This is a genomic window from Sinorhizobium sp. 8-89, from assembly GCF_030124325.1.
Taxonomy (GTDB): Bacteria; Pseudomonadota; Alphaproteobacteria; order Rhizobiales; family Rhizobiaceae; genus Sinorhizobium.
In genome coordinates this window covers 204,950-435,635 of record NZ_JASKLR010000004.1, presented here as the reverse complement: position 1 = coordinate 435,635, position 230,686 = coordinate 204,950, and the positions used below count along the sequence as shown (strand labels likewise).

Below are 230,686 nucleotides of genomic sequence, written 5' to 3'. Positions count from 1 at the left end.
GCCAACCGCGTCGATAATTCCCCAACCCTCATGGCCGAGCGCCCCTGGTTCGGTCGGGAACTCCATCCAGTCCGGGCCTGCCCAGGGAACGAGATTGGAGGCGCAGACGCCGCACCCTTCGAGTCTGATCCGAACTTGCCCGCGGCCCGGGTGTGGCAGCGGCAGGGTTTCGATATGCACTTCACCTGGCCGGGTGATAATTGCCGCAGACATTGCATCCATCCGCTGAGGCGCCGCTATGTTCATGCCTGTTCCCTCCCGCTGTCGAGACCAATCCGGCAGGCCCGGGCGCGGCATTGGAATACCGCAAGGACCGTTTGCGCACTTTCCGGGGCAAACTGCAAACAGCCCTCGGCTGCCCTTGCGCCCTTAACTTGATGTTGCAGCTTTTGTTCCTGATGCCCTCATTTCGCGTGGAACACTCGCGCGAAAGCGAGGTTTGTACCTTGAGACGGGCCCACCATGCAGCTGTGATCAAAGTAGAACAAGAAGAAGAAGAAGTCATGGATGAAGGAACATTTGCTACCCAAGCTTGTTGGAGCTTTGTCTCTATCTCTGATCGAACATCGTCAGGTGCATTATGACAAAGGTTCTTGTTACCGGCGGATGCGGTTTCATAGGTCGGCATGTGGTCGAGGAACTCCTCTCGAGGAGCTATAGCGTACGCGTGTTGGACGTGCTCAATGAGCAAGTTCACGCGGATGCGCAGATTGCGCTGCCGCCTGACGTGGAGATGCGGCAGGCCGACATTCGCGACGCGGTTGCAGTAAGAAGCGCGCTGGCGGACGTCGATTGCGTTGTCCATCTCGCAGCCGAGGTCGGGGTCGGTCAGTCGATGTACGAGATCGCCCGCTACGTGGGCGTCAACGACTTCGGAACGGCCGTCCTGCTTGAGGCGATGATCGGAATGCCGGTCCGGCGCATCGTGGTCGCTTCGTCGATGAGCGTCTACGGTGAAGGCCTTTACGAGACGACGACGGGCGAGCGTTGTGCGCATGTCAGACGTTTCCCCGCCGCGATCAGGGCAGGCTCATGGGACCCGGCGGGACCCAACGGGGAGCATCTCAGACCGCTGGCGACGGATGAGCACAAGCCGGTCGATCTCGCGTCTATCTACGCGCTGACGAAGTACGCCCAGGAACGCCAGGTTCTGATTTTCGGGGAAGCCTATGGCGTGGAGGCCGTGGCGCTTCGCCTCTTCAATGTCTACGGCGCCGGTCAGGCGCTTTCCAATCCCTATACCGGCGTGCTTGCCAATTTTGCGTCGCGGCTTGCCAACGGACAATCGCCGATGGTGTTCGAGGATGGCAGACAACGGCGGGACTTCGTTCACGTTCGAGACGTGGCGCGGGCGTTCCGGCTGGCGCTTGAGCGGCCACACGCCGCCGGTCACGTCATCAATGTCGGCAGCGGCCAGGCCTACGCGATCGCCGATGTCGCCTCCCTGCTTGCCGACGCGATGGGAGTACCCGAGATCGAGCCGGAGATCATGAACAAGGCCCGCTCGGGCGATATCCGCAATTGTTTTGCCGACATTGCCACGGCGCGAGACCTGCTCGGCTTCAAACCCGCCCATCGACTAGAAGATTCACTCGCCGATTTCGCGCAATGGGTCGGCAGCGTCGGCGCGATCGACCGGGGCGCCGAGATGAAGCAGCACCTGGAAGCCCGGGGGTTGGTCCTATGAGCGCCGGGTCTCTGGACAGGCGTGCTCGCCTGGCGACGCCCGCCCTTTCCGGGAAGACGGCGGCAATCGTCGTCGTGGGCGGCAGCGGCTTCGTCGGCAGCAATCTCGCCGACAGTTTTCTGCGGGAGGGCGAGGAAGTGATCGTCGTCGACAATCTCAGTCGCGCCGGCGTCGAGCGAAACCTTGAATGGCTGGTGGACAATCACGGCGGCGCCGTCCACCCCGTGCTCGCCGATGTCCGCGATCTCGCCGCAATAGAGCCGGTCTTCAGGGACGCAAAGGCCGTTTTTCATTTCGCGGCGCAGACGGCGGTGACGACCAGCCTGCAGCAGCCGATCGACGATTTCGAGACGAATGCGCGCGGCACCCTCAACGTGCTCGAAGCCGCGCGAAAAGCCGGGCGTAAGGCGCCGGTCATATTCGCGAGCAGCAACAAGGTTTACGGCGCACTGGCGCAAATGCAGATGAACGAGGTCGGAGAACGCCACTTCCCGGTCGACGAGGTGGCGCGCAGCCATGGTGTCAGCGAGGCGCAGCCGCTCGACTTCTGCACGCCCTATGGCTGCTCGAAAGGTGTGGCGGATCAATACGTGCTGGACTACGCGAGGTCCTTCAAGCTCCCGACGGCCGTGCTCCGGATGAGCTGCATCTATGGTCCAAGGCAGTTCGGCACCGAGGACCAGGGATGGGTCGCGCATTTTCTCATTCGTGCGCTCGCGGGCGAGTCGATATCGATCTATGGCGATGGCAAGCAGGTGCGCGACATCCTCCATGTCGGCGATGCGGTCGCCGCCTACAGGGCGCTCCTTAAATCGATCGACCGCTTCAAGGGGCGCGCTTTCAATCTTGGTGGCGGGCCTGAGAATGCGGTCAGCATTGCCCAGGTTCTGGGCGAGATCGAAATCTTGACGGGGCGCCGGCTCGCGACGGTGAAGCGCGACTGGCGCGCCGGCGACCAACTGTTCTTCGTTGCCGATACGCGTGCGCTTGCCGACGCGGTCGGCTGGAAGCCGCGCATGGCCTGGCGTACGGGGCTACGTGATCTGCATGCCTGGCTTCTGAAGGATTGGAACGAGGTAAACAAGGTTCACCACCAAGCAAAGAGGATCACCGCATGAGCGATCGTGCCGGTTCCGCCCTTCGCTTTGTCAGCCGCGGCGGCACCCAGGGTCCGTTGCCGCGGCGGATCATTATGAGCGTCGATGCTGTGGGTGGCGTATGGCGTTACGCAATGGACCTCGCCGAAGCGCTACGCGGCGCCGGCGTGGAGACGCTGTTCGTCGGCTTCGGTCCCGAGCCTTCCGCGCATCAACGGCGCGAGGCTACCCGCATCGGCACGCTCGAATGGTTCGCAGCGCCGCTCGACTGGATGGCCGGCGACGAAAGCGAGCTCGACCGCGTGCCGGACCTTTTGACGGAACTGTCGCTCAGGCGCTCGGTCGATCTCTTGCATCTGAACCTGCCTTCGCTGGCGGCTGGCTTCCCGGCTCAAACGTCTGTCGTCGCGGTCTCGCATTCGTGCGTCGCTACGTGGTTCGAGGCCGTGCGCGGCTCTGATTTGCCGAGGGATTGGCTCTGGCAGAAGCGGCGCAACCGATTGGGTTTCGACCGCGCCGACGTGGTTCTTGCACCGAGTGCGAGCCATGCCGCAGCTCTCGATCGCTGTTACGGCCGGATCGACAATCTTGCGGTCGTCCACAATGCGAGCCGAAACCCGTGCTCTGCAGCCGTCAAGGAGAATTTCGTCTTTGCCGCAGCCCGCTGGTGGGACGAAGGCAAGAATGGTGCGGTGCTGGACCAGGCTGCCGCGCGTATTCGCTGGCCGGTCGTCATGGCAGGCGCATGCGACGGGCCAAACGGCGAGCGTCTGGCAATCAACCATGCCGATCATCAGGGGGAGTTGAGCCACGATCGGGCGTTGGCTCTGATGTCGAGAGCCGCAATCGTCGTCTCTCCCTCTGTCTACGAACCGTTCGGACTGGTTGCGCTCGAAGCGGCACGCACCGGCGCCGCCCTCGTACTTGCCGATATCGACACCTATCGCGAGCTTTGGGAAGGTGCTGCCCTGTTCGCCGATTCCGGTGACCCCGCCGCTCTCGCGGATGCCGTCAACACTTTGGCGAACGACGCAACGCGCATGGTCGAACTCGGCCGGCGGGCACGGTTGCGGTCGGCTGAATTTTCCATCGAAGCCCAGCGCGATGCGGTGCTCGACATCTACAGGCGAGCAATGCGCAGGTCTCCTCAACTGATGTCTGCGGAGTGAGCGATGCGATTTCTCTTCTACACCCATTCGCTTGTTTCCGATTGGAACCACGGCAATGCCCATTTTCTGCGCGGCGTCATGCGGGACCTGCTGCGACGCGGCCACGATGCGGTGGCGCTCGAACCGCGCGATTCCTGGAGCCGCCTCAGCCTGATCGCGGATCAGGGTGTCGGACCGATCGCAGCTTTCCGCAAGCACTTTCCGGAGCTGCGCGTCGAAATCTACGATGCCGATTTCGACCACGAGGCAGCGATCAGTGAGGCCGACCTGGTCCTAGTGCATGAATGGACCGAGCCGGCATTGGTCGCCGAACTCGGCCGCATTCGTCGCGCAGGCGGCAGCTTCACGCTCGCCTTCCACGATACCCATCACCGCGCCGTCACGGCAAAGAGCGACATCGCTCGCCTCGATCTTTCCGGTTACGATTTTGTCCTGACGTTCGGCGAGGCTCTGCGCGAACGCTATCTTGGCGCGGGCTGGGGCAGACACGTCTTTACCTGGCACGAGGCCGCCGACACTTCGTTGTTCCATCCAATTGCGGATGTCGAGAAGAGAGGCGATCTCGTCTGGATCGGCAATTGGGGCGATGACGAGCGCAGCGCCGAGATCACGTCCTTCTTCGTCGAGCCCGCGCGACAACTGAAGCTTGCGGCGACGGTGCGGGGCGTGAGATATCCCGATGCCGCCCTCCGGGCGCTGCGCGCGTCGCGAATCGTCTATGGCGGCTGGCTCGCAAATGCCGCCGTACCGCGCGCCTTCGCCGAGCATCGCGCGACTGTGCACATTCCTCGACGTCCCTACGTCGAAGCCTTGCCGGGGATACCGACCATCCGGGTTTTCGAAGCGCTTGCCTGCGGCATTCCGCTGATTTCGGCACCATGGAACGACGTCGAGGGTCTTTTCCGCCCGGGCACGGATTTCCTTTTCGCCAGGAACGGCAAGGAGATGAAGCGTCTTTTGCGCCAGGTGCTCTCGGAGCCCGCCTTCGCGCAGGAAATGGCTGCCTCCGGATTGGCAACGATCCAGGCACGCCATACGTGCGGGCATCGCGTCGACGAGCTTCTTCGCATCCTTGCTTCCTACAGGCCAAAGAAGGCTGCTGGCGGCCGCATTGCCTCCAAGGAGATCGCGATATGAGGATCGCTTTTTATGGATCGAGCCTCGTTTCAGCCTATTGGAACGGCGCGGCGACCTATTATCGCGGATTGCTCCGAGCGCTTGCCGCGCGCGGGTATGAAATCACTTTCTATGAGCCGGACGTGTACGACCGGCAGAAACACCGCGATATCGATGTGCCGGACTGGTGCAGGGTTGTCGTTTATCAGGGAACAGTCGCGGCGTTGAAGCGCGTCGCGACGGAAGCCGCCAGCGCCGACGTTGTTGTCAAGGCGAGCGGCGTAGGCTTCGAGGACGATCTGCTGCTCGCTGAAGTCATGGCCTCGGCAAACCCCGCTGCGCTGAAGATCTTCTGGGATGTCGACGCCCCCGCAACACTTGCAGAGCTGAGAGCCGCACCCGATCATCCTCTCCGGCGCACGCTTCCTTCCCTGGATCTCATCTTGACTTATGGCGGCGGCGATCCCGTGGTCGAGTCCTATCGCGCCATCGGCGCCCGGGAATGCGTTCCCATCTACAATGCCGTCGACCCTGAGACACATCATCCCGTGGCCGCGGATCGGCGCTTTGCCGCCGATCTCGCCTTCCTCGGTAACCGCCTGCCGGATCGGGAGGAGCGAATGGAAGCTTTCTTCCTGCAGCCGGCACGCCAGCTCTGGCAGCGGCGGTTCGTGCTCGGCGGAGCCGGCTGGCACGACAAGTCACTGCCCGCAAACGTCGCCTATGTCGGCCATGTTCCGACTGCCGACCACAACGCCTTCAACGCGACGCCGAATGCAGTCCTGAACATTTCGCGCGCCAGCATGGCGGAGAACGGCTTCTCGCCGGCAACCCGCGTTTTCGAGGCGGCCGGGGCAGGCGCCTGCCTGATCACCGACGCGTGGGAAGGCATCGAACTCTTCCTGACGCCCGGACAGGAAGTGCTGGTCGCCAGAGACGGACAGGACGTCGTCGAACTCATGGACAATCTCACACAGGCGAGCGCGAAAGAGATCGGAGAGTGGGCGCTCCGTCGCGTGCTCAGCGAACACACCTACGCGCATCGTGCCGCGGAAGTGGACCGCCTTTTCCGGAGCCGGGCGCGCCAGGTGGAGGCAGCCGAATGAACCGTCCGCTCGACATCGTCGTCCTCGGTCTCTCGCTTTCCTCCTCGTGGGGCAACGGCCATGCGACGACGTTCCGGGCGTTGCTTCGCGGTGTGCGCGCTGCCGGCCACAAAGTGACCTTCCTGGAACGGGACGTACCGTGGTACGCCCGCCACCGCGACATGATCGCGCCGGATTTCTGCAATCTCATCCTTTACAAGGACATCGACGAGTTGCTCGTGCGGCATGCCGGCACGCTGGCGGGGGCGGATGCCGTCGTCATCGGCTCCTATGTGCCGGACGGGGTGGAAGTCATCGACATCGTCGTTGACCTCGCCCCGAAGCGGTTGTGTTTCTACGACATCGATACGCCCGTGACACTTGCCAAACTCGAACGTGGCGACGAGGAATATCTTGCCCGCCGTCAGGTTCCGCTCTTCGATCTCTATTTTTCCTTCTCCGGCGAACGGACGCTCGATCGGCTGCGAGGCGAGTTTGGAGCGAGACGACCCCTGGCGCTCTACTGCGCCGTCGATCTGGACCTCTATCGCAACACCGGTGCGCCAAGGGAATGGGACCTCGGCTACCTCGGTACCTTCAGCCCAGACAGACAGCCCGCGCTCGAGCGCTTGCTGTTGCAGGCGGCGCGGCGATTGCCCGAGATGCGCTTTGTTGTTGCGGGGCCGAGCTATCCTGCGGACATCCGTTGGCCGAAGAACGTAGCACGCATCGAGCACTTGCCGCCTTCCGAGCATGCCGAATTCTATAGCCGCCAGCGTTTCACTCTGAACGTGACGCGTACCGACATGGTGGCGGCCGGTTGGTCGCCGAGCGTCCGGCTCTTCGAGGCGGCCGCATGCCGCACGCCGTTGATCAGCGATTGGTGGGAGGGCATCGACAGCTTCTTTGCGCCCGGGGAGGCCGCTGTCATCGCACGTGGCAGCGGCGACGTCGTCACAGCATTGACGGACCTCACTGACCGACAGTGCGAGGCGCTTGCCGATTGCGCTTATCAGCGCGTCGCAAGCGCGCACAGCGCGGCACCCCGCGCCAGGGCCTTCGTCGAAGCAATCGAAAGCGTTGCGCCCAAGACCAATCTCGCCACGAGACACTCCGAGCGGAGGTTTCCGGTCTAACACCGAAAGGAGAACGGCCCATGGCAAGAAGAAACCGAGGAAGTCGAGGAAAGATCATCCTGGTCGCCGGCGGGGCCGGCTTTGTCGGCTCCCATCTTTGTTCAGCGCTTCTCAGCGCCGGCAACCGGGTGATCTGCCTCGACAGCTATCTCACCGGTTCCCCTGCCAATCTGAGCAGTCTGCAGGGCAATCCTTACTTCACGGTGATCGAGCAGGACGTCTGCGACGAAATCGAGATCGATGAACCGATCGACTGCGTCTATAACTTGGCTTGCCCCGCCTCACCGCCGTCCTATCAGGCCGACCCGATCCATACGATGATGACCAGCGTGACCGGGACCGGAAACCTTCTACGGCTTGCCGAGCGGCACCGAGCCGTCTTCCTTCAGGCGTCCACGAGCGAGATCTACGGCGATCCGTTGGAGCATCCGCAGCAGGAGGACTACTGGGGTCATGTCAACTGCACGGGACCGCGAGCGTGCTACGACGAAGGCAAGCGCGCCGCTGAGACTCTGTGCTTCGACAGTCTGAGGGCCGGAAACGTGGATGTGCGGGTTGCTCGCATCTTCAATACATACGGCCCGTATATGCAGCCCAATGACGGCCGGATCGTCTCGAACTTCATTGTCCAGGCCTTGAGAAACGAGCCGCTCACGATTTATGGCAGCGGCGAACAGACGCGCTCGTTCTGCTATGTGTCCGATCTCGTCGAAGGATTGATCAGGTTGATGAATCGCCAGCCGAACCCCGGCGGGCCGGTAAACCTTGGCAACCCAGGCGAGTTTACGGTCATTGAACTGGCCGAACTGGTCTTGTCCAAGATCGCGACCGCATCGACGATCGTCCATGCGCCCTTGCCGCCGGACGATCCGCAGCGCCGTCGCCCGGATATTGCGCGCGCCAGAGCGCTTCTCGACTGGCAGCCGAAAGTTCCCTTGCAGGATGGGCTGTCGCACACCATAGCCTGGTTCCAAAGTGCGCTTGCGAAGCAGCGAACCGTGCGTCGGCCAGGTCGCTCTCGCCGTCGCCCGCAACAGCCAGTCCTTTCTCAGGATCTTTGATCATGGTTCAGCAGACCCAAGACTGCATGGCCATAGAGGATCAGATCGCTGCGCTGGGGCCCTGGTTTCACAACATGCGGATCAAGGGCGTCGAGACATCGCCCGACCATTTCCTCGGGGACTATCCTGCGGTCAAATGGAAGGCTTTCAGACATGTCGTCCCGGAAGACCTTGAAGGCAGAAGCGTGCTCGACATCGGCTGTAATGCGGGGTTCTACTCGCAGGAAATGAAACGCCGCAATGCCGGCCGCGTGCTCGGCATCGATTCAGACCCACGCTATCTGCGGCAAGCGAAGTTCGCGGCAACACAGACCGGGATCGACATCGAATTCAGGCTGATGTCCGTCTACGACGTGGCACAACTCCGCGAGAAATTCGATCTCGTCCTCTTCATGGGTGTTCTTTACCATCTCCGTTACCCGCTGTTGGCACTGGATCTTCTTTACGAGCACGTCGTCGGCGACGAGATGCTCTTCCAGTGCATGCAGCGCGGCGCGAATTCGGCGGCGCCGGTGGAAGCGGACTACGATTTTGGGGAATGGCAGGTCTTCGACCGGCCCGATTACCCCAAATTGTTCTTCGTCGAACACCGCTTCGCCGACGATCCCACCAACTGGTTCATTCCGAACAGGGCCGGGGTGGAGGCGATGCTTCGCAGTTCCGGCTTCGTCATCGAAGCCAATCCCGAACGGGAGGTCTATCTCGTCCGGCGAGGACAGCGCCCGTACATGAATGAGCCCGTTCCGCGCGTCGGCGCTTCCATGGAATCGTAGAGCAATCAGGAAGTGTGTAGCGATTTTCCGTCCGGAATCGCATAGTTTCAAAGGGTTAGATCATTCATTGTTTCAAGGAGACAGGGAGATAAACCGGCTACAGCACAAGGGTCCTGTAGCCGCTTGAATTGCCGCATGTTTTTATTCTTAAATCGATTTAAGAAAACATGCAGCAGTCAATGGCTCTTCGAAAAGCGCAGTCAGCCGTGTTGCCGAAGCTGCTTTGCCTCCTGCTCAAGCAGGTCGGCTACTTCGCCGAGCGTCATGTGGGTGACGCAAAGGTGAATGGCGCACTCGAGGAAGCGCGTCGATGACCGGCGCAGGTATAGTGCTTCTTCCTGTGCCGCCAGCCTGGATAGCGGACTCCTTCTGTCGTCGTGGTGATCAGGCATTCGAAAACTCCTTCGGTTGCCTCCAAGAACTGGTTGTGCGGCAACGGGAGCATCTTCTCCGCGCGGCCAAGCTCGATGTCACGATCACCCGGCGCCGACAGCGAGAGCAAACACGCCGGCGACGACGACAATGGCTGCCATCAAGAGGACCAGACGATACTTCGGCGATCGGCGGGGCTCTGCGGTCGAGAGAGGCCGCATCGCGTCGCCGTATTCGTTGGAGGCGTCGGCTTGCCCGTCCGAGCGCTGCCCGGCTCTCGCAGTTCCCGTTGCCTCTGTGGTTAAAGGCGTGCCCGCCGCCTCGTCGTCCGTTTCCAACGGTGCCGCTGAAGGGTCGAAGCCGCGCTTCTTGTCGCCTGTGCGCCCGCGCTGTATATCGCCACGCACCTGCGCGGGATTGCTTTCTGGCAGCTTGGACATGATCGCTCCTTTTTGCCGCAGCAGCACAACCGGCATGCACTCCGTTTGTTCCCGACGGCGACCCCGATGCGGTCCCAATGTTAGATCGAGGAACATCTGCAGCACCGACGAGTTCGGCGACTGAAGGAGTCTGGCAGGAAGTGAAAGCCACCACCATCCCGCAAACATCATCGCTCGACAGTACGCTGGCGCTGCTGCACGAAGGCTACGCGTTCATCTCGAATCGCTGCGACGAACTCGGGACGGACATTTTCCAGAGCCGATTGATGCTCCGTCCCGTCGTGTGCATGCGCGGCGAGGAAGCGGCGCGTCTCTTTTATGGCGCCGACGGCGTGACGCGTATCGGTGCGATGCCGTGGACCGTGCTGCGCCTGCTTCAGGACAAGGACAGCGTTCAGCAGCTCGATGGAGAGGCGCATCGGCGGCGAAAGGCCATGTTCATCGACATTGCGATGGATGACGCAGCCGTCGCCGCCCTCGTGGAGCGGTTCCGGCAGCACTGGCTCGTTCATTTCGAGAGGCGTAAAGAGGATTGCGATCTGCGTGAAGCGGCGAATCTCATTCTCACGAGGGCGTCCGCAGATTGGATAGGCATTCCGCCAAGCCGGCGCGATGACGTGAAGCTTGCTCGGCGGCTTGCCCTGATGATCGATCGTACGGGTCGTCCGGGGCCAGCGGCATGGCTCGCCCTCGTTTCACGGCGCCGCCTCGAGCGTTGGCTCGTAACGATCGTGACGGCGCTTCGCGACGGATCGCTCGAGGTGGCCGAGGGATGCGCGCTTAGGAGGATCAGCCTGAGCTACCGGGACGCCGACGGGCGGCCTCTGTCGGAGGAGGCGGCGGCTGTCGAAATGCTCAACCTCCTGCGTCCGATCGCTGCCATCAGCCGATGGGTTGCTTTCGTCGGTCTGGCGCTTGCTCGAAATTCGCAGTGGCGGGAGCGCTTTGGTCAAGGGCAGGACGATGATATTGAAGGATTTGTTGAGGAGGTGCGGCGCCTCTATCCCTTCTTCCCATGCGTCGGCGCGCGGCTGACTCGGAGGCAAGATTGGCTAGGCTATTCACTGCCAGAAGGCAGCTGGCTGCTGCTGGACCTCTACGGAACGATGCATGATCCGAGACTGTTTCCGTCGCCCACGAATTTCAGCCCCGAGCGGGGTCTCACTTGGCGCGACCTCGACTTCCGCTTCATCCCGCAGGGCGGGGGCCAGCCGGAATCGAGCCATCGGTGTCCCGGCGAAAAGATAACCGTCGAAATCCTGAAAGAAACCGTGAAGCTGCTTTGCGGCATTCTTCCGCTCCGGATAACGCCGGTGAACGCCGATGTCCCGCTGAGCACAATTCCGGCCTCTCCGGTGCCGGCTATCCGAGTAGGGCCGGACCGGGTAGGGCCGCGCTCCTCCGCTTAGCCGCAAAGCCGCGGCCCGCGCCGGTGTGTCGGGTAGTTCAACGGCAACTCGACCGAGCAGGTCACTGGGACTTGTCTTCCTGCGATTCTCCGTAGAGCTTCCTGACCTTCCGATCCTGTGCTTCCTTGACGGCAGGCGGAAGCGGCTTCTGCCGCATGACCACGTAGGCGAGCGCGGCACCAAGAGCGAAGGCCCCACCTGCAGTTACCAATAGCCAAAGGTAGTCGATCAACATTGTTGCGCCTCCTCAATAAGGCCAACCGATGTGACGAGCGAAGGTTCCAAGGCCGGATTGTCTGCTTGATGCGTGCGCGTAGTGGAATGAGCCGTGCAGACGGGGCTCGACGGGCGGCGCGATCAATGTTTGGCCGTCACGTCGCGCTCGTCGCGTTCCAGGAACCTGCGCGTGATCTGCGCGGCGTGCTGATCAAGCCACTCAGCCATCGCAACCTCCTGCTGCAGAATGATCTCGCAGACCCGCTTCGTTTCCTGATCGCCTGCGTAGTCGGCGGCAGCGATGAGAATCCTGTAGCTTGCGATTTCCATGTGCTCGAACGTGTAGCTGGCTAGTGAACCCTTCACCACCTCGTCTTCGACAAAAAGGCCGCTCAAACCCTGCCCGAGGGCAATGATCTTGCCGCCGATATCCTTGACTGTCGACGTTCCGCCATTCAGTCGCTCAAGACATTGTTCGAGCATCGCGGCCTGATCGCGAGTCTCCTGCAGGTGAGAGTCGATCCTGGATTTGAGCTCAGGATAGTTTTCCAACCGTCGGGATTGGCTGGTGAGCATCGTGATTGCCTGTTCTTCCATTGCATGCGCATCCCTGAGCCAGGCCTGCAAGTGGTCGGTCGCGTTCGCCATCACGGGTTCCTTTCGTTTTCGGTGGTGCTCCAACCGGTGACCTCTGGAAATGTTCCGGCATCGAAACGGGGGAGTTGGGCTGAACGCCGGCCGCCTTGAATCGGAACAATACCGATCCATGGCGATTGGATGCAGCAAACCGCGGCCAGTCGTTCGACGCGGCGCCATCTGTTGAGGCAATCATGCAGGAAGAACTGAAAATATATCGGCTGTCGCCACTGGCGAAACCTGACGATCCGAACTGGCAGAACGCCACGTATCAAGGCGAATTGATCGTGGTTGCAAGAACGAGCGGCGACGCCCGTATCGTTGCCTCGCAGGCAGAACTCGACTTTCGCGAGATCGACGCGAAACCTGCTGAAGGTGTGACGACGGACATGGCGAGTGCCTTCCGCAGCGAGAAGCTCTACACCGTGATCGAGGAGGGGCCGGCACCGCCGGATGCAAAACGCGGAGTGATCGGCGGCAAGGTGAGACTCGACAACATCATTTCGACGCAGCTCTGAGCATATGCGGCCGCTGACGGGTGCCTGCGCCGGGAATTTGCCGTGCCTTCGCTAACAACCACCCAATTGCCGCCCCGGGGGAAACGAGCTCCGGGCTGGACGGACCGACGGCGTCGCAAAGCACTCGCTCGGAACTTTATCCGCATTTCTCGGTTGCGTTGTGCGCAGAACGTTAATTCTTACGAGGAGGGCGACATGGCCACAAACCTGAAGGATGGAAAGGCGGCCAAGAGTTCAAAGGGCACGCACGGCGGAAATCGCGGCGGCGATCAAGGGAAAAAGGACGACGTCAAGAAAAGCAGCCAGGCGGCGGGCAAGGATCCGCGCCGAGGAAAGTAGCCGCTGATGCGGCGATCGCCGCGATATCTTTTAATCAGGAGAACAGAAGGTGGTGGCGATGCTGAAGTGGGCTCTTATTTTCTTCGTGATCTCGTTGGTAGCTGGCTTCCTCGGCTTCTCCGGCATTTCCGAGGCGACGGCAGGCATCGCCAAGATATTGTTTTATATCGCCGTCTTGATCTTCCTCGTGTTCCTTATTCTGGCGCTGATGGTCGGGGGTGCGGTCACCTAGCGCCAGCTCGGCTGACGGCGTGACATTCCAAAAGGGCTTTGCGGCGCGTATTATCCGGAAGCGACCGCGTTCTTGCCCTGGAGCAATCAGCCCCGTCTGATGCCGAGGCAAAAGCGCCGTCTCGCAAGCTCTTGCCGGTACACCTCCGCCGGTCCAACGAGGTGCCCGTTGGTACTGCATGATTCCTTAGATCGGAATCGATTTAGGGGCAAAATCATGGAGAAATTCAAAGTTCTACAGCGCTTGCGCGTCTGATTGGATGCGCGGCGCTGTAAGGGCTAGTGGTCTGGAGCTTAAATGATGCCGGGCAAGGTTCTCAGGGGTGGCGTTGCTCAGCCGTTGGCCATTGCCTTATTCTCCGTCGCGCTTGCTGGTATCGCGACTCTCGTCGGATTGGAACGTCAGCCGCGGCAGTATCGGATAGATCCTCCCGTAGCCGCCGCCCTTGACGATTTGCGCCTGATGCCGACCGGCATCGGCGGTGCGCCTCCCGAGGTCTATTTCGCGCTCGACAAGCCGTATGAAACGAGCGCGTATGATCTGAGCCAGGGCAAGCGGCTCTATTCCTGGTTCGGATGCGCTAACTGTCACGGCGACGGTCGAGGCGGCGCGGGTCCGTCATTGCTGGACGGATGGTGGTTATACGGGCCGTCGACGGTCGCGATAGCAGCCTCCATTCGAAACGGGCGCCCGCATGGAATGCCGGCTTTTCGTAGCAAGATGACAACGGATCAGATCTGGCAGCTTGCGGGCTATGTCCGGACGATGGGCGCCTATTCGGCTTCCTTGGCGGCTCCGAGCAGAAACGACGACAAGCATACCCGACCGGCGGAGAACCGGGCACCGGCCGCCATTCTCTTCAACGAAGAACCGGCACCTTCGCCGTCGGAGCGAGGGCCGCCGTCTTGAAATGCAACTCGATCCTTCTCCTGCTCGCGTTCCTGATCTCGGGATGCAGCGGCGCCCAGTCGGTCCTGAACGCCAATGGTCACGCCGCGATTGCGCTCAAGGAATTGATTCTTGCGATCGTGCTTGTCTGTTCCGCGGTGTGGTTCCTCGTGATGATCGCATTGGTTTCGGCGCTTGCCCGTCGGCGCATTCGAGAGAGCGATGCGATTTCGGAGCGGAAAGCGACCGTCGTCGTTTCCGGGGCGGTCGGTGCCACCGTCCTCGTCGTCAGTGGGCTGACGATCGCCAGCTTTCATACCACCCGTGCGCTCTCCGAGGCTGAGGATCCGGAGCTGACGATCGTTGTCAGGGCGCAGCAATGGTGGTGGCAATTCACCTATGTCGATCCGCGTTCCACCGAAACCTTCGTAACGGCCAACGAGCTCCACATCCCGATCGGGAAAGACGTGCGGCTGCGGCTCGAAAGCGGCGACGTCATTCATTCCTTCTGGGTGCCAAGCCTCGCCGGCAAGCAGGATCTCATCCCGGGCCGCGAGAACATCCTAACGCTCCGCGCGGAGCGACCGGGCGTCTATCGCGGCCAGTGCGCCGAGTTCTGTGGTCTGCAACATAGCCACATGGCCCTTTTCGTGATCGCCGAAGGGGTGGCCGACTACGAGCGATGGGCCGAGGGACAACGCAGAATGAGCGTGGATCCAAGCGAGGCGGAGGCGGTCGCGGGTAAAGCCGTATTCATGGCCAGGCAATGCGCGGCATGCCACACGATACGCGGCACCGGAGCGTCGGGAACGACCGGGCCGGACCTGACCCATATCGGCAGCCGCCGCACCATCGCAGCGGGACTGCTCGAAAACACCCGTGGCTCTCTTGCCGCATGGATCGCCGATCCCCAGAAGCTGAAGCCCGGAAACAACATGCCGCTGGTTCCTCTTACAAGCGACGAGTTACGGCAGCTTGCCGCCTATATGGAGGTCCTTAAATGATTGAGGACCGGAAGCGGCCGCCGCTGACGGATGATGGATTGGACGATTCCGTGCTCGAACGGCATCTGTCGCAAACCTGGAGTGCGTCGCCCGGCTTCTGGGGTGCGCTGGCGACGGTCGACCACAAGGTCATTGCGCGGCGCTACATCGTGACCGCTTTCGTCTTTCTCATTCTAGGGGGGCTGCTGGCGGTCGCGATGCGTATTCAGCTCGCGTGGCCGGAGGCGCGGTTTCTCGATCCTGACCGATACAACCAGATATTCACCACCCACGGGAGCACCATGATGTTCCTGTTCGCGGTCCCGGTGATGGAAGCCATGGCCATCTACCTCGTGCCGCTCATGGTCGGTACCCGCAATATTGCCTTCCCGCGGCTGAATGCCTTTTCCTACTGGATCATATTGATCGGCGGCCTGCTCCTGTGGATTTCCTTCGCGCTCGATGCCGCACCCGACGTCGGATGGTTCGCCTATGTGCCGCTGTCCGGGCCGGAGTATGGTCCCGGCAAGCGCGCCGACATCTGGGCGCAGATGATCACCTTCACGGAGCTGTCGGCACTCGCGGTGGCGGTCGAGATCGTCGTGACGGTGTTCAAACAGCGCGCTCCCGGCATGTCGCTCGACCGCATCCCCCTGCTGGTGTGGTCCATGCTCGTCATGGCCTTCATCGTGATCATGGCGATGCCGGCGATCATGTTCGCCAGTTCAACGCTGATCCTCGATCGCCTCGTCGAAACGCAATTTTACAATCCGGCCGAAGGGGGCGACGCGTTGCTCTGGCAGCACGTGTTCTGGTTCTTCGGCCATCCTGAGGTCTACATCATATTTCTTCCGGCAGCGGGCATGGTTTCGACGATCGTCGCCACGTTCTCACGCCGCCCCATATTCGGCTATCTGCCGCTGGTGATGGCTTTCATCGCCACCGGCATTTTGGCCTTCGGCCTCTGGGTGCACCACATGTTCGTGGTCGGTCTGCCGCGGCTCGGCGAGAGTTTCTTCACGGCGTCGAGCATGGCGATCGCCGTGCCGGCGGGAATCCAGATCTTCTGCTGGCTGGCGACCTTGTGGCTGGGCCGGCCGGTATTCACGACGCCGCTCCTGTTCGTGATCGGCTTCATCGTCACGTTTGTGATCGGCGGCCTGACCGGAGTCATGGTCGCATCCGTGCCATTCGATGCGCAGGTCCATGACACATATTTCGTGGTGGCTCACTTTCACTATGTGCTCGTCGGCGGTGCCGTCTTTCCGCTGCTCGGTGCCATCTACTACTGGTTTCCGAAAATGACGGGCCGGATGATGAGTGAAACGCTTGGCCGATGGGCATTCGGCCTCATTTTCCTGGGTTTCAACCTGACTTTCTTCCCGATGCACATCCTCGGCCTCCAAGGGATGCCGCGCCGCGTCTACACGTATCAGCCGGAGCTGCCGTGGGCAGGGCTGAACCTCTTCATCAGCCTGAGCGCGCTCGTCTTGGTTTCCGGTTTCGTCATCTTCTTCATCGATGCTCTCCGCAGCTGGCGATCAGGCAAACCAGCGGGACCAGACCCCTGGAGCGCGGGGACGCTGGAATGGGCGACGGCCTCGCCACCTCCGGCCTATAACTTTCGCAGGATTCCCGTCGTCGAAGCCCGCGAGCCTCTTTGGTCTCGCTCCGAGGGACTCGCCGTGACGAAGGGGCTGCAGGTCGATCGGCGGGAACTCATCGTAAGCAGCGTGGTCGAGGCCCTGCCGGAAGCGCGGGAATCGTCGCCACGAGATTCGATTTGGCCGTTCTGGGCGGCGATCGCCACTTCGCTCATGCTGATCGGTTCGATTTTCACGCCGTGGGCGGTCGTGTGGGGGTCGATCCCCATCGCTGTGACCCTGATTGGCTGGTTCTGGCCGAAGGGCACGGTGGAGGACACGTCATGAAGGAAAGGGTGGTGCTGGACGTATCGAAACTTCCCATGCATGACATGGGCATCGCCAGCCCAGCCTGGTGGGGAACCTGCGCTTTCATGCTCATCGAAGGCAGCGGTTTTGCCCTGGCGATTGCCATTTATTTCTATCTGTTCAGCCTCGCTCCAAAGTGGCCGATCGATGCGCCGTCTCCGGATCTTTTCGCCGGAACCGTGCTCACGGCGCTCCTTCTGGCAAGCATCGTTCCGAATATCCTCGTGTCCCGTTGGGCGAAGGCGAGGGCGCTTGCGAAGGTCCGTATCGGGCTGATCGTGATGTCGCTCCTGGCGGCGGCGCCGCTTGCGCTCCGCATCTTCGAATTTCCTGCCATGCATGTCAGCTGGGATGAAAACGCCTACGGCTCGATCGTGTGGACGCTGCTGGGGCTCCATACCACCCACATCATTACCGACCTCATCGATACGCTCGTCCTGACCTGCCTGATGTTCAGCCGGCACGGCGACAACACGCGCCGCTACGGCGATGTCGAAGACAATGCCCTCTATTGGAACTTCGTGATCGTCGCGTGGCTTCCTCTCTATGTCTGTATCTACTGGGTGCCCCGCCTATGAGCATCGGGATCGCGAAATACGCAGGATTGCTTCTGGCGCCCGGCGCATGGGCGATCAACACCGAGCTTGCTCAGATACTGCCCTATGTCGATTGCGGCGCAGGGACTTCATGGTCGGTTGTCGCCTCGTTCGGCGCTGCGACCCTGGCACTTGCCGGCGCGCTTGTTCCCCATCGCCGTTTCGCTCAAGGCGAGCCGCGAACAAAGCTGTTCATCGCCAGGCTGAACGTGCTTGTCGGTCTCGCCTTCGCCTTCGTCCTTCTCCTCCAGGGAGCGGCTACGATGCTGCTCGACCCATGCCTACGATAGTTGCCGCGTTGGTGTTGTTCCTTGCGGCGGGGGCGGCTGCGGCCCACGAGACGCAGCCGCATGCCTCCACGTTCGTCTGGAGCTTCGATCGTTGGGTCGTTACGCCGATCGTCGTTGCAGGACTGCTCTACGCGTTTGGCTCCTTCAGGCTGTGGCGGCGGCGCTCAGGGAGCGGCCGCGGCTTCACTGCCAGTTCCGGTCTGGTCTGGTGGGCCGGATGGCTGGTGCTCGTGGCGGCGCTGGTTTCGCCTCTGCATTTCATTGGCGAGCATCTCTTCGCGCTGCACATGATCGAACATGAACTCGTCATGGCGGTGTCAGCACCTCTTTTCGTTCTCGCGCGGCCGGTGGGCGTGCTGTTTTGGGGGTTGCCGAGAACGATCCGGCGCCTGATCAGGCGGGCGATGAAGGAAGAGGTCGTCCAGGCCGCATGGGATTGGCTCACCCGCGGAGCCGTCGCCACGCTGTTGCATGGGGCAGCGATTTGGGCCTGGCACGCTCCGGTGCTGTTCGATGCAACCCTAGAGGATGTGACGCTTCACCGATTGCAGCATCTCAGTTTCTTCATGACGGCGCTTCTGTTCTGGTGGTCGATGCTTTGGCGGAGCGACCGGGGCGTGGCGGCGTGGCATCTTTTCCTCACCATGTTGCACACCAGCGCCCTCGGCGCCCTGATCGCGCTTGCGCCGCGCGTCGTCTATCCAGTCCAGACGCAGACTGCGCCGGAATGGGGCCTGACGCAACTCGAGGATCAGCAACTGGCCGGCATGTTGATGTGGATGCCCGGCGGTATCGTTTACGGCGGAGCGGCATTGGTGCTGCTGGCGCTCTGGATCTCAAATTCGAGCAGAGGAGGGCTCCGTGCAAGCCGCTTCCGCTGACCTTAAAGCTCCCTTGCTCCTGGCGATCATCGTCGTGCTGCCCTTGATCGTGGTTGCCGCCAGTGTCGTCAAGGAGCGGCAGCAACGGCGCTCCGTGGCGGTGGCAATGACCCAGGGCGATCCATCCCAAGCGCCGCCGATCTTTCGTAGGTATGGCTGCGGCGGATGCCACGTCATTCCCGGCGTACCCGGTGCCGATGGCAAGGTCGGCGGTCCGCTCGTCGACCTACGCGAGCGCGTCTATCTCGGCGGCGTCGTCGAGAATACGGCGGATAACCTCATAAACTGGATCGTCTCCCCGCAGCGGTTTTCGGAGCGTTCTGCCATGCCGGCGACGGGGATCACCGAGCCGGAGGCGAGGCATCTCGCGGCCTATCTTTATGCGCAGTGACCTCAAGGATGCGGTGTTGGACGAGGCGGCAATGCCTTGATGTACCTGGCGATCGCCGTTCGATCGCTTGGCGGCAGTTGCGACATGTTGGCAACGACGTCGATCATCGTTGATCCCACTCGTCGATGATCGGGCGTCCTGCCGCTCTTCAACATTTCGGCGAGCTCCCCCTCGGACCAGTGGCCGATCCGCTCCGGCGTTATGTTGGGGACGAAACCGGTGCCCTCTTGATCCGGTCCTCCGGCAAAGCGAGCGGCCGGCTTGACCGCGCCGAAGATATTGCGCGTCGAGTGACAGTCGGCGCAATGCGCGAGAGCTTCGACGAGGTAGGCTCCACGATTGTGAAGGGCGTCCCTGTTCAGGACTGCCTCCGATTTGCCTTCGTGAAAGAACAGGAGCTTCCAAAAGCCGACGCCGCGGCGGACGCGGAAGAAGACGAAGAGATCGTGTGGCGGTGCACGGCCGGAAACGCGCGGCAGCGTCTGGAGGTATGAATAAAGGTCCCTGACGTCGTCGAGCGTCATGCCGGTGTAGCTGGGATAGGGAAACGCCGGATAATAATGCCTGCCTTCCGGAGAGACGCCGCTGATCAAAGCGTTTGCCAAGTCGGCGACCGACCATGACCCTACGCCGTCGACTGGATCGGGCGAGATATTGGGCACCCTGAACGTTCCGAAGGGCGATGCGAGCGCGAGGCCGCCGCCGAGTTTCCGATGATCCGGCTGTCCCGGTGTGGCATGGCAGGAGGCGCAACCGCCCGCGGCAAAGATGATCGCGCCACGCGACGCGCTGCCGTCGCTCAAGGCCGAACTGGAATCGAACTTCGGGGCTGGCATTGTCAGGAACCAGCACGCGCAGACCGCGAACGCCATCACCGCAACAGCCACCGCCAGCGGCCAGTTGAAGACAAGTCCCGTCAGGCCGGCCCACAAAGAAGCAGGTCGGCTGCGGGCGGCCTCGGGAAGGGAACGTCCGGTCTCCATCAGCGACTACTCGATGACCTTCGGCTGCATTCCTGGGCGATCGAACACTGGGAGCGGATCGGACGTGTTGCTGCCCATGGGGCAAATAAGTGCTCGTGGTTCGTCGTCCTCACGTGTCGCGTGCCGGCTTGGCCTGCAAGCTCGAATGGAAACGCTCTCCTGACCAGGTTTGTTCGCGTTGCAGCGGCGTTCGTTCGTCCTCGCTCGCCAAGTACTCGACATCGCGCGAAAAAGCATGCCCGCTCGGTCGAGAGCGGGCACGCTTGTCAGATCCCTTGGAATGTGTCTGCCGCGAGGGCGGAAAGATCAGGTCCGGGGCTTGAGGTTTTCCGGGTCATAGAGCGGCTTGTAGCCGACGCCGGCGACTTCGACGGGATAGGTTTCGCCGAAATATTCCACCTTGAGCTTGCGGCCGACCTGGCAATAGGACCAGGGCAGATAGGCGAGCGCGATGTTCTTGCCGATCGTCGGACCGTAGGCGATCGAGGTCGTGAACGACCGGCGGCCGAGTTGATCGACGAGCGTCTCGCCGGTCTCCGGATCCATGACCGGAAGGATGCCGACCGGATAGCGGGCGACGCCCTTGGAATCGACATTGTCCGTCATGAGGAGCGTGCAGAGCATCGCCGGCTGATGCGGGCGGGCGCGGTGCTCGAGATGCTTGGCCTTGCCGCGGAAATCGGCCTCCTTGACCTTCGGGCGGGCGAGGTCGGCTTCCAAGAGGTTGTATTCGGTCAGCAGATCCGCATTCTGCAGGCGCAGGCTTTTCTCCATGCGGCGGCTATTGGCATAGGTCTCGACGCCGAAGGCCATCACGCCGGTTGCCCGGAGCGCGTCCCAGACCGCGAGCGCATCGCCATAGGCCATGTGCAGTTCCCAGCCCTGTTCGCCGACATAGGAGATGCGGAATGCGGTCACATCCTTGTCGGCGATCCGGATCGGCTTGATCGCGGCGAAGGGGAAGTTCTCCGGCGCCAGGCCCTCGGGGTTCTCGACGACCTTCTGCAAGGTCGTGCGTGCATTCGGTCCCCAAAGGCCGATCGTCACGTATTTCTCGGTGACGTCGGTCACCGTCACGTTGAAGCCCTTGTCCTCGGCAATCCGGCGCACATAGTGGAAGTCGCGCGGGCCGGCGTCGGCGCCGTCGATGACACGGCAGCGGTCGGCCATGCGGATGACGGTGAGATCGGCGCGCACCATGCCCTCGTCGTCGAGGAAGTGGGTATAGATGCCCTTGCCGATATTGGCGTCGCCACCGATCTTCGCCGCGCAGATCCATTCCATCAGCTCGACGTGATCAGGACCTTCGACATCGAACATATAGAAGTGCGACAGGTTCACCATGCCGCAATCCTCGCTCATGGCGAGGTGTTCGGCATTGGAAACGCGCCAGAAATGACGGTTGTCCCACTCGTTTTCGCGCACCGGGATGCGGTTGCCATATTTTTCCAGCAGGTGTTCGTTTGCGGCGTAGCCGTGGGCGCGCTCCCAGCCGCCGAGCTCCATGAAGTAGCCGCCGAGCTCCTTCTCGCGCTCCCAGAAGGGCGAGCGGCGCACGTCGCGGCCGGTGTCATAGGGTTCGCGCGGATGGACCGCCGGATTGTAGATCTTCCGCGCGGCCTCGCCGCAGCGGCCTTCGATGAACTTCTCCTCAAGCATGTGCGGGTAGAAGCGCGAATAATCGATCTTGTTGTGGTCGATCGAGGTGCGTCCGTCCGTCATCCAGTCGGCAACGAGCTTGCCGAAGCCGGGGCCGTCCTTCACCCAGATCGCGACGCAGTACCACAGGCCCCTGACCTTCTGGCTTTCGCCGACCGAGGGTCCGCCATCCGTCGTCACCTGGAGCAGACCGTTGAACGAGTGGCTTTCATTGTAGCCGAGTTCGCCGAGGATCGGGGTCAGCTCCATCGCCCGCTCCAAGGGCTCCAGGATCTGTTCCATTTCCAGGTCGCGCTGCGAAGGCGAAAGGCGGGCTTCATGCTTTTCGAGAAGCTCGCGCGGATGGCAGAGCCGCGGATTCGTCTCCTCGTAATAGCCCCACTCGATCTGGCCGCCTTCGGCGGTCTTCGGATCGCCGGTATCGCGCATGTAGGCGGAGTTGCCCTGGTCGCGCAGAAGCGGCCAGCCGATTTCCTTGCCGGTGCCCTCGAATTCGTTATAGGGGCCGAAGAAGGTGAGCGGATGGTCGACCGGCATGACCGGCAGGTCTTCGCCCACCATTTCCGCGATCAGGCGGCCCCAGAGACCGGCGCAGACGATGACGTAGTCGGCCTCGATCGTGCCGCGATGGGTGACCACGCCCTTGATGCGACCGTCCTTGATGATGAGCGACTGGGCGGGCGTGTTGGCGAAGGCCTGGAGCTTGCCGGCGGTGACAGCCTGGTCGACCAGCTTGCCCGCAACCGTCTGCGAGCGCGGAATGACGAGACCGGCGTCCGGATCCCAGAGCCCGCCCTGCACCATGCTTTCCTCGATCAGCGGAAATCTCTCCTTGATCTCCGCCGGCTCGATCAGGCGTGCGCGGGTGCCGAAGGCCTTGCCGGAGGCCACCTTGCGCTTGATCTCTTCCATGCGGCCGTCGTCACCGACGCGTGCGACTTCGAGGCCGCCGACGCGGGCGTAGTGGCCCATCTTCTCGTAGAAGTCGATGGAGTAGAGGGTCGTCCAGCAGGACAGGAAGTCATGGCTGGTGGTGTAACAGAAATCGGAGGCGTGCGCCGTCGAGCCGATATCGGTCGGGATGCCGGATTTGTCGATGCCGACGATATCGTCCCATCCACGCTCGATCAGGTGATGCGCGATCGACGCACCAACGATACCACCAAGCCCGATGATTACGACCTTCGCCTTTTGCGGAAACTCTGCCATGAGTGCGACCCTAGTTAGTTTGGAAGCCGGATATTAGGGCTTGCGGCGCCACGACTACAGCCTGTCTACGACATAATCATCATGCTGCACGACCAGAACGGGATAGTCCGCGGACCGGTGCAGCATGAATATCGGGGCTGGCATCTCACTGATATCGTGAGAAAAACACCGAGGAGCACCGAAATGCGCTCCGAACCGTAGGGGAATCATGCAAGGTTCGAATGCGCCATCAAACGCGACGTCTGCGTCGGTGCGGTGGTGGCCGCCCCGCCGGTGCAAGGCGGGCAGACAGCAATCCGGACGGTTGGCGTCGGCCAAATGATTGACGATCGCTCGATCACACCTTGCCGGAGCGCAGGGCGAGGGCGGCGATCGTGGCGAAGACCATGATCACGCCGTAAGGAATCTTGCGTGTTGCGCGGATTTCCTCGATGCGCGTGAAAAAGGACAGATGCGCCAGTTGCAGCGGCAACGGCAATTTCAGCGCCAGCATTGTGAAGACGCCGCCGATCAAGAGGAAGATCGCAAAGGGCAGCATGCCGTGCCATCCGACGAAGAGGCCGATCGGCAGGAAAAGCTTGGCGTCACCGGCGCCGAAAAGGCCGAAGAGCCAGAGGCCGAATCCGAGGGCAAAGAGCAGGAGGCCGGCGCCGAGATCGCAGCCGATCCCTGCGGAGGAAAACAGCGCCGCCCCGATATCGTCGGCCATCAGCAGCGCCACTGCGGCATTGACGGAATAAAGGGCGACCACGGCGAGAATGGCGGCATTCGGGATTTTCCAGCTTCGGAAATCGCTCCAGGCGACATAGAGGAAAAGCAATACTGCAAGAGCAGTAAATAAGTTGACTGTCTGCATCATATTTCTCTTCCGCTTCCTTCTTCGAGCTATCCCACCAAAAAAGGTGCTTGACTTGCAGTTTTTCCTAAGTCTTTCGGGCTAGAAAAACATCAAGAAATATTTCCGTGTGTCGCATTGCGGCAGATGAGGGCCGAAATATTCCAGCCGCTTGCCAGTTTCTATCTTAACCATAAACTATAGATCTTGAAAGCAACCACGTTTGAGCAGTTGACGATATAATAATTAAGGGATTATTAATCATATCAGTCGGAGAGGTGGTCTCGATGACAAGGCGGGCCGGGGGAAATTGCGGCACGCAATATATTTTTGGAGGTAATTCTCGATGAAAGCACTTTTGTCTAAAGTACGCGCTTTCGCGCGGGAAGAAGATGGCGTGGCGCTGACCGAATACCTGATTCTTCTGGCCTTGCTGGTCGGCGGCGTGATCACCGCGGTGACCTTGGCCGGGACGAACCTGAGCACGGTTTGGAACGGTTGGGCCGGCTGGTTTACGGCGAACCTGACTCCGTAACGTGATTATTGCAGAAGGGAGGGGTTCATTAACCCCTCTCTTGTATTTTAGCAATTATCGAAAAGTATTTCGATTAAGTGTGGAGTATCGGCGATGCGCTCGTCGACGGTCATCAGTCTCGTTGTCGCTCTTTTACTTGCCTTTGTGGCGGTTTTCGCGACGCGCACCTATCTCGCCGATCAGCAGGCCCGGCTTGCGGCCGCCAATGGCACGAAGCCCGAGGAAAGGACACTCGTCGTTGCTGCGAAGCCCATGCGCTTCGGCGACCGGGTGCGTCCGGAAAACCTTAAAACCATTCCCTGGCCGTCAGGAGAACGACCCGAAGGTTCGTTCGATGCCATTGCGGCGGTCGTCGGCGATGATACCGAGCCGCGCTACGCCATGGAGGCGATCGATCCGGGTGAGCCGGTGCTCTCCTCGAAAATCACCGGCGCTGGCGAGCGGGCGACACTGTCTGCGGCGCTCGACCCGGGCATGAAGGCCGTTTCCATCAGAGTCAACGACGTACTCGGCGTTGCTGGTTTCGTGCGCCCCTCGGATCGCGTCGATGTGCTTCTGACGCGGGTAGTTCAGAACCAGGAGCGGAACAAGGAAGAGACTTTTGTCGATGTGCTGCTCCAAGGGGTAAAGGTGTTGGCGGTGGACCAGACGGCGGATGAGCGTAAGGACGAGCCTTCCGTCGTCAAGACGGTCACCTTCGAGGTGACGACCGAAGAGGCGCAGCGGCTCACTCTTGGCGCGAATATCGGCACGCTGTCGTTGGCGCTGCGGAACATTGCTTCGGCTTCCGTCGAGGAGACGCGAAGGCTGACCATGACTGATCTCGGCGGCGGTCCATTGGCAACCGAACTCGCCAACGACGCCGACGACGGGCGATTCGACGTGATCGAGCGACTGGTGCGGAAGGTCGGGGACGACCTCAGTGGCCGCATCGACTCGGTCGAAAACAAGATGAAGACGCCCGCCCGCGAGAAACAGGTGCAGATTGTCGAGCGAAAAGCCGAGCCGGTCTTGCCGGTCGAGCCGAAGTGGGCGACGGTGGGCGTCTGGAACACGACGAAGCGCGAGGAGCACCGCGTCGGGCTGGTCCAGTGACGGGGATGCGGCGGGGTATACGGCTTGCCCGCAGGCGTGGCGGCCGAACGAGGAGCGGAGGCTAAAGCGGGAATGTCGAGGGGAAGGAATAGGGGGGCGGCGAGAGCCGTAACCCTTGCGGCGACAGTCGCGGCAGTGATTGCATATGGTTGCTGGGGCCCCAGTCCGGTCGGTCCCGCCAGTGCCCAGGAAAAATTCGTGAGCCTTACAGGTTCGGTCCAGCACGTAACGTTGCCGCCGAACGATACGCTGACGATCAGGACCGGCAAGCCCTTCGGCGATCTGGTAATCGGCAGCGCCGATCTGATCGACGTCGTGCCACTCTCCGACCAGTCGCTCTTCATCCGTGGCAAGCAGCCGGGCGCCACCAATATCTCGGTCTATGACGACAACAAGCAGCTTATCGGCGTCATCGATGTGCGCGTTGCCAGCGATTTCAGCGAAGTGGCGGCCGCCATCCGCTCGACCGCGCCTTCGGCGCAGGTACGGGTCTTCAATTCCAACGATCGCATTCGCTTGACGGGTACGGTCCGCGATGCGGTCGAACTGCAGCGGGTGATGGAAATCGCCCAGTCCTATTCCGAAGAGCCAGTCCTGAACCAGTTGCGGGTGAGCGATTCCCAACAGGTGATGCTGGAGGTTCGGGTGATCGAGGCCTCGCGCCAGACCGGCCGCGACCTTGGCATCGGTTGGGCTGGCAGCAACGGCAAGAACGGCAGCCTCGGGTCCTTGTCGCCCCGGCTGGGTTTGACCACGAACGATAAAGATCAGCTGGTATTCGATCTCAAGGATGCTGCGGGAGCCGCGACGGGCATGCAGCCCTTCGGCCAGATCATCGCCAAGGTGCTGGAGATTTCCGGGACGCGCATCGACGTGGTCATCAATGCGCTTGAGGAGAAGGGGCTGGTGCGCCGCCTGGCGCAGCCGAACCTGATCGCCATGAGCGGCGAGACCGCGAGCTTCCATGCCGGTGGCGAGGTGCCGATCCAGAGGACGGTCGCGAACGGCGCGACGGTCGCCACCGAGACTGATTACCGCCCATTCGGCGTGCGACTCACCTTCACGCCGGTGGTGCTCGACGGCGGGCTCATCAATCTGAGGATCGAGCCGGAAGTCTCCGAAATCGATCAATCGATCAACGTCAACGGTAATCCCGGCTTCATCTCGCGCGCTGCGAGGACGACGGTCGCACTGCGCGACGGCCAGAGTTTCGCCATGGCCGGCCTCCTGCAGTCGATTAATGCCAAAGATATCCAGCAATTGCCAGGGCTTGGGCAGATTCCGGTTCTTGGTGCGCTGTTCCGCTCGACGAGCTTCCTGAAGCGGGAATCCGACCTCGTCATCGTCGTGACGCCGCACATTGTGCGGCCGGCCTCGCCCGGCGAGGATCTCTACAGCCCGCTCGAGCAGACGCGGTCGTCGAACGATTGGGAGCTGTTCGCGCTGGGCATCATGGAAGTGGACAAGGACATGCTGCGGCGCTTCCGCAATGGCGAAGGCGTGAAAGGGCCCTATGGCCACCGTCTCGATCTTGATGTGGGAGGCCAACTTGCCGTTGCCAAGAGATAAGCGCGCCTTCCTGATCGTCGCCGCCGCAAGCCTTCTCTCAGGCTGCGCCGACTACATGAACCATCGCGACTCGATCACCTTCGGGCTTGGCAATGCCGCCGAAGCCAACAAGGGCATTCACATACAGGAGCCTTTCCCGAGGGTGGCGCAGAACACGCAGATCGCTAGCGACGGCAAGGTGATCCATCGGGCGATCCGCAGCTATCAGGGCAGTGCGCCGACCAGCGCGCCGCCGCCGGCCGCGGTGATCCTGCCCATGGCCACGCCGCCTGCGGGAACGAACGGAGCGGCATCCGGCGGCGGAGCGGGAAGCGGGCAATGACGCGACAAGCGTAAACGGCAGCGGCGCCGGGAGGGAATACCATAGAAACAGTATGTCGCGGCGATAGAGGGCCGCCGCGACCGGGGGGCATGTCAATGTTGAACGGGGCTATCAAACGGTTCTGGGACGATCATCGTGGCTACGTCATCGTCTTGACGCTGATTTCCATGCCGCTCCTGCTCGGCCTGTCGCTGCTTGTTATCGACGTCGGGCGCACGGGCAATCTTCACACCGACCTTCAGAATGCAGTCGACGCCATGGCCCTCGCCGGCGCGCGCGAGCTCGACGGCCGCGACGACGCGATCGACCGGGCCGATGCCGCGATCGAGACGCTCACAAACGGCGCCGCCTTCAGCGGCGGCGGGACCGGAATGTCGCTCGGCTCGCACATCACGGTCGTCTACGATGCGGGCAACGATGCCGGAAGCACGGTCACGGTCACCTATCTCAAGGAAATTCCGGCTGACGATGACGATCCGATCACCGCGGCGATGGTGACGACGGATCCCCATGAGGCATCCTATGCCCGGGTCGTCGCCAAAGACCACGCGATGACGACGATCTTTCCAATTCCCGTCGGCCTCAACCGCGATACGATCAACGTTTCCGCCGAAGCGGTAGCCGTCTACCGGGCAAGCGCCTGCGACGTGACGCCGATCTATATCTGCAACCCTTTCGAAGACCCCTCTGGAAATAATGGTGCGGCGGCCGCCGAGGCGCTGCACACGAATTTCGCCGCCGGCGCCCTTTACGGAGTGCAGATCGAGCTACACAGCACATCCTCCAGCTCTCCGGGGCCGGGCAATTTCGGGTTCCTTGCGACCTATGGGAATGGGGCGAACGTGCTTGCCGAGGCATTGGCCACGGGCTCGCCCGGTGTATGCTACGAGCGGGACGCACTGGAAACCAAGACGGGTGCCAATGCCGGTCCCGTGGAAGCCGGCCTCAACACGCGCTTCGGCCTTTATTCCGGCTCGTTCGGGAACGCGCGCAACGACGGTCGCTACCGCCCGGCCCGAAACGTGCGGTCCGCGCAATCGCAGACGGGCGGTGCCAACAAGATCTGCGGCGACTACGACCCGGTCATGTCAGGTAGCACGGTTGGCGATACCGCACAGGCCGTGCCCCTCGGTTATGGTGCCGCCATGAGCTCTCTCACGGGCGGTAAGATCAGCACCGGCAACAATTGGCAGTACGGCACCTACTGGGGCGTCGCGCATCCTGGGATGGCGACCGCCACGGTAAGCGATATTCTGAGCAATTATTCGAGCTATCCATCGCCAGCCGGCTCGCCGTCGCAGCCTTCGGCTTACGATGTCTATCGTTACGAGCTCGCAAATCCCGCGCGGATCGGCGACGCCTCCGCGAATGGTGAGACAGGCGCGCCATTGACGGGTGGCCAATGCTATAGCGGACCGGCTCTTTCTAACTACACCGCCAGCGAATACGGCGATCGTCGCGAGATCTTTGCTGCCGTTGTCAATTGCAAGGAAGAATACAATGCCGGTCGCTTGACGGGACACAGCGTGGATACGAGGGCAATTGCCTTCGCCCGCATGTTCCTGACCAAGCCCGCAATAGCTGACAGCGGCGAACGCTATCTCTCGCTGGAAATGATCGACATTACCGGCAGAGGCGGCCGCGGTACGCTCGATGAGTTCCTGCGCGAAGAAGCGGAGCTGGTCCGATGATCACGCTGGCAAACATACTGCCGCTTCAGCTTCGATCCGCCTTCTGGCGAGGGGAGGACGGCGCGGTGCTTGTCGAGGCACTGGCGGTGGTGCCTTTCGTGACGCTCTTTACGGCCGGCATTCTCGAGTTCGGCAATATCTTCTGGGAGCGCATGCAGATCGACGCGGGCCTGCGCGACGCCGGACGCTACCTGTCGCGCTGTCGGCCGACCTCGCCGACCTATACGGCGAACTGTACCGAAGCAACCGCGAAACTGATCGCCTTCTATGGGACGCAGAGCCCTGCGGCAAACGCCCCCCTGCGGGTTCGCGGTTGGGGACCCAGCCTCGCCGACATCACCGTAACACCGGTCAGCGCCGACGGCACGATCACCATTGCGACGGCACACCTTTACGAAACCTCTCCGTTGTTCTCCGGGCTCGGTATCGGTGCGATCACGATCACGTCCTCCCATGAAGAGAGGTATATCGGATGGTGATCTTCCGGACCCTCGTCTCGTTCTGCCAGGATACGCGCGGCGTCAGTCTTGTTGAGGCGCTGCTGACGTTCCCGATCGTGATCCTGATCTTCGCCGCCTTTGTCGAGTTCGGCTATGCCATGTCGCAGTGGAACCAGACTGTGAAGGCGCTGCAATATGGCGCGCGGCTCGCGGCCGTATCCGATCCGTTGACCTCGAACTTCGACACAGCTTTCCCCATTAGTGCAGCCAATCCGCTGGATAACGGCAAGGCCGCGCCGAACAATGCGACAATCGCGTCGACTTGTGGGCCGGCTCTTGCCAACTGCAGCGCGGAACTTAGCCGGATTGTCAAGGGAAGCGACGGTGTTTGCGGCACGGCCGGCGATCCGCGCCCTGGCATCTGCGATCTCAACTGGCGCATCCAGCCGGAGAACCTGGTGGTTACTTATCAGCGCTCCGGTCTCGGTTACTGGGGGCGGCCGAATGGGCCGGTACTGACCATGCGCCTGGAAGTGCGCGACGTCACCTTCGATCTTCCCGTCCTCGGCGGCCTGCTCGGCCTCAATGACATTACCATACCCGCCCACCCGGTGACGATCACGACCGAAGACTTGAAAACATGCTCAACCTGCTGAGCCCTTGATATTGCGTGGGGAAGCGAGATGACAGCCCATATGAACTTCGTAGCGTCCACCAAGATCCTTGTTCTTTCCGACGACGCGGCGGCTGCGAGCTTCATGCTCGATACGTTCGGATCGCTTTCCCGCTACGATGTGCGTCATCTGGCGCTGAAGGCGTTCGGCGAAAAGGGGCGCCTCGATCCGGCGCAGTTCGATCTGATCGTGCTCGATGTCGACAACGGCGACATGCTGAACCAGCCGGAGCTCTTTTCTTTCCGTGCCGGCCACCGCAACATTCCGCTCATCGTCGTCTCGGAAGATTTGCCGGACGACAAGCTGCGGCTGCTCTTCCGCCTCAACGGCAATGACTGGCTGAAGAAACCGCTGGAACGCCGCGTGCTGATCGACATGATCTCGACGCACGCGCCGACGGCGGGCGCGAGCGACAGCCGCGTCCATGCCGTCGTCTCGGCCGTCGGCGGGGCGGGAGCGAGCGTGATCGCATCCTCGCTCGCGCACGTGCTGGCTCAGCCCACGAAAAATTCGTCGCCGCGCGTCGATCTGTTCGACATGGACTTCTCGTCCGGGTCGCTCGGCTATTACCTCAACCTCGTCAATGACTATGACCTGATGCCGGTCATCGCCAATCCATCGCGCGTCGATCTCGAATTCATCGATCTCGTACGCAAGCGCCATTCCGGCGGCTTTTCGCTGCTGTCGTTCAAGCAGCCATCGGTCCTTTTGTCGCCGAAGGGGGCCGAACTGGTATTGCGCATGCTCGATGTCGCGGCATTCGAAAGCGACCAGACGGTCCTCGATATCCCTTACTACAGCACGCCCTGGAAGGACGAGGTGCTGGGATCGGTCAACAGCATCACCATCGTCACGGAAATGACCATTCCCGCGCTGCACCAGGCCAAGGAACTCTACCTCAATCTGGTGCGCCTGCGCGGCAGTTCGGACTCGATCTTCGTCGTCATCAACAAGTACCGCACCAAGCTCTTCAGCCTTGGGGTGCGCCGGGAACAGGCCGACAGGATTTTCAAGGAAACCCACGCGCATGTCGTCGCCTATGACTGGGACACGCTGAGCGAGGCCGTCAACCGCGGCGTGCTGCCGGTCGAGGTGAATGCGCGTTCGCGCTTCTGCAAGGCCGTCGGCAAACTCGGAGCGCTCGTCCGATGAACGCAGGCGCGCACAGGAATGTACCGCGGCGGCGGTGCGGCGAGAGAGGAGGGTGCCGGAGGATGCGGGCGGTGTTTGCAACGGTCGCCTTCGGGCTCGCGTTTTGGCTGCACGGGGCGGCCGCAAGCGAGCAAGTGCCGCGGAACCTCGGACCGGCAACCGGCGTCACCGTTACCTCCGAGCAGAACTATCCGGCCGGCACGATCGTCATCGTCAGTGAAAGCCGGATACTCGATCTCGTCCTCTCCGGTGGCAGGGCAATCCGCTACAGGATCGGCGTCGGCCGCGACGGTTTCCGCTGGAGCGGCGTCGTGAAAATCGGCCGCAAGGCAGAGTGGCCCGACTGGCGGCCGCCGGCCGAGATGAAGGCGCGCGCGCCGGGGCTCCCGGAACTCGTGCCGGCCGGGCCGTTCAATCCAATGGGTGCCCGCGGGATCTATCTCTACCGGGGAGATGCCGACACGCTCTATCGCATTCACGGGACGAACGACCAGTCGACAGTTGGCGATTTTGCGTCCTCCGGCTGCTTCCGCATGAGCAATGCCGACGTCATCGATCTCTATGACCGGGTGCGGATCGGCGCCACGGTTGTTGTGAAATAGTTGGAAGGGGGAAGGGCTGATGGCGAACGGGTTCATAGGACGCTTTTACAAGCAGCCACTGCAAGGCGTGGAGCGCCAGCACGTTGCAGACATTGCCTCCAACGATGCGGCCGCGTTTGCGCCTGCGCCAAACGTGGCGGCTGCCCAGGCGACGACTGCGGTCAAGGAGGAATCGCCGCTCGGCCTGGATATGGTTTCAGAGCGGGTCAACCTGCATCGCCATCTTCTGGACCACATCAATCTCGGCATTCTCGATACGCTTGACGACGAGGAGATCGCCACCGAAATCCGGCCGCTGGTGAAGGATTATATCCGCCGGAACAACTCTCCCTTGAATGCCAGGGAAATCAACGATCTGGTTCGTGACATCACCGACGAGATGCTCGGCCTCGGGCCGATCGAGCCGCTGCTGGCGGACGAGTCGGTGGCCGATATCCTCATCAACGGTCACAACAGCGTCTACGTCGAGCGACGCGGCCAGCTCGAAAGCACGGCGGTTCGCTTCAAGGACGAGGACCACCTGCTCAGGGTGATCAACAAGATCGTCTCGGCCGTCGGCCGCCGTGTGGACGAAGCAACGCCCATGGTCGACGCTCGCCTCAAGGACGGCTCGCGTGTCAACGTCGCCATCAGGCCGATCTCGGTCGACGGGCCGCTCGTCTCGATCCGCAAGTTTACCCGCAAGCCGCTGACGCTGGAGCGTCTCGTCGAATATGGCGCGATGGCGGATGCGATGCGCATTCTCCTGAGCGCGGCGGTCAAGGGCAGGGTGTCGATGATCATCTCAGGCGGTACCGGTTCGGGCAAGACGACGCTGCTCAACGCGCTTTCCTCGCAGATTTCGTCGAGGGAGCGGTTGATCACGATCGAAGACGCCGCCGAACTGCAGCTCCAGCAGCCGCATGTCGGGCGGATGGAAACCAGGCCGCCGACGCTTGACGGCCGGAACGAGGTCCGCCAGCGCGAACTCCTGAAAAACGCGCTTCGCATGCGGCCCGACCGCATCATCGTCGGCGAGGTACGCGGCGAGGAGGCCTTCGACATGCTCCAGGCGATGAACACCGGTCACGAAGGATCGATGACGACCATTCACGCTAACACCCCGCGCGATGCGGTCAGCCGGCTCGAGCAGATGGTCGGCATGGCGGGTATGCCGATGTCGCAGCTGAGTGTCCGATCGCAGATCTCGTCCGCGATCTCGCTCATCGTCCAGGTGCAGCGCTTGAACGACGGCAGCCGCAAGGTCGTCTCGGTTTCCGAGATCACCGGCATGGAGGGCGAGGTCGTGCAGATGCAGGAAATCATGCGCTTCAAAAAGATCGGGACGGACGAGAACGGCCGCATCCACGGCGAGTTCCGAGCCACCGGCTTGCGCCCGCGCTTCGTCGAGGAATTCGCGGAACTCGGAATCATCATCCCTCCGGCGATTTTCGAACCGGGGAAACCACTACAGACGGGGTCCAGCAAGCCATGACCCTGATCCTGCTCTACGCGGCCGTATTCGTCGCGGCGCTGGTGTTTGTGGAAGCGCTGCTGCGCAGTTACTTCCGGACGTCCGAACGTCACAGGGCGGTGAACGACCGTCTGAGCCTGCTCGCGGCGAGCGAGAATCATCGCGAGACCTACCGCGAAATGCTGAAGCAGCGCGGTGCGGACAATGAGTGGCGATCGCTGCCGTTGATGCAGCGGCTGAGGCAGTACTACGTGCAGTCCGGCATCAAGTTCGATGGGAAGCGGTTTGCCCTTTATGCCGTCGCCGGCGCCCTCGTCGTCTGGCTTCTCCTCCAATTTCTCGTTCCGAGCACATTGGTCCGGATTCCGATCTTCCTTGCGGTGTTCCTTCTCGTGCCCGTGCTCATCGTCTGGCGGGTGCGCGCCAAGCGCATACGCAAATTCGCCGAGAAGCTTCCCGAGGCGCTCGACGTTGCCAACCGGAGCCTTGCGGCAGGGCATCCTTTGCCGGCGGCGATCTCGCTGGTAGCGCGCGAGATGCCCGATCCGATTGGAACGGAGTTCGGCCTACTGTCGGACGAGCTGACCTATGGCGTCACGCTCGATGATGCGCTCATGAACCTCAATGACCGGGTGGGGGTGGAAGACCTCAATCTGCTCGCCATCTCGCTGAGCGTCCAGGCCGGAACCGGCGGCAATCTCGTCGAGATCCTGCAGAACCTCTCGAAGACGTTGCGTGACCGGTCGATGTTGAAGGCGAAGGTCAGGGCAATCTCCTCGGAAGGGCGGATCACGGCGATCTTCATGTCAATGTATCCGTTTCTTCTCTACGCTATGATCAAGTTGCTTTCTCCGACCTATTTCGACCCGGTTTGGGAGAGTGGCTACGGAGGCACGATCGCTGCGGGCCTGCTGGTGATTATGGCTATCGGAAATGTCATTCTCTACAAGATGGTTAACTTCGAGTACTGAGCCCGCCATGTGGAACGAGTACGGCATCTATCTCATTGTCTTCTTTTCGGTCCTGATCTTTTCAGCCGCCGCTTCCGAAGTCGTCTTCCGCCGGCGCGAGGTGGGCCTCAGGCTCTCGGAAACGAAGACGAGAGCACGAGGCGACGAACTGCATGTTGGTGACGGAGCGATCGCCGATCTCGGCGAGGCGGAGAACCGGCTGATCCGCCGCTATTTCGACATCACCCGTAGTGACACCAACCCCAATTCCACGCAAAACCGGCTGATCCGAGCCGGCTATTTCAGCGCCAACGCCGTTACGACGTTCCAGATGATCCGCGCGATCATATGCATCGGCGTCATGGTTCTGGCTGTCTGGGCCTTTAATCGCTTCTTTCCTGAGATTTCACGCGTCGCGACCCTGCTCGGCGCGATGTTCGCGGCCGGTGCCGCCTTCATCCTGGTGAATATCTATATCGACCGGCGGGGCGACGCCAAGGAACGCGATTACCGCCGTCTTTTTCCCGACTTCATGGACATGCTGATCGTCTGTCTCGACGCCGGCATGAGCATCGAAGCGGCAGCAAACCGCGTGGCGCGGGAATTCGTCGCCAAGCAGCAGGATTTTGGGTTGCATCTCTCGATCATGATGTTGGAGGTGCGCGGCGGGCGCCGGTTGCGCGAGGCGCTTGCCAATCTCGCGACGCGACTGAGGATCGACGAGGCACGCGCGCTTTCGGTTCTCTTCCGCCAGTCGGAGGAGCTTGGAACAAGCGTCACGCAGACGCTCCGGGTCTACAGCAAGGAAATGCGCGATCTTCGCATCGTCCGCGCCGAGGAAAAGGCCAACGCCCTGCCGATCAAGATGCTGCTGCCGCTCGGCGCCTTCCTGTTTCCCGTGAGCCTGGTCATTGTGCTTGTGCCTGTCGTCATCCGCGTGGTCAGCCTTCTCGCCGGCATGGCGCCCGGCGGTTAAGAGTAGCGAGGACTCGATGCAATATTCGCTTAACCAGGACCGTGAGGATTTCGCTCCGACGCTTGATCTCCGCATGCCGATGGCGCCGGCTAGCGTGGAAGAAACCGGGCTCGAACTGTCGTTCCTGCTGCGGTTGGCGGCGCAATGCGCGACCGAACAGGACACGGTCACGCCATCGCATCTGGCGGAGCGGATGAAGCTGCCCAAGGTGGTGGTCAACCTGCTGGTCAAGGAGCTTGTGAAGCTCGCCTATTTCGAGGCACGGGGGCTCGCCGGCGACGATGTCAGATCCGACATCCGCTACGCACTTTCGATGAAGGGCCTCGAATATGCCCACGTCGCCTCCCGGCAATCGTCCTATGTGGGGCCGGCGCCGGTGTCGCTCGACGCCTTCTGTCGGCAGCTCGGCTTGCAATCGATCCATCACGAACGGGTGACGCATGACCTTCTGATCGAGAGCCTAGAGGGCCTTGTGCTATCGCCGTCGTTGGTCGAAAAACTCGGCCCGGCGATGAATTCCGGGCAGTCCATTCTGCTTTACGGACCACCCGGCAACGGCAAGACGAGCATTGCCGAGCGTACGTCGCGTCTGTTCCGACAGACGATCTGGGTGCCCCATGCTGTCGAGGTCGGCGGCTATGTCATCCGCTTCTACGACGAAGCCGTCCATCAATCCGTCGGAACGGTGCCATATCCGAAGTCGGACCAGCGATGGGTCGAATGCCGGCGGCCAGTGATCAAGACCGGTGGCGAACTGACCCTCGACCTGCTCGATCTGGCCTTCAACGAGGGGTCGAATGTTTATGAGTCGCCGATGCATCTCAAGGCATCCGGCGGCGTCTTCATTATCGACGATTTCGGTCGTCAGCAGGTGTTGCCGCAAGCGTTGATCAATCGCTGGATCGTGCCGCTCGAGCGTGGCTACGACTTCTTGACCCTGCATACGGGAAAGAAGTTCAAGGTTCCGTTCGACGAGCTCGTGGTCTTCTCCACCAACATTGCCCCGAAGGACCTTTCGGACGAAGCGGGTCTGCGGCGGCTGAAGTACAAGATATTTGTCAATACTCCTTCGCGGGCAGAATATATCCGCATCTTCGGCACCTATGCGAAGAACGTTTCGGTAGAACTGCGCGAGCGAGACCTGGAGCTGTTCTACGATCGGAAATACACTGGCGAATCACTGGCGTCCTGTTACCATCCCAAATACCTCCTGGATTTCATCGGATCCTATTGCGAGTTCAACGCGATGCCGAAGGTGGCTTCGCTGGAAATGCTGGAACGGGCATGGGAGGGCGTGTTTACGCTGGATTAGGATCCGTAGCGGGATACGGGAAGCAATGGGTGCGTACCTTATTAAGGAATGCCTGAAATACTGATGCAATGGAATTCAGCGACTTGATCCTGCTTGCGGCGGAGTGATGCGGATGACCAGTATTCCGGATGTCGATGTCGAATCTGACGGCGCGAGGCAACGCGTCGAGCGACCAGCCAAGGAACCGAGCCGCTCGAAAGGGGCGTCCCTGATTACGCTTGCGCTGTTGCTCCTGCCGTTGAACGCCGGCATTCTTCTTTACACGGCTAAGAATGCGGCCGATAGCCGCGAGAGCCTCGCCGCGCTCAAGCGTTCCATCGATGGCCTGAAAGAACTGGTCGACAAACAGGGGCGGCATATCGCCCGAAGCGCCAAGGCCGAGGACATGGCAATCGTTCGCCAGCGTCTGGAGGGCCTGCGCAAACAGATCGCCGATTTCGATGCCGGCATGCGTTCAGGTTTGGTTGCCTCCGGCGGAAGCCTGATCATGAGCGCGCCCGGAAAGGGCGTGACACAACGGCTGGAGCCGTCGGCCAATGCCTTCTCCGCCGGACTGCAGGTGGCGGAAGACAATCTCGCCTCGACTGGCACCCAAGGTGTCTCCGTTGCGGACCTGCCGCATTACGAACGCTCGATCTCGCCCGAGGGTAAACTGATCCTGCGCAAGGTGAGGTGATCTGCGGGTTTTCCGCCGAACCGATTTTTTCTTTTCGAAAGCCGCTCTCGGCGAGGATCAAAAATCGTGTCACAGTGGGATGCGGCCTTTTCGCCGCACGTTGCCGCCCACTCCGCCCGCATGAACCGCGTCGCGCGCACTCTATCGTTGCGCGAACTTCACGCTGTTTTTCATGAGTTCCAGGTTCCTGGCCGTGGTCTCGTTCGCCGGATCGAGTTCATAGGCCTTCAGGAAGTAACGCCGGGCTTTGGGCAGGTCGCCACGCAAAAGATGCGAGTATCCGATATTGTTGTAGTAGACCGCCGTGTTTCCGATCATGCCCGAGAGCTGCTGGTAGGCACGGTCTGAGGTATCGAAGCGACCGATCATGTCGGCGGAGGCGGCAAAGCCCAGCCAAGCGGACGGGTCTTCGGGAAAGACCGCTACGGCCCGCTTGTAGATGGCGTAGGACTTACCGTAGTTCTTCTCCTTGAACTGCAGCTTTCCCTTGGTTACCAACTCGTCGTTCTTGTAGAAGGCTACGGCCGAATCATCCTCGAGTGTTTTGGCGCTATCGCCGAAGGCCGCCACGTCGTCGAGGGCGGCCGATTGGCAGCCGGCCAGCAGGATTCCGCCCGCGAGCAATAAGGTGAGGCACCTGATCCGCGATCTGATCTGAGAAGTTGCCATCTATTCCCCCGATTTTTGGCTAAAGTAGCCTCGCGCCTGCAAGCACTCACGGAAAATCTTCCGAAAAAAATGCTAATAAATGTAGAATTGAAACAATGAGTCGCATTAAAGAGACACATCGCGCATCTTAAGGCGGTGCCGTGTTCGGTGACCATCGCCATGAACGGTTTCAATCTGCCGGCTCAATTGCTGGCAAGTCAGGTCGTTCCGGTCCGAACAGAAAGTTACGATCGGTAAGCCCCAGTTAAGCGTCGCCTTATATATGAACAGTGTCCGAGCGGACGCGCTCCAGTCAAAGGGGATGCCTGCAAATGCGAGCTTCAGTTCTAACCTTCCTTCGACTCGGCCCATGTGGCGCTTATGCATTGGCGGCTGCGTTTCTGGCCAGCATGGTTCTGCTTGCCTATTATCCCGCGAGCGAGTTCTCCTGGTGGCTCTACATGACGATACTTCCGGTCATGCGCGAACCAGTCTTCATACTTCTCGCCGTTCCCGGCGTCGGGCTTTGGAGTGCCGCCGTGATTCTGGTGCTCGCAGCGCTTTTGGGAATCCTTCTGGCGATCCGGCCCGATCGATATCCGCGCACGCGCTTCATCCACGCGCACGTCGCCTTGATCGCCACCGCGCTCGGCATGGTGCGGGCCGCAATCGCCCAGGCCGGCGTTTCAGGCCTCTCGTTGCCGCAGGTGCTGCGCGGCGACTGGTCTTTCCTGCCGCCCGCCTATTCGCCGCTTGGGTCCGCGCTTTTCGTCGTCGTCCTTGCCGCCTGTGCCTGCTGCCATTTCGCGATCATCCGGCGTATCCGCGTAAGATAGCGCGACCCACTGTGCCGCACCTGCGCGGGTCCTAACCGTTGTTGACCGGCGAAGACGCGGGACGACATCAGTGCGATTGGGTGACGAGCCGGCTTGATCTCCAATAGGACGCCGGTTCGCCCAAAAGTTCGGTCACGCCGGCCCGCTCGAAAGCCAGCTTTCGCTCTCGCGCCGCGGAGTCCAGAATATCCGCCGTATCAAGATGTTCGATGCGCCGGCCGCGCATGAGCACCCTTCCGTTGACGATGACGGTGTCGACATCCGCGGCATTGGCGAAATGCGCAAGCCGCGTGACCGGCATGCCTGGCGGGTAGAGATGGGGCTTGCGCATGTCGATGAGCACGATATCCGCCTTCTTGCCGGTTTCCAGTGAACCCAGCTCGCTTTCGAGGCCGAGTGCCCGAGCGGCGTCGATCGTCGCCATTTCGATGGTCTTGCCGGGGGGCAGGTAGCTTGGATCGCGGAAATGCCGGCGATGATAATGCATGCACTGCGCCATGTGGCGGAACATGTCGTAACCCCGATCGGGCGCCGCGGCATCGGAGCCGAGGCAGACGACGATGCCGGCATCGATCAGTTCCGGAACCGGGCAGCGACCGTAGATCGACATGATCGCGCTTGGATTGTGGATGATGGAGGCGCCGGTTTGCACAAGAGCCTCGAAGTCTGCCGGCGTGAGATCGACGCTGTGGCCGAGCAGGGCGAATGGACCCAGAACACCGAGATCGCGGGCGAGCGCGATCGACCCTTCGCGATGCCCGTCCTGGGTGAAGAGGACCTTCTTGCGCTCGCGCAAGGCCATCACCGCGTCGCCCATGTCCTTGACTTTCCGGCGTGCCGGCCCCTCCACGACATCGGCGGCATAATAGACGGGCATTGCCAGCGCGACGCCGGTGCGGCGGTCGAGCACGTCATTCCAGCGATCGATCAGGTCTTCGCACACCTCCAACTGGTGCTCGAAGGAAATGGCGATATCCCGGCCATCATTATTTTCGTAACGCCGATAGCTGCGGGGGAAGGGCGGACGGGTTGGCCCGACCGCGAGAATGGTGCGAAGGCCTGCCTCCGCGGTTGCCGTGCAATGCGCGTCGCCGAATGTCGGATCGTCGGTGCGCATGATGTCGGCACCGCCGCCTAGCAGAGTCATCGCCGTCGTAACGCCGCCTTGAAGCCGCTCCAGCAGCGTCAGGCGCGCCTCCGCCCGCCAGAAGTCGGCGGTCGACGCGCGGGCGTAGATCGCCTCGCAGACCTCGAACCAGCGGTCGACGTCGCCGCAGCCCGCAGCTCGCACCAATCCATGCCCCGCATGCGAATGGCAGTCGATAAGGCCCGGCATTGCGACCATGCCGGAGCCATCGATGATTTCCCGGGCGTCCCGCGGCGGCTCGTCGGCCTCGCTGCCAATGCCCGCGATGCGGTCTCCGGCAATGGCCAGCCACGCCCGGTCGATTACCCGTCGCTCGTTATCTACGGTGACAGCAGTCACATTGCGCAGGAGAATATCCGGCTGCTCCATGTCGTTGCCTTTCGGATTTTCAGTCGAGATCGGGCTCAGGCGCCCAGGATGTCTTCGAGGTTCCGGGCCGCGACGCGATCGGTCTCGAGGTCGAGCTGGTTCTCGATATGGGCGAGATGGTGATGCATCACTGCGAGCGCCTTTCTGGCATCGCGGGCGACGATGCAGTCGACAATGGCGTTATGCTCGTCCGGGCCGCAGTTCAGCACGTCCTTCTGCCGGTACATCGCCATGATCAGGGACGTTCTGGAAACCAGGTCCCGCAGCAGATCGGCGAGGATCTGCGACTGTGCAAGCTCGGCGATCAAGAGGTGGAATGCGCCCGAAAGCCGGATGGCGGCGGCGATATCCCGGTTGGAGTGAGCGCGGCGTTCCGCCTCGACGTGATTTCGGAGCCGGTCGATGCCGCCGGCATCGATTGTCGCGCAAAGTTTCTCGACGAGCCGTTCCTCGATCGTCCGCCGGGCGAAGAAGACATCTCGCGCCTCCTCGGTGGACGGCTGGGAGACGAAGGCGCCACGATTGGGTACGAGCGTGATCAAGCCGTCACGCGCAAGGTTCTGCAGCACTTGGCGAATGCGGGCCCGGCTCGCCGAAAAGATCTCGGAAAGCTGCTCTTCCTTCAGCCTGGTGCCTGGGCCGATCTGCCGCTCGGCGATGGCGCTCCAAAGCCTCTGATAGATTTCCTGATCCGTCGCAGGCCGTGTGCCGGCTTCCATGTCCATTCCGCATTCCTCCCCGGCGCGCCGAAATCACCTCGACACCATTCAAGCGGAAACGGAGCTTTTGTCAACATTGTTCCAGATGATTGTTGACAATTCATCGCATGAGTGTCAGCAATATCCCCCAGGAACTGTATCCAGCGTCGCAAAAGCGAGCGCCAGAGGACCATTGTTCCGAACGGGAGGAGTTACATGAGGAAGTTTCTGCTCGCCGCCACCGCGGCGGCGCTGGTTCAGCTTGGCCTGGTTGGGGCTGCCGGCGCGAACACGCTTCGTTACGCTTCGGCTGGCGACATCTATGGGCTTGATCCGCATTCAATGACGGACAGCTTTTCGATCAATTTCCTGCTGCACGTCTACGAACCGTTGGTGCGCTACAACAAGGAACTGAAGATCGAGCCGGCGCTCGCCGTTTCCTGGGAGGTCGTCAAGCCGGACGTGATCCGCTACAAGCTCCGCCAGGGCGTCAAGTTCCACGACGGCTCGGATTTCACCGCCGACGACGTGGTCATGTCGCTGATGCGCGCGACTGACGATAAGTCGCCGATCAAGGGCAACCTGCCGGCGCTGAAGTCCGCCGAAACGGTCGACGACTATACGGTAGATCTGCACCTCAGTGGCCCGACGCCGCTGCTCAACAACTATCTCACCAACATCGCGATCTTCGATGCGCAGTGGCTGGAGAAGAACGGCGCCGTCAAGCCGGTCAATGCCGAGCTCGGCGAGGAGGGCTACACTACCACGCACGCCAACGGCACAGGCCCGTTCAAGCTCGAAAGCCGCCGCCCGGACGCGCAAACGGTTCTGGTCGCCAATGAAGCCTGGTGGGAGAAGCCGGAGCACAATCTCACCAAGGTCGTGCACACGCCGATCAGCTCGGACGCGACCCGCGTCGCAGCGCTGCTCTCCGGCGAGGTCGACATCATCACGCCGTCGCCGTTGCAGGATGCCAAGCGCATCGCCGGCTCTCCGGGCACCAAGGTGCTGGAATCTCCCGGCCTGCGCACGATCATGATGAACTTCAACATGCGCGACAAGCTGGTCGACGGGAATGTCGAAGGCAATCCTTTCAGGGATGTGCGTGTCCGCAAGGCCGTTTACCAGGCGATCAACATGGACCTCGTCCGCGACAAGATCATGCGCGGCAAGTCCCGCAATGCCGGCATGCAGATCGCTCCGGAAGTGCCAGGTTTCGACGAGAAGCTCAACCGGCGCTTCCCCTATGATCCCGCGGCCGCCAAGGCGCTGCTCACCGAAGCCGGCTATCCGAACGGCTTCCAGTTCAACATGAATTGTCCGAACGACGCCTACGTCAACGACGAGGAGGTCTGCCAGGCGATGACCGCGATGCTGGCGCAGGTCGGCCTCAATGCCAAGCTGGTGACCGAAGCCCGCACGCTGCACTTCAAGAAGGCGCAGGAAGGCCAGACCGACATGTTCATGATCGGCTGGGCGACGCTGCCGATGCTCGACGGCTTCAGCGTGCTTTCCGCCATGCTGCATTCGCCGGAAGACAAGCTGGGCACCTGGAATCCCGGCGACTACAAGAACGCCAAGGTCGACGAGCTGACCAAGAAGATCGACGTCGAACTCGATGAAGCCAAGCGCCGCCAGATGATGATCGAGGCCTTCGGCATCACGGAGGAGGAGGTTGCCTGGCTGCCTCTGCACCAGCAGCCGCTGTCCTGGGCCGTGCGTGACAATGTCGAGGTCGTACAGACCGCCGACGACCTGCTGCGCCTCTGGTACACGCGTATCAAGTAGCCGAAACGGGCCTTGCCCCCGTGAGCGGGCAGGGCCGTTTTCACGATCAGCCCGCACCGACCGTGGCGCGGGCGGACCCCAAGGGAGTTGGGTCGATGCTCGTATTCCTCGTCCGCCGTCTTCTTCAGGCCGTCATGGTCATGCTCGCGGTGGCTTTCATCGCCTTCCTGATGTTCCGTTATCTCGGCGATCCCGTGAACAACATCGTTTCGCAGGACGCGACCCAGGAACAGCGCGAGGAGGTGCGAAAGCGGCTGCGCCTCGATGATCCGCTGATCCTGCAATACGGGCGTTTCGTCGTGAATGCCGCGCAGGGCGATTTCGGTGTGTCCTACCGCAATAGCCGGCCGGTGAGCGCCCTGCTCGCGGAACGGTTCCCGGCAACGGCCGAACTGGTGCTGGTGGCGGCCATTCTGTCGCTGGCGCTCGGCATTCCGCTCGGCATCTACACGGCGCTAAAACCCCGTGGGGTGCTGAGCCAGGGCCTTCAGATCCTCTCCCTGGTTGGCATTTCCCTGCCAACCTTCGTGACCGGTATCCTGCTGATCCTCGTCTTTTCGGTGTGGCTTGGCTGGCTGCCGTCCTTCGGTCGCGGTGATGTCATCGATATCGGCTGGTGGTGGACCGGATTCCTCACTGCCACCGGGCTGAAGGCGCTGATCCTGCCGTCCTTCATGCTCTGCCTGTTCCAGCTCACCCTCATTATGAGGCTGGTGCGGGCCGAGATGCTCGAGGTGCTGCGTGCCGACTACATCAAATTCGCAAGGGCACGGGGCTTGCGCAATCGGACGATCCACTTCCGGCATGCGCTCAAGAACACGTTGATTCCGGTCGTCACGATTTTCGGGCTGCAACTCGGCGGTCTCATTGCCTTCGCGATCATCACCGAGACGGTGTTCCAGTGGCCGGGCATGGGCGCTCTGTTCATCCAGGCAGTCAACTTCACCGACGTTCCGGTGATGGCGGCCTACCTCGTCATGGTCTCGCTGCTCTTCGTCATCATCAACACCAGCGTCGACCTTCTCTACAACGTCATCGATCCGCGCCTTCGCACCGACCAGACCCGGGCGACAGGGCGTGGCGCCTGAGGACATGGCCATGAGCGACACTTCCTTCACCGGGCGTCTCCGCAGCTTTGCCGACAGCGACCTGTTCTACAGCTTCCGTCGGTCCAAGACGACGATCATCGCCGCTGCCGCACTGGTGCTGCTCTTCGTCACCGCGGTCTTCGCGCCGCAGATCGCGCCCCATAATCCGTTCGACATCGCCGGTCTCAACCTGCTCGACAGCGAGCTGCCCCCCTCCTGGATGGAGGGTGGCAACCCCGCCTACTGGCTCGGCACAGACACGCAGGCGCGCGACGTCGTGTCTTCGATCTTCTACGGATTGCGTATCTCGCTCTTCGTCGGTTTCGCCAGCGTTCTCCTGGCGGCGGTGCTCGGCGTCTTTCTCGGCCTTGTCGGCGGTTTTGTCAGCGGGTTCGTCGATGCGATCATCATGCGCGTCGCCGACGTGCTGCTGAGCTTTCCGGCAATCCTCGTCGCGTTGCTCATCAATGGCGTCATGCGCGGCATCCTTCCGGCAAACCAGCACGAGGGCGCGGCGATCGTTGTTCTGGTGCTCGCGATCGGCCTCACGAACTGGGTGCAATATGCGCGTACCGTGCGCGGCTCGACGCTTGTCGAGCGCCAGCGCGAATATGTCCAAGCCGCCCGCACGATCGGCGTCGGTCGGCTGCGCATCATGCTCACGCACATCTTGCCCAATGTGCTCGGGCCGGTGCTGGTCATCGCCACCATCAATCTCGGCATGGCGGTCCTGACCGAGGCGACGCTTTCCTTCCTTGGCGTCGGCATGCCGCCGACGCAACCCTCGCTCGGCACCCTCATCCGCGTCGGCAACGAATATCTGTTCTCCGGCATCTGGTGGGTGGTGATCTTTCCCTCGGCGACGCTTGCCGTGCTGGTTCTTGCGGTCAACCTGATCGGCGACTGGCTGCGCGACGCACTCAATCCGAAACTGAGGTGATGTCATGGCCTTGCTCGAAGTCGAGAATCTCAAAGTCGAGTTCCCCACCCGAAAGGGCGTGTTGACCGCCGTCGACAATGTTTCCTTCTCTGTCGAACAGGGGGAAATCCTCGGGGTTGTCGGCGAGTCCGGTGCCGGCAAATCGATGACCGGCGCTGCCGTCATCGGCTTACTCGAACCGCCGGGCCGCATCGGTGGCGGTCAGATCCGCCTCGACGGCAAACGCATCGACAATCTCTCACCTGACGAGATGCGCAAGGTGCGCGGCCGTCACATCGGCGCGATCTTCCAGGATCCGCTGACGAGCCTCAATCCTCTCTTCACGGTCGGAAAACAACTGATCGAGACGATCCGGACGCATCTGCCGATGCCAGCCGCCGAAGCGCGTAAGCGCGCCATCGAATGGCTGGCCGAAGTCGGCATCCCGGCACCCGATCGGCGCATCGATCAGTACCCGCACCAGTTTTCCGGCGGCATGCGGCAGCGCGTCGTCATCGCCCTTGCGCTCTGCGCGGAACCGCGCCTGATCATCGCCGACGAGCCGACGACCGCACTCGACGTTTCGGTCCAGGCCCAGATTATCGCACTGTTGAAACGCGTCTGTCGGGAGCGCAACGCGGCGGCGATCCTGGTCACCCACGACATGGGCGTGATCGCCGAAACGGCAGACCGGGTGGCGGTGATGTATGCAGGGCGCCTCGCCGAGATCGGCCCGGTCGCGCGCGTGCTGCAGAAGCCGAGCCATCCCTACACGGCAGGGCTTATGGGCTCTATCCCGCGCATCGGTCCGCGGCCGGACCGGCTTGTCCAGATCGAAGGATCCATGCCGCGCCTCACCGACATTCCAAAAGGTTGCGCCTTCAATCCGCGCTGCCCGAAGGCCATTGCCGAATGCCACCATCTCCGGCCGGAACTCAGGCCGGTTGCCGACGGCGCCGCCGCCTGCCTGCTTTATGAAGGGGTGACACAATGAACGCCGCACCTGCAAGAATGAAGGTCGTCGACGACCGGCCGTTGCTGTCGGTCAAGGGCCTGAAGAAACACTTCGCGATGTCGAAGCCCTTGCTGAACCGCCTGATCGAAGGCGGTGAAACGCAGACAGTCAAGGCCGTCGACGGGCTCGATCTCGAAATCCCACGTGGCCAGACGCTGAGCCTCGTCGGTGAGTCCGGTTGCGGCAAGTCCACGGTGGCGCGGCTGATCATGGGGCTCTCCACCCCGTCGGCCGGCAGCATCCTCTTCGACGGCGCCGATATCTCGCAAGCGCCGGCCGGGCAGCCTGCCGCCGTGCGCCGGCGCATGCAGATGATCTTTCAGGACCCCTATGCCAGCCTCAATCCGCGCTGGCGGGTACGCGATATCATCGCCGAACCGCTTCGTACCTACGGCCTCTGCGCCTCGCGCGAGGAAGAGCGCCGCGAGGTCGACCGTCTACTCGAATTCGTTGGCCTGAACTCCAGGGATGGCGACAAGTTTCCGCATGAATTTTCAGGTGGCCAACGTCAGCGCATCTCCATCGCCCGCGCCATCTCCACCAAACCGGAGTTCCTCGTCTGCGACGAGCCGACCTCGGCACTCGACGTTTCCGTGCAGGCCCAGATCCTCAATCTGATGCGCGACATGCAGCGCGAACTGGGGCTGACTTACCTGTTCATCAGCCACGATCTTGCGGTGGTCAACTTCATGTCTGACTGGATCGGCGTCATGTATCTCGGCCGACTGGTCGAGGTGTCGCCCGCCGCCCAACTCTTCAACAGTCCGCAGCATCCGTACACCCGGCTGCTGCTCGACACGATCCCCGACCTCGGCATGTCGAAGCGGGACTGTGTGCCGGCTTCCGGCGAGGTGCCGAACCCGATCAATCCGCCGTCCGGGTGTCATTTCCATCCGCGTTGTGCCCTTGCCAATGACCGCTGTCGGCGCGAGACGCCCAACCTCCGCGCTCATGACAACGGCGTGCGCGTTTCGTGCCACGCGGTCGAGGAAGGCCGGGGCGACTTGCCCGCTGTGGCTTCGGCGGGCAACGATCACGCAGCGCAGGCTGTTATCTGAAAGGACCGTCATGGAATTCGACTTTGCCGAACTGCCCGCTCAGGACCGCTACCGCCTGCTGGTGAGCTTCGTCGCGCCGCGGCCGATTGCGCTCGTCACCACTGTCGATGCGCATGGCTGCAACAACGCGGCGCCGATGAGCTTCTTCAACGTGTTCTCGCAGGAACCGCCGCTGGTCATTCTCGGCATGCAGACGCGTCCGGACGGAACGGTCAAGGACACGGTTGCCAACATCAAGCGGTCGGGCGAGTTCGTCGTCCACATGGTCGACATGTCGATTGCCCAGGAGATGATCGTCACCGGTATTAATTTCCCGAGCGATATCGACGAGATCGAATTCGCCGGGCTGACGAGCGTGCCCTCGGTGAAAGTGACGCCGCCACGCATCAAGGAGGCGCCCTGCGCGATGGAATGCCGCGTCGCTCAGACGATCGACTACGAGCGGCGGACCATCGTGCTCGGTGAAGTTGTGCAAATGCATGTCCGCGACGAATGCCTCGACGAGCGCGGCAGATATGTCCGGCCGGAGGTCTATCAGCCGATCGCCCGCCTTCACGCCGACAACTACATCGTCGCCGACCGGCAATTCGTACTGAAGAAGCCGACTGACCTGCTCCATCACGAGGAAGCGGCGGGCTACGGCGAGCGTAAGCCGGAGAAGCTTCCGGGCTGAGCGGCGTACGGCCGCCGCCGCCCCGCAGTGGGCCAACAAGCCGGTCCAGTCGCAATCTCCAATGCAAGTGATCCTTCAATGACAGAACTCCTGCTCAAGAACGTCCGGCCCCTCGGTGGCGCAAAGGTCGACATTCTCATCCGCGAAGGCCGCATCGCCCGCATCGGCAGCGATCTCGCCTGCAGCGGCCCGGCCGAAGACGGTGCCGGCGCCATTGTGCTGCCGGGCCTGGTCGAGGCGCATGCCCATCTCGACAAGTCGTTGTGGGGCATGGGCTGGCATCCCCACCAGGCTGGCCCGACACTCGAGGACAAGATCTCGGCGGAACGCCGGCTCCGCCGCGAGCTCAACATCGATCCGGCACGGCAGTCGGCGCGGCAGGTGGCCCTTGCCTCTGCGAACGGCACGACCGCCATTCGCAGCCATGTCGATATCGACACCGATCAGGAGCTGTGGTGCTTCGAAGGCGTCTCGGCGACGCGCGAGCGCTTCCGCGACGTCATGGACATCGAGATCGTCGCCTTCCCGCAGTCCGGCATGATGATCCGCCCCGGCACGCTTGAACTGATGGACGAAGCGCTCGCCAACGGCGCCGATGTCGTCGGCGGGCTTGACCCGTGCGGCATCGACCGCGATCCGAAAGGCCAGCTCGACGCCGTTTTCCACCTGGCCGAGAAGCACGGCAAGCCTATCGACATCCATCTGCACGAACCGGACGAATTGGGCGCGTTTTCGCTGGAGATGATCGTCGAGCGCACCCGTGCGCTCGCTATGCACGGCAAGGTCACAGTCAGCCACGCCTTCTGCCTCGGCATGACCGACCGCGCCCGCGCACATGCGCTGGTCGAAAAGCTCGCGCGCGAGGACATTGCGATTGCGACCACGGCACCCGCCTCGCGGCCGGTACCGGCGGCGGCCGAACTGCGGAACGCTGGCGTTCGTCTCTGTGCCGGTTCAGACGGCATTCGGGACACCTGGGGTCCCTACGGCAATCTCGACATGCTCGAACGGGCGCTGTTCATTGGCCTGCGCAACAATTTCCGCCGCGACGACGAAGTCGAACATGCGCTCCATATCTGCACGCAGGGCGGCGCCGATGTCATGGCGCTGAAGGACTATGGCCTTCGCGAAGGCGCCTTCGCCGACATCGTGCTGGTCGATGCGGAAACGGTCGCCGAGGCGGTTGCCGCTCGGCCGAGACGCAAGCTGGTGCTGAAGCGCGGCAAGCCGGTCGCGCGTGATGGCCAGGCTCTTTTTACCGTAGAGTGAGTTTCCGATATGCACGAACCACTACTGCTTACCGCCCGCTGGGTTGTCGGTCACGCCGACGGCCGCCATTGCCTCTACCCGAATGGCGAAATCGTCGTCACCGGCGACCGCGTCGTCTTCGTCGGCCATGGCTACCAGGGCGTTGTCGCGCGCCGCATCGACTACGGCAATGCGCTAATCGGGCCTGGCTTCGTCGACCTCGATGCGCTCTCGGACCTTGATACGACTGTGCTTGGCTATGACAACCAGCCGGCGTGGAAGAAGGGGCGCATCTGGCCGGAAACCTATATGGAAAGCGGCCCCTTCGAGATGTACAGCGAAGAGGAGTTGGCGTTCCAGAAGCGCTACGCCTTCTCGCGGCTGATCCGCAGCGGCATCACCACAGCACTGCCCATCGCCTCGCTGTTCTATCGCCAATGGGGCGAGACGGTCGCCGAGTTCACGGCGGCCGCCGAAGCCGCGCGGGATCTCGGGCTGCGCGTCTATCTCGGACCGGCCTATCGTTCCGGCAATTCCTTCGTCCGACGCGACGGCACCATCGATTACCATTTCGACGAGGAGCGCGGCTTCATCGGCCTCGCCGATGCGATTGATTTCTGCCGCAGGTTCGAGGGGGAAGCGGGTGGACTCATCCGCACCATGCTGGCCCCGGACAGGATCGAGACCTGCACCCCGGAGCTTCTCAAACGGTCGGCGGCGGCCGCTGCCGACCTGGACGTGCCGATCCGTCTGCATTGCTGCCAATCGCGCTTCGAATATGACAGCGTACTCAAGCTGCGGGGCATGAGCCCGGCCGAGTGGCTCGACAGTCTCGGCTTTCTGTCGCCTCGCGCGATCCTGCCACACGGAACCCATGTCAGCGGCTGCAACGGCATCGACCGACCAGGCCAGGACCTCGAGATCCTGCGAGACGGCGGCGGAACGATCGTTCATTGCCCGCTCGTTTCAGCCCGACACGGCACTGCGTTGCAATCCTTCCGCGCCTATCGTGACATGGGTATCCGCATCGGCCTCGGGACGGACACCTATCCGCCGGATATGTTCCTCAATATGCAGGTCGGGATGATGCTCTGCCGAGTCGAGGAAGGCGGCACCGAAGGCTGCCGCTCGGAGGATTTCTATGACGCCGCGACGATCGGCGGCGCCGATGCGCTCGGCCGTCCCGATCTCGGCCGGCTGCAGGCTGGCGCGGCCGCCGATCTAATCGTCGTCGATTTCGACGATCCGTTCATGGGCCAGACCATCGACCCTATCCAGACTCTGATGCTGAACGCTTCGGCGCAATCGGTGAAATCGGTGATGATCGGCGGCCGCTTCGTTATGGAGGATGGCGTCATTCCCGGCGTCGACGACCGGGCTTATCGCCAGCGGGCCCAGATGCAGTTCGAGGGCGTGATCGCGAAATATCCGCTGCGCACCTTCGGTCACCCGCCGGTCGAGGAGATCTTTTCGCCCAGTTATCGCATAGTTGGCCGTTAATTTTCGAAATTGGTATGAATTGTATACATTCGTGAGGTACCATCGCGGGTCACCTTGTAATCCGCCGCGGTTTGCGTCATCAGGTCTTTGGCGGAAAGCCTTCGTCAGGAGACCTTGTACAGGAAAGTGCGATGCAGCGCGTGCCGGGAGCCACCAAGAGCGCCGACAAGTCGGACCGATCTGGCGTTGCGCGCAAACGCGCCGGCCGGGCCGACGAGCGCATTCACAGTGAAATATACGCGGCGATCATCAATCATCAGATACGGCCCGCGACGCCGTTGCAGGAGGATGCGCTGGCAACAGCTTTCGGCGTCAGCCGAACCATCATCCGCAAGGTCCTGCAGCGCCTCGCCCACGAGAAGCTCGTGGATCTCATTCCGAACAAGGGCGCCTTCGTCGCGCGGCCCTCGATCGAGGAGGCGCGGCAAGTGTTCGAGGCGCGCCGCGGGGTCGAGTGCATTCTCATTGCAAAGCTTGCGGCAACGATTAGCGATGCGGGCATCGGCCGGCTCACGGATCTCCTCGACGCGGAGGCGGAGGCGCTTACCCGCAATGACAAAAAGCGGCGGCTCCAGCTCTCCGGCGATTTTCATCTCGAACTCGCGGCGCTCGCCGGAAATGCCGTGTTGCGGGATTTCGTCCAGGAACTCGTTTCGCGAACGTCGCTGATCATCGCGCTCTACGAATCGCCTGGGGCCGTGCCCTGTTCCCAGAGCGAGCATCGCGACATCATCGATGCCCTGAAGCGGCGGGATGCGAAGGCGGCCGTGCGGGCGATGGAGCACCACCTCCGCCACATCGAGGCGCAGATCGACCTCGCCGATCAGCCGTCGCGCGTCGATTTCGCCGCGCTGTTCAAACCCGTCGCCTGAGGCTGCGAAGCCGGCGCCGGTATTTCCATCGTTTGAGGTGGAATCAGCCGGCCTTAAGCGACGTCGGGCCGACCAGCCCGTTTCCGGGAGCATAGCTTGCGAGCTTGCCGCGATAGATCTTCGGCAGGGGCGGGGCAAGATCGCCGCGCTTCGACGTCTTGAGACCCATGCCGACGATCGCCTCGGCAAACTTGACCGCCGCAGCGACGCCGTCGATGACCGGGACCTGCAACCGATCCTCCAGATAGGCCGCAAGATCGGCCATGCCAGCGCAACCGAGAACGATCGCCGACGACTGATCTTCGACGAGCGCGCGTTCGCATTCGGCTAAAATGGTGGCGCGTGCATTGGATTCCGGCCGCTCGAGTTCGAGTACGGGTACATCCGTCGCGCGCACGCGCCGGCACTGGTGCTCCATGCCGTAATTGCGAACCAGATGCTCGGTGATGATCCGGGTGCGTTCGAGCGTCGTGACGACCGAAAAGCCGGTGGAGACGAATGTCGCCGCGTGCATGGCGGCTTCGGCGATCCCGAAGACCGGCGCGTCGGTGATCTCGCGCGCGGCGAGCAGGCCCGGGTCACCGAAACAGGCGATGACATAGGCGTCGGCTGCAGGCGCGTCGATGATTTCGTCAATGAGGCCGACAACGCTCATCGCTTCGTCGAAGTGGCACTCGATCGAGGCAGGGCCCGATCGCGATGTCGCCGCGATGATCTCGGTCCCGGGAGCGGCAACCGATCGCGCTGTGGCGGCGATGAGGTCGGTCATCGAACCGGTCGTGTTCGGATTGATGAGCTTGATCCTCATGGCATCCCCATTGAGTTGGCAGTGGCTTCGAGAGAGTGGATAAGAATACAGTATTGTATACGATCATCGCATATTGGATTTGTGAAACCATTTGTCAATGCGCATCTTTCGGTTACCCGCTTAATCGATCGGACATTTTTGGATGCGTTGGCGGCCGACTCGTGCCCCTCTGATGCGGGTTTGTTATGAATCATATTGTATGCAATGTCATTGCTTTGTTGCCGTTGTTATTGTACACAAGTCACCGTCGACGACTAGGGCGGGCGCTTTGCTGGGGAGGTGGGCGCTTTCCGAACACGACCGACAGAAGCAAACAGGGAGGGGAATATGAGAAAGAGATTTTTGACGTTTTGCGCGGCTGCCATCGGTGCCGTGGCGAGTACGGCGCATGCCGCAACGCTCGATATGGTTAAGGCGCGCGGGAAGCTCGTTTGCGGCATTTCGCTGAGCACGCCGGGTTTCGCCGCGCCCGATGAAAAAGGCCGGATGCAGGGTTTTGACGCCGATGTCTGTCGCGCGGTCGCCGCCGCCGTTTTCGGCGACGCGGAAAAGGTTGAATTCGTACCGACCAATATCAACACGCGCTTTCAGGCGCTGCAGTCCGGCGAAATCGACCTGCTTTCCCGACAGACGACGCAAACCTTCTCGCGCGAGTCTTCGCTCGGCCTAGATTTTGGGCCGACCGTCTTCTACGACGGCCAGGGTCTGATGGTCGCCAAGTCGCTCGGCGTCTCCAGTGCGAAGGAGTTGACCGAGGCCGCAATCTGCACGCTGCCGGGGACGACTACGGCGCAAAATCTCAGCGACTTCTTCCGTTCGATCGGCGGCAAGTTCGAACTGGTGGTCTTCGAGAGCCCGGATGAAAACAGGGCTGCCTTCTTTGCGGGACGATGCGAGGCGATCTCCTCGGATCGCTCCGATCTCGCATCGATTCGCGCCGTCGCCAACAATCCGGACGACTATCAGGTTCTGCCCGAGACGATTTCAAAGGAGCCGCTGGCCCCTGCCGTTCGCCAGAACGACTCCAACTGGCGGGATATCATGTCCTGGTCGGTATGGCTGCTGATGGCGGCGGAAGAGAAAGGGATAACGCAGTCCAACGTGGACGACATGCTGAAGAGCGAGGATCCGGAAATCCAGCGCATGCTCGGCGTCACCGATGAGCTTGGAACCATGCTCGGCCTCGACGGCAAGTGGGGCTATCACGTCATCAAGGGCGTCGGCAATTACGGCGAGATCTTCGAACGCAACCTTGGTGAGGGCACACGTCTCGGCCTGACCCGCGGACCGAATGCGTTGTGGAGCGCCGGCGGCCTGGTCTACGCCCCGCCGTTCCGCTGAGCGAACCGGCGCGCTCCCACTGCATGTTTCCTCAAATCCTTCGATTCAGGGACAAAAACATGCAGCAATTCAAAGTGCTACAGCGTCCTTTGCGCGTCTGACAAGACGCGCGGCGCTGTAGTGTCGATCCTTTCATGTGCCTCTCGGTAACGCGGCGGTCGTCATGGTGTTCTTGAATGATATGCGGGTCCGCGCCTTCTGCTATCAGTTCGGTGCGATAGCTCTTGTGGCGTTTGCCAGTTGGACGATGTTCTCCGCTGCAAGCGACAATCTCGCCAAGCAGAATATCGCGACCGGGTTCGGCTTCCTGGCGCGTCAGGCCGGGTTCGTCATCAGCGAGGCCGCCGTTGCCTACCAGCCGACCGACAGCATAGGCCGGGCGATCCTGGTCGGAATTGTCAACACGGTGAAGGTCTCGGCCCTTGCCGCCTTGCTCGGCACTTTTCTCGGGCTCGTGATCGGCGTTGCGCGCATGTCACGCAACCCGCTGCTTGCGCGCCTGGCGCTTGCCTATGTGGAAGTGCTGCGCAATGTGCCGCTGCTGCTCTACCTTTTTCTCTGGTATTCGCTGATCATCCTGGTCTTTCCGCCGGTCAGGCAGGCGCTTCACGTGCTGCCGGGCGTCTATCTTTCCAATAGCGGCCTGGTCTTGCCAGCGCTGGTCCTCGGTGAGGGCAGCACCGCCATCGCCATTGCCATCGCGGCCAGCGCCGCTGCCGCCCTTCTCATCCATCGTATCGCTCGTCAAAAGCGCATCGTCACCGGACGATCGAACCACGGCACCGCAATTGCGTTTCTCACGTTCCTGGCCCCTCCGCTTCTCCTCTGGATGTTTGGTGCGGTCTCGGTCGCCTGGGATGTTCCGGAGGCCGGCCGGTTTCGCCTGACGGGAGGGCTGCATGTGCGGCCGGAATTCGTCGCGCTGCTCTTCGGGCTCATGCTCAGCGTCTCCGCGAGCGTTGCCGAAATCGTTCGCGCCGGGATCCAGGCCGTCGGACCGGGACAATGGGAGGCTGCGGCAGCTCTGGGTCTCTCCCGTTCACGGACCATGCGGCTCGTCGTCCTCCCGCAGGCGCTTCGCCTGATCGTGCCGCCGCTGACGAACACTTACCTGACCGTGTTCAAGAACAGTTCGCTGGCGATCGCGATCGGCTATCCGGATCTGGTGATGGTCTCCAATACGGTCATGAACCAGACGGGGCAGGCGATCGAGACCATCGCCATTTTCATGGGCGTCTATCTCGGCCTGTCCACGGTCATTTCCCTGGCGATGAACTGGTACAATGCGCGCGTCGCGCTGAAGGAGCGCTGATGGCCGACACTCAAACCCTTTCGGCACCGGTCCTGAGGCCCGCAGCTCCAGCGCGACGTTTCGGTCTGCTCGCACCCTATTTCGGGACGCCGGCAAATTCCCTCGTCAGCCTGCTGTCGATCGCCTTCATCTTTCTGGGCGCCAAGCTCGCCCTCGGCTGGCTGTTCATCGACGCCGTTTTCCATGGCGATGCCGCCGTCTGCAAGGCAAGCAGCGGCGCCTGCTGGCCGTTCGTCGCAGAGAAGCTACGCTACATGGTCTTCGGCTTCTATCCGTTCGAGGAACAATGGCGGCCGCTCGTTGCCCTGCTTGTTCTCCTTGCAAGCTGTCTCGTCTCGATGATCCCGCGCTTCTGGTCCCGCGCTCTGCTGTGCGCGTGGGTCATAGCCATATTGCCGTTGCTCTATGTGCTGATGGCCGGCGGTTTCTTCGGCCTCTCCGATGTGCCGACGTCGAAGTGGGGAGGATTGCCCCTGTCCTTCATGTTGTCCTTCGTCGGCCTTGCCTGCGCGCTGCCGCTCGGCATCGGGCTAGCGCTTGCGCGGGCGTCGAGCCTGCCCGCCATTCGCGTGCTCGCGGTCGGTTTTATCGAGATTGTCAGGGGCGTGCCCTTGATCAGCATCCTGTTCATGGCGACCGTCATGTTGCCACTGTTCATGCCGGATGGCGTGACTGTCGACAAGCTGCTACGCGCGCAGGTGGCGATCATCCTCTTTGCCTCCGCCTACATCGCGGAGATCGTCCGCGGTGGCCTGCAGGACGTTCCGAAGGGGCAGTTCGAGGCGGGCTATTCGCTCGGCCTGCACTACTGGCAGGTCATGCGCAAGATCGTTCTTCCGCAGGCGCTGAAGAAAGTCATTCCGCCGATGGTGGGGCTGTTCATTGGTTTCTTTCAGGATACGACGCTGGTCACGATCGTCGGCCTTCTCGACTTTCTCGACACCGTTCGCTCAGCGCTCCGTGACCCGGAATGGCAGGGCATCGCCGTGCTCGAGGGCTATGTCTTCGCAGCCGCCGTCTATTTCGCCTTCAGCGCCCTGATGGGAATCTACAGCCGTTTTCTGGAGCAGCATTTCAGGATCACACATGCGTAAGAACATTCGGGTCATTCGAAACACGGACACGATCGTCGCCTTCGATCAGGGGACTGAGGGCCATATCTATCTATCCGACGGCGACGTCGCCTTCGATGGGGACGGCTTCATCCACGTCGGCGGGCGCTATGATGGCGGTTTCGACGAGGAAATTTCCGGCAAGGGCAAGATGGTGTTGCCCGGTCTCGTCAACGTGCATTGCCACTCGGGCGAGGAGCCGATCTCCAAGGGCCTGTTCGAGGATGCCGGCACGGCCGCCCTTTGGGGCAACGCGCTTTACGAATACTCGAACCTGATCGAGATCAGCCCTGATGCGCTGGAAGCGTCGTTGACGGTGATGCTGGGCGACCTCCTGCGCAGCGGCGTAACCACGCTCATCGATATCGCCGCCCCGCACGACGCGTGGCTGCCGACGCTTGCGAAGAGCGGCGCGCGCGCCTATGTCGCGCCGGGGTTTCGCGAAGCTTCCTGGCACGTCGAGCAAAGCCGTCGTCTCGATTTCATCTGGGACAAGGGCCGGGGACGCGAAGCCTTCGCCCGCGCCCTCGAAGTCGTCGATTCCGCGCAGGAGCATCCTTCAGGCCGTCTTGGCGGGATCGTTTCGCCTTCGCAGATCGAAACCTGCTCGGCCGAACTTCTCCAGGATGCGGCGGAGGCCGCCCGCGCCCGCCGGGTGCCGATAACGGTCCATGCGGCGCAGACGATGGCCGAGCACGAGGAACTGCTGCGGCGTAACGGGCTGACGGCCGTCCAATATCTCGACGCACTCGGACTGCTCGCTGACGATCTCATCATCGGCCATTGCATCTTCGTCGACAGCCATGCCTGGACGCGTCAGCGCACTGAGCTTGACCTGGCGCTGCTGGCCGAGCGCCGCGCCAGCGTTGCGCACTGTCCGGTCACCTTTGCGCGCAGTGGAATGGTGCTGCAATCGCTCGGCCGTTACCGGCGAAGCGGCGTGAACGTCGCGCTCGGCACCGACAGCTATCCGTTCAATATGCTGGAAGAGATGCGCCAGGCGATGATTTGTGCCCGCATCGCCGGCGGATCCGTCTTCGATGTCGAAACCGCAGGCGTCTTCGAGGCCGCCACGCTTGCGGGTGCGCGGGCGCTCGGGCGCCAGGACATCGGACGCCTGGCCTGCGGTGCCAAGGCGGACTTCTTCCTGGTCGATCTCAAGCATGCCGCGATGCAGCCGGTCTATGATCCGCTGCGCAATCTGCTGCATTGTGCGGCGGAACGCGCCGTTGACGCGGTCTACGTGGACGGGGCACTTGTCGTCGAGAAAGGCAGGCCCACCAATCTCGACTACGAGGGCGCGCTGCAGCAGCTTCAGGAGGCTCAGGATTTTGCGGTTCGCCGGCTCGGCGCCAACGATCCGGCCCGACGGTCGAGCGCGACGCTGGCGCCGCGTTCCTTGCCGTCGATGTAAGCGTTGCGTCGATAGCGCGCGCGTCTTGTCAGACGCGCAAGGGTCGCTGTAGCAGTTTGAATTGCTGCATTTCGCTTGCGGAAGATGTAGACGGTGGACCGAACACCGAAATTGAATGTCGTGGAGGACGAGAGTTGGTTGAACGGACTTACTTCGCACCGAAGGGTGGCGCGCCCATGCAGACGGAGCTCCTTACCGGGCGTGCGGTTTTCACGGAGGCCTATGCGGTAATTCCGAAGGGCGTGATGATGGACATCGTCACGAGCTATCTTCCCTTCTGGGAAAACACGCGCCTCTGGGTCCTCTCGCGTCCGCTTTCCGGATTCGCCGAGACATTTTCCCAATATATCATGGAGGTGGCACCGGGCGGCGGCAGCGATCGGCCGGAACTCGATCCTGCGGCTGAAGGCGCGCTTTTCGTCATGGAAGGCGAGATCACCGTCGAACTCGACGGTCGCCAGCATGTGCTTCGCCCCGGCGGTTTCGGTTTCATCCCCCCGGCCGGCGCATGGCGGCTGCGCAATCATGGGAACGTGCCCGCGCGATTCCACTGGATTCGCAAGGCCTACGAAGCGGTCGAGGGGCTCGAGGCCCCGGAAGCGTTCTTTACCAACGAGGCTGATATCGCGCCCGCGCCCATGCCCGGCACCGACGGCAAGTGGGCGACGACGCGTTTTGTCGATCCGGCGGATATGCGCCACGATATGCATGTGACCATCGTCACCTTCGAACCGGGTGCGGTCATTCCCTTCGCCGAAACGCATGTCATGGAGCACGGGCTCTATGTTCTCGAGGGCAAGGCCGTCTATCGATTGAATCAGGACTGGGTCGAGGTCGAAGCGGGCGACTTCATGTGGCTGCGCGCCTTCTGCCCGCAGGCCTGCTACGCTGGCGGCCCGGGCAATTTCCGCTACCTGCTTTACAAGGACGTCAATCGGCATATGCGCCTGTCGCGATAGGCCAGGTCGGTCGCTTCACCAAAGAGGGCGTCAGATCAGCCGTTCGTCGAAATTCGGGCGTGAGCGGATGAACGCCCAGAGGGCCTTGCTGATGTCGGTAATCTCGCGAATCGCATTTTCGAGGCGCGCCAGTTCGCGCGCGTCGAGTTGCTCCACCTTGCCGTAGCGAACCTCCTTCTCGCCCTCGACCAACCGCATCAACTGCGTGCTCGAGATCGCTCCCTGTTCATCGAAGGAGTAGATGCAGTGGTTGTATTTGTTGCGCATCTTCGACTGCTGTTTCAGCCGCTCGGTGATCGACAGCACCTCGTCGCGCGTTTGCGGCGAGGTCGCCGGCAGCTTCGCCAGGCGCTCCGTGAGGTCGATACGCGCGCGTGTCGTGTTCAGCGTCAGGAAGACGATGATGGCCGACTCCTTGTCGACCTTCAGCAGGTGCGCGATGATGTAAATCAACAGGCTTTCGGTGTTGGTCCAGACGTAGTTCAGTCGACCGACCTGCAAAAGCACCTCCTGAGCCGCCGCCATGACGCTTCCCCTCAGGTTTCCTTGAATGCCCGCGACATGCTGTCGGTGATCGGCTTCGTCAGGTATTCGAAGAAAGTTCGCTCGGACGTCGTGATCAGGATTTCAGCCGGCATCCCGGGCACCGGATGGAACCCGTGGATTCGATTGATCTCGCTGGCGGGCACCTCCACGCGGACGATGTAGACATCACGTTGCTGTCCGCCGGCCGTGTCCTCGATGGAGTCGGCCGAGACATAGAATAGCTTGCCGCTCAGAACCGGCGTTGTTCGGCGGTTCAGCGCCGAGAGGCGTATCGTTGCATCCTCGCCAACCTTGAGCTGATCGATGGCTGTTCGAAGCACCTGCGCCTCGATGATCAGCGGCACGTTCGCCGGCAGGATTTCCATGATCGGCTTTCCGGTCGCGATCACGCCGCCGGCCGTGTGGAAGTAGCTGCGTACGACCGTTCCGTCGACGGGCGAGCGAATGGTGGCGCGGTCGAGTACCTCGGCCGCCTCGCGGACCTGCTCGCGCACGGCATCGAGGTCGGCTTCGGCCGCCTCCAGACCGTCGAGAGCGGTTTGCTTGTTGGTATTGATGGCAATCACGGCTTCCTGGCGATAGCGATCGATCTGGGTGTTGCTCTCCTTTACCTCCGACTCAAGCCGGCCGATCTCGCCGATCGCGTCGGCGATCGCCCGGTCGAGGGCGAGGAGTTCCGGCCGTCTGATCAGGCCCCTTTCCGCCAGCCTGCTCTTGGATTGCCGCTCTTCCGCCAGGATCTCCATCTGTTTGTTGAAGGATGCGCGCTGCAGCTCGTAACCCTTGGCGCGAAATTCAAGGGAGCGAATGTTCTGGTCGATGAGGTTCAACTGATCCTGCAGCCTGATCTTCTTGCTCTGGAAATTGACGTTCTGGCTTTCGATGATCGCCCGTACGTCCGGATCGTCCGCCTGCTCGGCGACGATGTCCGGTACCTGGAAGGTGTCGCTGCCCATCGCTTCCGCCCGAAGCCGCGCGACCACCGCTTCCAGGCGAAGGCGCTTGAGGTTGAGCATGCGTTCGTTGGCACGCGCCGGGGTCTGATCGAGCTTCACCAGAATATCTCCGGCTCTCACCTTGTCTCCTTCGTCGACCAGCAGTTCCTCGATGATGCCGCCTTCCAGATGCTGGATGATCTTGTTGTTGCCGTTGGCGACGAAGCTTCCCTGGGCAATGATCGCAGCCGCCAGCGGTGCGGCAAAGGCCCAATAGCCGAAGCCGCCGAAGGACGCCGCGATCAGGGCAAGGCCCGCGAAGCTATGGAGCCTGATCGACCGGGGAACCTCGGAGTACCACTCCGCCGCATTGTGCGGATCTGCGCCTTTCCTGCTCTGGCTCATCGACGATCTCCACGAATACGTGGCTTTGCATGGTCGTCATTCGTCGCCGCGCCAAGTGCAGCGAGAACTTCGTTGCGCGCGCCGAACATCGCAACGGTGCCTTCATTGAGCACCATGATCTTGTCGACGCATTGCAAGAGGGCCGGGCGCTGGGTGATGGTAACCGTCGTGATGCCCTGTTTCTTCGCGTGGAGAAGCGCGCGCGCAAGGGCCGCCTCGCCATTGCTGTCCAGATTGGAATTCGGCTCGTCCAGAACGACGAATTTAGGACCGCCGAAGAAGGCCCGCGCGAGCGCAATACGCTGCTTCTGCCCGCCGGAGAGGGGGGCGCCGTCTGCGGCGACCACTGTCTCGTAGCCCTGCGGGAACGTGGCGATCAGTTCATACACGTCGGCAAGCACGGCCGCGTCGTAGATCATCGCGTCCTCGACATCGTCACGCATGCGACAGATGTTCGCCTTGATCGTGCCCGGAAAGAGCTGCACGTCCTGCGGAAGATAGCCGATGCTTTCGCCGAACTGCCGCTGGTCCCAGTTTCTAAGGTCCATGAGATCGAGCCGGACGCTGCCGGATGTGGGCAGGATCGATCCGACCAGCATCTTGCCGAGTGTCGTCTTGCCGGAGCCGGAATTGCCGATGATGGCAAGCGCTTCGCCTTTTGCGAGCGAGAAGGATATGCCGTTGAGGATCACGCGCTTCTGCGGCGGGGGCACGAAGAGGATACGTTCGACGTCGAGCCGGCCCTCGGGGTTCGGCAGGCACAGCCGGGGAAAGTTCAGCGGCGAACCCAGGAGAAGTTGCCTGATCCGGCTATAGGCCGCGCGCGAGTGGTTGAGCTGGTTCCAGCCCTCGATCGCCCCTTCGACCGGAGCAAGGGCGCGGCCGGCGATGATCGAGGCGGCGATGACCATGCCACCCGTCAGATGGCCCATCATCGACAAATGCGCTCCCCAGCCGAGGAGAGCCACCTGGGTGAACATCCGCACGGCCTTCGAGGCGCCGGCGAACATGATGTTGCGGTCCTGGGCATAGACCTGCGCCTTGAGCGAGGCAGCCGTCTCGTGCCCCCACATCTTCACCGCCTCCGGGATCATTGCCAAGGCATTGATGATCTGCGCATTGCGCGACATCGAATCGAGATGAAAATTCGCGCGGCCGAGGTGGCTATTGGCTTCGCTGAAGGGTCGCGTCGTCGCCTTCTGATTGAGATAGGCGATGATGAAAAGGACGACGCAGCAAAAGACGACGATCAGCCCCAGCTGCGGCTGGATCAAATAGACGACGACTACGAAGAGCGGGGTCAGCGGCGCGTCGAGGAATGAGATGAGCGTTCCGGAAGTGATGAAGGCACGAAGCTGCTGCAGGTCGCTAAGCACTTGGTAGTCTCGCCCGTTGCCGTGCAGCGATGCCCGCGCCGCGGCGCTGAGGATCGGCGCGCCGAGTTGCACCTCGATTTCGACGGCGGTACGCATCAGAATGAAACGGCGGATGGCGTCGAGAACGACCTGCAGAACGATGGCGCCGAGAACGGCGACTGTCAGCATGAGCAGCGTATCCTGAGACCGGCTTGTCAGCACCCGGTCGGAAATCTGGAACAGGTAGATCGGGATGGCGAGGACGAGAATGTTGATCGCCACGGTAAAGACGATGACGACCAGCATGTTGCGCTGGACGGCCGCGAGGCAGTTGTGAAGGCTTGTGGCGAAGTTTACCGGTCCCGTCCGTCTGTGAAACGCATCCTTGCCCTCTCCGCCGTTGTCGCCGGCCTTGCCGCCGCCATCGCGCGCGGTCGGACGACGGTCCCCATCCCTGAAGGGACCCGGCTCATTGTTGATCGTCGGCGCCAGCGGCCGGCCCGGTCGCGTCTTGAACTCGTCGCGCTTGCCGCTTTCGTTGCCGCGCGTCTTTTTCTTTTCGGTGCCCGGCTGGTCCCGATGCGGTGGGCCTTCGGTGTCGCGATCGGATGTTGTGGGTTCCTCGAAGGCAGAGTTGATGGGCGGAACCTTGGGCGTGCCAGGTAGATTCAGCTCCGGTGCCGAGCGCGACAACGGTTTGCCTTCATCGACATACCGTTTGGACAGGTCGTTCATGGCACTCCCTCGCGAACGTCGTTATGTCAGTACCGTGTGCATGACGTCGTTCCATTGACCGTCGCACCACGATGTCCCGTTGGCGGTATCGCCGACGCGCTCGCCGATGCCGGGTGCCGGGTCGTCCTCGCCAACAAATGCAATGACCTCGTTTACAAGGCCGTCCGGCTGGAAGCTCAGCGTGTCACCATCGCGGCCGATGTCGACAATCCCGGACTGGATGAGGATGGTGTCGGAATAGACCTCGCCGCCGACATAGGTCGTCTGGCCGAAACTGTCGTAGTCGATGATCTGGGCGACGTTGACCACCGTATTGCTGCTAACGTGAACGGTCACCTCGGTGTCGAGTCCTTCTTCCGGCGTGCTGCCGGCCGTGTAGGTGACGGCGTCGGCGTCACCGAGAATGCTGACCTGTTTGATGACGTTGACGTCATAGAGATTGCCGGTGACGTAGAGAACGTGCAGGCTCGAGTAACCCGCGAAGTCCTGGTCATTCGCCAGTGCTTCCGGCAGGTCGCTCGTGCCCTCGCGAATATTGTCGACGACCTGGTGCATGTAGTCCGGAACGCTCTCGAAGCGCTCGTTGTCGCCGATGTTCTCGATCGATCCCGCGTTCCAGACGAGATTGCCACCTTCATCAAGAGTGATGCCGTTGCCGGCGGAGATTCCCTGGATCTGATCGTTGTCGTACAGGACCGAAACCTGGCTGATGAGGTTCATGTCCAGGACATGGCCGCCCACGACTACAAGGTCGTACTGGGTGCCGAAATCGACGAACGAGGCGAAATTGACCGCGACGTTGCCGCCCGTGAGCACGGTCGTTTCCGCGCCGTTGGTCGTAATGGAGACCGTATCGTTGTCGCTGACGTAATTATACTGTTCAATCCAGTGGACGATCGACAGATCGCCCTCGATGACATTGACGCGCCAGCTCGTCGGGAAGGCCGACAACTGGCCTTCGGCGCCTGCCGCCTCCCCTGCCGCTGCCTCGAACTCATGACGCTCGAAATTCGCGATGTTCATGGCGATGGCTTGCGAGACGGCTTCGTAAGCGCCCGCGGCGAATGGGCCATTCGCCTCATCGCTGTCGGCATAGACGTAGGATTGCGAGATGACGTCGATCTGATGGTAGTCGCCCATCACAACCGTGACCGATGCCGTTGCGCTGGCACTGACGATGCTTGCGAAGGTGCCCACCTCGTTGGCCCCCGCCTCGACTTCCAGCGCGCTGCCGTTGTCGCTGTTCGGCTGAATGGCGCCATTCGCGCCGGCGGACAGAAAGTCGGCGAGTTCCGGAAGGACCTCGACATGCGCGCCGTTCACGCGGACGCCTTCGATGTCGTCCGCGGCGAGAACCGTTGTGCCGCGGTCATCTTCCGGCAGATCGGCCGGCGCGACTGTCGTGGATAACGTCTGGTCCACGGGCGTGGCGGGGTCGTCCGACTGCTGCGGCTCGTCGGCGCGCACAGTCGCGGCGAGGGCCTTGAGATGCGCGGCAAGTGCCGAAAGCGCCTCGGAACTGTCGATCTGGCCCAATTGCGCGAGCGGTGAGGCGTTTGTCGCTTCCTCCACATATTCCGCGAGCTTTTCGGTGACGGAGCTCGCGTCACGGGCGGCCATCGGTGAACCGTTCATGTTGAGGACGTCGTCGTCGTGAAGGAGGTTGACCTGCTGGATTTCACCGCTGACCGAACCTGTGCCCTCCTGAACGACCGGCGCGGTCTCCGGTGCCGCATGGTGCGGCGCCACGTGGTCCGGTGCGATGCCGGACGGGCCTGCCACGGTGCTGAAAAGCCTGGACTCGATTGCCAAGTCGTCCAGCGAGACGGCATCGGGGGGCGTATTGTCGGAGAATTGCGAGCGTCCGGCTATATCGAAGCCCTCGAGCCGGTAGTCGGATGGTTGATACGAAATGTCCGGATCGTAGTCCTTCAGCTCGAAAGAGCACTGGAAATCGGGCAACGGCGTATCGCTGCCGGTGTCCTCCGGCGCGGGCTTCCAGGTTTCGCTGCCCTGCAGATATTGATGCCTTACGCGTACCTCGTCGCTCGCCGTCTCGAACAGCCCAAGGAAATGCGCGACAATTTCGTTGACCCTCTCCGCGTGCATTACCCCGATCCTTCCCTTCCACAGCAAAGGAGGACTCCGGCGGGCCAGCAGGCGATTGCCAAGGCGCGTCGAACCGATCCCAAATCAACGGTCCATTTGTGCACCGGTGTGATCGGCCCGTGCACACTTGCTGTGCAAGGATCAATCAACCGTCGCTGTCCTGCCCAATAGAGGTTACGCGCACGTCGCCGCCGACGACATTGACATCGACGGCGTTGCTGAGGAGGTTCGCACCCTGAACGATTTCCTGATGGAATCCCGCATTTGCAAGGCTCGCGGAAGGATCCGCCGTGGAACTGGCATCGAGTTCGTGGCCGACCTTGAGATCCCACCCGGAAATCGCGCCGAAATGCGTCCCGTCGCCGCTCTCCGCGTGCCCGCCATCCGCGGCCGGAACGTTGTCGGCATTGCTGCTGTTCATTTTGATGCTGTAGGCATGGTCCTGGTCGGCGAGGCTGTTTGCCTGCACGATGCTGAAACCGCCATCGTTCCCGAAACCGCTCTGAGAATGGTTCAGGAGGTGATCGAGGTTCAAGCTGGAGGAGAGGGGATCGCCGCCGAGATCGAGAGTGACGTCACCGGTCATACCGGAATTATCGGGGCCGCCGGCCTCGTCCGGCGCCGCGAGTTCCGTGTCGGAACAAGGATGATTGTCCCGATCATCACTGCTCTCCTTGGTTTCGGCCTTGTTGTCGCCGCCAGGAGCGCGGCCATGGCTCGTCCCGTCGCTATCGGCCGTCGGGTCATTGACACCGCCGCTCGCGAGACCGTCGGCGAGCGCGCCAATTTTCAAGTCGTCATCGGTGTTGATGCTGTCGTCGGCCCGAAAATTCTTTAACGGGGTATCGGCCATCTACTAACTCCCTCCTCAGAGGGAGCCAGCACCGAAACCCTTTCATCTTTTATAGGATTTTTGCGGGGCTGGCTCTCTTGTGAAGTTCAGACGAATAATCACCAAGGATAATTCGTCTGTTTGGTTCCGATATATTCCCTATTGTTTTCATAATATACTTTGCTTGTATGTACTTCTGTATAAATTGCTACGTGCTACAAATACAGGCTACTCTCGCATTGTCGAGTAGCAACTCGATATACGTACTCCGCGGCTGCTACGCATGGAACAAAAGGCAGTCCGTGGGCCGCGCAAACTCAAGCGCGACGGTGGCAGTGTGGGCCCGAACGCAGCGGAACGAAAGACATCAATTGTGGTTAGCCGTTTGTATTCAATGGCTTTTTTGAATCTTTCTCGAAACCGGGGACGCCGTTAAGACAATGTTAATACTTGCGAATCCCGCGCGACCTGATTTAGGGTGGCGCGGCCGGCAGCTGACCCGCAATTACGGAGACGACAGGCTGGCAATGAAGATTCATGCGGGGAATCAAACTGTTAGACTGACGCCATCGACGTTGTCGCGGGACACGCGGTGTGCCGGTCTTGATCACCCTGGAACCCTGCCGGCGGCATTCTGTGCGGCATGACTATAACCCGTTGTAGCTATGGCGATGGCCGCCGTTGCTCCCCCACCGAAAGCCGGGCGACCGTCCGTGCGTCTCGATCGGCCTTGCAATTCTCGTTCGCAAGCCCCCCTTGAAAACCAGGGGTGTTTGACTGAGCATGCGAAATGGCCCCTTCAGCTGGCGGCTTTCGGGCGATTAGCCCAAAATTGGTTCGTTTTCGAACGATTTAGACGCGAATGTGGCGAGCGCCTAACCCTTTTGGGTGGTTTCGCATCCCCCATCTTTACGATACATTAGCTATCGCAAATTTTTATTCGTCACTTTCCGCAGTATTTGAAGAAATTTTTCAAACATGGGCTTGCTCCCAGTGGGGTTAGAACTCCCGTAAAATTAATGGGAATTCCCAAGGAGGGGATAAATGTACCGTACGAGCTCGAACGTGAGCGATTTTGAAGACAACAACAAAGTATTACCTAAGAAAAATAAGATCGTAATGCTCGCCAAGGTGGATCTGTTCGCTGAATGCCTGATGCAGGCGGTCGGCGCGCGATTTCCAGGCGAGGACATCGTGAGCCTGTCCGACCCCGAGGGCCTGCTTGACGGAAACCTCGTCGATGTCAGTCTGGTCATGCTTTACCGCATACCGGTGACGACTTTTCCGTCCGTTCTCCGGATGATTCATGAATTCCATCCGAAGGCCTCGATCGGGCTCGTGGTCGAAGAAGCCGATGCGCTCGATTCGTCGATTGCCGGCTTTGTCGATGAAGGATTGATTCACGGCGTGTTGCCATTGAACCTTCATCTGGACGTCTGCTTGACCGTCATCGACCTTCTGATGAAGGGCGGCGAGCATTTTCCGGCTGCACTGCTCCGGCGCCTGGCGCCGGTGGGGCTTGCAGGCGGCGCGCTCGGTGCCCGGCGGGAAGCCGCGGTCGAACCCTTTGTTGTTCCGGAGCCGAAGCGTGATGCGCACATCGGCATGCTGACGACGCGCGAGGTGCAGATTCTCGACCTGATCTGCATGGGGACGCAGAACAAGATCATCGCCGATCGTCTCGGTTTGTCCGAAAACACCGTCAAGGTTCATGTGCGCAACATCTATAAGAAGATGAACGTGCGTAACCGAACGGAAGCCGCTTCGCGCTATTTCACGCATGAGGCGGACCTGTCTGAAGCGCGGCCAGGCTCGCGCTGGCGTAACTGACGCTGGTTCGCGGCGTCGCGCGGCGCCATTGGATGAAAAGCCTCTCGCCGCCAGGCGAGAGGCTTTTTCGCGTTTCTCGGTCGTTAGCGCATCTTTCCTAATCCCACAGCACCGCGGGTCCTGTCGGACGCGCGGTGCTGCAAGGCTATTCGGCCGCCTGAGGTCCGAGTGCGCCGCGGCGGATCTGATCGGCTTCGATCGATTCGAACAGGGCGCGGAAATTGCCCTCGCCGAATCCTTCATCCCCCTTGCGCTGGATGAATTCGAAAAAGATCGGTCCGATGACGGTCTTCGAGAAGATCTGCAGCAGGATCTTCGTCATGCCACCGTTCACCACGCCCTCGCCATCGATCAGGATGCCGTGCTTCTTCATCCTGTCGATCGGCTCGTCATGGCCGTGGACGCGCTCGCGCGACATTTCGTAGTAGGTCTCCGGCGGTCCGGGCATGAACTTGAGGCCATTTTCGGCCAGCTTGTCGGTCGCGTCGTAGATCGCCTCGGTCCCGACCGCGATGTGCTGGATACCCTCTCCCTTGTACTTCTTCAGATATTCCTCGATCTGGCTGGTGTCGTCCTTCGACTCGTTCAAGGGGATGCGGATCTTGCCGCAAGGCGAGGTGATCGCCCGGCTGACGAGGCCGGTGATGCGGCCGTCAATATCGAAGAAGTGGATCTGCTTGAAATTGAACAGTTCACGATAGAACGCCCACCACTTGTCCATGTTGCCGCGATAGACGTTGTGGGTCAGGTGGTCGAGATAATAGAAACCGACGCCCGCGGGCTTCGGATCGCGCTCGCCCAGCCATTCGAACTCGGCATCGTAGGCGGAGCCCTTGTCGCCGTATGTTTCGACGAAATAGAGGAGTGAACCGCCAATGCCGACGATTGCCGGAACATCGAGGCACTTGTCGTTGCCGGTATAAGGCTCGGCGCCCTTGGAAACGGCGTGCTCGAATGCATGCTTCGCATCGACCACGCGCCAGGCCATCGACGGAGCACAAGGGCCGTGCTTGTCGACGAAGCGCATGGCATGGGAGCCCGGCTCGGCGTTGAGGATATAATTGATATCGCCCTGCCGCCAGACAGTGATGTCCTTCGTCCTGTGCTTGGCGACGGCTGTATATCCCATGCGGGTGAAGAGTTCTTTCAGCTTCTCCGGCTCGGGATGCGCGAATTCGACGAACTCGAAGCCGTCCGTCCCGGCGGGGTTGTCTGCGCTGATTTTCGGGGGTGGTGCGTCGTGCGGGAACGGGCCCATCGGAAGCCTCCTCTTCATTCTTCCAAACTTTGCTGGAGTATGGCGCAGATCCGATGCATGATGCTTGTATTCTTGCGTGTTTTTGACGATTCAACGCATGAATTGTGCGGCAGAGCAGCCGAGGGCGCATGAATGGAGCAGCTTGACGGTTTCGATCTCAAGATCCTCAGCGAATTGCAGCGGGACGGACATCTGACCAACAACGAATTGTCCGAGCGCATCGCGCTTTCGCCGTCCCAATGTTCGCGGCGGCGTTCGCGATTGGAGGCCGAGGGCTATATCACCGGCTATCAGGCGCAGATCGACCGGCAGAAGCTGGGACTCGATCTGATGGTGGTGATCTCGGTAACGCTTGCCACGCACAATCGCGACAACGCCAAGCGCTTCGGCAAGCTGGTCTCCGGCTTGCCCGAAGTTCTGGAGGCCTACGCGCTGACAGGGGAAATGGACTATCACTTGCGCGTCGTGACCCCCGATTTGGCCGGGCTTTCGCGTTTCGTCAACGACGTGCTCCTGCCGCATGACAGCGTCCAGCATGTGAAAACGTCGATCGTGCTCGAGACGCTGAAGAGTTTCGAGGGGCTGCCGATTCCGGAGCGTATGAAGGGCTAGATCTTGCTTGGGCGAGCGTATCCCGCCGAGCGCACGATTGCCCGCTCCACGGCGCGCAGCCCCTTCGAAAGCGCCTTCATGTTGTCGGCTCCAAGGGTCTCACTCAGTTCGGCCTGATAGGCGCGCGCAAGTTCCGTCAATTCGCCGTAGGCCGAAAGGCCAGCCGGCGTGAGCGCCAGATGCTCGAGACGGCGGTCGCGGCCGTCTTCCTCCCGCTTCAGCCAGCGGCGCTGCTCGAGACCGAAAACGGCGCGGCTCACTTTCGTCTTGTGCATGGAGGAGTGCACACCGATTTCGGTCGCCGTCATGCTGCGTCCGGAACTGCCGAGCGCGGCGAGCGTGCGCCATTCTGGCCGGGTCAGCTGGTATCGCGCCTTGTACTGTGCGGCAAAGCGTAGCGCGATGAACTCCGCCGCGCGGTTGAGTCGATAGGGCAGAAAGGATTCCAGCTCGAACTCGGGCAGCGTCATGATCGGCCGTCCTTGATAGTTACAAAATCGATAGTTACGATTGTAACTAATATGTGGGGCGCCCGCTTTCAAGCGAAATTGCTGAGAGCGCGGCGCTCCGGAGGCAAATGGAGGTCCGCGTCATGTTGGAGAAGGCAAAGAAGCAGTCGGGCGCATCGTCGCTGGACGAGCAGGAGCTGAATTACATGCCCGGCTTCGGCAACGATTTCGAGACCGAAGGCTTGCCGGGCGCTCTGCCCCAGGGGCAGAACAGTCCGCAAAAATGCGAATATGGTCTCTACGCCGAGCAGCTTTCCGGTTCTCCCTTCACTGCGCCGCGCGGCACAAACGAGCGCTCCTGGCTCTATCGCATTCGCCCGAGCGTCAGGCACACCGGACGTTTCAAGAAGATCGACTATCCGCATTGGAAGACGGCGCCGCACATAGCTCAGCATTCGCTGGCGCTCGGGCAATTGCGCTGGAGCCCGCTTCCGGCACCTTCGGAGAAGCTGAACTTCCTGGAAGGCATCCGCACCATGACGACCGCCGGCGATGTCCTGACGCAGGCGGGGATGGCAGCCCACACCTATGCCTTCAACGCCGACATGGTCGACGATTACTTCTTCAATGCCGATGGCGAACTGCTGATCGTGCCGGAGACGGGTGCGATCCGCGTCTTCACCGAACTCGGCAAGATGGACGTGGAACCTTCGGAAATCTGCCTGGTGCCGCGCGGGACGATGTTCAAGGTCACTCGGCTCAGCGAGGAAAAGATCTGGCGTGGCTATATCTGCGAAAACTACGGCGCGAAGTTCACGCTGCCAGATCGCGGGCCGATCGGCGCCAATTGCCTCGCCAACCCGCGTGATTTCAAGACCCCGGTTGCAGCTTACGAAGACAAGGAAATGCCCTGCCATGTCCATGTGAAATGGTGCGGCTCCTTCCATGTCACCGAAATCGGCCATTCGCCGCTTGACGTCATTGCCTGGCATGGCAACTACGCGCCCTATAAATACGACCTGAAGACCTTCTCGCCGGTCGGCGCGATCCTGTTTGACCATCCCGATCCGTCGATCTTCACCGTACTGACCGCGCCTTCGGGCGAGGCGGGCACGGCCAATGTCGACTTCGTCATCTTCCCGCCGCGGTGGCTGGTTGCCGAACACACCTTCCGTCCCCCCTGGTATCACCGCAACATCATGAGCGAGTTCATGGGGCTGATCCTTGGCCGCTATGACGCCAAGGAGGAAGGCTTCGTCCCGGGCGGCATGAGCCTGCACAACATGATGCTGGCGCATGGACCCGATGCCAGCGGTTTCGAGAAGGCGTCGAACGGAGAGTTGAAGCCGGTAAAGCTCGACAACACCATGGCCTTCATGTTCGAGACCCGTTTCCCGCAGCAATTGACCAAGTTCGCCGCCGAGCTGGAGACGCTACAGGACGACTACATCGATTGCTGGGCCGGCCTCGAACGGAAATTCGACGGAACGCCGGGAATCAAGTGACTTCCAGCTGCAATCCGTGACATGCTCTTCAAATCCGCGCCGTCCGGCGCGGATCAAACAGAACACACCGGGAAACACCAGCCTATGAAACTCGCGACGCTGAAAGATTCCACCCGCGACGGTAAGCTCGTCGTGGTCTCGAAAGACCTGACCCGTTGTTCCGAGGTGGGCCACATTGCCCGCACGCTTCAGGCCGCGCTCGACGACTGGGCGCATGCGGGGCCGCGGCTCGCGCGCGTCGCCGAAGGCATCGAGACCGGGTCCCAGCCGACAATGCGTTTCCACGAGCATGATGCTGCATCGCCGCTTCCCCGTGCCTTCCAGTGGGCGGACGGTTCCGCCTATGTCAATCATGTCGAGCTTGTCAGGAAAGCGCGCAACGCGGAGATGCCGGCGAGCTTCTGGACCGATCCGCTGATCTACCAAGGCGGCTCCGACGGCTTTCTCGGGCCGCGTGATCCGATCGTAATGGCGGACGAGGCCTGGGGCATCGACATGGAGGGCGAAGTCGCCGTTATCGTTGATGACGTGCCGATGGGCGCCAGCCTCGACGAGGCGCGCAAGGCGATCCGCCTCGTCATGCTGGTCAATGACGTTTCGCTGCGCGGCCTCATTCCCGCCGAACTCGCCAAGGGTTTCGGCTTCTATCAGTCGAAGCCGTCATCGGCTTTCTCGCCGGTCGCGGTGACGCCCGACGAACTCAGCGATGCCTGGGATGGCGGCAAATTGCACCTGCCGCTGCATGTGGATCTCAACGGCAAGCCCTTCGGTCGCGCCAATGCCGGCGTCGACATGACGTTCGACTTTCCGCAATTGATCGCCCATGCGGCCCGCACCCGCCCGCTTTCGGCCGGTACGATCATCGGCTCCGGCACCGTCTCCAACAAGCTCGACGGCGGGCCGGGCAAGCCGGTCGCCGACGGCGGGGCCGGCTACTCCTGCATTGCCGAGATCCGCATGATCGAAACGATCGACAGCGGCGCGCCGAGGACGAACTTCCTCAAATTCGGCGATGTGGTCCGGATCGAGATGAAGGACCGCACCGGTCATTCGATCTTCGGCGCCATCGAGCAGACGGTCGAAAAATCCGACCGGGCCTGACGAGGCGAGGTAAACGGCCGGGAGGCAACCGTGGCGAACGAAACCGTTCTTTACGACTACTGGCGCTCGTCGGCGAGCTATCGCGTGAGGATCGCGCTCAACCAGCTCGGCGAGACCTATGCCTCCGTTCCGGTCGATCTCCTCGCCAAAGCCCATCGCGGGCCGGAACATCTCGCCCGCAATCCGCAGGGACTGGTGCCGGTGCTCGATATCGATGGCGAACGCTTTACCCAGTCGCTGGCGATCATCGAGTACCTGGCGGAGACGAGGGAGGGCAGCGGTTTCCTGCCGGCCGATGCGGTCGGCAGGCAGAGGGTGCGTGCGCTTTCCTATGCCATCGCCATGGATATCCATCCTGTCTGCAATCTCGGGGTAATTGCCTACGTCATGGCCAATGCCGGGGACGGCGAGGCCGCACGCCAGGCGTGGATGAAGAAGTTCATCGGCGAAGGCCTTGCTGCAGTCGAGCGTATGCTGGATCACCCCTCGACCGGGGAGTTCTGCCATGGCGACCGGCCGACCATGGCGGATTTCTGCCTTGTACCGCAGGTCTACAACGCACGGCGCTGGGACGTCGATCTTTTGACCTGCCCGAGGATCGTCGCCATCGACGCTCGCTGTGCTCAGATCGAGGCCTTTGTCAGCGCGCATCCCGATCGAGCAAAATCCTAGCCTGCGTCCCCAAGTCTCCATAGCGGAGCTCTCCGCGTGGCTGGTCGTGACCTGTTCCGTCCAGCCGATGTCGCGAATGGATCGGCGGGGCTGAGATCGCCACGCTAGTTTTCGCGTGACTGCCCGTATAAGGGGGCGCCGGAAACACCTCAAGAACGAGAGACCCATCGATGAAAAGCTATGTGCTGACCGTCACCTGCAAATCCACCCGCGGCATCGTCGCTGCCATCACAGGCTATCTTGCGGAAAAAGGCTGTTACATCAGCGATAGCTCGCAATTCGATGATCTCCAGACGGGCCTTTTCTTCATGCGCCTCACCTTCATCAGTCAGGAAGGCGCGAAGCTGGAGGAACTGCGCGAAGGCTTTGCGCCGGTTATCAAGCGTTTCGAGATGACGATGGAGATCCGCGATTCCGAGGAGCGCATGAAGGTGCTCCTGATGGTGTCGCGTTTCGGCCATTGCCTCAACGACCTGCTCTACCGCTGGAAGATCGGCGCGCTCCCGATCGACATCGTCGGCGTCGTCTCCAACCACTTCGACTACCAGAAGGTGGTCGTCAACCACGACATCCCCTTCCACCACATCAAGGTGACCAAGGAGAACAAGCCGCAGGCCGAAGCGCGGCTGATGGAGATCGTCGAGCAGAGCGGCGCGGAACTGATCGTGCTCGCCCGCTACATGCAAGTCTTGTCGGATCAGCTCTGCAAGAAGATGTCGGGCCGGATCATCAACATCCACCATTCCTTCCTGCCGAGCTTCAAGGGCGCCAACCCCTACAAGCAGGCCTATGAGCGCGGCGTCAAGCTGATCGGCGCGACGGCGCATTATGTCACCGCCGATCTCGACGAGGGTCCGATCATCGAGCAGGACATTGCCCGCATCACCCATGCCCAGAGCGCCGAGGACTATGTCTCGATCGGCCGCGACGTCGAAAGCCAGGTGCTGGCCCGGGCCGTGCACGCCCACATCCACCACCGCTGCTTCATCAACGGCAACCGCGTCGTCGTCTTCCCGCCGAGCCCGGGCTCCTACGCGTCGGAGCGGATGGGCTGATGTCCCCTGTGGCGCGTCTTTCCGGACGCGCCACAACGGCCGTAACATACTGATTTCCCGCGTGATTATCTCCGATTCGATTCTCTCTTGGGGAACGGTCGGCTGGGCGTTGCCTCGCCCCAATCCGGCGCTATAGTCCTTCGATCGATCGTCGGCCGTTTAGGAGGACCAGAATGAGCAATCGCGATCCGGTGGTTATCGTTTCGGCGGCGCGCACGCCGATGGGGGCCTTTCAGGGAGGGCTGAAGGACCTGACGGCACCGGAACTCGGTGCCATCGCCTTGAAGGCTGCGCTCGAACGCGCCGACCTCGAAGCGGTCGACGAGGTCCTGATGGGCAATGTCCTGCCGGCTGGCGTCGGCCAGAATCCAGCGCGGCAGGCGGCACTTGGCGCCGGGCTCGGAAAGGAAACACCTTCAACCACGGTCTCGAAGGTCTGCGGCTCCGGCATGAAAGCGCTCATGCTCGGTCACGACGCGCTTCTCTCCGGCAGTGCGTTGGTGATCGCTGCCGGCGGCATGGAGTCGATGACCAACGCCCCCTATCTGCTCCCCAAGGCCCGTGGCGGTTTCCGGCTCGGCCACGGCGAGGTCAAGGACCACATGTTCCTCGACGGGCTGGAGGACGCCTATTCCGGTCGGCTGATGGGGACCTATGCCGAAGACACGGCTCAGCACTATCAATTCTCGCGCGCCGATCAGGACGCCTTCGCCCTGCGCTCTCTGGAACGAGCGCTGAAAGCGGCGGAGGACAAGTCCTTTGCCGATGAGATCGTGGCGATAACCGATGGTGGAAAGCGCGGGAGTGCGAACCTGGAGCGCGACGAACAGCCGACCAAGGCCGATCCCGCGAAGATACCGAAGTTGAAGCCCGCCTTCCGCGACGGCGGCAGCGTCACGGCCGCCAACTCCTCTTCGATCTCCGACGGCGCCGCGGCGCTGATCCTGATGCGCGCGAGCGAAGCGGAAAGGCGCGGGCTGACGCCGCTTGCGATCGTTGCCGGTCATGTCGGCCATGCTCAGGAGCCGGCCTGGTTCACCACCGCGCCGATCGGCGCGACTGAAAAGCTGCTCGACAAGCTGAATTGGGAGAAAGGCAGCGTCGGCCTCTACGAGATCAACGAGGCCTTTGCCGTCGTCGCTATGGCGGCGATCCGCGATCTCGGCCTCTCCGACGACATCGTCAACATCCATGGCGGCGCCTGCGCCCTCGGCCATCCGATCGGCGCCTCGGGCGCCCGTATCGTCGTAACGCTGCTTAATGCAATGCGGGCGAACGGCGTCAAACGCGGCATCGCCTCGCTCTGCATCGGCGGCGGCGAGGCGACGGCGGTCGGACTGGAACTGTTGCAGTAGGGCGTTTGGGGCTTTTTGCCCCTCATCCTAGCCCTCTCCTCGCAGGCGGGGAGAGGGGACGAGGTCGTACCTCGATCTTCGGCCCTACGATGCTGCAATTGAATATTCCCGCCCGCAGCCGAGCGGTGATGGGAAATGAGTGGGTGCGGCTTGCCCCTTCTCCCCGCTTGCGGGGAGAAGGTCGCGGAGAGGGGCAGCCGTGGCGCCCTGCCGAGGGCGCTGGCCGCCTCTCAAATATGCAGCGCGTGCCCTAATCCCTTGAAAGCCGCTTCCTGAAAGGCCTCCGACTGGGTCGGGTGAGCGTGGATCGTGCCGGCAATGTCTTCCAGACGAGCGCCCATCTCGATCGCCAGCGCGAAGGTCGCCGAGAGCTCCGAAACGCCGTGGCCGACCGCATGGATGCCGAGCACGAGGTGGTTGTCGGCGCGTGCGATGACGCGGACGAAGCCGTCTTCTGAAAGCGTCGTCATGGCGCGGCCGTTCGCCTGGAAGGGGAACTGGCCGATCTTGATTTCGATGCCGGTCGATCGGGCCTCGTCCGGCGAGAGGCCGGCGCTGACGATCTCCGGATCGGTGAAGCAGACGGCCGGGATGCAATGCTTGTCCCAGCTCCGCTTACGCCCGGCAACGATCTCGGCGACCATCTCGCCCTGCGCCATGGCGCGATGCGCGAGCATCGGCTCGCCGGTGACGTCGCCGATGGCGTAGATACCGCGCATGGAGGTGCGGCACTGGTCGTCGATGCGGATGAATTTTCCGACGCGATCGATGTCGATCTCCTCGATCCCCCAACCCTCCGTCACGGGTCTGCGCCCGACCGTCACGAGGACCTTTTCGGCAGGTACCTCGAAGGCGCGCCCGTTTTCTTCCGCAAGCAGGCCGCGGCCATCCGCCGAGAGCCGTTTGGCGGCGGTGCGCGTGAAGACGTCGACGCCGAGTTCGGCGAGGCGCTTCATCACCGGCTTTGAAAGATCGGCGTCGTATTGCGGCAGGATGCGGTCCATGGCTTCGAGTACTGTCACCTTCGAGCCCAGCTTGGCGAAGGCGGTGCCGAGTTCCAGGCCGATATAGCCGCCGCCGATGACGGCGAGCGTTGGCGGAACCGCTTTCAGCGCCAGCGCTCCGGTCGAGGAGATGACCTTGTCGCCGAAGGGCAGGTCGGGAAGTTCGACCGGCGCTGAGCCGGTGGCGATCACGACCGTTTCGGCACGAATGCGCTGCAGGCCGATCTCGGTCTCGACATCGAGGGTCTTGCCGTCGACGAAGCGCGCCTCGCCGACAACCGCCTTAACGCCTGCCTTTTTCAACAGGCCTGTCACGCCGCCGTTCAGCCGTCCGACGATGCCGTCCTTCCAGGCGACCGTCTGCGCCAGGTCGATCGCCGGCGCGCTCAGCGACAGACCGAGGGGATTCTTGCCCGACGACGCCGCGCGTAGCTTGTCGAATTCCTCGGCCGCGTGGATCAGCGCCTTCGAAGGAATGCAGCCGACATTGAGGCAGGTGCCGCCGGCCTTTGCTTTTTCCACGATGACCGTGTCGACGCCGAGCTGGCCCGCGCGGATGGCGCAGACATAGCCGCCGGGACCGGCACCAAGCACCAGAAGCTTGCAGGAAATTTCCTTCATGACCGCATCACCCTTCAACGAAAATCAGCGCCGGCGTTTCGAGCAGCGTCTTCAGCCGCTGCACGAAGGTCGCGGCATCCCAGCCATCGATGACGCGGTGATCGAAGCTTGACGAAAGGTTCATGATCTTGCGCGGCACGAATTGCGTCCCGTCCCAAACCGGACGGACCGCGATCTTGTTGACCCCGACGATCGCGACCTCCGGATGGTTGATGACCGGCGTCGAGGCGATGCCGCCAAGCGCGCCGAGCGAGCTGATGGTGATGGTCGAGCCGGTCAGCTCGTCGCGAGTTGCGGTTCCGGTGCGGGCGGCGTCCGCCAGCCTGTTCAACTCGGCGGCGCAATCCCAGATTCCGCGCGCTTCGGCGTGGCGGACGACCGGAACAGTCAGGCCGGCGGGGGTCTGGGTGGCGATGCCGATGTGCACGGCGGCATGCCGATGAATGATTCCTGCGCCGTCGTCGAAGGTCGCGTTGACGCCCGCCTGGTCGGCGATCGTCTTAACCAGCGCCCGCATCAGGAAAGGCAGGACTGTCAGTTTCGGCTGATCGGGTTTGCGGTCGCGGTTCATCGTCGCGCGCAAGTCCTCGAGCGCGGTCATGTCCACTTCCTCCACATAGGTGATGTGGGGAATGCGCGAGGTGGAAAGCGTCATCTTTTCGGCGATGCGCCGCCGGAGGCCGGTGACCTTGATTTCCTCCACCGCGGTCTTGCGGACGAGACCGGTTGTCGCCGGTGCAGGCCGGGCGCCGCGGCTCAGGAAAAGGTCGAGGTCCTCGTGGGTGATCCGGCCGGCAGGCCCGGTGCCGGTTACCTGCCTGAGGTCCACGCCGCTGTCCTTCGCGCGCAGCCGGACGGCCGGCGAGGCGAGCGGTTTCCTGGAAACGTCCAACGCCTCGCGCAGCGCCGGTGCCGGCTTTGGCTCGGTCCTTTCAGGCTTTGGCGGTGCTTTCGCCGCAGGCGGGGCAGAGACGGCGACGGGCTCGTCCAGCACGGCTTCGGCAAGTGCCTCCGGAACGCTGTCCGGGGGTGCTTCGCCCTCTTCGCCGGCGGTCTCGATTCTGACGAGCGGGGCCTTGACCGCGACCGTGTCGCCGATTTCGGCGCCAAGCCACAAAACCTTGCCGGTGACCGGCGAGGGGATCTCGACGGTCGCCTTGTCGGTCATGACGGCGGCGAGCACCATGTCCTCGCGTACGGGGTCGCCGGGCTTCACGTGCCATTCGACAAGTTCGGCCTCCGCGACGCCTTCGCCGACATCCGGCATCTTGATGATAAATTCGCCCATCGTCAGGCCTCCATCACTTCGGTGAGCGCGCGGCCGACGCGCGCGGGGCCGGGGAAATAGTCCCATTCCTGAGCGTGCGGGTAGGGTGTGTCCCAACCGGTGACCCGTATGACAGGGGCTTCCAGATGATAGAAGCAATGCTCCTGAACGAGGGACACGAGCTCGCCGCCAAAGCCCGATGTGAGCGTCGCCTCGTGCACCACGACGCAGCGCCCGGTCTTCGTCACTGACTGTACGATCGTATCGAGGTCGAGCGGCAACAGGCTGCGCAAGTCGATCACCTCCGCATCGATTCCGGTTTCCTCCGCGGCAGCGAGCGCGACATGCACCATCGTTCCATAGGCGATCACGGTGACGGCCGAGCCCTTCCGGCGGATTTCGGCCTTGCCGATCGGGATCGTATAGTGCCCTTCCGGCACGTCGCCGAGTTCATGCTTCGACCACGGCGTCACCGGACGTTCATGGTGACCGTCGAACGGGCCATTGTAGAGCCGTTTCGGCTCCAGGAACATCACCGGATCGGGATCCTCGATTGCCGAAACCAGCAGCCCCTTGGCGTCGTAAGGGTTCGACGGCACGATGACCTTCAAACCACAGACATGGGTGAAAAGCGCTTCCGGGCTCTGGCTGTGTGTCTGGCCGCCGAAGATGCCGCCGCCGGTCGGCATACGCAGAACGATCGGGCAGGTGAAATCGCCGTTCGAGCGGTAGCGAATGCGCGCCGCCTCCTGTGTAATCTGGTCGTAGGCCGGATACATGTAGTCGGCGAACTGGATTTCGACGCAGGGCTTCAGCCCGTAGGCGGCCATGCCGATGGCGGTGCCGACGATGCCGGATTCGCTGATCGGCGCGTCGAAACAGCGGGTCTTTCCGTATTTCGCCTGGAGTCCCTGTGTGCAGCGGAAAACGCCGCCGAAATAGCCGACATCCTCACCGAAGACGACGACGTTCTCGTCGCGCGCCATCGAAACGTCCATGCCGCTGCGCACCGCCTCGATCATTGTCATTCTGGCCATGTCAGTATCCTGCCTTCTGCCGCTGGCGACGGATGTGCGGCGGCATCTCGGCGTAAACACCCTCGAAGATATCGCGTACGGAAGGCTTGCCGCCGGCGTGCAGAGTGCCGTGGCTTTCCGCCTGTTTCTGTGCCTGGATCACCTCGTCCATGACTTCGGCTTCCGCCTGGGCGTGGCGCTCTTCCGACCACGCACCGCGGACAATCAGGTGCTTCTTTAATCGCAGAACCGGGTCGCCGAGCGGCCAGGCCTCCGACTCCGTCTTCGGGCGATAGGCACTCGGGTCGTCGGACGTGGAGTGCGCGCCGACGCGGTAAGTCACGTATTCGATCAGCGTCGGCCCGAGATTGCGCCGCGCCCGCTCCGCCGCCCAGCGCGCAACCGCGTAGACGGCGAGATAGTCGTTGCCATCGACGCGCAGCGCCGGGATGCCGAAGCCCAAGCCGCGGGCCGCGAAAGTACCGGAACCGCCGCGGGCGATGCCCTGGAAGGTCGATATCGCCCACTGATTGTTGACGATGTTGAGGATGACCGGCGCCCGGTAAGTGGACGCGAACACGAGGGCGGAGTGGAAGTCCGATTCCGCGGTCGAGCCGTCGCCGATCCAGCCGGCGGCGATGCGCGTATCGTTCTTGATCGCCGAGGCCATGGCCCAGCCGACCGCCTGGACATATTGGGTGGCGAGATTGCCGGAAATCGTGAAGAAGCCGTGCTCCTTGGAAGTGTACATCACCGGCAACTGCCGGCCATGACACGGATCGCTCTCGTTCGAGAAAATCTGGTTCATCATCTCGACCATCGGATAGTCGTCGGCGATGAGGAGCCCTGCCTGGCGATAGGTGGGGAAATTCATGTCGCCCTTGCGAAGGGCCCTGCGGAAGGCGCAGCTTACGGCTTCCTCGCCGAGATGCTGCATGTAGAAGGATGTCTTGCCCTGACGCTGCGCCATCAGCATGCGCGCGTCGAAGGCGCGCAGCATCATCATGTGCCTGAGCCCGGTGAGCAGTTCCTCATCGGACAGAAGCCCCGCCCAAGGCCCGACGGCTTCGCCTTCGCGGTTGAGCACGCGGATGATGGAATAGGCAAGGTCCCTGATCTCTTCCGGCGCGACGTCCACCTCGGGACGAGGCACGGAACCGGCCTTCGGTATCTTCACGTTGGAGAAATCGGGTTGATCGCCCGGCCGAACGGCCGGTTCGGGGACATGCAAACTCAAACGGTCGAGATCGCTCATGCGGGTTCCGGCCTCCCATCCGGATTGCGCATTGCACGCAAAATCAATGATCGAGAGAACAGTATGCCGGCCTCACGGCACGATGCGGCGACGATCTCGCGCCATCGGGCACTCCTGCGCCCGCCGCTGCCACGTGCCGTCTCGATCCCCGTTCTCCCGAGGGGATATGCTGACAGACTGCCATGAGTTCAGGGGGAGATGAAGGGCTTTCGCGGTCTCGGCCGTCGGCCGCTTGAAGAAAGACAGAATCCTGCCATTGCGTCTCGGATGCGGGACGGGAAACAGGCAGCGGCGGCCGTTGCGGGAAATTTTCTTGCGCGGCCGGTTCGAGGATGTGGGTTCGAATCGAGCTGTCAGACCGGTGGCGCGATCTCGATCGGCGTGCCATCGGAAAAGCGCGACAGCCGGAAATTCGAGGGATCGACGATCGGCTGAGCTCCCGTGACGAGATCGGCGACGAGGTGACCGGCGCCGGGGCCGATGCCGAAGCCGTGGCCGGAAAAGCCGGTGGCTATGATCAGGCCGGGGACATTTTCAGCATGGGAAATGACAGGCACGGCATCGGGCGTAACATCGATCAGGCCGCCCCAGATCTGGAGTGGCGCCGTTTGCCGGAGTGCCGGGAAGACCTTTCTCGCCTCCGCGAACGCCCTTAACGCGGAGCGCGAATCGGGCCGGGGGTCGAGGACCCGGTGACGTTCGAAGGCGCCCGGGCGGTCGAGCGGCACCGGTGCGATCTCGAAGAGCTCGCGCCAGCTCTGCGCGCTCAGTCCGACCTGCACGGCTTCGCCCTCGGCCTTTCGCGCGGGCTGAAAATCACGAAAGAAAGTGAAACTGTCCGGGACGATCGGGTGCAGGTTGGCGCTGCCGTCGGCAATTGTATAACCGCCATCGAGGCGCTTTCGATAGGCATAGGTCGCCGTCGCGGCGGCGCCCTCGGGTCCGCCGGCGACCGCTGCGGTTCTCAGCACGGTGTTGCGCACCTTCAGTTGCGGTAACCGTATTCCGAGGCCCTTGCAGAAGAGCCGCGACCAGGAGCCGCCGGCAAGGACGACTGTCGTGGTTTCGATGCGACCCTTTTCCGTGATGAAGGCGCTGATCCGGCCAGCACTTCTCTCGACTCCGCGTACAGCACAGCCGGTAACGATATGCGCCCCGGCGCGCCGCGCCCCAGCGGCGATTGCCGGCACCGCCTTCTGCGGCTCGGCCCGACCGTCGCTTGGCGTGAATAGCGCGCCTTTGTAGCGGGTTATGGCTCCCGACATCCTGGACTGCGTTTCGTCCGCGCCGATCTGGCGGCTGTCGACACCATGTTGCCTGGCATGCGTCAGCCAGGCGTCGCGGTTGGCGATATCCTGTTCGCTTTCCGAGATATACAGAATGCCGCTCCGGCGAAATCCGGTTTCGCCGCCGACGCGCGCATCGAGCGTGTCCCAGATTTTCAGTGCCGCCATCGCAAGCGGGATCTCGCGGCGGTCGCGGCCCATGACGCGCACCCATCCCCAATTGCGGCTCGACTGTTCGCCGCCGAGCGCACCTTTCTCGCAGAGCACGACTTGAATGCCGCGCTCGGCGAGGAAAAGCGCCGTGCTGACGCCGATGATGCCACCGCCGATGATGACGACGTCGGCTTTCGGGGGCAGCGAATTTTCGGTGATGACGGGGTCGAGAACGGGACCGGGCATGAATGTCTCTTGATAGGCGTGGCTCTCTGCTATCGCTGCATCCTTCGTCGCTCCCGATCAAGCCCGTGCGAGCGATTAGCTGACTACGATGCACAATTCGCACGTGACCCAGAGGTCCGGGCGCTTCTATATCTGTCTTTTTCCGATAAAAATACACTTCAATTGCTTGACAGATCGGCAGGCTCCGATGTCTCTTGGCGAGCAAGACGGACACAGGCCCGCGGGCACGGATGGGGAAGGAAACATGGGCGGGCTTCTGGCGGGAAAGCGGGCGGTGATCACGGCGGCGGCGCAAGGCATAGGCCGCGCGGCAGCCGAGGCTTTCAGGCGCGAGGGCGCCTCTGTCATTGCGACCGACATCAATGAGGAAAAACTCAGCGAACTTGCCGCGCAGGGTATCGAGATCGCGAAGCTCGACGTGCTCAGCGAAGAGGCGGTCGCGGCGTTTGCAGTGCGCACCGGCGCCATCGACGTTCTCTTCAACTGCGCCGGATTCGTCCACGCCGGCTCGATCCTTGAGGCGAGCGAAAAGGACTACGACTTCGCCTTCGACCTCAACGTGAAATCCATGTTCCGGATGATCCGCGCCTTCCTGCCCGGCATGATCGAAAAAGGCGGCGGCTCGATCATCAATATGTCGTCGGTGGCTGGTGTTCCGATGGGCGTGCCGAACCGCTTCGTCTATTCGGCGAGCAAGGCGGCGGTGGTCGGCCTTACCAAGTCGGTCGCGACCGATTTCATCGGGAAGGGCATCCGCTGCAACGCCATCGCACCAGGTACGGTCCAATCCCCGTCACTTGAGGAGCGGATGAAGGCTCAGGGCAACTACGAGCAGGCGCGCGCCGCCTTCATCGCGCGCCAGCCGATGGGGCGTCTTGGGACGCCTGAGGAGATAGCAGCGCTCGCCGTCTATCTCGGCAGCGATATTTCTGCCTATACGACCGGCCAGGTGCATGTGATCGACGGCGGCATGAGTCTCTGACAAGGCGCAATACGGCCGGACTTCCAGAACTTTGGCCGAGACTCTATGCTCGCCGCATGCGTGACGAAGACTATAAACTCCGCCCGATCCTGCGTATCGACTTTCCGCCCGGGGAGCGCCTTGGGCGCGGCAAGATCATGCTCTTGGAACTCATCCGTGAAACCGGCTCGATTTCCGCCGCCGGCCGCGCCATGGACATGTCCTACCGGCGGGCCTGGCTGCTCGTCGATGCCTTGAACCGGATGTTCAAGGAGCCCTCGGTGGAATCGCAGCGCGGCGGGAAGCAAGGGGGCGGTGCCGCTGTCACGGCTTTCGGCGAGATGCTGATCCAGCGGTTTCGGACGATGGAGGCAAAGGCTTGCGCGGCGATCGAGGACGATCTCGACTGGCTCGAGGCCGTTCGCGACCCCAACACTGTTTCTGTGACGGAAACGGTTTCGGACAAATGAGGCAAGACGCGAGCGAAAGCCGGGCCACATCCGCGCTCAGTGATCGAGCGCCACGGTCTTGATGATCGCGTGAACGGATTTCCCAGGTGCGAGCTGGAGCGCGTCGCGGGACAGAGCGGTGATGCGGGCGAGAATAACGTTGCCGCCGCACTGCACGCGAACGTCGATGCTGGCCTTTTCATCGGGCGAGAGATCGATGACCGTTCCCTCGAACACGTTGAGCGCGCTGATGCCTTCGGGACGCACGGTGGCCAGCATGACGTCGCGCGCCGCGATATGCAGGCGGACGCTGTGGCCCGGCGGAACGAAGAGTTGCGGCACGCGCACGAGACATTCGCCCGCCCGGACGACCGTCAGATTGTGTGCGCTGTCATGGCTCTCGACCACGCCCTCGAGCAGGGCGCCTGCCTCGCGCCAATCCATCGCGTGCACCGCTGCCGGCTGGCTCAAGATGACGGCCGCGTCGCCCGATGCCTGGACCCGGCCGTTCTCGATCACGATGACGCGCTCGGCGAGCCGCGCGATTTCCGCGACCGAATGGCTGACATAGACGATCGGAATTCTCGTTTCGTCACGAAGCCGCTCCAGATAAGGCAGGATCTCCGCCTTTCGTGCCTCGTCGAGTGCGGCAAGCGGTTCGTCCATCAGTAGCAGGCGGGGAGAGGCAAGCAGCGCACGGCCGACGGCAACACGCTGGCGTTCGCCGCCGGAGAGCGTCGAGGGACGGCGGTCGAGCAGGTGGCCGATGCCAAGCATTTCAACGACCCGCCCGAACTGCGAGGCGGACTTTTCCGCACCGGCGAACCAGCGTCCGTAGGCGAGATTCTTGCGGACGCTCATGTGCGGGAAAAGCCGCGCTTCCTGGAAGACGTAGCCAAAGCGGCGCCGGTGGATCGGCGTGAATATCCGCCGTTCGCTATCTGCAATCACGTCGCCGTCGAGAACGATCCGGCCGCTATCGGGGCGGAGAAGTCCGGCGATGATATTGATCAGTGAGGTCTTGCCCGAACCCGAGCGACCGAACAGCGCCGTGACGCTGCCGTCGGAGGTGAACGCGGCGTCGATCGTGAAGGCGCCGACCCGGTGGCGGGCTTCGACCTCAAGGCTCATGCCGTCACCGAGCGCTTTGCTGCGAATGCCGCGAAAATCTCCGACAGCATCAATGCCCCCATGGAAATGACGACCGAGACGACGGCGAGGCGCATCGCTCCGGCATCGCCGCCTGGAACCTGAGTGAAAGTGTAGATCGCGGAGGAAAGCGTCTGCGTCTCGCCCGGAATATTGGAGACGAAGGTGATCGTCGCCCCGAACTCGCCCATCGCCTTGGCAAAGGAGAGGATCATGCCGGCGATGATGCCGGGAAGGATCAGCGGCAGTGTGACGGTCAGAAACACCCATACCGGTCCGGCGCCGAGCGTGGCGGCGGCGTCCTCGAGCTTGCGGTCGACTGCGTCGATCGACAGCCGGATGCTGCGCACCATCAGCGGAAAGCCCATGACCGCACAGGCAAGCGCGGCACCCGTCCAGCGGAAGGAGAAGACGATGCCGAAATTCTCGGCGAGGAAGGCGCCGATCGGTCCGCGGCGGCCGAAGAGAAGCAGCAGCACGAAGCCGGTGACAACCGGCGGCAGCACCAGCGGCATATGTACGAGGCCGTTCAGGACCGACTTGCCCCAGAAGCGCCCACGCGCAAGCACCATGGCGGCCAGCAGTGCCAGCGGCAGGCTGCTTAACATCGCAACCGTGGCGACGCGCAGGCTAAGTCGGACTGCCGTCCACTCCGCATCGCTCAATGCCATCCAGTCCAAGCGTCAAATCTCCCGTCAAAATCCTGCAGCCGCAACACCCTCATGACCTGCGCAAATCTGTCGAGATTTCACGCAGGGTGCTTGCGTGAGTTGCTTCGCGCTTATTTCCGCACCGTGAAACCCTCGGCCTCGAAGAGCGCCGCAGCCTTGGCCGACGTGACGAATGCGAGATAGGCGGCTGCGTCGGTGTTCTTGCTGTCGGCCGTAATGGCTATCGGATAGATGATGGGAGGATGACTGTCCTCCGGGAAGGTGCCGACCACCTTGACACCGGGATCGGCCACCGCGTCCGTCTGGTACACGATGCCATAGGGAGCCTCGCCACGAGATACCAGGAGAAGAGCGGCGCGCACGCTTTCCGCCCCCGCCACCTTCTGTGCGACTGCCGGCCAGACCCCGAGTTTTTCCAGTGCCGCCTTGCCGTATTTGCCGGCGGGAACCGAGTCGACCGCAGCCATCGCCAGGCGGTCGTTTCCGAGGAGGCCGGCGAGATCGAAACCGGGCTTGATATCGACCGCTTGCGCATCGGGCTTTGCGGAAACGAGGACGAGGCGGTTGCCGAGAAGGTTGGAGCGGGTGTCCGCCTTGATCAGCTTCTTGTCGGCAAGATAGTCCATCCAGGCGAGGTCGGCCGAAATGAAAACATCCGCCGGCGCGCCCTGTTCGATCTGCTTTGCAAGCGCCGAGCTTGCGGCATAGGAAGCGGTTGCCTGCCTGCCGCTTTCCTTCTCCCATTCGGCGTTGACGGCATCGAGCGCGTTCTTCAGGCTCGCCGCTGCAAAGACGGTTACCCTTTCTGCCGCTTGCGCAATGCCAGGGGCCGCGCCTGTCAAGGCGACCCACAAGGTGAGCGCGAGTCCCTTGAGCCAGGTTCTTCGTCCCTTCCGCATGCGTGCCTCCGTCCGGTCGCGATATTTTTGAGGATATAACGATCTATCCTTCTGGTTATCGTTATATCTGCAGAAATACAATGCTCTTCGGGAGTTCCGATCAGGAACGGTGAATCGAATAATCAAATCACGCAGGACCGCTTGCAGCGCCCGCTCAACTGCTTAAATTTCCGGTTGAAGCGAAACGAGGCTCGATGACATATGGAACCGATCATCCGGATCGAGGACAGCTGGAAGGCCGCTTTGGCCCCGGAATTCTCAAGCGCCTATATGGGCGACCTCAAGCGGTTCCTGCTTGGGGAAAAGGACGGCGGCCGGCAGATCTTTCCGAGAGGCAGCGAATATTTCCGCGCGCTCGATCTTACGCCGCTTGACAAGGTCCGCGTCGTTATCCTCGGGCAGGATCCCTATCATGGCGACGGGCAGGCGCACGGGCTTTGTTTCAGCGTGCGGCCCGGCGTGCGCACGCCGCCGTCGCTCGTCAACATCTACAAGGAGCTCCAGGACGATCTCGGCATTCCGCCCGCTCGTCACGGTTTCCTGGAGAGCTGGGCGCGGCAGGGCGTGCTGCTTTTGAACAGCGTGCTCACGGTCGAACGGGGACGGGCGGCTTCGCACCAGGGGCGGGGCTGGGAGCGTTTCACCGACGCGGTCATTCGAGCGGTCAACGAGCAGCGACAACCCGTCGTCTTCATGCTGTGGGGCTCCTACGCGCAAAGGAAGGCGGCCTTCGTCGACCAGTCCCGGCATCTGGTGCTGAAGGCGGCGCATCCTTCTCCGCTTTCGGCCCATTCGGGCTTTCTCGGTTGCCGGCATTTCTCGCAAGCGAATGCTTTTCTCGTTTCCAAAGGCTTCGATCCGATAGACTGGCAACTGCCGGAGAACCCTGAGGGTGAAAGCGGTCGCTGAGCCGAATCGCTCCGGTCTGACGTAGTGCCGCCGGCGCCTGTCGCGGAGAAACCTTGCGTTGCTGCCTCCGATCGGCCAAAGACTGCCCGCATTAGCGGATGAGAAAAGGTGTGCGCGGTTTCCGCCCGCGTCCCGCTCCAACTATCGAGGCGCAATGCGAGAGGCAGGCAGAAGAATGCGGCATATCCTGATCATCGGCATCGGCGCGGGCAATCCCGAACACGTGACCATTCAGGCAATCAACGCCCTCAACAAGGCCGATGTGCTCTTCATCCCGACCAAGGGGGCGAAGAAGACCGAGCTTGCCGAAGTCCGCCGCGAAATATGTGCGCGCTATGTGACAAGAAGCGACAGCCGCACCGTCGAGTTCGCCGTGCCGGTGCGCCAGACGGAGGGCCGGAGCTACAACAGCAGCGTCGACGACTGGCACGGCAGCATCGCCGCAACGTATGAGGAACTGCTGCTTGGCGAACTTGCTGAAGGCCAGACAGGCGCCTTCCTGGTCTGGGGCGACCCGATGCTTTACGACAGCACGATCCGCATCGTGGAACGCGTCAGGGCGCGGGGACATGTGGCTATCGACTTCGAAGTCGTTCCCGGCATCACCAGCCTGCAGGCACTCTGCGCCAGCCACCGCATACCGCTCAATCTCGTCGGCAAACCTGTCGAGATCACCACCGGAAGGCGGCTTGCCGAAAGCTTCCCGGATAAAAGCGAAACGGCCGTCGTCATGCTCGACGGGGAGCAGGCGTTCCAGAAGATCGAAGACCCGGATGCCGCAATCTATTGGGGCGCCTATCTTGGCACGCCGGATGAGATCGTCATCTCCGGGCCTCTTGCCGAAGTGAAGGACGAGATCCTCAAGGCGCGCGCAGAGGCGCGCGAGCGCATCGGCTGGATCATGGACATCTATCTCCTGCGCAAGGGCGCCGATTTCGACGAATAGCAGGCGTGCGTGCCGCGGATTCGGGGACTATCACCTCCCCTTTTATCTCTCTCAAAGCGCTTGCCTGTGATATAGCGACCATCGAAAGCGACATATGGCGGGACCATTGCGCTTTTGCCGGGAGACTTGACCAACGCGATGACAAGCTGTGCCATGCCCAGATCCAACGGGGCCGCTCCCGACGCCGCTATGCGGCGGGGCGCCTGTCCGTCGCTCGCGAAACCGATGCAGACCGGTGACGGATTGCTGGTGCGCCTGCGACCGGCGACCGGCAGCATGACGCCTGGGGAGTTGCGGGCACTTGCCGCGGCGGCCGAGCGCTTCGGCAACGGAATTCTGGAAGTGACAGCGCGGGGAAATCTGCAGGTCCGAGGCCTGACCGCCGCGACCGCCGCCGGCCTCGCGTCGGCAATCGGCGAGGCAGGCATTGCCATTGCCGACGGCGTTGCGATCGAAACGCCACCGCTTGCCGGGATCGATGCGGACGAGATCGTCGATCCACGTCCGCTCGCACGGGCGTCGCGCGAAGCGATCGCCGCGCTCGATCCGCCCCTCACGCTCGCGCCGAAGCTCTCGATCATCATCGACGGCGGCGGCCGCGTTCACCTCGACGACATCGTTGCCGACTTGCGTCTCAAGGCGGTGAAAGCGGATGACGGCGTAGCGTGGCTGCTTTCCCTCGGCGGGACCGCTCGCACGGCGCGGTCGGTCGCGCCGCTCGATGCGGGCGAAGTCATTCCATGCCTCTTGGCCATTCTCGGCAGGCTCGCCGCAATCGGTGACAGCGCGCGCGGCCGTAATCTCGACGCGGCGGCGATCGGAAACGAATTGGCGGTCGGAGAGCGTCCGCCGGCGAGGCCGACCCTGGAGACGGAGCCGGCAGCGTCGGTTGCCGGCATGCACATGGTGGCCGATGGCGTAACCGTGCTTGGCGTCGGTTTCGCCTTCGCCCAGGCGGATGCGGCCAGCCTGACGGCGTTCCTGCGTAAAGCCGAGGAGTTGGGTGCGACGGAGATCCGGCCCGCACCGGACCATGGCCTCTTCGTGCTCGGGCTCGACCGCGAGGCGGCCGCGACGGCACAGCGTTTCGCGTCTTCTCTCGGTTTCCGCATTGCCCCCGATGATCCGCGCAATCATATTGCCACCTGCGCCGGCACGGGAGCCTGCGCCTCGGCGCTGATGGAGACGAAGGTCGTGGCAGGGCTGATGGTTGAGGCGGCGCCCGAACTGTTCGACGGCTCGATGGCCGTTCATCTCTCCGGCTGTCCCAAGGGATGCGCGCGACCATCATCGTCGGAGCTGACGCTTGTCGGTGCGCCATCAGGATATGCGCTTGTCGTAAATGGTACTGCTTCCGTCGCGCCGAGCGCCTACACGGATGCGAATGGTATAAAAACCGCGCTCGCGCATCTCGGTGCGCTGGTCAGGGAAAACAAAGACGCTGGCGAATCGGCGCGGTCCTGTCTTACACGGCTCGGGGTCGCGCGCATCGCCGCAGCGTTTGAACAGGGATAGAAATGCCGGACTACGATTATATCCGCGATGGCAACGCCATCTATGAGCGTTCCTTTGCGATCATTCGCGCGGAGGCCGATCTTTCCGGCTTTTCCGAAGAGGAGGCCGATCTCGCCGTGCGTATGGTGCATGCCTGCGGCTCCGTCGAGGCCGCGCGCCAATTCGTCTTCTCGCCGGATTTCGTTTCCGCCGCGCGCACGGCGTTGAAAAACGGCGCGCCGATTTTCTGCGACGCTGAAATGGTGGCGCATGGGGTGACGCGGGCGCGGCTGCCGGCAGGCAACGATGTCATCTGCACTCTTCGCGATCCGCGCACCGGGACGCTTGCGACGGAGATCGGCAATACGCGCTCGGCGGCCGCATTGAAGCTTTGGGGCGAACGGATGGCCGGCTCCGTCGTCGCCATCGGCAACGCGCCGACGGCGCTCTTCTACCTGCTTGAAATGCTGCGCGATGGCGCACCGAAGCCAGCGGCGATCCTCGGCATGCCGGTCGGCTTCGTCGGCGCGGCGGAATCGAAGGATGCGCTCGCCGAGAATTCCTATGGTGTTCCATTCGCGATCGTGCGCGGCCGTCTCGGTGGCAGCGCCATGACCGCCGCGGCGCTCAACTCTCTCGCGAGGCCGGGCCTATGAGCGCGGTCGAGATGGGCAGATTGATCGGTGTCGGCACCGGCCCCGGCGATCCCGAACTTTTGACGGTGAAGGCGGTGCGGGCGCTCGGCGAAGCCGACGTGGTCGCCTTTTTCGCCAAGGCAGGGCGCAACGGCAATGGCCGCGCGGTGGTGGAGGGCCTGCTGAAGCCGGATCTTATCGAGTTGCCGCTCTACTATCCGGTGACGACCGAGATCGACAAGGACGACTGCTCTTACAAGAGCCAGATCACGGATTTCTACAATGCCTCCGCCGAGGCCGTCGCGGTGCATCTCGACGCAGGACGAACCGTCGCGGTGCTCAGTGAAGGTGACCCGCTCTTCTACGGGTCTTACATGCATCTGCACGTGCGGCTCGCGGGCCGGTTTCCGGTCGAGGTCATTCCCGGCATCACCGCCATGTCCGGTTGCTGGTCGGCCGCGGGGCTGCCGCTGGTGCAGGGCGACGACGTTCTTTCCGTGCTGCCCGGCACGATGGGCGAGGGCGAGCTTCAGCGTCGCCTTGCCGATACAGAAGCCGCCGTCATCATGAAGGTCGGCCGCAACCTGCCAAAAATCCGCCGGGCGCTTGCCACCGCAGGCCGGCTCGGCGGGGCCGTCTATGTCGAGCGAGGCACCATGAAGAATGCCGCGATGATTCCGCTTGGCGAGAAGCCGGACGACGAGGCTCCATATTTTTCGCTGGTGCTCGTCCCCGGTTGGAAGGATAGACCCCGGGAGGACAGGCGATGACCGGCAGGCTTTTCATCGTCGGCACGGGTCCCGGCAATCCGGCACAGATGACGCCCGAGACCCGCGAGGCGATCTCCGTCGCGACCGAGTTCTTCGGCTACGGTCCCTATCTCGATCGTCTGAACCTCAGGGCCGATCAGCGCCGCATCGCCTCCGACAATCGCGAGGAACTGGACCGGGCCCAGGCGGCGCTTGCCCGCGCTGCCTCCGGGGAGGATGTCTGCGTCGTGTCGGGTGGCGATCCGGGCATCTTCGCGATGGCGGCCGCCGTCTGCGAGGCGATCGACAAGGGACCGGAGGAATGGCGGCAGATCGATCTGGTGATCACGCCGGGCGTGACCGCGATGCTGGCGGTTGCTGCCCGCATCGGTGCGCCGCTCGGCCATGACTTCTGCGCCATGTCGCTGTCCGACAATCTGAAGCCCTGGGAGGTGATCACGAAAAGGCTGCGGCTTGCCGCCGAGGCCGGGCTGGTGATCGCGCTCTACAACCCGATCAGCAAGGCAAGGCAGTGGCAGCTTGGCGAAGCCTTCGGCGTTCTTCGGACTGTTCTGCCTTCTCACGTCCCGGTCATCTTCGGCCGGGCGGCTGGCCGGCCGGACGAGCGCATCACGGTGATGCCGCTAGGCGAAGCCGATGCCAATCGCGCCGACATGGCGACCTGCGTGATCATCGGTTCGCCGGAAACGCGGATCGTCCCCCGTGACGGCAAACCGGATCTCGTCTACACGCCGCGGTCCTATTCCGGGGAAAGCCATTGATGAATGCGTTCGAGCGCCTCATCGCAATTGCCGACCGACGGAACGTCGGCGGGCTTGCGGCGCTCGATCATGATCACCTCGATACGGCGTTTGCGCGCCGCGGCGATCTTGCCATAGGTGGCGCGGCCGCCGCTGTTCTTGGCGACCACGACCTCAATGCCATGCTCCTGGAACAGGTCGATCTCGTCTGCTTCCGCAAAGGGGCCGCTGGCGAGAATCGTGGTGACGTCAGGCAGTGCGAGCGGTGGCGTCACCGGATCGACGCTGCGGACGACGTATTTATGCTGCGGGGCCTTCTCGAAGTGGAACGCCTCCTGCCGGCCGATCGCCAGGAAGACGCGGCGCGGGGCGTCACCGAGCGCAGACACGGCCTCGGCCACGCTTTCAACGCGCGTCCAGCGATCTCCGCGTTTACGCTCCCAGGCGGGACGACGAAGTGCAATGAGCGGCGTTCCGGTGGTTTCCGACGCCGTGGCGGCATTGTGAGAAATGCGGGCGGCGAAGGGATGCGTCGCATCGATCAGCAGGGCGATTGTCTCTGCCTTCAGGAAGGCGGCAAGCCCTTCCGCGCCGCCGAAGCCGCCGATGCGGGTCGGCAGAGGCTGCGGGCGCGGGTCGGCGGTGCGGCCTGCGAGCGAGATGGCCGCATCGTAGCGAGGATCGGGCGCAAGGCGCTCGCCGAGCTGCCTCGCCTCGGTCGTGCCGCCAAGGATCAGAATGCGAGGTCTGCCAATGGCTGACGTATCGAACAGCGCCTCGGTCATTGTCGCTCCCTGGTTGGTGATCATCGGGCTCGGTGAGGATGGTGTAGCGGGTCTCGGCGAGGAGGCCAAGCGGCTGATTGCAGCTGCGCCGGTCGTTTTCGGTGGCGCCCGCCATATCGAACTCGCGGGCGCCCTGATCACGGGCGAGCGCCACATCTGGCAGAGCCCCTTCGAAAAATCCGTCGAAGCGATCGTTGCGCGACGGTGCAGCCCGGTCGTCGTGCTCGCCTCCGGCGACCCGTTCCTCTTTGGCGTCGGAGTGACGCTCGCGCGACGGATCGATGCCGCGGAAATGCGAACCATTCCCGCACCGTCGTCCTTTAGCCTTGCGGCGTCACGGCTCGGTTGGGCTTTGCAGGACGCGGCAACCGTTTCGCTGCATGGAAGGCCGCTCGATCTCATCCGGCCGCATCTGCAGCCGGGGGCACGTGTCCTGGTGCTGACATCCGACGAAGGTGGTCCGAAGGCACTTGCCGCACTCCTTTGCGACAGCGGGTTCGGTCAGTCGCGACTTACCGTTCTGGAGGCGCTGGGCGGAGAACGCGAACGTATCTCGCGGCACATCGCATCGAGCTTTGCTCTCGAAAGCCTGCACCCTTTGAACGTCTGCGCCATTGAAGTCGTTGCCGATGCGAACGCGCGGGTATTGCCGCTCGCCACCGGCCTCGATGATGCCCTGTTCGAACATGACGGCCAGATTACCAAGCGCGAGGTGCGCGCGCTGACACTTTCGGCGCTCGCTCCGCGCAGGGGCGAGCTGTTGTGGGATGTCGGTGCCGGTTCCGGCTCCATCGCCGTCGAATGGATGCTGGCGGATCCAGCGATGCGCGCCATCGCCATCGAGGCCTCGCACGAGCGGGCGGCACGGATCGGCCGCAATGCGTCGCGCTTCGGCGTGCCCGGGCTGACAGTGGTCGAGGGTGAGGCGCCCGGGGCTCTTCGCGGGCTCGCGTCGCCGGACGTGATCTTCGTCGGCGGCGGGGGCAGCGAGCCCGGGGTGATGGATGCCGCGATCGCCGCGCTCCGCACAGGCGGCCGGCTGGTGGCGAATGCGGTGACGACGGAAATGGAGGCCGTTCTCATCGCGCACCATGCGCGGCTTGGCGGCTCGCTGATCCGCATCGATATCGCCCGGGCTTCGCCGGTCGGAACGATGACCGGCTGGCGGCCGGCCATGCCGGTCACGCAATGGTCCTGGGTAAAACCATCGTGATCCGGGGCCCGAACGAAATTTGAGAGGATAGAATATGACGGTTCATTTCATCGGCGCGGGCCCGGGTGCGGCAGACCTGATCACAGTCAGGGGCAGGGACCTGATCGGCCGCTGCCAGGTCTGCCTCTATGCCGGGTCGATCGTGTCGCCCGAGCTTCTGCAGTATTGTCCGCCGGGCGCCCGCATCGTCGATACGGCGCCGATGTCGCTCGACGAGATCGAAGCGGAATATGTCCGCGCCGCAGAGGCGGGGGAGGACGTGGCGCGGCTGCATTCGGGCGATCTTTCCGTCTGGAGCGCGGTCGCCGAACAGATCCGCCGGCTTGAGAAACATGGCATCGCCTATACCATGACGCCTGGCGTGCCGGCTTTCGCCGCTGCCGCCGCAACGCTCGGCCGGGAGCTGACGATTCCTGCCGTTGCGCAAAGCCTGGTGCTTACCCGCGTTTCCGGCCGTGCCTCGCCGATGCCGAACAGCGAAACGCTCGCCGCATTCGGCGCCACGGGTTCGACGCTCGCGATTCACCTCGCCATCCACGCACTCGACCGGGTGGTCGAAGAGTTGACGCCGCTCTATGGCGCCGACTGCCCGGTTGCGATCGTCGTCAAGGCGTCGTGGCCGGATGAACGCGTTGTGCGTGGCACGCTTGGCGATATTGCGGACAGGGTCGCGGTCGAGCCGATCGAGCGCACGGCGCTGATCTTCGTCGGTCCCGGCCTCGAAGCCGCGGACTTCCGCGAAAGCTCGCTCTACGACCCCGCCTACCAGCGCCGTTTTCGCGGGCGCGAATAGAGCGCGATCATCAGGGGCTATTCTCGCGTTCGGGCTTCGGCTTCCGCGGCACGCCCTGTCGTTCCTCGAAGCGATCTCGGTAGAGCGCTGCCTGGCCGAGCAGCATCAGCGTCACCGGCGTTGTCACAGTGACGAAGAGGATTATCAGCACTTCGTGGAAGATCCAGCGGCTTTGCAGTACGGCGAAGCAGAGCATCGACGCGAGGCAAATGAGGATCGTGCCGCCGCTGGTCGCAATCGTCGGGGCGTGCAGGCGCTCGTAGAAATCGGTAAGGCGCAACAGGCCGAGCGAGCCAATCAGCGTCGTCGCCGCGCCGAGAAGCAGCAAGCCGCAGACGCCGAGGGCGGCCCAGGCCGGCAGGTCTGTCAGGTGGCTCATTCGATCACCTCGCCGCGCATGAGGAACTTCGCGAAGGCGATCGAGGAGACCAGACCGATCAGCGCTATGATGAGCGCGGTCTCGAAATAGATCGTGTTCGCGCTGCGGATGCCGAAGGAGAGCAGCATCAGCATTGCGTTTATGTAGAGCGTGTCGAGTGCGAGGATCCTGTCCTGCGCCCGCGGCCCCCTGGCGATACGATAAAGAGCGCAGGCCATCGCCAGCCCGAGCATGACCTGGGAGAGGAGCACCGACCAGGTGATCGCAAGCTCAGTCATTGGAATATCTCCTTCAATGCCGCCTCATAGCGCTTGACCGTCCCGCGCCACAACTCCTCGTTCTGCATATCGAGCACATGGAAAAGCAGGATCTTCTGACGGCGGTCGTATTCCAGCCAGGCCGTTCCCGGAGTGGCCGTCATGATGCAGGCGAGCAGCGCGAGTGCATTCTCGTCTTCGAGATCGAGGCCAACTGTCAGGAAACCGGCATTCGCGGGGACGCGGCGCGCGCGCAGGATGATTGTAGCGACGGCGATGTTCGAGCGAATGATGTCGGCAATGACCTGCAGAGCGAAGCCGGCTGCGCGCGAGACGCGGTGAAGACGCGATCTTGCAGGATGCAGCTTGAGCGTCACCCAGCCAAGCACCATGCCGAGAAAGAGGCCGACGAGGATCGAGCCCGGCGCCAGCGACTGGTTCAAAAGCAGCCACATCACGAGCAGCGCGATCGACAGCAGCGGATAGGGGAACCAGGTGCGCATCTACTGCTCTCCCGTCCTCGGCGCGGAAAGAACGCGCTCGCTCTGGAACAGCGGGTTGAGCAGATCGTCAGCGGTTGCCTGCATGTAACGCATGGCGGGGCCAGCCTGAAGGCTCAGGAAGATGCAGGCGGCAAGCAGGACGACAACGGGCGTGATCTCGATGACGAAGACCCGCGGTACCGTGCCTTCGATCGACGCCCAGAAGGTCCGGATGCCGATGCGGTTCATCGCGATCATTGCGGCAAGCCCCGACAGGATCAGAAGCACGACATAGGTCCAGTCGGTGGCAGACATGGCGGTTGCCATATCGGTGCCCGGCATGTCGAAGAGGCCGCGCAGGATCGCGAACTTGGCGACGAAGCCCGACAAGGGCGGCAGGCCGGAAAGAAGCACGGCACAGAGGCAGAAGCAGAGACCGAGAACGGCCATCGTCCCGGGTATCGCGACGCCGACCTCTTCCTCTTCTTCATCGAAGTCGCCATAGGCTTCCATCGTCACCGCCAGAACGTCGGCGCCGGCGTCGCGGCCGCGCTCGACGAGTTCGATGAGCAGGAAGAAGGCGGAGATCGTCAGCGTCGAGCTGACGAGATAGAAGAGCGCGCCGGCGAGCATTCCGCCGTGTCCGAGGCCGATCGCAGAAAGCAGCGTTCCGGAGGAGACGAGAACCGAATAGCCGGCGAGCCGGCCCATCGCCTGCGAGGCAAGCACGCCGATCGCGCCGAAAGCAATCGTCAACATACCGCCTGCGACGAGCCAGCCTTGCCCGAAACCCGCGGAAGCCCCGGCCGCCGCGCCGAAAATAAGGAAATGCAGGCGGATGATGACGTAAATTCCGACCTTGGTCAGTATGGCAAAGACTGCGGCCACCGGCGGGGTCGCGGCCGCATAGGCCGGCGGCAGCCAGAAGCTAAGTGGCCACATGCCGGCCTTGACGAGGAAGGCGATGCCGAGGATCGCGGCGCCGGTTTCGACGAGCTGCCGGTTCTCGGGTGCAAGTGTTGCGAGCTTGGCGGCGAGGTCGGCCATGTTGAGCGTGCCGGTCACGCCGTAGATCAGGCTGACACCGATGAGGAACAGCGAGGAGGCGGCGAGATTGATTGCGATATAGTGCAGTCCCGCCTTGACCCGCACGGGACCGGAGCCGTGCAGCAACAGGCCATAGGACGCTGCCAGCATCATTTCGAAGAAAACGAAAAGATTGAAGAGATCGCCTGTCAGAAAAGCACCATTGAGGCCGGCGATCAGAAACTGGAACAGCGAATGGAAATGGTGGCCGGCCGTGTGCCAGCGTGCCATTGAATAGGCTTGGGCGGCGAGGGCCAGACCCGCCGTCAGGCAAAGCATCAGCGCCGACAACCGGTCGAGCACCAGGACGATGCCGAACGGGGCCGGCCAGTTGCCGAGCTGATAAATGCCCCTCGCCGGGAGACTGCCTGTGTTCGCGGCCATGCGCATGAGGATCACCGCTATGACGAAAACGGCGAGCGTCGAGGCGAAACCAAACAGGCCCTTCAGCATACGATTGCGCTCGTCGACCGGGATCAACGCCGCGCCGACGGCGAGCGGCAGCAGGATCGGCAGTATGAGAAGGTGTTGCAGCCAATCAGTCATGGCGTTGCTCCCTTCCGTCGACATGGTCTGTTCCGGTGAAACCGCGTGAGGCGAGCAGCACCACGAGGAACAGCGCCGTCATGGCGAAGCCGATGACGATTGCGGTCAGCACCAGCGCCTGCGGAACGGGATCCGTATAGCGCGCGAGGTCGCCGACGCCGCCTGGATCGAGCACCGGCGGCGCGTTCACCCGCAGCCGGCCCATGCCAAAGATGAAGAGATTGACGGCGTAGGAGAGCAGCGAGAGGCCGATGATGACCTGGTACGTACGCGGCCTCAGCAACAGATAGACGCCGGACGCGGTCAGCGCTCCGATTCCCGCGGAAAGAATGAGCTCCATTACCGAACCCCCTCTTTCTCGGCGCGCGCTGCCCTCGTATGGGCGCGCGGCGCGCGGACCGACTGGTGGGCGAGCGCAATAAGGATCAGCACCGTGGCGCCGAGGACCAGCGAAAAGACGCCGAGATCGAAGAGGATGGCGCTCGCCAGCGGAAATTTACCGACGATCGGCAAGGTCGCATATTGCGCGTGCGAGGTGAGGAACGGATAGCCGAAGAGCCACGATCCCGCGCCCGTCGCGACGGCGACCAGAATGCCGATGCTCATCCAGCGCAGCGGGTGAATGCGCAACCGCTCCTCGACCCAGCGGGTGCCGCCCGACATATATTGCAGGATGAAGCCGATCGACATGGCGATGCCGGCGGCAAAGCCCCCGCCCGGCAAGTCGTGCCCGCGCAGAAAGAGATAGGCGGCGAGCAGTCCCGTGACCGGGAACATCCAGCGCATGATGACGGAGGGGACGAAGAGATACTCGGCGATGCTGTCGCCGGCCGCCCGCTCCGGGTGATCGTCGTCGAAAGCGTTCTGTACCCGCTGTTGTTCCGGGGCTTCCAGGCTGTCGGCCTGCGGACGGAAACGCAGCAGAAGCGCAAAGACCGTCAAGGCGACGATGCTGAGGACGGCGATCTCGCCGAGCGTGTCGAAACCGCGGAAGTCGACGAGGATGACATTGACGACATTGGTGCCGCCGCCGTCCATGTAGGCCCGCGCAAGGAAATAGCTGGCGATGGTATCGGGCAGCGGCCGCGTCATGACCGTATAGGCGATGAGCGTCATCCCGCCGCCGGCCAGGATTGCGAGAAGGAAGTCGCGCAGGCGCCTGAGGCGGATGCGGAACGGAAGATCTTCCGCATCCTCCGGCTGCTCGATCCGCTTTGGCAGCCAGCGTAATCCGAGCAGGATCAGGACAGTCGTGACGATTTCGACGAGCAGCTGGGTCACCGCCAGATCGGGTGCGGAAAGCCACACGAAGGTGATGCAGGTGACGAGCCCTGCGCCGCCGAGCAGCACGAGCGATGCGAGACGATGGAACTTGGCCTGGTAAGCCGATCCGACGGCGCAGGCGATGCCGATCACCCAGAGCAGGGCGAAGGCCGGATCGACGCCGCGTATGAGGAGAGGCGGCAGCTTGAAACCGCCGATCACAAGCGGCAACGCCCCCGCCGCGAGTGCGAGGACAACGACGAAGCACATCTGAGGCTGGAGACGGCGCGTGCCGAGGCTCTGCTCGAGCGAGCGGGCCCACTTCCACGAAAGCGTCACCAGCACGCGTTCGAAGATGCGCTGGCCCTGGAGCAGTCGGAAGACCGGCGGGCCCTCGACGCTGGTCGCAAGATAGGAACGCATCAGGAAATAGAGGCCGACCCCGCCCGACAGCGCCACGAAGCTCATGATCAGCGGGATGTTCCAGCCATGCCAGACGGCAAGGCTGTATTGCGGCGTACGATCGCCGAGGATCGAGACGACGGCCGTGTGGAGGAACGGTCCGATCGTCTGCGCGGGGATGATGCCGACGACGAGGCAGGCGAGGACGAGGAAATCCACCGGCGCGCGCATCCAACGTGGCGGCTCGTGCGGTTTCTTCGGCAGGTCTTTCGGCATGGGACCGTAGAAGACGCCGTGAATGAAGCGCAGGGAATAGGTGACCGCAAACATGCTCGCGATTGTCGCGACATAGGGCGTCATCGTGTCGAGCGCATTGACGAGATGCGTCTCGATCGCCTCGGCGAAGAACATTTCCTTGGAGAGAAAGCCGTTGAGCAGTGGCACGCCGGCCATGGCCGCGCTCGCCACCATGGCCAGCGTTGCGGTGATCGGCATGTAATGGAAGAGACCGCTCAATTTGCGCATGTCGCGCGTACCGGTTTCGTGGTCGATGATACCGGCGGCCATGAACAGCGAGGCCTTGAAAGTCGCGTGATTGACGATGTGGAAGACCGCGGCGACGGCCGCCAGCGGGCTGCCGAGGCTCAAGAGCACGGTGATGAGCCCGAGATGGCTGATCGTCGAATAGGCGAGAAGCCCCTTCAGATCCTGCTGGAAGATCGCGAAATAGGCGCCGAGCAAGAGGGTCGTGAGGCCGGCGAGGCCGACGATCCAGAACCAGGCCTCGGTGCCGGCCATCACCGGCCAGAGCCGCACAAGCAGGAAGACACCGGCCTTCACCATGGTCGCCGAATGCAGGTAGGCCGAAACCGGCGTCGGCGCGGCCATCGCGTGAGGCAGCCAGAAATGAAAGGGGAACTGCGCGCTTTTCGTGAGCGCGCCAAGCAGCAGCAGGATGAGGACGGTCAAGTAGAGCGGATGGTCGCGGATAGCGTCGCCGGAGGCGAGCACGACATCGAGATCGTAGCTCCCGACGATCCGGCCCATGATCAGCAATCCGACCAGCATGCAAAGCCCGCCCATACCGGTCATTGTCAGCGCTATGCGCGCGCCGTCGCGGGCATGGGCATTGTGATGCCAATAGCCGATCAGCAGGAAGGAAACGATGCTCGTCAGTTCCCAGAAAACCGCAAGCAGGATCAGGTTGCCGGAGAGCACGATGCCGAGCATCGATGCCATGAAGGCAAGGAACAGCGCGAAGAAGCGTGGGACCGGGTCTTCGGCGGCCATGTAGTAGCGGGCGTAGAGAACGACGAGCACGCCGATCGCCGTGATCAGCGCCGAAAACAGCCAGGCGAAACCGTCCATCCGCAGGGTGAAATTGAGCCCGAGTTCATGGATCCAGGCGAGTTCATAACGCAGTACGCCGCCGGACGCGACGAAGGGATAGAGGCCCGCGGTCGCCAGAAAACAGACAAGGGCGATCGCCCCTGCGAACCAGGCCGTCGCACCGCGTTGATCGGACGGAAAGAAGATTGCGATGAGGCTTCCCGCGAAGGGGGCGAGAATGAAGACAGGCAGCAATTTCCCCGCGTATTCGATCGTTCCGTTCCCCTCTTTGGGTATCTTGGAGAGTGGGATCTGGGTCCCGAGAGCGTCGCTCAAAAGCGACCGTCGCAAACAATGCCGGATCACCCGCGAAGCGGCAAAGGCATGTGTTTTTATGACTTTTTTCCAGCCGACTGCCAAGTCGTTCGGGAAGAAAAACACGCCGATCCGGTGTCGTTTTCCGAGTGCCTAGATCACGGTTATTTGGGTCGAACCGACCCAAATAACCAACGTGATCGATTCTAATAAGGTAGAGCGGGGTGGGTGGAAAACCGCCTAAACTTTCCTCGTCCCGTTCTACAGCGTCGCGCGTCCGATCGGACGCGCTAAGATCGCTGCAGCACTTTGAACTGCTGCATGATTTTGTCCTTAAACCCATTCCGATTTAAGGAATCATGCATTAGGCGGCGTGCCAACGGCGTTCGAAAACGAAGGTGGCGAGATCGTTGGCGTTCATCGGGCGGGCGAAGGCGTAGCCCTGCAGCCCATGGCAGCCGAGCTCCTTGAGGATGCGGGCATGTTCCAGGGTCTCGACGCCCTCGGCGATCACCTCGATGCCAAGCGACGTGCCGATGTCGATGATCGATTCGACGAGCCGCCGCTGCGCCGGCGAGGTGAGGATAGGCAGGATCAGCTGGCGATCGATCTTCAGCCGGCGCGGCGTCAGCTTCGTCAGGCTGAGGATCGAGGCGTAGCCCGTACCGAAATCGTCGATCTCGATCTCGATCCCGAGTTCCTTGATACGCTCGATGTTCGAAAGCACCGTTACGTCGTTTTCGTCGAAGGAGATCGACTCGAGCAGTTCGAAGGAAAAACGCCCTTCCGGTATCCGCATCTGCTTGAGGCGCTCGATCAAGCCGTCGTCGCGCAGCCGCGGATAAGAGAGATTGACCGAGACTTTCGGGATGCGGATGCCGTTCGCTTCCCACCGCCAGATCTGAAACAGCGCCTGTTCGAGAATCTTCTGGTCGATCGCCGCGACCACATTGATATCTTCCGCCGTCTTGAGAAAAGCGTGCGGGCCGAGCAGTCCTTTCGTCGGGTGGTCCCATCGCGCCAGCGCTTCGACGCCGATGACGTCGAGGGATGTCGGGCAGAATTGCGGCTGAAAATATGCGATGAATTCGTTCTGCTCGAGACCGCGAAGAATTTCGTCGGCGGTCTGCTTCGTCTTGAACACCGCCGTCTTCAGCGCGCCGGTGAAGGTTTCGTGCCTGTTGCGTCCGCGGCGCTTGGCCTCGTAAAGTGCAATGTCGGCGTTGACCAGTGTCTGCGAGAGCTCGTCGCTCGACTGGAACTGGGCGGCAATGCCGATGCTGACGCCGATGCGGCATTCCTGATCCTTGTAGCGGATCGGCACGCTCATCGCCTCGATGACACGCGACGCCAGCGCGGTGTCCTCGTCTTGGCCATGGCTCTGCCGGATGATTACGAATTCATCGCCGCCGATGCGGGCGACAAAGTCATCCTCGCGCGCATTCCGGCGCAGGAGTTCCGCCGCGTGCCTCAGGATCTCGTCTCCGGCCGCATGGCCGAGCGTGTCGTTGATCTGCTTGAAGCGATCGAGATCCATATGAAAGATGCTGAGCTTTGCTCGTTCGTCGAAATGCCGGCTGCGGTCGGCGAGGATCTGGTCGAGGAAGCGACGATTCGGCAGACCGGTGAGCGGATCGTGCAGCGCGTTGAATTCCATGCGATGGCGCGCCGCTTCCAGTTCGGCGCTGTGGGCCTCGGCGAGCCGCTTGGCCTCGGAAAGCGTGGCCCTCGTTTCGAAATCGGCCGTTACGTCCCAGTTGACGCCGACGATCTTCCGGCGCCCGTCTGCGCCGGCGTAAGTCGAGCCGATCGCACGGATATGGCGGACCTCGCCGTCAGCGAGGCAAATGCGGAATTCGGAATTGTATGCGCCGCCACTCGCAAGCGCCTCGGAAAACTCTTCCTCGGCACGTGCAAGATCGTCCGGGTGCAGCGTATTCTTCCAGTCGTCGTAGATCTCGCGCATCGATTTCCCGATGCCGTAGAGCTCCTTCATCCGGCTATCCCACAGCAACTTGCCGCTCTCGATATCGAGTTCCCAGATGCCGATCTCGGAGGTGTCGAGCGCGATCTTCAGCCGATGGGAGAGTTCCTGAAGCTGATCCTTGCTTTGTTTCAGGGCGCGAATGTTCCTCTGGCGCTCGGCCATGAGCCGGCCGGTGATGAGCATGGGGACGACGATCATCAACCCGCCGACCGCGATAAGCAGACGGATCTGCCAGGCATTGGCCGGGGTGGTCGGCCAGCCGCCTTTCGGGATTGCGGCGATGCGCCATAAACCGCCGGGCAGGGATACGCTCATCTCTACCGGGGTCCGGCTGAAGATGGCGGGGTCGCCGAAGAAGACCGCACCCTCGCGTCCAAGGCCATCTCGGCCGGCTATCGCTATGTCGATGCCGAGTGTAGGAGAGACGAGACCGCTGTCGCGATAGAGGCGATCGACATCGATTACAGCCGAAACGACACCCCAGAAGCGACTTCCGCCGGTGGCAAGATTGGTCGACACCGGAAACCGGCCGATCAGGCCCTTGCCGCCCTGAACGAGCTCGACTGGTCCTGCCAGGACCATCCTCCCGGTTTCCTTCATGCGCACCACGGCGGCGCGCTGACTTTCATTCTTGCGGTAGTCGAGGCCGATGACCTTTTCGTTGCCGGCGGTCGGGTAGACCATCGACACGACCAGATCCGGAGCCGCGGCAATGTTGCGAAGCTGTGTTCGTTCGGTGAAGATGCTGCGAGCAAGCTCGCTGAAGCGCGGTTGCCGCATCTCCGGTTCGGTGGCGATCGTTCCGATCAGGCCACGGACAAGCTGGACATTGCCGTTGATGCTGGACTCGATCCTCGATCGTATTGGGCTGAGCTCATCGGCCACCAGCGCGCGCACGCGTGCTTCGGAGATGACCTGGTTCTGGTTGTCGGCGAGGAATCCTGCAATCACGACGACAAATGTCGCGATAATTGTCGGAAGATGGCTCGGTGTCAAAACCCGGGAGAATCTGGATTCTCTAAGGTTAACGGCACGTTTATCTGACACAAGATCACCCCAGAACGGCATATGCAGTGAAGAAATCGCGAAATAATTACAAATTCTTCTTAACAATTCTTGCCTTGCACCGACTGATTCTGGCGGACCTTGCGTTTCGCGGTGTCTCGTCGTTCTTCAGCGGGGAGCCTTCGTCTCGATCATTGCCTGCAATGTTTCGAGCCTGTCGGCGTCCCGCGGCAGTTTGTCCGCGCGGAGGCGGGCAATGCGCGGAAAGCGCATCGCAACGCCCGACTTGTGCCGGGTGGAACGGTTCAGGCCCTCGAAAGCGACCTCGACGACGAAGCCGGCATCGGGCTCGGCGCGGACCGCACGCACCGGGCCGAAGCGCTCGACCGTGTTGTCGCGGACGAAGCGGTCGAGAATTTCGAGTTCGGCATCGGTGAAGCCGAAATAGGCCTTGCCGACCGGAACCAAAACTGTTTGCCCGTCGCTCTCCGTCCAGACGCCGAAGGTGAAGTCGGAATAGTAGCTCGATCGTTTGCCGTGGCCGCGCTGCGCGTACATCAGCACGGCGTCGATATTGAAAGGCTCCCGTTTCCATTTGAACCAGGGTCCCTTGGCCCGGCCGGCAACATAAGCGGAGTCCAGCCGCTTCAGCATGACACCTTCGATTACCGGATCCGGCGGGTTCGAGCGAAGCCGGTCCAGTTCGTCCCAGGTCGAGAAGGGGACGAGCGGCGACAGATCGAAATGCTGCGGCGAGGCGGTATCGATCAGGGCACTGAGCGCTCGGCGGCGCGCCTGGAATGGTTCGGCCCGAATGTCGCGTTCGCCCGAAAAAAGGATATCGTATCCGCGGATGAAGGCGGGATAATCCTCGAGCATCTTACGATTGACGGTCTTGCGGTTCAGACGTTGCTGCAGATCCGCGAAGGTGCCCGTTGCCCGGTTGCTGCGGATCGTCCCTCCGACCAGCAGTTCTCCGTCGATGACGCCGGTGAAGTCCGCGGCGTCCAGGATCTCCGGAAAGGCGCCGGAAATCTCGTCGCCGCTGCGTGAGTAGAGCCGTCGCATCCCTCCGATATTCGCCAGTTGAACGCGGATGCCGTCCCATTTCCACTCGGCGGCGAAGTCGGCCGGATCCAGTCCTTTGAGATCACCTTCGCCGACCGGAGTCGCGAGCATGACGGCATGAAAGACCGCCGGCGTTGTCAGGACGGGCATGTCCGCTTCGCCGCTGAGCCAGAGAAAGAGCGGCAGGTAGGGTGGGCTCAGTCCATGCCAGAGCGTTTCTATTTCGGCGACATCCTTGCCGCCCATTTCCGCTAGCGCCTGTTTCGCCAGTCGCGCGGAAACGCCGATTCTCAATCCTCCGGTCACGAGCTTCAGGAACGCGAAACGGCCTGACGTGTCGAGTTGATCCAGCATGTCGCGGACGAGCGAGCGCACCTCGGACCGGCCTGCCATCTGCAGCCGCTCAACGACGTCTCCCAGCGGAACATCCGCTGTGACGCGCTCCTGTGGAGGCTCCCACACCAGCGAAACCGTCTCCGCGAGATCCCCGACGTAGTCATAGGAATAGCGAAACAGCACCTCGTCCATGCGCTCGAGCAAGAGGTCGCGGATCAGTTGGGGCTTGACGGTATTAAGGGTCAGCGTGCCGGCGATCGCGGCAAGCGCATAGCCGCGGCTCGGATCGCCAGCTTCGCGGAAATAATCCGCAAGCAGCCGGATCTTGGCATTTCGCTGCGGCGTGAGAACCAGCCGATCGAGCAGTTCGGCGAAGGCCTTCATGGCTCTCACTCTCCCTCGTCGTCGTATCCGACGAGGTGAAGAGGACGCGCCGGGATGCCCTGCAATTCACACCACCGTACCAGGGCTTCCTCGCGGCCGTGCGTCACCCAGACTTCGGCCGGTGCGATTTCCCTGATCGTCGCGGTCAACTCGGCCCAGTCGCAGTGATCGGATATGACGAGCGGCAGTTCGACGCCGCGTTGCTTGGCACGTTGGCGGATGAGCATCCAGCCGGAGGCGAAGACGGCGAGCGGATCGGCGAAGCGCCGCGCCCAGCGGTCGGCGAAGGCGGACGGGGGGCCGATGATGATGTTGCCGGCGAAATCCTGCCGGCTCTCGCCAGCAAGGGTCGCGTGGCGGATCTCGCCGAGATCGATGCCCTCGTTCTGATAGTACTCGCACAGCTTGGCGAGCGCCCCGTGGATGTGGATGGGCTCGTCGTAACCCTGCTGGCGAAGAAGGGCGATGACCCTTTGCGCCTTGCCGAGCGCATAGGCGCCGACCACGTGAGCGCGCTCGGGAAACTGCCTTAGCGACATCAGCAGCCGGGCGATCTCGGCGCCATCGTCCGGATGATGAAAGACCGGGAGGCCGAAGGTCGCCTCGGTGATGAAGACGTCGCAATGGACGGGCTCGAAGGGCCGGCAGGTTCGATCCGGCCGTCGTTTGTAGTCGCCCGAGACGACGATCCGCGTTCCTTCCGTCTCGACCGCGATCTGCGCCGAACCGAGCACGTGGCCAGCCGGATGAAAACGGACGGTCACGCCATTGACGGCGATCGTCTCGCCGAGCGGAGCGACCTGGCTCGCACCGCAAAAGCCGTCGCCGTAGCGAATACGCATTATGTCCAGCGTTTCGCGCGTTGCCAGCACATGACCGTGGCCTGCGCGGGCGTGATCGGCGTGCCCATGCGTGATGAGCGCCCGTTCGACCGGCTGTATCGGGTCGATGTAGAAGTCGCCGCGTTCGCAGTAGAGGCCCTTGGGGGCGGGATAAAGCAGGTTGTCCGGTCTCATGCAGACTAAGATAGCTGGCAGATGCGCCCCTGCCAGCTATGCGGACAAGATTTTCGCCGCCCGCGTCTACAGCGCCGCGCGTCCAATCGGACGCGCTAAGTTCGCTGTAGCAGTCTGAATTGCCGCATGATTTTGTCCTTAAATCGACTCCGATTTAAGGAATCACGCAGTAAGTCATGCCTTAGCGGTTCAACGACAGCGTGTCGGTGATAAGCTTCAGCACCCCCTCGGCGTCGATGCCGGTGCAGACCTTCTGGCTTGGAAGACCATCCCAGGGGCCCGGCGGAAACAGCCGCGCGTCCGGTTTCTGGATCGTCTGACCGTCGGCGATGCCACCGCAGATGACGCGTACCGATCCGCTGCGGGTACGGAACAGGTCCGGCGCGACGACATAGGCGCAGGCGCAGCTGTCATGGACGATCATGCCGTCGTCGACATGCTGCTCGTAGAAGGTGATGTAGAACTGCGAGATGTCGGACAGGAGCCTTGCAGGCGCGCCGCCACGCTCGGCGATATCGACCAGCATCGCCCGCGTCATTACCGTGCGCGTGGTCACATCGAGACCGATGACGGTCACGGGCCACGGCGCCGTCATCACCGCGTCGGCGGCTTCCGGGTCTCCATGGATATTGGCTTCCGCTGCCGGCGTGATGTTGCCGGGAACGTCGAACGCACCGCCCATGATCACGACGTCCTTGACCAACCCGGCGATGTCAGGATCGTCGCGCAGCGCCAGCGCGAGATTGGTCATGCGCCCGACGGCGATGAGCGTCACCCCGCCCGGATTGGCGCGTACCGTATCTATGATGAACCGATGCGCCGGACGGGGATCGAGCGGCAGGTCGATATTGTCCGGCACGTCGATATTGCCGAGCCCGTCTTCGCCATGAATGCCCGTCGGCCAGCCGACATGGGGGCGACCGTGATCGAAGGTCTCGCCAAGCCCCTTGGCGACCGGTGCCGCGATGTTCCACGCCTGCTTCAGGAAGAGCGCGTTGCGCGTCGTCGTCTCGACCGAGGCATTACCGAAAACGGAGGTGATGCCGATGAGATCGATGTCCGGGTGCCGGTGCAGGAAGAGAAGCGCCATCGCGTCGTCGACGCCCGGGTCCGTATCGAAAATAACCTTGTCCATGTGTTCTTCTTTTCTTTTTTGGAAGTGGGATAGGAATGCCGCTACTGGAAGCGGCGAATACTGAAAGGTGCCAAGTCGATGTTCTCGCCCGTCGTGAGAAGATCGGCGACGTCCATGAGCCATTTCGGTGCGGCGAAGAGCATGTCGGGACGGGCGGGCGGATCGATTTTCAGGTCAGCCAGACTGCCGGCGTTGCCGACCGAGGCAGGCAGGCCGCTGATATCTTTCTCGAAAACGGTCGTCTCGTGACACTCGGCGATGAGATGAGCCGCCGACGCACAACCGATGATGCCTGATCCAACTATCCCGATACTCGCCATGATACGCCGGTTCCCTCAGACGAAGAATTTGCGGCATCCCTTTTAGTTAAGCCCGGCGCGAGAGCAAGACCCGCACGCGAACAGACGCCATGAACGGCTATTTCCGGGGGATCAGTAGGAGTTCCGCGCGAGTTCCTGCAGCCAACGCAGCGAGGAAACGTACGATCCGGATCACCGCATTCTTCTTATCCCGCTGAACGGACTTAAACTTTCCGAAAGGTCGTTGACCTATCGTCGTAACGGCCTGCGGGCTTTGCAATTTTGACGACGACAGCGGAGCCGCAGGTGAAGGCTATTTTCAGCAGATTGCGTCCTTCCAAGAAGCTGGTGGTCATCCTGTCCGCCGCGCTCAGTGTTTCCGCAGCGTCCGGCGGCGCCGCCGTCTATGTTGGTCGCGACAGGCTCATGGCCCGTCTTTCCGAGCCGTCCCCGTCGGGACTCGAATGCACGACAATCCGAACACTGAAGCTCGATCACCAAGGCCAACGCTGGGTGCGGATGCATGTAAAGACCGACAGAGCGAGCGGACCGGACCGCATCAGGACGGCGCTGCGTGTGGTCGGCGCTCTGTCGCACAAGGAGAAGGCCGATCTCTATCAGGTCGTCGTGCTCGACGCAGCGGGACCGGAGGAACGCGCCGCCGTGCGGGGCGCAGCCATCGGCGCCGAGGTGCTTTTTGCCCCCGGTCCTCAGAGCGTCAAGGGAATGGCGGAGCCGTTTCGGGCCTCCTACAACGACGGGACCGCGAACGCCGCCGGCATGTTCCACGGGAAGACCGTTCGGCTTGAGCTTGACGCGGTGCGCGCCCTGATGAGCGCCATGGAGGATCGTTCGCTTTGCATCGTTCCGTTCGCGGCAGCGACGGAGGGCGCGGGGGCGGACGAAGCCGCTGACCAAACCGTCGAGAGCGCCAAGGCGCCCGCCGGCCATTAAGACAATCCGTCGCAACAAAAGCAAAAAGCCCGGCGGGTGAAAGGCGGGCTTTTATGCATGGCTATGTTTGTCCGCGCGGGCCTAGTCGGCCTTGTGGCGTCGGGCCGGGAACAAAATCACGTCGCGGATCGACGGCGCGTTGGTGAGCAGCATGATCAGCCGGTCGACGCCGATGCCGAGGCCACCGGCCGGCGGCATGCCCTGGTCGATTGCATCGAGGAATTCGTCATCGAGCTGCTTTGCCTGCTCGCCTCGCGCATGCGCCTGCTCAAGCTGCTCGACCATGCGGGCGCGCTGCTCTTCCGGATCGTTGAGTTCCGAGAAGGCGTTGCCGAGTTCCCAGGTGTTGCAATAGGTCTCGAAACGCTCGACGAGGCGCGGCTCGCCCGGCACTTCCTTGGCGAAGGGCGAGATGTCCTTCGGGAAATGCGTGACGTGGGCCGGCTGGATCAGCATCGGTTCCACCTTCTCCTCGAAGACGAAGGCAAGGCATTCGCCCCAGGTCCAGTCCTTCTCGACCTCGAAGCCGGCTGCCTCGGTTGCGGCACGCGCCTCCTCGTCGGTCTTCATCGCGAGGAAGTCGATGCCGGTCGCTTCCTTGACGGCGTCCGGCATGGGCACGCGGCGGAACGGCCCCTTGAAGGAGATCTCCTTGTCTCCGTAGGTGAATTCCGTCTTGCCGTGGACCAGGAGCGCCAGTTCGGCGAACATCCGCTCGACGAGGTCCATCACGTCCTCGTAGTCGGCGTAAGCCCAGTAGCACTCCATCATCGTGAATTCCGGATTGTGCCGGGTGGAGACGCCTTCGTTGCGGAAGTTGCGGTTGATCTCGAAGACCTTGTCGGTAAGCCCCGAGACCAGCGTGCGCTTCAGGTACAGTTCCGGCGCGATGCGCAGGAACATGTCGAGCTTCAGTGTGTTGTGATGCGTCTTGAAGGGCTCGGCGGTTGCGCCGCCATAGACCGAATGCAGCATCGGCGTCTCGACTTCCATGAAGCCGTCATTCTCCATGAAGCGGCGGATTCCGGATACGATCCGGCTGCGCTGCTGGAAGCGGAGCTTCGACTCCTCGTTGGTCATGATGTCGAGATGGCGCTTGCGGTAGCGCAGCTCGATGTCCGAAAGCCCATGCCACTTCTCCGGCATCGGTAGAAGCGACTTGGTGAGCATGGTGATCGCTTGCGCATTGATCGTGAGCTCGCCGCGCTTGGTGCGGCGGACGATGCCCGTGACGCCGATGATGTCGCCGATATCGATCATCGGCAGCAGCGCCCGCGCCTCTTCCGGGGTCGTATCCTTGTGCGAGAAAATCTGGATCTTGCCGGAGGCGTCGTGGATATCCATGAACATGCCGGAATTGCGCGAGGAAAAGACGCGGCCGGCGACGGTCACGACGTCCTGCGTTTCGGTGTCCGGCGCCAGGTTTTCATATTTTGCCGCGAGTTCCGCATTGGTCATCGTCCGGTGGAAATGCGCCGGATAGACGTCGCCGATCTGCTCGCGCAGGAGCTTCAGCTTCTGTGCGCGCACTTCCGTAGCGTCGGAGGAAAGGCTGGCCATCGCTGTCTTCTCGTTCATGGTGCTGTCCTTACTTTCCGCTGCCCGCCATCGAGGCGACGACCTGTGCCGCGACCTTCAGGCGCTGGCGGACGACCGCGCGGCCGAGGAGTTCCATCGAATCGAACAGCGGCAGCGAGCGCTGCGAGCCCGACACGGCGACGAAGAGCGGCGCGACGATGGCTTTCAGCTTCTTGCCCATACGCTCGGCGATCGCCCGCAGTTCCGCTTCGATCGATTCCTTGTTCCATTCGAGGATTTTTTCAAGATCCGGCTGGACGGTATTGAGGATCTCGAGCAGTTCCTCGGGCGAGGCTTTCACGCCGGCAAAGGCCGCCGGCTGCAGGCCGAGATCCGACTTGAACAGGAAGGCGGCGAGGTCCGGTAGTTCGCCAAGCTTCGAGATCCGCGACTGCGCGAGCTTCAGGCCTTCCTTGAGGCGATCATTTTCGGCCGCCCAGACAAAGACGCGTGCGGCGAAGTCTTCTTCTGAAAGCTTCTCGCGGATCCAACGCGCGTTCAGCCAGTCGAGTTTCTGGATGTCGAAGATCGCGCCGGCCTTCGAGAGGTTTTCCGGATCGAACTTTTCCGCCAGTTCTTCGACCGTCAGCAGCTCCTCGCCTTCGGCGATCTGGATGAAGAACAGGCCGAGGAAGTTCATCAGCGCTTCCGGCAGGTAGCCGAGCGCGGTGTAATAGGAGATGGAGGTCGGATTCTTTCGTTTCGACAGCTTCGACTTGTCGGCATTGCGCATCAGCGACAGGTGCATGAACTTCGGCGGCTCGAGGCCGAGATACTGGTAGATTAGGATGTGCTTCGGCACGGAAGCCAGCCACTCCTCGCCGCGTGCGACATGGGTGATCTTCATCAGATGGTCGTCGACGACATTGGCCATGTGGTAGGTCGGCATGCCGTCGGCCTTCAAGAGTACCTGCATGTCGACCGCGTCCCAGGGAATCTCGACGTCGCCGTAGACGCCGTCATGAAACTTGCAAGTGCCTTCCGTTGGGATCTTCATGCGCACGACGTGCGGTTCGCTGGCGGCAACGCGCGACGTCACTTCCTCGGCCGAGAGGCTAAGGCAGAGCCCATCGTATTTCGGCGGCTTGCCGGCGGCGCGCTGCGCCTCGCGCATCTGCTCCAGCCGCTCGGGCGTGCAGAAACAGCGGAAGCCGTGGCCGTTCTCGACGATCTTCTCCACGTAGGGCTTGTAGATGTCCTTACGGTCGCTCTGGCGATAGGGGCCGTAGGGGCCGCCGATATCGGGGCCTTCGGACCATTTCAGCCCACACCATTTCAGCGCATCGAGCACCTTCTGTTCGAACTCCGGCGTCGAGCGCGTCGCATCGGTATCCTCGATGCGCAGAATGAACTCGCCGCCGTGTTTCTTCGCGAAGAGGTAGTTGAACAGCGCGATATAGGCTGTGCCGACATGCGGTTCGCCGGTGGGTGAGGGTGCAATGCGCACCCGGACTGCTGAATCTGCCATGGTCTTTGCCCGTTTCGACGTGCTTCTGGCGCCTTGCCGGGGTGAATTTCCAGCTTGTGGGCGCGCATTTTATGGGAAGGAAAGGCCCACAAGGGTGCCGCACCAGCGGTATCGGCGGGCAATTCCAGTCGGCTGGCGTGAGACCATAGAAAGCCCCGTATGTCAACGGAAAGTGGATAGGCCTTTTCCTGTTGGCCATCGCGGTGAGGCGGGCCGGAGGCGACAAGTGCACGGCGGGCAAGCCCTCATCCGATCCGGTAACGCCGGCTCGGCATGTGGCGACGATTTATTGGAACGTTCGCGGGCGTCACGCGTTTATCAGGTCGAGGACGCGGACCGTGTCAACCGGACGCGACGGAAGTGGAGAACACGGGAATTTTTCCGGTTTCCTCCCGTGACCAACGAAAGCGGTAGTCGAACTCCCAACCCGTCCGGTTCGTATCCTCACTTAATCTCCCGCAGTAAAGAGGCCTGCATTCGGGCGAATGCAGGCCTTCTTGTTTGTGTCGTCGGTCGTGATCCCGCTGCGTACTAGTGCAGCTTTCCCGCCGCCCGCTGTTTTCTCAGGCGGGCGTTGCGGGCGATCATGTTCAGCGCCTCGACGAGGGCCGAGAACGCCATCGCGGCGTAGACGTAGCCCTTGGGCACATGGAAGCCCATGCCTTCGGCAATCAGCGTCGTGCCGATCATCAGCAGGAAGGCAAGCGCCAGCATCACGATCGTCGGGTTCTTTTCGATGAAGTTGGCGAGCGGCGTCGCCGCGAAAAGCATGACAGTAACGGCAACGACCACGGCCACGACCATGATCGGCAGATGCGGGGTCATGCCGACGGCGGTGATGATGCTGTCGACCGAGAAGACGAGGTCGAGCAGCAGGATTTGCCCGATCGCGGCGGCAAAGCTGTTGATCGCCGACGTCGCGATGAAGTCCTCGTCGTGATCGCTCGGATCGACATTGTGGTGGATCTCCTTGGTGGCCTTCCAGACAAGGAAGAGACCGCCGGCGATCAGAATCATGTCCTTCCAGGAGAAGGCGTGGCCGAGGGCCTCGAAGACCGGTTCGGTCAGTTGCACGATCCAGGCGACGGTGCCGAGCAATGCCAGCCGCATGATCAACGCAAGGCCGATACCGATGCGGCGGGCGCTGACGCGGCTGTCGGCAGGGAGCTTGTTCGTGAGAATTGAAATGAAGATCAGGTTGTCGATGCCGAGCACGACCTCCATCACGATAAGGGTAATCAGGGCAACCCAGGCGGCGGGGTCCTGTGCAAGCGTCATTATTTCCTGCATCGGCGATCTTTCCTTTCTCGGTGGCGCGTCGTCGCGCAAGATTCGCCGCAGTATTTAAGGATACTTCCTGACGTGGCAAGCGCCCCCGCGTTTTTCGCGGTGGCGTTGTCCTACAGCGCCGCGCGTCTTATCGGACGCGCGAAGGACGCTGTAGCAGTTTGAATTGCTGCATGTTTTTATCCTCAAATCGGCTCCAATTTAAGGAAACATGCAGTAGTCACGCTTTCAACGGCACCCAGATTTCGACCGCGCCCATGCCGGAGTGCGGGTCGAAACGCTCGTCGTAACGCTCGAGCAGGTCCGGTGTTTCGCCGTGCTCGTAACCGGATTCAGGAAACCACGTTCCGAAAACATAGTGAGCGGTCGCCGCTATACCGGAAACATGGCCGCGATGAACAAAGACGGCGTAACGCTGCTTCGGTAGTTTCAGCGTCGAGAAACCCGCGGGCAGCGCGTCGGCGTCCTCGACTTCGGCGGCTGCCATGTAACGGAACCTGCCGGCTTCGCCATCGGCCTGGGTGCAGACGCCGTAGGCGATATTGCCGCGTTGGCCCGGAATATTGCCGAAATAGGTGTTGAAGCGCTGCCACAGCGAGGGAATGCCCTCGGTGCGGTTGTAGGCATAAATTTCGGCCAGACCGGCGAGCAGGAGTGCGGGGCTCTCCACGAACCGCGGCGGGTCGATCTTCAAAGTGCGTGTATCATCCATTCTGATTGGCTCCATCAGCATGACGTTGCGGACATGCCCCTGCTTGCGAACGGATTCCGGCGTCACGCCGAATTGCTCGCGAAAGGCACGCGTGAAGGCTTCATGCGAGCCGTAGCCCGCATCAAGGGCCACTTCGAGAATGTTCGACGTGCCGTTGGCGAGGGTGAGCGCAGCCCCGCTCAGGCGGCGCCCGCGGATATAGGCGCTGATCGACCGGCCGGTTGCAAGACCGAAGACGCGGGACAGGTGGTAGCGCGACAGGCCGGCAGCCTCGGCGATATCCTCCAGCGATATGTCCTCAGCGAAATGACTCTCGATGAACCAGATCGCCCTGCCGATGGTACTCATGTTCACTCCCTTAGCAGACAAGCAAGGTCTTACGGCCTCGTCAAAGGGCGCATTTGATCGTCGTTGCTGGATTTGCCAGAGAATGGTACTGCGCGAAGTGAAGGCAAGGGCCGTGACTTCAGCCGGCGTTGGATTTCCGGCCGTAGGCGGCCAGGAAGACGCGGATGGCCGATTCCACGTTCTTTTCGATGCGATCGGCCGGGGGGGCGTCGCACATGCCGAAAAGGCGGCCCTTGAAAAAACCGGCCATGGAAAGCTCGATGAACTGTTTCGCTGCGAGTTCCGTATCGTCGATCGAGAGTTCGCCTGCCGCCACCTGCCGGTCGAGATAGGCCTTCAGCACCGTGTAGCCGTTTTCCGGCGTTGCAGTGAAAAAGCGCTGCGCCAGCTGCGGCATCCGATCGATCACGCCAAGCACGGTCCGCATTGCTCGGATCGTGTAGTCGGACGTTATGCTGGTAACGAGGGTCACGGCGAAATCGTGAAGTGCTTCCTCGATCGGCTCGATGTCGTTCAGCGATTGCTTGATGCTGCTGACGATGCGGTTGCGCTCGCGCGCGATCAGGGCTTCGAACAAGTCTTCCTTGTTCTCGAAATAGACGTAAAGCGTGCCCTTCGAAACGCCCGCCTCGCGCGTGATGTCGTTCATGCTGGCAGCGTCGAAGTTGCTCCTCATGAAAACGCGTTTGGCGCCTTCGAGGATTTGCTCGCGTTTGACCGGATCCTCGCCGGCGGCGTGCCGCCCACCGCTCGAAGGGTGCTGTTGCTTATCCTGCAGGGAGTTTTCCTGCGGTGCGCTTTTCGCTGACGTCATGGCTGCCGGACGTTCCATTCCTTACATCTTACATCGTAACGACTTTGGATGAAGTGTACCCAAAATCACTAACGCGGACGATTGCAAATAAGGCAAGGGCCGCGGAGAGGACCCCCATACATTTCCTCGGGGAATCGAACCGCCTGGTTCGATTGCCTCTTGATATGCGGTTCAAAAGGCGTTATGTCAAGCTCAGTCGAACCGAACGGTTCAGTTCAATTCCAATCAAAAATCGGTGTCTCATGTCCGCTCCCAGCACCTCCAGCGCTGTCCGTGTCCGTCCCGTCGGCGACGATTTCGAAGTCGTGGATGCTCCGAGGACCGAGGTCACAGCACCTACGAGCGAGGCCCCGTCGGTCGCGGAGCACACCGCGGCCAATGTATCGGCACCCCGGAAAAAGCGTAGTCCCGTGCTCCCGATGATCGGGCTTGTACTGCTCGCCGCCGCTGGCTGGTACGGCTACGACTGGTGGACCAACGGGCGTTTCATGATCTCGACCGATGACGCCTATATCGAGGGCGACATCGCGACCATCTCGCCGAAGGTGTCCGGCTATGTCGCCAGGGTCAACGTCGTCGCCAACCAGCATGTGAAAGCGGGCGAGCCGCTCGTCACGCTCGACGACGGCGACTATCGCATCGCCGCGGAGCACGCCGAGGCGCAGATCGCGACGCAGAAGCTGGCGCTCAGCCGCTTCGATGCGCAGATCGCCGGGGCAAAGGCGAGTCTCAGCCAGGCCGAAGCGCAGAAGAAAGCCCTCGAGGCGACGGTCCGCGGCGCCGAGCTGACGCAGAAGCGCGCCAGCGACCTCCAGTCCAAGGCCGTCGGAACGGTCGCCTCGCGCGACAACGCCGATGTCGCGCTCGACCAGGCGCGCGCGAACCTCGTCGGTGCCGAGGCCAATATCGCCGCGGCCAAGGCGAATATCACCGTGCTCGAGGCGCAGCGCAGCGAGGCGGAAAGTACGATCCGTTCGCTGGAGCTTGCCCGCGACAAAGCCAATCGCGACCTCGGCTTCACCGTGCTCAAGGCCCCCTATGATGGTGTGATCGGCAATGTCGCGGTTCAGGTCGGCGATCTCGTTTCGGCCGGCCAACGCCTCGCTGCCCTCGTTCCTGTGGATCAACTCTATATCGATGCCAATTTCAAGGAAACGCAGATCGCGCATCTGGTGCCCGGATCCAAGGTCCAGATCCACGTCGACGCCTATGACGACCATCCGATCGAGGGCACCGTCGCGTCGATCTCGCCGGCGTCCGGCTCGGTCTTCTCGCTGCTGCCGGCGGAAAACGCTACCGGCAACTTCACCAAGGTCATCCAGCGTGTCCCGGTGCGCATCAAGCTCCCGGCGGACGCGCTTGCGGAAGGGCACTTGCGTGCGGGCTTGAGCGTCGTAGTCGATGTCGATACGCGCACGGCGCCAAGCCAGTCGAAGGTCGCGGCGGCGCAGTAAGCGCAGGCAACTCAAGGCGTTAACGTGATCTTTGCGCGTCCGATCGGACGCGCGGCGCTGCAGAGTCGGATGAGGAAAAACGTGAGCGGTCTTCCGCCCGCATCCCGCTCACCCACCCAATAGAATCGAGGAGTGGCAGAAATGGCCGCAACGGCAACGGCGGGCTCGGTCGCGGCAAGCGCGCCCATAGCCGAGGAGCATATGGACCCGAGACGGCTGATCGCGTTCTTCGCGATGGTCGTCGGCATGTTCATGGCGATCCTCGACATTCAGATCGTGTCGGCCTCGCTCGCCGAAATCCAGGCAGGCCTTTCGGCTGGATCGGACGAGATCGGCTGGGTGCAGACCTCCTATCTGATCGCCGAAGTCATCATGATCCCACTGTCGGGCACGCTTGCCCGCATCGTCTCGACGCGGGTGCTGTTTTCCGTTGCCGCCGCCGGCTTCACGGCTTCCAGCGCACTCGCCGCGACCGCCACCAATATCGACCAGATGATCATCTATCGAGCGATCCAGGGCTTCATCGGCGGTGGCATGATCCCATCGGTCTTCGCCGCCGCCTTCACGATCTTCCCGCCGTCGAAGCGCAATATCGTCTCGCCGATCATCGGCCTGATCGCAACGCTCGCGCCGACCATCGGTCCGACGGTCGGCGGCTATCTGAGCCACGCCTTCTCCTGGCACTGGCTGTTTCTCGTCAACGTCATTCCCGGCATCATCGTCGCGACGCTGACCTGGACCTTCATCGATTTCGACAAGCCCGAACTGGGGCTGATGAAGAAGTTCGACTGGTGGGGGCTGGCCTCCATGGCGATCTTCCTCGGTTCGCTCGAATATGTGCTGGAGGAGGGCAACGCCAACGACTGGTTCAATGACGATCACATCGTCCTCGGCGCTGTCGCCACCGCGCTTGCGGCCATCGTCTTTTTCTATCGCGCCTTTAAGGTCGAGTTCCCGGTGGTCGATCTGAAGGCCTTCGCCAATCGTAACTTCGCCTTCGGTTCGCTCTTTTCCTTCGTCATGGGCATCGGTCTTTACGGCCTCACCTATCTCTATCCGCTCTACCTCGGGCGCATCCGGGGCTACGATTCTCTGATGATCGGCGAGACGATGTTCGTCTCCGGCCTCGCCATGTTCGTTACCGCGCCGATCGCCGGTGTCCTCGCCAGCCGGCTGGACCCACGGGTGATGATGACGATCGGCTTCGCCGGCTTTGCGGCCGGAACGTGGACGATGAGCCAATTGACCGCCGACTGGGATTTCTGGGAACTGCTCGTGCCGCAAATCCTGCGCGGCTGCTCGCTGATGCTCTGCATGGTGCCGATCAACAACATCGCGCTTGGCACGCTGCCACCCGCCCGCATCCGCAATGCCTCCGGCCTCTACAATCTGACGCGCAATCTCGGCGGCGCCGTCGGCCTCGCTGTCATCAACACGATCCTGACGCAGCGCCAGGATTTCCACTACGCCCGGCTCGCGGAGCACGTCCAATGGGGTAACCCGGAGGCGGTCGAGCGGCTCCGGAACATGGCTGCGAACTTCACCGCGCACGGCCTCGACGGTACGACCATCGCGATCAAGCAGATGGCCGCGATGGTTCAGCAGCAAGCGGTGATCCTGTCCTTCATCGATGTGTTCCTGATCCTGACGGTCCTTTTCCTGTCACTGATCATCGGCGTCATGATGATCAGCAAGCCGCAGGGTGCCGGCGCAGGGGGCAGCGGCCACTGAAGCGCCTGACAGACAAGCGCTTTTAGCCCCTCATCCCGCTACTGCGACCTTCTCCCCGCTCGCGGGGAGAAGGGGCAAGCGGCATCTTTGCGGGGAGAGGGCTGGGTGAGGGGCATACCCCCAACTGTGTCCTTTCCTCTTGAGCAGAGAAATCACTTCCATCCACAGTCATCGACATTTTTGATTTACGTACATCAAAAATTGCTCTAAGGGGTTCCCCGGGAGGAAGGGATGCGACCAACGGTTCACGATGTCGCTGCGAAAGCGGGCGTCAGCCTGGCGACTGTCGACCGGGTTCTCAACAATCGCCCCGGTGTCAGGAGCGTCACGCGTGACAGGGTCGAACGCGCGATTGCCACGCTCGGCTATGTGCGCGACGTCGCCGCCGCAAACCTCGCCAAGGGTCGCAACTACCCCTTCGTATTCATCCTGCCGGAGGGCGATAATTCGTTCATGCGCGGGCTCGAGGGCGAAGTGCGTGCCGCAATGGCGCGTTCCGCTTCGGAGCGAACGCAGATCACCCTTCTTCCCGTTCCGGCCTTTGACGCACAGGTCCTCGTGCAGGCGCTGTCGGAGGCGCATGAGAGCCGGCCGGCCGGGGTGGCGGTCGTCGCCGTCGACGCCCCCGAAGTGGCCGAAGCGGTGAAGCGGCTTCGGGACGACGGCATCGCGGTTGTAACGCTCGTGTCGGACCTGCCGGGATCGGGACGCGACCATTTTGCCGGTGTCGACAACATCGCGGCTGGACGCACGGCTGGTACCTTGATGGGCCGCTTTACCGGTGGCCGCGACGGTTCGGTCGCGGTGCTGGCCGGGTCGATGCTGGTGCGCGACCACCGCGACCGGCTGGAGGGTTTTAGCGCCGTCATGGCCGAGGAATTTCCGGCGCGCCGGCTCCTTCCGGTGATCGAAGGGCAGGACGATCCGGTCCTCGTCGAAAAGCTCGTGCGCGCGCTGGTCGAGCGTGAGCCGGATCTGGCGGGCATCTATAGCCTCGGCGCCGGCAATCGCGGTCTCGTCGCCGCGCTCGAGAAGACCGGCAACAGCAAGACGATCTGCACCATCGCGCACGAGCTGACGCCGCACAGCCGCGCCGCGCTACGATCCGGCACGATCGACGCGGTGCTCAACCAGGATGCCGGGCACGAGGTGAGAAGCGCGATCCGCGTTCTGAAGGCCAAGGCGGATGGGCTCGCCGTGATCGAGGCGCAGGAACGCATCCGCATCGACATTTTCCTAAAGGACAACCTGCCGATCGAGCAGGCATAGGAGGACACCCATGTATCTCGGACTGGATCTCGGCACGTCCGGTATCAAGGCGATGCTGATCAATGGCGAGCAGAAGATCATCGGCTCGGCGTCGGGAGCGCTCGACGTTTCGCGCCCGCATCCTGGCTGGTCGGAACAGGATCCGGCGGAGTGGATCCGCGCCACCGAGGAGGCGATCGCCGGCCTCGAGACGGCGCACCCGGAAGCGCTTGCCGCCGTCCGCGGCATCGGTCTCTCCGGCCAGATGCACGGCGCGACGCTGCTCGACAGACAAGACGCCGTGCTTCGTCCCTGCATTCTGTGGAACGATACCCGCAGCTTCCGCCAGGCCGCATTCCTCGACAGCGATCCGCAGTTCCGTGCGCTGACCGGCAATATCGTTTTCCCCGGGTTCACCGCGCCGAAGCTCGCCTGGGTGCGCGAGAACGAGCCGGAGATTTTCGCCAAAGTGCGTTGGGTCCTGCTTCCCAAGGACTATCTCCGCCTGTGGCTGACCGGCGAACATATGTCGGAAATGTCCGATTCCGCCGGCACATCCTGGCTCGACACGGGCAAGCGCAAATGGTCGGAGAGCCTGCTGGCGGCGACCCATCTCGAAGAACGGCAGATGCCGGATCTCGTCGAAGGCACGGACAGCGCCGGCACGCTCAGGCCGGAACTCGCCAGCCGCTGGGGAATGGGCACTGGCGTCGTCGTTGCCGGCGGCGCCGGCGACAACGCGGCCTCGGCCTGCGGCATGGGCACGGTCGGCGAGGGGCAGGCCTTTGTGTCGCTCGGCACCTCCGGCGTGCTTTTCGCGGCCAATGCAAGCTACCTTCCCAACCCTGAAAGCGCAGTCCATGCCTTCTGCCATGCGCTCCCGAACACCTGGCACCAGATGGGCGTCATCCTCTCGGCGACCGATGCTCTGAACTGGCATTCGGGCGTCACCGGCAAAAGTGCCGCAGAACTCACGGGCGAACTCGGCGATTTCCTGAAGGCGCCCGGTTCCGTCACGTTCCTTCCCTATCTTTCCGGCGAGCGGACGCCCCACAATGATGCGGCGATCCGCGGCGCGTTTGCCGGCCTCGGTCATGAAAGCTCGCATGCGGTGCTGACGCAGGCGGTGCTTGAAGGCGTCTCCTTCGCCATCCGCGACAGCCTGGAGGCGCTCCGTGCGGCCGGCACGAGCCTCACGCGCGTGACCGCGATCGGCGGCGGCTCGCGCTCACGCTATTGGCTGAAGTCGATCGCAACGGCGCTCAACCTGCCGGTCGATCTGCCGGCGGACGGCGATTTCGGTGCGGCTTTCGGCGCTGCACGGCTCGGTCTCATCGCCGCGACTGGCGCGGATCCCGTCGCAACCTGCTTTGCACCGGCAACGGCCGAAACCATCGCGCCGGAAGCGTCGTTGGTTTCGGCCTATGAGGATGCCTATCAGCGTTATCGTCGCCTCTATCCGGCGATCAGGGATGCGACTCTATGACCGGCCGCGGCACATCCGACCGTCGCTTATTGCGCTGGGATCTTGTCCAGGAAGCCGGTTACCTGTTTCAGCCGGCCATCCTCGATGAGGCCGAAATCCGTGCCCTCGATGACGGAGGTCCCGTTCGGCCCGAGCGTCCAGGAAAAGCGGATCGTGTCGGAGAACCCGTCCCACCTTGCCCTTGAGGGCGAAGCGGAAGCCGGGGAACTGATGTTGCACGCCGGCAATCAGCGTGTTGATCGCCTCATGGCCCTCGCCCTGCATGACCGGGTCGCGATAGCCGATCTCCGGCGTGAACGCCCTTTCGACAAGCGTGCCGCGCTTTGCGGCATCGGTCTCGTTCCAGGCAGCAATATAGGCTTCGGCAATGTGATCGAGGTCGTGCATCGGAATTTTCCCTTCGGTTTGCGTTTCGATGTGCCGACTGTCGGCGATCGAGGGAATGAAACCAATTACCTTCCACGTAATGGCCGGCCGCCGCTTGCCGCCGGCAATCCATCATCCATGAGAGGAGCAAGATCGTGAGCACGGGATTTTTCGGCGACATCGCCAAGATCAAATACGACGGACCGGAGAGCACCAATCCGCTCGCCTTTCGTCATTACAATCCGGACGAAATCGTTCTCGGCAAGCGGATGGAGGAACATCTTCGCTTTGCCGTCGCCTATTGGCACACTTTCGTCTGGCCGGGCGGCGATCCCTTCGGCGGCCAGACCTTTGAGCGTCCCTGGTTCAAGGACACGATGGAGGCCGCGAAGCTGAAGGCCGACGTCGCCTTCGAACTCTTCCAGCTTCTCGGCGTGCCATTCTACTGCTTCCACGACGCGGACGTGCGTCCGGAGGGGAGAAACTTCGCGGAGAACACCAGCAACCTCAATGAGATCGTCGACTATTTCGCGAAGAAGCAGGCCGAGACCGGCGTCAAGCTGCTCTGGGGCACTGCCAATCTCTTCTCCAACCGCCGCTACATGTCGGGTGCGGCGACCAATCCGGATCCCGACGTTTTTGCCTTTGCCGCAGCAACGGTGAAGACCTGCATCGACGCGACACAGAAGCTTGGTGGTGAGAACTACGTTCTCTGGGGCGGACGCGAAGGCTACGAGACCCTGCTCAACACCGACTTGAAGCGCGAACTCGATCAACTCGGCCGTTTCGTCAATCTGGTCGTCGAGTACAAGCACAAGAGCGGCTTCAAGGGTACGATCCTGATCGAGCCGAAGCCGCAGGAGCCGACCAAGCACCAATACGACTTCGACGTCGCCACGGTCTATGGCTTCCTCAAGAAGTACGGTCTCGAGAACGAGGTGAAGGTCAATATCGAGCAGGGCCACGCCATCCTTGCCGGCCATTCCTTCGAGCACGAACTGGCGCTCGCCAATGCGCTCGGCATCTTCGGTTCGATCGACATGAACCGCAATGATTACCAGTCCGGCTGGGATACCGACCAGTTCCCGAACAACGTTCCGGAAATGGCGCTTGCCTATTATCACGTGCTTGCGGGTGGTGGCTTCAAGACGGGCGGGACCAATTTCGATGCGAAGCTGCGCCGCCAGTCGATCGATCCGGAAGACCTCTTGATCGGCCATATCGGCGGCATGGATTGCTGCGCGCGCGGTCTCAAGGCGGCGGCGAAAATGATCGACGACAACGCGCTCTCCGCCCCGCTCGAAAAGCGCTATGCCGGCTGGAACGTGCCCGAGGCTAAGAAGATGCTCGAGGGGGGCTTTTCGCTGGAGGAGATCGAGGCCTGGGTGCGCAAGGCCGACCTCAATCCGCAGCCGAAGTCAGGCAAGCAGGAACTCTTGGAGAACGTGGTGAACCGCTACGTCTGATCACTGCGAGCGATGGGCGCTTCTGTCACAGGGGCGCCCGTCAGCTCACTCCAAAATATGATCATGCGTTTTGGCGAGGACCGAAAATGCGGCTTGCATGATACGTAGAAGCGGGATTGCCCCTCGTGAAAAATCTGTTAGCTTCTGCCTACTGCAACGTTTCAGGTCCATCAGCAATCGCGAAAATTGGGTGCAGCCGCATCTTTCCAGCAATCGGTCGCAGACCGGAATCGTGATCCAGGGAGGAAATTCGGGATGAAGACCATCAAGGGCCCAGGGCTTTTTCTTGCGCAGTTCGCCGGTGATACGGCTCCGTTCAATTCCTGGGATTCGATCACCAAATGGGCCGCCGACTGCGGCTACAAGGGCGTGCAGATTCCAAGCTGGGACGGACGGCTGTTCGACCTGAAGAAGGCTGCCGAGTCCAAGACCTATTGCGACGAAATCGCCGGAAAGGCGCGTGACAACGGCGTCGAGATCACCGAGCTCTCGACCCATCTGCAGGGCCAGTTGGTCGCCGTGCATCCGGCCTATGACGAGGCTTTCGACGGCTTCGCCGCGCCCGAGATGCGGGGCAATCCGAAGGCGCGCCAGCAATGGGCGGTGGAGCAGGTGAAGATGGCGCTGACGGCGTCGCGCAATCTCGGCCTCGACGCAATGGCGAGCTTTTCGGGCGCGCTCGCCTGGCCCTTCGTCTATCCCTGGCCGCAGCGTCCTGCCGGCCTCGTGGAAACCGCCTTCGACGAGCTTGCCCGGCGATGGAAGCCGATCCTCGACCACGCTGAGGATTGCGGTGTCGATGTGTGTTACGAGATCCACCCGGGCGAAGACCTGCACGACGGCATCACCTACGAGATGTTCCTGGAGCGCACCGGCAACCACGCCCGCGCCTGCATGCTCTACGATCCGTCGCACTACGTGCTGCAGTGCCTGGACTATCTCGACAATATCGACATCTACAAGGACCGGATCCGGATGTTCCACGTCAAGGACGCGGAGTTCAATCCGACCGGCCGTCAGGGCGTCTATGGCGGCTACCAGAGTTGGGTGAACCGCGCCGGACGCTTCCGTTCGCTCGGCGACGGCCAGGTCGATTTCGGCGCCATCTTCTCGAAGATGGCCGCCAATGATTTTGCCGGCTGGGCCGTCGTCGAGTGGGAGTGCTGCCTGAAGCATCCGGAAGACGGCGCGCGGGAAGGCGCTGAGTTCGTCAAGGCGCACATCATCCGCGTTACCGAAAAGGCCTTCGACGATTTTGCCGACAGCGGAACGGACGAGGCAGCGAACCGGCGGATGCTGGGAATCTGATTTTCTGCCCCTCACCCTAGCCTCTCTCCGCACGCGGGGAGAGGAGACTTATGAGCCCGCGGCTTGCCCCTTCTCCCGTCGTCCGCACAGGGAGGTCGCGGCAGCGGGATGAGGGGCGATTTCAGTTGCAAACACTTCAGGAGAGGAATTCAGAATGGCAATTGAGGGAAGCAGCACGGAAAGTCGTCAAAAGCGCATCCGGCTTGGCATGGTTGGCGGCGGTTCCGGCGCCTTCATCGGCGCAGTCCACCGCATCGCGGCAAGGCTTGACGATCACTATGAACTCGTCGCCGGTGCGCTGTCGTCGACGCCGGAAAAGGCGCAAGCCTCCGGCCGTGAGCTGGGGCTCGATCCGAAGCGCGTCTATTCGGACTTCAAGGAGATGGCGATCCGCGAGGCGAAGCTCAAGGACGGTATCGAGGCGGTTGCGATCGTGACCCCGAACCATGTCCATTACGCCGCCGCCAAGGAGTTCCTGAAGCGCGGCATCCACGTCATCTGCGACAAGCCGCTGACTTCCACGATTGCTGATGCGAAAAAGCTCAAGAAGGCGGTGGACGAAAGCGACGTGCTGTTCGTGCTGACGCACAATTATACCGGCTATCCCATGGTGCGCCAGGCGCGCGAAATGGTGGCGAACGGCGATATCGGCGCGGTTCGGCTCGTGCAGATGGAGTATCCTCAGGACTGGCTGACCGAGAACATCGAGCAGTCCGGCCAGAAGCAGGCCGCGTGGCGAACCGATCCGGCCCGCTCCGGCGCCGGCGGCTCTACCGGCGACATCGGTACTCATGCCTATAACCTCGGCTGCTTCGTTTCCGGTCTCGAACTGGAGGAACTTTCCGCCGATCTCGACAGCTTCGTCGGCGGTCGTCAACTCGACGACAATGCACATGTGATGATGCGCTTCAAGGCGAAGGACGGCGCGCGTGCCAAGGGCATGCTCTGGTGCAGCCAAGTGGCGCCTGGCCATGAGAACGGCCTGATGGTCCGGGTCTACGGCACCAAGGGCGGCCTCGAATGGACGCAGAAGGACCCGAACTATCTCTGGTACACGCCGTTCGGCGAACCGAAGCGCCTGCTGACGCGTGCCGGTGCCGGGGCGGGACCGGCCGCCGCCCGCGTCTCGCGCATTCCCTCCGGCCATCCGGAAGGATACCTCGAAGGTTTCGCCAACATCTACTCGGAAGCCGCACGGGCGATTTTCGCCAAGCGCAACGGCGAGAAGGTCGATGCGGCAGTCACCTATCCGACGATAGACGACGGCATGAAAGGCATGGTCTTCGTCGATGCCTGCGTGCAGTCCTCGAAGCGCAACGGCGCCTGGATCAAGGTCTGACTTAGACGACGCAAGATCGAGGAGGGCGGAGTAACCTCGCCCTTTTCGCGGTTGACATTTGCCGTCGCGGCTTTAGGCCACGTTTGAAAACGAGAGCTGGTTTAGGAAAAGCCCTGCGGTCTTCGGTCCGCATCCGCTCTATCCGATGAAAATGCAGCGGCGCCGGTTTCGGCGTCGGCTGCACAGACGACGAGGCCGAACAATGATCGAAGCCAAGAAGCTGGCAGACCGCTTTCCGGGTGACTTTGTCTTCGGAGTGGCAACCGCATCGTTCCAGATCGAGGGCGCGAGCAAGGCGGACGGGCGCAAGCCCTCCATCTGGGACGCGTTCTCGAACATGCCCGGCCGCGTTTTCGGGCGCCACAACGGTGACGTCGCTTGCGACCATTACAATCGGCTCGAAGAAGATCTGGACCTGATCGAGAACCTCGGCGTCGAGGCCTATCGCTTCTCGATCGCCTGGCCGCGCATCATTCCGGAGGGGACGGGCCCGATCAATGAGAAAGGGCTCGATTTCTACGACCGGCTTGTCGACGGGCTGAAGACGCGCGGCATCAAGGCCTTCGCCACTCTCTACCACTGGGACCTGCCGCTTGCCTTGATGGGCGATGGCGGCTGGACGGCGCGGACGACCGCCTACGCCTATCAACGCTATGCCAAGACCGTCATCGCCCGCCTCGGTGACCGGCTCGATGCCGTCGCCACTTTCAACGAACCCTGGTGCTCCGTATGGCTCAGCCATCTCTACGGCGTTCACGCGCCGGGCGAGCGCAACATGGATGCGGCGCTCGCTGCGCTTCACTTCACCAATCTCGCGCATGGCCTCGGTGTCGAGGCGATCCGCTCCGAAAGATCGAGTCTGCCGACGGGCATCGTCATCAACGCCCACTCGGTCTATCCGGGCAGCAAAAGTGCCAAGGACAAGGCCGCGGCCGAACGCGCCTTCGATTTCCATAACGGCGTCTTCTTCGGCCCGATCTTCAAGGGAGAGTACCCCGAAAGCTTCCTGTCGGCGCTTGGCGATCGCATGCCCTTGATCGAGGACGGCGACATGGCGACGATTTCGCAACCGCTCGATTGGTGGGGCCTCAACTACTATACCCCGATGCGGGTTTCGGATGACCCGACGCCAGGTGCAGATTATCCGGCAACAGTAAATGCCAAGCCGGTGAGCGACATGAAGACGGATATCGGCTGGGAGGTCTATGCGCCGGCGCTCGGCACGCTTGTCGAAACGCTCAACGCCCGCTATCGGCTTCCCGACTGCTACATCACAGAGAACGGCGCCTGCTACAACATGAGTGTCGAAAACGGCGCCGTCGACGATCAGCCGCGGCTCGACTACATCGCCGACCACCTGTCGGTCACGGCGGACCTGATCGCCAAGGGCTATCCGATGCGCGGCTATTTTGCCTGGAGCCTGATGGACAATTTCGAATGGGCCGAGGGCTACCGTATGCGCTTCGGCATCGTCCACGTGGACTACGACACGCAGGTCCGCACCATCAAGAAGAGCGGTCGATGGTACAAGGAATTGGCGGAAGAGTTTCCGAAAGGCAACCATAGGGGCGCGTGAGGTCGGAGTCGGATGGCAGCGCGCTGCGCCCTCGCTGCCCCCGCCGGCATCCTCAATTCGCCGCTCCCTCAAAGTGAGCGGCGGGCCTCGCGTCTCGGCCCACAATAAGCACGCTTTTTGCGCGCAGCCGCGTGCTTTCGGAAAAATTTGCCTGTGAAAGCGGTTAGTCAAACGCCATAAACGACATAGATTGCGTGGCATGGCGGCCATGTCCGCAATGGCGTTGAATTGACCGGTTGCCTGATGATAGAGAGTTGCTCCCTGTTCCGAATGCGTTGTCGAATGTCGGCCTGAAGAAGTGATGCGGGCAGAAACCGCGCCCACTTTTCCTCATACCGCTCCTGACGCATTTTCCGTTCCGGCCCTGCCAGGGACAAGAGTTTCGAACATCCGAGAGCATCATGTATCCTCATCACATCGCCAAGTTCCCTCCTTCGGGGGTGACCGGACTATGACCGCTTCCGTACCCACGCCCTCGTCCGATGACGTCTCAGTCGCCTTCAAGGGGGTCTCCAAGCATTTTGGGGCGTCCGGCGAAAGTGGCGCCTTTACCGCGCTCAACAATGTCGACCTCAACGTCGCGCGAGGCTCCATCACGGGCATCATCGGCCGTTCCGGCGCCGGTAAATCGACGCTGATCCGGCTGGTGAATGGCCTCGAGAAACCGTCGAACGGCAAGGTGCTCGTCGATGGCGTCGACGTGGGTGCGCTTGACGAGGCGAGCTTGCGCAATCTCCGGCGCTCGGTCGGCATGATCTTCCAGCATTTCAATCTGCTTTCCTCACGCACCGTCTTCGGCAACGTCGCGCTGCCGCTGGAAATTGCCGGCATGGATCGTCGTGCCATCGAGGCGCGCGTGCGGCCGCTTCTCGATCTCGTCGGCCTTGCCGACAAGCACGCCCGCTACCCGGCCGAGCTCTCCGGCGGCCAGAAGCAGCGCATCGGCATTGCCCGAGCGCTCGCGACCGAGCCGAAACTGCTGCTTTCCGACGAAGCGACATCGGCGCTCGACCCGGAGACGACCCAGTCGATCCTCGAACTCTTGAAGCGCATCAATGCCGAACTGGGACTGACTGTCCTGCTCATCACCCATGAGATGGAAGTGGTGAAGGCCGTCACGTCGGATGTGGCCGTCATCGACAGGGGCGAAATCGTCGAATGGGGCAAGACCTTCGATGTCTTCACGCATCCGAAGCACGAGACGACGCGTGCGCTCCTGTCCGGATTGCCGGGCTCGAAACTGCCGGATGCCGTTGCGCGCGGCCTGAAGCCAGCCGCGAGCGCAGGCGATCGTGCAGTAGTGCGCCTCACCTTCTTCGGCGCCACGGCCGAACGGCCTTTGATCTCGCAGCTCATCAAATCGGTCGGCGCCGAAGTCAACATCATTGCCGGCACAATCGATGAGATCGGCGGCAAGCCCTATGGTTCGCTCGTGGTTGCCTATGCGGCGGACGCCGAAACGTCAGCCAGGGCGGAGCGCTTCTTCACCGAGAACGGACTGGTCACGGAGGTGCTCGGCTATGTCGCCTGATCTTCTGCTGCTCATCGCCAAGGCCACGTTTGACACGTTGCGTATGGTGGCGATTGCTGGCCTGATCGGCTCGTTGATCGGCCTGCCGATTGGCATTTTCCTCGCAACCAGCGGCAGGGGCGAGCTGTTCCCGGCGCCCAACATCAACCGCGTCGTGGGGCTCATCGTCAATGCCACGCGCTCGACGCCCTTCATCATCCTGGTCGTTGCGATCATCCCCTTCACGCGTCTCGTCACCGGCACCTCGATCGGGACGAAGGCGGCAATCGTGCCTTTGACCATCGCGACCATTCCGTTCTTCGCGCGACTGGTCGAGGCGGCAATCCGCGATATCGACAAGGGTCTGATTGAGGCTGCCCGCGCCATGGGCGCGACCCCGACGCAGATCGTCTTCAAGGTGCTTCTGGCCGAGGCCCGTCCGGCACTGACGCTAGCGCTCACCATGACTATCGTCAGCCTTATCGGCTACTCGGCGATGGTCGGGGCTGTTGGCGGCGGCGGTCTCGGCGATCTCGGCATCCGCTACGGCTACCAGCGCTTCAGGCCGGACGTGATGCTGATCGTCGTCGTCGTGCTGATCGTGCTCGTGCAACTGGTGCAGAGCGCGGGGGACCGCCTCGCCCGCCGCTTCGACAAACGCAGCCGTAAGAACTGATCCTCTCCCAAGACATCGAACAGTAACAAGGAGACCTCCATGAAAAAGCTTATTCTAGCCGCGGCCTTCGCCGCCCTTGCGGCCGGCACCGCGCTCGCGGAGACCATCAAGGTCGGCGTGACCCCGGGCGAGCATGCCCAGATCATGGAGAAGGTGAAGGAAGTCGCCGCTCCCAAGGGCCTCGATATCGAGATCCTCGAATTCTCCGACTATGTGGTTCCGAACCAGGCGCTCGCCGATGGCGAACTCAACGCCAATTCCTTCCAGCACCAGCCCTATCTCGACAACCAGATCGCCGATCGGGGCTACGATATCGTCAGCGTGGGCCTGACCATCACCACGCCGATGGGTGTCTACTCGAACAAGGTGAAGAGCCTCGATGAGCTCACGGACGGCGCGACGATCGCCATTCCGAACGATCCGACCAACGGCGGCCGCGCGCTCCTGGTTCTCGCGTCGAAGGGCCTCATCAAGGTCAATCCGGATGTCGGGCTGAAGGCCACCCCGGCTGACGTGACGGAAAATCCGAAGAACATCGAGTTCGCCGAACTCGATGCCGCCCAGCTTCCGCGCTCGCTGGCCGATGTCGACGCGGCCGTGATCAACACCAACTACGCGCTCGAGGCCGACCTTCATCCCAAGGAGGACGCCATCGCCATCGAAAGCGAGAAGTCTCCTTATGCCAACGTCATTGCGGTGCGTGCCGCGGACAAGGATGCACCCTGGGTGAAGACGCTCGTCGAATCCTATCACGACGACAGCGTCAAGGCCTTCATCGTCGATACCTTCAAGGGTGCGCTCATCCCGAGCTGGTAAGCCTGTTCGTTGAACGCAGACATGAACCGCGCGGCGCAACCTGGGCGCGCGGTTTTCCTTTGACCACGAGAGCCGCTTCGCTATCCTCCGGGCAGTTTGAGGAGGACATGAGATGAGCTGGATGAAGGGTGGATGTTTGTGCGGTGCGGTGCGCTACGAGGCGAAGAAAGCGCCGATCTATTCAGGCTTCTGCCATTGCCGCGACTGCCAACGGGCCACGGGTAGCGGCCATAGCTGCTATATGATCTTCTCGCACGCCGACGTCGATGTCACCGGCGAGCTCCGCGCCTACAAGAAGCTCGCCGAAAACGGCAATGTGACGACCCGCTACTTCTGTCCCACGTGTGGCAGCCAGATCTTCTCGTCCGGTGCCGACCGTTGGACGGTTTATGCCGGCACGCTCGACGAAATGTCACTGTTTGAGCCCACTGATGCGGTCTTCACCCGCAGTCGTCCGCATTGGGATCGGCTGGCCCTTGGCGTGGATGAGTACGAGACGCTGCCGGGCTGATGGGCACGAGGAGTGATTGCTGAGCGGCAGGGCAGAGGGGGTGCCTCGTTACCGCTCGGCCTGGGCCCGCCGGACTCAGACGCCGCCTCAGCTTCCGAGATGTCGCTCGCCGCGCTTCTTCGCCAGCGCAATCTGCCTCTGCCGTTCGCGGTAGCGCTCGCGGTCCTCGTCGGTGCGGACCTCATGACAGTGGATGCAGGAGACGCCTTCCTCGTGGAGGGGAGACAACAGGTCTTCCGGGGTCAGGGGCTGGCGGCAGGCGTGGCAGAGCGTGTGCTCGCCTTCTGTGAGCCCATGGGTCACGGAAACGCGTTCGTCGAAGACGAAGCAGGCACCATCCCAAAGGCTTTGCTCCTCAGGGATCTCCTCGAGATATTTGAGGATGCCGCCCTTCAGATGATAGACCTCTTCGAAGCCTTGCTCCTTCATGAAGGCCGTGGCCTTCTCGCAGCGGATGCCGCCGGTGCAGTACATGGCGATCTTCGGCTTGTTGTGCAGGCCGGCGTTGTTGCGCACCCACTCCGGAAACTCGCGGAAGGTCTTGGTCTTCGGATCGACAGCACCGCGGAAAAGGCCGATCGCCGTCTCGTAGTCATTGCGCGTGTCGATCACCAGCGTCTCCGGGTCGGAGATCAGCGCGTTCCAATCCTTCGGGTCCACGTAGGTGCCGACCACCTTGTTGGGGTCGATGTTTTCGACGCCCATGGTGACGATCTCTTTCTTGAGCCGCACCTTCATGCGGAGAAACGGCATCACCGAAGCCCGGCTTTCCTTGTGTTCGAGGCGGGTGAATTCCGGCTGCGCGCGCAGAAATGCGAGCACCGCGGATATGCCCTCGTCGGAACCGGCGATCGTGCCGTTGATGCCCTCATGTGCGACGAGCAGGGTGCCCTTCACGTCATTGGCGTCGCAGACTGCCTGCAGCGGTTCGCGAAAATCTGCGAAGCGCTGGAAGGGAACGAAATGGTAAAGCGCTGCCACCAGAAACTGGCCTTGTGTCTCCGGGCGCGGGGTCATGGATATGTCGGTCATGTGCCACGCAAATACAGCTTTCGGCCGCCAAGTGCAATCGCAGCCGCCGTGTCCAATTGTCCGGCTGGCCAGTGGCCGCGTCAGGGGCAAAATAAAGGCGACGCCACCCTACCGTCCGGCCTCAAGCCAGAGCAACTCGATCGTTCGGCTTTCGTCTTTTGGCTCGTCGAGAAAGACCGCCGCCGCCCGTCGCCGCGCCTCCGCTCTCAGTGCCTTTTCCCGCGTGATAACAGCGGAAAGGAGGTGCGCCTGGTTCTGGCTGCTGCCGGCAAGCCCCGGCTCCTCGTTGATCAGCGATGTCAGCGTGGCAAGGTCGTTCAAATGGCCGAGCACGTCTACGAGCGCCTTGGCTTCCGTCCCCTTCGCCCCCATTGCTGAGGGCCAGATCTCCCGCATTAGCGCCAGTTGCATGCGGTAATCCTGGGTTCGCTTGCGCAACTCGTGGAAAAGCGTGGCATCGGTGCCCGCTTCGCAGGCTGCCCTCGCGCACGCGGCACGCTTCAGGGTACGGCGCCAGCCTTTTTTCAGCCGGGCCGCGGAGTTTCGTTTACCGTCGTCGAAGGTAACATGCACGAGTGCGGCAAGCGCCTGCTCGCAGTCGATGATTGTCGCGGCGATCTTGGTTTCGATGTCCGCTTCGCTCTCGGCAATCCGGTCGCGGCGTTCCGCGAGAATGGTGTAGATCTGGTCGAGGGCCGTACTCTGTTCGTCGCTCTTCGTCTGCCCGCGCAGGTAGTTGATGTTCTCGACAAGTGCGGCAGCGTCGCGGGCGGTCGATAGATTTCGCGCCATTGCGCGTATGCGAACGTTTTCCTGCTTCTGGAACAGCGGCGCGTCGGAGGCCACAAGCCGGTAGAGCGAACGCAACCGCTTGAAGTTCTTGCGGGCGTCATGAATTGCTTCGTGAACGCCTTGCGGCCGATGCTCGAGCACCGCAACCGCGCGTCCGATCTGTTCGGTCCCGACAGCCCGAAAGTCCTCGGTGAAAGGCCGACCGGGAATGAACGCATAACTCATGATTGCGCTTCCAGCAGCCCCTCTGTGGCAAGCGCCTGATTGGAATAACGGCGGTCTCCGGTAATCTCGCGCCCCAGCCATTTCGGCAGGGTCGGCAAATCCGTTTCCCGCTTCATCTCGACCTCGGCGACGACAAGCCCGGCGAGCGCCCCCTCGTAGACGTCGACCTCCCAGGTGAAGCCCCTGTGGGGGACGCGATAACGTCGCTTCTCGACGACGATCCCGACCGCCTGGGTCAGCAATTCCCGAGCATCGTCCATGGGAAGATCGTATTCGTATTCATTGCGAACGAGCGCCGACTTGCCGATCTTGATGGTCAGCCGCGCCCACTTGTTGCCATGGATCCGCACACGGACGGAGCGATCTTCCATTGTAACGACGTAGGCTTGCTGTAGTTTTATGCCCTTGTCCGCGTGCTCCTGCCAACCGCCGTCAGCGACCAGGAACTTGCGCTCTATCTCCTTCGCCATGGATTTCCCGCCATTTCGAGAGGTGGACTGCGGATAAACTATCGTTTTATCATCAAGGCTCAAGCCATCTCTTTGCTGCCGATGATATTTTATTTTCGCTGTTATAAGGCGAGGATGTGTTCACGACCTTCGGTCTCGACAAGCACGGCCGGGGAGGGTATGCGAAGCGGAACATTCAATCGTTTTAAAAGGTGACCGGCATGAGCGCGAAAACCGACAAGCTTCTCTCCATCCTCAAGCTGCAACCGGTAGTTCCGGTGCTGGTCATCGACGATGCTGCAACGGCCGTGCCGCTGGCGCGGGCACTGGTCGCCGGCGGCCTGAAGGCGATCGAGATCACGCTGCGCACGCAGGCGGCGCTGGATGCGATCCGCGCCGTCGCCGCCGAAGTCGAGGGCGCTGTCGCCGGTGCCGGCACGATTCTCAACGCCGCACAGTTCGAGCAGGCCGTGGAGGCAGGATCGCAGTTCATCGTCAGTCCCGGCACGACGCAGGAACTGATCGACGTCGCCAACGATCACGAAGTGCCGCTGCTGCCGGGGGCGGCGACAGCGAGCGAGGTGATGGGGCTGCGCGAGGAAGGCTATCAGGTCATGAAGTTTTTCCCGGCCGAGCAGGCCGGAGGTGCTGCCTATCTGAAGTCGCTTTCCTCGCCGCTCGCCGGCACCTTGTTCTGCCCGACCGGCGGCATCTCGCTTGGCAACGCCCGCGATTATCTGTCGTTGCCGAACGTCGTCTGCGTCGGCGGTTCCTGGGTGGCGCCGAAGGAGCTGGTGGCGAAAGGCGACTGGGCCGGGATCACCAAGCTTGCCGCAGAAGCCTACGCGCTCAAGGGCTGATTTCACGCAACACCGAAGCGTGCCAAGGCCGGGCGCCCCGGCCTTTTTCGTGTTCAATGCGAATTGTATTTTTCTCGCAACGTTCCTATGTCTCAATCCGCCGACGACACGGGGCGAGCGTTTTCCTGTATTGCCGTCGCGCGGTAACCGAAGAGGAGCGAAGCCATGTTCGACGCGAAGAAGTTGCTGGATCAATTCTTGGGTTCGCAGGTGCCTGGCGCCGGCGGCACGGTGGGCGACCGGGCCGATCAGGTGACCAGGCTTGCCAAGGATAATCCGCTTGCTACGGGCGCGATCACGGCGGTTCTTCTAGGAACGAAATCCGGCCGCAAGCTCGCCGGCAACGCGGCGGTGCTTGGTGGTCTCGCGGCGGTCGCCGGGCTTGGCTACCAGGCCTACAAGAACTACCAGGCCGGCAAAGCGCCGGCCGCCGAGGCAGCCTCACAGCCGACGCCGGAGCTCCTGCCGCCGCCGGCCGATTCCGGCTTTACGGCACCGGCAGCCGTGAGCAACGACTTTGCCCTGATCCTGGTGCGCGCCATGATCGCCGCTTCCCGCGCCGACGGCCATATCGACGAGACCGAGCGTGCTCACATCATGGACAAGCTGTCGGTTTCCGGCCTCTCGGCCGACGCGGCGGCCTTCCTCGAGGATGAGCTCGCCAATCCGGTCGATCTCGACGCGATCGTCGCTGCCGCCGCGACGGAGGAGCAGCGCGTCGAGATCTATACCGCGTCGCGTCTTGCGATCGAGCCGGAGAGCCGGGCCGAACGCGGCTATCTCGACCTGCTCGCCGGTCGTCTCGGGCTCGCCGACGCGCTTGTCGACCATATCGAGGCAACGGTCTCGGGAGCCAAGGTTCCCGCCTGAGCTCCGCCAGCGTCGTGAACACGGAGGCCGCGCGTCCCCCGATCGAGGAAGGCGCGTGGCACACGCCCGGCTCATAGTTCCATCACCAGTTTGAATTTGTAACCGCCTGCATGATTCCTTAAATCGATCAAGGACAGAACCATGCAGCATTAAAAGTGCTACAGCGACTTAGCGCGTCTGATCAGACGCGCGGAGCCAGCATCTGTCCTATTTGCGGATGCAGACAAGAATTTGGAGTCGTCGATGCGCGATCTTGCCAACTGGAAGGGATGTCCGGCGCCGCGGCCGGTCCTCATCGAGGGCCGATACGTTCGGCTGGAACCGTACGAGCGGAGGCAGCACCTTGAGGCTTTGTGGGACGGTCTCGGCGGCATGGGCATCAATCCGCTGCTGAAATATTTCACGCAGGACGACTTTTCCGGCATCGATGCGTTCGATGCCTGGCTGAGGGCGGCGCAGGAGAAATCCGGCTGGGTTACGGAGGTGTTCCGCGACAAGGCGGCCGGCAAGGTCGTCGGCATGGCGAACTACATGCGTGCGGATCCTGCCAACGGCGTCGTGGAAGTCGGTGCCGTTGCCCACGGCCCCGCAATGGCGCGCTCGCCGCTCTCGACGGAGGCGCACTACCTGATGGCCAGGCATGTTTTCGAAGACTTGGGCTATCGCCGCTACGAATGGAAATGCCACAGTGAAAATCAACCGAGCCGCACCACTGCAGCGCGTCTCGGCTTCACGTTCGAAGGCATTTTCCGCCAGCATATGATCTCGAAACACGCCAACCGCGATACCGCCTGGTTCTCGATCATCGACGGCGAATGGCCGCTCATCAAGGCTGCATTCGAAGCTTGGCTGTCGCCTGAAAACTTCGATTGTGATGGCCGCCAGAAGCGCCGCCTCGAGGATATTCGCGCGGATCTAGCGGCAAAGGAGCGAACGTGAGCCCGCCTGAGAAAAAGGAAAGATCCGCCGCAATCGCGGCCGCGGTCATTCTTGTCGTCGTCGCCGTCGGCTTCTTTGCCTTGCCGTCGATCATGCTTTGGCTCGGCGATATTTCGCCATGGCTCGCCGCGGCCTTCGGCGCTCTCTTCGTGCTCGGTTTCTTCCTGATTTTCTGGTTGCGCGCCCGCCATCAGCGCCGACGCGGACAGTGACGTTGGGTACCGAGCGTTTGAATGGTGAGATTGCGCTCGCCACCACTCTCGCCCTAGCCCTCTCCCCCGCAGGCAGGGAGAGGGGACTGTAAGCGCGCGGCGAGTCCCTTCTCCCCGTCAAAACGGGGAGAAGGTGCCGGCAGGCGGATGAGGGGCGTGCGCTTTCCTAGTCAGCCCTGAAGCGCTGCGCCCAGCAGAACGAGCCCGAGCACCAGCACCATCACCGCGCCGGCGATTTCGATACCGCTGGAAACGCGTGCTGCGGCAGAAGTGCTCGATGCGTAACGCACGGCAAAACCCTTGGCGGTGACGGCCATGGTAGCGAGGATCGAAACGGTGATCGCCGTGCCGATCGACATGGCAAAGACCGAGAGAACGCCGCCGAGATAAAGCCCGTTCAAGAGCGCGAAGGAGAGTACGATCAGTGCCCCGGAGCAGGGACGCAGGCCGACGGCGACAATCGCCGACCAGGCCTCGCTGAGCGCAAAACGATCGCCCTTGAGCATTGCCGGGTCGGGCGCATGCGCATGGCCGCAGGTCGCGCAGACCTCGCCGGGAGCATGCGCATGATGATGGTGGTGATCGCCATGGTCATGGTCATGGTCGCCATGGACGTGGTCGTGCCCGGTACGCGAGGCGCCGGTGGAGGCAAGGGAGGGCCGCGCCATCGAGCGCAGCTTGCGAAAGACCAGCCAGCCTCCGAAAGCTGCGATCAGCGCGTAGCTTGCGACTTCCAGTGAATGCGTCGCGTCCGTCATGCTGATCGACGAGCCGCGCAACAGGAGATAGACGGCGCCAATCAGCAGGATCGCCACCACTCCTTGCAGCATCGACGATAAAAAGGAGAGAAGGACGCCGCGGCGAAGTTCCGTCTCGTTGGCGATCATGTAGGAGGAGATGACGGCTTTGCCGTGCCCCGGGCCCGCCGCGTGGAAAACGCCGTAAGCGAAGGAGAGGCCGATCAGCGACCAGAGCTGCCACGGGTTCTCGCGCATGCCCTTGAGCGTGCCTGTGAGCAGCCGGTAGAAGCTCTGCTGCTCCATGTTCACCCAGGCAAAGAAACCGCCGAGGAAGCCAGTCGTCTGGACCGACGGTTCGGCGGTGCCGATGCCGAGCGGCGACTGGGCTGCAGCTGCCGTCGCTGAAAGGGCCGCGAGCAAGAGCGCAGCCGCCAGCGGTCCGCCAATCCTGCGTGGCTTTAGCATTTGATCTCGATCCTGGTTGCAAAGAGCTTCGACATGTCGGTGCCGGTCGGGTCGTTCCAGAAGGCGTCGGTCAGCGTGTCCTTGTTTTCGGCGAGCACCTCGTCCGGATCGGGCCGCACCACCTGATGCTCGCAGGCCTCGATCTTGTCGCCGACGACCGTCAGATCATCATCGGTCGGGAAGTCCATCGCCGTGTACATCGTCGGGTCGTAGACGCCGAAGGAGAGCTTGCCCTTGAGAGGCAGCGCTTCCGCCGGCTTGACCGCGAACATCATCAGGAGCTGGTTGTCCTTGTAGTCGACATTGATGCTCTCGGGCTTCGTCACCTTTACCGATTTTCCGTTGTCGAGGATCGTCGTGTAATAATTGTATTCCGACAGGGATTCGAGAACCGTCTGGCCGACCTCCTTGAGTTCGTCCGGATCGAGGGTCGCATTGGAATTCTTGTCGAAGTCGAGCACGACGCTCGCGGAGAACAGTTCATCGAAGCGCCAGACGTTGCGCAATTCGCCGATCTCGCCCTTGTCGTCAGAAACGATCTCCAGCCGTGCTTCGGCGAAAATGTGCGGATGGGCGACAGCCAGGGCGGGCGCAACGAGCGTCGCGAGGCCGGCCATGACGAGGCGTTGCATTTTCATGGGAGTGGAAATCCTTCTTGGTCCGAGCCGGACGAATCGTCTTCCGAATGTACTGCAAATGGGACGGAATTGGGACTTGGCGATGCAGCGCCTTAGCCCGGTATGGTCATCGCGAGCGGAACCAGCCGTGGAGGAAATCGACGAAGGTGCGCACCTTGGCCGGTAGGTAGCGGCGATGCGGATAGATCGCATAGATGCCGCGGTCCTTCGGCAGGAAGTCATCGAACAACGTCACCAGCTCACCGGAGAGGATCTTCGGCCGGGCGATGAAATCCGGAATGGGCGCAATTCCGATGCCGGTGACGGCGGCGCGCGCGGAGGCAAGCGGGCTGTTGACTTCGATCGGTCCGTTCACCGGGACGGTGAAGGTCGAACCGTCCGGCTCGACGAAGCGCCAGTTCGAATAGGACCGGCCGTTGGTATCGAGAATGCACGGGATCTTCGAGAGTTCGCTCGGATGTTTGAGTGGGCCGACCTTCGCCACGAAGTCCGGCGAGGCGCAGAGCAGCACCTGGAAGTCGTCGAGTTTGCGGGCGATCAGTGTCGAATCCTCAAGTCGGGTAATGCGGACCGCCACATCGAAGCCTTCTTCCACGAGGTCGATGAAGCGATCGTCCGATACGATTTCGAGCGACAATTCAGGATGCTGTTTGCCGAAGTCGATCAGCGACTGGCCGATTTCCGCATCCACGAATGTCCGCGGCACGGTGATCCGCAGCCGACCGCGCAGATCGGAATTGTTGGCGCGCACGAGATCGGCGAGGTTGTCGATTTCCTTCAGGATCTCGGAGGCCGTTCGGTAATAGGTGTGGCCGGCCTCGGTCAGCGAGAATTGCCGAGTTGTGCGGTTCAGCAAGAGGGCGCCGAGCTCGTCTTCCAGTTCACGCACATATTTCGACAGAAGCGCCTTGGATTTCCCGACGCGCCGGGCGGCTGCGGAAAAGCCTTCCGCGTCCACGACGTCAATGAAGGCACGGATTCGGGTCAAGGTGTCCATGGCTGACTTTCTTTCGTCTCATATTCGCAGGGTTGATTCGCCCGCAATCTCTTGCTTCCCGGAGGACATGCGTGTCGCCGCGCCGCCTGTGCTCGACCTCGCGCCGGTTGTGTCAGCGCCCTTGCTTCGCATATCCGAGGAAGTTCTCTTGATTCCAAAAGCTTAGCGCGGGCGGTCCGGCAGGTTCGATTGTTCAGTGAATGTGAACACCGACAGTGTCGCCGGGTTCGGAAAAAATTCAACTGCGGAACGCAAAAAACTCTTGATTACGACAAGGTTTTTTCTTACCTACGCCCTTGCCCAAAGTCGCACGTGCCTGTGGGTGTCCGCCGACCCTCGATTAGGTGAGGTTATCGGTAAGGTACCTGGAACTAACCCCTCCAGTCGCTATTCCGGCCAACCGGGAAATGCGAGGACATCTTGAAGCAACGACGGTGCGGGCCTTTCTGGTGTCTGCCGGCTTTCCAACAGCCGGGGTTACTGAAGAGGCACACCTTCATTGCCGGAAGTGCGGTTGGGATATTCCCTCCAATCCATGGCAGACAAAGCCGAATCCTAGCCTTTGCGGGCTTCGATTCACCGTTTCGCGCATCGAGCGCATGCATGGTTCCGGGGTCTCCACCGGCTGGTACCAGTGCAAGCGCGCGTATGCCCTTTGTCCTCCACAGTTGTGGAGTCTAATGGATCAGGGGAATATGGCTATGACCACCGCACGCATCATCGACTTCCTGAACACCCGACGACCGGAAGGCCCGTGCCTTGTCGTCGATCTCGACGTCGTGCGCGACAATTTCAAGGCCTTCCGCCACGCGCTGCCCGACAGCTCGATCTATTATGCCGTCAAGGCCAACCCGGCGCCGGAAATCCTGCGCCTTCTCGCCGGGCTCGGCTCCAACTTCGATTGCGCGTCCGTCGCCGAAATCGAAATGGCGCTCGACGCCGGTGCGACCGCTCAACGCATTTCTTATGGCAACACCATCAAGAAGGAGCGCGATATTGCCCGCGCTTATGCGCTGGGCGTGTCCCTTTTCGCAGTCGACAGCCATGAGGAAGTCGAGAAGGTCGCACGTGCCGCTCCCGGCGCCCGCGTCTTCTGCCGCGTGCTGACTGACGGCGAAGGTGCGGAATGGCCGCTGTCGCGCAAGTTCGGCTGCGTGCCGCAGATGGCCGTCGACGTGCTCGTCTACGCCCATCAGCTCGGCCTCGTCTCCTACGGCGTGTCGTTCCACGTCGGCTCGCAGATGACGAAGCTCGACGCCTGGGATTCGGCGCTTGCCGACGCCAAGCGCGTGTTCGTGCAACTCGCCAAGCAGGGCATCGAGCTCAAGATGGTCAACATGGGCGGCGGTTTCCCGACGAAGTACCTCAAGGACGTGCCGTCGGCCGAAGCCTATGGCCAGGCGATCTTCGGTGCGCTGAAGAAGCACTTTGGCAATAAGCTCCCGGAGACGATCATCGAGCCGGGCCGCGGCATGGTCGGCAATGCGGGTGTGATCAAGGCGGAAGTCGTGCTTGTTTCGAAGAAGTCGGACAACGACAACCACCGCTGGGTCTTTCTCGACATCGGCAAGTTCGGCGGTCTCGCCGAGACGATGGACGAGGCGATCCGCTATCCGATCCGCACGGCACGCGACGCCGACGCGATGGAGCCCTGCGTGCTCGCCGGCCCGACCTGCGACTCCGCCGACGTGCTCTATGAGAAGAACATGTATCCGCTGCCGATCTCGCTGACGATCGGCGACGAGGTTCTGATCGAAGGCACGGGCGCCTACACGACGACCTACTCGGCCGTCGCCTTTAACGGCTTCGAGCCGCTGAAGGCCTATGTGATCTGATCCTGCCTGCTCCCGCCACGAAGCGGGAGCGGCAATTTCACAATTCTTATCCGATCCGCCTGAAGCGGTTTTGATGACGGGAGGCCCCGATGGCCGCTGTTGTTGATGCCATGCGCGCGTTCTTCGCGCCGTCCACCTTTGTGATCGACTCCGAAAACCCGGGCGACGTCGTTGCGCGCGAAAGCCTGCTCGACCGCGCCATGGGGCCGGATCGTCGCCGGAAGTCTTCGGAAAAGCTGCGGCGCGGCCGCATACCGGCCGAGAGGCTTGCCCTTGTCGCGCGCGCCGAGGACGGCCACGTGATCGGCACGGTGCGCCTCTGGAATGTAGAGGCGGGCGTCGACCGGGAAGGCCATGGCGTGCCGGCGCTTCTTCTCGGCCCGCTTGCCGTCGATCCGGCACATGAGGGCCGGGGCATCGGCGGCATGCTGATGCGCGCGGCGATCCAGGAGGCCAAGAACCGCGGCCACGGGGCGATCCTGCTCGTCGGCGATGCGGCCTATTACGAACGGTTCGGCTTCTTCGCCGAGCGGGCGCAGCATCTCGTGATGCCGGGACCGTTCGAGCGCAACCGTTTCCTGGCGCTCGAGCTCAAGGACGGTTGGCTCGATGGCGCTGCCGGAATCCTGGTGGCGAGCGGCCGCAAGCTCGCCCTGCCGCCGCTCAAGCGCGCCGCCTGACTTCGCCGCCTCCAACCCTGCGGAGGCGGATAATGCACAGCGCTCCTGCGCCGGAATGGCGCGGGGGCGCTGTAATGTTTTGAGGGGGCGCTGCTTCCGGCGGCCGTGGTTTCACGTCTCTGACGCAGATGGTTTCCTGGCATCGTAGCAGACGAAAGCAACCTTGTTGTCGTCCGGATCACGGACGTAGGCTGCGTAAAAACCATCGCCATATTGCGGGCGAAAACCGGGTTTTCCCTCCTCCCGGCCACCGTGCTCGATGGCGATCTCGAACATCCGGTCGATCACGTCTGCGCTTTCGACGAGAAAGGCCGTCATTATTCCGTTTCCGACCGAGGCGCCGTTGCCGTCGAAAGGGTAACCCGTGAAGAAGCGCGGAGCCTGTCGTCATCCCTCCGCCCCCAGGAAGCAACCTGTTCGTCGCAATAGCAGCGCTCCTGACCGATCAGGGCCATCAACGGGTCGTAAAATCGCTCGGCCCGCTTAAGATCCCTTGTTCCGACCATCGTGTATCCGATCATGTGTCGTCCCTCGTTGCCGCGGATCAGCTCGCGGCGCGTCGGTAGAATGCCAGCGATCCCGCAAGCGCCAGGAGGGCGCCTCCGCACACACGATCGAGCCAGATGGCGCCGGAGCGTTTCAGGAAACGAACCGCTTGGGAGCCGATCAGCGCATAACCGAACATCACCGCGAAATCGATCGAAGCGAAGACGACGGCGAGAACGGCGTATTGCGGCGCTTGCGGCAGGGCAGGCTCGATGAACTGCGGCAGGAAGGCCGAGAAAAACAGATAGCCCTTGGGGTTGGTGACCGCGACAAGGAAACTCTTGAGGAAGATCGTGCGTGTCGTGGCGATGCCGCCTGGGCTCTCGCGGTCGGTAGCAATTTCCAGCGTGCCGTGGGAGCGCAGCAGCATGATGCCGAGGAAAGCGAGGTAGGCGGCACCGAGCCATTTGACGACCGTGAACCAGAATTCGGACGCGGCCAGCAGCGCGCCGAGACCGAGCGCCACCGCGCCGATCAGCACGAAATCCGACAGGACGGCGCCGATCATGCCCGCCGTCGCGCGTCTCACGCCATGGCGCGATCCGTTGGTGAGCGCGAGGAGCACGGTTGGTCCGGGTGTCGCGATGCCGATAAATGCAACGAGCGCGAATGCAAGAATTGTGACTTCACTCATGGTGTCCTCCCTCCGCGATGCAAGTCCTCTCACAGCTTTGACGTGCGCGCAAGCATCGGTGAGATCGTGGCCATCGTTGACGCACACCCGTTTGACAGCCTCTCCGCCTTCCCCTATGGAGGCGGCGGGCGAGGGCCCCAGCCGTCCGCGAGCTTGAAGCTTTGGTGAAGTCCCTCTTTTCGACACGGTCACGCCGAAACGGCATGCGAACCGATGGCAATGCGGGCACCCATCCCGAAATGCATGCCGCAACAGGAGACCCTGTCATGACGCATGGAAAACCGACGTTTCCAGCAATCGATGCGCTAAAGGACCAGGCAAGGCGCCTGCGGTCCCGGCTCGCGTCCGAGGGCGAGGCGATCAGCCACTCCAGATCGCTCGAACTCGTCGCCGCCCAATACGGCTATCGCGACTGGAATACACTTCACGCCGCTGCCGGCAACCGCCCGCCGTTCAATCCGTGGATGCTGGGGTCGCGGGTGAAGGGCCATTATCTCGGCCAGGCCTTCGAAGCGGAAATCCTCTCGGTTCAGGCGATAAGTGCTGAGCCGGGGCGCTATCGCCTGACGTTCAAGTTCGATGAGCCGGTCGACGTCGTCACGTTCGAAAGCTTCTCGGCTTTCCGCCAGAGGGTGACGGCGACGATAGACGAAAACGGGCGGACGGTCGAAAAGACCTCGAACGGGCGGCCGCATCTGGAACTCGAGTGGTGAGTTTTGGCGAATTGAGGTGGACTCGGCCCCTCATCCGCCTGCCGGCACCTTCTCCCCGCCCGCGGGGAGAAGGGACTCGTGGTGCGATCTTCGCTGGTCAAGGTGGGCGGCGTCCCCTCGCCCCGCTTGCGGGGAGGGGGCTAGGTTGAGGGGCTTTCAGCCTGCACTGCGAAACAGGCTACCCGGCAAGGTCCACGACGCCGCAGTCTCCGACCGCCGAACCGAAGGCGAGCTGGCGGCCGTTCTTGCTCCACGCCATGGCGGTGATTGCACCTTTGCCGGGTCGGCGTAGCAGCACTTCCTTGCTGTCGGCGAAGCGGGCAGCGAGGATCATGCCGTCCTCGTAGCCGATGGCGACGACGTCCTCGGCCGGATGGCAGCTGACCGCCGTCACCATGATGTTGGCGCGGGTGCCGAGTTCGAGCGGCGCCTTGCCCATCGGTCCGTCCTTGCCCTGGAACGGCCAGACGATCGCGGCTGGCGCGCCGGAAGAGGCAAGCCACTTGCCCTTGGCGGACCAGGACAGCGACTTCACCTTGGCCGGATAGCCGGTCATGCGCATGTGGCGCGCTTCGGCCCCCGCCTTGGCGTCGAGCTTCCAGCCGTGCAACGCATTTTCCTGCATGGTCGTGACGACGAAACGGCCATCGGGAGAGAATGTGACGCCGGTATGGGCGCCCTTCCATTCGAGATCGGCCGGCTGGCCGGCGATCGCCACCCAATGCATGGACACACCGTTGTAGCGGGCGACGGCGATGCGCAGGCCTTTCGGTGCAAAGGCAATGCCCTCGACCGTGCGCTCCTCGGGAAAATCCTTTGTCGTGCCGTCGGCCAGGCGAACATGCGTCGTCTTGCCATAGGCGTAGGCGACGGCGCCCTGGGGCCCGGCCGCGACCTGCGATATCCATTTGCGTGGCGCTTCGGCAACGAGGCTTGTCGTGCCGTCGGCGAAGATGCGCATGACCTTGCCGTCCTCGCCGCCGGTCAGAAGGCTGTCGTTCGCTTCGTCACGGTCGAGCGAGAGCAGGCCGTCATGGGCTTCAATGGTCCTGTGACCATGGTCGAGGCGATGGATGGTGCCGGAGGCTTCGGCGAAGAAGGGTGTGTCCTTGAGGAAGACCACGCCGACGACGTGGCCTTCGAGATCGAGCGGAGCGACTGTCGGCATCAGTTGGTCAGGCTCTCTTGTTTATTCGGGCTCATGCCTGGACCTCGCAGGCCTTGAAGGTGCGCTCGAGCTTCTCGCGGTCGAGATCGCGGCCGATGAAGACGAGCCGGCTCTCGCGCTTTTCGCCGTCCTTCCAGGCACGCTGGTGGTCGCCCTCGATGATCATGTGCACGCCCTGGACCACATAGCGTTCGGCATCGCCGGCAAAAGCGATGATGCCCTTTAGCCGCAAGATATTCGGACCGTCTGTCTGAGTGATCTTCTGAATCCACGGAAAGAAGCGGTCGGGGTTCATTTCGCCGCCGCGCAGCGAGATCGACTGCACCGTCACGTCGTGGATCGGCGAGGGGCCATGATCGTGGTGATGATGGTGATGGTCATGATGATCGTGATCGTGGTGATCATGATCATGATGGTGGTGGTCGTGATTGCAATCGGGGCCGCAGACGTGATCGTCATGCTCATCCTGATCGAGGAAATGCGGATCGTTTTCGAGCGCCTTTTCGAGATTGAATGCACCCTGGTCGAGCACCTTCGTCAGGTCGATCTCGGAGCGCTGCGTGCGATATATGCGAGCGGACGGATTGATGACGCGAACCGTCGCCTCGATCCGCTCCAGCTCTTCCGGTGTCACCAGATCGGTCTTGTTCAAGAGAACGACATCGGCGAAGGCGATCTGGTCCTCGGCCTCGCGGCTGTCCTTGAGACGCAGCGGCAGGTGCTTGGCATCGACCAGTGCGACGACCGCGTCGAGTTCGGTCTTGGCGCGCACGTCGTCATCCATGAAGAAGGTCTGCGCGACCGGTACAGGATCGGCAAGGCCGGTGGTCTCGACGATGATCGCATCGAAGCGGCCCGGACGGCGCATCAGCCCCTCGACGACACGGATCAGGTCGCCGCGGACCGTGCAGCAGACGCAGCCGTTGTTCATCTCGTAGATTTCCTCGTCCGACTCGACGATCAGGTCGTTGTCGATGCCGATTTCGCCGAACTCGTTGACGATAACCGCGTATTTGCGACCGTGGTTCTCGCTGAGAATGCGGTTGAGGAGCGTCGTCTTGCCGGCGCCGAGATAGCCCGTGAGCACGGTGACGGGGATCGGCTTCTGCGTGGATGTTTCGGTCATGGGAGCCTCGAGGATTGGCGATGCGCCGCGGGCATCAATGTCGCGTCCTCATATAGGAGATGACGGGACAATGCGCAAATAGTGGCGAGCGATTTCGTCGTGCGCTCGCCTCTCGTCCTTCGCTCGAAATGCTATCGTCACCACGCCCGGGTCGCCGGAGCCCGAGGACCGGCTTTCCGAGTTGCAAGCGGAGCTCGTCGAGCGCCAGAAGGCCGCGTACGGCACCGCCGATGAAGCCCGGCGTCACGAGGAGGTTCTCCGGACGTGTCGTGTCTGCCCGCGGCGACCATAGCTCCTAGGCAAGTTCGTCGACGTCGAAAGCCTTCACGTCCTCGAGCAGTTCGATGACGCCTTTCACCGCGTGGGCCAGGAGGACATCACCACGCGCGGCAGTCGCCGCGCCGGCGTTGCCGGCGACGCCCTCGCGGTTAAGGTCGGACATCTTCCAACCGAACGCATGCGGACCGTAGGCGCGCAAATGCTTGAAGCGGGCGGTGAAGTCGCTCTGGCGGGAGGGAAACTGGGTGGCCCGCGTCATGTCCACCCTGTCCGGATGGAGCGCCAGCATGACCGAGGTCTCGATGTCGCCGCCATGAATGTCGAGCGCCTTGTCCTCGGTGCTGATCCAGCCTTCCGGCTGCCCGAGACGAGTCCAACTCGTCGCCACTGCGAGCATATTGAAGCGCACCCGCGCCTCGGTCGCAACGATCGTCATCAGCGGCGAGTTGCCGCCGTGGGCGTTCAGCATTACGAATTTGCGGATGCCGAGACGGTGGAGCTTTTCGGCGATCCCGAGCCAGCGGCCGATCGCCTCGTCATAGGCGAGCGTGCGCGTGCCGGGCGCATCCATGTGTTCTACCGAATAACCGACGGGCTCGACCGGGAGGAACGTCGCCGGCAGGTCCTCGGGGAGCGCCGCGATAACGCGCCGAACGATGCCCTCGGCGATCAGCCGATCTGTTTCGAAGGGAAGATGCGGCCCATGCTGCTCGTGCGCGCCGAGCGGCAGCACTGCGATCCATTCCTTCCGCTCGGAAGGTGCGAGGTCTGCGGGGTTATCGTTCCAGTGGGCCTCGGGCATCGACATTTCTCTTCGGTTCTCCCTCCCGATTGTCGTAAAATTGTTATTTGAGTCATACAGTTCGTAATCACAAGCTGTATTGCTATAAAGGTAAGTGTACGGGATTCGGCGGGAGGTCCAATGGGCAAGAAGAGCAAGGCCGAAAAGAAAGGCAAGAACGGCAAGAAGAAAGACGAGCTTGCCGTCGAGCCGCACGACCTTGCTTCAGTTCTTGTACAGGCGGCGCGCTCGATGCGCACCGTACTTTCCCGCAATCTGCATGAAAGCGGCCTTTATGCGGGGCAGGACGGCGTGATGCTCGCACTGGCCGAGAACGACGGCCTGACGGCAGGCGCTCTTGCTGCGAAGCTTGGCGTCAAGGCGCCGACGATGACACGCACAATCGGCCGCATGGAGGCGCAAGGCTTCCTCGAACGACGCCCGGACGAAGAGGACGCACGCCTGACCAAGGTCTACCTGACCGCGCCAGGGCGTGAGCGGCTGCAGACAATTGCGGAGGCCGGACAGCATTCCGAAAAGCTCGCCACACGGGGCCTGACCGACAAGCAGGTGCGTACCCTCCTCAAACTGTTGCGCGTGGTCGACAGCAATCTGCAGGCGGCAAGGGCGCCCGATTGATCCGTGCCCATGCGGTGACACTTCCCGATTGCGGCGGCGATTTAAACAGTTTAAAGAGGATTTAAAACGGGCTGACGACATCGGTTGAAACTGGGGGGCATAGTGGCGCAAAAGGTCAAGCTTTCGACAATCGCGGAAACACTCGGCCTTTCAACGGCGACAGTATCCCTGGCATTGCGTGACAGCCCGCTGGTGGCGACCGTTACGCGCGACAAGATCAAGGAGCAGGCACGGGCGCTCGGCTATATATACAATCGCCGCGCCGCCAGCTTGAGGACCTCGCGTTCGGGGATCATCGGTGTCGTCGTGCACGACATCATGAACCCGTTCTACGGTGAAATCCTCAAGGCGATCGAGGCGGAACTCGATCGCGACAAGCAGACCTTCATCCTCTCCAATCATTACGATTCCGTCGAGAAGCAGCGCGACTTTATCGAGACGCTGCTGCAGCTTGGCGGTGACGGCGTCATCATGTCGCCGGCGATCGGCACGCCACCTGAAGATATCCAGCTTGCCGAGGACAACGGCATGCCGGCGATCCTGATCGCCAGGTCGATCGAAGGGCTCGACGTCCCGATCTTCCGCGGCGACGACGCCTATGGCATTTCGCTCGCGACCAATCACCTCATCGGGCTCGGCCATCGCTGCATCGCAATGGTCGGCGGCACCGACCAGACCTCGACCGGCCGCGATCGTTATCAGGGCTATGTGAACGCGCTGCGCAAGGCGAATATCGACGTCGATCCCGACTTACGCATTCCCGGTCCTCGCTCCAAGCAGGGCGGCTTCGAGGCGGCGGTGCATCTTTTGTCGCTGCCGCAAAAACCGACGGCGGTCGTGTGCTGGAACGACCTGGTGGCGATCGGCATGATGAACGGCATCGCCCGCGCGGGGCTCGTGCCGGGCGTCGATATTTCGGTTACCGGCTATGACGATCTCGAGGAAGCTTCGATTGCGACTCCGGCGCTGACGACGGTCTGGAACGGTCAGGCCGATGTCGGCCGCAGTGCGGCGCGGGCGCTTCTCGACAAGCTCTCCGGCAGCCACGAGCCGGACGGCATCCACCTGATAAAGCCGGAAATGCGCATTCGCCAGTCGACCGGTCCGCTCCGCGTCACCGCCTGAAAAGGTTCCCTAAAGGAGCATCGATGTCCGAGAGCCGTCCCAGAATTCTCGTGCCTGGCAAGATCAACCAGCGCATTCTCGGCCGGCTCCCGGAAATGTTCGAGATAATGCGCATCGAACGAGCCGATGCGGAGCTTGTGACGCCGGACATGGCGGATGTCGTCGGGATAGCGGTCTCCGGCCGCCTGCCGGTGGACCTCATGGATGCATTTCCTCATCTCGAAATCGTTGCCAATTTCGGCGTTGGCTATGACGGCGTCGATGTTACCCGCGCGGCGGCGCGAGGAATTGTCGTCACAAACACGCCGGATGTCCTGACCGAGGAAGTCGCCGATACCGCGATCGGCCTGCTCATCAACACGCTGCGGCTCTTGCCGCAGGCAGAGCAATGGCTGCGGCAGGGCCGTTGGATCCGGGAAGGGGCCTTTCCGCTTTCCCCGCTCTCGCTCCGGGGGCGCAAAGTCGGGCTCTTCGGCCTGGGGCGGATCGGCCTTGCGATCGCAAGGAGGCTCGAAGCCTTCGGCGTTTCGATCGCCTACCACACGCGCACGCCGCGCGAGGGGCTAGCCTTTGCATATCATTCGAGCCTCAAGGGTCTCGCCGAAGCCGTCGACACGCTGATCGTGATCGTACCGGGCACGTCGAGCACACTGAAGGCCGTCAACGCCGATGTTCTGGCGGCGCTCGGACCGCAGGGCGTGCTGATCAATGTCGGCCGCGGCTCGACCGTGGACGAGGCCGCGCTGGTTGCGGCCCTCCAGAACGGTATCATCGCGGGAGCGGGGCTCGATGTCTTTGAAAATGAGCCACATGTGCCGGAGGCCCTGCTGGCTTTTCCGAACGTGTCGCTTCTGCCGCATGTGGCATCCGCGTCTGTGGTGACCCGCAATGCGATGTCCGATCTGGTCGTCGACAATTTGAAGGCGTGGTTTTCGACCGGAGAGGCTCTCACGCCGGTCGTTGAAACGCCGTTCCGGCGCAAAGGCTGACAGAAGGCGAGATCAGGCCTTCGCCTCTCTATAGCCACGCACCGCATCACCAAAGGCCTTGAAAAGCGAGGCCGAAGGCGCATCGGTTTTCACCCAGTATTCCGGATGCCATTGCACGCCGACGGCGAAGGCCTTGGCGCCGATGACCGACACCGCCTCTATCGTGCCGTCGTCGGCAACCGCTTCGATCGCGAGGCGCGGCGCGGTCGCCGCGATCGCTTGCCGGTGCAGGGAATTGACCCTGATGCGGCCTGCGCCGAGAACGGGCGCCAGGCAGCTTCCTTCCTTGACGATCACGTCCTGGCGAATGCCGTAGGCGGCGTCGAGTTCGGGGACATCGGGCTTGCGATGATCCCAGATGCCCGGCTGGTCCTGAATTTCGGTCGCGAGCGTGCCGCCGAGGGCAACGTTGAGCTCCTGAATGCCGCGGCAGATGGCGAGCAGCGGAATGCCGCGATCGAGCGCGCGGCGGATCAGCGGCAGGCTGGTGGCATCGCGACCGGGATCGAACGGACCGTCAGCGTCCGTCGCTTGCCTTCCGTAGAGGGAAGGGTGGACATTGGAGCGTGCGCCGCTGGCGAGAACGCCGTCGACGCGATCGAGGATCTCATCGATGTCATTGCCGGTTTCGAGCGCCGGAATGAGAAATGGTATGACGCCAGAGCCTTCGACCGCCGCCCGCACATATTGATGGGCGGCAACATGCCAGACATTGCCGTCGAATTCGCGAAAGTCGCAAGGGACCGCAACGACAGGTTTCGACATCATCAAACTCCGTTTCCGTTCGAAAAAGCCTTGCAGTCAGATACTGGTTAAAGTCAACTATGGAGAATCGTTGCCGATGATCCGCGGCCGGCGACCCGGTTCGTCCGGCGCCTCCGGAGATGAGCGTGGCAGGAATTTAGGGCATTTCTTCAAGGTCGGGTAACCATTTCATCCGGAAAAAAGCAGCGGCGCCTCGGCCAGTCGAAGAAGTGTGCAAGTCGCAGTCCGAATTTCTGACGCAGAAATACTATGCTTGGTTGTGAAAGCAGGCCTTATTTCGAGACTTTTACAATACTGGGTTGAATCGGTGCATCTACCCCAATGCCGTTTTGCAGGCTATCCTGCAATTTGGCAGGTCTTTCGGGAAGTTAGGCGAAATCTTTCGTTAAGTCCTCGACCCTAACAATCCGGCAAACCCGGAGCTTGGTTCATGATGCCCAATGAACGGGGCGCTCTTCCGACAGATGTCTACCTGTCGTCTGTGAGTTCGCTCTATGAACATCGCCGGACGCTGGTGATCGGCATGCTGTCGCATGTCGTGACCTTCCTGCTTGTCTTTCTCAAGACCTCCGATCCTCTCTATCTGACCTGCGCCGCGACTATTGTCGTCGTTTGGGCGCTGCGCAACCTCGACATGGCCCGGTTCGACCGGCAGGACTTTTCCGGCGCTGACAACGCGACCGTCAGAAAATGGGAGAACCGGTACATCGTCGGCGGCGTGAGCGTGACGCTGACCTGCGGCATTGCCTGCGGATATGCAATCGCCGTCAGTCAGGATTCCTTCTCCGAACTGGCGTGCATTTCGGTGACCCTCGCGTCGATGATCTCGCTTGTGGGCCGGAACTATGGTTCCGAACGGGCGGTCCTCTTGCTGTCGTCGGCGGCCTGCTTGCCGATCGTGGTCGGTCTCTTGACGCTGCAAGACCCCTACATGCTCGTCCTGGCGGTGCTGATATTGCCTTTCATCCTGACCACCTGGACGATGGCGAACAATGTGCGCGCCTTCCTTTACGAGAATGTCCTCGCCGCGCGGGAAATCGCCACAATTGCCGGGCAGTTCGACGCGGCACTCAACAATATGACGCACGGGCTTTTCATGCTCGACGACCACAATCGCATCGTGGTTGCGAATGAACGCGCGTGCGAACTGCTGAGGCTCGGCGACAAGGCCGATCTCAAGGACCGCCTGCTCAGCGAAGTGCTGGAACAGGCCGCCGACCGCATGTCGCTTGGCGCGGACAACAAGGACAAGATCGCGCGGCAGCTCGACTTGCTCATTCAGGGAAAACGGTCCCGAGCGCTGATCTCCACATCACAGGACCTCTCGCTCGAATTTTCGGCGAATCGACGCGAGAACGGCGAGATCGTGTTGATCTTCGAGGATGTGACGGCACGCGTGCAGGCGGAAAAGCAGATCCTGCAGATGGTGCGCTTCGATACGCTGACGGGACTGCCGAGCCGAGACTATTTTGCCGAACTTGCCCACAACGCGATGGTTGCCAATGGCGGGCATCAGCGCGACGTAGGCTTTCTCCTCGTCGATGTGGCGGAATTCAAGCACGTCAACGATACACGAGGGCATATCGTCGGCGACAAGTTGCTTCAGGCAATTGCCGAACGCCTCAAGAGCCTTGCGGGCAACGATGCGATTGCCGCCCGCCTGATGGGCGACGAGTTCGTGGTCTTCTTTCCCAACAAGGCAAATGCCTCCGATCTGGAGGACCGGATCCGGGCGGTGCATGCCGGTATGCGCGGCATTTACGTGGCCGGCGGCTTCACGTTCAACATGACCATGAGCGCCGGCTTCGTCATCGTGGAAAGCGGCGATTTCCGTTTCGAGGAACTGCAGATCAAGGCGGATCTGGCGCTCTCGGAGACCAAGGCAAAGAACAAGGGTGGCTGCACGGCCTTCGAAGGCGAGATGGACGCCCGCTATCTCGACCGGCAGAAGCTCAAGAGCGATCTGCGCGACGCGCTCGTCGCAAATAGCCTGAGCCTGTCCTACCAACCGATGTTCACTCCGGACGGATCGCGGATCGAATGCTGCGAGGCGCTGGCGCGTTGGACGCATCCGGAGCGTGGGCCCGTGCCCCCGAACGTGTTCATCCAGCTTGCCGAAGAGATGGGGGTCGTCACCGACATCACGCGCTATGTTCTGCGCCAGGCATGCAAGGACTGCATGCGCTGGCCGGCGGACGTATCCGTGTCGGTCAACCTTTCGGTCCTCGATCTCAGGGGCGACGAGATCGCTTCAATAGTCACCGAGGCACTGCGGGAAACGGGGCTGGACCCGGCGCGGCTGCACCTCGAAGTGACGGAAAGCTGCCTGATGGATGAGCCGACCAAGGTCCAGGGCATCCTCCGAGACCTGCATGACCGCGGCATAACCATCGCCATCGATGATTTCGGGACGGGCTATTCGAGCCTCAGCTATCTCGATGCGCTGCCTGCGGGCATCATCAAGATCGATCGGTCCTTCGTTCGCAACATTCGTGAAGACGCACGCCGCTTCAAGCTGCTGCGGGGCACCGCCAATCTCGCCCGGGCCCTTGGCCTGAAGACGGTTGTCGAGGGCGTGGAGACCGCGGATCAGCTGCAGCTGATCAATGAGTTCAACTGCGCCGATCTGATACAGGGTTATGTCTTCGCAGCACCGATGCCGGCCTCCGCAATCGACGCCTTGTGCAAGCAAGGTGCACGGAAACGAGCCACGAAGTCGTCCAGGCAACGCATCGCCTGACGCCGTGTCTTAACCCTGGCGCATTCGCTTCAAGAAACGCCGCTCTCCGCAATTCCGCCCGCATCGGCCTCTCGCCGATGGTTTTCGGTCCTCAAATTCCGGATTTACCATATAAGTTAACCCTTTGTTAAGGTTAACAAAAGGTTAAATGCAGTTTGTATCATTTTGTGGTTGCCACCTCGTCAATCGTCAATAGGTTAACCCTTTGTTAACTATGGGGGTCGATTGATGGGTGCTGATGGGCGCCAGGCGGAGCCTGGGATTTTTTCCGAGAAGCTGATGCAACTGCTCGATCGCGTCGAATACAGGCGCGTCGAAACCGGCGAGGACATGGAAGACATCGCGCGGCTCAGGTACAAGGCTTACAAGGCCGTCAACCTGATGGAGCTGACAGGGTCGACACTGATCGATGACCTCGACTTCGACAGCCATGCCTATGTCTTCGGGATTTACCTCGACGAAAGCCTGGTCAGCACGGTGCGTGTTCATCACGTGACGCCGGACCATCGGGCAAGCACGTCCGGAATCATCTTCGGTCCGGAGATCGATACCTTCCTGGACGCGGGCATGGTGCTGATCGATCCGGGCCGGCTTGCCGTGGACCCTGAGGTGCTAGGCGACGAGATGCGGGCGCTGCCCTATCTGACGCTGCGGCCGGTCGCGATGGCTTGTGAATATTTCACCGCCGACCGCTGCCTGACGGCTTGCCGGCCGCGCCATGCGGCCTTCTACAAGCGTATCTTTGCCTCCGAGACGGTCGTGGCGTGCCGGGAAAATCTGGGTGTCTACAATGCCGACGGCGCTCTGCTGGTCGCGCGGGTGCGTGGTCAACGACCCTCCATCCTAGATCGCTATCCGATTTTCGACTCCGAACCGTTCGAACGGCGGATGATGTTTGCGGACCGCAACGAAGTGCGGTTCGCACCGCTGACGATCCTGCCGACCGCGCGAATTGCGCAAGGCGGCTACCGTCGCGCCTCCTCCCGTTTCTCCGCGAGCGGCTGACGACCGAATGTTTCCTTAAATCGCAGCCGGTTTAAGAAATAAAAACCTGCAGCATGCAAAATGCTACAGCGCCCGTTGCGCGTCCGATTGGACGCGCGGCGCTGTAGGCAGGTCGGTTCCAGCCAACGAAAGAGCGCGAACAGGATATCGTTTATGCCGCAGTCTGGCGGGCGAGTTTTCGTTGCGCATGGCTTTCGCATTGTGTATGCGGAGCTAAAGGACTGTCTGCTCACATGCCCGGCAGGCGGTTCCGTCGTGGATCAAGTTTGAAAGGCGGACGTGGCCACTGGCCGCGCCGTAGCATTCTGGGAGAATTGGACGATGGCAGAGCATCATTCGGGACCGGTCGAAACGGGCGCTCCGATGGACTATTCCGAGCATGAGAAGACCTACAACCTCTTCCTGAACGCGACGAAATACGGCACGTTGTTCTGCGCCACGCTGCTGATTGCGATGGCTGCGGCCTTCTTCACGACGATGGGCTTCTTCAGCTCGCTCGTGCTGTTGATCATCCTCAACGTAGCCGGTTTCTTCCTTCTTCGCTAACCGGTTTCTCTGACATTCCTTGCTGGATGCGGGGCAGGAGGGCGCCCCGTCTCCGGTCGCCGGACGCAATCCGGCTCTACCTCACCGCGTGAGGAACGTTTTCGGCGGCGGGCGCGCCCGCCTTCGACGGAAGAGTGCCTGTCACCATGGATGCGGCCCGCCATAAGGGTGGTCGCTCCGGCAGTCGAACAAGATACTCGTGGTCCGGCCTCGGCTCGATTGCGAGTCGGGAGGGGACTTGTGAGCGAGATTGTCTTTATCGCCAAGGAAACGGATGCGCACGAAGGGCGCGTCGCGGGGTCGGTCGAAAGCGTCAAGAAACTGAAGTCGCTGGGCTTCGACGTGGTCGTCGAGGCCGGCGCCGGCCTCAGATCGCGCATTCCTGATGCGGAATACGAGAAGATTGGCGCGCGCATCGGCTCGACCGCGGATGCCGCGAGCGCCGACGTGGTGCTGAAGGTGCGCCGGCCCGCAAGCGCCGAGATCGCGAGCTACAAGTCCGGCGCGATCGTCATCGCGATCATGGATCCCTATGGCAACGAGGCGGCCATCGCGGCGATGGCGCAAGCCGGGTTGACCGCCTTCGCCATGGAGCTGATGCCGCGCATCACCCGGGCGCAGTCGATGGACGTCTTGTCGTCGCAGGCCAACCTCGCCGGTTACCAGGCGGTGATCGACGCGGCTTGCGAATATGATCGGGCCCTGCCGATGATGATGACGGCGGCCGGCACCGTGCCGGCGGCCAAGATCTTCGTCATGGGCGCTGGCGTTGCCGGTCTGCAGGCGATCGCCACCGCGCGGCGCCTCGGCGCGGTCGTCTCGGCCACCGACGTCAGGCCCGCCGCCAAGGAGCAGGTCGCCTCACTCGGCGCCAAGTTTATCGCCGTCGAGGACGAAGAGTTCAAGGCGGCCGAGACCGCCGGCGGCTACGCCAAGGAGATGTCGAAGGAATATCAGGCGAAACAGGCCGCCCTTGTCGCCGAGCATATCGCCAAGCAGGACATCGTCATCACCACGGCGCTGATCCCCGGGCGGCCGGCGCCCCGCCTGGTCACGCGCGAGATGCTGAAGACGATGAAGCCCGGCTCGATTGCCGTCGACCTCGCGGTCGAGCGTGGCGGCAATGTCGACGGCGCGGAAGCCGGCAAGGTCGTCGAGGTCGACGGCGTCAAGGTCATCGGCCACTTGAACGTGCCGGGCCGCATCGCCGCTTCCGCCTCGCTGCTCTACGCCAAGAACCTCGTCACCTTCCTCGAGACGATGGTCTCGAAGGAGACCAAGGCGCTGGCGCTCAACATGGAGGACGAGCTCGTCAAGGCGACGGCGCTGACCCACGGCGGGGCCGTGGTGCACCCAGCCTTCGGCGGCGCGAAAGAGGGGGACAAGTGATGGCGAATGAACTTCTCGACAAGGCGCTCACCGATCTCGAACGGGCGGTCGAAGCGGTCAGGACCGCGGCCGAATACGTGCCCGATGCGGCCGGAGCGGTCGCGCATGGCGCCACCGGCGGCGCTATCGACCCTTTCGTCTTCCGCCTGGCGATCTTCGTATTGGCGATCTTCGTCGGTTACTACGTCGTCTGGTCGGTAACGCCGGCCTTGCACACGCCACTGATGGCGGTGACCAATGCGATCTCCTCGGTGATCGTCGTCGGCGCGCTGCTGGCCGTCGGGATCTCGGCTTCGGGGCTCGCCACCGGTTTCGGCTTCGTCGCGCTGGTGCTTGCCTCGGTCAACATCTTCGGCGGCTTCCTGGTCACCCAGCGCATGCTCGCCATGTACAAGAAAAAAGACAAGTGAGGCGGGCCGATGAACGCTAATTTCGCAGCCTTCCTCTATCTCGTCTCCGGCGTGCTGTTCATCATGGCGCTGCGCGGCCTGTCGCATCCCACCACCAGCCGCCGGGGCAACACCTACGGCATGATCGGCATGGGCATCGCCATCGTTACGACGCTCTTCCTGGCGCAGCCGTCGATCGGCGGGTTCCTGCTGATCGTGCTTGGACTTGCGCTCGGTGGCGGTGCCGGCGCCTACATCGCCAAGCGCATTCCGATGACGGCGATGCCGCAGCTCGTTGCCGGCTTCCACTCGCTCGTCGGTCTTGCCGCGGTACTGGTGGCCGCCGCTGCGCTCTACGCGCCGTCCTCGTTCGGCATCGGCGAAATAGGCGCGATCCACGCCCAGGCGCTGGTCGAAATGGCGCTCGGCGTCGCCATCGGCGCGATCACCTTCACCGGCTCGGTCATCGCCTTCCTGAAGCTCGACGGCCGCATGTCGGGCAAGCCGATCCTTCTGCCCTATCGCCACGCGATCAACATCGCGCTCGTCGCGTTGGTCGTCTTCTTCATCATCGGGCTGGCACTGACCGAAAGCCATTTCGATTTCTGGGCGATCGTTCTCCTGTCGCTGGTGTTCGGCGTTCTGATCATCATCCCGATCGGCGGCGCCGACATGCCGGTGGTCGTGTCGATGCTCAATTCCTATTCCGGCTGGGCAGCCGCCGGCATCGGCTTCACCCTCGGCAACCTGGCGCTGATCATCACCGGCGCGCTGGTCGGCTCGTCGGGTGCGATCCTCTCCTACATCATGTGCAAGGGCATGAACCGCTCGTTCATCTCGGTGATCCTCGGCGGCTTCGGCGGCGAAACGGCGCAAGCCGGCGGCGACGACGGCATCCAGAAGACCGTCAAGCAGGGCTCGGCCGACGACGCCGCCTTCCTGATGCAGAACGCCTCGAAGGTGATCATCGTGCCCGGCTACGGCATGGCGGTGGCCCAGGCGCAGCATGCCCTCCGGGAGCTCGCCGACAAGCTCAAGGAAAATGGCGTCGAGGTCAAATACGCCATCCACCCGGTTGCCGGGCGCATGCCCGGCCATATGAACGTGCTGCTCGCCGAGGCCAACGTGCCCTATGACGAGGTGTTCGAGCTCGAGGATATCAACTCGGAATTCGCCCAGGCCGATATCGCCTATGTCATCGGCGCCAACGACGTCACCAACCCGGCGGCCCGCGACGACAAGACCTCGCCGATCTACGGCATGCCGATCCTCGACGTCGACAAGGCCAAGACCTGCCTGTTCGTCAAGCGCTCGCTCGGCTCCGGCTATGCCGGCATCGACAACACGCTGTTCTACAAGGACGGCACGATGATGCTGCTCGGCGATGCCAAGAAAGTCACCGAGGAAATCGTCAAAGCCATCAATCACTGACGAGATCGCATAATTCAGACGGAGATGCCCGCCGCGCGGCGGGCATCTTTGTGTTTGAACCCCCGCAATTCGGGCCGGAGAAACCGTTAGACACTTCTCCTGGAACTGCTCAGCCCCATCCGAGGCTCGGGCGCGGACGGGTAATCGATCGTCGCCTGCGATCGGTGGCGAGCCTGTCTTTAAAATCAGCCGATGACATGCGGCTTCAGTAGATCCTGAAGACCGATGTTGCGATACATTTCCGTCCGCATGCGGTCGGCGACGCCATTGACGATTTCCGCGCCGTCCTGAGAGGGATCGACGTGTGTACGGAAAGGACGGGTGCCGAAGGGCATGTTGACGATGCCGACGATGGCAGCCGCAACGGCGCCCGCGTCGGCATCGGCCGGTTCGAGTGCGGCCAAGCCCTTCAGCGCCTGTTCGGGCACACCCTTGTACGGACCTTCGGTATATTCGCTGGCGCGCGCGGCATCCGCCGGCGTGCCGGAATGGGCGAAGTGGTTGGTTCCCCTGGTGAAGGCGCCCGGGACGATGATGGCGGTTTCAATGCCCCAACGGGTGAGTTCGGAGGCGTAGGAGACAGCGAGCGAGTCCATCGCGGCCTTGGCGGCGAAATAGGGCGCCAGGAAAGGCGGCGTGCCGCCGCGCGTGCTCGAAGACGAAACCCACACAACCAGCCCCTTCTCCCGCTTGCGCATGTGGGGAAGGGCAGCCCGGTTCACGCGCTGCGTCGAGAGCACGTTGACGTCGTAAAGTGCGGCGAACTGTTCCGGCGTGAATGCCTCGGCGGGCCCGAAGGACATATGGCCGGCATTATGAACGATCACATCGATCCGATCCTGATCGGCGACGATCCTGGCGATCGCCGCGTCGACGGATCCATCGGAGACGACATCGAACTCGATTGGCCGAAGATCGACGCCATTCTCGATGGCGAATGTTTTCGCCGCCTCGGCTTGGGCTGCGTTGCGGCCGTCGGTTGCGCGCATGCCGGCATAAACCACATGCCCCGCCTTTGCGAGTGCGCGGGCGGTGAGGGCGCCAAAGCCGCTGGAGGCGCCGGTGATGACGATAACGTCCTTGCTCATGAATCTTCATCCTTCTGTGGGGTTGCGTTGAACGGGTGGGCAGCGGTCAGGCAACGCCGCCGTTAGCGCGCAGGATCTGGCCATTGACCCAGCCGGCGTCGGGGCCGGCGAGGAAGGCGACGACATTGGCGATGTCGTCCGGTTGGCCCAGCCGTTCGAGCGGCGGCATCTTGGCGAAATTGGCGATCAGCTCGTCGCTCTTGCCGGTAAGGAAGAGATCGGTAGCGATCGGGCCAGGGGCGACGGCGTTGACGGTGATGTTGCGACCGCGCAACTCCTTCGCGAAGACGCGGGTGAAGGCTTCGACCGCCGCCTTGGTGCCGTTATAGGCAGCGTAGCCGGGCATGTTCAGCGCCAACGTCGTCGATGAGAAATTGACGATCCGGCCACCATCTCGCATCCGCCTTGCGGCCTCGCGCATCGTGTTGAACGTGCCCTTTACGTTGACTGCGAAATGGCGGTCGAATTCGTCGTCGCGGGTGTCGGCGAGTGTGGCGGTCTTCAGAATACCGGCATTGTTGACGAGGACATCCACGCCCCCGAACGCCGTTTCCGCAGCATCGAACATCCGGCGCACGGCTTCGGCGCTGCTGACATCCGCCTTGGCGGTCAGGGCGCGGCCGCCTCTCTGCTCTATCCTGCGCGTCAGCGCCTCGGCGGGCGCGGCTTCGCCGGAATAGTTGATGACGACGGTAAAGCCGTCCCTTGCCAGGCGTTCGGCGATGGCGGCGCCAATGCCGCGCGAGGCGCCAGTGACGATTGCAACCTTGTTCGTATTTGCAGACATCTCTTCTCTCCTTCGATTGAAGTGCATTGCGTGTTGACAAGGAGAAAATGCCCCTGTTTCCATTACGGATAATCACGCGTTTGTCGGCAACACTATCCGGATTAATCGAACAATGGACAGATTGGATGCCATGCGGGTCTTTTCCCGCGTCGTCGAGCGGAGAAGCTTCACGCTCGCCTCCGAAGATCTCGGCCTGCCGCGCTCGACCGTGACTGATGCGGTCAAGCAACTCGAGGCACGCCTCGGCGTGCGGCTCCTGCAGCGCACGACGCGGCATGTGAGCCCCACGCTTGATGGCGAGGCCTATTACCAGCGCTGCATCGCCATTCTGGACGATATCGAGGATGCCGAGGGTGCGTTTGCAGGGGCGAAGCCAAAGGGGCTTCTCAGGGTCGATGTTCACGGCACGCTGGCACGACACTTCGTCCTACCCAGTCTTCCGGCCTTTCTCGAGACTTATCCCGATATAGAACTCTACATGAGCGAAGGGGATCGCCTGGTGGATCTGGTCCGGGAGGGCATTGACTGTGTGTTGCGTGTCGGCGAGCCGCAAACAAGCGACATGATCGGACGGCGCGTGGCGATGCTCGATGAGATCACTTGCGCCTCCCCGACCTATATCGCGCGTTTCGGCCTGCCGAGCGCGATCGACGACCTCGATAGACACAGGATGATCGGGTTTCGCTCCTCGGCGACGGGCAATCTGCTGCCGCTCGAATTTGTCGAGGAGACGGTCGTTCGCACAGTTACGCTGCCGGCAATCATCGCAGTCAACGCGGCAGAAAGCTTCGTGGCAGCTGCACGGCTGGGGCTTGGCCTCATTCAGGTGCCGCGCTACCACGTCGAGAGCGACCTGGAAAACGGCACGCTCGTCGAGGTCTTGAGGCATTGCCGGCCGACGCCGACGCCGGTCTCGCTGTTCTATCCGCGCAGTCGGCAGCTTTCGCCGCGCGTGCGCGTGTTCATCGATTGGTTGGTCAGGGTGTTCGCTGAGAAGCGCTCCGCCGATGCGATGTCGTAAGAATCAACCGGCAGCAATCTCCGGGTCCCAGGTAAAAAGCTCCCTTGCGCGGGCGATGCCGCGCAGCGCAAAACGGCCAAGCGAAACGGCGTCGGCGCGAAGGGCAGGTGGGCACGCCTCGACGAATTCCGAAGACATGATCACATGTCGTTCGACCGACCGGCACATCGACGCGATCCGGCTTACCTCGTTGACCGCCGGACCGACGACCGTGAAGTCGAGCCGGCTCTGGCTGCCGATATTGCCGTAAAAGACTTCGCCGATATGCAGGCCCAGGTAGACGTCGGTCGTCGGCTTTCCGTCTTCGAGCCGCTGTGCGTTCATCTCGCTCAGCATCAGGCGCAACTGCCGCTCGGCGGCGACTGCCGAGGCGCAGGCGCTGGCGCGGTCCTCGGCTTTGAAGATTGCAAGTACGCCGTCACCGATGAGCTTCAAGACGCTGCCGCCGTGGTCGTGGATGGCGGTGATCACGGTTCCGGCATAGTCGTTGAGAAGCGGAATGATTTCCTCTGGTGCGACCGTATCGGAGATCCGCGTATAGTTGCGCAGGTCGGAAAACCACATGACGGTCTCGATTTTCTCGGCTGACCCACGCACGATGCTGCCCTTGACGACGCGCTGCCCGGCGTCCTGACCGAGATAGACATCGGCAAGCGTGCCGATGATGCGTACGCATGAGGCCGCCTTGACGGCGAGCGCGAGCGTCGGCAACAGCACTCTCAGGGCATCGAGGTCCTCTTCGCTGAAGCCCCCCTTCTTTTTCGTCGTCCAATAGGAGTAAAAGCAATCCATCTCGCCGACGCGGCCCTGATCGGTGAAGTAGTGGATCGTGGTGAAGCAGTCCGTGTGCCCTTCGGCCTTCAACGTGTCGAGGAAATTGTAGGGAACGGACGTTTCAGAGGCGAGTCGGATGCGGCGCTCCACCTGACGTTCCATGAGCATGTGATAGAAGATCGAGCGTCGCCAGCTCGCCTGCATCTCGCCGGTGGCGGTCGATCCATAGGGAGTGACTTCGGGGACGTCCCCGCTTTCACTGTCCCAAGTGAAGGAACGGCCTTCGATTTCGGGATGAAGCGTGTCGATCAGGCCGAGCGCACGCTCGATGGGGATTCCGGCCTCTTGGCACCGCTCGCAGAAGCCGGCGAGTAGCTCGGGTTCCTCGCTCCCCCGGATTCCCTGCTCGGATGTCCATAGTATCAGCTCGCGGATCTGCTGGTCGTTCATCATTTTTCCTGACGGCATCTGCCTCTTGCTGCCACCTGCGGGCAAATGACCGATACCATAAGCTATTCGACATTTGGTTGTTCGAACAGGTGCAGCTCGCTCTGCTTGAGCTGCCCGCAAGCATGTCTGAATGGCAAAGGCCCCGGTTGACCGGGGCCCTGAGCCTGTTTTCCGCGATAGGGCGGATTCTGGTGCGATGATCAGCCTGCGGGCGCCAGCGTCAATTGGTCGACGCCGACGGCAATGTTCAGCCCCTCCTGTACCTGGACATTCACCGGCTGCAACATGAAGGCCTTGTTCGTGCCACCGGCGATCACCTTGGCACCGCCGCCGACGGCAAAGCTCGCATCGGCTCCGACGCCGTAATACTCGCCCGCAAGGGCGTGCGCCGTTACCGGCGTGCCGGTCTTTGCCAGCACGTCCCAAATCATCACGGTCTTGCCGGTCGCGCCGACGTCAAGGCCGAACTTCCTGATCATGCCCGCGTAGACGGCGGTCGGCGCGCCATTGGCGGGCCTGTAGGTGCACATGAGGTTCTTCGTCGAAGTGATGATGAGCCCTGCGCCGCCTTCCGAGCCGCAGGTAAGGCGGCCGAGCGTGACATAGCTTTGCGCAGCGGCGGGTGCAGCGCCCGAAAGGGCAGCAAAGGCGGCCGCTGCGATGAAGGTCTGCTTGATCATGGCTCAGTCTCCGTTATTGAAGCCATTGGTCAAACGGATTGCGACCCGTGAAGGTTCCGCCATGTCGTGGTGGGCCTGGACGTATAACGATGTCCAGGAGAGCACAAAAACGCCCGCGAGATCGTCGCGGGCGTCAAGAAAGCTGCAAAATCGGATCAGGACACCGATTTTACACGGGCGAGACCCGCCCGGGCCGGCTCGTATTTGGGATCGAGCGAAAGCGCATGCGAATAGGACTTCGATGCCTTGGCCTTTTCACCGCGGCGCTCGTAGATCAGGGCCTGGTTTGCCCAGGACTCTGCCACTTTACCGTTCAGGTTGATGGCGGTGTTGAAATCAGAAAAGGCATTGTCATCATCGCCCTGGGCGACATAGGAAATGCCGCGGCCGTTATAGGGTTCCGGCGAGCTCGGCGAGAGCGAGATCGCCGTCGAGAAATCCTCGATCGCCTGCCCATGCTCGTTGCGCGCCTGATAGATCAGGCCGCGATTGTGATAGGCGCGGGGATCGCTCGTGTCGAGCTGGATCGCCTTGTTGAAATCGTTGAAGGCGGCATCGAGCTGGCCGGCCTGGCGATAGAGATTGCCGCGGCCGATATAAGCGACATCATAGTTCGGGTTGATCTGCAGCGCGGCGTTGTAGTCACCCACTGCGGCCTGTTGATTGCCCATGTTGCGCTGAACGAGTGCACGATTGGCATAGGCCTGGAAGAAGCGCGGGTTGAGCTCGATCGCTTTGTCGAAATCGGCAAGCGCCCGGCGGAATTCACCGGCACGACCATAAGCCGAGCCGCGCACATTATATCCTTCCGGATCGCTCGGGTTGGAGGCGATGACGCTCGACAGCGAGGCGATGTTTTCCTCCGAGCCCTGCGCCCGCTCGACGCGGATCATCGATTCGGAATTGTCGGTCTGGCAGCCTGCGAGCAGCAGGGCGGAGCCGAGGATGAGCATGGCGGCAAGCTTCGGCCTGCGCTGGTGGCGGCGGTGCGCCTCACGGATGGCGGAGACGTCCGCAGTCATGGCAGCAAATGTCAAAGTCGATCCCTCAATGCGACAAGGTCCCGAAAGCCTCGGGCTTTCCGTTTACGGAGACCGGCGAATACGCGGGGCTCCAGCCAGGGTTCATCAGATCCTCCGGCGATCCGACCGGCTTATCCCGTCCGGGCGGCTGACCGTCGCAAGCTGACGCATCACGCTAGCTTGCCGACGGACATGGTGTCCATACAAAAAGGCGGCGGCGATATCTCGCCCCCGCCACGACTTACATTGGAAAACGTCGAAAAAACGACAAATCAGCGAGCCAGAAGGCCTTCACGCTGTGCGCGCTTGCGAGCCAGCTTGCGAACGCGGCGGACGGCCTCGGCCTTTTCGCGCGCACGCTTCTGAGACGGCTTTTCGTAGAAGTCACGCATCTTCATTTCGCGGAAAATGCCTTCGCGCTGCATCTTCTTCTTAAGAGCGCGGAGCGCCTGGTCGACATTGTTATCGCGGACAAGTACCTGCACGTGAATCCCGTTCCTTTGTTTCGAGTTGTAAGCCCCACCGCCAGGTAAGGGGAGGCAAAAAATTTGCGTTCGCTGAGCTGACAGCTCGACGATTGAAAAATCGGATAACAGATCGTGCGGGCAAAGTCCAGTGACGACAGCGCGAGCGGGTCGGAAAAAAACACAAGTTCGGGTTTCTTCTACGCTGTCGGCCCTGAATGGCGGCTTTTTCGGGGTTTTAACACGATGTCGCAAGTCCGCTCAAGTTCGCCGAATCGCGTCGCAAAAGAAACGTTGCACGGCTCTCAGATTTGCGATTTCTAACGCCAACAACACGTTTTCTCGGGGTTCATGGAGTAGCAGGCGGATGCGCAAATATTCTGTTTTTGCCGTGGCGCGCGAGGCGCTGCGCGGCCACAAGGGCTGGGGCCCGCATTGGGCCTCCCCGGAGCCGCGCAAGGAATATGACGTCATCATCATCGGCGGCGGCGGGCATGGTCTGGGCGCTGCCTATTACCTCGCCAAGGAGCATGGCATCACCAATGTCGCAGTGCTCGAAAAGGGCTGGATCGGCGGCGGCAACACCGGCCGCAACACGACGATCATCAGGTCCAACTATCTCTATGAAGAGAGCATGGACATCTACGAGCATTCGCTGAAGCTATGGGAGAACCTGTCGCAGGATCTGAACTACAACGTCATGTATTCGCCGCGCGGCGTCATGATGCTGTCGCACAACATCCACGACCAGCAGTCCTTTAAGCGGCACATCAATGCCAACCGGCTCTACGGTATCGACAACGAGTGGCTGACGCCGGAACAGGCCAAGGCCTATTGTCCGCCGCTCGACATTTCGATGACCGCTCGCTATCCGATAAACGGTGCGGCACTGCAGCGGCGCGGCGGCACCGCGCGCCACGACGCGGTCGCCTGGGGTTATGCGCGCGGCGCTTCCGACCGCGGCGTTCACATCATCCAGAACTGCGAGGTGACGGGCATTCGCCGCGATGCAACCGGTCGCGTGATTGGCGTCGATACCAATCGTGGCTTCATCGGCGCGAAGAAGGTCGGTATTTCTGCTGCCGGTCACTCCTCGGTCCTGATGCAGATGGCTGACGTGCGCGTGCCGCTGCAGAGCCAGCCGCTGCAGGCGCTCGTCTCCGAGCCCTTGAAGCCGATCTTCCCTTGCGTCGTGATGTCGAACTCGGTGCATGCGTATATCTCGCAGTCGGACAAGGGCGAGTTCGTCATCGGCGCCGGGACCGACCAGTACAATTCCTATTCGCAGACCGGCGGCTTGCAGATCATCACCCATACGCTGGACGCGATCTGCGAACTCTTCCCGATGTTCCGCCGCGTCAAGATGATGCGGCAATGGGGCGGCATCGTCGATGTGACGCAGGACCGCTCGCCGATCCAGGGCGTCACGCCGGTGCCGGGCCTGTACCTCAATGCCGGTTGGGGAACGGGTGGTTTCAAGGCGACACCGGGCTCGGCCAATCTCTTTGCCCATCTCATCGCGCGAGGCGAGCCCCACAGGCTCGCTGCCGGCCTGACACTCGAGCGATTCCGCACGGGGCGGCTCATCGACGAGGCGGCCGCTGCCGCCGTTGCGCACTAGAATGAAAGGATAGAGCGACTCTGCACATTCTACGGAATGCGCGGCGCTCTAACGCGAGGAATTCCAGATGCTTCTGATTTACTGCCCCTATTGCGAGGAAGAGCGCTCCGAGCTCGAATTCCGCAATGCCGGCGATGCCCACATCGCCCGACCGACCAACATCGCCGAGATCAGCGACGAGGACTTCGAGGAATATTTCTTCCTGCGCCAGAACCCCAAGGGTCTGATCTATGAAAGATGGCGGCACATCCACGGCTGTGGTCGTTTCTTCAACGCAGCGCGCGACACGGTGAGCGACCGCTTCCATCTTACCTACAAGGCAGGCGAGCCGAAACCCGAGATCGGCGCCGCTCCGAAGACGAGCGCCACGGTTGAAACCTACGAGGCCTTGGAAGGAGTGGCGAAATGAGCGGGGCTAATCGCATTTCGGGTGCGGGGCGCCTGACGCCGGCGCGCACCGCCCGGTTTACCTTCGACGGCCGGACGCTGACGGCGCTCGAGGGCGATACGGTCGCCTCGGCACTGCTTGCCCATGGCATCCACCTCGTCGGCCGTTCGTTCAAGTACCACCGTCCGCGCGGCATTCTTTCCGCCGGCGCCGAGGAGCCGAACGCGCTGCTCGACGTATCGCGCGACGCGGCGCGGCGCCAGCCGAACGTGCGCGCTACGGTGCAGGAAGTTTTCGACGGCATGAAAGTCTCGTCGCAGAACCGCTGGCCCTCGCTTGCCTTCGACGTCGGCGGGTTCAACGACCTGCTTTCGCCCTTCTTCGCAGCCGGCTTCTACTACAAGACCTTCATGTGGCCGAAGGCGGCATGGCACAAGCTCTATGAACCCTTCATCCGCCGCGCCGCCGGTCTGGGCGTTGCGCCGACGGAAGCCGATCCGGATCATTATGCGAGCCGCTACGTGCATTGCGATGTGCTCGTTGTCGGCGCCGGCGTTGCCGGCCTTTCGGCGGCGCTTGCCGCCGCTCAGGCTGGTGCCAAGGTTATCCTGTGCGACGAGCAGTCGGAATTGGGGGGTGCGCTCCACTATGACAGCGGCACCGTCATCGACGGCAAACCGGGTTACGAATGGGCGCAGGCGACCGGCAAGGCGCTCGCGGACAGAGACAATGTCACCGCGCTGACCCGCACGACCGCGTTCGGCTATTACAACCACAATTTCGTCGGCCTCATCGAACGGGTAACCGATCATCTCGCAGCGCCGGACAAGGCATTACCGCGCGAGCGGCTCTGGCAGGTGCGGGCGAAGAAGGTCATTCTTGCCAACGGCGCGATCGAGCGTCACATGGTGTTCGCCAACAACGACCGGCCGGGCATCATGCTGGCGTCGGCGGGGCGCACCTATCTCAACCACTTCGGCGTCGCCGTTGGGACCAAGGTCGGCATCTACACGGCGCATGATTCCGCCTACGAGGCCGCCTTTGACCTCAGGAATGCGGGCGTCGCCGTGCCTGTTATCGTCGACAGCCGCGACAAGCCCGGCGAGGCGGTGCTCAACGAAGCGCGCCGGCTCGGCATCGAAGTGCTGACGGGCCATTCGGTCGTCAACACCACGGGCAAGCTCAGGATTTCCTCGATCAGCGTTTCCCGAAGGGGCGGCGGTGCTGCGCGCAAGATCGCCGTCGACGCGCTGCTCGTCTCCGCGGGCTGGACGCCGTCGGTGCACCTCTTCTCGCAATCGCGCGGCAAGGTGAAGTTCGACGCCGCGACGGAGCGCTTCCTGCCGGGCACCTATGCCCAGGAATGCCTCTCCATCGGTGCGTGCAACGGCACGGACGATCTTCAGGCGACGATCGACGAGGCGCTTGCAGCCGGCGAACTGGCGGCGCGCGCCGCGGGTGCTGAAAACGGATCGCAACTCGCGATCTCCGGCGAGAACGCCTTCGCCTGGACGGGCGGCATGATCGGAGCAGCGGAAGGAGCGGGGCCGGACACGACGGTCAAGGCCTTCATCGACTTCCAGCACGACGTCTGCGCCAAGGACATTCGCCTTGCCGTGCGCGAGGGCATGCACTCTGTCGAGCATATCAAGCGCTTCACCACCAACGGCATGGCGTCCGACCAGGGCAAGCTCTCCAACATGCACGGGCTCGCGATCGCCGCGGAAGCGCTCGGCAAGGGGATCCCCGAGGTGGGGCTGACGACCTTCCGCCAGCCCTACACGCCGGTGACTTTCGGCGCGATCGTTAACCATTCTCGCGGAAGCCTGTTCGATCCGGCCCGCAAGACGCCGATGCATGCCTGGGAAGAGGCGCAAGGCGCCGAGTTCGAGGATGTCGGCAACTGGAAGCGCGCCTGGTTCTATCCTATGGCCGGCGAAAACATGCACGAAGCGGTTGCGCGCGAATGCAAGACCGTTCGCGAGGTGGCCGGCGTCTTCGATGCGTCGACGCTCGGCAAGATCGAGGTCGTCGGCCCCGATGCGGCCAAGTTCCTCAATCTGATGTACACGAACGCCTGGGACAACCTGAAACCCGGCCGCTGCCGCTACGGCATCATGCTGCGCGACGACGGCTTCGTCTATGACGACGGCGTCGTCGGCCGTCTTGCCGAGGACCGTTTCCATGTGACGACGACGACCGGCGGCGCGCCGCGCGTCATGCACCACATGGAAGACTACCTGCAGACGGAGTTCCCGCATCTGAAAGTCTGGCTCACCTCGACCACGGAGCAGTGGGCCGTCATCGCGGTACAGGGTCCGAAGGCACGTGAGATCATCGCGCCTCTCGTCGAAGGCATCGATCTTTCGAACGAGGCCTTCCCGCACATGAGCGTTGCCGAAGGGCGGATCTGCGGCGTGCCGACGCGGCTCTTCCGCATGTCCTTCACCGGCGAACTCGGTTTCGAAGTCAACGTTCCGGCGGACTACGGTCAGGCCGTATGGGAGGCGATCTGGGCTCGGGCGGAGCCGATGGGCGCATGCGCCTATGGCACCGAGACCATGCACGTGCTTCGCGCCGAGAAGGGTTACATCATCGTCGGTCAGGATACTGACGGGACCCTCACTCCGGACGATGCCGGCCTCTCCTGGGCGGTGTCGAAGAAGAAGCCGGATTTCGTCGGCATTCGCGGGCTGAAACGCCCGGACCTCGTCAAGGACGGTCGCAAACAGCTGGTCGGTCTCCTCACCAGGGATCCGAAGGTGGTTCTGGAGGAAGGCGCGCAGATCGTTGCCAATCCGAACGAGCCGAAGCCGATGACCATGCTTGGCCATGTCACCTCGTCCTACTGGTCGGAAAATTGCGGCCGCTCGATCGCGTTGGCGATGGTCGCCGGTGGACGGGAGCGCCTCGGGCAGACCCTTTACGTCCCGATGGCCGACCGGACGATCGCCGTCGAGGTGAGCGACATGGTGTTCTTTGACAAGGAAGGAGGTCGCCTCCATGGCTGACCAGGCAACTGCAATCCGCAACGCTCCGCTCGCCGGCCTCCGTGGCGGCTCGCCGGCGGCGATCCTGACGCCTGCGGCACCCGCCTCGCGGATATCGCTGCGCGCGGCACCGGACGCCGTTGCGGCACTCTCCGCGGCGCTGGGTGTCACCCTGCCGGTGCGACCGAAGACGTCCGCCTCAACCGGAAAGCGCCACGCGCTCTGGCTCGGCCCCGATGAATGGCTGGTGATCGACGAGGACGGCAAGGACCTGATGGCGGCTGCCGCGTCAAGCGGCGTACTGCATTCGGCGGTCGACATTTCCCACCGCAACACGGCGGTTATCGTCAGCGGCCCGGGTGCCGCAGTGGCGATCAACAGCGGTTGCCCGCAGGATCTGTCGCGTGCGATCTTTCCGGTCGGCGCCTGCTCGCGCACGGTGCTCGGCAAGGTGGAGATCGTTCTGTTCCGGACGGCTAAGGATGCGTTCCGCGTCGAGTGCTGGCGATCGTTTTCGCCCTATGTGTTCGGCCTTCTCTCGGAGGGTGCCGAGGACGCGGGTCACTGAGCGCCACCGCCGCAGCGCCCGCTGTCTACAAATCAAAGCGGCGGTCGATCCGCCGCTTTCTTTTTGAGGCGTGACTCTGCCAAGGCGATGCCTTGCCCCTCCGCGCCGGCGCTCTTTATGGTGTTGTCGGGTGAATCATCGAGAGGGTGTTTATGAAAACCCGTGTCGCGCTGCTCAGGAAATCTCCGGTCGAGGGGCCCTATGCCAATACCCGGCCTCTTTCGATCGAAGTCGTCGACCTCGATCCACCGGGGCCGGACGAGCTCCTGGTAAGAATTGGCGCGGCCGGTCTCTGTCATTCCGATCTTTCGGTCATCAATGGCGATCGGCCGCGTCCGGTGCCGATGGCGCTTGGCCATGAGGCGGCCGGCACCGTGGAGGCGGTCGGCAGCGGCGTGCGCGACATCGCGCCCGGCGATCGGGTGGTGATGAGCTTCATGCCGAGCTGCGGCCATTGTCTGCCCTGTGCGGAAGGCAGGCCGGCGCTCTGCATTCCGGGTGCAGAGGCAAACGGCAAGGGGACGCTGCTTTCAAGCGAACGCCGTCTGCGCTGCGATGCGGTTCCGGTGCATCACCATCTCGGCGTTTCCGCCTTTGCCGATTATGCCGTCGTCTCGCGTCACTCGGCCGTCAGGATCGAGGCGGACCTGCCGATGGTCGAAGCGGCCTTGTTCGGCTGCGCCGTGTTGACCGGCGTCGGTGCAGTCGTCAACACGTGCGAGGTCAGGCCCGGTCAGTCCGTCGCCGTCGTCGGCCTTGGTGGCGTCGGGCTGGCGGCGGTTCTAGGCGCAATTGCCGCCGGCGCCGAACGTGTCGTCGCCGTCGATCTATCGGAAGACAAGCTGAAGCTGGCGCTCGAGCTCGGCGCGACCGACGCGTTCCTGGCCGGCGATCCGGACGCGGCCGAGAAGATCCGCGAGGCGACACGCGGCGGCGTTGATCATGCGGTGGAGGCGGCGGGATCGGTGAAGGCCTTCGAGCTCGCCTACCGGATCACCCGGCGCGGCGGCTTGACGGCGTCGGCGGGACTTGCCCACCCTTCGAGCCAGATCTCGATGCCCGCGGTCAGTCTCGTTGCCGAGGAACGTACGATTCGCGGCAGCTACATGGGAAGCTGCGTGCCGAGCCGTGATATCCCGCGATTCATCGCGCTCTACCAGCGCGGCAAGCTGCCGGTCGATCGGCTGCTATCGAGCACAGGGCCGCTCGAAGAAATCAACGAGGCTTTCGACCTTCTCGACCAGGGTCGAGTGGTCCGTCATGTGATCACGTTCTGACGGCCCTTAGATCATTTCATTGTTTCATTAAAACGGTGAAATCATGCTTGTCGGCAAGCCGGTCCACTCAATCCATCGGCCATGGAAATCCGCCCGGCCGATCAGGTACTTTTCGCCGCCGGGCCAGGTCTGGAGCGAGAGCGCGGCGCCAGGCCGCAAGCCATCCGCCTCCATCTGCAGCCGGGCGAGCGGTGCATCTGCCGTTGCCGCCATTCCTGCTGCCGCGATCACGGCCTCGCCTTCTTGCTGGGCGGACTCAGGCAAATATTGCCAGGCAACCGAGTGGTAGATGACGTGCACCGCACCGGGGAACGGATGGGCGAGGCGCCGTTTCAGCCAGTCGACAGCGTCTGCGCGCTCGATGGGATTACTGTATGCCGCCGCGATCGCCAGCGCGCTCCGGGTCCGCTCGATCCGGTCCGGCTGATCGGCCCAGACGTAGGAGAGCAGACGCAACCGATCCTCTTCGTTTGCAGGATCAAGCGGGTTGATGTCGCATCCCGCCCGTCCGACGATTTCGACCGGCCCGCCTGGCGGCACCGCTCCCGACCACTGGGGCGAGATGATGACACCCGATCCCATATCGCCCCATTGGCTGCCGGAAAGATCGTAGCCGTAGCGGTCCCAGTGCAGGTTCAAGCCGGCACTCGCACCGACTTCCGAAAGGACCAACGGTTTGCCGAAAGCGCGAGCCACGGTGAGAAAGCCGGCAAGCAGCGCGCCGGAGCGGCGCACTTCGTTCGTCTGCGGCGCGGAACGCAGGCGGTCGAGGATAAAATCACCGTGTCTCCGGAAGGCAGCCTCGCACGCTCCCCAGAGCGTCTCGTCGTCGGCAACATTCGGTGGATAACACGAAATCAGCGCCGGGTCTCGATTCGACAACACAAGGGCATGCAGCGCACCGGCCAGCCGCAGCGCCACGGAGTCCGCCTTGGACGAAGGATCGCCTTGCCAGCCGATGACCCGGCTGCCGACAGCGCTTTCGCCATCGAGCCGCTCGGCTGCCAGCCGGCAGAGCCGAGCCATGAACGGGGAATCGAGTTCTTCGCAGGACTTGCCCTGGCCGCGAAAGGCTCGACGGACAAGCTCCTCCGTTTCCGCTCGCTCAGGCATCGGCCGGCCGATCCTTCGGATCGAACTGGATGATCGTCTGCCATGTTGCGGTCAAGGCGGGCTTGCGTTCGCCCTCGATCTCCACCGTCACGTCATAGGTGATCATCAGCATGCCGGCGCCGCGAAAGCGGGCGTCGGCCATGATGAAACGGCCGCGCACCTTGGCGCCGCTCCTCACCGGCGCGACGAAGCGGACTTTATCGAAGCCGTAGTTGATGCCCATCGTCTGCTCGCGGATCTTGGGCAGGCAACTGTAGTTCATCGCCGAAAGCAGCGAGAGCGACAGGAAGCCGTGGGCGATCGTGCCTCCGAACGGCGTTTCCGCCGCGGCGCGCACCGGGTCCGTATGAATGAACTGATAGTCGCCTGTCGCCTCGGCAAAATTATCGATGGTCTTCTGGGTCACGGTGATCCAGTCGGAAACGCCGATCTCCTGGCCGATTAGCTTCCTGACGTCCGAAAGTGAAATGTCTTGCGGCATATGATTGTCCTGAAACATGGGCCTCCCACCGATCTATAGGCCGGTAGGGCTAGACCTAGCAAGTGATGGTAAAAACTCAGAAAATCTCGACAAAAAAGCTGACGGAGCGGGGAGCGGCAAAAGCGGGCGCCGCCGCCTCGGAAAGAGCGTCGCGCCATGCGCCATCGAGGCTCGTCGGAAGCTGCAAGGGATGCGGCGCATGACCGCGGTTGATGACCACGGCGAGCCGGGTCGCTCGCCGCCGCTCCAGGTCCCCGGTCGCAAGCAGCATAACGAAGTTGTCGGTCGCCGGATGTTCCCAATCCTCGAGCCTCATGGGTTGGCCGTCGAGACGCAGCCAGGCGACGTCGCCCTTGCCAGTGAGGAACTCCGTCCCGGCGAAGACATCGAAACGCCGGCGCATCGTTGAGAGCGCGGCCGTGTGGTCGACAAGTTTCGGGTCGAGCTTCGCCCAATCGAGCCAGGTCACAGCGTTGTCCTGCGCATAGGCGTTGTTGTTGCCGCCCTGGCTGCGCCCGCCTTCGTCCCCGGCCGTCAGCATGATCGTACCGCGCGAGGCAAAAAGGGTACCAATAAGCGCCATGGCGTCGGCCCGTCTCGCTGCCGCGATTTCCGGATCGGCGATAGGGCCTTCAGCGCCATTGTTCCACGAATAGTTCTCGTTATGGCCGTCGCGATTCTCTTCCCCGTTCGCCTCGTTGTGCTTGCGCGCATAGGAGGCGAGATCCGTGAGCGTGAAGCCGTCATGGGCGGCGATGAAGTTGACGCTGCGGGTGGCCGTCTCGCCCCAGCGCGAGAATGTGTCCGAAGAGCCGGCGAGTGCGGTCGCCAGGGCGCCGATCGCATGCCGGTCGCCGCGCCAATAGCGGCGAATGTCGTCGCGCGCGCGGTCGTTCCATTCGAGGAAGGGTTCGGGGAAATTGCCGAGCTGGTAGCCGCCGGGACCGGTGTCCCAAGGTTCGGCGATGAGAATGCGGTCGCCAAGCACCGGATCCGCGGCGATGGCCGCAAAAAGCGCGGCGTCGCGGCGGAAGCCGCTCATGTCGCGCCCGAGGATCGATGCGAGGTCGAAGCGGAAGCCGTCGACGCCGGCATTGAGCACGAAGTGGCGGAGGCTGGCGAGTATCAGGTCGCGCACCATCGGGTGGTCGCAAGCAATGGTATTGCCGCATCCGGTGTCGTTGATGAGTTCGCCGGGCCGATCGGTCGCGTGGCGATAATAAATGAGATTGTCGAGCCCGCGCATGGAGAGCGTCGTCCCAAGTCGGTCGCTTTCTCCGGAATGGTTGAAGACGAGATCGAGGATGACGCCGATGCCGGCCTTGTGCAGCGTCTCGACGGTCTTGCGCAGTTCCTTGACTCCGCCGGGCACCAGCCGCGGATCGAGCGCCATGGGGGCGATCGGATTGTAGCCCCAACCGTTGTGCAGACCGAGCGGCGGCAGGTGCCGTTCGTCAATCCAGGCGACGATCGGCATCAGTTCGACCGCCGAGACGCCGAGGCGTTTCAGGTGGTCGATGACCGGCGGCTCCGCCAGTGCGGCGACGGTACCGCGTTTCTTCTCGGCAATATCCGGGTGCAGGATGGTGAACGGTTTGACGGCTACCTCGTAGATCAGTTCGCCCGGTTGGAACAGTGGCGGTTTTACCTTTACCGCCCTCGTTTCGGTCACGATCGCTTTCGGCACCAGATCGGCGGTCTCCTCGCCGAAGACGGTCAGGCGGGGATCATGGCGAAAGGGGCGATCGAGCTCGATCGCGTAGGGATCGACCAGAAGCTTCGACGGATCGAACCAGAGCCCATGTTCGGGCGAGTAGACGCCGTCGGCGCGCAGGCCGTAGCGGGTGCCGGCCTCTGCGTCGGCGAGCGTCAGACTATGAACGTCTCCGTCGCGTGTCAGCGGCAGGCGACGGAGTTCCTTGCTGCCGGTCTTGTCGAACAGGCAGAGGTCGATGCGGGCGGCATTGCGGGACCAGACTGCAAAGTGTGTCCCCCCCGACGTAGGCGTCGCCCCGAGGCGCGAAATTCCGGCAGTCGGCATGAAGGGCGCACCTTTGTCCGGTCGTTGATCTCAAATGCAGAGGGCGCGGTCAGCCGTCAGGTAATCACACTCGGCGCGTCGCGGCCGGTGCGCTTCTTGATCTCGGCGATCTCGTCGGCGACGGTGATCAGATCGCCGAGTGCTGCCTGCGTGTCGAGGTCGTGGCGCGCCGAGTCGGCTTCGAACCGCTCAATATAGACGCGCAAGGTTGCGCCCGACGTTCCCGTACCGGAAAGGCGATAGACCACACGCGAGCCGCCTTTGAAGAGGATGCGGATACCCTGGTTCTTGCTGACCGACTTGTCGACTGGATCGTTGTAAGAGAAATCGTCGGCGTTCTCGACCGTGAGTGCGCCGAAGCTCTTGCCCGGCAAGGTGGCGAGCTTGTCTCGCAAGGCAGTGATCAGACTGTTCGCTGCGTCGGAATCGACCTCTTCGTAGTCGTGGCGCGAATAGTAATTGCGGCCGTAGGTCGCCCAGTGCTTGCGGGCGATGTCGAGCGCGCTTTCCTTCCGCACGGCAAGGATATTGAGCCAAAGCAGTACCGCCCAGAGCCCGTCCTTCTCGCGCACATGGTTGGACCCCGTGCCGGCGCTCTCCTCGCCGCAAATCGTTGCCAGCCCCTCGTCGAGCAGGTTGCCGAAGAATTTCCAGCCGGTCGGCGTCTCGTAGAGGCCAATGCCGAGCTTCTCCGCCACGCGGTCGGCGGCGCCGCTGGTCGGCATCGAACGCGCGATTCCGGCCAGTCCCTTTGCATAGCCTGGTGCAAGATGCGCATTGGCGGCAAGCATTGCGAGGCTGTCCGAAGGCGTGACGAAGATGCCTTTGCCGATGATGAGGTTGCGGTCGCCGTCGCCGTCGGAGGCGGCCCCGAAATCCGGTGCATCCGGCGCCATCATCGTTTCGTAGAGCGCACGGGCATGCACGAGGTTCGGATCCGGATGATGGCCGCCGAAGTCGGGCAGCGGTATGAAATTCATCACCGAACCCTTGGGTGCTCCCAGCCGTTTCTCGATGATCTCCTTGGCATAGGGGCCGGTCACCGCGCTCATCGCATCGAAGACTACCCGAAAACCGCCAGCGATCAGCTTGCGGATTGCCCCGAAGTCGAACAGGCTCTCCATGAGTTCCGCGTAGTCGGCAACCGGGTCGATGACGGTCACCGTCATGTTCTCGACCTGGTGGGAGCTTTCCAGGTCCAGATTGACGTCGGCGACTTCGGCGATCCTGTAGCTGTCGATGACCTTGGTGCGGGCGAAGATCGCGTCCGTTACCTTTTCCGGAGCCGGGCCGCCGTTGCCGACATTGTATTTGATGCCGAAATCCTCGGTCGGGCCGCCGGGATTGTGACTCGCCGACAGCACGATGCCGCCGAAGGCCTTGTATTTGCGGATGATGTTGGAGGCGGCCGGGGTCGACAGGATGCCGCCGCGGCCGACAAGCACGCGGCCGAAGCCATTCGCGGCCGCCATCTTGATGGCCTTCTGGATGACTTCGCGATTGTAGTAGCGGCCATCGCCGCCGATCACCAGCGTCTGACCCTCGAAGCCTTCGAGCGAATCGAAAATCGACTGGATGAAGTTCTCGGCATAGTTCTTCTGCTGGAACACCGGAACTTTTTTCCGCAGGCCGGACGTGCCGGGTTTCTGATCGCCATAGGGGTTGGTGGAGACGGTTTTAATCATCTGTCTTAGCCTTTCGCGAGGAGACCGGAATAGAGCGAGGCGTAGCGTTCCGCGCTCTTGGCCCAGGAGACGTCGGACTTCATGCCCTGATTCTGCAGGCGTGCCCATACTTTCGGTTCGCTGTATGCACGGAACGCGCGCCTGATCGCAAGGCGCAATCCGCCGGCGGTGATCGGCGTGAACTGGAATCCGGTGGCGACCTTGGCCGAGAGCGCAGCCTCGTTCGCGTCGATGATCGTATCGGCGAGGCCGCCCGTGCGGGCGACGATCGGTACGCAACCGTAGCGCAGACCATAGAGTTGGGTGAGGCCGCACGGCTCGAAGCGCGACGGGATAATGATCGCGTCGGAGCCCGCCTGCATCAGGTGCGACAGCGCCTCGTCGTAGCCGGTTACCATGCCGATGTGTCCGCGGTGGCGTGAGGCGGCTGCAAGCAATGTGCCTTCGAGCGCCGCATCGCCCGACCCGAGGATAACCAGCTTGCCGCCAAGCGCAACGATATCGTCCACCACCTCGGCGAGAAGGTCCATGCCCTTCTGCCAGGTCAGCCGGCTGACGACGCAGAAGATCGGCCCCTTGCCCTTCTCCAGCGCGAAGCGTTCTTCGAGCGCCTTGCGGTTGGCGGCGCGCTGCTTCAGCGTGCCATTACCGAAATGCCGGACGATATGGGGGTCCGTCTGCGGGTCCCAAGTATCGGCGTCGATGCCGTTCACGATACCGGTCAGGTCCGTGACCCTGCTTGCCAGCAGGCCGTCGAGGCCCATGCCGAATTCCGGGGTCAGAATCTCTTGCGCGTAGGAGGGGCTCACCGTCGTGATCGCCGTCGCCGTCTGCAGGCCGCCTTTCAGAAAGCCGACATCGCCGTAATATTCGATGAATTGCATGGAGAAGGCCTCCGGCGGCAAGCCGAGTTCGGGGAAGACCGAAGCGCCGAACTGCCCCTGGAAAGCGATGTTATGAACCGTCATCACGGTCGGCGTATCGCGCGCCGCGCCGAAATGCATGTAGACGGGCGTCAGCGCGGTCTGCCAATCGTGAACATGGACGATGTCGGGTTTCCAGCTTGGAATCACGTTGTCGCCGGCGATTTCTGCGGCCGCCAGCGAGAGGGCGGCAAACCGGCGGAAATTGTCGGGATAATCGCGCCCGGTCGCGTCGAGATAGGGGCCGCCGTCGCGCGCATAGAGCGCGGGCTGGTCGAGGACAAGGAGGTCGAGCCCGTCGAGTTCTGCACCCAGAACGGACGCCGGATGGCCGAACAGGTTATCGAATCCAGCGACTTTTTTTTTCTTCTTCAGCTTCTGCAGCACGGCAGGATAGCCGGGCACCAGCGTACGCGTCCTGATACCGTGCGGGACGAGAGCCGCCGGAAGGGCGCCGACGACATCGGCGAGCCCCCCGGTCTTGACAAGCGGATAGACCTCGGACGCAACGGACAGGATGTTCATACGCGGCAGACCTACATTCCCAGCTTGTCGATCATCGATTGCGTGATCAGGCAGACGCCACTTTCCGTGCGGCGGAAGCGCTTGGCGTCCAGTTCCGGATCGTCGCCGACGACCAGCCCTTCCGGGATCACGACACGGCTGTCGATGACCACGTTGCGCAGCGTCGAGTGCCGACCGATCGTTACATCGGGCAGGACAACGGCATTCTCGAGCCTGGAGTAGGAATTGACGCGGACGCCGGTGAACAGCAGGCTGCGGTTGAGCGCCGCGCCGGAGATGATGCAGTCGCCGGAGACAAGAGAGGATGTTGCCGACCCGCGGCGATTTTCGTCGTCATGGACGAACTTTGCCGGCGGCTTGATTTCGGCAAAGGTCCAGATCGGCCAAGTGTTGTCATAGATATCGAGTTCGGGCGTCACATGGGTGAGGTCGATATTGGCCTGCCAGTATGCGTCGATCGTGCCGACGTCGCGCCAATAGGCCTCCCGCTCGAAGTCCGAGCGAACGCACGACCGGGTGAAGCGGTGGGCGACCGCCTTTCCGTTGTTGACGATGTAGGGGATGATGTCCTTGCCGAAGTCGCGGCTCGACTTCGGGTCGGCGGCGTCACGGCGCAGGAGATCCATCAGGAACTTGGTGTGGAACACATAGATGCCCATGGAGGCGAGCGCCAGGTCCGGGGTGCCGGGAATCCCGGGAGGGTCGGCCGGCTTCTCGACAAAGGCGATGATGCGGTCCTCATTGTCGACATGCATGACGCCGAAGCCGGTTGCTTCCATCCGCGGCACTTCCAGGCAGCCGACCGTTACATCGGCGCCGGAGTCGACGTGCTGCTGCAGCATCAGTTCGTAGTCCATCTTGTAGATATGGTCGCCGGCCAGGATGACCATGTACTCGACGCCGTGATCCTCGATGATGTCGCTGTTCTGATAGACGGCGTCCGCCGTGCCTTCATACCATTGCGTTTCGGAGACGCGCTGACTTGCCGGCAGGATGTCGAAGCTCTCGTTGCGCTCGGGACGGAAGAAGTTCCAGCCGCGCTGCAGGTGCCGGATCAGCGAATGTGCCTTGTATTGGGTGGCGACCCCGATGCGGCGGATACCGGAATTCAATGCATTGGAGAGCGCGAAATCTATGATGCGCGCCTTGCCGCCGAAATAGACGGCCGGCTTGGCGCGGCGGTCCGTCAATTCCTTCAGTCGGCTGCCGCGGCCGCCGGCGAGAACATAGGCCATGGCATCGCGGGCCAGAGGTTGTGTACGCTTTTCCACCATTTGTCCTCCCCAATCACTGTTCCTCGAGGACGGCCAGGCGGTTCAGACACCTCGCGGCCCACGCAAGTACTTTTCGCTTCGTCTGTCGCGCACGAAGGCGCTACTCCTGCTCCAGCATCAGCGTTGCCAAAGGCGGCAACGTGATGGTTGCGACCGTTATTCCCGTCGATTTTCTCTCCGCATGCACGGCACCGCCGTTGCCCTTGCCACTCCCTCCGTAGATCTCCGCATCGGTGTTGAGGATTTCCTTCCATCGCCCCGCTACCGGAAGCGGTATGTCGTAACCTTCCCGGTAGATCGGGGTGAAATTGGTGACGACGGCCACGAGCTTTTCGCCCGGCGCCTTTCTGAGCCAGGCAAAAACCGAATTGTCGCGATCGTCCGCTATCAGCCACTCGAAGCCCTCGCCCTCGCAGTCGCGTGCATGCAGTGCTGCTTTCGAACGGTAGGTGCCGTTGAGGTCGCGCACGAGACGACGCATGCCCTCGTGCAGATTGTATTCGAGAAGGTTCCAGTCGAGCGCGCGCTCTTCCGACCATTCGCGCCACTGAGCGAATTCCTGGCCCATGAACAGAAGCTTCTTGCCGGGATAACCCCACATGAAGGCATAGTAGGCCCTGAGATTGGCGAACTTCTGCCAGTCGTCTCCGGCCATCTTGGCGACCAGGGATCCCTTGCCGTGCACGACCTCGTCATGCGACAGCGGCAGCACGAAATTCTCGCTGAACGCGTAAAGCAGCCCGAAGGTCATGTCGTTGTGGTGGAACTTCCGGTGCACGGGCTCGCGCGCAAGATATTGCAGCGTATCGTGCATGAAGCCCATGTTCCATTTGAAGCCGAAACCCAGGCCGCCGGCGTGGACCGGATGCGAAACCTTCGGCCAGGAGGTCGATTCCTCGGCGATCGTCAGCACCCCTTGGTGGATGCCGTAGAGCCGGGTGTTCATCGTCTGCAGAAAGCGGACGGCCTCCAGGTTCTCGTTGCCGCCATATTCGTTCGGCACCCACTCGCCGTGCTTGCGCGAGTAATCGAGGTAGAGCATCGACGCGACCGCATCGACGCGCAAGCCATCGACGTGGAACTTCTCCGCCCAGTAGAGGGCGTTGTTGACGAGATAGGCCAGAACCTCCTGGCGGCCGAAATTGTAGATCGCCGTGTTCCAGTCGGGATGGAAACCCTTGCGCGGATCCGCATGCTCGTAGAGCGCCGTACCGTCGAACCAACGAAGCCCGTGCTCGTCGGTCGGGAAATGTGCCGGCACCCAATCAAGGATGACGCCGATGCCGACCTTGTGGCAGCCGTTGACGAAGCGGGCGAACCCCTCCGGTTCGCCGAAACGAGCCGTCGGCGCGTAGAGTCCGGTGGTCTGGTAACCCCAGGAAGGATCGAACGGAAATTCGGAAATCGGCAGGAACTCGATATGCGTGAAGCCCATGTCGATGCAGTAGGGAATGAGCCGATCCGCCAGTTCGTCCCAGGAGAGCATCTCGCCATTGTCGCGGCGCTGCCAAGAGCCTGCATGCACCTCGTAGATGGAAATCGGCTGCCGGCGCGGATCGACCTCTGCCCAGTGCTGGCGATGCGCCTCGTCGTCCCATACCTGCGCGATCTCGCCCGTCGTCATCGAAGCCGTATCCGGGCGGAGTTCCGAGCGACGGGCGAAGGGATCCGCCTTCAGCGGCAGGCGTGTCCCTTCGCTATCGAGGATTTCATACTTGTACGGCGTGCCAGCCGGCACGCCGGGAATGAAAATCTCCCAGATGCCGGTGTCGGCGCGCAAGCGCATCACATGGCGCCGTCCATCCCAATCGTTGAAATTACCGACCACCGAGACGCGTCGCGCGTTCGGAGCCCAAACGGCAAAGTGGAAGCCTTCCACGCCGTCGTGCGAGATCGGATGGGCGCCCATCTTGTCGAAGAGCCTGAGATGCGAGCCTTCACGGATGTAGTAGTCGTCCATCGGTCCGAGCACGGGACCAAAGCTGTAGGGATCGACGACGATCCATTCACCGCCGCTGTTGGAGGCGCGATAACGGATGGGCTGTTCCTTGCGCAGCGATACGACGCCTTCGAAGAAGCCGGCGTCGTCGCGCCGCTGGAGCGTGCCGATCTCCTTGCCCGAGAGCGTTTCTGCCGTCACGTCCTCGGCGCCAGGAATGAAGCAGCGGGCGACATAGCTTTTGCCGGCCGCATGAACGCCGAGAACCGCGAAGGGATTATAATGGTTACCGGAAAGTATTGCCGCGATGTCCGGCGCTGGCAGCACGCCGGACGGGGCGGGCGCTGGGTCGTTGCCGGGCGAGACCGTCATCCAGCTCTCCAGATTTCGCCGGCATATTGCCGGATCGTGCGGTCGGACGAGAACCAGCCCATGCGGGCGGTATTGCGGACCGCCTGCGCGTACCAGGAGGATGGCCTGGTCCAGAGCTGGTCGATCTCGCGCTGTGCCTTGGCATAGGCCTCGAAATCAGCGGCGACCATGAACCAGTCATGGTTGTAGAGCCCGTCGACGAGACCGGAGAAGCGATTTCGGTCGTCCGGCGAGAAAACGCCCGAGGCGATCGCGGAAAGCGCCTGTGAGAGCTCGCGTGAGCCTTCGATGATGGCGCGCGGGTTGTGCCCCTCCGCCCGCGCTTTCGCCACGTCCTCCGCGGTCATGCCGAAGATCTTGATGTTTTCCTCGCCGACCCAATCGCGCATTTCGACATTGGCGCCGTCGAGCGTGCCGATGGTCAGCGCGCCGTTGAGGGCGAATTTCATGTTGCCGGTGCCGGAGGCCTCCATGCCGGCGGTCGAGATCTGTTCGGAAAGATCGGCGGCCGGCACCATAACTTCGGCGAGCGACACGTTGTAGTTGGGGATGAAGACGATTTTCAGGAGACCACGCACGGCCGGGTCATTGTTGATGACGCGAGCGACGTCGTTGGCAAGTTTGATGATCAGCTTGGCGTTGTGATAGCTTGGCGCTGCCTTACCGGCGAAGAGCTTGACACGCGGCACCCAGTCGAGTTCGGGATGCGAGCGGATCTGATCGTAAAGCGCGACGGCCTCGATGATGTTCAGGAGCTGCCGCTTGTATTCGTGGATGCGCTTGATCTGGATGTCGAACATCGCAGACGGATCGAGCCGAATGCCGAGGCTGCTCTGGACGAGCTTCGCGAGTTTCACCTTGTTGGCGCGCTTGACGGCGGCGAAGTTCTCCTGGAAGTCCGCCTGGTCGGCAAAGGCGCCGAGCGCCTGCAGCGCCTCGGTATTGTCCATGAACTCGTCGCCGATCGCCTCGCGGATGAGGCCGAAGAGGCCCGGGTTGCACTGCATCAGCCAGCGGCGCGGCGTGATGCCGTTGGTCTTGTTGTTGATGCGGTCCGGATAAAGCCGGTGCAGATCGGCAAAGACCGTCTCTTTCATCAGTTCGGTGTGCAACGCCGAGACGCCGTTGATCGAATGCGAACCGACAAAGGCGAGATTGCCCATGCGCACGCGCCTTTCGCCCGTCTCCTCGATGAGCGAGATGCTGCGGATCTCCTCGTCGGTCGCGTGCTTCTGCCTGCGCGCTTCGATCAGGATCTTCGCATTGATGGCATAGACGATCTGCATGTGGCGTGGCAGCAGCCGCTCGAAGAGCGGCACCGGCCAGCTCTCCAGCGCTTCCGGCAGCAGCGTATGATTGGTGTAGGAGAAAGTGCGTCGGGTGATGTCCCAGGCCTGCTCGAAATCGAGCCCGTGAACGTCGGTCAGGAGCCGCACGAGTTCCGCGACGGACACGGCCGGATGGGTATCGTTGAGCTGGATGGCGACCGCATCCGGCAACGACGTGAAATCTGGATACTGCTGCAGGTGGCGACGCAGAATGTCCTGCAGCGAGGCGGATGAGAAGAAATACTCCTGCCTCAGGCGCAACTCCTGCCCCGAGGGCGTCGCGTCGGCCGGGTAGAGCACCCGTGTCAGGCTCTCCGCCTTGTTGCTTTCGCGCAGTGCGCCGATGTGGTCGCCGGCGTTGAAGGCGTCGAGCAGGATCGGATCGATCGGCTGCGCACCCCAGAGGCGCAGCGTGTTGACGCGTTTTGCGCGCCAGCCGACGGCCGGTGTGTCGAACGCGGTGGCGATGACGCGTTCGGCCGGCTTCCAGACGTAGCGCTGAACTTCCTCGTCGATGTTGACGGTTTCCACGCCGCCGCCGAAACCGATTTCATAGGAACTTTCGCGCCGTTCGAATTCCCAGGGATTGCCGTGGGCGAGCCACGTCTCGGGCAGTTCGACCTGCCAGCCGTCGGCCATCTGCTGGCGGAACAGGCCGTGCATGTAGCGGATGCCGTAGCCATAGGCGGGCACATCGACGGTCGCCATGGATTCCATGAAACAGGCGGCAAGGCGGCCGAGGCCGCCATTGCCGAGCGCTGCATCAGGCTCGAGCCCGGCGATCACATCGATATCGACGCCGAGTGACGCCAGCGCGTCACGCATTTCGTCCATCAGGCCGATATTCGTCATGGCGTCGCGCATCAGGCGGCCGATGAGGAACTCGAGCGAAAGATAGTAGACGCGCTTGGCGCCGGTCGCATAGGTCTTGCGGGTCGAATCCATCCACTTGTCGGTGATGCGGTCACGGGCCACGAGAATGGCAGCCGTGAGCCAGTCATGCGGCTTGGCGACTTTCGGGTCCTTGCCTATGCGGTATTTGAGACGTTCGAGGATCTCCACCGCGAGTTGGCCTGGCTCGGACGACCTCGGCGCGGGATGCGGCAGTTCGGAGGTGGAGAGCCGGTTCATCATAAGAAATGCCATACCTTTTTTTGTTTGCCCTTTTTGCGTGTGGGAGACCGCGGGCCGGAGCCGGCCGGGAGAGATAAGGCAATTTATGCATCGATCCGAAGCGCTTGCAACAGGTGTTTTTAAAAGGATTAAAACAGCGCATGCTTGTGCGCGGAGCGATTCGCAACGCGTTTTTCGGTCGGCGGCACAAAGAAAAATGCCGCCCGCAGGAGCCGGACGGCATGGCAAGCGCGGTCTTGGTCCGATTACTCGGTGAGGCGGGAGACCATGGCGGAGGCTCGTTCGCCGATTGCCTTGAAAGCGGCGACGAGGTCAGCCGCTTCCTCGGCTTCGAAATAATGCGACGTTGAGGAGGCGCAATATTTCAGCAGAGCCTGGCCGCGGTCCGGCGCCATGAAGGCGACGCTGTAGATCTGGACCTTGTTTGCCTTTGCGATGTCGCACCAGTACTTGGTTACGGTGTCGTCGTTGGCGTAGTTGTTCTCGCCATCGGTCATGAAGACGATGTATTTCGTCGGAATCTGGCCGTTCTTACCGTTGTGCGCCGTGTCTTCCGTCGATGCGATCACCTTCTGATAGGCGGTCTTGAAGGCGTTGCCCGAGGCCGTGCCGCCGGTCGCGACCAGAGCATTGACATAGGCCGCCGCGCCCGTTGTTCCCCAGGCGAGGCTGCCTGCGGGATCCTGCGACGCGTTGTAGGACACAGCGCCGGTGCGAACATAGATCGATTCCGGATCGGCGAGCAGGAGTTGGGCAAACAGATCGCCAGCGGCCGTTTTCAGCGCGTTGATCTTGGTGACGTAGCACGGGCTGGTCGCCGACAGGTTCGGATATCTGCCCCAGTTCGCCTCGGTATAATTGGGGCACTTGGACTTCGTCGTATCGACCGTATTCGTCTTCCAGGCCATCGATCCCGAGCGGTCGAGCACGAGATACATCGACAAGGCGTTCTTGCTCTCGGTCGCGCTTTCCGCCGTTGCCCGGGTTTCAAGCTCGATCGAATCCGTGCCGAGGAGGCGCGTCATCGCGTTGAACTGGATCAGATGCTTGTTGACGATCGAGACCTTGAAGGATTTCCCCTTGGTGCCGTTGGGCGTCTCGATGATGTTCACCTCCGAGACATTGATATCGTCCCAAGCCGGCGTCTCGGAAGTTGGCGTTGCGCCGTCCGCCGCCCGTGCGGTCGGCGTTCCTTCCGGTTCGCCTTCGGCAGGGCTGTCCGTCGCGCTCGAGCCCGCCATCTGCGCCTTCAGGAACTTGCGCGCGATCAACTTGGCCGCTTCGATATTGGGCTGTTCATTGGAGACCAGAGCGGAAGCCGCGGCGAGTGCTGCGGCATCGGTGGCGTCCTGAAGCTGGTTCTTGGTCATCAGCATGTTGGCCATGTCGATGGAAACGCCACCCGCGGCCAACAGCAGCGGCGCCACCAGCGCCGTCATCATTCCGAAATTGCCGCCGCGGTCCTTCAGCATCATGCCAAAAGACCGGCTCACCATGGATCGTCTTCCCATCTCCGCACCCCCAAGAAATTCATTGCAAGCTTGGGGCGGATATCTAGCGGCGACACGTTACGGTCCCGTTCAGCCGATTACTTGAATTTTAGCGAATCGCGCAAAAATCCATGATTTCGACCGGGTTCCCGGCGGTTTGATTGTTCGGAAATGGGACCCGGTTGTATCAATTCGGATCAATCGACGGGAATGACGTCAACCGCCTGCTCCGTCGTCTGGCTGCCATAGCTTTTCAGGACGCCGATGACGGGCGCGACGTCGCCATAGTCGCGGCCGTGGCCGACGACGATGTGATCCGTGCCGGCCGGAATATTGTTCGTCGGGTCGAGTTCCATCCAGCCGCCAGCGGTGCCACACCAGAATCGAACCCAGGCATGCATCGCGTCGGCGCCTTCCAGCCGCTCCTTGCCGGGCGGCGGCAAGGTTCTGAGGAAACCGCTGACATAGCCTGCCGGAATACCGAGACTGCGAAGAGCGACAATCATCACATGGGTGAAATCCTGGCAGACGCCGCGCTTGAGCTTGAAGGCTTCGGCAGCCGTCGTGTTCACGGTTGTCGCCTCGGTGTCGTAGACGAAGTCGCGGTGGACGCGCTCGCAGATCGCCGCCCCGATCTGCCGCACGGTCATTCCTTCGCCAGCGATCGTGCGCGCGTAGGCCGCGATCTCGGGAGCGTCCGGCAGGAGCGGGCTCGGCCCGACGAAGTGGTGGGGAGACTCCGCGTCGACGGACCAGTATGCGGCGAACTGAGCGGGCAGACCCGCAAGGGGCGGAGAAAGATCGGCGGTGAGCGCCTGCGCTTCCACCTGAACGCGCGCCTGCATGCGAATGGCCAGGCTGTCGTGCACGGAACGGAAAAGAATCGACGTGGTCGGATTGGCGAAGAAGTCCACGCTTTCGACCCGCTCGCCCGGGGTTGGTTGGCAGCTTATCGAGCCGACGACAAGGCGTTGACGGCCGGAAATCGAGGCCGGCAGCACACGCACGAGATGGCGCCCGCCGGCAACCGGAACCTCATAGCCGTAGGTGATCTTCAGATTGATATCGTAGAGCATCAAGGCCGCTCCCTCAGCCGAGATAGGTTTGCGCGAGCAGATCCGAGAGCCGTTCCAGGTCGCGTTCGAGCTGCTTGTAGACGGTGGCGGTCATGGCCTCCGGCGTCATCACCGCAAGGCCGGAATGAAGCCGCATCGTCTCGCGGTAGAAGGGAGACATCTGGCCGTTGACGAAGGCGTTCGGCAGGAGCTCGACCTCAGTCTTGATCTCGTTCAACTGATAAAGGATCGAGCGCGGATTGAGCGGATCGAGGGCGAGCAGGTCGGTGACGGTCAAGGCCGCCGTGTTGACGTTGTAGCGGCGGCGGTGGGTCATGACGCTGTCGCCGATCTCGAGCAGCATGTCATAGGCACCGTCCGGAGCCTCAGGTCCCGACATGTGTCCGAGCAGGCGGGTCATGTGGAGGCCACGCTCGATGTAACGACCGATCGACAGGAAACGCCAGCCGGTGAAGCGATACATGTTTTCGTGGACGAGACCGGCAAAGCCGGCGAGCTTGCGCAACAGGATCGTCATCGCATGCGTGGCGTCGTCGCCGGCCTGCACGGTCGCGTGGAACTTCCGCGCCGTCCGCGACAGGTCGTTGAGAGCCAGCCAACCATCGGGCGAAAACCGGTCGCGGATGTTGCCTGCGCTGAAGAGCGCGCTGTCGATATTGGCAAGCAGGCTGTCGGGCACCGGCTGGCGCGCGTTGATGTCGAGGGCGGCCAAATAGTCTGTGACGTCCTTCAGCAGCGGCATATTCGGGTCGGCGGCTTCGGCGAAGCGTCCGTGCCAGGCGCGAAGGATTCTGAGGGCTCCTTCCGCCCGCTCGATATAACGGCCGAGCCAGAAGAGATTGTCGGCCGCGCGGCTCGGCAGGCTGCCCGGCATGTTGCGCGTGAAGCTTTCCTCGGCCGGGAGCAGCGTCGTGCGCTCGACCGGCTTGTCACTGACGATCCAGACGTCGGCGGTCGTGCCACCGGCCTTCATCGCGATCGCAGCCACGTCGTCACCGGAGCCTATGCGCGCGAAGCCGCCAGGCATGATCTGCCAGCCTTCGCGCGTGCGCGCGGCAAAGACCCGCAAGCTCATCGGCCGCGGCGTCAGCCGGCCGCGCACCCAGGCGGGCGTCGTCGAGAGCGTGACGACCTCCTGCCCCACCAGCTTGCCGCCACCGGTTCCAAGGCGCTCCGCAACGGAGCTGTTTCCCTCGCACAGCGACGTACCAAGAATGGATTGTCCGTTGTCGTCGAAAAACGGGCGGGTCGAATAGGCAGGGCCGATCACCATGCGCTCGATGTTGCCGGCGACATTGTCGCGTTCGGACTGCTGTCCGCACCACCATGTAGCGATCGACGGCAGCTTTTGCTCCTCGCCGAGCAGGTGACGGCAGATCGCCGGCATGAAGGCGAGAAAGGCGCGGGTTTCCAGGATGCCGGAGCCGAGCGCATTGACGATCGAGACGGAGCCAGCCCTGAGCGCCTCGACGATCCCGGGCGTGCCGATATGGGAGGACTGATTGAGTTCGAGCGGATCGGCGAAGGCGGCATCAAGGCGGCGCCAGAGGACGCCGACAGGCTTGAGGCCGGCAACCGTGCGAACCATGACCCGGCCGCCCACGACCGTCAGGTCCTCACCCTCGAGCAGCATGAAGCCGAGGTAGCGGGCGATATAGGCGTGTTCGAAATAGGTCTCGTTGGCGATGCCCGGCGAGAGAACGGCAATGCGGTCGTCCGGATGTTGTTTTCGGGCCTGCAGCGTGTCGCGGAAGGCGCCGAAGAAGCCCGCTAATCGGTGCACGTGGGTTTCGGCATAGAGGTTGGAAAAGGCGCGCGTGGTCGCAACGCGATTTTCCAGCGCGAAGCCGGCCCCGGAGGGAGCCTCGGTCCGGTCGGAAAGCACCCACCAATTGCCGTCCGGTCCGCGCCCGATCTCGAAGGAACAGAAGTGTAGGAAATGCCCGTCGGCCGGTTTGACGCCGACGAGAGGGCGCAGGAACTCCGGATTGGAGGCGACGAGGGCGGGGGGCAGCAGCCCTTCCTGCACCAGCCGGTTTTCGCCGTAGATGTCGGCGACCACGCGTTCGAGCAGTTCGGCACGCTGGACGAGCCCCTGCGAAACGACCGCCCATTCCGCCTCGTCGATCAGGACGGGAATGTGGGATAGCGGCCAGCTTCGTTCCGAACTCCCCCTGCCGCCATAGGCTCGATAGAAAACACCGGCATCGCGGAGGTAGCGGTCGGCGCGGGCAAAGCGGTTGGCGAGATCCGTTTCGTCCAGACGGCCAAGGGTCGAGAGCAGCCGCTGCCAGACCGGTCGGACATTGCCGTGCGGATCGAGCATTTCGTCGGCGACACCCGGAAGGGCGCGATAACCGAACACCGGGTCACTGTCGAGCCGATCTTGCTCCGTTGCCTCTGCCGTTTGTTTCTTCGCCATCTACACTCCTGCCGGACGTCTCAGGTCGAGCGTCAGCGGAAATTCTGCCGGCGGGCTCTCGGGTTGGAGTCGATATCCGCCGGTGGTGTGGCCCCAGGGTTCGAAGCGCGCCAGACGGCGCGCCTCGGCCTCGTTGCCGTTGACCGGAAATGTCTCATAATTGCGCCCGCCGGGATGCGCCACATGATAGATACAGCCGCCGATCGCCCGATTCGACCATGTATCATAAATATCAAATGTAAGGGGAGTGTTGACCGGCAGCACCGGATGCAGGCCGGAGGCGGGCTGCCAGGCCTTGTAACGCACGCCTGCGACGGCCACGCCGCCTTTCCCTGTCCTTGAGAGCGGCACGGGACGGCCATTGCAGGCAACCGTGTAGCGCTCCGGATTGGCGGTTTCGAGCTTCACCTGCAATCGCTCCACCGAGGAATCGACATAGCGCACGGTGCCGCCGATCACGCTTTGCTCTCCCATGACGTGCCACGGTTCCAGCGCCTGGCGAAGCTCGAGCTTCGCCGCTTCGTATTCCACCTCGCCGCAAAAGGGGAAACGGAATTCGAGTTGGGCCTCGAACCATTCGGGTCTCAAATCGAAGCCGTGGGCGCGAAGGTCGGCAATCACGTCGAGAAAATCCTGCCACACATGATGCGGCAGCATGAAGCGGTCGTGCAGGACCGTGCCCCACCGCACGAAGCCGCCGTCAACAGGGCTTTTCCAGAAACGGGCGATGAGCGCGCGGACGAGCAATTGCTGAGCGAGCGACATGCGCGCGTTCGGCGGCATCTCGAAGCCGCGGAATTCGATCAGCCCGAGCCGCCCCGTCGGGCCGTCCGGAGAGAACAGCTTGTCTATGCAGATTTCAGAGCGATGGGTGTTGCCGGTGACGTCGACGAGCAGGTTGCGGAACAGCCGGTCCACGAGCCACGGCAAGGGGGGCGGGCGATCGGACCCTGGGGGCGGTACCTGTGCAAGCGCGATCTCCAGCTCATAGAGCGAATCGTGGCGCGCTTCGTCGATGCGCGGCGCTTGGCTTGTCGGGCCGATGAAGAGGCCGGAAAAGAGATAGGAAAGCGAAGGATGGCGCTGCCAGTGGAGCACGATGCTCTTCAGCAGATCCGGCCGGCGCAGGAAAGGACTGTCGTTGGGGCTGCGGCCGCCGACGACCACGTGGTTGCCGCCGCCTGTTCCGGTATGGCGGCCGTCGATCATGAATTTATCGGTGCCGAGCCTGCTCTGACGGGCCTCCTCGTAGATCGCCGTGGTGGTGTCGACGCATTCCCGCCAGTTCGAGGCAGGATGGATGTTGACCTCGATCACGCCGGGATCCGGGGCGACGCGGATGACGTTGATGCGCTCGTCCTGCGGCGGCGGGTAGCCTTCGATATGCACCGGAACGCCGAGCACCGCGGCGGCGCGCTCGGTCGAAGCGATGAGATCGAGATATTCCTCGATGCTCGTCGTCGGCGGCATGAAGATACAGAGCCGGCCGTCGCGTGGCTCGACGCTGATCGCCGTGCGGACGGCACCGTCGATCTCGTCGCGCGGGGAGGGGAGCTGTGTCAGCGGCTCCTCGGATGGCTGGAAGCGAGAGTGCTGCGCTCTGCCGCGGTTTTCGGTGAAGTCGGGCAGGTCGTCCCGCGGAACGGTCGGATCCACCGGATTGATATAGGGGTAGGCGGAGGGTGCGATATAGGGCAGCGAGCCGAGCGGCAGGCGATAGCCGACCGGGCTGTCGCCGGGAACGAGGAAAAGCCGGCCGCGCCGCGTCTTCCATTTCTCGCTCATCCATCGCGGTCCGCCAGCACGAGCGTTCCAGGCCTGCACGGGCAGAACATAGCCCGTCGGGGTCGTCAGGCCGCGTTCGAAGACGCGGGCGAGGCGGCTGCGCTCCTCGGGATCCTTGAGCTTCGAATTCGAGGGATCGACATTGTCCGGGAGGTTCGCCTCCTTGATGATCCACTCGGCCGGATCCTCGTAGGCCGGAACGACCATGTCCGCATCGACGTCGAGTTCGCCGGCGATTGCGACAAGCAGGCGCTCGGCGTCCCGATCCGCGATCTCGTGCCGACCGTCTTCCTCCGCGATCAGATTTGCCTGCCGCCAGATCGGTACGCCGTCCTTGCGCCAGTAAAGGGAAAAGGTCCAGCGTGGCAGGCTTTCGCCCGGATACCACTTACCCTGTCCATAATGCAGGAAGCCTCCCGGCGCGAAGCGGTCGCGCAGGCGACGAATGAGCGTGTCGGCCTTCGCGCGTTTCGTCGGACCGACTGCGGCCGTATTCCATTCGTCGGATTCGAAGTCGTCGATCGAGACGAAGGTCGGTTCGCCGCCCATGGTCAGACGAACGTCATTCTCGGCGAGGATGCGGTCGACCTTGTCGCCAAGCGCGTTCAGCTGATCCCAGCTCTCGTCGGAGAAAGGCTTGGTAATGCGGGGATGCTCCGCAACGCGGGCGACCTTCATGTCAAAGGCGAAATCGGTCCTCGTGTCCGGGTCGCCGAAGAACTCGCCGGATATGGGCGCGGCGTTTCGATAGTGCGGGGTGGCAGCGAGCGGAATGTGGCTCTCTCCGGTAAGCAGCCCGGAGGTTGGATCTAGCCCGACCCAGCCGGCACCCGGAAGGTAAACCTCGGCCCATGCGTGAAGATCGGTGAAATCGTATTCGGTGCCGGAGGGGCCGTCGAGCGCCTTCAGATCCGGCGTAAGCTGAATGAGGTAGCCGGAGACGAAACGGGCGGCAAGGCCGAGGTTGCGAAGGATCTGCACCAGCAGCCAACTCGAATCGCGACACGAACCCTTGGCACTGCCGAGTGTTTCTTCCGGCGACTGGACACCCGCCTCCATGCGGATGACGTAGCCGATTTCCTTCTGCAGCCGCGTGTTGAGGCCGACCACCATGTCGATGGTGCGCTGGCGCGATCGGTCGACGCTCTCCATGAAGAGCGAAAGTCTTGGCCCCATCGGCTCTGGCGCCATGTAGATCTTCAAATCCTCGCTGAGGTCTTCGGGATAGCGGAAAGGCCAGTGCTCCGCTTCCTCCTCGACGAAGAAATCGAACGGATTGTAGACGGTCATGTCGGCGACCAGGTCGACTTCGATCTTCAATTCCGTCACCGGATCGGGGAAGACGTACCGGGCGAGGTAGTTGCCGTAAGGATCCTGCTGCAGATTGACGAAGTGGTTGGCAGGCGAGACCTTCAGCGAATGGCTGATGACCTTGGTCTTGGAATGCGCCGCCGGTTTCAGCCTGATGATTTGCGGTGTGAGCCTTACCGGCCGGTCATAGGTGTAATGGGTGAGGTGGTAGATACTGGCCTTGATCGACATGCAGATTCCCCTCGATGGCCGGTCCGTTGCCGGCCATTCGAGGGAACTTTGTGCAATGCGAAGAAAGAAAGCAAGCCGAAACCCCGGCAGCGCGATTGCTGCCGGCTTTCCTTTGCGCCGTGTCGCATTTCTCAGACCGGCGGAGGGTTGATGCGGGCAAAGCCTTCCTGCCTGTAATAGGGGAAATGCGGGTAGGGCGCCATCGTTGCGCTGACTTCGTCGAGGCGTGCCACCTGATCGGCGGAGAGCGACCAGCCGGCAGCGCCAAGGTTCTGCCGGAGCTGTTCTTCATTGCGGGCGCCGATGATGACGCTCGAAACGGTCGGCCGCTGCAGAAGCCAGTTGATGGCAATCTGTGGCACCGTCCTGCCGGTTTCCTCCGCCAAGGCATCGAGCACATCGACGATGTCGTAGAGCTTGTCATCGTCGACCGGCGGTCCGAACGTTGCGGTGTCATGCAGCCGGCTCCCGGCCGGCCACGGCTCGCCGCGGCGGATCTTGCCGGTCAGCCGACCCCAACCGAGCGGACTCCAGACGAGCGCCCCGACACCCTGATCGAGGCCGAGCGGCATCAGTTCCCACTCGTAGTCGCGGCCAACCAGCGAATAATAGACCTGGTTTGCGACGTAGCGGGGATAGCCGTATCTCTCGGCGAGCGCGAGCGATTTCATCAATTGCCAGCCGGAGAAATTGGAGACGCCGACATAGCGGAGCTTGCCGGCGCGCACCAAGTCGTCGAGCGTCGACAGCACCTCCTCGATCGGCGTTCCGGCGTCGAAAGCGTGCAATTGCATCAGGTCGATATAGTCGGTCCCGAGGCGCTTCAGCGCCGCGTCGACACCATCGATGAGACGCGAGCGGGATGAGCCGGCGTCGTTCGGGCCGTCACCCATCGGAAGTGACATCTTGGTGGAAAGGATCACCTTTCCGCGGCGGCCTTTGATCGCCGCGCCGAGTACCTCCTCCGAGGCGCCATCCGAGTAGACGTCCGCCGTGTCGAAGAGGTTGACGCCCGCTTCGAGGCAGATGTCGACGAGCCGGCGCGCTTCCGCGTCGTCCGTCGTGCCCCAGGCGCCGAAGAGCGGACCCTTGCCGCCGAACGTGCCCGCGCCGAAACTCAGCGCCGGAACCTTCAAACCGGACGAGCCAAGCCGTCGATACTCCATTTTGCAACTCCTCTGTTGTCTCAACACCTATTGAGACATGAACATGGCGTTGCTTGCTTTTTGGAGCTAGACTTTAGTTCGGAATATCATTTGTGAGTTGAAGTCATATGTCGCGACTCTCGGTCAATCGTTCGGGGGAAATGGAAGTGTTCGCCAAGGCGGTCGAGCTTGGCGGCTTCTCGTCGGCAGCGCGCCACTTTCGTATGACGCCTTCGGCGGTCAGCAAACTCGTGCTCCGGCTCGAGGATCGGCTCGGCGTCCGCCTCGTCAACCGGTCCACGCGGCGGCTGCAACTGACGCCGGAGGGCTGTGCCTTCTACGAGCGCACCGCCCGCATTTTGGCCGACATCGAGGAGGCCGAACGCTGTGCCGTCGGCGGCGAAATGCCGACGGGCCGGGTCCGGGTGAATGTCAGCGCGTCTTTCGCAACCCATGTCCTGATGCCACTCCTGCCGGATTTCCAGGAGCGCTTCCCTGCCGTCGCGCTCGACATCGTCCAGACCGATGCGGTGGTCGACCTGATGGAGGCGCGAGCCGATATTGCCATCCGATCAGGGCCTTTGAAGAGTTCGGCGCTGGTTGCCCGCAAGCTCGGCGCCACGCGAATGGTGATCGTGGCGGCTCCCTCCTATCTCGACCGGTACGGGACGCCCTCGAACATCGAAGAACTCAAGGCTCATAACCGGCTAGGCTTCTGCTACGCGCGCGCCATCGACGGCTGGTCGATCCAAGCAGGCGGAGAAACGGTCGTCCTGCCGGCTTCCGGAACGCTGCAGGTGAGCGATGGCGAGGGGCTACGCCATCTCGCCCTTGTTGGCACCGGGTTGGCTCGGCTTGCAGAATTCACGGTTCGCACCGACATTCGCGCCGGACGGCTCGTTCCCGTTCTGGAAGATCTGAATCCCGGCGATCTGGAAGAAATCCATGCCGTGTTCCTCGGCCAGGGTGGCGCGCTTCCCGCGCGAGTCCGTGCCGTCCTCGATTTTCTTGCCAGGCATGCCCGCGTGACGCCGGAGCCGGTTCAGCGGAGGAGCGATCGGCGGGTCAGCGTCGAGACGGTTACAGCGTGACCTCCCAGACGGGCAGGCTATGCCGAGAGCATCGAGCGAGGGGCACTCGCGCCCCTCGCTCATAAGGAAAGTCACGTGTCGACTAGAGCATCCCGCTTTCAGGCGGAATCACCGAAAGCGGATAAGATGCTCTAGAATCAAAGTGCTAGAGCGTCCTTTGCGCGTTGGTTTGAACGCACGGCGCTCCAGGCCCGCGCGTCCGAAACTGCGCCGTCACCGTTTCGGCGCGACGAGGGCGAAAAGGGCGCCCTGCGGATCTATGCATTGGACGATCCAGGCGCCGCCGGGCACTTCCATAGGCTCCAGGACGATCTTCGCGCCGCCGGATTTTGCTCGCTCGATCGCGGCGTCCAGTGCCTCGACGTTGAAATAATAGAGCCAATAGGGAGCTGGAATGTCTTTCGGCTTGGTCATCATGCCGCCGATCTGCGTGCCGTTCCACGAGAAGATCTGGTAAGTGCCCATATCGCCCATGTCCATGGCCTGGTCCTTGGTCCAGCCGAACAGGTTGGAATAGAAGGCGAAGGCGGTATCGAGATCGCCCGCCATCAGTTCGTGCCAGCCGACGTTTCCAGGCGCCATCTGCTCAAGGGCCTGGGGCGCCTCGCTTGTGCCCTTGAACAGCGCGAACACGGCACCATGCGGATCGGTGACGATGGCAAAGCGGCCGACGCCAGGGATGTCATCCGGAGCGCGGTGGACGTTGCCGCCGTCTGCGGCGACTTTGGCGGCGGCCGCGTCCACGTCATCGACCGCGACGTAGCCGAGCCACGCCGGCGGGATATTCATCTCGAGCGCGCCCTCGGGCATCGTCATCAATCCTGCCACCTGCTGACCACCCATGGAGAACAGCGTATATTCCATGCCCGGCATGCCGGCATCGCTGCCGCTCCAGCCAATCACGTTCTCGTAAAAAGTCTGGGCGGCCTTCGTGTCGGTCGTCATCAGTTCGTACCAGACGAATTTCCCATGCTGACCCGTCATTGTCTTTCCTCCGGTTTTTGTTGGGGGATTGCACTGCCATTCACGGCAGCGGAACGGTGGTTTGCTAGCCGTCGACTACGCCGCGTCGCGTTCATACGAATTCACGCAACGCGCTTCACAACCTTGTTTTCACGCATGTTGTTATCCTAAAACGCTGCACAGTCTTGGGCGACATGCATCAGCGTCGGCGGTATTCCGCGGCCATGATCTCCTTCCAGTTCCCGTCTTCGGTCTGGACACGGGCGGTCAGCCTGCGATGGTCGGCGTCGATGAGGGTTATCACGTCCTGATATCTGGCGGACCTGCCAGGTCTGTCGAAATCCGGCCCCTCACAGTTGAGCGTCAGTGTCTTGCCGTCGTCTTCGAGTACGCCGTCATAGATCCACATATGCGTCATCATGGAGCCGACCCAGGTGCCGACATAGCGGCTGGTCTGAGGATTGAAGCCGAGAGTCATCAATGATTGGCCGATGCGGCCGTCCGGCATCGTGCCTTGTCCTTCGCAGACGAACCAGAGACCCTGCATCGAACGCACGTTTTCCGTCCATGGCGCCTGCGATTGGCCGGTGTCGGTTGAAGGTTGCGACATGACTTCCCATTCACCGAGCAGCTGTTCCAGCCAGCGGTGCTCCTCCTGCGGTTCCGCCTTCATTGATCCCTCCATGGCGAGACGCGGCGTTCCGACCTGGAACTCCGCGAAACGTAGCAACGCGCGGGAATGCCGATTGGTTCCTCGGTCGTATCAAGGTCAGGCGCTTTGCCTGGGTTCTTCTTCGTATTCGTCGTGGCGTCGGACGAAATCCATGATCGTGCCTTCATTGCGGCCCTTGGGTGCCCGATCGAGCAGCATGAAGGTGCCGACCAGTTCCTCCAGGCCGCGGGCATAGGTGGAATAGGTATGGTAGACGGTTCCGTCCTCGTCCTTGTAGAAGGCGCTGAGGCCCGGAAGTTCTTCATAGGCATCGCCGCTGTCGATCTCGCTGAAATTGTAGATCACCTTCTCGCCTGCGAGTTCGGCGAGTGTGAAGGACACATGGAAGTCGCGGTTGAAGTCGTTGCCCCAGGCGGAAACCCAGGGGAAATGCCAGCCCATCCGCTTGCGATAGGCTTCGATCTTGGCGAGCGGCGCATTCGAAGCCGCGATCAGTGTGACGTCGTGATGGTTTAGATGCGGCAGCATGCCGGCAAAGTGGTCGGCGAGAAACGAGCAGCTTGGACAGCCCGCTTCCCAGTTCGCTCCAAGCATGAAGTGATAGACGACGAGCTGACTGCGCCCGCCGAAAAGTTCCGGCAACGTCTTGGGGCCGGCAAGGGTTTCGAAGACATAGGACTTGTCCATCCTCACCCAGGGCAGAGCCTGGCGCTCGGCATTGATCCGGTCTCGAAGATGAGTGTGCTCCTTTTCCAGGGCGAGAAGCGATTTGCGCGCCTTCAGCCACTCCTCACGTGACACGACGGCATGGTCCGGTCTCATGCTCTTTCCTCCTCACGAAATGTAGCACTTGACTAATTACGTTGATATCAACATTACTCAACCATGTCAAAGTCGCCGCCGATACCATTTTCCACCACCCTTTTCGTGAAGGATACCTGTCTGTGCCTGCACGTGCAGCGCGCCGCCCGCGCGCTTGCCCGTCAGTTCGACGAGGCGTTGAGACCGCTCGACATAACCAACGGCCAGTTCTCACTGATGATGTCGCTCAACCGGTCGGAACCGCCGAGCATGAGCGCGGTGGCGTCCCTGCTTGCCATGGACCGGACGACGCTGACGGCGGCGCTGAAGCCGCTCGAGCGCCGCGGCCTCGTCGAAGTTTTTGTCGACTCGACCGACCGGCGCCTCAGGCGCCTGAGGCTGACGGCGGAGGGCGGGCGGTTGCTCGCGGAAGCCGTGCCGATCTGGAAGGATACGCATGAAGCGGTCGACAGGCGCCTCGGTGAAGGCGGCGCGGACCGTTTGCGCTCCGATCTTCTGGCGCTCACCTGACCGCTGGCTGGCTGGTCTGGTGGCTTGCCCCTTATCGCGCGCTGGCGCGAACTTATCCCCCCGCATGCGAGAGAAGGGACAACGCCGTACGGCCGCCTTGCCCGGCGAAAGCCGTGGATAATAAGAATGGCTTTCCGCCGAAGATCGTGCTGATCTCGGCAGCGCCGTGTCGTCGTGCGGTACGACATTGCGGCTGTTCAGGCGGAGGAACGATGATGAAGACGACCTACAAGGGGAGCTGCCACTGCGGACGGATTCGTTACGAGGTCGATGCTGATCTCGAGGCCGGGACCAGCCGTTGCAATTGTTCGTACTGCTCGAAAACGCGCTATTGGGGCGCGAACGTGAAGCCTGAGGATTTCCGGCTGATGTGCGAAGAGGCCGGCATCGGAGACTATCAGTTCGCTACGATGAGCGGTCATCACCGGTTCTGCACGACTTGCGGCGTGGCGCCCTATGGCCACGGATATGTCGAGCAGATCGGCGGCGCCTTCGTCTCCATCAACATTGCATGCCTCGACGATGTCGATCCGGCCGTGCTTGCGGCCCTGCCGATCCAGTACATGGACGGGCTGCACAACAACTGGTGGAACGCGCCCGCCGAGACTCGTTACATGTGATTCAAGCGGCTCGCAACGAAAAGGCTCCCGCCGCGACGGGGGCCTTCTTGCGTTTGCGAGTTGCGCCGATCACCGGTCGCCGAGATCGCGGACGGCGCCCCGATCGGCAGAGGTCGCAAAGGCGGCATAGGCTTTGAGCGCCGTCGTCACCTTGCGCTTGCGCTGCTCGGCCGGCTTCCAGCCCTTGGCGTCCTGCTCGGAGCGGCGAGCGGCAAGCTCGGTTTCGTCGACGCGCAAGCTGATCGTGCGGTTCGGGATGTCGATGTCGATCATGTCGCCCTCGCGCACGAGGCCGATGGTGCCGCCATTTGCCGCTTCCGGCGAAACGTGGCCGATGGAGAGGCCAGAGGTACCGCCGGAGAAACGGCCATCGGTGATCAGCGCGCAAGCCTTGCCAAGGCCCTTCGACTTCAGATAGCTCGTCGGATAGAGCATTTCCTGCATGCCCGGGCCGCCCTTCGGCCCCTCATAACGGATGACCACCACGTCGCCCGCCTTGATCTCGTTGGCGAGAATCGCCTTGACGGAGGCGTCCTGGCTCTCGAAGACCCGCGCAGGGCCGGAAAACTTCAGGATGCTCTCGTCGACGCCCGCCGTTTTGACGATGCAGCCGTCGAGCGCGATGTTGCCCTTGAGCACGGCGAGGCCGCCATCCTTCGAGAAAGGGTGCTCGACCGAGCGGATGACGCCCTTCTCGCGGTCGGTGTCGAGATCCTCCCAGCGCGCGTCCTGGCTGAACGCGACCTGGGTCGGAATGCCGCCGGGAGCCGCGCGGTAGAAATCGCGGACGGTTTCGCTCGAGGTGCGGGTGATGTCCCAGCGGTCGATGGCGTCGCCGAGCGTTTCGCTGTGCACGGTCACGCAGTCGCGGTTGATGAGGCCGCCTTTGTCGAGTTCGCCGAGAATAGACATGATGCCGCCGGCGCGGTGCACGTCTTCCATGTGCACGTCGGCTTTCGCGGGCGCAACCTTCGACAGGCACGGCACCTTGCGCGACAGCCGGTCGATGTCGTCCATGGTGAAATCGATCTCGCCCTCGTAGGCGGCGGCGAGAATATGCAGCACGGTGTTGGTCGAGCCGCCCATGGCGATGTCGAGCGCCATTGCATTCTCGAAGGCCTGCTTGGAGGCGATCGCGCGCGGCAGGACGCGCCCGTCTTCCTGTTCGTAGTAGCGGCGTGCGAGATCGACCACCAGATGGCCGGCCTCGACGAAGAGGCGCTTGCGGTCGGCATGGGTGGCGAGCGTCGAACCGTTGCCGGGGAGCGAAAGGCCGAGCGCCTCTGTCAGACAGTTCATCGAGTTCGCCGTGAACATGCCGGAGCAGGAGCCGCAGGTCGGGCAGGCCGAACGCTCGATAACCTTGACGTCTTCATCGGAAACGTTGTCATCGGCGGCCGCGACCATGGCGTCGACCAGATCGAGCGCGTGCTTCTTGCCGTGCAGCACGACCTTGCCCGCTTCCATCGGACCGCCGGAGACGAAGACGGCCGGGATGTTGAGGCGCAGCGCCGCCATCAGCATGCCGGGGGTGATCTTGTCGCAGTTGGAGATGCAGACCATGGCATCGGCGCAATGGGCGTTGACCATGTATTCGACGCTGTCGGCAATGATCTCGCGCGAGGGCAGCGAATAGAGCATGCCGTCATGGCCCATGGCGATGCCGTCGTCGACGGCGATCGTGTTGAATTCCTTGGCGACGCCGCCGGCCGCCTCGATCTCGCGGGCGACAAGCTGGCCAAGATCCTTGAGATGCACATGACCCGGCACGAATTGGGTAAACGAGTTCACCACCGCAATAATCGGTTTGCCGAAGTCGCTGTCCTTCATGCCCGTCGCGCGCCAGAGGCCGCGGGCGCCGGCCATGTTGCGGCCGTGGGTGGTGGTGCGGGAGCGATAGGCAGGCATGAACGTGTTCCCTTCACGGACGAAAGTCATTGCGCGTATATGGCGATCCTGGAGCGCCGGTGCAGGGTACTAGCGCAAAATTGCGCGCGCGTCATCTTTTGCGTCAGATTATTTCCGCGGACCTGATGCGTTTGCCAGGGGTCGCCGCGCATTGCCGTGCGGCTTATCCCGCGTTTGCTTGCCAAGCCAATGCAACAAGTCCATTGTCATCGGGCATTCATGCCCGAGTGGCCGGGGCTTCTCCTGGGCATGGCGGACTTTCTCGAGGGTTCGTTCGAGATGAATTGTCACGAATGCGGTTACGAAATTGAGAGCGGTTTTGCGTTTTGCCCGAAGTGCGGTGCGAAACAGCAGATCCTGTGTTCCGGCTGCGGCTATTCCTGTCCGCCACATTTCGCTTTTTGCCCGCAATGCGGCACCCAGGTCAGTGCTTCGGCGCCCTCCGGGGCCCGATCCGTCCCGTTGCCGCGGCCTCAAGTCTCCGGGACGGCTTCACCGGTAGTTTCGCCGGCACGTTCGAGCGTGGATAGCGGCGCCGATCGTCGCACGGTCACGATCGTCTTTGCCGATCTCTGCAGCTTCACCGCCCTCGGCGAACAGGTCGATCCGGAGACTTTGCAGGCGCTGCAGAACGAACTCTTCGAGGAACTGACGGAGGCAGTCGAAGCATTCGGAGGGTTTGTCGACAAGTTCATCGGCGACGCGCTGCTCGCCCTCTTCGGTGCGCCGGTGGCGCATGAGGACGATCCGGAACGGGCGCTTCGTGCCGCGCAGGAAATGGTACGTCGGGCGGCGCAGGTGGGCGAACGCTGGCGGAAACGGATCGGCCTGCCGCTGAACCTCCATATCGGCGTCAATACCGGGCCTGTCGTCGCCGGCGCTTTCGGTGCGGGCGACAGCAAATCCTATTCGGTCACGGGAGATACGGTGAACACCGCGCAGCGCTTGCAATCGATGGCCGGTCCGGACGAAATACTTGTCGGGCCGGTGACGCACCGCCTCACCCGGCATGCCTTTGCCTATGAGACGCTTGGGGCGGTCGCCTTGCGGGGCAAGGCGGGCAGCGTACACGTTCATCGTCTGACCGGGGCGCTCGAGGTGCCACGCGCGGCGCGGGGGCTTGATGCGCTCGGGCTGAGCGCGCCGCTCATCGGGCGTGACAAGGAAATCGGCCGCTTGCGCGACTGTCTTGCGCTGGCCTGCAGCGGCACGGCGCAACTGGTGCGACTTACCGGCGAAGCCGGCATCGGCAAGTCGCGCCTCGTCAACGATTTTCTCGCCGGCCTTGCCGGAGACGCATTGTTCGCACACGTCGTTGTGCGGCGGGCGGGATGTTCTCCACTGGGCGAGCCCTCCTACGGAACGCTCGCGAAGGTTCTGCGCAGCGCCTACGGCATCTCTTCGACCGACACACCGGAGCAGACGCAGGAGGCCCTATCGCTCGGCCTCGCGGAAATCGGCTTTCCCCCCGCCGAAATCGAACAGCTCATGCCGCTCTTCTTTCATATTCTCGGCATCGGCGATCGCGATGGAATGCTGCAGCACATCGCTCCGGAACAGGTTAGGCGACAGCTGTTCTCCGCCATCCGGACCATCTTGGAGCGGCGACTCGACCAGGCGCCGCTGCTTCTCGTCATAGAGGACCTGCACTGGGCAGACTCGGCGTCGCTGGAGGCGCTCCGTTTCGCGCTGGACAGGCTGGATCGCCGGCCGCTGATGCTCTTGACGACGCAGCGCCCAAATGCCGGTGCTGACCGGCTCGCGCCCGGCCGCACCAGCCTTACTGCCTTGCGCCTCGGACCCCTATCCGCGCCCGATGGCCAACGGCTCCTCTCGGCCTTGTTCGGGGAGGGCGGCCTGCCCAAGGAATTGTGTGAGCGGATCCTGCGTCGGGCCGGTGGCAACCCGCTGTTCGTTGAGGAGATTGTCCGCAGCCTGATCGACCTGGACATGCTCAGGCGCGACGGTTCCCGTTGGCACGTGGCCGCCAGTGAAGCGACGGTCGACATTCCGATCGGCATTGAGGCGATGTTGCTCGCGAGAATTGACCGATTGCCGCAGGAGGTGCGCCGGCTGGTCCACTGCGCCGCGGTTATCGGCCCGAGCTTCGAGGCGCACCTGCTAAAGAGCATCGCCGTCGCGCCGGCCAACGTGGACCAGGGTCTGGAACTGCTTTGCGACACGGAAATCATAGAAGAGTCGGGGAGCGAGCGATCGTCGCAGACCTATCGTTTCATGCAGTCGCTGCTTCACGAGGTCGTCTACAACAACCTGCTCGTGAAGCGTCGCGCGGAAATTCATGCGGCCATCGCCGAGGCGCTGGAGCGTCGCTACGGCGAGGACCCGCAGCGCTTCGAGGAACTGGCGCTGCTCGGCCATCACTTCAGCCAATCGAAAGACCGGAGCAAGAGCGCACGCTATCTGATGGCGGCCGGCGATCGGGCGCGCCAGCTCTGCGCCAACGAGGATGCCATCCGCTACTACCGGCAGGCCATGGCGGCCCTTGCGGCCCTGGGCGAAGAAAGGCCGGAATGGTTCGTGGCCCGCGAGCGCGTCGCGGATCTCCTGGGCCCGGCCGGTGAGCGCGGTGCCGCGGAGGAGCATTATCGCGCACTGCTCGCCTGCGAACGCGTCTCGGCCGACCCGGTCGCCTCCGCGCGGATCCTTCGCAAGCTCGGCCATCTCCTCTGGGAGGCCGGCAATCGCGAACAGGCCCAGGCGAATTTCACCGAAGCCGCCGCACTCCTCGCAAGGGTGGATGCGCCAGTGGAGAGCGCTTCGCTTCTGCAGGAGCGCGGACATCTTGCATTCCGCATGGGCGACTATCTTGCTGCTTCGGAGTGGGCGGACGAAGCGTTGAGCCGGGTCAAGGACCTGGGGCTCGACGCCGGTGACGAGATGTGGCGCGAGGCAGCCTTGGTTACGGCCGAGGCATTGAACACCAAGGGCGTGGCGCTGGCGCGACGCGGCCGCCGGCGCGAGGCGATCGCCGCGGTTGAGGAGAGTGTTGCCGTCGCCGAGGCGGCCACCCTGATGCAGGCGGCCTGCCGCGGATACACGAACCTCGGCGTGCTCTACACGATCGTCGATCCCAAGCTCGCGATCGATGTCTGCCGACGCGGCCTGAACATGGCGCGGCGTGCCGGCGATCTCGGCTTTGAGGCACGGCTGCTAGCCAATCTCGCCGTCGCCTACTGTACCTTCACCGACCGATGTGCGGCCGATGGAGTGCCGGCTGCTGAGAAGGCGATCGAAATCGACCGCGCTCTCGATCAGCGCGATCATCTGCCGGTTTCCCTGCTTGTGCTCGGGCAGATATACCAATGCCACGACCAGCCGCACGACGCCCGCCGCCTTTACGGCGAGGCGCTCGATCTCGCGGCCGAAACGGGCGAAGCACAGCTCCTGTTTCCATGCTATGATGGCCTTGGAGCGCTCTGCCTCGACGCGGGAGATCTGGACGAGGCCGAGCGCTATTTTACACTGGCTCGAGACATCTGCGTGCGTCACGATCTTGATCCTGAAGCATTGGTGATATTGCCGTTTCTCGACTAAGGCATCGCGCTTCCAGATGAAGCCTGTCGGTCCGAGACAGCGGGCCTGGACTCAAGGGTTACCGCGATCGGTTGCCGCGAAGATGTCTGGCGCTGTACCGTCGCGGGAGGAGAGCAATCATGGTCGAATATCGCAGCACACGGCCATTGCAGCCCGGCGATCGTGCGCCGAACGTCGTGCTCGACGCGATCACGAGGGAAGGCAAGATCGCCATTGACGATTTTCGTGGTCGCAAGCCGGTCTTGGTCGGCCTGTTTCGAGGCCTGCATTGTCCGTTTTGCCGCCGGCACATTGCCGCCATGGCGCAGCTCAAGGGGGCGTTGAACGAAAAGGGCGTCGAAAGCCTGACGGTTGTGAATACACCGATCGACCGGGCGCGGCTCTACTTCCGCTACCACCCCCTGCCTAACCTGCTCGCCGCGGCCGATCCGGAACGGATTTCGCATCGCGCTTTCGGTCTGCCGAATCTGGAGTTCACCGAAAACGAGGATGATTGGCCGCACAAGCTTGGCATGCCGACGGTAACGGCGATGCGCATCGACATGCCCGGCGAATTGCCCGAACCGATGAACCCGATCGTCGCCTCGGAATATCTCGACAAGACGGATGACTATGAGATCACGGATGACGATAGCCGGATGATCGCGACCGGCATGGGCCAGCTCGTCGGACAATTCCTGCTCGACAGGGATGGGGTGGTGCGCTGGTGTTTCACCGAAGCGACCCCGGACGGCAGCAATATGTTCCGTGCTCCGGCACCGGAGGAGGTGATGTCGGCCGCATCGCGGGTGGCGCATTGAACCGAAATTCCGGAGCAGAATTTTGCTACGGGAATCCCAAAGCGGTGACAGAAGGGACTATTCGCGTCGCTCTACAGCGCCGCGCGTCTTAGGCGCGCAAAGGACGCTGTAGCACTTTGAATGGCTCATGTTTCCTTGAATCATATTCGATTTGAGGAAACATGAGCAGGACTCCCGCACGCCCACGGCGGCAGTTGGGGACTTTCGTCATTCATAAGCGATTGGAGATATGTTCCGGAGAACCTGTTCAGCAACGGTCGTCGGACCTTTAACCCTTCGAGGTAGGACTTAAGTCCATGGATCGAAGTTGTCCGCGCGCCTAAACTGCCTGTGTTTTTCAGCGACGATGAAGCTTTTTTTTGCGGATTTGCCGACTTTCCGGCCTGTGCAGATAGCATGGGCCGGCTTTGTTGTGTGGGCCGCCATTGTGGCGTTGCAAGTGACGCCGGTGAACTCCAACCAGGCATCGTCAGTCACCCAATTCTCTTTCCGGTCCCTGACCAGTGCAGCGTCGAAGGTCTTCGGAAAAGCAGCCGGCAAGGGCGCTATGCAAAAAGGCCTCGCGATTTCTCGAAAGGCCTTTTAAATCAGAAACTTGGATGGTGGGCGTGACAAGGATCGAACTTGTGACCCCTACGATGTCAACGTAGTGCTCTCCCGCTGAGCTACACGCCCATCCGATGCGGCGCATAGACCACAAAACCCTCGTCCGCGTCAATAGGCTTTTAGAAGGTTTTTTGACAGAATTTTAGACGGCGTTCTCGAGTGGCGTTTCTGGTGGTTAAGTGGATCGCGCGGCGCCTCGTGTGCGCGACCCTCCCGGTAAGTCATTGAAATGAAAAGGCTGTGGCCGATCCGTGTTGATCTGCCACAGCCTCGAAGCAGTGTGCGTCGCCCGCGCAGAAGTTTGGCGGGCGTTTGTGATTTTCGTCCTGTCAGCGAGCCGGGATTTCCGAGTCCGTCAGGCCGCCAGCATCTTGTTGACCTCGTTTACGAGGTCGCGCAGGTGGAAGGGCTTGGAGAGGACCTTGGCATCCTTCGGCGCCTTCGAATCGGGGTTTAGGGCCACCGCGGCAAAGCCGGTGATGAACATCACCTTCAGGTCCGGGTCGAGTTCGGTCGCGCGGCGGGCGAGCTCGATGCCGTCCATCTCCGGCATGACGATATCGGTCAGCAGAAGCGAAAAGGGTTCTTCGCGAAGCCGGTCGTAGGCGCTGGCGCCGTTGTCGTAGGACAGGACCTTATAGCCAGCCTTTTCCAGCGCCTTCACGAGGAAGCGGCGCATGTCGTTGTCGTCTTCGGCAAGGAGGATTTTCGCAGTCATGAATTCGGCCGTGGCTTCTTCTTTTCAATGCTTGTGGAGTGCGGCAGCTCAGCAAACCGCAACATGGTAAATATCTGGTGAACAGGGCAGATCAAGCCCTGACACCAGCAAGACGTCACTATGGACACAGAGGCGACCAACTGGCAACATGATCTAAACAGCAAGATCCGGACATGGTAAAAAGGGTTGCGATGGGGGAAGTGGTCGAGCGGGAATTTTTCGAGGTACTGGAGCCCGCAAGTCAGCGGATTCCCTTTGTGTTCAATTCCCCGCATAGCGGCCGGTCCTACCCACTGTCCTTTCTGAGTCAGTCTCGGCTTGACGCGCATTCGATCCGCCGTTCGGAAGATCACTTCGTCGATGAGCTGTTTCAAAATGCCACCTTTCTAGGGGCCCCGCTGCTTCGCGCCCATTTCCCGCGCGCCTTTCTCGATGTCAACCGTGAACCCTACGAACTCGATCCGCGCATGTTCGAAGGGCAGCTGCCGCCGCATGCCAACATAAGCTCGATGCGGGTCGCCGGCGGGCTCGGTACCGTGCCGCGCCTTGTCGCCGAAAATATGGAAATTTATCGCAACCGGTTTCCGGTCGAGGAAGCGCTGACACGCATCGAGTCGATCTACAAGCCCTATCACGCGACGCTCAGGAAACTGATCGCCCGCACACATGTCCAATTCGGGATGTCCGTGCTGATCGATTGCCACTCGATGCCGGGCAATGTTCACCTTCCGGGCAGCGGCCAACGGCCGGACTTCATCGTCGGCGATCGTTACGGAACGAGCGCGGCGGGAGAATTGTCCCGCACCGCCGTCAACCTGCTCGAGCAGCTCGGCTACGTAGTCGCCCGCAACAAGCCCTATGCCGGCGGCTTCATCACCGAACATTATGGCCGGCCGACGCGCGGACTGCATGCGCTGCAGATCGAAATCAACCGCAGCCTCTATGTCGACGAAACGACCCTCGCCAAGAAGCCGGGATTTGCCGCGCTGACGGCCGATCTTACGACGTTCATCGCCGCGCTTGCACAACATGTTGAGGAATATGGTGCCTATCTGCCGCTCGCAGCAGAATAGCGCTTGCAACCGTCACTCAAAAAGAACCGCGCCAGCGGCGCGGTCAAGTCTAGGGAGGAAACACCCAAGGAGGGTATTTGCAGCCACAAGTGACTGCTCAAAGACTCTAATGTTGCGCTGCACAAATGTCAAGTTGTGGGGGCCAAAACTTCCGCACCGCAATGGGAAATTTCCTGATTGACGGCTAAGCGCGCGCCAATCCGACCCGCCGCCCGCCTTCTCGTTGCTCATCTCCGGCGTTCTTGCCTTTCGGTCAAATTCGTCTATTCAGGATCGCCTTCCTTTCTTCCTTCGAGAGAGCGATATGTTGCCGGACCGCACCTTCTTCGACCGCCTCGCCGACGCTGCCAAAGCCGAAACGATGCCGCATTTCCGGACCGGCACCAGTGTCGTCAACAAGCTCGAGGGCGGGTTCGATCCCGTCACTGAGGCGGACAGGTCGGCCGAGGCGGCAATCCGGACGCTGATCGAAGGTGCATTTCCGGGCCATGGCATCCTCGGCGAGGAACACGGCAATGTCGGTCTCGACCGCGAGCATGTCTGGGTCATCGATCCGATCGACGGGACGCGTGCCTTCATTTCCGGCCTTCCAGTATGGGGGACGCTGATCGGCCTTTATCGCAACGGCAAGGCCGTGATGGGCCTGATGGACCAGCCTTTTACCGGTGAACGCTATTTCGCCGACGGCGAGAAGGCGATCTATCGCGGCCCCGGCGGGGAGAAGGTGCTTTCGACGCGCGCCTGCGATACGCTCTCGGATGCGGTGCTGTTCACCACTTCGCCGCATCTCTATGCTGGCGAGCTCAAGGAGCGCTTCGAGGCGTTGCAGTCCAAGGTGCGGCTCTTCCGCTACGGTTGCGATTGCTACGCCTTTGCGCTTCTTGCATCCGGCCACGTCGATCTCGTCATCGAATGCGGCTTGAAGCCCTACGACGTCGGCGGGCTCATCCCGTTGATCGAACAGGCGGGCGGCATCGTCACCAATTGGGAGGGCGGGCCCGCGGAAATGGGCGGCGAGATCATCGCAGCCGGCAGTCGCGAGCTTCACGCGCAGGCGCTGGAAATACTACAGCGCAGCGCGTCCGACCCGAATGCGCTGCGGTCACTGTAGCACTTTGAATTGCTGCATGATTTTGTCCTTAAATCGATTCCCATTTACGGAATCATGCAGTGGGAATTAAGCTTCCTCGAATTGGCCGGCCACCACGTCTGCGTCCTCGAACGCGGGCAGGAACGCCAAAGTCGCGGCCATCGCCTGCGCGCGGTAACGGTCGGCCTCGTGAAGAAGCTCGTGACGCGCGCCATCGATCGGAATCATGTGCCCGGCGCGGAAATTGCGCGCCAGGACTTCGACGGCAAGATGCGGCACGAGGCGGTCGGCAGTCGGGGCCAGGATTATGGTCGGCACGATGATCCGCGTCAGATGTTCGCGGCGCAGGACGCGCCCTATTGCCTGGAAGGTCTCCCGCAACCATCGGGCCGTTGGCGGCCCCAGACGCAATTGAGGACAGGCATCGGTGAGCGCCTGGTTGCGCGCATAGCGATTTGGGTCGGCCGTCAATACGTTGTTCGTGAAGGGGCGGTTACCCTTGTCGCGATGGAGCGGCAACGTTCCAAGGCCGATCCAGTCCATTATCGTCGCGATCGAAAAGATGCTTCGCTGGCCGATGGCTTGGCCGCTGAGGCCGACAAAGGGGGCGAGCAGCACCATGCGGTCGATCCGGCTCGCGAGCATCGGCGCCAGCGACAGGGCCACCAGCGCCCCCATTGAATGGGCAACGATGGAGAAGGGCAGGCGTGTGTCTGGCAGAACGATCTGCTCGAGGAAGATCATGAGATCGCGCTCGTAGTCGGCGAAATGCTCCACGTGACCGCGACCGCGCTGCCGCAGCAACCGCTCGGAGCCACCCTGGCCGCGCCAATCGAAGGTGGCGACCCAAAAACCGGCGGCGTTGAGTTCACCGATCGTTTCGAAATACTTCTCGATGGCCTCGTTGCGGCCCTGCAGCAGCACGACCGTGCCGCGGGCAACCGAGGCTTCCGTCTTGAAAACCGCATAGCGGATCTTGCGGTTGCCGACCCCATCGAAAAAGCCTGTCGCGTGTTTACCCGGTATCGGGTTGTCCGGCGTCGAATAGAGGATCGTGGTCATGAAAAGCGACGGCCCGAGATGCAAAACGCGTTGAACGAGTTGACGCGGAAAGAGGGAAGGATGGGAAGCTTTCCGCTCACCGTCCGCGTCCTGTTTCTCAGGGATAGGCGGTGGTCTCAAGCGCGTCAAAGAAAAAAGGCCGGAAACGGTGGGTGAAATCCGGACGATCACCGTTTCCGGCCGCTGAAGCAGAAGGGACATGTCGCTTCAGCGCCGGGAGTTTCTTCCCAGTGTCCTTGTTTTAACCCGCCTCGGCTGAACGGGGACCGAACCGGTTATTCATGCTCCGTTCACCGAATGCCGGTCCGAAAAAATCCGCGCAAAAATTCCCTTGAACTGGCGCAGAAGCATTCCCATGTCTTGGGCACGGACGCCGATGAAGGGTCCGCTCACCGGTCTCGCCGCTGCCTGATGGGGTGGCAGACCAGACATCGCAAACCGTTGCTCTTATGGAGGACACCATGCGTCACTTCGATTTCTCCCCTCTCTATCGTTCCACCGTCGGCTTCGATCGCCTGTTCACCATGCTTGACAGCCTTGGTCAGCCCGATCAGTCGCAGACGTATCCGCCCTACAACATCGAACGCACGGGCGAAAATGCCTATCGCATCACCATGGCCGTCGCCGGCTTCGACGAGAGCGAGCTTTCGGTCGAAGCGCGTGAACACACGCTGACGATCAGGGGCGAAAAGAGCGAAGACAAGGGCGAGGAGAGCCAGTTTCTCCATCGCGGCATTGCCAAGCGCGCATTCGAGCGCCGCTTCCAGCTTGCCGACCATGTCGAGATCAAGTCCGCTTCGCTGAAGAACGGCCTGCTTCACATCGATCTCGTTCGCGAGATCCCGGAAGCAGCCAAGCCGCGTCGCATCGAGATCACCTCGGTTGCCCCGCAGGCGAAGCAGATCGAGGCTCAGACCCTCTAAACCGCTCCACTGCATGTCTCCTTAAATCGGAACCGATTGAAGGACAGAACATGGCGGCGTCCGGAAGGGCGCCGCTTTTCTATGCGTGCGCCAGCCGTCAGCAGGCTTCTACGAAGCGATCGACATCTTGCGACCGTGTGGCGAAGCTTGTGACGAGCCGGTAAAGCCCCTCGTCCCCGGCGAGGCTGTCGGCCAGGTGATCCGGCACATGCCAGTCGTAGAAGACTGCACCCTGTTGCTGCAGCTTCGACGCCACGTCCTGCTTCAGGATCACGAAGACCTCATTTGCCTCTGGCGACCAGGCAAGCCGGCTCCTGGCCGAGGCGGAAATTCCGTCGGCAAGACGCGCCGCCATTGCGTTCGCATGGCGGGCGAGATTGAGCCACAGATCGCCCGAGAAGTAAGCGTCGAACTGCGCGGCGATGAAACGGGACTTCGAAAAGAGTTGGGCGGCACGCTTGCGCAGGAAATGCATTTCCTGCGCCTTCGAAGGATCGAACAGGATCAGCGCTTCAGCACACCAGCAGCCGTTTTTGGTGCCGCCGAACGACAGGAGGTCGATGCCGCGCTTCCAGGTCATTTCCGCCGGCGTCGTCCCGAGGCTGACTAGTGCGTTGGCAAAACGCGCACCATCCATGTGCAACGGAAGCTTATGCGATTTCGCGACAGCAGCAATGGCATCGATTTCCGCCAGCGAATAGACTGTGCCGCTTTCCGTTGCCTGGGTGAGGGTCACTGCCATCGGCCGGCCCCCATGGATGAATTCCGCGGGGAAGCGACGGATCTCGGCTTCGAGCCTTGACGTGTTCATCTTGCCGCTTGCGCCATCGACCGGGCAAAGCCTTGCCCCGTGAGAGAAGAATTCCGGCGCTCCGCACTCGTCGACGTTGACATGCGCCTCTCGATGACAAAAGACCACGCCGCCCGCCCGATTGACGCTGGACAGCGCCAGCGAATTCGCGGCGGTGCCGGTGCCGACGAAGAACACCGCCACGTCCCTTTGGAAAATTTCGGAGAACTTCTTTTCCACCTTCCGGTCGAGTTCGCTCGTCCCGTAGGCGGAGGCGTAGCCGCCCGCATGAGCCATCAGGCTTTCGGCGATTGCCGGATGGGCGCCGGCCCAGTTGTCGGAAGAAAAGATCATCTGAAGTCACCCTGTTACTGCGGCGCCGTGCTGAAACCAGTCGCGCAAGATCGCCGCGATATTATGAGTTTTCCGCGCGATTGCGTCCTTGAACGGGAATCATGCAGGAGCCACGCCGGCCGTTTCGGCGAGACCATAGCCGACTTCCACGGACGATCAATGCGCCTCCTGACTGGGTATGCCAACACAAGACCAGTTTGAAACCAAAGTGAAGAAATCGCCGGGCGATTGTAATTTAATTTTAAAAGGGCGAAATTTCCGGCAATCTTCGGCAAATTCTCTTCCAATATTTGCTCGTATGCCCCTTGCGAAGGGGGGCGCTTTCTGGCATAGAGCGCATGAAATAGGACAGGTTTGCTGTCCTATTTCGGTCTAGGGCCGGAACAATCGCCGGAAGTGCCGCAGAATGCGGCATTCGGCGTGTAGCGCAGGGGGATTCGCCGGGTTTCATCCGGGTGTCGACGCCTGCCATCAGGATGGTCGCGGACATTCGTGCCTGGTGCAGCGCCGCGCTTCATTTGCGACCTGATCAGGATCATGCGACGATAATGCCCGGCTTTGCCGCAGCGCGAAAGCGCGGCCGCGGCGAGGAATACGCGGGCGGCGATATGCCCGGTTCTCCGGGTCCAATAGGAGGGAAGACGATGACGGATCATTCGCCATCACAGCAATCAGGGCTCCACCTCGCACACACTGCGACGGTTGCGAAAACGCCCGCATTCCCATCCGGATTGCCGCGAAAACAGGGGCTTTACGACCCGCGAAACGAGCATGATGCCTGCGGAGTCGGTTTCGTCGCTCACATGAAAGGCCAGAAGTCGCATCAGATCGTGCGCGACGGTCTTTTCATGCTCGAAAACCTCACCCATCGCGGCGCGGTCGGCTCAGACCCGCTGATGGGCGATGGTGCGGGTATCCTCGTGCAGATTCCCGACCGCTTCTTCCGCGAGGAAATGGCGAAGCAGGGCGTCACTCTGCCGAAGGCCGGCGAATATGCCGTCGGCTATCTCTTCATGCCGCGCGACGAAAAGCTGATCGCCCATTTCAAGGACGTGATCAGCGAAGTCGTCGCCGAGGAGGGCCAGCACCTGCTCGGTTTCCGCAACGTGCCGGTCGACAATTCGTCGCTTTCGAAGGCGCCGGACATCGCCGCTACCGAGCCGCACCACGTGCAGGTCTTCATCGGTGCCGGCCGTGACGCCGCCACCAATGCGGAATTCGAGCGCCGTCTGTTCACGCTGCGCAAGGTCATCTCCAACCGCATCTATGCGGAGGCGGACGGCGGAGATCTCGGCTTCTACGTCGTATCGCTGTCGACTTCGACCGTGGTCTACAAGGGCATGTTCCTCGCCTATCAGGTCGGCGCCTACTACAAGGATCTCTCCGACGAGCGCTTCCAGTCGGCGGTGGCGTTGGTGCACCAGCGGTTCTCGACGAACACCTTCCCGTCCTGGAAGCTCGCGCACCCTTATCGCATGGTCGCGCATAACGGCGAGATCAACACGTTGCGCGGCAACGTCAACTGGATGGCGGCGCGGCAGGCTTCCGTCTCCTCGCCGCTCTTCGGCGACGACATCTCCAAGCTTTGGCCGATTTCCTACGAAGGTCAGTCGGATACGGCCTGCTTCGACAACGCGCTCGAATTTCTCGTGCAGGGCGGCTACTCGCTCGCGCATGCGGTGATGATGCTGATTCCCGAAGCATGGGCCGGCAACCAGTTGATGTCGCCCGAACGAAAGGCGTTCTATGAGTATCATGCAGCGCTGATGGAGCCGTGGGACGGCCCCGCGGCCGTTGCCTTCACCGATGGTCGCCAGATCGGCGCCACGTTAGACCGCAACGGCCTGCGTCCGGCGCGCTACATCGTCACCAGCGACGACCGCGTCATCATGGCGTCGGAGGCCGGCGTGCTGCCGGTCGCCGAAGACAAGATCGTCAGGAAATGGCGGCTGCAGCCCGGCAAGATGCTGCTGATCGACATGGAAGAGGGCCGCATCATCTCCGACGAGGAGGTGAAGTCGACGCTCGCCAACAAGCATCCCTACCGCAAGTGGCTCAATGACACGCAGTTGATCCTTGAGGATCTGAAGCCGGTCGAGCCGCGGGCGCTTCGCCGCGACGTGTCGCTGATCGACCGCCAGCAGGCCTTCGGTTATTCGCTGGAAGACACCAAGATCCTGATGTCGCCGATGGCGACGACCGGGCAGGAAGCGATCGGCTCGATGGGCACCGACACGCCGATCTCGGCCATGTCGAACAAGGCCAAGCTGCTTTACACTTATTTCAAGCAGAACTTCGCGCAGGTCACCAACCCGCCGATCGATCCGATCCGCGAGGAACTGGTGATGAGCCTCGTCTCGTTCATCGGCCCGCGCCCGAACATCCTCGACCACGAAGGCATGGCGCATGCCAAGCGGCTCGAGGTTCGCCAGCCGATCCTCACCAATGGCGACCTCGAAAAGATCCGCTCGATCGGCCATACGGAAGATCGGTTCGACACCAAGACGCTCGACTTCACCTATGACATTTCGCGTGGTGCGGAAGGCATGCCGGAAATGCTCGATCGCCTCTGCGAGCGGGCGGAAGCGGCGGTCAAGGGCGGCTACAACATCATCGTGCTCTCCGACCGCCAGGTTGGTCCGGATCGTGTTGCGATTCCAGCGCTGCTTGCGACGGCGGCCGTGCACCATCACCTGATCCGCAAGGGCCTGCGGACCTCGGTCGGCATCGTGCTCGAATCGGGCGAGCCGCGCGAGGTGCATCATTTCTGCCTGCTCGCCGGCTACGGCGCGGAGGCGATTAACCCCTATCTTGCCTTCGACACGCTTGTGGACATGCACAAGCGCGGCGAGTTCCCGAAGGAAGTCGACGCCAACGAGGTTGTCAACCGCTACATCAAGGCGGTCGGCAAAGGCATCCTCAAGGTCATGTCGAAGATGGGCATTTCGACCTATCAGTCCTATTGCGGCGCGCAGATCTTCGACGCCGTTGGCCTGTCGTCGAAGCTCGTCGACCAGTATTTCTTCGGCACGGCGACGACGATCGAAGGCATCGGTCTCGAAGAGATCGCGGCCGAAACGGTCGCCCGCCACAAGGCCGCTTTCGGGGCCGATCCGGTGCTCGCCAACACCCTCGATATCGGTGGCGAATATGCCTATCGCATGCGCGGCGAGAGCCACGCCTGGACGCCGGATGCCATTGCCTCGCTCCAGCACGCGGTGCGCGGCAACGCCGAGGACCGCTATCGCGAATTTGCCGAGATGGTGAATGCGTCCTCGCTGCGCATGAACACGATCCGCGGCCTCTTCACGATCAAGAGCGCCGAGGCCGTTGGCCGCAAGCCGATCCCGGTGGAAGAGGTCGAGCCGGCGGCGGATATCGTCAAGCGCTTCTCGACCGGGGCGATGTCTTTCGGTTCGATCAGCCGCGAGGCACATACGACGCTGGCGATCGCGATGAACCGCATCGGCGGCAAGTCGAACACCGGCGAAGGTGGCGAGGAGAGCGATCGCTACTTGCCGCGTCCCGACGGCTCGATGAATCCCGAGCGCTCGGCGATCAAGCAGATTGCATCCGGCCGTTTCGGCGTCACCACCGAATATCTGGTCAATGCCGACGTGCTGCAGATCAAGGTGGCCCAGGGGGCGAAGCCCGGCGAAGGCGGCCAGCTGCCAGGCCACAAGGTGGATGCGACAGTCGCCAAGACACGGCATTCGACCCCGGGCGTCGGTCTCATCTCGCCGCCGCCGCACCATGACATCTATTCGATCGAGGACCTGGCGCAGCTGATCTACGATCTGAAAAACGTCAATCCGGAAGCGGACGTCTCGGTCAAGCTGGTGTCGGAAGTGGGTGTCGGTACGGTTGCAGCCGGCGTCGCCAAGGCGCGCGCCGACCACATCACGATCGCCGGCTTCGACGGCGGCACGGGCGCGTCGCCGCTGACCTCGCTGAAGCACGCGGGCAGCCCGTGGGAAATCGGCCTTGCCGAAACCCAGCAGACGCTTGTGCTGAACGGCCTGCGCTCGCGCGTCGCATTGCAGGTCGACGGCGGCCTGAAGACCGGCCGCGACGTCATCATCGGGGCGCTTCTCGGTGCCGACGAGTTTGGCTTCGCGACCGCGCCGCTGATCGCCGCCGGCTGCATCATGATGCGCAAGTGCCACCTGAACACCTGTCCTGTCGGTGTCGCGACCCAGGATCCGGTCTTGCGGAAGCGCTTCAAGGGCACGCCGGAACACGTCATCAACTACTTCTTCTTCGTTGCCGAGGAAGTGCGCGAAATTCTCGCCTCTCTCGGGGTGAAGAAGTTCGACGAGATCATCGGCGCTTCGGAACTGCTCGAGCGCGACCGGATGATCGACCACTGGAAGGCCAAAGGTCTCGACTTCTCGAAGATCTTCCACAAGGTGGAGGCACCGAAGGAAGCGACCTATTGGACAGCGCGCCAGAACCACCCGATCGACGACATTCTCGATCGCAAGCTGATCGAAAAGGCGAGGAACGCGCTCGAAACCAAGGCGCCGGTCGCCTTCGAGACCGAGATCAAGAACGTCGACCGTTCGGCCGGTGCGATGCTTTCGGGCGCGCTTGCCAAGCGCTGGGGCCACAAGGGGCTGAAGGACGACACGATCCGCGTGACGCTCAAGGGCACGGCGGGCCAGTCCTTCGGCGCTTTCCTCGCCCGCGGCATCACCTTCGATCTGGTGGGCGACGGCAACGACTATGTCGGCAAGGGGCTCTCGGGCGGGCGCATCATCGTCCGGCCGCCGGAAACCTCCCGGATCGTGCCGCATCAGTCGATCATCGTCGGCAACACCGTGCTTTACGGGGCAATCTCGGGCGAATGCTACTTCAACGGCGTTGCCGGCGAGCGCTTTGCGGTGCGTAACTCCGGTGCGATCGCGGTCGTCGAGGGTGTCGGTGATCACGGTTGCGAATACATGACCGGCGGCGTGGTCGTCGTCATCGGCGGAACGGGCCGCAACTTCGCGGCCGGCATGTCCGGCGGCGTTGCCTATGTTCTTGACGAGGAGGGCGATTTCGCCCGCCGCTGCAACATGGCGATGGTCGAGCTGCAGCCGGTGCCGGAGGAAGACGACATGCTGGAGAAACTGCACCACCACGGCGGCGACCTCATGCACAAGGGCATGGTCGATGTCTCGGGCGACATGACGCGTCATGACGAGGAGCGACTCTACCAGCTGATCTCGAACCATCTGCATTACACCGGCTCGCCCCGTGCCAAGGAGATCCTCGATGGCTGGGCGGACTACAGGCCGAAATTCCGCAAGGTCATGCCAGTCGAATACCGCCGCGCGCTCGAAGACATGGAGCGCATGAAGATGGCTGAAGCGGCCGAGTAACCGGCCTCTGTGACAACGGTCCCCGGTCCGGCAGGATCCCGGGGGCACCTCGCGCGCTTGAACGCGCTTGTTCAGATTTGAAGGTATCAGGATCGTAAGATGGGCAAGGTTACTGGGTTTTTGGAGATCGACCGGCAGGTGGCAAAGTACCAGCCGGCATCCGACCGCATCCGCCATTTCCGTGAATTCACCATTCCGATGTCCGACCAGGAAGTGCAGAAGCAGGCCGCGCGCTGTATGGACTGCGGCATCCCCTATTGCCACGGGCCGACCGGGTGCCCGGTGCACAACCAGATTCCCGACTGGAACGACCTCGTCTACAACGGCAACTGGGACGAGGCGATCCGCAACCTGCACTCGACGAACAACTTCCCGGAGTTTACCGGTCGCGTATGCCCGGCGCCGTGCGAGGAAGCCTGCACGCTGAACCTCGAGGACGTGCCGGTCGCGATCAAGACGGTCGAGCAGGCGATCGCCGATAAGGCCTACGAAATGGGATACATCGTGCCGCAGCCGGCCGTCACCAAGACCGGTAAGAAAGTCGCGGTCATCGGTTCCGGCCCCGCCGGCATGGCCGCCGCTCAGCAGCTTGCCCGCGCCGGCCATGAGGTCCATGTCTACGAGCGCGAGTCGAAGCCCGGCGGGCTGCTGCGCTACGGCATTCCGGATTTCAAGATGGAGAAGAACTTCATCGATCGCCGTATCGAGCAGATGCGGGGCGAGGGCGTCACCTTCCATTGCGGCATCAATGTCGGCGTCGATCTGCCGGTGCAGAAGCTTCTCGATGACAATGATGCGGTGCTCTATTGCGGCGGCTCTGAGACCCCGCGCGATGCCGGAATCCCGGGCGGGAACTTTGCCGGCGTGCATGATGCCATGCCGTACCTCGTGCAGCAGAACCGCCGCGTCGGCCGCGAGAACATCGACAGCGTCGGCTGGCCCTCCGAACCGATCCTCGCTGGCGGCAAGCATGTCGTCGTCGTCGGCGGTGGCGATACGGCATCCGACTGCGTCGGCACCGCTTTCCGCCAGGGTGCAGTCAAGGTGACGCAGCTCGATATTCGTCCGCAACCGCCGGAGAAGGAAGACAAGCTCGCCGTTTGGCCGTTCTGGGCGACGAAGATGCGCACGTCCTCCAGTCAGGCGGAAGGTGCGGTTCGCGAATTCCAGGTCGCGACGCTGGAGTTCGTCGGTGACGAGGACGGTGTGCTTACTGGCGTCAAGTGCTGTCAGGTGGACGAGCGGCGCAAGCCGATCGCCGGAACCGAATTCATCATCAAGGCCGATCTCGCCTTCATCGCCATCGGTTTCCGCGGTCCCTTCACCAACAGCGTGCTAAAGGATCTCGGCGACAAGCTGTCCCTCAATACCGACCGCCGCGGTTCGACCAACGTCGTCGCCAATGAGCGGGACTACAGGACGTCGGTCGACAAGCTTTGGACCGCCGGGGACATCCGCCGCGGCCAATCGCTCGTCGTCTGGGCGATCCGCGAAGGCCGGCAGGCGGCGCGTGCCATTGACGAAGCGCTGATGGGGTCGAGCGTCCTGCCGCGGTAGTCGCTTCCGCGTACAACGTTCACAGGCCTCGCAAGATGATTGCGGGGCCTTTTTCTTTGGGCTCATTACTCCCGGGCGTCATTCTTGCGCTTGACCGGCCGAGCTCGAGGATGAATGGGCGGAGCTCACGATGCACGACATCGGGCCATGTCGGCACTCTCGTTCCCCCATGAAGCCGACAGATCGATTCGCCCGCGGCTCAGTTAGCGGTCGCGGGCTTAACGGCCGCTGACTGCGGTTTTGCCAGACGGAAATCATCGATGCGCCCGGGAGGGGCCACGACGACCTCACCCTTCTCGATGAGCAGGTCGCGCGGGCTCTTGCCGGTGCTCTTCAAGGGGGCGTCACCGCCGAGAAGCGCGGTCGCGCCGTCGAGTTCCGGATCGGTCAGGCTGATCGGCTGTGTCTTGACGATATCCTCATTCGCAAGCGGAGCCGTCACCACCAGATCTTTCAGCCCCTCCGCGCCCGGCATGTCCGTGTCGGTTGCTGCCGCCTCGCCAAGCAGCTTGCGGATGTCCTTCTCGACATAGAAGGCGAGCTTGCGCTTGCCAGCCTTGGTCAGGTTGATGCCGTCGGAACCACGCAGACGGACTTGCTGGCCGTTGATGTCGGAGCCGGTCAGCACGAACTTGCCGCCCTCGTCGACGAAGCCGTCCCAGATGTCGATGAACTGGCCGCCAGCCTTTTCGACCTCTTCGCGGAAGATGCCGTTGAACGTCACCATGTCGGCGGTCATGGCGCTCGATTGGAACGGTGGCATGCCGACCCAGAGAACCGGAAGCGAATCCTTGCGCGCCAGAGTTGCGAGAGCGTTGACCCGCTTGCGGTATTCCTCGGTCCAGACATCTGTGCGGAACTTCTCCTTGACGTCGCCGATCCGCATCAGCTGTCGGTCATTGGCACCGAGGCTGACGACGATCACGGAGGGTTTCAGCTCTGCCACATAGTCTGGCAGGGTCTTCGGCCAGTCGAAATAGTCGTTGCGGACAAGGCCCGAAGAGCCGTTGGCGCGGGTTTCGATGATAATCCCCGGCGTTGTCTCGAAGGCAGTCTTCAGACCGTCGCCAAGGCTCCCGGCAACGAAATCGCCGACGACCAGGACCTTTTTCGCATCCGGCGATTTCTCGACAACCGGCGCCGGCGGCGGCGTTGCCGCCAGGCGCGGCTTGGCGCGTTGCTGGCGGCGCTGCTGCGGCTCCGCCGGTTGCTGCTGTCGGCGTTTCAGCACCCGTCGTGGCGCGGGCTGGCGGGGATAATCGTACTGATCCCGGTAGTAGATGCGCCTCTGGGGAACGAAGACCCCGAAGAGCCTCTGCAGGACATTGCGCCGCGGGACCGGCTCCTGCGCTTCGGCCATGGTGGCAAAGAAGCCGGCGACGAGCATCGCCACGGCCCCCATGAGGATCGGCGCGAAACGAAACGGACGCAAGAACCGCTTCACCCCAGCGTCTCTGATTGGCAACATGATCGCTTTCACCGTCAAACGCAGCAATTCCAGGTGCTACAGCGACTTTGCGCATCCGCTGACACGCGCGGCGCTGCATGTGCAGCTCACCATACCATACGCCAAATCACGGCGATTTGGGACCGAATGATCGGAAATCGCCGTGATCTGCAAATTCGTGCGGAAGTGCCGTCAGTTGCGCAAGGCGCGCAGGAGGTGTTGCGTCGGTTCGCCGTCCGGAGTCAGGCCGTTCTGGGTCTGGAAGGCCTGGATCGCGGCCTTGGAGCCCGATCCGAAATTGCCGTCGACCTCGCCGCTGTAATAGCCGAGCTCCTTCAGCCGGTTCTGCAACTCGAACTTCTCACTGATATCGAGCGATCCGTCCGGACGCGGCCAGCGCTGCTGCATTCCTGCGTAGCCGGCGATCTGGTCGGCGAGGAGGCCGACGCCGAGCGCATAGGAGTCGGATGCGTTGTAGCGCTTGATCACGAAGAAGTTGCGCGTCATCAGGAAGCCTGGGCCGTTGCCGCCGGTCGGCAGTTTCAGTTCGGCGCGCGTGTTCGGGCTCCGGAAACCCTTACCGTTCGGCCGAATGAAGCCGAGCGCTGCCCATTGGCCGAGGGTCTTCGTCTGGCCCGAATATTTCGCGGCGTTGGCGGGCGCCACGACTTCGTAGCCCCAGGTCTCACCCGGCTGCCACCCGTTCTTTTTCAGGAGGTTGGCGGCTGTGGCCAGTGCATCCGGGACCGAATTCCAGATGTCGCGGTGCCCGTTTCCGTCGGCATCGACCGCATAAAGCAGGTAGCTCGTCGGAATGAACTGCGTGTGTCCCATGGCGCCCGCCCAGGACCCGGTCAACTCGCGCGGCGTGATGTCGCCGCTTTGCAGGATCTTCAGCGCGGCAATCAACTGGGTCCTGGCAAATTTGGCCCGCTTCGGATCGGCATAGGCAAGCGTCGCAAGCGCGCGCGGCACGTAGTGCAGCCGGTCGTCCTTTTCGAGGACGGCGCCGTAGTTCGTTTCCATCGACCAGATTGCCAGGAGAATGTTCCTGTCGACGCCGAAGTGCCTCTCAAGATAGTTGAGCGTTCGGGCATGTTTGGCAGCCATTTCCTGGCCGACGCGCTTCGTGTACGGATTGACACGCGAGTCTACATATTCCCAAATCTTGTGCTTGAACTCGGGCTGGAAATTCGCCTTTTCGAGTACCGCCGGATCGGGCGTCTTCACGCCGGCGAACGCCTTGCGATAGGTCGCCTGGGTAATGCCGCTCTTGGCAGCGGTCGCGTAGAACTTGTTGATCCAGCTCTGGAAGCCGGGGTCCGCGTGTGCAGGTGCTGAACCAAGCGTAGCGGCAGTAACGATGAGGGCGGCGGCGATATGGCGGAAGAACGTCCTGCGGTTTCTGATCATCAGCTATCGGTTCCGTTTCTCATCGGAGGGTTCAGCCAGCGTTCATGCCGGGCGGAATACTCCGGGTTTTGCAATGTCGCCCGCAGCATGCCGCGAAGGGCAGCATGCGGTTCTCTTCACTCCGAACAGCGGAATCCGCATCGGATCAGGGGAGAAGCCTACAGAAACGAAGTCAACAAAGTCTTTACCATGAATAAGCCAGGTCGTCCTCTTTTGCAAAAAAATAGCAATCGGCGACTAATTCCAATCCAATTTGCCTTTTTGAGGCTAGAGTTGAGAACCACTGCAAGGAGGTGTCTATGACCGACAAGCGTAAAGTCCGCAAAGCCGTGTTCCCCGTGGCGGGCCTTGGGACGCGTTTCCTGCCGGCGACCAAGGCGGTGCCGAAGGAGATGCTGACGGTGGTGGACAAGCCGGTCATCCAGTATGTCGTCGATGAAGCGCTGGAAGCAGGCATTGAGCATCTGATCTTTGTGACCGGCCGCAGCAAAGCGGTGATCGAGGACTATTTCGACATCCAGGTCGAACTCGACCAGACGCTGCGCGAACGGAACAAGAAGGCGGAAATCGAGCTGCTCGAGGCGATACTGCCGAAGGCCGGCACCACCAGCTTCACACGCCAGCAGGCACCGCTCGGTCTCGGCCATGCGGTCTGGTGCGCGCGCGATCTCGTCGGCGATGAACCCTTCGCGCTTCTGCTGCCCGACATGATCATGAAGGGTGAGAAGGGCTGCCTCAAGGGCATGGTCGAACTCTATGAGCAAAGCGGCGGCAACGTGATCGCCGTTGAGGAATGTGCGCCCAACCAGGCCCATAAATACGGCATCGTCGGCGTCGGCGACAAAATCGGCGAGGGCTTCAAGATCACCAAGATGGTCGAGAAGCCCGCGCCCGGTACCGCGCCATCCAACTTCTTCATCAACGGCCGCTACATCCTACAGCCGGAGATCTTCCCGATTTTGGAACGGCAGGAGCGCGGCGCCGGCAACGAGATCCAACTGACCGACGGCATGGTCAAGCTTTCCGGCGCGCAGCCTTTCGCCGCCTATCACTTCCGGGGCGATACCTACGATTGCGGGGCGAAGGACGGTTTCATCCTCGCGAACGTCGCCTTCGCGCTCGAGCGCGGCGACATCAGGCCCTCCGTCGAGGAGCCGCTGAAGGCACTGCTGCAAAGCCTCAAGTGATCTCAATCGGATCGAAAAGCGGTCGCGCCAGAAGGCGCGGCCTTTTTCATTTTGCACTGACGCTCTTTACTGACCCTCTTGTTTCGCTCACAGCCATTTCATCGTTTCATTGAAACGATGAAATGGTCTAGCGCCTTAGCGTCAGGCCGAGACCGATGCGGGCGGTGTCACTCGACTCGCCGCGGTCTCTGTTCGTCCGTTCGTAGCTGACATCGCCGGTGAGCGCGACATAGCGGTTCATGTCCCAGGTCAGGCCGGCGCCGGTTCGCCAGGTGGTTTCGTCGGAGGAGATGGCATCCGACGGGAAGTTGCGCAGTGTCACACTGTTCGACAGGCGGGCAACCAATGTCGAACGCAGTTCGCGGGTGACGATGCTGGTCAGCTCGTAGTTGATCGAGCCTGCGTCGCCGGGTGTCGTCGACGGGTCGAGATAGGTTGCGACGCCGAGCAGGACGTCGGTGCCGCGCTGCGGCGACCAGTTGACGCGGCCGTCAACGGAAATTCCGCGAAGATCGCCGAGCCGGTCGTCGTCGAAGCGGTAGGTCTCGTAACCGAGGGCGAGTTCGCCGTTGAGCTTTTCGCCAAGGTCGACCTCCAACCCGGCGCGGCCCGCGTAGCTTTGATAGGAGCGCTCGAAGCCGAGCGTGTCCTCGCGCAGATCATAGTTCGACTTTCCGACCGACGCTTCGAGGAACGGGATGAGGGCCGGAGAAAGCTCGTAGCCGATGCGCGCGTTCAGAATGCCGATATTGCGGTTGCGGTCCTCGACAGAAAGCGTAGCCCCGTTGTCGAGCTCGACATCCCCATAGGTTCGGCGCTCGAAATCAGCACCGAGCGATCCGCGAATGAGACCGTAATCGCGCTCGACGGCCGCGCCCAGCCGATAGATGTTCACGCCGGATTGCGTCTCGGCATTGGCAATCGCGTTCGGATCATTGGCGTCTTCCCGTTCGAAGCTGTACCCGGCCCTCAGCCTGGCGGTCGTCTGCTCGCTGAGGTCGAGGCGCAATTCGGCGTCGAGGTCCGCGCGCGGTTCTTCTTCGCCCCGGCCCGATGTGTTGTTCTGCAAAACGCCTTCGCCGGTGATGCTCAGCTGGTGGCGCGACCAGTCCGAGGTGAGCGATCCCTTGAGACCGGTTTCGATGAAGCTTCGGCTCTCGCTGCGGCCCCCTGTCCTTTGCCGCTCGTGATTGAAGGTTTCGCTGAGGGCGGGTTTCAGGACGAACGTGCCGATGCGGATGCCCGGTGCCTGTCCCTCGTAGGGATCGATGCGCACGCGCAGACCATCGATCGTCTCCTCGCGCCGGTTCAGGCGGTTGAAGTCCTCGTCGAGTGCCGGGGGAAGATCGCTGCCGGCAACGGCACCGGTCGTTTGCGGGTCGGTGAGCGCTGCGACATTTGCCGCTTGCCCGAGGGCACCAGGAGCCAAATTCGCGACCGGAGCGTCTGGAGGAGGGCTCTCCGCGCCGGCGGGTGTGCCGGCGAAGAGGGCGCAGCCCGCCACGAGCCACGCCCGCATCCTCGGACGCAAGGCGCCCGCTGTGGTCGTGCGTGAAATATTGGGCACCATGCGCCGTCTGTCCGCGAAAACGTGATTGCAATCGTTTCGCAACCGTAAAGGCGCGTGGTTAACCAATCGTTTCCAAACGAAAAATCCGGCTTCAAGATCGTTTCGGCGATGCGATCAGGCGCGCTCGACGGTGAGGTGGCGGCCGCTGCTTGCCACGATCCGTACGCGCGTGCCGACGGGCAGATCAGGCCCTTCGACCGACCAGGTCGTGTCGTCCAGGCGCACGCGCCCCCGACCCTCGGCGATCGGTTGCTCCAAAACCGCCGTGCGGCCGACGAGGCTTTCGCCACGCTTGTTGAGCAGCGGCTCATCGCTCGCGACCGAGGAGGAGACGAAGCGCCGCCCGATGAGCACCGCAAACACCGAATGCAGCGCGAAGGCGACGACCTGGATCTCCCAGACCCAGAATGCCGTGTCCCAGAGGAGGAGGGACAGGCTGCCGGTAGCGAGCGCTGCGAACCCGATCCAGACCAGGAACACGCCTGGCAGCACCAATTCCGCCGCCAGCAGGACGAGGCCGAGCACCCACCAGCTCCAGGGGCCGAGTTCGAGGAGGATGCGTGCGATCATGGGGACGCCCTCAAGAGGTCGTTTCGGAGGAATTGCCGGCCGGACCGGTGCGCGGCGTCGACTGGCGCGGGCGAGGCGAGCTAGGAGGCTGGCCCTCGCCGAAGACTTCCCTGGCGATGGCGCCGATGCCGCCGAGCGAGCCGATCAGCGAGGAGGCCTCCATCGGCATCAGCACGATCTTCTGGTTGTTCGCCGTGCCGATCGAAGCGAGCGCCTCGGTGTACTTTTGCGCGACGAAATAGTTGATCGCCTGCACGTCGCCGGCGGCAATCGCCTCGGAAACCATCTTCGTCGCCTTGGCTTCGGCCTCGGCAAGCCGCTCGCGCGCTTCCGCGTCGCGGAACGCGGCCTCGCGCTGGCCCTCCGCCTGAAGGATGGCAGACTGTTTCGAGCCCTCGGCGCGCAAGATCTGCGCGTTCCTGGCACCTTCGGCTTCGAGCACCTGGGCACGCTTTTCGCGCTCCGCCTTCATCTGCCGCGCCATGGCGTCGACCAGATCCTTCGGCGGCGCGATGTCCTTGATCTCTACGCGGGTGATCTTGATGCCCCAGGGATTGGCAGCCTCGTCGACGACGTGAAGAAGCCGATCGTTGATCGTGTCGCGGTTCGAAAGCAGTTCGTCGAGATCCATCGACCCCATCACCGAGCGGATGTTTGTCATCGTCAGATTGAGAAGGGCGTTCTCGAGATTGGAGACCTGATAGGCGGCCTGCGCAGCATTTAGCACCTGATAGAAGGCCACCGCATCCGCCGCGACGCTGGCATTGTCCTTGGTGATGACCTCCTGCGTTGGCACATCGAGAACCTGCTCCATCACATTCATCTTCGCCCCGATGCGATCGATGAAAGGAATAATGAGGTTCAGTCCCGGCTCCATGGTCTTCGTGTAACGGCCGAAGCGCTCGACCGTGTAGCGATAGCCCTGCGGCACCGTCTTGATCCCGGCGAAAAGCACCAGGACGACGAGAACGACGAATGCAATGACTGCGATATCCATGCCGCCCACCGACATATCTCCCTCTTCGCAACTCCAGCGTTTGGAGTGCCCCGAGAGTATGACGTGGCGATTCGGCGAGATAATTCAAGCGGTGTGTAGAGAAGGCCGCTTAGAGCCAGCCCTCAAGCTCGCGGCGCACGACGTGATTGAGCACGGCCATGCCATCGGCACTGTCGTTCAGACAGGGAATGTGCGCAAATTTCTCGCCGCCGTTGTGGTGGAAGCTTTCGGCTGCCTGGCCGGCGATTTCCTCCAGCGTCTCCAGACAGTCGGAGACGAAGCCGGGATTGACGATGGCGAGGCGCTTGACGCCGTCCTTCGCCAGCTTCTCGACCGTCTTGTCGGTATAGGGCTGCAGCCATTCCTCCGGGCCGAAGCGGGACTGGAAGGTGACCTGCAGCTTTTCCTCCGACCAGCCGAGCTTCTCGCGCAATAGCTGCGCGGTCTGCTGGCACTGGAAATAATAGGGGTCGCCTTTGTCGGAATAGCTCTTCGGAATGCCGTGAAAGGAGGCGAGCACGACTTCCGGCTCCCAGTCGAGCGCTGCAAGATGCTTGCTGATCGAGGCGGCGAGCGCATCGATATAGACCGGGTCGCCGGGATAGGGCGGAACGGTGCGCAGCGCCGGCTGCCAGCGGATTTTCAACAGCGCCTCGAACGCCTTGTCGTTGACCGTTGCGGTCGTGGCCGCGGCATATTGCGGATAGAGCGGAAAGACGAGTATGCGATCGCAACCTTCCTTCTGCAACGCTTCCATGCGCGAAGCGATGGATGGTTGGCCGTAGCGCATCGCCCAGTCGACGACGACCGCCGGCCGATCGGCAAAGGTCTTCGCCATCAGTTCGGCCTGGTTGCGGGTGTAGGTGCGTAGCCAACTCTCATTCAGTTCTTTGTTCCAGATCAGCTCGTAGGCCTTGCCGACCTTGCCGGGACGCGTGTTGAGCACGATGCCGTAGAGGATCGGATACCAGTAGAGACGCGACCATTCGATGACGCGCCTGTCGCTCAGGAACTCCTTGAGGTAGCGGCGCATGGAGGCGTAGTCGGTGCCGTCCGGCGTCCCGAGATTCACGAGCAGCACGCCGATCTTCCCGGATTTCACGGCAGGGTGGTCGATGGTCGGTTCGGCGCGTGCGGTCGTCATCTCGGTCCTCATGGGCGCTTCTGCTTGCCAGCGCCGTCGGTCTCAAGCTCTTCTAAAAAGAAAAACCGGCGCGGGGAAGCCCGCGCCGGCCGATCTGCCAGAGGCAAATTGTCTTACTTGGCCGGAATTGCCAGCTCGCGGCCGATTTCGAGCCTGCGAGGAGCGGGCTCGCCGTTGGCTGCGGAGATCTTCTGCCAGAGCGCCCCGTCGCCATAGAAGGACTCGGCGAGGTCCCAAAGCGTGTCACCCCGGGCGATGACGTGCTTCTGCGGTCCTGCAGCCGCCGTCTCGGTTGCCGGCTGAGCGGGTGCGGCAGCGGTGCTCTCGGCCGGCTTCGCCTCCTCTGCCGGAGCAGCCGTGTCGCTCGCAGTCGAGCCAGACGCCGCAGCGACTTCCGTGATGCGGCCATCAGTATAGGGCTTGAACGGCTGGTGCGCGGCAAGGTAGTCGGCGAGCACCGTCTCCAGCCCCGGACCGTAGTCATAGGCGTTCTCGCCCTTGGTCTTGAAGACGTCATAGCCGTCGCCGCCGCCGCGCATGAAATTGTTGCTGACCAGCGAATAGGTCTTTTCCGGATCAAGCGCAGTGAAGGCCTCGCCCTCCTTCACCTCGACAGACACCAACCGGCTGCCTGCCGGCTTTGTGCGGTCGAAGGAATATTTGAGGCCGGCCACCTGCGGGAAGCGTCCGCCACCCTCTTCGATCTGGCTCAGACCGTTTTCCAGCGCGGCGCGAATGTCGGCACCTTTCAACTCGAAGGTCGAGAGGGTGTTCTGGAAGGGGAGCACGGTAATCGCTTCACCCATGGTCACGTCGCCGGCGTCGATCGAAGCGCGCAGGCCGCCGCCATTGGTGATGGCGATCGTCACACCCTGACCCTTGACGCGGTCGAGCATGGCGTTGGCCACCAGTGTGCCCATTTCGCACTCCTTGGCGCGGCAATTCTCGCGCGAACCATCGATCGGCGTTTCCGTCTTGGCGATGACCTTGGTTCGCAATTCTTCGATCGGCTTGGCGAGTTCCTTGATCCGGGCGAGCACAGCTTCGTCGGGCTTTACCGAGGAGTCTATGAGGATCGGATCGCCCTTGGCGGCCTTGACGACGCCGCTATCATCGAATGTGACGACGAGGTCGCCAAGATATTTGCTATAGGAGCCAGCCTGCACAACCGGCACCTTGTAGCCACCCGGATTGTCGACCATCGTGGGATAGGGGCCCTCCGCCTTCTCGTCGGTGTTGGACAACAGGCTGTGGGAGTGACCGCCGACGACGACGTCGACGTCCGGGATTTTCGCGATTGCCGCAAGGTCGCGCGGGTAGCCGACATGGGTCAGCGCAATGATCTTGTTGACGCCCTGTTTCTTGACTTCCTCGATGGCGCTCGTGATCGTCGCGACGTCCTCGCCGATCAGGATGTCCGGTCCGGGAGAGGAGAGTTCGGGCGTGTCGTTGGCGACCGCGCCGACGATGCCGATCTTCTGACCGCCGACGTCGAGAACGATCGACGGTTTGATCCGGTCGCCGATCTTCGACTTGTGGCTTGGCAGTACGTTTGCCGTTACGACCGGGAAGGTGACCTTGTCGAGGAAGCTGGCGAGGCCGTCTTCGCTCTCGTCGAACTCGTGGTTGCCGACGGTCATCGCATCGAATTTCATCAGGTTCAGGAATTCCGCTTCCGCCGCGCCCTTGTAGGTGGTGAAGAAGAGCGAGCCCTGGAAATTGTCGCCCGCGTTGAGCAGAAGCATATTCTTGCCGGCCAACTCCTGGCGTTTCTGGTCGATCAGCGTCTTCAGGCGGGCGACGCCTCCAAAGCACTCGTTCTTGCCTTCATCTTCCGCCGAGCACGTCGAATCAAACTTGTTGATCGATTCGATACGGGAGTGGAGGTCGTTGATGTGCAGGATGTTCAATTCATAATCGGCGAAGGCGGCGCCCGAAGAAAGGGCGAGAATAGACGCGGTCATGAGGCCGGTCCGTATGTGTCTGATCATGATGTTCTCCCGTTCTGCCTGTGGACTTCCGATCGATCACGAATCGCCAGGAATGCTCGATCCCCCGACCGAGGTGGCGTGGCGGATGTTTTCACCAGTTGCGGCCGACTTCAAGCGCTAAAGCCGCCCTTTCTTTGCCGGATTCCAACTACAGCGCCGCGCGTCCAATCGGACGCGCAAAAGGTCGCTGTAGCACTTTGAATTGCCGCATGATTTTGTCCTTAAATCGATCCCGATTTAAGGAATCATGCAGTAGGGTTAAGCCGGCTGCCGAACCATGCGACGCGGCCTTCGAAGGGCCGCGATAGCTGATGCCGTTCGGGCTAAAGATGCCGCACTTCGGTGGGCGTTTCCGCCCAATTGTCATTGCGGCCGTCGTAATAGCTTAGAGGTGCTGCCATCAACTCGTCGGTGTCGACGCCATCGAGACATGCGATATTGATATTGAGATAGGGACTGCCCGTCATATTCGGGACATCGATGCGCTGGAAAGGGTGCACGCCGCAGTGCTTACAGAAAAGGTGATGGGCGACCTTGTTCTTTCCCTGATAGTCCGTCAGTTCGCGCTCGCCTTCGATGAGACGAAAAGCCTCGCGCCTCGCGCGAACCGACCACAGGCGCATCTTCGTGCAAATGGAACAATTGCACTTTCCGGTGCCGGCACTGATGTCGAGATTGGCCTCGAAACGGACTGCGCCGCAATGGCAGCTCCCCACATAGGTCCTCAGCATCGTCTCCCCGTAGATTGGACGTGGGCTCCCGCTGGTCGATCAAAGAAAAGGCCCGCGCTTAGGCAGGCCTTCTTCATTCAGAAAGGTGTTGAACGGGACCGTTCGTCACCTTGTCCATCCGGTTCAGCCGCGGCGCGCGAGCGAGAATTGTGCGCCGGAATCTGTGGTGCAATTCAACTGGCTCTGGGTTACGAGCGCGCAGTTGACCTTCGACTGGGTGTTGCGCACCAGCGACGTCATGCTGATCTCGACAAGCGTCGGGCTGACATTGACATAGTTGCCGGACGCGAGGAGCTGGTTGGTGTCGGTGGTGCGTGTCGAGAAAGTTCCGCCGGCGAAGGTGGAAACGATGCCGTTCGGATCGACCCAGGCGCCTTCGACGCCGGCAGCCTGGCGAGGCGGCGGTCCGCCGATTTCCCGTGGCGACGACTGGCATGAAGCCAGCGCTGCCGCGGCGGCCAGAAGGGTCGGAATGGCGAAAGGCTTCATTGGCGTTTTCTCCCGCGTCTTGCCAAGGCGGTTTCGTTCTGTGCGCGAAACCATGCCGCGATCATGAGTTGAAAGCAAGACCGTCACTAAAATCTCGCCGATTTTGGATTGAATCGCTCCACGTCGTAAACGTGATCAATTCTAAGACGTTAGACCGCGATTCCGTCACTCGGAACGGGCGGGCATTGCGCTGCCGCGCAACCCTTATCGGCGCCGATAAGAAAGCCCGGAGCAGCTATGCTCCGGGCCGGATCTGCAACTCATCTGCTGTGATGTCAGCGGAAGAGGATGTTCCGGAACTGCCACGGATCCTTGGTGTCGAGGTCTTCCGGGAATAGGCCCGGACGGCCCTCGAGTGGCGTCCAGTCGGTGTAGTGGCCTTCAACCGGGCCGAGATAGGGAAGTTGCACTTCCAGGCAGCGCTTGTAGTCCATCTCGTCAGCTTCGACGATGCCTGCCTTCGGGTTCTCGAGCGCCCAGACCATGCCGGCCAGAACGGCACTCGTCACCTGCAGACCGGTAGCATTCTGATAGGGCGCGATACGCCGGGTCTCTTCCAGCGACAGGCGCGAACCATACCAGTAGGCGTTCTTGTCATGGCCGTAGAGCAGCACGCCGAGTTCATCGACGCCGTCGACGAGCTCGTTCTCGTCGAGAACGTGGTGCACCGGCTGCGCATTGCCGCCGTTGCCGAACATCTCGTGAAGCGAGAGCACCGCGTCGTTGTTGGGATGATAGGCATAGTGGCAGGTCGGGCGGTAAGTGACCTCGCCATCCTTGTCACGAACGGTGAAGAAGTCGGCAATCGAGATCGATTCGTTATGGGTGACGAGGAAGCCGTACTGCGGGCCGGGCGTCGGGCACCAGGTGCGCACGCGCGTGTTTGCGCCCGGCTGTTCCAGATAGATCGCCGCCTTGCAGCCCTTCTTGTGCTTCTTGGCGTTCTTCGGCATCCAGTTCTCGTGCGTGCCCCAGCCGAGTTCGGCCGGCTGCAGGCCCTCCGAAATGAAGCCTTCGACCGACCAGGTGTTCCAGAACACGTCGAGCGGCTTCGGCTCCTTGCTGCGCTGTGTGTCGCGCTCGGCGATGTGGATGCCCTTGACGCCCGCTTTCTTCATCAGCTTCGCCCAGCCTTCGCGGTCGTCCTGATGCGGTTCCTCATATTTCAGGCCGAGATCGTCGGCGAGGTTGAGGAGCGCCTTCTTTACGAACCAGGAGACCATGCCGGGGTTGGCGCCGCAGGTCGACACCGCGGTGGTTCCGCCCGGGTTCTTCTGCTTTTCCTTGCGCACCGTTTCACGCAACGCATAGTTTGTGCGGGCCGCGTTGTCCATTTCGGTGTTGAAGTAGAAACCGAGCCAGGGTTCGACGACCGTGTCGATGTAGAGCACGTCGAGCTTGCGGCAGAGCTTCATGAGGTCGAGCGAGGAGGTGTCGACGGAGAGATTGACGCAGAAGCCTTGACCGCCGCCCTCGGTCAGGAGCGGCTTCAGCAGCTCCTTGTAGTTGTCCTTGGTGACGTATGCCTTGACGTGACGCACGCCATGGCGCTCGAAAATCTCCGTGTCCTTGGCGTCTTCACGCGGTTCGACCACAATCAACCGGTTCTTGTCGTATTTGAAGTGGCGTTCGATCAGCGGCAACGTGCCGTGGCCGATCGAGCCGAAACCGATCATGACGATCGGTCCGGTGATCTCGCCATAAACCGGGTAAGTGGTATCTGCCATTTGGTTTTCTCCTGAGAAAACATCCCTGTGAGGTTGGTTGAAACGCGCGGGAAAGCGGGCGTTCGGGTCTCTGTTCAAGCCAGCAGCGCCGGGCGTTCGATGAACGCGCCGAAGGCGCCAAAGCACTGCGATCTAGAGTATCTTGCCCGCTTCCAGGTGAAATCGCTGAAAGCGGATGCTCTAAGAGCATAGTTTCCTGTCACAATAAAGAGCCGGCGCGTCAACCGCGACTTTAGACTTTGCTTAACCGGCAATCGCCAGCAATGCCGTGATCAGCGCCTCCCGCTTGCTTACAAGGCCTTTGTAAGCAGCTTCAGGCAGCGTCAATTCGCGCAGTTGGGCAACGAAGGATTGTGCAAGCGCCGCCGCGTCGGGCC

At 62.3% G+C, this 230,686-nt stretch carries 205 protein-coding genes, 1 tRNA gene and 1 pseudogene (2 of these 207 cut by a window edge); 112 read left to right on the top strand and 95 right to left on the bottom strand.

Annotated features, from left to right (window positions below; genetic code table 11):
* Positions 1-246 carry the 5' portion of a zinc-binding dehydrogenase gene (locus QN219_RS12120; RefSeq protein ID WP_283999913.1) on the bottom strand. 747 nt of this gene lie to the left of the window's left edge, so the window shows 246 of its 993 coding nt (coding positions 1-246); its start codon is at positions 244-246; its stop codon lies off the left edge, out of view.
* A 50-nt stretch (positions 247-296) separates the two neighbouring features.
* On the opposite strand from QN219_RS12120, the gene QN219_RS12115 reads away from it, so the two are divergent.
* From QN219_RS12115 to QN219_RS12075, 9 genes are read left to right on the top strand one after another with little or no spacing between them, the layout of a single operon-like run.
* Positions 297-584, top strand: coding sequence for a hypothetical protein (locus QN219_RS12115; RefSeq protein ID WP_283999912.1), 288 nt, complete (start codon positions 297-299; stop codon positions 582-584).
* Positions 581-1,687, top strand: a complete 1,107-nt coding sequence (locus tag QN219_RS12110) for an NAD-dependent epimerase/dehydratase family protein (RefSeq protein WP_283999911.1) — start codon at positions 581-583, stop codon at positions 1,685-1,687. The genes QN219_RS12115 and QN219_RS12110 overlap by 4 nt, the downstream gene beginning before the upstream one ends.
* Positions 1,684-2,805 (top strand): NAD-dependent epimerase/dehydratase family protein, encoded by a 1,122-nt coding sequence (locus QN219_RS12105; protein ID WP_283999910.1) that lies wholly within the window; start codon positions 1,684-1,686, stop codon positions 2,803-2,805. Before QN219_RS12110 ends, QN219_RS12105 begins: the two co-directional genes overlap by 4 nt.
* Positions 2,802-3,953: a glycosyltransferase family 4 protein gene (locus tag QN219_RS12100; RefSeq protein ID WP_283999909.1), complete on the top strand. Its 1,152-nt coding sequence runs from the start codon at positions 2,802-2,804 to the stop codon at positions 3,951-3,953. Before QN219_RS12105 ends, QN219_RS12100 begins: the two co-directional genes overlap by 4 nt.
* A gap of 3 nt (positions 3,954-3,956) precedes the next feature.
* Positions 3,957-5,090, top strand: a complete 1,134-nt coding sequence (locus QN219_RS12095) for a glycosyltransferase (RefSeq protein WP_283999908.1) — start codon at positions 3,957-3,959, stop codon at positions 5,088-5,090.
* Entirely contained in the window at positions 5,087-6,175 is a 1,089-nt protein-coding gene (locus tag QN219_RS12090; protein WP_283999907.1) for a glycosyltransferase, read from the top strand. The genes QN219_RS12095 and QN219_RS12090 overlap by 4 nt, the downstream gene beginning before the upstream one ends.
* Entirely contained in the window at positions 6,172-7,290 is a 1,119-nt protein-coding gene (locus tag QN219_RS12085) for a glycosyltransferase (protein ID WP_283999906.1), read from the top strand. Before QN219_RS12090 ends, QN219_RS12085 begins: the two co-directional genes overlap by 4 nt.
* A gap of 20 nt (positions 7,291-7,310) precedes the next feature.
* The gene (locus QN219_RS12080; RefSeq protein WP_283999904.1) at positions 7,311-8,351 is read left to right on the top strand and encodes an SDR family oxidoreductase; all 1,041 of its coding nucleotides are present in this window, start codon (positions 7,311-7,313) and stop codon (positions 8,349-8,351) included.
* A 2-nt stretch (positions 8,352-8,353) separates the two neighbouring features.
* Positions 8,354-9,124: a TIGR04290 family methyltransferase gene (locus QN219_RS12075; protein ID WP_283999903.1), complete on the top strand. Its 771-nt coding sequence runs from the start codon at positions 8,354-8,356 to the stop codon at positions 9,122-9,124.
* A gap of 200 nt (positions 9,125-9,324) precedes the next feature.
* Here the strand turns inward: QN219_RS12075 and QN219_RS12070 are convergent, their stop codons facing one another.
* Together QN219_RS12070 and QN219_RS12065 are read right to left on the bottom strand one after the other, a co-directional pair.
* A complete protein-coding gene (locus tag QN219_RS12070; protein WP_283999901.1) occupies positions 9,325-9,516 on the bottom strand; it encodes a hypothetical protein in 192 nt (63 codons plus the stop codon).
* 84 nt (positions 9,517-9,600) lie between these two features.
* On the bottom strand, positions 9,601-9,936 hold the full coding sequence (locus QN219_RS12065; RefSeq protein WP_283999900.1) for a hypothetical protein: 336 nt from the start codon (positions 9,934-9,936) through the stop codon (positions 9,601-9,603).
* A gap of 140 nt (positions 9,937-10,076) precedes the next feature.
* Between QN219_RS12065 and QN219_RS33965 the strand changes: the two genes are divergently transcribed.
* The gene (locus tag QN219_RS33965) at positions 10,077-11,345 is read left to right on the top strand and encodes a cytochrome P450 (protein ID WP_283999899.1); all 1,269 of its coding nucleotides are present in this window, start codon (positions 10,077-10,079) and stop codon (positions 11,343-11,345) included.
* A 61-nt stretch (positions 11,346-11,406) separates the two neighbouring features.
* Here QN219_RS33965 and QN219_RS12055 read toward each other — a convergent pair whose 3' ends face one another.
* The gene (locus QN219_RS12055) at positions 11,407-11,580 is read right to left on the bottom strand and encodes a hypothetical protein (RefSeq protein ID WP_173508943.1); all 174 of its coding nucleotides are present in this window, start codon (positions 11,578-11,580) and stop codon (positions 11,407-11,409) included.
* 122 nt (positions 11,581-11,702) lie between these two features.
* Positions 11,703-12,209, bottom strand: a complete 507-nt coding sequence (locus QN219_RS12050; protein WP_173508944.1) for a ferritin-like domain-containing protein — start codon at positions 12,207-12,209, stop codon at positions 11,703-11,705.
* Positions 12,210-12,391: 182 nt separating this feature from the next.
* Between QN219_RS12050 and QN219_RS12045 the strand changes: the two genes are divergently transcribed.
* The 10 genes from QN219_RS12045 to QN219_RS12000 all read left to right on the top strand — a co-directional run bounded on the left by QN219_RS12045 (position 12,392) and on the right by QN219_RS12000 (position 19,267).
* A complete protein-coding gene (locus QN219_RS12045; RefSeq protein WP_283999898.1) occupies positions 12,392-12,715 on the top strand; it encodes a hypothetical protein in 324 nt (107 codons plus the stop codon).
* A 195-nt stretch (positions 12,716-12,910) separates the two neighbouring features.
* On the top strand, positions 12,911-13,054 hold the full coding sequence (locus tag QN219_RS12040) for a hypothetical protein (protein WP_283999897.1): 144 nt from the start codon (positions 12,911-12,913) through the stop codon (positions 13,052-13,054).
* Between the two features lie 58 nt (positions 13,055-13,112).
* On the top strand, positions 13,113-13,286 hold the full coding sequence (locus QN219_RS12035; protein ID WP_283999961.1) for a DUF1328 domain-containing protein: 174 nt from the start codon (positions 13,113-13,115) through the stop codon (positions 13,284-13,286).
* Positions 13,287-13,586: 300 nt separating this feature from the next.
* Positions 13,587-14,195: a cytochrome c gene (locus tag QN219_RS12030; protein ID WP_283999896.1), complete on the top strand. Its 609-nt coding sequence runs from the start codon at positions 13,587-13,589 to the stop codon at positions 14,193-14,195.
* Positions 14,192-15,178: a cytochrome c oxidase subunit II gene (gene coxB, locus QN219_RS12025; RefSeq protein ID WP_283999895.1), complete on the top strand. Its 987-nt coding sequence runs from the start codon at positions 14,192-14,194 to the stop codon at positions 15,176-15,178. The genes QN219_RS12030 and coxB overlap by 4 nt, the downstream gene beginning before the upstream one ends.
* Positions 15,175-17,088 (top strand): cytochrome c oxidase subunit I, encoded by a 1,914-nt coding sequence (ctaD, locus tag QN219_RS12020; protein WP_283999894.1) that lies wholly within the window; start codon positions 15,175-15,177, stop codon positions 17,086-17,088. Before coxB ends, ctaD begins: the two co-directional genes overlap by 4 nt.
* Complete coding sequence (locus QN219_RS12015; protein WP_283999893.1) at positions 17,085-17,687, top strand: cytochrome c oxidase subunit 3; 603 nt, start codon at positions 17,085-17,087, stop codon at positions 17,685-17,687. Before ctaD ends, QN219_RS12015 begins: the two co-directional genes overlap by 4 nt.
* A complete protein-coding gene (locus tag QN219_RS12010) occupies positions 17,684-17,995 on the top strand; it encodes a hypothetical protein (protein ID WP_283999892.1) in 312 nt (103 codons plus the stop codon). The genes QN219_RS12015 and QN219_RS12010 overlap by 4 nt, the downstream gene beginning before the upstream one ends.
* A complete protein-coding gene (locus QN219_RS12005; protein ID WP_283999891.1) occupies positions 17,983-18,876 on the top strand; it encodes a cytochrome c oxidase assembly protein in 894 nt (297 codons plus the stop codon). The genes QN219_RS12010 and QN219_RS12005 overlap by 13 nt, the downstream gene beginning before the upstream one ends.
* 37 nt (positions 18,877-18,913) lie before the next feature.
* A complete protein-coding gene (locus tag QN219_RS12000; RefSeq protein ID WP_405052131.1) occupies positions 18,914-19,267 on the top strand; it encodes a c-type cytochrome in 354 nt (117 codons plus the stop codon).
* 2 nt (positions 19,268-19,269) lie between these two features.
* On the opposite strand, the gene QN219_RS11995 is transcribed toward QN219_RS12000, so the two are convergent.
* The 3 genes from QN219_RS11995 to QN219_RS11985 form a co-directional block, all read right to left on the bottom strand.
* A complete protein-coding gene (locus QN219_RS11995) occupies positions 19,270-20,103 on the bottom strand; it encodes a cytochrome c (protein WP_283999960.1) in 834 nt (277 codons plus the stop codon).
* 453 nt (positions 20,104-20,556) lie between these two features.
* On the bottom strand, positions 20,557-23,118 hold the full coding sequence (locus QN219_RS11990) for an FAD-dependent oxidoreductase (protein WP_283999889.1): 2,562 nt from the start codon (positions 23,116-23,118) through the stop codon (positions 20,557-20,559).
* Between the two features lie 337 nt (positions 23,119-23,455).
* Positions 23,456-23,977 carry a prepilin peptidase gene (locus QN219_RS11985; protein WP_283999888.1) on the bottom strand — a complete coding sequence of 174 codons (522 nt, stop codon included), beginning with the start codon at positions 23,975-23,977 and terminating at the stop codon, positions 23,456-23,458.
* A 322-nt stretch (positions 23,978-24,299) separates the two neighbouring features.
* Here QN219_RS11985 and QN219_RS11980 point away from each other — a divergent pair, with 322 nt between their 5' ends.
* The 14 genes from QN219_RS11980 to QN219_RS11915 all read left to right on the top strand — a co-directional run bounded on the left by QN219_RS11980 (position 24,300) and on the right by QN219_RS11915 (position 37,400).
* Complete coding sequence (locus tag QN219_RS11980; RefSeq protein ID WP_283999886.1) at positions 24,300-24,488, top strand: hypothetical protein; 189 nt, start codon at positions 24,300-24,302, stop codon at positions 24,486-24,488.
* Positions 24,489-24,581: 93 nt separating this feature from the next.
* Complete coding sequence (cpaB, locus tag QN219_RS11975; RefSeq protein WP_283999885.1) at positions 24,582-25,583, top strand: Flp pilus assembly protein CpaB; 1,002 nt, start codon at positions 24,582-24,584, stop codon at positions 25,581-25,583.
* Positions 25,584-25,655: 72 nt separating this feature from the next.
* Positions 25,656-27,152 (top strand): type II and III secretion system protein family protein, encoded by a 1,497-nt coding sequence (locus tag QN219_RS11970; protein WP_283999883.1) that lies wholly within the window; start codon positions 25,656-25,658, stop codon positions 27,150-27,152.
* Positions 27,118-27,474 (top strand): pilus assembly protein, encoded by a 357-nt coding sequence (locus QN219_RS11965; RefSeq protein WP_283999959.1) that lies wholly within the window; start codon positions 27,118-27,120, stop codon positions 27,472-27,474. Before QN219_RS11970 ends, QN219_RS11965 begins: the two co-directional genes overlap by 35 nt.
* 95 nt (positions 27,475-27,569) lie before the next feature.
* Positions 27,570-29,165, top strand: a complete 1,596-nt coding sequence (locus tag QN219_RS11960; protein ID WP_283999882.1) for a pilus assembly protein TadG-related protein — start codon at positions 27,570-27,572, stop codon at positions 29,163-29,165.
* Complete coding sequence (locus QN219_RS11955; RefSeq protein ID WP_283999881.1) at positions 29,162-29,644, top strand: pilus assembly protein; 483 nt, start codon at positions 29,162-29,164, stop codon at positions 29,642-29,644. Before QN219_RS11960 ends, QN219_RS11955 begins: the two co-directional genes overlap by 4 nt.
* A complete protein-coding gene (locus QN219_RS11950) occupies positions 29,638-30,261 on the top strand; it encodes a TadE/TadG family type IV pilus assembly protein (RefSeq protein ID WP_283999880.1) in 624 nt (207 codons plus the stop codon). The genes QN219_RS11955 and QN219_RS11950 overlap by 7 nt, the downstream gene beginning before the upstream one ends.
* Before the next feature lie 27 nt (positions 30,262-30,288).
* Positions 30,289-31,431 (top strand): pilus assembly protein, encoded by a 1,143-nt coding sequence (locus QN219_RS11945; RefSeq protein ID WP_283999879.1) that lies wholly within the window; start codon positions 30,289-30,291, stop codon positions 31,429-31,431.
* Between the two features lie 62 nt (positions 31,432-31,493).
* The gene (locus QN219_RS11940) at positions 31,494-32,033 is read left to right on the top strand and encodes a L,D-transpeptidase (protein WP_405052127.1); all 540 of its coding nucleotides are present in this window, start codon (positions 31,494-31,496) and stop codon (positions 32,031-32,033) included.
* A 19-nt stretch (positions 32,034-32,052) separates the two neighbouring features.
* Positions 32,053-33,507 (top strand): CpaF family protein, encoded by a 1,455-nt coding sequence (locus QN219_RS11935; RefSeq protein WP_283999876.1) that lies wholly within the window; start codon positions 32,053-32,055, stop codon positions 33,505-33,507.
* Complete coding sequence (locus QN219_RS11930) at positions 33,504-34,457, top strand: type II secretion system F family protein (RefSeq protein WP_283999875.1); 954 nt, start codon at positions 33,504-33,506, stop codon at positions 34,455-34,457. Before QN219_RS11935 ends, QN219_RS11930 begins: the two co-directional genes overlap by 4 nt.
* A 7-nt stretch (positions 34,458-34,464) precedes the next feature.
* Positions 34,465-35,412, top strand: coding sequence for a type II secretion system F family protein (locus QN219_RS11925; RefSeq protein ID WP_283999874.1), 948 nt, complete (start codon positions 34,465-34,467; stop codon positions 35,410-35,412).
* 16 nt (positions 35,413-35,428) lie between these two features.
* Positions 35,429-36,724 carry an AAA family ATPase gene (locus QN219_RS11920; RefSeq protein ID WP_283999872.1) on the top strand — a complete coding sequence of 432 codons (1,296 nt, stop codon included), beginning with the start codon at positions 35,429-35,431 and terminating at the stop codon, positions 36,722-36,724.
* A 112-nt stretch (positions 36,725-36,836) separates the two neighbouring features.
* A complete protein-coding gene (locus QN219_RS11915) occupies positions 36,837-37,400 on the top strand; it encodes a hypothetical protein (protein ID WP_283999871.1) in 564 nt (187 codons plus the stop codon).
* Positions 37,401-37,541: 141 nt separating this feature from the next.
* Here QN219_RS11915 and QN219_RS11910 read toward each other — a convergent pair whose 3' ends face one another.
* Positions 37,542-38,069, bottom strand: a complete 528-nt coding sequence (locus QN219_RS11910; protein ID WP_283979261.1) for a tetratricopeptide repeat protein — start codon at positions 38,067-38,069, stop codon at positions 37,542-37,544.
* Between the two features lie 365 nt (positions 38,070-38,434).
* Here QN219_RS11910 and QN219_RS11905 point away from each other — a divergent pair, with 365 nt between their 5' ends.
* On the top strand, positions 38,435-38,884 hold the full coding sequence (locus QN219_RS11905) for a hypothetical protein (protein ID WP_309486583.1): 450 nt from the start codon (positions 38,435-38,437) through the stop codon (positions 38,882-38,884).
* A 67-nt stretch (positions 38,885-38,951) separates the two neighbouring features.
* On the opposite strand, the gene QN219_RS11900 is transcribed toward QN219_RS11905, so the two are convergent.
* Positions 38,952-40,400 (bottom strand): amidohydrolase family protein, encoded by a 1,449-nt coding sequence (locus QN219_RS11900; protein ID WP_283999868.1) that lies wholly within the window; start codon positions 40,398-40,400, stop codon positions 38,952-38,954.
* A gap of 35 nt (positions 40,401-40,435) precedes the next feature.
* Entirely contained in the window at positions 40,436-41,125 is a 690-nt protein-coding gene (locus QN219_RS11895) for a GntR family transcriptional regulator (RefSeq protein ID WP_283999867.1), read from the bottom strand.
* 189 nt (positions 41,126-41,314) lie between these two features.
* On the opposite strand from QN219_RS11895, the gene QN219_RS11890 reads away from it, so the two are divergent.
* The 9 genes from QN219_RS11890 (at position 41,315) to QN219_RS11850 (ending at position 51,259) form a co-directional block, all read left to right on the top strand.
* On the top strand, positions 41,315-42,886 hold the full coding sequence (locus tag QN219_RS11890; protein ID WP_283999866.1) for an ABC transporter substrate-binding protein: 1,572 nt from the start codon (positions 41,315-41,317) through the stop codon (positions 42,884-42,886).
* Positions 42,887-42,981: 95 nt separating this feature from the next.
* On the top strand, positions 42,982-43,974 hold the full coding sequence (locus QN219_RS11885) for an ABC transporter permease (protein WP_283999865.1): 993 nt from the start codon (positions 42,982-42,984) through the stop codon (positions 43,972-43,974).
* 10 nt (positions 43,975-43,984) lie between these two features.
* A complete protein-coding gene (locus QN219_RS11880; protein WP_283999864.1) occupies positions 43,985-44,914 on the top strand; it encodes an ABC transporter permease in 930 nt (309 codons plus the stop codon).
* A 4-nt stretch (positions 44,915-44,918) separates the two neighbouring features.
* Positions 44,919-45,887 (top strand): ABC transporter ATP-binding protein, encoded by a 969-nt coding sequence (locus QN219_RS11875; protein ID WP_283999863.1) that lies wholly within the window; start codon positions 44,919-44,921, stop codon positions 45,885-45,887.
* Positions 45,884-46,966: an ABC transporter ATP-binding protein gene (locus QN219_RS11870; protein WP_283999862.1), complete on the top strand. Its 1,083-nt coding sequence runs from the start codon at positions 45,884-45,886 to the stop codon at positions 46,964-46,966. Before QN219_RS11875 ends, QN219_RS11870 begins: the two co-directional genes overlap by 4 nt.
* A 10-nt stretch (positions 46,967-46,976) precedes the next feature.
* Positions 46,977-47,639: a flavin reductase family protein gene (locus QN219_RS11865; RefSeq protein ID WP_283999861.1), complete on the top strand. Its 663-nt coding sequence runs from the start codon at positions 46,977-46,979 to the stop codon at positions 47,637-47,639.
* 78 nt (positions 47,640-47,717) lie between these two features.
* Positions 47,718-48,908 (top strand): amidohydrolase family protein, encoded by a 1,191-nt coding sequence (locus QN219_RS11860; RefSeq protein ID WP_283999860.1) that lies wholly within the window; start codon positions 47,718-47,720, stop codon positions 48,906-48,908.
* A gap of 9 nt (positions 48,909-48,917) precedes the next feature.
* Positions 48,918-50,387: an amidohydrolase family protein gene (locus QN219_RS11855; protein ID WP_283999859.1), complete on the top strand. Its 1,470-nt coding sequence runs from the start codon at positions 48,918-48,920 to the stop codon at positions 50,385-50,387.
* A gap of 131 nt (positions 50,388-50,518) precedes the next feature.
* On the top strand, positions 50,519-51,259 hold the full coding sequence (locus QN219_RS11850) for a GntR family transcriptional regulator (RefSeq protein WP_283999858.1): 741 nt from the start codon (positions 50,519-50,521) through the stop codon (positions 51,257-51,259).
* Positions 51,260-51,302: 43 nt separating this feature from the next.
* On the opposite strand, the gene QN219_RS11845 is transcribed toward QN219_RS11850, so the two are convergent.
* Entirely contained in the window at positions 51,303-52,067 is a 765-nt protein-coding gene (locus QN219_RS11845; RefSeq protein ID WP_283999857.1) for an aspartate/glutamate racemase family protein, read from the bottom strand.
* A 327-nt stretch (positions 52,068-52,394) separates the two neighbouring features.
* Between QN219_RS11845 and QN219_RS11840 the strand changes: the two genes are divergently transcribed.
* The 5 genes from QN219_RS11840 to QN219_RS11820 all read left to right on the top strand — a co-directional run bounded on the left by QN219_RS11840 (position 52,395) and on the right by QN219_RS11820 (position 58,205).
* A complete protein-coding gene (locus tag QN219_RS11840) occupies positions 52,395-53,408 on the top strand; it encodes an amino acid ABC transporter substrate-binding protein (RefSeq protein WP_283999856.1) in 1,014 nt (337 codons plus the stop codon).
* Between the two features lie 163 nt (positions 53,409-53,571).
* Complete coding sequence (locus QN219_RS11835; RefSeq protein WP_283999855.1) at positions 53,572-54,720, top strand: ABC transporter permease subunit; 1,149 nt, start codon at positions 53,572-53,574, stop codon at positions 54,718-54,720.
* Complete coding sequence (locus QN219_RS11830; protein WP_283999853.1) at positions 54,720-55,814, top strand: amino acid ABC transporter permease; 1,095 nt, start codon at positions 54,720-54,722, stop codon at positions 55,812-55,814. The genes QN219_RS11835 and QN219_RS11830 overlap by 1 nt, the downstream gene beginning before the upstream one ends.
* Positions 55,807-57,246, top strand: a complete 1,440-nt coding sequence (locus QN219_RS11825; RefSeq protein ID WP_283999851.1) for an amidohydrolase family protein — start codon at positions 55,807-55,809, stop codon at positions 57,244-57,246. Before QN219_RS11830 ends, QN219_RS11825 begins: the two co-directional genes overlap by 8 nt.
* 134 nt (positions 57,247-57,380) lie before the next feature.
* A complete protein-coding gene (locus QN219_RS11820) occupies positions 57,381-58,205 on the top strand; it encodes a bifunctional allantoicase/(S)-ureidoglycine aminohydrolase (RefSeq protein ID WP_283999849.1) in 825 nt (274 codons plus the stop codon).
* Positions 58,206-58,235: 30 nt separating this feature from the next.
* Here QN219_RS11820 and QN219_RS11815 read toward each other — a convergent pair whose 3' ends face one another.
* The 5 genes from QN219_RS11815 to QN219_RS11795 all read right to left on the bottom strand — a co-directional run bounded on the left by QN219_RS11815 (position 58,236) and on the right by QN219_RS11795 (position 65,143).
* Positions 58,236-58,730: a hypothetical protein gene (locus tag QN219_RS11815; protein ID WP_173508986.1), complete on the bottom strand. Its 495-nt coding sequence runs from the start codon at positions 58,728-58,730 to the stop codon at positions 58,236-58,238.
* A gap of 11 nt (positions 58,731-58,741) precedes the next feature.
* Complete coding sequence (locus tag QN219_RS11810) at positions 58,742-60,091, bottom strand: HlyD family type I secretion periplasmic adaptor subunit (protein ID WP_283999848.1); 1,350 nt, start codon at positions 60,089-60,091, stop codon at positions 58,742-58,744.
* Entirely contained in the window at positions 60,088-62,181 is a 2,094-nt protein-coding gene (locus QN219_RS11805; RefSeq protein ID WP_283999846.1) for a type I secretion system permease/ATPase, read from the bottom strand. The genes QN219_RS11810 and QN219_RS11805 overlap by 4 nt, the downstream gene beginning before the upstream one ends.
* 21 nt (positions 62,182-62,202) lie before the next feature.
* The gene (locus QN219_RS11800; RefSeq protein ID WP_283999845.1) at positions 62,203-64,290 is read right to left on the bottom strand and encodes a hypothetical protein; all 2,088 of its coding nucleotides are present in this window, start codon (positions 64,288-64,290) and stop codon (positions 62,203-62,205) included.
* Positions 64,291-64,435: 145 nt separating this feature from the next.
* A complete protein-coding gene (locus QN219_RS11795; RefSeq protein WP_283999844.1) occupies positions 64,436-65,143 on the bottom strand; it encodes a hypothetical protein in 708 nt (235 codons plus the stop codon).
* A 1,023-nt stretch (positions 65,144-66,166) separates the two neighbouring features.
* On the opposite strand from QN219_RS11795, the gene QN219_RS11790 reads away from it, so the two are divergent.
* The gene (locus QN219_RS11790; RefSeq protein ID WP_283999843.1) at positions 66,167-66,952 is read left to right on the top strand and encodes a response regulator transcription factor; all 786 of its coding nucleotides are present in this window, start codon (positions 66,167-66,169) and stop codon (positions 66,950-66,952) included.
* Positions 66,953-67,097: 145 nt separating this feature from the next.
* Here the strand turns inward: QN219_RS11790 and hppD are convergent, their stop codons facing one another.
* Complete coding sequence (gene hppD / locus QN219_RS11785; RefSeq protein ID WP_283999841.1) at positions 67,098-68,210, bottom strand: 4-hydroxyphenylpyruvate dioxygenase; 1,113 nt, start codon at positions 68,208-68,210, stop codon at positions 67,098-67,100.
* Positions 68,211-68,342: 132 nt separating this feature from the next.
* On the opposite strand from hppD, the gene QN219_RS11780 reads away from it, so the two are divergent.
* The gene (locus QN219_RS11780) at positions 68,343-68,822 is read left to right on the top strand and encodes an Lrp/AsnC family transcriptional regulator (protein WP_173508993.1); all 480 of its coding nucleotides are present in this window, start codon (positions 68,343-68,345) and stop codon (positions 68,820-68,822) included.
* Here QN219_RS11780 and QN219_RS11775 read toward each other — a convergent pair.
* Positions 68,819-69,292 (bottom strand): MarR family transcriptional regulator, encoded by a 474-nt coding sequence (locus tag QN219_RS11775; RefSeq protein ID WP_283999839.1) that lies wholly within the window; start codon positions 69,290-69,292, stop codon positions 68,819-68,821. The two genes, QN219_RS11780 and QN219_RS11775, sit on opposite strands and share 4 nt — an antisense overlap.
* Before the next feature lie 122 nt (positions 69,293-69,414).
* On the opposite strand from QN219_RS11775, the gene hmgA reads away from it, so the two are divergent.
* From hmgA to QN219_RS11750, 5 genes are all read left to right on the top strand, one after another.
* On the top strand, positions 69,415-70,776 hold the full coding sequence (gene hmgA / locus QN219_RS11770) for a homogentisate 1,2-dioxygenase (RefSeq protein ID WP_283999838.1): 1,362 nt from the start codon (positions 69,415-69,417) through the stop codon (positions 70,774-70,776).
* A gap of 84 nt (positions 70,777-70,860) precedes the next feature.
* Positions 70,861-71,877: a fumarylacetoacetate hydrolase family protein gene (locus QN219_RS11765; RefSeq protein WP_283999837.1), complete on the top strand. Its 1,017-nt coding sequence runs from the start codon at positions 70,861-70,863 to the stop codon at positions 71,875-71,877.
* A 30-nt stretch (positions 71,878-71,907) separates the two neighbouring features.
* A complete protein-coding gene (gene maiA, locus QN219_RS11760; protein ID WP_283999836.1) occupies positions 71,908-72,549 on the top strand; it encodes a maleylacetoacetate isomerase in 642 nt (213 codons plus the stop codon).
* A gap of 170 nt (positions 72,550-72,719) precedes the next feature.
* Positions 72,720-73,604 carry a formyltetrahydrofolate deformylase gene (gene purU / locus QN219_RS11755; protein ID WP_283999835.1) on the top strand — a complete coding sequence of 295 codons (885 nt, stop codon included), beginning with the start codon at positions 72,720-72,722 and terminating at the stop codon, positions 73,602-73,604.
* 173 nt (positions 73,605-73,777) lie between these two features.
* Positions 73,778-74,959 carry an acetyl-CoA C-acyltransferase gene (locus QN219_RS11750; protein WP_283999834.1) on the top strand — a complete coding sequence of 394 codons (1,182 nt, stop codon included), beginning with the start codon at positions 73,778-73,780 and terminating at the stop codon, positions 74,957-74,959.
* Between the two features lie 230 nt (positions 74,960-75,189).
* On the opposite strand, the gene lpdA is transcribed toward QN219_RS11750, so the two are convergent.
* The 5 genes from lpdA to QN219_RS11725 all read right to left on the bottom strand — a co-directional run bounded on the left by lpdA (position 75,190) and on the right by QN219_RS11725 (position 81,807).
* Positions 75,190-76,584, bottom strand: a complete 1,395-nt coding sequence (lpdA, locus tag QN219_RS11745) for a dihydrolipoyl dehydrogenase (RefSeq protein ID WP_283999833.1) — start codon at positions 76,582-76,584, stop codon at positions 75,190-75,192.
* Between the two features lie 7 nt (positions 76,585-76,591).
* Entirely contained in the window at positions 76,592-77,872 is a 1,281-nt protein-coding gene (locus QN219_RS11740; RefSeq protein ID WP_283999832.1) for a dihydrolipoamide acetyltransferase family protein, read from the bottom strand.
* A 2-nt stretch (positions 77,873-77,874) separates the two neighbouring features.
* Positions 77,875-78,888, bottom strand: a complete 1,014-nt coding sequence (locus tag QN219_RS11735; protein WP_283999831.1) for an alpha-ketoacid dehydrogenase subunit beta — start codon at positions 78,886-78,888, stop codon at positions 77,875-77,877.
* A 1-nt stretch (position 78,889) separates the two neighbouring features.
* Complete coding sequence (locus QN219_RS11730) at positions 78,890-80,122, bottom strand: 3-methyl-2-oxobutanoate dehydrogenase (2-methylpropanoyl-transferring) subunit alpha (RefSeq protein WP_283976807.1); 1,233 nt, start codon at positions 80,120-80,122, stop codon at positions 78,890-78,892.
* A 353-nt stretch (positions 80,123-80,475) separates the two neighbouring features.
* The gene (locus QN219_RS11725; RefSeq protein ID WP_283999830.1) at positions 80,476-81,807 is read right to left on the bottom strand and encodes an FAD-binding oxidoreductase; all 1,332 of its coding nucleotides are present in this window, start codon (positions 81,805-81,807) and stop codon (positions 80,476-80,478) included.
* Positions 81,808-82,051: 244 nt separating this feature from the next.
* Here QN219_RS11725 and QN219_RS11720 point away from each other — a divergent pair, with 244 nt between their 5' ends.
* On the top strand, positions 82,052-82,789 hold the full coding sequence (locus tag QN219_RS11720) for an SDR family oxidoreductase (protein WP_283999829.1): 738 nt from the start codon (positions 82,052-82,054) through the stop codon (positions 82,787-82,789).
* A gap of 56 nt (positions 82,790-82,845) precedes the next feature.
* Positions 82,846-83,238 (top strand): winged helix-turn-helix domain-containing protein, encoded by a 393-nt coding sequence (locus QN219_RS11715; protein ID WP_283999827.1) that lies wholly within the window; start codon positions 82,846-82,848, stop codon positions 83,236-83,238.
* A gap of 36 nt (positions 83,239-83,274) precedes the next feature.
* Here QN219_RS11715 and modC read toward each other — a convergent pair whose 3' ends face one another.
* The 3 genes from modC to modA form a co-directional block, all read right to left on the bottom strand.
* On the bottom strand, positions 83,275-84,348 hold the full coding sequence (gene modC / locus QN219_RS11710) for a molybdenum ABC transporter ATP-binding protein (protein WP_283999826.1): 1,074 nt from the start codon (positions 84,346-84,348) through the stop codon (positions 83,275-83,277).
* The gene (modB, locus tag QN219_RS11705; RefSeq protein ID WP_283999957.1) at positions 84,345-85,037 is read right to left on the bottom strand and encodes a molybdate ABC transporter permease subunit; all 693 of its coding nucleotides are present in this window, start codon (positions 85,035-85,037) and stop codon (positions 84,345-84,347) included. Before modB ends, modC begins: the two co-directional genes overlap by 4 nt.
* A gap of 110 nt (positions 85,038-85,147) precedes the next feature.
* Positions 85,148-85,936 (bottom strand): molybdate ABC transporter substrate-binding protein, encoded by a 789-nt coding sequence (gene modA / locus QN219_RS11700; protein WP_283999825.1) that lies wholly within the window; start codon positions 85,934-85,936, stop codon positions 85,148-85,150.
* A 201-nt stretch (positions 85,937-86,137) separates the two neighbouring features.
* Here modA and ung point away from each other — a divergent pair, with 201 nt between their 5' ends.
* The 6 genes from ung (at position 86,138) to QN219_RS11670 (ending at position 91,451) form a co-directional block, all read left to right on the top strand.
* Positions 86,138-86,845: a uracil-DNA glycosylase gene (ung, locus tag QN219_RS11695; RefSeq protein ID WP_283999824.1), complete on the top strand. Its 708-nt coding sequence runs from the start codon at positions 86,138-86,140 to the stop codon at positions 86,843-86,845.
* A 175-nt stretch (positions 86,846-87,020) separates the two neighbouring features.
* Positions 87,021-87,791 carry a precorrin-6A synthase (deacetylating) gene (gene cobF, locus QN219_RS11690; RefSeq protein ID WP_283999823.1) on the top strand — a complete coding sequence of 257 codons (771 nt, stop codon included), beginning with the start codon at positions 87,021-87,023 and terminating at the stop codon, positions 87,789-87,791.
* A gap of 138 nt (positions 87,792-87,929) precedes the next feature.
* Positions 87,930-89,306 (top strand): precorrin-3B synthase, encoded by a 1,377-nt coding sequence (gene cobG, locus QN219_RS11685; RefSeq protein WP_283999822.1) that lies wholly within the window; start codon positions 87,930-87,932, stop codon positions 89,304-89,306.
* A 2-nt stretch (positions 89,307-89,308) separates the two neighbouring features.
* Entirely contained in the window at positions 89,309-89,941 is a 633-nt protein-coding gene (locus QN219_RS11680; RefSeq protein ID WP_173509012.1) for a precorrin-8X methylmutase, read from the top strand.
* On the top strand, positions 89,938-90,690 hold the full coding sequence (locus QN219_RS11675; protein WP_283999821.1) for a precorrin-2 C(20)-methyltransferase: 753 nt from the start codon (positions 89,938-89,940) through the stop codon (positions 90,688-90,690). Before QN219_RS11680 ends, QN219_RS11675 begins: the two co-directional genes overlap by 4 nt.
* A complete protein-coding gene (locus tag QN219_RS11670) occupies positions 90,687-91,451 on the top strand; it encodes a precorrin-3B C(17)-methyltransferase (protein ID WP_283999820.1) in 765 nt (254 codons plus the stop codon). Before QN219_RS11675 ends, QN219_RS11670 begins: the two co-directional genes overlap by 4 nt.
* Here QN219_RS11670 and QN219_RS11665 read toward each other — a convergent pair.
* Positions 91,430-92,215 carry a cobalt-precorrin-6A reductase gene (locus QN219_RS11665; RefSeq protein ID WP_283999819.1) on the bottom strand — a complete coding sequence of 262 codons (786 nt, stop codon included), beginning with the start codon at positions 92,213-92,215 and terminating at the stop codon, positions 91,430-91,432. The genes QN219_RS11670 and QN219_RS11665 overlap by 22 nt on opposite strands.
* Between QN219_RS11665 and cbiE the strand changes: the two genes are divergently transcribed.
* Positions 92,184-93,428: a precorrin-6y C5,15-methyltransferase (decarboxylating) subunit CbiE gene (gene cbiE, locus QN219_RS11660; RefSeq protein WP_283999818.1), complete on the top strand. Its 1,245-nt coding sequence runs from the start codon at positions 92,184-92,186 to the stop codon at positions 93,426-93,428. The genes QN219_RS11665 and cbiE overlap by 32 nt on opposite strands.
* A gap of 34 nt (positions 93,429-93,462) precedes the next feature.
* Entirely contained in the window at positions 93,463-94,221 is a 759-nt protein-coding gene (gene cobM, locus QN219_RS11655) for a precorrin-4 C(11)-methyltransferase (RefSeq protein ID WP_283999817.1), read from the top strand.
* 10 nt (positions 94,222-94,231) lie between these two features.
* On the opposite strand, the gene mnhG is transcribed toward cobM, so the two are convergent.
* The 11 genes from mnhG to QN219_RS11600 form a co-directional block, all read right to left on the bottom strand.
* On the bottom strand, positions 94,232-94,600 hold the full coding sequence (mnhG, locus tag QN219_RS11650) for a monovalent cation/H(+) antiporter subunit G (protein ID WP_283999816.1): 369 nt from the start codon (positions 94,598-94,600) through the stop codon (positions 94,232-94,234).
* Positions 94,597-94,878, bottom strand: coding sequence for a K+/H+ antiporter subunit F (locus QN219_RS11645; RefSeq protein ID WP_283999815.1), 282 nt, complete (start codon positions 94,876-94,878; stop codon positions 94,597-94,599). The genes mnhG and QN219_RS11645 overlap by 4 nt, the downstream gene beginning before the upstream one ends.
* A complete protein-coding gene (locus QN219_RS11640; protein ID WP_283999814.1) occupies positions 94,875-95,360 on the bottom strand; it encodes a Na+/H+ antiporter subunit E in 486 nt (161 codons plus the stop codon). The genes QN219_RS11645 and QN219_RS11640 overlap by 4 nt, the downstream gene beginning before the upstream one ends.
* Entirely contained in the window at positions 95,361-96,971 is a 1,611-nt protein-coding gene (locus tag QN219_RS11635) for a monovalent cation/H+ antiporter subunit D (RefSeq protein ID WP_283999813.1), read from the bottom strand.
* Positions 96,964-97,311 carry a Na+/H+ antiporter subunit C gene (locus tag QN219_RS11630; RefSeq protein ID WP_173509022.1) on the bottom strand — a complete coding sequence of 116 codons (348 nt, stop codon included), beginning with the start codon at positions 97,309-97,311 and terminating at the stop codon, positions 96,964-96,966. The genes QN219_RS11635 and QN219_RS11630 overlap by 8 nt, the downstream gene beginning before the upstream one ends.
* Positions 97,311-100,238: a monovalent cation/H+ antiporter subunit A gene (locus QN219_RS11625; RefSeq protein WP_405052130.1), complete on the bottom strand. Its 2,928-nt coding sequence runs from the start codon at positions 100,236-100,238 to the stop codon at positions 97,311-97,313. Before QN219_RS11625 ends, QN219_RS11630 begins: the two co-directional genes overlap by 1 nt.
* Before the next feature lie 406 nt (positions 100,239-100,644).
* Complete coding sequence (locus QN219_RS11620) at positions 100,645-103,335, bottom strand: EAL domain-containing protein (protein WP_283999811.1); 2,691 nt, start codon at positions 103,333-103,335, stop codon at positions 100,645-100,647.
* A gap of 105 nt (positions 103,336-103,440) precedes the next feature.
* Entirely contained in the window at positions 103,441-105,060 is a 1,620-nt protein-coding gene (locus tag QN219_RS11615; protein ID WP_283999810.1) for a cisplatin damage response ATP-dependent DNA ligase, read from the bottom strand.
* A gap of 5 nt (positions 105,061-105,065) precedes the next feature.
* Positions 105,066-106,076 (bottom strand): ligase-associated DNA damage response exonuclease, encoded by a 1,011-nt coding sequence (locus tag QN219_RS11610; RefSeq protein ID WP_283999809.1) that lies wholly within the window; start codon positions 106,074-106,076, stop codon positions 105,066-105,068.
* Positions 106,077-106,257: 181 nt separating this feature from the next.
* Complete coding sequence (locus QN219_RS11605) at positions 106,258-107,211, bottom strand: nucleoside hydrolase (protein ID WP_283999808.1); 954 nt, start codon at positions 107,209-107,211, stop codon at positions 106,258-106,260.
* A gap of 41 nt (positions 107,212-107,252) precedes the next feature.
* Positions 107,253-107,531, bottom strand: coding sequence for an FAD-dependent oxidoreductase (locus QN219_RS11600; RefSeq protein WP_283999807.1), 279 nt, complete (start codon positions 107,529-107,531; stop codon positions 107,253-107,255).
* 285 nt (positions 107,532-107,816) lie between these two features.
* Here QN219_RS11600 and QN219_RS11595 point away from each other — a divergent pair, with 285 nt between their 5' ends.
* Positions 107,817-108,464, top strand: coding sequence for a hypothetical protein (locus QN219_RS11595; RefSeq protein ID WP_283999806.1), 648 nt, complete (start codon positions 107,817-107,819; stop codon positions 108,462-108,464).
* An 81-nt stretch (positions 108,465-108,545) separates the two neighbouring features.
* Here QN219_RS11595 and lysS read toward each other — a convergent pair whose 3' ends face one another.
* From lysS to QN219_RS11570, 5 genes are all read right to left on the bottom strand, one after another.
* Entirely contained in the window at positions 108,546-110,042 is a 1,497-nt protein-coding gene (gene lysS, locus QN219_RS11590; protein WP_283999805.1) for a lysine--tRNA ligase, read from the bottom strand.
* A 10-nt stretch (positions 110,043-110,052) separates the two neighbouring features.
* Complete coding sequence (gene gltX / locus QN219_RS11585) at positions 110,053-111,510, bottom strand: glutamate--tRNA ligase (RefSeq protein ID WP_283999804.1); 1,458 nt, start codon at positions 111,508-111,510, stop codon at positions 110,053-110,055.
* Between the two features lie 531 nt (positions 111,511-112,041).
* A complete protein-coding gene (locus QN219_RS11580; protein WP_283999803.1) occupies positions 112,042-112,800 on the bottom strand; it encodes a TerC family protein in 759 nt (252 codons plus the stop codon).
* A gap of 217 nt (positions 112,801-113,017) precedes the next feature.
* Positions 113,018-113,857: an AraC family transcriptional regulator gene (locus QN219_RS11575; RefSeq protein ID WP_283999802.1), complete on the bottom strand. Its 840-nt coding sequence runs from the start codon at positions 113,855-113,857 to the stop codon at positions 113,018-113,020.
* A gap of 118 nt (positions 113,858-113,975) precedes the next feature.
* Positions 113,976-114,671, bottom strand: coding sequence for a TetR/AcrR family transcriptional regulator (locus QN219_RS11570; protein ID WP_283999955.1), 696 nt, complete (start codon positions 114,669-114,671; stop codon positions 113,976-113,978).
* Positions 114,672-114,913: 242 nt separating this feature from the next.
* On the opposite strand from QN219_RS11570, the gene QN219_RS11565 reads away from it, so the two are divergent.
* From QN219_RS11565 to xylB, 4 genes are all read left to right on the top strand, one after another.
* Positions 114,914-116,125, top strand: coding sequence for an HlyD family secretion protein (locus QN219_RS11565; RefSeq protein ID WP_283999801.1), 1,212 nt, complete (start codon positions 114,914-114,916; stop codon positions 116,123-116,125).
* A gap of 141 nt (positions 116,126-116,266) precedes the next feature.
* Positions 116,267-117,856 (top strand): DHA2 family efflux MFS transporter permease subunit, encoded by a 1,590-nt coding sequence (locus QN219_RS11560; RefSeq protein ID WP_283999800.1) that lies wholly within the window; start codon positions 116,267-116,269, stop codon positions 117,854-117,856.
* Positions 117,857-118,087: 231 nt separating this feature from the next.
* Positions 118,088-119,125: a LacI family DNA-binding transcriptional regulator gene (locus QN219_RS11555; protein ID WP_283999799.1), complete on the top strand. Its 1,038-nt coding sequence runs from the start codon at positions 118,088-118,090 to the stop codon at positions 119,123-119,125.
* A 10-nt stretch (positions 119,126-119,135) separates the two neighbouring features.
* Complete coding sequence (xylB, locus tag QN219_RS11550; protein ID WP_283999798.1) at positions 119,136-120,590, top strand: xylulokinase; 1,455 nt, start codon at positions 119,136-119,138, stop codon at positions 120,588-120,590.
* A gap of 26 nt (positions 120,591-120,616) precedes the next feature.
* Here the strand turns inward: xylB and QN219_RS11545 are convergent.
* A pseudogene (locus QN219_RS11545) lies at positions 120,617-120,977 on the bottom strand (nuclear transport factor 2 family protein).
* A 134-nt stretch (positions 120,978-121,111) separates the two neighbouring features.
* Between QN219_RS11545 and xylA the strand changes: the two are divergent.
* The 8 genes from xylA to QN219_RS11505 all read left to right on the top strand — a co-directional run bounded on the left by xylA (position 121,112) and on the right by QN219_RS11505 (position 130,158).
* On the top strand, positions 121,112-122,422 hold the full coding sequence (gene xylA, locus QN219_RS11540) for a xylose isomerase (protein ID WP_283999797.1): 1,311 nt from the start codon (positions 121,112-121,114) through the stop codon (positions 122,420-122,422).
* 255 nt (positions 122,423-122,677) lie between these two features.
* Entirely contained in the window at positions 122,678-123,730 is a 1,053-nt protein-coding gene (locus tag QN219_RS11535; protein ID WP_283999796.1) for a sugar phosphate isomerase/epimerase, read from the top strand.
* A gap of 154 nt (positions 123,731-123,884) precedes the next feature.
* A complete protein-coding gene (locus QN219_RS11530; RefSeq protein WP_283999795.1) occupies positions 123,885-125,069 on the top strand; it encodes a Gfo/Idh/MocA family oxidoreductase in 1,185 nt (394 codons plus the stop codon).
* 202 nt (positions 125,070-125,271) lie between these two features.
* The gene (locus tag QN219_RS11525; RefSeq protein ID WP_283999794.1) at positions 125,272-126,645 is read left to right on the top strand and encodes a GH1 family beta-glucosidase; all 1,374 of its coding nucleotides are present in this window, start codon (positions 125,272-125,274) and stop codon (positions 126,643-126,645) included.
* Between the two features lie 451 nt (positions 126,646-127,096).
* Positions 127,097-128,176 carry a methionine ABC transporter ATP-binding protein gene (locus QN219_RS11520; RefSeq protein WP_283999793.1) on the top strand — a complete coding sequence of 360 codons (1,080 nt, stop codon included), beginning with the start codon at positions 127,097-127,099 and terminating at the stop codon, positions 128,174-128,176.
* Positions 128,166-128,831, top strand: coding sequence for a methionine ABC transporter permease (locus QN219_RS11515; RefSeq protein WP_283999792.1), 666 nt, complete (start codon positions 128,166-128,168; stop codon positions 128,829-128,831). The genes QN219_RS11520 and QN219_RS11515 overlap by 11 nt, the downstream gene beginning before the upstream one ends.
* Positions 128,832-128,870: 39 nt before the next feature.
* Positions 128,871-129,647, top strand: coding sequence for a MetQ/NlpA family ABC transporter substrate-binding protein (locus QN219_RS11510; protein WP_283999791.1), 777 nt, complete (start codon positions 128,871-128,873; stop codon positions 129,645-129,647).
* Between the two features lie 112 nt (positions 129,648-129,759).
* On the top strand, positions 129,760-130,158 hold the full coding sequence (locus QN219_RS11505) for a GFA family protein (RefSeq protein ID WP_283999790.1): 399 nt from the start codon (positions 129,760-129,762) through the stop codon (positions 130,156-130,158).
* Between the two features lie 87 nt (positions 130,159-130,245).
* On the opposite strand, the gene QN219_RS11500 is transcribed toward QN219_RS11505, so the two are convergent.
* The 3 genes from QN219_RS11500 to QN219_RS11490 all read right to left on the bottom strand — a co-directional run bounded on the left by QN219_RS11500 (position 130,246) and on the right by QN219_RS11490 (position 132,677).
* Entirely contained in the window at positions 130,246-131,190 is a 945-nt protein-coding gene (locus QN219_RS11500; protein ID WP_283999789.1) for a rhodanese-related sulfurtransferase, read from the bottom strand.
* 108 nt (positions 131,191-131,298) lie between these two features.
* The gene (locus tag QN219_RS11495; protein ID WP_283999788.1) at positions 131,299-132,207 is read right to left on the bottom strand and encodes a CHAD domain-containing protein; all 909 of its coding nucleotides are present in this window, start codon (positions 132,205-132,207) and stop codon (positions 131,299-131,301) included.
* Positions 132,204-132,677 (bottom strand): CYTH domain-containing protein, encoded by a 474-nt coding sequence (locus QN219_RS11490; RefSeq protein WP_283999787.1) that lies wholly within the window; start codon positions 132,675-132,677, stop codon positions 132,204-132,206. Before QN219_RS11490 ends, QN219_RS11495 begins: the two co-directional genes overlap by 4 nt.
* A gap of 200 nt (positions 132,678-132,877) precedes the next feature.
* Here QN219_RS11490 and QN219_RS11485 point away from each other — a divergent pair, with 200 nt between their 5' ends.
* From QN219_RS11485 to QN219_RS11470, 4 genes are all read left to right on the top strand, one after another.
* Positions 132,878-133,516, top strand: a complete 639-nt coding sequence (locus QN219_RS11485) for a 2-dehydro-3-deoxy-phosphogluconate aldolase (protein ID WP_283999786.1) — start codon at positions 132,878-132,880, stop codon at positions 133,514-133,516.
* 165 nt (positions 133,517-133,681) lie between these two features.
* Entirely contained in the window at positions 133,682-134,386 is a 705-nt protein-coding gene (locus tag QN219_RS11480) for a tellurite resistance TerB family protein (RefSeq protein WP_283999785.1), read from the top strand.
* Between the two features lie 243 nt (positions 134,387-134,629).
* Entirely contained in the window at positions 134,630-135,325 is a 696-nt protein-coding gene (locus tag QN219_RS11475) for a GNAT family protein (protein ID WP_283999784.1), read from the top strand.
* A complete protein-coding gene (locus QN219_RS11470) occupies positions 135,322-135,537 on the top strand; it encodes a hypothetical protein (protein ID WP_283999783.1) in 216 nt (71 codons plus the stop codon). Before QN219_RS11475 ends, QN219_RS11470 begins: the two co-directional genes overlap by 4 nt.
* Before the next feature lie 170 nt (positions 135,538-135,707).
* Here QN219_RS11470 and QN219_RS11465 read toward each other — a convergent pair whose 3' ends face one another.
* From QN219_RS11465 to QN219_RS11455, 3 genes are all read right to left on the bottom strand, one after another.
* Positions 135,708-136,742, bottom strand: coding sequence for a nickel/cobalt transporter (locus QN219_RS11465; protein WP_283999782.1), 1,035 nt, complete (start codon positions 136,740-136,742; stop codon positions 135,708-135,710).
* On the bottom strand, positions 136,736-137,380 hold the full coding sequence (locus QN219_RS11460; protein ID WP_283999781.1) for a DUF1007 family protein: 645 nt from the start codon (positions 137,378-137,380) through the stop codon (positions 136,736-136,738). Before QN219_RS11460 ends, QN219_RS11465 begins: the two co-directional genes overlap by 7 nt.
* A 106-nt stretch (positions 137,381-137,486) precedes the next feature.
* Positions 137,487-138,377, bottom strand: a complete 891-nt coding sequence (locus QN219_RS11455; protein WP_283999780.1) for a LysR family transcriptional regulator — start codon at positions 138,375-138,377, stop codon at positions 137,487-137,489.
* Between the two features lie 695 nt (positions 138,378-139,072).
* On the opposite strand from QN219_RS11455, the gene odc2 reads away from it, so the two are divergent.
* Together odc2 and QN219_RS11445 are read left to right on the top strand one after the other, a co-directional pair.
* On the top strand, positions 139,073-140,212 hold the full coding sequence (gene odc2 / locus QN219_RS11450) for an ornithine/lysine decarboxylase (RefSeq protein WP_283999779.1): 1,140 nt from the start codon (positions 139,073-139,075) through the stop codon (positions 140,210-140,212).
* A gap of 89 nt (positions 140,213-140,301) precedes the next feature.
* Positions 140,302-140,892, top strand: coding sequence for an N-acetyltransferase (locus tag QN219_RS11445; protein WP_283999778.1), 591 nt, complete (start codon positions 140,302-140,304; stop codon positions 140,890-140,892).
* 111 nt (positions 140,893-141,003) lie between these two features.
* Here QN219_RS11445 and QN219_RS11440 read toward each other — a convergent pair whose 3' ends face one another.
* Together QN219_RS11440 and QN219_RS11435 are read right to left on the bottom strand one after the other, a co-directional pair.
* Positions 141,004-141,210 carry a hypothetical protein gene (locus tag QN219_RS11440; RefSeq protein ID WP_283999777.1) on the bottom strand — a complete coding sequence of 69 codons (207 nt, stop codon included), beginning with the start codon at positions 141,208-141,210 and terminating at the stop codon, positions 141,004-141,006.
* Between the two features lie 226 nt (positions 141,211-141,436).
* On the bottom strand, positions 141,437-142,072 hold the full coding sequence (locus tag QN219_RS11435; RefSeq protein ID WP_283999776.1) for a LysE family translocator: 636 nt from the start codon (positions 142,070-142,072) through the stop codon (positions 141,437-141,439).
* A 266-nt stretch (positions 142,073-142,338) separates the two neighbouring features.
* Between QN219_RS11435 and QN219_RS11430 the strand changes: the two genes are divergently transcribed.
* Entirely contained in the window at positions 142,339-142,785 is a 447-nt protein-coding gene (locus QN219_RS11430; protein WP_283999775.1) for a glyoxalase superfamily protein, read from the top strand.
* A gap of 178 nt (positions 142,786-142,963) precedes the next feature.
* Here the strand turns inward: QN219_RS11430 and QN219_RS11425 are convergent, their stop codons facing one another.
* The 3 genes from QN219_RS11425 to QN219_RS11415 all read right to left on the bottom strand — a co-directional run bounded on the left by QN219_RS11425 (position 142,964) and on the right by QN219_RS11415 (position 146,166).
* Positions 142,964-143,953 carry a WD40 repeat domain-containing protein gene (locus tag QN219_RS11425; protein ID WP_283999774.1) on the bottom strand — a complete coding sequence of 330 codons (990 nt, stop codon included), beginning with the start codon at positions 143,951-143,953 and terminating at the stop codon, positions 142,964-142,966.
* 31 nt (positions 143,954-143,984) lie between these two features.
* Entirely contained in the window at positions 143,985-145,079 is a 1,095-nt protein-coding gene (locus tag QN219_RS11420; protein WP_283999773.1) for a GTP-binding protein, read from the bottom strand.
* 295 nt (positions 145,080-145,374) lie between these two features.
* The gene (locus QN219_RS11415) at positions 145,375-146,166 is read right to left on the bottom strand and encodes a creatininase family protein (RefSeq protein WP_283999772.1); all 792 of its coding nucleotides are present in this window, start codon (positions 146,164-146,166) and stop codon (positions 145,375-145,377) included.
* Between the two features lie 114 nt (positions 146,167-146,280).
* Here QN219_RS11415 and QN219_RS11410 point away from each other — a divergent pair, with 114 nt between their 5' ends.
* The 3 genes from QN219_RS11410 to QN219_RS11400 all read left to right on the top strand — a co-directional run bounded on the left by QN219_RS11410 (position 146,281) and on the right by QN219_RS11400 (position 148,892).
* Positions 146,281-146,778, top strand: a complete 498-nt coding sequence (locus tag QN219_RS11410) for a MarR family transcriptional regulator (RefSeq protein ID WP_283999771.1) — start codon at positions 146,281-146,283, stop codon at positions 146,776-146,778.
* Positions 146,779-146,880: 102 nt separating this feature from the next.
* Positions 146,881-147,903 (top strand): LacI family DNA-binding transcriptional regulator, encoded by a 1,023-nt coding sequence (locus tag QN219_RS11405; RefSeq protein ID WP_173509066.1) that lies wholly within the window; start codon positions 146,881-146,883, stop codon positions 147,901-147,903.
* A 23-nt stretch (positions 147,904-147,926) separates the two neighbouring features.
* Entirely contained in the window at positions 147,927-148,892 is a 966-nt protein-coding gene (locus tag QN219_RS11400) for a 2-hydroxyacid dehydrogenase (protein WP_283999770.1), read from the top strand.
* A 12-nt stretch (positions 148,893-148,904) separates the two neighbouring features.
* Here the strand turns inward: QN219_RS11400 and QN219_RS11395 are convergent, their stop codons facing one another.
* Positions 148,905-149,657 (bottom strand): gamma-glutamyl-gamma-aminobutyrate hydrolase family protein, encoded by a 753-nt coding sequence (locus QN219_RS11395; protein WP_283999769.1) that lies wholly within the window; start codon positions 149,655-149,657, stop codon positions 148,905-148,907.
* 430 nt (positions 149,658-150,087) lie between these two features.
* Here QN219_RS11395 and QN219_RS11390 point away from each other — a divergent pair, with 430 nt between their 5' ends.
* From QN219_RS11390 to QN219_RS11365, 6 genes are all read left to right on the top strand, one after another.
* The gene (locus QN219_RS11390; protein WP_283999768.1) at positions 150,088-152,397 is read left to right on the top strand and encodes a bifunctional diguanylate cyclase/phosphodiesterase; all 2,310 of its coding nucleotides are present in this window, start codon (positions 150,088-150,090) and stop codon (positions 152,395-152,397) included.
* A gap of 228 nt (positions 152,398-152,625) precedes the next feature.
* On the top strand, positions 152,626-153,402 hold the full coding sequence (locus QN219_RS11385) for an N-acyl amino acid synthase FeeM domain-containing protein (protein ID WP_283999767.1): 777 nt from the start codon (positions 152,626-152,628) through the stop codon (positions 153,400-153,402).
* A 321-nt stretch (positions 153,403-153,723) separates the two neighbouring features.
* On the top strand, positions 153,724-153,948 hold the full coding sequence (locus QN219_RS11380) for an aa3-type cytochrome c oxidase subunit IV (RefSeq protein WP_173509070.1): 225 nt from the start codon (positions 153,724-153,726) through the stop codon (positions 153,946-153,948).
* Between the two features lie 240 nt (positions 153,949-154,188).
* Entirely contained in the window at positions 154,189-155,337 is a 1,149-nt protein-coding gene (locus tag QN219_RS11375) for a Re/Si-specific NAD(P)(+) transhydrogenase subunit alpha (RefSeq protein WP_283999766.1), read from the top strand.
* Positions 155,337-155,747: an NAD(P) transhydrogenase subunit alpha gene (locus tag QN219_RS11370; protein ID WP_012709410.1), complete on the top strand. Its 411-nt coding sequence runs from the start codon at positions 155,337-155,339 to the stop codon at positions 155,745-155,747. Before QN219_RS11375 ends, QN219_RS11370 begins: the two co-directional genes overlap by 1 nt.
* A gap of 9 nt (positions 155,748-155,756) precedes the next feature.
* Complete coding sequence (locus QN219_RS11365; RefSeq protein ID WP_283999763.1) at positions 155,757-157,157, top strand: NAD(P)(+) transhydrogenase (Re/Si-specific) subunit beta; 1,401 nt, start codon at positions 155,757-155,759, stop codon at positions 157,155-157,157.
* Between the two features lie 185 nt (positions 157,158-157,342).
* Here the strand turns inward: QN219_RS11365 and QN219_RS11360 are convergent, their stop codons facing one another.
* Positions 157,343-158,245, bottom strand: a complete 903-nt coding sequence (locus QN219_RS11360) for an SDR family oxidoreductase (RefSeq protein WP_283999762.1) — start codon at positions 158,243-158,245, stop codon at positions 157,343-157,345.
* A gap of 46 nt (positions 158,246-158,291) precedes the next feature.
* Complete coding sequence (locus QN219_RS11355; RefSeq protein ID WP_283999761.1) at positions 158,292-159,032, bottom strand: SDR family oxidoreductase; 741 nt, start codon at positions 159,030-159,032, stop codon at positions 158,292-158,294.
* 112 nt (positions 159,033-159,144) lie between these two features.
* On the opposite strand from QN219_RS11355, the gene QN219_RS11350 reads away from it, so the two are divergent.
* Positions 159,145-160,053: a LysR family transcriptional regulator gene (locus tag QN219_RS11350; protein WP_283999760.1), complete on the top strand. Its 909-nt coding sequence runs from the start codon at positions 159,145-159,147 to the stop codon at positions 160,051-160,053.
* A gap of 3 nt (positions 160,054-160,056) precedes the next feature.
* Here QN219_RS11350 and QN219_RS11345 read toward each other — a convergent pair whose 3' ends face one another.
* The 4 genes from QN219_RS11345 to rpsU form a co-directional block, all read right to left on the bottom strand.
* On the bottom strand, positions 160,057-161,277 hold the full coding sequence (locus QN219_RS11345; RefSeq protein WP_283999759.1) for an adenylate/guanylate cyclase domain-containing protein: 1,221 nt from the start codon (positions 161,275-161,277) through the stop codon (positions 160,057-160,059).
* Between the two features lie 200 nt (positions 161,278-161,477).
* The gene (locus QN219_RS11340) at positions 161,478-161,957 is read right to left on the bottom strand and encodes a DUF992 domain-containing protein (RefSeq protein WP_283999758.1); all 480 of its coding nucleotides are present in this window, start codon (positions 161,955-161,957) and stop codon (positions 161,478-161,480) included.
* Between the two features lie 155 nt (positions 161,958-162,112).
* Positions 162,113-162,979, bottom strand: coding sequence for a tetratricopeptide repeat protein (locus tag QN219_RS11335; protein ID WP_283999757.1), 867 nt, complete (start codon positions 162,977-162,979; stop codon positions 162,113-162,115).
* A 272-nt stretch (positions 162,980-163,251) separates the two neighbouring features.
* The gene (gene rpsU, locus QN219_RS11330; RefSeq protein WP_012709405.1) at positions 163,252-163,464 is read right to left on the bottom strand and encodes a 30S ribosomal protein S21; all 213 of its coding nucleotides are present in this window, start codon (positions 163,462-163,464) and stop codon (positions 163,252-163,254) included.
* 346 nt (positions 163,465-163,810) lie between these two features.
* Here rpsU and QN219_RS11325 point away from each other — a divergent pair, with 346 nt between their 5' ends.
* The 5 genes from QN219_RS11325 to QN219_RS11305 all read left to right on the top strand — a co-directional run bounded on the left by QN219_RS11325 (position 163,811) and on the right by QN219_RS11305 (position 170,287).
* On the top strand, positions 163,811-165,064 hold the full coding sequence (locus QN219_RS11325; protein ID WP_283999756.1) for a sarcosine oxidase subunit beta family protein: 1,254 nt from the start codon (positions 163,811-163,813) through the stop codon (positions 165,062-165,064).
* Between the two features lie 67 nt (positions 165,065-165,131).
* Positions 165,132-165,473: a sarcosine oxidase subunit delta gene (locus QN219_RS11320; protein WP_283999755.1), complete on the top strand. Its 342-nt coding sequence runs from the start codon at positions 165,132-165,134 to the stop codon at positions 165,471-165,473.
* Entirely contained in the window at positions 165,470-168,463 is a 2,994-nt protein-coding gene (locus QN219_RS11315) for a sarcosine oxidase subunit alpha (RefSeq protein ID WP_283999754.1), read from the top strand. Before QN219_RS11320 ends, QN219_RS11315 begins: the two co-directional genes overlap by 4 nt.
* Positions 168,456-169,010 (top strand): sarcosine oxidase subunit gamma, encoded by a 555-nt coding sequence (locus QN219_RS11310; protein ID WP_283999753.1) that lies wholly within the window; start codon positions 168,456-168,458, stop codon positions 169,008-169,010. Before QN219_RS11315 ends, QN219_RS11310 begins: the two co-directional genes overlap by 8 nt.
* Positions 169,011-169,162: 152 nt before the next feature.
* Positions 169,163-170,287: a zinc-dependent alcohol dehydrogenase family protein gene (locus QN219_RS11305; RefSeq protein ID WP_283999752.1), complete on the top strand. Its 1,125-nt coding sequence runs from the start codon at positions 169,163-169,165 to the stop codon at positions 170,285-170,287.
* A gap of 27 nt (positions 170,288-170,314) precedes the next feature.
* On the opposite strand, the gene QN219_RS11300 is transcribed toward QN219_RS11305, so the two are convergent.
* The 13 genes from QN219_RS11300 to QN219_RS11240 all read right to left on the bottom strand — a co-directional run bounded on the left by QN219_RS11300 (position 170,315) and on the right by QN219_RS11240 (position 192,583).
* On the bottom strand, positions 170,315-171,400 hold the full coding sequence (locus tag QN219_RS11300) for a DUF2332 domain-containing protein (protein WP_283999751.1): 1,086 nt from the start codon (positions 171,398-171,400) through the stop codon (positions 170,315-170,317).
* A complete protein-coding gene (locus QN219_RS11295) occupies positions 171,393-171,881 on the bottom strand; it encodes a MaoC family dehydratase (RefSeq protein ID WP_283999750.1) in 489 nt (162 codons plus the stop codon). Before QN219_RS11295 ends, QN219_RS11300 begins: the two co-directional genes overlap by 8 nt.
* Before the next feature lie 76 nt (positions 171,882-171,957).
* The gene (gene glgX, locus QN219_RS11290) at positions 171,958-173,922 is read right to left on the bottom strand and encodes a glycogen debranching protein GlgX (protein WP_283999749.1); all 1,965 of its coding nucleotides are present in this window, start codon (positions 173,920-173,922) and stop codon (positions 171,958-171,960) included.
* Between the two features lie 56 nt (positions 173,923-173,978).
* A complete protein-coding gene (locus QN219_RS11285; RefSeq protein WP_283999748.1) occupies positions 173,979-175,607 on the bottom strand; it encodes an alpha-D-glucose phosphate-specific phosphoglucomutase in 1,629 nt (542 codons plus the stop codon).
* Positions 175,608-175,612: 5 nt separating this feature from the next.
* A complete protein-coding gene (gene glgA / locus QN219_RS11280) occupies positions 175,613-177,055 on the bottom strand; it encodes a glycogen synthase GlgA (RefSeq protein ID WP_283999746.1) in 1,443 nt (480 codons plus the stop codon).
* An 11-nt stretch (positions 177,056-177,066) separates the two neighbouring features.
* The gene (gene glgC / locus QN219_RS11275; protein ID WP_283999745.1) at positions 177,067-178,329 is read right to left on the bottom strand and encodes a glucose-1-phosphate adenylyltransferase; all 1,263 of its coding nucleotides are present in this window, start codon (positions 178,327-178,329) and stop codon (positions 177,067-177,069) included.
* Between the two features lie 100 nt (positions 178,330-178,429).
* On the bottom strand, positions 178,430-180,640 hold the full coding sequence (gene glgB, locus QN219_RS11270; protein WP_283999744.1) for a 1,4-alpha-glucan branching protein GlgB: 2,211 nt from the start codon (positions 180,638-180,640) through the stop codon (positions 178,430-178,432).
* Positions 180,637-183,114 carry a glycogen/starch/alpha-glucan phosphorylase gene (locus QN219_RS11265; RefSeq protein WP_405052126.1) on the bottom strand — a complete coding sequence of 826 codons (2,478 nt, stop codon included), beginning with the start codon at positions 183,112-183,114 and terminating at the stop codon, positions 180,637-180,639. The genes glgB and QN219_RS11265 overlap by 4 nt, the downstream gene beginning before the upstream one ends.
* Before the next feature lie 233 nt (positions 183,115-183,347).
* Positions 183,348-184,613 carry a TadE/TadG family protein gene (locus QN219_RS11260; RefSeq protein WP_283999743.1) on the bottom strand — a complete coding sequence of 422 codons (1,266 nt, stop codon included), beginning with the start codon at positions 184,611-184,613 and terminating at the stop codon, positions 183,348-183,350.
* Positions 184,614-184,789: 176 nt separating this feature from the next.
* Entirely contained in the window at positions 184,790-185,668 is an 879-nt protein-coding gene (locus QN219_RS11255) for a transglutaminase family protein (RefSeq protein WP_283999742.1), read from the bottom strand.
* Positions 185,669-185,681: 13 nt separating this feature from the next.
* Positions 185,682-188,090, bottom strand: a complete 2,409-nt coding sequence (locus tag QN219_RS11250; RefSeq protein WP_283999741.1) for a circularly permuted type 2 ATP-grasp protein — start codon at positions 188,088-188,090, stop codon at positions 185,682-185,684.
* Positions 188,091-191,417, bottom strand: coding sequence for a transglutaminase family protein (locus tag QN219_RS11245; RefSeq protein ID WP_283999740.1), 3,327 nt, complete (start codon positions 191,415-191,417; stop codon positions 188,091-188,093).
* A gap of 131 nt (positions 191,418-191,548) precedes the next feature.
* Positions 191,549-192,583, bottom strand: a complete 1,035-nt coding sequence (locus QN219_RS11240) for an aldo/keto reductase (protein ID WP_283999738.1) — start codon at positions 192,581-192,583, stop codon at positions 191,549-191,551.
* Between the two features lie 107 nt (positions 192,584-192,690).
* On the opposite strand from QN219_RS11240, the gene QN219_RS11235 reads away from it, so the two are divergent.
* Complete coding sequence (locus QN219_RS11235) at positions 192,691-193,653, top strand: LysR family transcriptional regulator (RefSeq protein WP_283999736.1); 963 nt, start codon at positions 192,691-192,693, stop codon at positions 193,651-193,653.
* Between the two features lie 213 nt (positions 193,654-193,866).
* Here the strand turns inward: QN219_RS11235 and QN219_RS11230 are convergent, their stop codons facing one another.
* The 3 genes from QN219_RS11230 to QN219_RS11220 all read right to left on the bottom strand — a co-directional run bounded on the left by QN219_RS11230 (position 193,867) and on the right by QN219_RS11220 (position 196,111).
* Positions 193,867-194,637, bottom strand: coding sequence for a VOC family protein (locus QN219_RS11230; protein ID WP_283999735.1), 771 nt, complete (start codon positions 194,635-194,637; stop codon positions 193,867-193,869).
* A 178-nt stretch (positions 194,638-194,815) separates the two neighbouring features.
* A complete protein-coding gene (locus tag QN219_RS11225; RefSeq protein ID WP_283999733.1) occupies positions 194,816-195,289 on the bottom strand; it encodes a DUF1579 domain-containing protein in 474 nt (157 codons plus the stop codon).
* 96 nt (positions 195,290-195,385) lie between these two features.
* Positions 195,386-196,111: a thioredoxin family protein gene (locus QN219_RS11220; RefSeq protein WP_283999731.1), complete on the bottom strand. Its 726-nt coding sequence runs from the start codon at positions 196,109-196,111 to the stop codon at positions 195,386-195,388.
* Positions 196,112-196,174: 63 nt separating this feature from the next.
* On the opposite strand from QN219_RS11220, the gene QN219_RS11215 reads away from it, so the two are divergent.
* Positions 196,175-196,621 (top strand): MarR family winged helix-turn-helix transcriptional regulator, encoded by a 447-nt coding sequence (locus QN219_RS11215; protein WP_283999729.1) that lies wholly within the window; start codon positions 196,175-196,177, stop codon positions 196,619-196,621.
* A 215-nt stretch (positions 196,622-196,836) separates the two neighbouring features.
* Positions 196,837-197,241: a GFA family protein gene (locus QN219_RS11210; RefSeq protein ID WP_173510137.1), complete on the top strand. Its 405-nt coding sequence runs from the start codon at positions 196,837-196,839 to the stop codon at positions 197,239-197,241.
* Between the two features lie 69 nt (positions 197,242-197,310).
* Here QN219_RS11210 and ilvD read toward each other — a convergent pair whose 3' ends face one another.
* A complete protein-coding gene (gene ilvD / locus QN219_RS11205) occupies positions 197,311-199,149 on the bottom strand; it encodes a dihydroxy-acid dehydratase (RefSeq protein WP_283999727.1) in 1,839 nt (612 codons plus the stop codon).
* A gap of 279 nt (positions 199,150-199,428) precedes the next feature.
* On the opposite strand from ilvD, the gene QN219_RS11200 reads away from it, so the two are divergent.
* The gene (locus QN219_RS11200; RefSeq protein ID WP_283999953.1) at positions 199,429-202,704 is read left to right on the top strand and encodes an adenylate/guanylate cyclase domain-containing protein; all 3,276 of its coding nucleotides are present in this window, start codon (positions 199,429-199,431) and stop codon (positions 202,702-202,704) included.
* A gap of 119 nt (positions 202,705-202,823) precedes the next feature.
* A complete protein-coding gene (locus QN219_RS11195; protein WP_283999725.1) occupies positions 202,824-203,504 on the top strand; it encodes a peroxiredoxin-like family protein in 681 nt (226 codons plus the stop codon).
* Positions 203,505-204,104: 600 nt separating this feature from the next.
* Here the strand turns inward: QN219_RS11195 and QN219_RS11190 are convergent.
* A tRNA-Val gene (locus QN219_RS11190) sits at positions 204,105-204,179 on the bottom strand.
* 286 nt (positions 204,180-204,465) lie between these two features.
* On the bottom strand, positions 204,466-204,828 hold the full coding sequence (cpdR1, locus tag QN219_RS11185) for a response regulator CpdR1 (protein ID WP_003531148.1): 363 nt from the start codon (positions 204,826-204,828) through the stop codon (positions 204,466-204,468).
* A 191-nt stretch (positions 204,829-205,019) separates the two neighbouring features.
* Here cpdR1 and QN219_RS11180 point away from each other — a divergent pair, with 191 nt between their 5' ends.
* Positions 205,020-205,901, top strand: a complete 882-nt coding sequence (locus QN219_RS11180) for an N-formylglutamate amidohydrolase (RefSeq protein ID WP_283999951.1) — start codon at positions 205,020-205,022, stop codon at positions 205,899-205,901.
* A gap of 304 nt (positions 205,902-206,205) precedes the next feature.
* Entirely contained in the window at positions 206,206-207,012 is an 807-nt protein-coding gene (gene hisN / locus QN219_RS11175) for a histidinol-phosphatase (protein ID WP_283999723.1), read from the top strand.
* Between the two features lie 66 nt (positions 207,013-207,078).
* Here the strand turns inward: hisN and QN219_RS11170 are convergent, their stop codons facing one another.
* The gene (locus QN219_RS11170; protein ID WP_283999721.1) at positions 207,079-208,053 is read right to left on the bottom strand and encodes an alpha/beta hydrolase; all 975 of its coding nucleotides are present in this window, start codon (positions 208,051-208,053) and stop codon (positions 207,079-207,081) included.
* A 461-nt stretch (positions 208,054-208,514) separates the two neighbouring features.
* On the opposite strand from QN219_RS11170, the gene QN219_RS11165 reads away from it, so the two are divergent.
* Positions 208,515-208,976: an Hsp20 family protein gene (locus QN219_RS11165; protein ID WP_283999720.1), complete on the top strand. Its 462-nt coding sequence runs from the start codon at positions 208,515-208,517 to the stop codon at positions 208,974-208,976.
* A gap of 97 nt (positions 208,977-209,073) precedes the next feature.
* Here the strand turns inward: QN219_RS11165 and QN219_RS11160 are convergent, their stop codons facing one another.
* Complete coding sequence (locus QN219_RS11160; RefSeq protein WP_283999719.1) at positions 209,074-210,120, bottom strand: low specificity L-threonine aldolase; 1,047 nt, start codon at positions 210,118-210,120, stop codon at positions 209,074-209,076.
* 644 nt (positions 210,121-210,764) lie between these two features.
* On the opposite strand from QN219_RS11160, the gene gltB reads away from it, so the two are divergent.
* Both gltB and QN219_RS11150 read left to right on the top strand, forming a co-directional pair.
* Complete coding sequence (gltB, locus tag QN219_RS11155; RefSeq protein WP_283999718.1) at positions 210,765-215,486, top strand: glutamate synthase large subunit; 4,722 nt, start codon at positions 210,765-210,767, stop codon at positions 215,484-215,486.
* Between the two features lie 99 nt (positions 215,487-215,585).
* On the top strand, positions 215,586-217,043 hold the full coding sequence (locus tag QN219_RS11150; RefSeq protein ID WP_283999716.1) for a glutamate synthase subunit beta: 1,458 nt from the start codon (positions 215,586-215,588) through the stop codon (positions 217,041-217,043).
* A 199-nt stretch (positions 217,044-217,242) separates the two neighbouring features.
* On the opposite strand, the gene QN219_RS11145 is transcribed toward QN219_RS11150, so the two are convergent.
* Positions 217,243-218,511 (bottom strand): DUF459 domain-containing protein, encoded by a 1,269-nt coding sequence (locus QN219_RS11145; protein ID WP_283999714.1) that lies wholly within the window; start codon positions 218,509-218,511, stop codon positions 217,243-217,245.
* Positions 218,512-218,682: 171 nt separating this feature from the next.
* Complete coding sequence (locus QN219_RS11140; protein WP_283999713.1) at positions 218,683-219,903, bottom strand: lytic murein transglycosylase; 1,221 nt, start codon at positions 219,901-219,903, stop codon at positions 218,683-218,685.
* 299 nt (positions 219,904-220,202) lie between these two features.
* Here QN219_RS11140 and galU point away from each other — a divergent pair, with 299 nt between their 5' ends.
* Complete coding sequence (galU, locus tag QN219_RS11135; RefSeq protein ID WP_283999710.1) at positions 220,203-221,090, top strand: UTP--glucose-1-phosphate uridylyltransferase GalU; 888 nt, start codon at positions 220,203-220,205, stop codon at positions 221,088-221,090.
* Positions 221,091-221,217: 127 nt separating this feature from the next.
* Here galU and QN219_RS11130 read toward each other — a convergent pair whose 3' ends face one another.
* The 9 genes from QN219_RS11130 to QN219_RS11090 all read right to left on the bottom strand — a co-directional run.
* A complete protein-coding gene (locus QN219_RS11130; RefSeq protein ID WP_283999709.1) occupies positions 221,218-222,660 on the bottom strand; it encodes an outer membrane beta-barrel protein in 1,443 nt (480 codons plus the stop codon).
* A 114-nt stretch (positions 222,661-222,774) separates the two neighbouring features.
* Entirely contained in the window at positions 222,775-223,230 is a 456-nt protein-coding gene (locus QN219_RS11125) for an NfeD family protein (protein ID WP_283999708.1), read from the bottom strand.
* A gap of 10 nt (positions 223,231-223,240) precedes the next feature.
* The gene (locus QN219_RS11120; RefSeq protein ID WP_283999949.1) at positions 223,241-224,236 is read right to left on the bottom strand and encodes an SPFH domain-containing protein; all 996 of its coding nucleotides are present in this window, start codon (positions 224,234-224,236) and stop codon (positions 223,241-223,243) included.
* Positions 224,237-224,336: 100 nt separating this feature from the next.
* The gene (gene hemH / locus QN219_RS11115) at positions 224,337-225,371 is read right to left on the bottom strand and encodes a ferrochelatase (protein WP_283999707.1); all 1,035 of its coding nucleotides are present in this window, start codon (positions 225,369-225,371) and stop codon (positions 224,337-224,339) included.
* Between the two features lie 113 nt (positions 225,372-225,484).
* The gene (locus QN219_RS11110; RefSeq protein ID WP_283999706.1) at positions 225,485-227,362 is read right to left on the bottom strand and encodes a 5'-nucleotidase C-terminal domain-containing protein; all 1,878 of its coding nucleotides are present in this window, start codon (positions 227,360-227,362) and stop codon (positions 225,485-225,487) included.
* A gap of 323 nt (positions 227,363-227,685) precedes the next feature.
* Positions 227,686-228,093 carry a GFA family protein gene (locus tag QN219_RS11105; RefSeq protein ID WP_283999705.1) on the bottom strand — a complete coding sequence of 136 codons (408 nt, stop codon included), beginning with the start codon at positions 228,091-228,093 and terminating at the stop codon, positions 227,686-227,688.
* 123 nt (positions 228,094-228,216) lie between these two features.
* Positions 228,217-228,582: an outer membrane lipoprotein Omp10 gene (gene omp10 / locus QN219_RS11100; RefSeq protein ID WP_173509138.1), complete on the bottom strand. Its 366-nt coding sequence runs from the start codon at positions 228,580-228,582 to the stop codon at positions 228,217-228,219.
* 275 nt (positions 228,583-228,857) lie between these two features.
* Positions 228,858-230,309 (bottom strand): homospermidine synthase, encoded by a 1,452-nt coding sequence (locus QN219_RS11095; protein WP_173509139.1) that lies wholly within the window; start codon positions 230,307-230,309, stop codon positions 228,858-228,860.
* 243 nt (positions 230,310-230,552) lie between these two features.
* A protein-coding gene (locus QN219_RS11090) for a DUF3445 domain-containing protein (RefSeq protein WP_283999703.1) crosses the window boundary here: on the bottom strand, positions 230,553-230,686 show its end. The gene runs 745 nt beyond the window's last position; 134 of the gene's 879 nt are visible here — the last part of the coding sequence; its start codon lies off the right edge, out of view; its stop codon occupies positions 230,553-230,555.

Coding starts and splice junctions, on each gene's coding strand:
- QN219_RS11485 (WP_283999786.1), top strand. CDS start 132,878: ATGAGCGCGAAAACCGACAAGCTTCTCTCCATCCTCAAGCTGCAACCG.
- QN219_RS11130 (WP_283999709.1), bottom strand. CDS start 222,660: ATGGTGCCCAATATTTCACGCACGACCACAGCGGGCGCCTTGCGTCCG.
- QN219_RS11865 (WP_283999861.1), top strand. CDS start 46,977: ATGGAATTCGACTTTGCCGAACTGCCCGCTCAGGACCGCTACCGCCTG.
- QN219_RS11775 (WP_283999839.1), bottom strand. CDS start 69,292: ATGACGCTGCCCGAGTTCGAGCTGGAATCCTTTCTGCCCTATCGACTC.
- QN219_RS11850 (WP_283999858.1), top strand. CDS start 50,519: ATGCAGCGCGTGCCGGGAGCCACCAAGAGCGCCGACAAGTCGGACCGA.
- QN219_RS11370 (WP_012709410.1), top strand. CDS start 155,337: ATGGCGAATGAACTTCTCGACAAGGCGCTCACCGATCTCGAACGGGCG.
- QN219_RS11885 (WP_283999865.1), top strand. CDS start 42,982: ATGCTCGTATTCCTCGTCCGCCGTCTTCTTCAGGCCGTCATGGTCATG.
- QN219_RS11980 (WP_283999886.1), top strand. CDS start 24,300: ATGAAAGCACTTTTGTCTAAAGTACGCGCTTTCGCGCGGGAAGAAGAT.
- QN219_RS11555 (WP_283999799.1), top strand. CDS start 118,088: ATGCGACCAACGGTTCACGATGTCGCTGCGAAAGCGGGCGTCAGCCTG.
- QN219_RS11465 (WP_283999782.1), bottom strand. CDS start 136,742: ATGCTAAAGCCACGCAGGATTGGCGGACCGCTGGCGGCTGCGCTCTTG.
- QN219_RS11730 (WP_283976807.1), bottom strand. CDS start 80,122: ATGAGCGATCTCGACCGTTTGAGTTTGCATGTCCCCGAACCGGCCGTT.
- glgX (WP_283999749.1), bottom strand. CDS start 173,922: ATGCCGACTGCCGGAATTTCGCGCCTCGGGGCGACGCCTACGTCGGGG.
- QN219_RS11165 (WP_283999720.1), top strand. CDS start 208,515: ATGCGTCACTTCGATTTCTCCCCTCTCTATCGTTCCACCGTCGGCTTC.
- QN219_RS11345 (WP_283999759.1), bottom strand. CDS start 161,277: ATGAACGACCAGCAGATCCGCGAGCTGATACTATGGACATCCGAGCAG.
- QN219_RS12110 (WP_283999911.1), top strand. CDS start 581: ATGACAAAGGTTCTTGTTACCGGCGGATGCGGTTTCATAGGTCGGCAT.
- QN219_RS11965 (WP_283999959.1), top strand. CDS start 27,118: ATGTGGGAGGCCAACTTGCCGTTGCCAAGAGATAAGCGCGCCTTCCTG.
- QN219_RS11125 (WP_283999708.1), bottom strand. CDS start 223,230: ATGATCGCACGCATCCTCCTCGAACTCGGCCCCTGGAGCTGGTGGGTG.
- QN219_RS11750 (WP_283999834.1), top strand. CDS start 73,778: ATGAGCAATCGCGATCCGGTGGTTATCGTTTCGGCGGCGCGCACGCCG.
- QN219_RS12035 (WP_283999961.1), top strand. CDS start 13,113: ATGCTGAAGTGGGCTCTTATTTTCTTCGTGATCTCGTTGGTAGCTGGC.
- QN219_RS12105 (WP_283999910.1), top strand. CDS start 1,684: ATGAGCGCCGGGTCTCTGGACAGGCGTGCTCGCCTGGCGACGCCCGCC.
- QN219_RS11265 (WP_405052126.1), bottom strand. CDS start 183,114: ATGGCATTTCTTATGATGAACCGGCTCTCCACCTCCGAACTGCCGCAT.
- ilvD (WP_283999727.1), bottom strand. CDS start 199,149: ATGCCTGCCTATCGCTCCCGCACCACCACCCACGGCCGCAACATGGCC.
- QN219_RS11525 (WP_283999794.1), top strand. CDS start 125,272: ATGATCGAAGCCAAGAAGCTGGCAGACCGCTTTCCGGGTGACTTTGTC.
- QN219_RS11230 (WP_283999735.1), bottom strand. CDS start 194,637: ATGACGGGTCAGCATGGGAAATTCGTCTGGTACGAACTGATGACGACC.
- QN219_RS11680 (WP_173509012.1), top strand. CDS start 89,309: ATGCCGGACTACGATTATATCCGCGATGGCAACGCCATCTATGAGCGT.
- QN219_RS11340 (WP_283999758.1), bottom strand. CDS start 161,957: ATGATCAAGCAGACCTTCATCGCAGCGGCCGCCTTTGCTGCCCTTTCG.
- QN219_RS12070 (WP_283999901.1), bottom strand. CDS start 9,516: ATGCCTGATCACCACGACGACAGAAGGAGTCCGCTATCCAGGCTGGCG.
- QN219_RS11515 (WP_283999792.1), top strand. CDS start 128,166: ATGTCGCCTGATCTTCTGCTGCTCATCGCCAAGGCCACGTTTGACACG.
- cobG (WP_283999822.1), top strand. CDS start 87,930: ATGACAAGCTGTGCCATGCCCAGATCCAACGGGGCCGCTCCCGACGCC.
- QN219_RS11780 (WP_173508993.1), top strand. CDS start 68,343: ATGGAGCAGCTTGACGGTTTCGATCTCAAGATCCTCAGCGAATTGCAG.
- QN219_RS11200 (WP_283999953.1), top strand. CDS start 199,429: ATGAATTGTCACGAATGCGGTTACGAAATTGAGAGCGGTTTTGCGTTT.
- QN219_RS11855 (WP_283999859.1), top strand. CDS start 48,918: ATGCACGAACCACTACTGCTTACCGCCCGCTGGGTTGTCGGTCACGCC.
- QN219_RS11350 (WP_283999760.1), top strand. CDS start 159,145: ATGGACAGATTGGATGCCATGCGGGTCTTTTCCCGCGTCGTCGAGCGG.
- QN219_RS11240 (WP_283999738.1), bottom strand. CDS start 192,583: ATGGAGTATCGACGGCTTGGCTCGTCCGGTTTGAAGGTTCCGGCGCTG.
- QN219_RS11800 (WP_283999845.1), bottom strand. CDS start 64,290: ATGCACGCGGAGAGGGTCAACGAAATTGTCGCGCATTTCCTTGGGCTG.
- QN219_RS12065 (WP_283999900.1), bottom strand. CDS start 9,936: ATGTCCAAGCTGCCAGAAAGCAATCCCGCGCAGGTGCGTGGCGATATA.
- QN219_RS12100 (WP_283999909.1), top strand. CDS start 2,802: ATGAGCGATCGTGCCGGTTCCGCCCTTCGCTTTGTCAGCCGCGGCGGC.
- QN219_RS11995 (WP_283999960.1), bottom strand. CDS start 20,103: ATGCCAGCCCCGAAGTTCGATTCCAGTTCGGCCTTGAGCGACGGCAGC.
- QN219_RS11640 (WP_283999814.1), bottom strand. CDS start 95,360: ATGCGCACCTGGTTCCCCTATCCGCTGCTGTCGATCGCGCTGCTCGTG.
- QN219_RS11390 (WP_283999768.1), top strand. CDS start 150,088: ATGATGCCCAATGAACGGGGCGCTCTTCCGACAGATGTCTACCTGTCG.
- QN219_RS11940 (WP_405052127.1), top strand. CDS start 31,494: ATGCGGGCGGTGTTTGCAACGGTCGCCTTCGGGCTCGCGTTTTGGCTG.
- ung (WP_283999824.1), top strand. CDS start 86,138: ATGGAACCGATCATCCGGATCGAGGACAGCTGGAAGGCCGCTTTGGCC.
- QN219_RS11790 (WP_283999843.1), top strand. CDS start 66,167: ATGTACCGTACGAGCTCGAACGTGAGCGATTTTGAAGACAACAACAAA.
- QN219_RS11815 (WP_173508986.1), bottom strand. CDS start 58,730: ATGGCGGCGGCTCAGGAGGTGCTTTTGCAGGTCGGTCGACTGAACTAC.
- QN219_RS11830 (WP_283999853.1), top strand. CDS start 54,720: ATGGCCGACACTCAAACCCTTTCGGCACCGGTCCTGAGGCCCGCAGCT.
- QN219_RS11635 (WP_283999813.1), bottom strand. CDS start 96,971: ATGACTGATTGGCTGCAACACCTTCTCATACTGCCGATCCTGCTGCCG.
- hppD (WP_283999841.1), bottom strand. CDS start 68,210: ATGGGCCCGTTCCCGCACGACGCACCACCCCCGAAAATCAGCGCAGAC.
- QN219_RS11460 (WP_283999781.1), bottom strand. CDS start 137,380: ATGAAAATGCAACGCCTCGTCATGGCCGGCCTCGCGACGCTCGTTGCG.
- QN219_RS11510 (WP_283999791.1), top strand. CDS start 128,871: ATGAAAAAGCTTATTCTAGCCGCGGCCTTCGCCGCCCTTGCGGCCGGC.
- purU (WP_283999835.1), top strand. CDS start 72,720: ATGAAAAGCTATGTGCTGACCGTCACCTGCAAATCCACCCGCGGCATC.
- QN219_RS11860 (WP_283999860.1), top strand. CDS start 47,718: ATGACAGAACTCCTGCTCAAGAACGTCCGGCCCCTCGGTGGCGCAAAG.
- QN219_RS11955 (WP_283999881.1), top strand. CDS start 29,162: ATGATCACGCTGGCAAACATACTGCCGCTTCAGCTTCGATCCGCCTTC.
- QN219_RS11985 (WP_283999888.1), bottom strand. CDS start 23,977: ATGATGCAGACAGTCAACTTATTTACTGCTCTTGCAGTATTGCTTTTC.
- QN219_RS11720 (WP_283999829.1), top strand. CDS start 82,052: ATGGGCGGGCTTCTGGCGGGAAAGCGGGCGGTGATCACGGCGGCGGCG.
- QN219_RS11455 (WP_283999780.1), bottom strand. CDS start 138,377: ATGGACACCTTGACCCGAATCCGTGCCTTCATTGACGTCGTGGACGCG.
- QN219_RS11645 (WP_283999815.1), bottom strand. CDS start 94,878: ATGACTGAGCTTGCGATCACCTGGTCGGTGCTCCTCTCCCAGGTCATG.
- QN219_RS11480 (WP_283999785.1), top strand. CDS start 133,682: ATGTTCGACGCGAAGAAGTTGCTGGATCAATTCTTGGGTTCGCAGGTG.
- QN219_RS11825 (WP_283999851.1), top strand. CDS start 55,807: ATGCGTAAGAACATTCGGGTCATTCGAAACACGGACACGATCGTCGCC.
- QN219_RS11875 (WP_283999863.1), top strand. CDS start 44,919: ATGGCCTTGCTCGAAGTCGAGAATCTCAAAGTCGAGTTCCCCACCCGA.
- QN219_RS11425 (WP_283999774.1), bottom strand. CDS start 143,953: ATGCCGACAGTCGCTCCGCTCGATCTCGAAGGCCACGTCGTCGGCGTG.
- QN219_RS12075 (WP_283999903.1), top strand. CDS start 8,354: ATGGTTCAGCAGACCCAAGACTGCATGGCCATAGAGGATCAGATCGCT.
- QN219_RS11500 (WP_283999789.1), bottom strand. CDS start 131,190: ATGACCGACATATCCATGACCCCGCGCCCGGAGACACAAGGCCAGTTT.
- QN219_RS12005 (WP_283999891.1), top strand. CDS start 17,983: ATGCCTACGATAGTTGCCGCGTTGGTGTTGTTCCTTGCGGCGGGGGCG.
- QN219_RS12080 (WP_283999904.1), top strand. CDS start 7,311: ATGGCAAGAAGAAACCGAGGAAGTCGAGGAAAGATCATCCTGGTCGCC.
- QN219_RS11400 (WP_283999770.1), top strand. CDS start 147,927: ATGTCCGAGAGCCGTCCCAGAATTCTCGTGCCTGGCAAGATCAACCAG.
- QN219_RS11620 (WP_283999811.1), bottom strand. CDS start 103,335: ATGCCGTTCTGGGGTGATCTTGTGTCAGATAAACGTGCCGTTAACCTT.
- QN219_RS11360 (WP_283999762.1), bottom strand. CDS start 158,245: ATGAGCAAGGACGTTATCGTCATCACCGGCGCCTCCAGCGGCTTTGGC.
- QN219_RS11810 (WP_283999848.1), bottom strand. CDS start 60,091: ATGAGCCAGAGCAGGAAAGGCGCAGATCCGCACAATGCGGCGGAGTGG.
- gltX (WP_283999804.1), bottom strand. CDS start 111,510: ATGGCAGATTCAGCAGTCCGGGTGCGCATTGCACCCTCACCCACCGGC.
- QN219_RS11435 (WP_283999776.1), bottom strand. CDS start 142,072: ATGAGTGAAGTCACAATTCTTGCATTCGCGCTCGTTGCATTTATCGGC.
- QN219_RS11315 (WP_283999754.1), top strand. CDS start 165,470: ATGAGCGGGGCTAATCGCATTTCGGGTGCGGGGCGCCTGACGCCGGCG.
- QN219_RS12010 (WP_283999892.1), top strand. CDS start 17,684: ATGAGCATCGGGATCGCGAAATACGCAGGATTGCTTCTGGCGCCCGGC.
- odc2 (WP_283999779.1), top strand. CDS start 139,073: ATGGCTATGACCACCGCACGCATCATCGACTTCCTGAACACCCGACGA.
- QN219_RS12030 (WP_283999896.1), top strand. CDS start 13,587: ATGCCGGGCAAGGTTCTCAGGGGTGGCGTTGCTCAGCCGTTGGCCATT.
- QN219_RS11945 (WP_283999879.1), top strand. CDS start 30,289: ATGACAGCCCATATGAACTTCGTAGCGTCCACCAAGATCCTTGTTCTT.
- QN219_RS11495 (WP_283999788.1), bottom strand. CDS start 132,207: ATGAGTTATGCGTTCATTCCCGGTCGGCCTTTCACCGAGGACTTTCGG.
- glgA (WP_283999746.1), bottom strand. CDS start 177,055: ATGAACATCCTGTCCGTTGCGTCCGAGGTCTATCCGCTTGTCAAGACC.
- QN219_RS11445 (WP_283999778.1), top strand. CDS start 140,302: ATGGCCGCTGTTGTTGATGCCATGCGCGCGTTCTTCGCGCCGTCCACC.
- QN219_RS11570 (WP_283999955.1), bottom strand. CDS start 114,671: ATGACGTCAGCGAAAAGCGCACCGCAGGAAAACTCCCTGCAGGATAAG.
- QN219_RS11220 (WP_283999731.1), bottom strand. CDS start 196,111: ATGAGACCGGACCATGCCGTCGTGTCACGTGAGGAGTGGCTGAAGGCG.
- QN219_RS11895 (WP_283999867.1), bottom strand. CDS start 41,125: ATGGACATGGAAGCCGGCACACGGCCTGCGACGGATCAGGAAATCTAT.
- QN219_RS11410 (WP_283999771.1), top strand. CDS start 146,281: ATGGGCAAGAAGAGCAAGGCCGAAAAGAAAGGCAAGAACGGCAAGAAG.
- QN219_RS11225 (WP_283999733.1), bottom strand. CDS start 195,289: ATGAAGGCGGAACCGCAGGAGGAGCACCGCTGGCTGGAACAGCTGCTC.
- QN219_RS11520 (WP_283999793.1), top strand. CDS start 127,097: ATGACCGCTTCCGTACCCACGCCCTCGTCCGATGACGTCTCAGTCGCC.
- QN219_RS11880 (WP_283999864.1), top strand. CDS start 43,985: ATGAGCGACACTTCCTTCACCGGGCGTCTCCGCAGCTTTGCCGACAGC.
- QN219_RS11355 (WP_283999761.1), bottom strand. CDS start 159,032: ATGTCTGCAAATACGAACAAGGTTGCAATCGTCACTGGCGCCTCGCGC.
- omp10 (WP_173509138.1), bottom strand. CDS start 228,582: ATGAAGCCTTTCGCCATTCCGACCCTTCTGGCCGCCGCGGCAGCGCTG.
- QN219_RS11285 (WP_283999748.1), bottom strand. CDS start 175,607: ATGATTAAAACCGTCTCCACCAACCCCTATGGCGATCAGAAACCCGGC.
- QN219_RS11170 (WP_283999721.1), bottom strand. CDS start 208,053: ATGACCACGATCCTCTATTCGACGCCGGACAACCCGATACCGGGTAAA.
- QN219_RS11320 (WP_283999755.1), top strand. CDS start 165,132: ATGCTTCTGATTTACTGCCCCTATTGCGAGGAAGAGCGCTCCGAGCTC.
- QN219_RS11675 (WP_283999821.1), top strand. CDS start 89,938: ATGAGCGCGGTCGAGATGGGCAGATTGATCGGTGTCGGCACCGGCCCC.
- QN219_RS11900 (WP_283999868.1), bottom strand. CDS start 40,400: ATGGAGCAGCCGGATATTCTCCTGCGCAATGTGACTGCTGTCACCGTA.
- QN219_RS12090 (WP_283999907.1), top strand. CDS start 5,087: ATGAGGATCGCTTTTTATGGATCGAGCCTCGTTTCAGCCTATTGGAAC.
- QN219_RS11420 (WP_283999773.1), bottom strand. CDS start 145,079: ATGACCGAAACATCCACGCAGAAGCCGATCCCCGTCACCGTGCTCACG.
- QN219_RS11295 (WP_283999750.1), bottom strand. CDS start 171,881: ATGCCGCAAGACATTTCACTTTCGGACGTCAGGAAGCTAATCGGCCAG.
- hisN (WP_283999723.1), top strand. CDS start 206,206: ATGTTGCCGGACCGCACCTTCTTCGACCGCCTCGCCGACGCTGCCAAA.
- xylB (WP_283999798.1), top strand. CDS start 119,136: ATGTATCTCGGACTGGATCTCGGCACGTCCGGTATCAAGGCGATGCTG.
- QN219_RS11970 (WP_283999883.1), top strand. CDS start 25,656: ATGTCGAGGGGAAGGAATAGGGGGGCGGCGAGAGCCGTAACCCTTGCG.
- modA (WP_283999825.1), bottom strand. CDS start 85,936: ATGCGGAAGGGACGAAGAACCTGGCTCAAGGGACTCGCGCTCACCTTG.
- QN219_RS11195 (WP_283999725.1), top strand. CDS start 202,824: ATGGTCGAATATCGCAGCACACGGCCATTGCAGCCCGGCGATCGTGCG.
- QN219_RS11210 (WP_173510137.1), top strand. CDS start 196,837: ATGAAGACGACCTACAAGGGGAGCTGCCACTGCGGACGGATTCGTTAC.
- QN219_RS11600 (WP_283999807.1), bottom strand. CDS start 107,531: ATGGCGAGTATCGGGATAGTTGGATCAGGCATCATCGGTTGTGCGTCG.
- QN219_RS11870 (WP_283999862.1), top strand. CDS start 45,884: ATGAACGCCGCACCTGCAAGAATGAAGGTCGTCGACGACCGGCCGTTG.
- QN219_RS11935 (WP_283999876.1), top strand. CDS start 32,053: ATGGCGAACGGGTTCATAGGACGCTTTTACAAGCAGCCACTGCAAGGC.
- QN219_RS11385 (WP_283999767.1), top strand. CDS start 152,626: ATGGGTGCTGATGGGCGCCAGGCGGAGCCTGGGATTTTTTCCGAGAAG.
- QN219_RS11805 (WP_283999846.1), bottom strand. CDS start 62,181: ATGAACGACCTGTCCAAACGGTATGTCGATGAAGGCAAACCGTTGTCG.
- QN219_RS11365 (WP_283999763.1), top strand. CDS start 155,757: ATGAACGCTAATTTCGCAGCCTTCCTCTATCTCGTCTCCGGCGTGCTG.
- QN219_RS11565 (WP_283999801.1), top strand. CDS start 114,914: ATGTCCGCTCCCAGCACCTCCAGCGCTGTCCGTGTCCGTCCCGTCGGC.
- ctaD (WP_283999894.1), top strand. CDS start 15,175: ATGATTGAGGACCGGAAGCGGCCGCCGCTGACGGATGATGGATTGGAC.
- QN219_RS11140 (WP_283999713.1), bottom strand. CDS start 219,903: ATGATCAGAAACCGCAGGACGTTCTTCCGCCATATCGCCGCCGCCCTC.
- hemH (WP_283999707.1), bottom strand. CDS start 225,371: ATGACGACCGCACGCGCCGAACCGACCATCGACCACCCTGCCGTGAAA.
- QN219_RS11235 (WP_283999736.1), top strand. CDS start 192,691: ATGTCGCGACTCTCGGTCAATCGTTCGGGGGAAATGGAAGTGTTCGCC.
- QN219_RS12085 (WP_283999906.1), top strand. CDS start 6,172: ATGAACCGTCCGCTCGACATCGTCGTCCTCGGTCTCTCGCTTTCCTCC.
- QN219_RS11110 (WP_283999706.1), bottom strand. CDS start 227,362: ATGATCAGACACATACGGACCGGCCTCATGACCGCGTCTATTCTCGCC.
- QN219_RS11765 (WP_283999837.1), top strand. CDS start 70,861: ATGAAACTCGCGACGCTGAAAGATTCCACCCGCGACGGTAAGCTCGTC.
- glgB (WP_283999744.1), bottom strand. CDS start 180,640: ATGACGGTCTCGCCCGGCAACGACCCAGCGCCCGCCCCGTCCGGCGTG.
- cpaB (WP_283999885.1), top strand. CDS start 24,582: ATGCGCTCGTCGACGGTCATCAGTCTCGTTGTCGCTCTTTTACTTGCC.
- QN219_RS11630 (WP_173509022.1), bottom strand. CDS start 97,311: ATGGAGCTCATTCTTTCCGCGGGAATCGGAGCGCTGACCGCGTCCGGC.
- QN219_RS11715 (WP_283999827.1), top strand. CDS start 82,846: ATGCGTGACGAAGACTATAAACTCCGCCCGATCCTGCGTATCGACTTT.
- QN219_RS11910 (WP_283979261.1), bottom strand. CDS start 38,069: ATGGCAACTTCTCAGATCAGATCGCGGATCAGGTGCCTCACCTTATTG.
- QN219_RS11575 (WP_283999802.1), bottom strand. CDS start 113,857: ATGAGTACCATCGGCAGGGCGATCTGGTTCATCGAGAGTCATTTCGCT.
- QN219_RS11475 (WP_283999784.1), top strand. CDS start 134,630: ATGCGCGATCTTGCCAACTGGAAGGGATGTCCGGCGCCGCGGCCGGTC.
- QN219_RS11605 (WP_283999808.1), bottom strand. CDS start 107,211: ATGGACAAGGTTATTTTCGATACGGACCCGGGCGTCGACGACGCGATG.
- QN219_RS11920 (WP_283999872.1), top strand. CDS start 35,429: ATGCAATATTCGCTTAACCAGGACCGTGAGGATTTCGCTCCGACGCTT.
- QN219_RS11890 (WP_283999866.1), top strand. CDS start 41,315: ATGAGGAAGTTTCTGCTCGCCGCCACCGCGGCGGCGCTGGTTCAGCTT.
- gltB (WP_283999718.1), top strand. CDS start 210,765: ATGACGGATCATTCGCCATCACAGCAATCAGGGCTCCACCTCGCACAC.
- QN219_RS11335 (WP_283999757.1), bottom strand. CDS start 162,979: ATGACTGCGGACGTCTCCGCCATCCGTGAGGCGCACCGCCGCCACCAG.
- QN219_RS11740 (WP_283999832.1), bottom strand. CDS start 77,872: ATGGGCGAATTTATCATCAAGATGCCGGATGTCGGCGAAGGCGTCGCG.
- QN219_RS12040 (WP_283999897.1), top strand. CDS start 12,911: ATGGCCACAAACCTGAAGGATGGAAAGGCGGCCAAGAGTTCAAAGGGC.
- QN219_RS11300 (WP_283999751.1), bottom strand. CDS start 171,400: ATGCCTGAGCGAGCGGAAACGGAGGAGCTTGTCCGTCGAGCCTTTCGC.
- QN219_RS11505 (WP_283999790.1), top strand. CDS start 129,760: ATGAGCTGGATGAAGGGTGGATGTTTGTGCGGTGCGGTGCGCTACGAG.
- QN219_RS11215 (WP_283999729.1), top strand. CDS start 196,175: ATGTCAAAGTCGCCGCCGATACCATTTTCCACCACCCTTTTCGTGAAG.
- QN219_RS11560 (WP_283999800.1), top strand. CDS start 116,267: ATGGCCGCAACGGCAACGGCGGGCTCGGTCGCGGCAAGCGCGCCCATA.
- cpdR1 (WP_003531148.1), bottom strand. CDS start 204,828: ATGACTGCGAAAATCCTCCTTGCCGAAGACGACAACGACATGCGCCGC.
- QN219_RS11725 (WP_283999830.1), bottom strand. CDS start 81,807: ATGCCCGGTCCCGTTCTCGACCCCGTCATCACCGAAAATTCGCTGCCC.
- QN219_RS11395 (WP_283999769.1), bottom strand. CDS start 149,657: ATGTCGAAACCTGTCGTTGCGGTCCCTTGCGACTTTCGCGAATTCGAC.
- QN219_RS12055 (WP_173508943.1), bottom strand. CDS start 11,580: ATGTTGATCGACTACCTTTGGCTATTGGTAACTGCAGGTGGGGCCTTC.
- QN219_RS11735 (WP_283999831.1), bottom strand. CDS start 78,888: ATGGCCAGAATGACAATGATCGAGGCGGTGCGCAGCGGCATGGACGTT.
- QN219_RS11310 (WP_283999753.1), top strand. CDS start 168,456: ATGGCTGACCAGGCAACTGCAATCCGCAACGCTCCGCTCGCCGGCCTC.
- QN219_RS11670 (WP_283999820.1), top strand. CDS start 90,687: ATGACCGGCAGGCTTTTCATCGTCGGCACGGGTCCCGGCAATCCGGCA.
- QN219_RS11925 (WP_283999874.1), top strand. CDS start 34,465: ATGTGGAACGAGTACGGCATCTATCTCATTGTCTTCTTTTCGGTCCTG.
- QN219_RS11260 (WP_283999743.1), bottom strand. CDS start 184,613: ATGGGAAGACGATCCATGGTGAGCCGGTCTTTTGGCATGATGCTGAAG.
- QN219_RS11990 (WP_283999889.1), bottom strand. CDS start 23,118: ATGGCAGAGTTTCCGCAAAAGGCGAAGGTCGTAATCATCGGGCTTGGT.
- QN219_RS11255 (WP_283999742.1), bottom strand. CDS start 185,668: ATGCTCTACGATATCAATCTGAAGATCACCTACGGCTATGAGGTTCCG.
- QN219_RS12045 (WP_283999898.1), top strand. CDS start 12,392: ATGCAGGAAGAACTGAAAATATATCGGCTGTCGCCACTGGCGAAACCT.
- modC (WP_283999826.1), bottom strand. CDS start 84,348: ATGAGCCTTGAGGTCGAAGCCCGCCACCGGGTCGGCGCCTTCACGATC.
- QN219_RS11180 (WP_283999951.1), top strand. CDS start 205,020: ATGGGGGAAGTGGTCGAGCGGGAATTTTTCGAGGTACTGGAGCCCGCA.
- lpdA (WP_283999833.1), bottom strand. CDS start 76,584: ATGAAGGAAATTTCCTGCAAGCTTCTGGTGCTTGGTGCCGGTCCCGGC.
- cbiE (WP_283999818.1), top strand. CDS start 92,184: ATGGCTGACGTATCGAACAGCGCCTCGGTCATTGTCGCTCCCTGGTTG.
- QN219_RS11950 (WP_283999880.1), top strand. CDS start 29,638: ATGGTGATCTTCCGGACCCTCGTCTCGTTCTGCCAGGATACGCGCGGC.
- galU (WP_283999710.1), top strand. CDS start 220,203: ATGACCGACAAGCGTAAAGTCCGCAAAGCCGTGTTCCCCGTGGCGGGC.
- QN219_RS11440 (WP_283999777.1), bottom strand. CDS start 141,210: ATGACGGCCTTTCTCGTCGAAAGCGCAGACGTGATCGACCGGATGTTC.
- lysS (WP_283999805.1), bottom strand. CDS start 110,042: ATGAACGAGAAGACAGCGATGGCCAGCCTTTCCTCCGACGCTACGGAA.
- cobM (WP_283999817.1), top strand. CDS start 93,463: ATGACGGTTCATTTCATCGGCGCGGGCCCGGGTGCGGCAGACCTGATC.
- QN219_RS11150 (WP_283999716.1), top strand. CDS start 215,586: ATGGGCAAGGTTACTGGGTTTTTGGAGATCGACCGGCAGGTGGCAAAG.
- QN219_RS11530 (WP_283999795.1), top strand. CDS start 123,885: ATGGCAATTGAGGGAAGCAGCACGGAAAGTCGTCAAAAGCGCATCCGG.
- QN219_RS11930 (WP_283999875.1), top strand. CDS start 33,504: ATGACCCTGATCCTGCTCTACGCGGCCGTATTCGTCGCGGCGCTGGTG.
- QN219_RS11415 (WP_283999772.1), bottom strand. CDS start 146,166: ATGTCGATGCCCGAGGCCCACTGGAACGATAACCCCGCAGACCTCGCA.
- QN219_RS11105 (WP_283999705.1), bottom strand. CDS start 228,093: ATGCTGAGGACCTATGTGGGGAGCTGCCATTGCGGCGCAGTCCGTTTC.
- mnhG (WP_283999816.1), bottom strand. CDS start 94,600: ATGAGCCACCTGACAGACCTGCCGGCCTGGGCCGCCCTCGGCGTCTGC.
- QN219_RS11160 (WP_283999719.1), bottom strand. CDS start 210,120: ATGATCTTTTCTTCCGACAACTGGGCCGGCGCCCATCCGGCAATCGCC.
- QN219_RS11665 (WP_283999819.1), bottom strand. CDS start 92,215: ATGACCGAGGCGCTGTTCGATACGTCAGCCATTGGCAGACCTCGCATT.
- hmgA (WP_283999838.1), top strand. CDS start 69,415: ATGTTGGAGAAGGCAAAGAAGCAGTCGGGCGCATCGTCGCTGGACGAG.
- QN219_RS11325 (WP_283999756.1), top strand. CDS start 163,811: ATGCGCAAATATTCTGTTTTTGCCGTGGCGCGCGAGGCGCTGCGCGGC.
- QN219_RS11380 (WP_173509070.1), top strand. CDS start 153,724: ATGGCAGAGCATCATTCGGGACCGGTCGAAACGGGCGCTCCGATGGAC.
- QN219_RS11490 (WP_283999787.1), bottom strand. CDS start 132,677: ATGGCGAAGGAGATAGAGCGCAAGTTCCTGGTCGCTGACGGCGGTTGG.
- QN219_RS11915 (WP_283999871.1), top strand. CDS start 36,837: ATGACCAGTATTCCGGATGTCGATGTCGAATCTGACGGCGCGAGGCAA.
- QN219_RS11095 (WP_173509139.1), bottom strand. CDS start 230,309: ATGGCAGATACCACTTACCCGGTTTATGGCGAGATCACCGGACCGATC.
- glgC (WP_283999745.1), bottom strand. CDS start 178,329: ATGGTGGAAAAGCGTACACAACCTCTGGCCCGCGATGCCATGGCCTAT.
- QN219_RS12015 (WP_283999893.1), top strand. CDS start 17,085: ATGAAGGAAAGGGTGGTGCTGGACGTATCGAAACTTCCCATGCATGAC.
- modB (WP_283999957.1), bottom strand. CDS start 85,037: ATGGCATTGAGCGATGCGGAGTGGACGGCAGTCCGACTTAGCCTGCGC.
- QN219_RS11245 (WP_283999740.1), bottom strand. CDS start 191,417: ATGTCGATCAAGGCCAGTATCTACCACCTCACCCATTACACCTATGAC.
- QN219_RS11145 (WP_283999714.1), bottom strand. CDS start 218,511: ATGTTGCCAATCAGAGACGCTGGGGTGAAGCGGTTCTTGCGTCCGTTT.
- QN219_RS11845 (WP_283999857.1), bottom strand. CDS start 52,067: ATGAGGATCAAGCTCATCAATCCGAACACGACCGGTTCGATGACCGAC.
- QN219_RS11795 (WP_283999844.1), bottom strand. CDS start 65,143: ATGGCCGATACCCCGTTAAAGAATTTTCGGGCCGACGACAGCATCAAC.
- QN219_RS11960 (WP_283999882.1), top strand. CDS start 27,570: ATGTTGAACGGGGCTATCAAACGGTTCTGGGACGATCATCGTGGCTAC.
- QN219_RS11580 (WP_283999803.1), bottom strand. CDS start 112,800: ATGCAGGAAATAATGACGCTTGCACAGGACCCCGCCGCCTGGGTTGCC.
- QN219_RS11840 (WP_283999856.1), top strand. CDS start 52,395: ATGAGAAAGAGATTTTTGACGTTTTGCGCGGCTGCCATCGGTGCCGTG.
- QN219_RS11305 (WP_283999752.1), top strand. CDS start 169,163: ATGAAAACCCGTGTCGCGCTGCTCAGGAAATCTCCGGTCGAGGGGCCC.
- QN219_RS11535 (WP_283999796.1), top strand. CDS start 122,678: ATGAAGACCATCAAGGGCCCAGGGCTTTTTCTTGCGCAGTTCGCCGGT.
- QN219_RS12050 (WP_173508944.1), bottom strand. CDS start 12,209: ATGGCGAACGCGACCGACCACTTGCAGGCCTGGCTCAGGGATGCGCAT.
- cobF (WP_283999823.1), top strand. CDS start 87,021: ATGCGGCATATCCTGATCATCGGCATCGGCGCGGGCAATCCCGAACAC.
- QN219_RS12095 (WP_283999908.1), top strand. CDS start 3,957: ATGCGATTTCTCTTCTACACCCATTCGCTTGTTTCCGATTGGAACCAC.
- QN219_RS11610 (WP_283999809.1), bottom strand. CDS start 106,076: ATGAGACCGGACAACCTGCTTTATCCCGCCCCCAAGGGCCTCTACTGC.
- QN219_RS11430 (WP_283999775.1), top strand. CDS start 142,339: ATGACGCATGGAAAACCGACGTTTCCAGCAATCGATGCGCTAAAGGAC.
- QN219_RS11250 (WP_283999741.1), bottom strand. CDS start 188,090: ATGGCGAAGAAACAAACGGCAGAGGCAACGGAGCAAGATCGGCTCGAC.
- QN219_RS11615 (WP_283999810.1), bottom strand. CDS start 105,060: ATGAAGGCCTTCGCCGAACTGCTCGATCGGCTGGTTCTCACGCCGCAG.
- QN219_RS11835 (WP_283999855.1), top strand. CDS start 53,572: ATGGTGTTCTTGAATGATATGCGGGTCCGCGCCTTCTGCTATCAGTTC.